Origin of the sequence: Haladaptatus litoreus (assembly GCF_900156425.1) — an archaeon.
In the GTDB taxonomy this organism is placed as follows: domain Archaea; phylum Halobacteriota; class Halobacteria; order Halobacteriales; family Haladaptataceae; genus Haladaptatus; species Haladaptatus litoreus.
Genome location: NZ_FTNO01000002.1, coordinates 161,782 through 383,182, shown reverse-complemented (window position 1 = coordinate 383,182; position 221,401 = coordinate 161,782). Strand labels below are relative to the sequence as shown.

The 221,401-nt window shown below is 59.1% G+C and carries 243 protein-coding genes, 1 tRNA gene and 3 pseudogenes (2 of these 247 running past the window's edge); 132 read left to right on the top strand and 115 right to left on the bottom strand.

All coding sequences use genetic code 11. The features are described 5' to 3' along the window. A protein-coding gene (locus tag BW974_RS13055) for a hemolysin family protein (protein ID WP_084186272.1) crosses the window boundary here: on the top strand, nt 1–1,139 show its 3' portion. Its footprint begins 250 nt before the window's first position; 1,139 of the gene's 1,389 nt are visible here — the last part of the coding sequence; its start codon lies off the left edge, out of view; it ends in the stop codon at nt 1,137–1,139. Between the two features lie 276 nt (nt 1,140–1,415). After that, nucleotides 1,416–1,550 (top strand): hypothetical protein, encoded by a 135-nt coding sequence (locus BW974_RS26975; RefSeq protein ID WP_281247693.1) that lies wholly within the window; start codon nt 1,416–1,418, stop codon nt 1,548–1,550. A 92-nt stretch (nt 1,551–1,642) separates the two neighbouring features. On the opposite strand, the gene BW974_RS13050 is transcribed toward BW974_RS26975, so the two are convergent. Continuing rightward, nucleotides 1,643–2,245, bottom strand: coding sequence for a conditioned medium-induced protein 4 (locus BW974_RS13050; protein ID WP_076430700.1), 603 nt, complete (start codon nt 2,243–2,245; stop codon nt 1,643–1,645). A gap of 151 nt (nt 2,246–2,396) precedes the next feature. On the opposite strand from BW974_RS13050, the gene BW974_RS13045 reads away from it, so the two are divergent. The 4 genes from BW974_RS13045 (at nt 2,397) to BW974_RS13030 (ending at nt 6,602) form a co-directional block, all read left to right on the top strand. Next, nucleotides 2,397–2,981: a biotin transporter BioY gene (locus BW974_RS13045; protein WP_076430699.1), complete on the top strand. Its 585-nt coding sequence runs from the start codon at nt 2,397–2,399 to the stop codon at nt 2,979–2,981. Continuing rightward, entirely contained in the window at nt 2,978–3,676 is a 699-nt protein-coding gene (locus tag BW974_RS13040; RefSeq protein WP_076430698.1) for an energy-coupling factor ABC transporter ATP-binding protein, read from the top strand. The genes BW974_RS13045 and BW974_RS13040 overlap by 4 nt, the downstream gene beginning before the upstream one ends. A 10-nt stretch (nt 3,677–3,686) precedes the next feature. Next, a complete protein-coding gene (locus BW974_RS13035) occupies nt 3,687–4,394 on the top strand; it encodes an energy-coupling factor transporter transmembrane component T family protein (RefSeq protein ID WP_076430697.1) in 708 nt (235 codons plus the stop codon). Nucleotides 4,395–4,481: 87 nt separating this feature from the next. Next, nucleotides 4,482–6,602: a heterodisulfide reductase-related iron-sulfur binding cluster gene (locus BW974_RS13030; RefSeq protein ID WP_076430696.1), complete on the top strand. Its 2,121-nt coding sequence runs from the start codon at nt 4,482–4,484 to the stop codon at nt 6,600–6,602. 61 nt (nt 6,603–6,663) lie between these two features. Here BW974_RS13030 and larB read toward each other — a convergent pair whose 3' ends face one another. Then, nucleotides 6,664–7,428 (bottom strand): nickel pincer cofactor biosynthesis protein LarB, encoded by a 765-nt coding sequence (gene larB, locus BW974_RS13025; protein ID WP_076430695.1) that lies wholly within the window; start codon nt 7,426–7,428, stop codon nt 6,664–6,666. A 172-nt stretch (nt 7,429–7,600) separates the two neighbouring features. On the opposite strand from larB, the gene BW974_RS13020 reads away from it, so the two are divergent. Continuing rightward, nucleotides 7,601–7,768 carry a hypothetical protein gene (locus BW974_RS13020; RefSeq protein WP_049969322.1) on the top strand — a complete coding sequence of 56 codons (168 nt, stop codon included), beginning with the start codon at nt 7,601–7,603 and terminating at the stop codon, nt 7,766–7,768. A 67-nt stretch (nt 7,769–7,835) separates the two neighbouring features. Here BW974_RS13020 and rpiA read toward each other — a convergent pair whose 3' ends face one another. Beyond that, nucleotides 7,836–8,516 (bottom strand): ribose-5-phosphate isomerase RpiA, encoded by a 681-nt coding sequence (gene rpiA / locus BW974_RS13015; RefSeq protein WP_076430694.1) that lies wholly within the window; start codon nt 8,514–8,516, stop codon nt 7,836–7,838. Between the two features lie 599 nt (nt 8,517–9,115). Between rpiA and BW974_RS13010 the strand changes: the two genes are divergently transcribed. Then, nucleotides 9,116–10,351 carry an ABC transporter permease gene (locus tag BW974_RS13010; protein WP_076430693.1) on the top strand — a complete coding sequence of 412 codons (1,236 nt, stop codon included), beginning with the start codon at nt 9,116–9,118 and terminating at the stop codon, nt 10,349–10,351. A gap of 151 nt (nt 10,352–10,502) precedes the next feature. Here BW974_RS13010 and BW974_RS25685 read toward each other — a convergent pair whose 3' ends face one another. Then, on the bottom strand, nt 10,503–10,658 hold the full coding sequence (locus BW974_RS25685; RefSeq protein WP_175609694.1) for a hypothetical protein: 156 nt from the start codon (nt 10,656–10,658) through the stop codon (nt 10,503–10,505). Between the two features lie 105 nt (nt 10,659–10,763). Here BW974_RS25685 and BW974_RS13005 point away from each other — a divergent pair, with 105 nt between their 5' ends. Continuing rightward, nucleotides 10,764–11,033: a DUF7553 family protein gene (locus tag BW974_RS13005; protein ID WP_076430692.1), complete on the top strand. Its 270-nt coding sequence runs from the start codon at nt 10,764–10,766 to the stop codon at nt 11,031–11,033. A 20-nt stretch (nt 11,034–11,053) separates the two neighbouring features. On the opposite strand, the gene BW974_RS13000 is transcribed toward BW974_RS13005, so the two are convergent. The 3 genes from BW974_RS13000 to BW974_RS12990 all read right to left on the bottom strand — a co-directional run bounded on the left by BW974_RS13000 (nt 11,054) and on the right by BW974_RS12990 (nt 13,123). After that, nucleotides 11,054–11,680: a rubrerythrin family protein gene (locus BW974_RS13000; protein ID WP_076430691.1), complete on the bottom strand. Its 627-nt coding sequence runs from the start codon at nt 11,678–11,680 to the stop codon at nt 11,054–11,056. A 132-nt stretch (nt 11,681–11,812) separates the two neighbouring features. Next, complete coding sequence (locus BW974_RS12995; RefSeq protein WP_076430690.1) at nt 11,813–12,028, bottom strand: DUF7511 domain-containing protein; 216 nt, start codon at nt 12,026–12,028, stop codon at nt 11,813–11,815. Nucleotides 12,029–12,256: 228 nt separating this feature from the next. Beyond that, nucleotides 12,257–13,123 carry a sulfurtransferase gene (locus BW974_RS12990; RefSeq protein WP_076430689.1) on the bottom strand — a complete coding sequence of 289 codons (867 nt, stop codon included), beginning with the start codon at nt 13,121–13,123 and terminating at the stop codon, nt 12,257–12,259. A 242-nt stretch (nt 13,124–13,365) separates the two neighbouring features. Here BW974_RS12990 and BW974_RS12985 point away from each other — a divergent pair, with 242 nt between their 5' ends. The 6 genes from BW974_RS12985 (at nt 13,366) to BW974_RS12955 (ending at nt 19,602) form a co-directional block, all read left to right on the top strand. Then, nucleotides 13,366–14,145, top strand: a complete 780-nt coding sequence (locus tag BW974_RS12985) for a sulfurtransferase (protein ID WP_076430688.1) — start codon at nt 13,366–13,368, stop codon at nt 14,143–14,145. Between the two features lie 305 nt (nt 14,146–14,450). After that, nucleotides 14,451–14,912 carry a twin-arginine translocation signal domain-containing protein gene (locus BW974_RS12975; RefSeq protein WP_076430686.1) on the top strand — a complete coding sequence of 154 codons (462 nt, stop codon included), beginning with the start codon at nt 14,451–14,453 and terminating at the stop codon, nt 14,910–14,912. Between the two features lie 120 nt (nt 14,913–15,032). Next, complete coding sequence (locus tag BW974_RS12970; protein WP_076430685.1) at nt 15,033–15,431, top strand: hypothetical protein; 399 nt, start codon at nt 15,033–15,035, stop codon at nt 15,429–15,431. Between the two features lie 299 nt (nt 15,432–15,730). Further along, nucleotides 15,731–16,852 carry a thiamine ABC transporter substrate-binding protein gene (locus tag BW974_RS12965; RefSeq protein ID WP_076430684.1) on the top strand — a complete coding sequence of 374 codons (1,122 nt, stop codon included), beginning with the start codon at nt 15,731–15,733 and terminating at the stop codon, nt 16,850–16,852. Next, nucleotides 16,853–18,526 (top strand): ABC transporter permease, encoded by a 1,674-nt coding sequence (locus BW974_RS12960; RefSeq protein ID WP_076430683.1) that lies wholly within the window; start codon nt 16,853–16,855, stop codon nt 18,524–18,526. It abuts the gene before it with no gap. 20 nt (nt 18,527–18,546) lie between these two features. Then, nucleotides 18,547–19,602, top strand: a complete 1,056-nt coding sequence (locus BW974_RS12955) for an ABC transporter ATP-binding protein (RefSeq protein WP_076430950.1) — start codon at nt 18,547–18,549, stop codon at nt 19,600–19,602. A 26-nt stretch (nt 19,603–19,628) separates the two neighbouring features. Here the strand turns inward: BW974_RS12955 and BW974_RS12950 are convergent, their stop codons facing one another. From BW974_RS12950 to BW974_RS12940, 3 genes are all read right to left on the bottom strand, one after another. Next, nucleotides 19,629–21,416 carry an outer membrane protein assembly factor BamB family protein gene (locus BW974_RS12950; protein WP_084186271.1) on the bottom strand — a complete coding sequence of 596 codons (1,788 nt, stop codon included), beginning with the start codon at nt 21,414–21,416 and terminating at the stop codon, nt 19,629–19,631. Between the two features lie 346 nt (nt 21,417–21,762). Beyond that, nucleotides 21,763–22,527: a cupredoxin domain-containing protein gene (locus BW974_RS12945; RefSeq protein ID WP_076430681.1), complete on the bottom strand. Its 765-nt coding sequence runs from the start codon at nt 22,525–22,527 to the stop codon at nt 21,763–21,765. Between the two features lie 261 nt (nt 22,528–22,788). Continuing rightward, a complete protein-coding gene (locus tag BW974_RS12940) occupies nt 22,789–25,134 on the bottom strand; it encodes an ATP-dependent DNA helicase (protein WP_076430680.1) in 2,346 nt (781 codons plus the stop codon). A 733-nt stretch (nt 25,135–25,867) separates the two neighbouring features. Between BW974_RS12940 and BW974_RS27505 the strand changes: the two are divergent. After that, nucleotides 25,868–27,030: pseudogene (locus BW974_RS27505) on the top strand (HD domain-containing protein). On the opposite strand, the pseudogene BW974_RS26485 reads toward BW974_RS27505, so the two are convergent. Beyond that, a pseudogene (locus BW974_RS26485) lies at nt 27,020–27,314 on the bottom strand (carbohydrate ABC transporter permease); the annotation flags it as partial. The pseudogenes BW974_RS27505 and BW974_RS26485 overlap by 11 nt on opposite strands. Nucleotides 27,315–27,586: 272 nt before the next feature. Here BW974_RS26485 and BW974_RS12925 point away from each other — a divergent pair. Both BW974_RS12925 and BW974_RS26480 read left to right on the top strand, forming a co-directional pair. After that, nucleotides 27,587–27,847, top strand: a complete 261-nt coding sequence (locus BW974_RS12925) for a DUF8028 family protein (protein WP_076430679.1) — start codon at nt 27,587–27,589, stop codon at nt 27,845–27,847. A 168-nt stretch (nt 27,848–28,015) separates the two neighbouring features. After that, a complete protein-coding gene (locus BW974_RS26480) occupies nt 28,016–28,477 on the top strand; it encodes a hypothetical protein (RefSeq protein WP_245800072.1) in 462 nt (153 codons plus the stop codon). 393 nt (nt 28,478–28,870) lie between these two features. Here BW974_RS26480 and BW974_RS12915 read toward each other — a convergent pair whose 3' ends face one another. The 6 genes from BW974_RS12915 to BW974_RS12890 form a co-directional block, all read right to left on the bottom strand. Then, entirely contained in the window at nt 28,871–30,088 is a 1,218-nt protein-coding gene (locus tag BW974_RS12915) for an ABC transporter substrate-binding protein (RefSeq protein WP_076430678.1), read from the bottom strand. Between the two features lie 89 nt (nt 30,089–30,177). Then, nucleotides 30,178–30,795 (bottom strand): GAP family protein, encoded by a 618-nt coding sequence (locus tag BW974_RS12910; RefSeq protein ID WP_076430677.1) that lies wholly within the window; start codon nt 30,793–30,795, stop codon nt 30,178–30,180. Between the two features lie 340 nt (nt 30,796–31,135). Beyond that, a complete protein-coding gene (gene alaS, locus BW974_RS12905; RefSeq protein WP_076430676.1) occupies nt 31,136–33,907 on the bottom strand; it encodes an alanine--tRNA ligase in 2,772 nt (923 codons plus the stop codon). Nucleotides 33,908–33,959: 52 nt separating this feature from the next. Beyond that, a complete protein-coding gene (locus BW974_RS12900; protein ID WP_076430675.1) occupies nt 33,960–35,606 on the bottom strand; it encodes a hypothetical protein in 1,647 nt (548 codons plus the stop codon). Next, nucleotides 35,603–36,340, bottom strand: a complete 738-nt coding sequence (locus BW974_RS12895; protein WP_076430674.1) for an ABC transporter ATP-binding protein — start codon at nt 36,338–36,340, stop codon at nt 35,603–35,605. Before BW974_RS12895 ends, BW974_RS12900 begins: the two co-directional genes overlap by 4 nt. Nucleotides 36,341–36,767: 427 nt before the next feature. After that, the gene (locus BW974_RS12890) at nt 36,768–37,742 is read right to left on the bottom strand and encodes a replication factor C small subunit (protein WP_076430673.1); all 975 of its coding nucleotides are present in this window, start codon (nt 37,740–37,742) and stop codon (nt 36,768–36,770) included. Nucleotides 37,743–37,879: 137 nt separating this feature from the next. Between BW974_RS12890 and BW974_RS12885 the strand changes: the two genes are divergently transcribed. The 4 genes from BW974_RS12885 (at nt 37,880) to BW974_RS12870 (ending at nt 39,835) form a co-directional block, all read left to right on the top strand. Further along, complete coding sequence (locus BW974_RS12885; RefSeq protein WP_076430672.1) at nt 37,880–38,965, top strand: bactofilin family protein; 1,086 nt, start codon at nt 37,880–37,882, stop codon at nt 38,963–38,965. 68 nt (nt 38,966–39,033) lie between these two features. Further along, on the top strand, nt 39,034–39,231 hold the full coding sequence (samp2, locus tag BW974_RS12880; RefSeq protein WP_076430949.1) for a ubiquitin-like small modifier protein SAMP2: 198 nt from the start codon (nt 39,034–39,036) through the stop codon (nt 39,229–39,231). Beyond that, the gene (locus BW974_RS12875) at nt 39,228–39,617 is read left to right on the top strand and encodes a GNAT family N-acetyltransferase (protein WP_076430671.1); all 390 of its coding nucleotides are present in this window, start codon (nt 39,228–39,230) and stop codon (nt 39,615–39,617) included. The genes samp2 and BW974_RS12875 overlap by 4 nt, the downstream gene beginning before the upstream one ends. A gap of 26 nt (nt 39,618–39,643) precedes the next feature. Then, entirely contained in the window at nt 39,644–39,835 is a 192-nt protein-coding gene (locus BW974_RS12870) for a hypothetical protein (RefSeq protein ID WP_076430670.1), read from the top strand. Nucleotides 39,836–40,090: 255 nt separating this feature from the next. Here the strand turns inward: BW974_RS12870 and BW974_RS12865 are convergent, their stop codons facing one another. Then, nucleotides 40,091–41,473, bottom strand: a complete 1,383-nt coding sequence (locus BW974_RS12865; RefSeq protein WP_076430948.1) for a phosphoglucomutase/phosphomannomutase family protein — start codon at nt 41,471–41,473, stop codon at nt 40,091–40,093. Between the two features lie 182 nt (nt 41,474–41,655). Between BW974_RS12865 and BW974_RS12860 the strand changes: the two genes are divergently transcribed. Continuing rightward, nucleotides 41,656–42,234: an NADPH-dependent FMN reductase gene (locus BW974_RS12860; RefSeq protein ID WP_076430669.1), complete on the top strand. Its 579-nt coding sequence runs from the start codon at nt 41,656–41,658 to the stop codon at nt 42,232–42,234. An 8-nt stretch (nt 42,235–42,242) separates the two neighbouring features. Here the strand turns inward: BW974_RS12860 and BW974_RS12855 are convergent, their stop codons facing one another. The 4 genes from BW974_RS12855 to BW974_RS12840 all read right to left on the bottom strand — a co-directional run bounded on the left by BW974_RS12855 (nt 42,243) and on the right by BW974_RS12840 (nt 44,487). Continuing rightward, nucleotides 42,243–42,488 (bottom strand): GIY-YIG nuclease family protein, encoded by a 246-nt coding sequence (locus tag BW974_RS12855; RefSeq protein WP_076430668.1) that lies wholly within the window; start codon nt 42,486–42,488, stop codon nt 42,243–42,245. A 61-nt stretch (nt 42,489–42,549) separates the two neighbouring features. Beyond that, nucleotides 42,550–42,699: a DUF7563 family protein gene (locus BW974_RS27500; RefSeq protein ID WP_449267257.1), complete on the bottom strand. Its 150-nt coding sequence runs from the start codon at nt 42,697–42,699 to the stop codon at nt 42,550–42,552. A gap of 306 nt (nt 42,700–43,005) precedes the next feature. Further along, nucleotides 43,006–43,593, bottom strand: a complete 588-nt coding sequence (locus BW974_RS12845; protein ID WP_076430666.1) for a DUF1684 domain-containing protein — start codon at nt 43,591–43,593, stop codon at nt 43,006–43,008. An 819-nt stretch (nt 43,594–44,412) separates the two neighbouring features. Further along, nucleotides 44,413–44,487 (bottom strand) — tRNA-Arg (locus BW974_RS12840). 109 nt (nt 44,488–44,596) lie between these two features. Here BW974_RS12840 and BW974_RS12835 point away from each other — a divergent pair. Both BW974_RS12835 and BW974_RS12830 read left to right on the top strand, forming a co-directional pair. After that, entirely contained in the window at nt 44,597–45,178 is a 582-nt protein-coding gene (locus tag BW974_RS12835; protein WP_076430665.1) for an AAA family ATPase, read from the top strand. Continuing rightward, nucleotides 45,175–45,585 (top strand): RNA-binding domain-containing protein, encoded by a 411-nt coding sequence (locus BW974_RS12830; protein ID WP_076430664.1) that lies wholly within the window; start codon nt 45,175–45,177, stop codon nt 45,583–45,585. Before BW974_RS12835 ends, BW974_RS12830 begins: the two co-directional genes overlap by 4 nt. A 35-nt stretch (nt 45,586–45,620) precedes the next feature. Here the strand turns inward: BW974_RS12830 and BW974_RS12825 are convergent, their stop codons facing one another. The 4 genes from BW974_RS12825 to fer form a co-directional block, all read right to left on the bottom strand. After that, on the bottom strand, nt 45,621–46,178 hold the full coding sequence (locus BW974_RS12825; RefSeq protein WP_076430663.1) for a magnesium transporter: 558 nt from the start codon (nt 46,176–46,178) through the stop codon (nt 45,621–45,623). After that, nucleotides 46,179–46,763, bottom strand: a complete 585-nt coding sequence (locus BW974_RS12820) for a magnesium transporter (protein WP_076430662.1) — start codon at nt 46,761–46,763, stop codon at nt 46,179–46,181. Nucleotides 46,764–46,884: 121 nt separating this feature from the next. Continuing rightward, nucleotides 46,885–48,264, bottom strand: coding sequence for a signal recognition particle protein Srp54 (locus BW974_RS12815; protein WP_076430661.1), 1,380 nt, complete (start codon nt 48,262–48,264; stop codon nt 46,885–46,887). A 186-nt stretch (nt 48,265–48,450) separates the two neighbouring features. After that, the gene (gene fer / locus BW974_RS12810; RefSeq protein WP_076430660.1) at nt 48,451–49,095 is read right to left on the bottom strand and encodes a ferredoxin Fer; all 645 of its coding nucleotides are present in this window, start codon (nt 49,093–49,095) and stop codon (nt 48,451–48,453) included. A gap of 116 nt (nt 49,096–49,211) precedes the next feature. On the opposite strand from fer, the gene thpR reads away from it, so the two are divergent. The 12 genes from thpR to BW974_RS12760 all read left to right on the top strand — a co-directional run bounded on the left by thpR (nt 49,212) and on the right by BW974_RS12760 (nt 56,573). Continuing rightward, on the top strand, nt 49,212–49,769 hold the full coding sequence (gene thpR / locus BW974_RS12805; protein ID WP_076430947.1) for an RNA 2',3'-cyclic phosphodiesterase: 558 nt from the start codon (nt 49,212–49,214) through the stop codon (nt 49,767–49,769). Nucleotides 49,770–49,822: 53 nt separating this feature from the next. Continuing rightward, nucleotides 49,823–49,975 carry a 50S ribosomal protein L39e gene (locus BW974_RS12800; RefSeq protein WP_049969361.1) on the top strand — a complete coding sequence of 51 codons (153 nt, stop codon included), beginning with the start codon at nt 49,823–49,825 and terminating at the stop codon, nt 49,973–49,975. Further along, nucleotides 49,975–50,253 (top strand): 50S ribosomal protein L31e, encoded by a 279-nt coding sequence (locus BW974_RS12795; RefSeq protein ID WP_049969362.1) that lies wholly within the window; start codon nt 49,975–49,977, stop codon nt 50,251–50,253. Before BW974_RS12800 ends, BW974_RS12795 begins: the two co-directional genes overlap by 1 nt. A 4-nt stretch (nt 50,254–50,257) precedes the next feature. Next, the gene (locus BW974_RS12790; protein WP_076430659.1) at nt 50,258–50,923 is read left to right on the top strand and encodes a translation initiation factor IF-6; all 666 of its coding nucleotides are present in this window, start codon (nt 50,258–50,260) and stop codon (nt 50,921–50,923) included. Nucleotides 50,924–51,162: 239 nt separating this feature from the next. Then, entirely contained in the window at nt 51,163–51,369 is a 207-nt protein-coding gene (locus tag BW974_RS24675; RefSeq protein WP_139328873.1) for a DUF7344 domain-containing protein, read from the top strand. Between the two features lie 11 nt (nt 51,370–51,380). Beyond that, nucleotides 51,381–51,614 carry a DUF7344 domain-containing protein gene (locus BW974_RS27495; protein WP_449267256.1) on the top strand — a complete coding sequence of 78 codons (234 nt, stop codon included), beginning with the start codon at nt 51,381–51,383 and terminating at the stop codon, nt 51,612–51,614. Beyond that, nucleotides 51,533–51,772, top strand: a complete 240-nt coding sequence (locus BW974_RS24670) for a hypothetical protein (RefSeq protein ID WP_139328872.1) — start codon at nt 51,533–51,535, stop codon at nt 51,770–51,772. Before BW974_RS27495 ends, BW974_RS24670 begins: the two co-directional genes overlap by 82 nt. A gap of 274 nt (nt 51,773–52,046) precedes the next feature. Next, nucleotides 52,047–52,502 carry a prefoldin subunit alpha gene (gene pfdA, locus BW974_RS12780; protein WP_076430946.1) on the top strand — a complete coding sequence of 152 codons (456 nt, stop codon included), beginning with the start codon at nt 52,047–52,049 and terminating at the stop codon, nt 52,500–52,502. A 6-nt stretch (nt 52,503–52,508) separates the two neighbouring features. After that, nucleotides 52,509–53,678 carry a signal recognition particle-docking protein FtsY gene (gene ftsY / locus BW974_RS12775; RefSeq protein WP_076430658.1) on the top strand — a complete coding sequence of 390 codons (1,170 nt, stop codon included), beginning with the start codon at nt 52,509–52,511 and terminating at the stop codon, nt 53,676–53,678. A gap of 405 nt (nt 53,679–54,083) precedes the next feature. Then, nucleotides 54,084–55,049, top strand: a complete 966-nt coding sequence (locus BW974_RS12770; RefSeq protein WP_076430657.1) for a TIGR01177 family methyltransferase — start codon at nt 54,084–54,086, stop codon at nt 55,047–55,049. 46 nt (nt 55,050–55,095) lie between these two features. After that, nucleotides 55,096–56,094 carry a thymidylate synthase gene (thyA, locus tag BW974_RS12765; protein ID WP_076430656.1) on the top strand — a complete coding sequence of 333 codons (999 nt, stop codon included), beginning with the start codon at nt 55,096–55,098 and terminating at the stop codon, nt 56,092–56,094. Beyond that, nucleotides 56,091–56,573 carry a dihydrofolate reductase gene (locus BW974_RS12760; RefSeq protein ID WP_076430655.1) on the top strand — a complete coding sequence of 161 codons (483 nt, stop codon included), beginning with the start codon at nt 56,091–56,093 and terminating at the stop codon, nt 56,571–56,573. Before thyA ends, BW974_RS12760 begins: the two co-directional genes overlap by 4 nt. On the opposite strand, the gene BW974_RS12755 is transcribed toward BW974_RS12760, so the two are convergent. From BW974_RS12755 to BW974_RS12745, 3 genes are all read right to left on the bottom strand, one after another. Next, on the bottom strand, nt 56,574–56,951 hold the full coding sequence (locus BW974_RS12755; RefSeq protein WP_076430654.1) for a hypothetical protein: 378 nt from the start codon (nt 56,949–56,951) through the stop codon (nt 56,574–56,576). A 63-nt stretch (nt 56,952–57,014) separates the two neighbouring features. Continuing rightward, the gene (locus BW974_RS12750) at nt 57,015–57,377 is read right to left on the bottom strand and encodes a DUF7473 family protein (protein ID WP_076430653.1); all 363 of its coding nucleotides are present in this window, start codon (nt 57,375–57,377) and stop codon (nt 57,015–57,017) included. Between the two features lie 38 nt (nt 57,378–57,415). Continuing rightward, the gene (locus tag BW974_RS12745) at nt 57,416–57,976 is read right to left on the bottom strand and encodes a TATA-box-binding protein (RefSeq protein WP_049969372.1); all 561 of its coding nucleotides are present in this window, start codon (nt 57,974–57,976) and stop codon (nt 57,416–57,418) included. A gap of 187 nt (nt 57,977–58,163) precedes the next feature. Between BW974_RS12745 and BW974_RS12740 the strand changes: the two are divergent. Further along, nucleotides 58,164–58,892 (top strand): annotated as a pseudogene (locus BW974_RS12740) (tetratricopeptide repeat protein); the annotation flags it as partial. A 13-nt stretch (nt 58,893–58,905) separates the two neighbouring features. Further along, entirely contained in the window at nt 58,906–59,196 is a 291-nt protein-coding gene (locus BW974_RS12735; RefSeq protein WP_076430651.1) for a DUF424 domain-containing protein, read from the top strand. 14 nt (nt 59,197–59,210) lie between these two features. Here the strand turns inward: BW974_RS12735 and BW974_RS12730 are convergent, their stop codons facing one another. Next, nucleotides 59,211–59,390 (bottom strand): hypothetical protein, encoded by a 180-nt coding sequence (locus BW974_RS12730; protein WP_076430650.1) that lies wholly within the window; start codon nt 59,388–59,390, stop codon nt 59,211–59,213. Between the two features lie 116 nt (nt 59,391–59,506). On the opposite strand from BW974_RS12730, the gene BW974_RS12725 reads away from it, so the two are divergent. From BW974_RS12725 to BW974_RS12695, 7 genes are all read left to right on the top strand, one after another. Continuing rightward, nucleotides 59,507–60,754, top strand: coding sequence for an aminotransferase class V-fold PLP-dependent enzyme (locus BW974_RS12725; protein WP_076430649.1), 1,248 nt, complete (start codon nt 59,507–59,509; stop codon nt 60,752–60,754). 73 nt (nt 60,755–60,827) lie between these two features. Then, entirely contained in the window at nt 60,828–61,358 is a 531-nt protein-coding gene (locus tag BW974_RS12720; RefSeq protein ID WP_076430945.1) for a DsbA family protein, read from the top strand. Between the two features lie 44 nt (nt 61,359–61,402). Continuing rightward, nucleotides 61,403–62,041 carry an HD domain-containing protein gene (locus BW974_RS12715; RefSeq protein ID WP_076430648.1) on the top strand — a complete coding sequence of 213 codons (639 nt, stop codon included), beginning with the start codon at nt 61,403–61,405 and terminating at the stop codon, nt 62,039–62,041. Nucleotides 62,042–62,075: 34 nt separating this feature from the next. After that, nucleotides 62,076–62,930: an ArsR/SmtB family transcription factor gene (locus BW974_RS12710; protein WP_076430647.1), complete on the top strand. Its 855-nt coding sequence runs from the start codon at nt 62,076–62,078 to the stop codon at nt 62,928–62,930. 89 nt (nt 62,931–63,019) lie between these two features. Then, nucleotides 63,020–64,309 carry an MFS transporter gene (locus BW974_RS12705; protein ID WP_076430646.1) on the top strand — a complete coding sequence of 430 codons (1,290 nt, stop codon included), beginning with the start codon at nt 63,020–63,022 and terminating at the stop codon, nt 64,307–64,309. A 27-nt stretch (nt 64,310–64,336) separates the two neighbouring features. After that, nucleotides 64,337–64,753: an iron-sulfur cluster assembly scaffold protein gene (locus BW974_RS12700; RefSeq protein ID WP_076430645.1), complete on the top strand. Its 417-nt coding sequence runs from the start codon at nt 64,337–64,339 to the stop codon at nt 64,751–64,753. Between the two features lie 56 nt (nt 64,754–64,809). Continuing rightward, on the top strand, nt 64,810–65,337 hold the full coding sequence (locus BW974_RS12695; RefSeq protein WP_076430644.1) for a GNAT family N-acetyltransferase: 528 nt from the start codon (nt 64,810–64,812) through the stop codon (nt 65,335–65,337). Nucleotides 65,338–65,354: 17 nt separating this feature from the next. On the opposite strand, the gene radA is transcribed toward BW974_RS12695, so the two are convergent. From radA to htpX, 3 genes are all read right to left on the bottom strand, one after another. Further along, nucleotides 65,355–66,386 (bottom strand): DNA repair and recombination protein RadA, encoded by a 1,032-nt coding sequence (gene radA, locus BW974_RS12690; RefSeq protein WP_076430643.1) that lies wholly within the window; start codon nt 66,384–66,386, stop codon nt 65,355–65,357. A 162-nt stretch (nt 66,387–66,548) separates the two neighbouring features. Next, nucleotides 66,549–67,154 (bottom strand): PspA-associated protein PspAB, encoded by a 606-nt coding sequence (gene pspAB / locus BW974_RS12685; RefSeq protein ID WP_076430642.1) that lies wholly within the window; start codon nt 67,152–67,154, stop codon nt 66,549–66,551. A 148-nt stretch (nt 67,155–67,302) separates the two neighbouring features. Continuing rightward, nucleotides 67,303–68,166: a zinc metalloprotease HtpX gene (gene htpX / locus BW974_RS12680; RefSeq protein WP_076430641.1), complete on the bottom strand. Its 864-nt coding sequence runs from the start codon at nt 68,164–68,166 to the stop codon at nt 67,303–67,305. A gap of 174 nt (nt 68,167–68,340) precedes the next feature. Between htpX and BW974_RS12675 the strand changes: the two genes are divergently transcribed. From BW974_RS12675 to BW974_RS12665, 3 genes are all read left to right on the top strand, one after another. After that, on the top strand, nt 68,341–69,225 hold the full coding sequence (locus BW974_RS12675; protein WP_076430944.1) for an NAD-dependent epimerase/dehydratase family protein: 885 nt from the start codon (nt 68,341–68,343) through the stop codon (nt 69,223–69,225). Between the two features lie 81 nt (nt 69,226–69,306). Next, nucleotides 69,307–70,419, top strand: coding sequence for a 60S ribosomal export protein NMD3 (locus BW974_RS12670; protein WP_076430640.1), 1,113 nt, complete (start codon nt 69,307–69,309; stop codon nt 70,417–70,419). Further along, nucleotides 70,412–71,416, top strand: coding sequence for a class I SAM-dependent methyltransferase (locus BW974_RS12665; protein ID WP_076430639.1), 1,005 nt, complete (start codon nt 70,412–70,414; stop codon nt 71,414–71,416). Before BW974_RS12670 ends, BW974_RS12665 begins: the two co-directional genes overlap by 8 nt. A gap of 113 nt (nt 71,417–71,529) precedes the next feature. Here BW974_RS12665 and BW974_RS12660 read toward each other — a convergent pair whose 3' ends face one another. The 4 genes from BW974_RS12660 to BW974_RS12645 form a co-directional block, all read right to left on the bottom strand. Further along, nucleotides 71,530–72,600 (bottom strand): N-acetylmuramoyl-L-alanine amidase, encoded by a 1,071-nt coding sequence (locus BW974_RS12660; RefSeq protein ID WP_076430638.1) that lies wholly within the window; start codon nt 72,598–72,600, stop codon nt 71,530–71,532. A gap of 95 nt (nt 72,601–72,695) precedes the next feature. After that, on the bottom strand, nt 72,696–74,489 hold the full coding sequence (locus BW974_RS12655) for a helicase C-terminal domain-containing protein (RefSeq protein WP_076430637.1): 1,794 nt from the start codon (nt 74,487–74,489) through the stop codon (nt 72,696–72,698). Nucleotides 74,490–74,612: 123 nt separating this feature from the next. After that, complete coding sequence (locus BW974_RS12650; protein ID WP_076430636.1) at nt 74,613–75,773, bottom strand: site-2 protease family protein; 1,161 nt, start codon at nt 75,771–75,773, stop codon at nt 74,613–74,615. Nucleotides 75,774–75,840: 67 nt separating this feature from the next. Further along, the gene (locus BW974_RS12645) at nt 75,841–76,056 is read right to left on the bottom strand and encodes a DUF7561 family protein (protein WP_076430635.1); all 216 of its coding nucleotides are present in this window, start codon (nt 76,054–76,056) and stop codon (nt 75,841–75,843) included. 432 nt (nt 76,057–76,488) lie between these two features. Here BW974_RS12645 and BW974_RS26205 point away from each other — a divergent pair, with 432 nt between their 5' ends. After that, the gene (locus BW974_RS26205; protein WP_217694327.1) at nt 76,489–76,632 is read left to right on the top strand and encodes a hypothetical protein; all 144 of its coding nucleotides are present in this window, start codon (nt 76,489–76,491) and stop codon (nt 76,630–76,632) included. A 95-nt stretch (nt 76,633–76,727) separates the two neighbouring features. Here BW974_RS26205 and BW974_RS12640 read toward each other — a convergent pair whose 3' ends face one another. Together BW974_RS12640 and BW974_RS12635 are read right to left on the bottom strand one after the other, a co-directional pair. Continuing rightward, entirely contained in the window at nt 76,728–79,154 is a 2,427-nt protein-coding gene (locus tag BW974_RS12640; protein WP_076430634.1) for a DUF4350 domain-containing protein, read from the bottom strand. Between the two features lie 119 nt (nt 79,155–79,273). Further along, nucleotides 79,274–79,603 (bottom strand): DUF7967 family protein, encoded by a 330-nt coding sequence (locus BW974_RS12635; protein WP_076430633.1) that lies wholly within the window; start codon nt 79,601–79,603, stop codon nt 79,274–79,276. Between the two features lie 72 nt (nt 79,604–79,675). On the opposite strand from BW974_RS12635, the gene BW974_RS12630 reads away from it, so the two are divergent. Then, the gene (locus tag BW974_RS12630) at nt 79,676–80,524 is read left to right on the top strand and encodes a YkgJ family cysteine cluster protein (RefSeq protein WP_076430632.1); all 849 of its coding nucleotides are present in this window, start codon (nt 79,676–79,678) and stop codon (nt 80,522–80,524) included. Between the two features lie 21 nt (nt 80,525–80,545). Here the strand turns inward: BW974_RS12630 and BW974_RS12625 are convergent, their stop codons facing one another. Beyond that, complete coding sequence (locus tag BW974_RS12625; RefSeq protein WP_227776974.1) at nt 80,546–80,719, bottom strand: DUF5786 family protein; 174 nt, start codon at nt 80,717–80,719, stop codon at nt 80,546–80,548. A gap of 194 nt (nt 80,720–80,913) precedes the next feature. Between BW974_RS12625 and BW974_RS12620 the strand changes: the two genes are divergently transcribed. After that, nucleotides 80,914–81,942: a DUF5784 family protein gene (locus BW974_RS12620; RefSeq protein WP_076430631.1), complete on the top strand. Its 1,029-nt coding sequence runs from the start codon at nt 80,914–80,916 to the stop codon at nt 81,940–81,942. Between the two features lie 18 nt (nt 81,943–81,960). On the opposite strand, the gene BW974_RS24665 is transcribed toward BW974_RS12620, so the two are convergent. Beyond that, the gene (locus BW974_RS24665; protein WP_139328871.1) at nt 81,961–82,158 is read right to left on the bottom strand and encodes a hypothetical protein; all 198 of its coding nucleotides are present in this window, start codon (nt 82,156–82,158) and stop codon (nt 81,961–81,963) included. Nucleotides 82,159–82,271: 113 nt separating this feature from the next. Beyond that, complete coding sequence (locus tag BW974_RS12615) at nt 82,272–82,556, bottom strand: DUF5789 family protein (protein ID WP_076430630.1); 285 nt, start codon at nt 82,554–82,556, stop codon at nt 82,272–82,274. Between the two features lie 139 nt (nt 82,557–82,695). On the opposite strand from BW974_RS12615, the gene BW974_RS12610 reads away from it, so the two are divergent. Together BW974_RS12610 and BW974_RS25680 are read left to right on the top strand one after the other, a co-directional pair. After that, nucleotides 82,696–83,484 (top strand): PHP domain-containing protein, encoded by a 789-nt coding sequence (locus tag BW974_RS12610; protein WP_076430629.1) that lies wholly within the window; start codon nt 82,696–82,698, stop codon nt 83,482–83,484. 38 nt (nt 83,485–83,522) lie between these two features. Then, nucleotides 83,523–83,687 carry a DUF6757 family protein gene (locus BW974_RS25680; RefSeq protein ID WP_175609693.1) on the top strand — a complete coding sequence of 55 codons (165 nt, stop codon included), beginning with the start codon at nt 83,523–83,525 and terminating at the stop codon, nt 83,685–83,687. A gap of 21 nt (nt 83,688–83,708) precedes the next feature. Here the strand turns inward: BW974_RS25680 and BW974_RS12605 are convergent, their stop codons facing one another. Together BW974_RS12605 and BW974_RS12600 are read right to left on the bottom strand one after the other, a co-directional pair. Continuing rightward, entirely contained in the window at nt 83,709–84,086 is a 378-nt protein-coding gene (locus BW974_RS12605) for a hypothetical protein (protein ID WP_076430943.1), read from the bottom strand. A 113-nt stretch (nt 84,087–84,199) separates the two neighbouring features. Continuing rightward, nucleotides 84,200–84,520: a 4Fe-4S dicluster domain-containing protein gene (locus BW974_RS12600; protein ID WP_049969394.1), complete on the bottom strand. Its 321-nt coding sequence runs from the start codon at nt 84,518–84,520 to the stop codon at nt 84,200–84,202. A 211-nt stretch (nt 84,521–84,731) separates the two neighbouring features. Here BW974_RS12600 and BW974_RS12595 point away from each other — a divergent pair, with 211 nt between their 5' ends. The 3 genes from BW974_RS12595 (at nt 84,732) to BW974_RS12585 (ending at nt 86,396) form a co-directional block, all read left to right on the top strand. Beyond that, on the top strand, nt 84,732–85,199 hold the full coding sequence (locus tag BW974_RS12595; RefSeq protein ID WP_076430628.1) for a cupin domain-containing protein: 468 nt from the start codon (nt 84,732–84,734) through the stop codon (nt 85,197–85,199). Between the two features lie 67 nt (nt 85,200–85,266). Continuing rightward, entirely contained in the window at nt 85,267–85,734 is a 468-nt protein-coding gene (locus BW974_RS12590; RefSeq protein WP_076430627.1) for a cupin domain-containing protein, read from the top strand. 74 nt (nt 85,735–85,808) lie between these two features. After that, on the top strand, nt 85,809–86,396 hold the full coding sequence (locus tag BW974_RS12585) for a protoglobin domain-containing protein (protein ID WP_076430626.1): 588 nt from the start codon (nt 85,809–85,811) through the stop codon (nt 86,394–86,396). A gap of 203 nt (nt 86,397–86,599) precedes the next feature. On the opposite strand, the gene BW974_RS26200 is transcribed toward BW974_RS12585, so the two are convergent. Further along, entirely contained in the window at nt 86,600–86,890 is a 291-nt protein-coding gene (locus BW974_RS26200) for a hypothetical protein (protein WP_217694326.1), read from the bottom strand. Here BW974_RS26200 and BW974_RS12575 point away from each other — a divergent pair. Together BW974_RS12575 and BW974_RS12570 are read left to right on the top strand one after the other, a co-directional pair. Then, complete coding sequence (locus tag BW974_RS12575; RefSeq protein ID WP_217694333.1) at nt 86,840–86,998, top strand: DUF433 domain-containing protein; 159 nt, start codon at nt 86,840–86,842, stop codon at nt 86,996–86,998. The genes BW974_RS26200 and BW974_RS12575 overlap by 51 nt on opposite strands. Nucleotides 86,999–87,086: 88 nt before the next feature. After that, on the top strand, nt 87,087–87,878 hold the full coding sequence (locus BW974_RS12570) for an aldo/keto reductase (RefSeq protein ID WP_076430624.1): 792 nt from the start codon (nt 87,087–87,089) through the stop codon (nt 87,876–87,878). A gap of 29 nt (nt 87,879–87,907) precedes the next feature. On the opposite strand, the gene BW974_RS12565 is transcribed toward BW974_RS12570, so the two are convergent. The 4 genes from BW974_RS12565 to BW974_RS12550 all read right to left on the bottom strand — a co-directional run bounded on the left by BW974_RS12565 (nt 87,908) and on the right by BW974_RS12550 (nt 91,434). Then, the gene (locus BW974_RS12565; protein ID WP_076430623.1) at nt 87,908–88,840 is read right to left on the bottom strand and encodes a cupredoxin domain-containing protein; all 933 of its coding nucleotides are present in this window, start codon (nt 88,838–88,840) and stop codon (nt 87,908–87,910) included. A gap of 179 nt (nt 88,841–89,019) precedes the next feature. Beyond that, nucleotides 89,020–89,466 (bottom strand): MOSC domain-containing protein, encoded by a 447-nt coding sequence (locus BW974_RS12560; protein WP_076430622.1) that lies wholly within the window; start codon nt 89,464–89,466, stop codon nt 89,020–89,022. 57 nt (nt 89,467–89,523) lie between these two features. After that, nucleotides 89,524–90,465 carry a phosphotransferase family protein gene (locus BW974_RS12555; RefSeq protein WP_076430621.1) on the bottom strand — a complete coding sequence of 314 codons (942 nt, stop codon included), beginning with the start codon at nt 90,463–90,465 and terminating at the stop codon, nt 89,524–89,526. After that, nucleotides 90,466–91,434: a phosphotransferase family protein gene (locus tag BW974_RS12550; RefSeq protein WP_076430620.1), complete on the bottom strand. Its 969-nt coding sequence runs from the start codon at nt 91,432–91,434 to the stop codon at nt 90,466–90,468. Between the two features lie 140 nt (nt 91,435–91,574). Here BW974_RS12550 and BW974_RS12545 point away from each other — a divergent pair, with 140 nt between their 5' ends. Then, nucleotides 91,575–91,769: a hypothetical protein gene (locus tag BW974_RS12545; RefSeq protein WP_076430619.1), complete on the top strand. Its 195-nt coding sequence runs from the start codon at nt 91,575–91,577 to the stop codon at nt 91,767–91,769. 203 nt (nt 91,770–91,972) lie between these two features. Here BW974_RS12545 and BW974_RS12540 read toward each other — a convergent pair whose 3' ends face one another. Beyond that, on the bottom strand, nt 91,973–93,136 hold the full coding sequence (locus BW974_RS12540) for an acyl-CoA dehydrogenase family protein (RefSeq protein WP_076430618.1): 1,164 nt from the start codon (nt 93,134–93,136) through the stop codon (nt 91,973–91,975). Between the two features lie 235 nt (nt 93,137–93,371). On the opposite strand from BW974_RS12540, the gene BW974_RS12535 reads away from it, so the two are divergent. Further along, nucleotides 93,372–94,205, top strand: a complete 834-nt coding sequence (locus BW974_RS12535; RefSeq protein ID WP_076430617.1) for an alpha/beta fold hydrolase — start codon at nt 93,372–93,374, stop codon at nt 94,203–94,205. A gap of 95 nt (nt 94,206–94,300) precedes the next feature. Here BW974_RS12535 and BW974_RS12530 read toward each other — a convergent pair whose 3' ends face one another. The 7 genes from BW974_RS12530 to BW974_RS12505 all read right to left on the bottom strand — a co-directional run bounded on the left by BW974_RS12530 (nt 94,301) and on the right by BW974_RS12505 (nt 98,933). Next, on the bottom strand, nt 94,301–94,714 hold the full coding sequence (locus BW974_RS12530; RefSeq protein WP_076430616.1) for a DUF7344 domain-containing protein: 414 nt from the start codon (nt 94,712–94,714) through the stop codon (nt 94,301–94,303). A 79-nt stretch (nt 94,715–94,793) separates the two neighbouring features. After that, nucleotides 94,794–95,486: a type 1 glutamine amidotransferase gene (locus BW974_RS12525; protein ID WP_076430615.1), complete on the bottom strand. Its 693-nt coding sequence runs from the start codon at nt 95,484–95,486 to the stop codon at nt 94,794–94,796. 115 nt (nt 95,487–95,601) lie between these two features. Then, on the bottom strand, nt 95,602–95,769 hold the full coding sequence (locus BW974_RS25675; RefSeq protein ID WP_175609692.1) for a hypothetical protein: 168 nt from the start codon (nt 95,767–95,769) through the stop codon (nt 95,602–95,604). A 143-nt stretch (nt 95,770–95,912) separates the two neighbouring features. Then, a complete protein-coding gene (locus tag BW974_RS12520) occupies nt 95,913–96,218 on the bottom strand; it encodes a hypothetical protein (RefSeq protein ID WP_076430614.1) in 306 nt (101 codons plus the stop codon). Next, nucleotides 96,176–96,592 (bottom strand): hypothetical protein, encoded by a 417-nt coding sequence (locus BW974_RS12515; RefSeq protein ID WP_076430613.1) that lies wholly within the window; start codon nt 96,590–96,592, stop codon nt 96,176–96,178. Before BW974_RS12515 ends, BW974_RS12520 begins: the two co-directional genes overlap by 43 nt. A gap of 57 nt (nt 96,593–96,649) precedes the next feature. Further along, complete coding sequence (locus BW974_RS12510; protein ID WP_076430612.1) at nt 96,650–98,080, bottom strand: class I adenylate-forming enzyme family protein; 1,431 nt, start codon at nt 98,078–98,080, stop codon at nt 96,650–96,652. A gap of 61 nt (nt 98,081–98,141) precedes the next feature. Next, a complete protein-coding gene (locus BW974_RS12505) occupies nt 98,142–98,933 on the bottom strand; it encodes an alpha/beta fold hydrolase (protein WP_076430611.1) in 792 nt (263 codons plus the stop codon). A 171-nt stretch (nt 98,934–99,104) separates the two neighbouring features. Here BW974_RS12505 and BW974_RS12500 point away from each other — a divergent pair, with 171 nt between their 5' ends. Further along, nucleotides 99,105–99,263: a DUF1059 domain-containing protein gene (locus tag BW974_RS12500; protein ID WP_076430610.1), complete on the top strand. Its 159-nt coding sequence runs from the start codon at nt 99,105–99,107 to the stop codon at nt 99,261–99,263. Between the two features lie 74 nt (nt 99,264–99,337). Then, on the top strand, nt 99,338–100,468 hold the full coding sequence (locus BW974_RS12495) for an ORC1-type DNA replication protein (RefSeq protein WP_076430609.1): 1,131 nt from the start codon (nt 99,338–99,340) through the stop codon (nt 100,466–100,468). Nucleotides 100,469–100,564: 96 nt separating this feature from the next. Here BW974_RS12495 and BW974_RS12490 read toward each other — a convergent pair whose 3' ends face one another. Continuing rightward, on the bottom strand, nt 100,565–100,966 hold the full coding sequence (locus BW974_RS12490) for a carboxymuconolactone decarboxylase family protein (RefSeq protein ID WP_076430942.1): 402 nt from the start codon (nt 100,964–100,966) through the stop codon (nt 100,565–100,567). A 280-nt stretch (nt 100,967–101,246) separates the two neighbouring features. Between BW974_RS12490 and uvrB the strand changes: the two genes are divergently transcribed. After that, complete coding sequence (gene uvrB, locus BW974_RS12485; RefSeq protein ID WP_076430608.1) at nt 101,247–103,325, top strand: excinuclease ABC subunit UvrB; 2,079 nt, start codon at nt 101,247–101,249, stop codon at nt 103,323–103,325. Between the two features lie 17 nt (nt 103,326–103,342). On the opposite strand, the gene BW974_RS12480 is transcribed toward uvrB, so the two are convergent. The 3 genes from BW974_RS12480 to BW974_RS12470 all read right to left on the bottom strand — a co-directional run bounded on the left by BW974_RS12480 (nt 103,343) and on the right by BW974_RS12470 (nt 106,794). Then, complete coding sequence (locus BW974_RS12480; protein ID WP_076430607.1) at nt 103,343–104,467, bottom strand: SPFH domain-containing protein; 1,125 nt, start codon at nt 104,465–104,467, stop codon at nt 103,343–103,345. 112 nt (nt 104,468–104,579) lie between these two features. Continuing rightward, nucleotides 104,580–104,786 (bottom strand): hypothetical protein, encoded by a 207-nt coding sequence (locus BW974_RS25670; RefSeq protein WP_175609691.1) that lies wholly within the window; start codon nt 104,784–104,786, stop codon nt 104,580–104,582. Nucleotides 104,787–105,060: 274 nt separating this feature from the next. Next, nucleotides 105,061–106,794, bottom strand: coding sequence for an excinuclease ABC subunit C (locus BW974_RS12470; RefSeq protein ID WP_076430605.1), 1,734 nt, complete (start codon nt 106,792–106,794; stop codon nt 105,061–105,063). Nucleotides 106,795–107,103: 309 nt separating this feature from the next. On the opposite strand from BW974_RS12470, the gene BW974_RS12465 reads away from it, so the two are divergent. Further along, complete coding sequence (locus tag BW974_RS12465; protein ID WP_076430604.1) at nt 107,104–108,573, top strand: arylsulfotransferase family protein; 1,470 nt, start codon at nt 107,104–107,106, stop codon at nt 108,571–108,573. Nucleotides 108,574–108,601: 28 nt separating this feature from the next. Here BW974_RS12465 and BW974_RS12460 read toward each other — a convergent pair whose 3' ends face one another. Further along, the gene (locus BW974_RS12460) at nt 108,602–109,198 is read right to left on the bottom strand and encodes a hypothetical protein (protein WP_076430603.1); all 597 of its coding nucleotides are present in this window, start codon (nt 109,196–109,198) and stop codon (nt 108,602–108,604) included. Between the two features lie 89 nt (nt 109,199–109,287). Between BW974_RS12460 and BW974_RS12455 the strand changes: the two genes are divergently transcribed. The 3 genes from BW974_RS12455 to BW974_RS12445 are packed head-to-tail and all read left to right on the top strand — an operon-like array spanning nt 109,288 to nt 111,382. Further along, nucleotides 109,288–109,542 (top strand): DUF7967 family protein, encoded by a 255-nt coding sequence (locus BW974_RS12455; RefSeq protein ID WP_076430602.1) that lies wholly within the window; start codon nt 109,288–109,290, stop codon nt 109,540–109,542. Nucleotides 109,543–109,586: 44 nt separating this feature from the next. Next, nucleotides 109,587–110,504 (top strand): ABC transporter ATP-binding protein, encoded by a 918-nt coding sequence (locus tag BW974_RS12450; protein WP_076430601.1) that lies wholly within the window; start codon nt 109,587–109,589, stop codon nt 110,502–110,504. Further along, nucleotides 110,501–111,382: an ABC transporter permease gene (locus BW974_RS12445; protein WP_076430600.1), complete on the top strand. Its 882-nt coding sequence runs from the start codon at nt 110,501–110,503 to the stop codon at nt 111,380–111,382. Before BW974_RS12450 ends, BW974_RS12445 begins: the two co-directional genes overlap by 4 nt. 22 nt (nt 111,383–111,404) lie before the next feature. On the opposite strand, the gene ligA is transcribed toward BW974_RS12445, so the two are convergent. Continuing rightward, a complete protein-coding gene (gene ligA, locus BW974_RS12440; protein WP_076430599.1) occupies nt 111,405–113,468 on the bottom strand; it encodes an NAD-dependent DNA ligase LigA in 2,064 nt (687 codons plus the stop codon). A gap of 183 nt (nt 113,469–113,651) precedes the next feature. On the opposite strand from ligA, the gene BW974_RS12435 reads away from it, so the two are divergent. Continuing rightward, nucleotides 113,652–113,936: a hypothetical protein gene (locus tag BW974_RS12435; protein ID WP_245800069.1), complete on the top strand. Its 285-nt coding sequence runs from the start codon at nt 113,652–113,654 to the stop codon at nt 113,934–113,936. Between the two features lies 1 nt (nt 113,937). On the opposite strand, the gene BW974_RS12430 is transcribed toward BW974_RS12435, so the two are convergent. Further along, nucleotides 113,938–114,477 carry a YIP1 family protein gene (locus tag BW974_RS12430; protein ID WP_076430598.1) on the bottom strand — a complete coding sequence of 180 codons (540 nt, stop codon included), beginning with the start codon at nt 114,475–114,477 and terminating at the stop codon, nt 113,938–113,940. An 82-nt stretch (nt 114,478–114,559) separates the two neighbouring features. On the opposite strand from BW974_RS12430, the gene BW974_RS12425 reads away from it, so the two are divergent. Then, nucleotides 114,560–114,739 carry a hypothetical protein gene (locus BW974_RS12425; protein ID WP_076430597.1) on the top strand — a complete coding sequence of 60 codons (180 nt, stop codon included), beginning with the start codon at nt 114,560–114,562 and terminating at the stop codon, nt 114,737–114,739. A gap of 344 nt (nt 114,740–115,083) precedes the next feature. Here the strand turns inward: BW974_RS12425 and BW974_RS12420 are convergent, their stop codons facing one another. Beyond that, the gene (locus tag BW974_RS12420; protein WP_076430596.1) at nt 115,084–116,166 is read right to left on the bottom strand and encodes an aminopeptidase; all 1,083 of its coding nucleotides are present in this window, start codon (nt 116,164–116,166) and stop codon (nt 115,084–115,086) included. Nucleotides 116,167–116,284: 118 nt separating this feature from the next. Here BW974_RS12420 and BW974_RS12415 point away from each other — a divergent pair, with 118 nt between their 5' ends. Together BW974_RS12415 and BW974_RS25665 are read left to right on the top strand one after the other, a co-directional pair. Next, nucleotides 116,285–117,301, top strand: a complete 1,017-nt coding sequence (locus BW974_RS12415) for a threonine aldolase family protein (RefSeq protein ID WP_076430595.1) — start codon at nt 116,285–116,287, stop codon at nt 117,299–117,301. Between the two features lie 101 nt (nt 117,302–117,402). Then, on the top strand, nt 117,403–117,576 hold the full coding sequence (locus BW974_RS25665; RefSeq protein WP_175609690.1) for a hypothetical protein: 174 nt from the start codon (nt 117,403–117,405) through the stop codon (nt 117,574–117,576). Between the two features lie 5 nt (nt 117,577–117,581). Here BW974_RS25665 and BW974_RS25660 read toward each other — a convergent pair whose 3' ends face one another. Beyond that, nucleotides 117,582–117,734 (bottom strand): DUF7859 family protein, encoded by a 153-nt coding sequence (locus BW974_RS25660; RefSeq protein ID WP_162833836.1) that lies wholly within the window; start codon nt 117,732–117,734, stop codon nt 117,582–117,584. An 85-nt stretch (nt 117,735–117,819) separates the two neighbouring features. Between BW974_RS25660 and BW974_RS12410 the strand changes: the two genes are divergently transcribed. Continuing rightward, the gene (locus BW974_RS12410) at nt 117,820–118,461 is read left to right on the top strand and encodes an ArsR/SmtB family transcription factor (RefSeq protein ID WP_076430594.1); all 642 of its coding nucleotides are present in this window, start codon (nt 117,820–117,822) and stop codon (nt 118,459–118,461) included. Between the two features lie 120 nt (nt 118,462–118,581). Here the strand turns inward: BW974_RS12410 and BW974_RS12405 are convergent, their stop codons facing one another. After that, the gene (locus BW974_RS12405) at nt 118,582–119,103 is read right to left on the bottom strand and encodes a metallophosphoesterase (protein WP_076430593.1); all 522 of its coding nucleotides are present in this window, start codon (nt 119,101–119,103) and stop codon (nt 118,582–118,584) included. A 104-nt stretch (nt 119,104–119,207) separates the two neighbouring features. On the opposite strand from BW974_RS12405, the gene BW974_RS12400 reads away from it, so the two are divergent. Beyond that, entirely contained in the window at nt 119,208–120,179 is a 972-nt protein-coding gene (locus tag BW974_RS12400; protein WP_076430592.1) for a cation diffusion facilitator family transporter, read from the top strand. A gap of 344 nt (nt 120,180–120,523) precedes the next feature. Continuing rightward, complete coding sequence (locus BW974_RS12395) at nt 120,524–122,707, top strand: ATP-dependent DNA helicase (protein WP_084186269.1); 2,184 nt, start codon at nt 120,524–120,526, stop codon at nt 122,705–122,707. Between the two features lie 28 nt (nt 122,708–122,735). On the opposite strand, the gene BW974_RS12390 is transcribed toward BW974_RS12395, so the two are convergent. Continuing rightward, the gene (locus tag BW974_RS12390) at nt 122,736–123,236 is read right to left on the bottom strand and encodes a 2'-5' RNA ligase family protein (RefSeq protein WP_076430591.1); all 501 of its coding nucleotides are present in this window, start codon (nt 123,234–123,236) and stop codon (nt 122,736–122,738) included. A 54-nt stretch (nt 123,237–123,290) separates the two neighbouring features. Beyond that, nucleotides 123,291–124,385, bottom strand: coding sequence for a DUF7537 family lipoprotein (locus BW974_RS12385; protein WP_076430590.1), 1,095 nt, complete (start codon nt 124,383–124,385; stop codon nt 123,291–123,293). 353 nt (nt 124,386–124,738) lie between these two features. Between BW974_RS12385 and BW974_RS12380 the strand changes: the two genes are divergently transcribed. The 9 genes from BW974_RS12380 (at nt 124,739) to argF (ending at nt 133,740) form a co-directional block, all read left to right on the top strand. Continuing rightward, complete coding sequence (locus BW974_RS12380; RefSeq protein WP_076430589.1) at nt 124,739–125,908, top strand: argininosuccinate synthase; 1,170 nt, start codon at nt 124,739–124,741, stop codon at nt 125,906–125,908. Then, the gene (gene argH / locus BW974_RS12375; RefSeq protein ID WP_076430588.1) at nt 125,901–127,379 is read left to right on the top strand and encodes an argininosuccinate lyase; all 1,479 of its coding nucleotides are present in this window, start codon (nt 125,901–125,903) and stop codon (nt 127,377–127,379) included. The genes BW974_RS12380 and argH overlap by 8 nt, the downstream gene beginning before the upstream one ends. Before the next feature lie 149 nt (nt 127,380–127,528). Beyond that, nucleotides 127,529–127,693, top strand: a complete 165-nt coding sequence (gene lysW / locus BW974_RS12370) for a lysine biosynthesis protein LysW (RefSeq protein ID WP_049969434.1) — start codon at nt 127,529–127,531, stop codon at nt 127,691–127,693. 1 nt (nt 127,694) lies between these two features. After that, nucleotides 127,695–128,555, top strand: coding sequence for a lysine biosynthesis protein LysX (gene lysX / locus BW974_RS12365; RefSeq protein ID WP_076430587.1), 861 nt, complete (start codon nt 127,695–127,697; stop codon nt 128,553–128,555). Then, a complete protein-coding gene (gene argC / locus BW974_RS12360; protein WP_076430586.1) occupies nt 128,555–129,631 on the top strand; it encodes an N-acetyl-gamma-glutamyl-phosphate reductase in 1,077 nt (358 codons plus the stop codon). Before lysX ends, argC begins: the two co-directional genes overlap by 1 nt. Further along, nucleotides 129,628–130,590 (top strand): acetylglutamate/acetylaminoadipate kinase, encoded by a 963-nt coding sequence (locus BW974_RS12355; protein ID WP_076430585.1) that lies wholly within the window; start codon nt 129,628–129,630, stop codon nt 130,588–130,590. Before argC ends, BW974_RS12355 begins: the two co-directional genes overlap by 4 nt. Next, complete coding sequence (locus BW974_RS12350; protein WP_076430584.1) at nt 130,587–131,720, top strand: aspartate aminotransferase family protein; 1,134 nt, start codon at nt 130,587–130,589, stop codon at nt 131,718–131,720. Before BW974_RS12355 ends, BW974_RS12350 begins: the two co-directional genes overlap by 4 nt. Next, nucleotides 131,717–132,808 carry a [LysW]-lysine hydrolase gene (locus BW974_RS12345; protein ID WP_175609689.1) on the top strand — a complete coding sequence of 364 codons (1,092 nt, stop codon included), beginning with the start codon at nt 131,717–131,719 and terminating at the stop codon, nt 132,806–132,808. The genes BW974_RS12350 and BW974_RS12345 overlap by 4 nt, the downstream gene beginning before the upstream one ends. After that, the gene (argF, locus tag BW974_RS12340; RefSeq protein ID WP_076430583.1) at nt 132,805–133,740 is read left to right on the top strand and encodes an ornithine carbamoyltransferase; all 936 of its coding nucleotides are present in this window, start codon (nt 132,805–132,807) and stop codon (nt 133,738–133,740) included. The genes BW974_RS12345 and argF overlap by 4 nt, the downstream gene beginning before the upstream one ends. 1 nt (nt 133,741) lies before the next feature. Here argF and BW974_RS12335 read toward each other — a convergent pair whose 3' ends face one another. Continuing rightward, entirely contained in the window at nt 133,742–134,218 is a 477-nt protein-coding gene (locus tag BW974_RS12335; RefSeq protein ID WP_076430582.1) for a hypothetical protein, read from the bottom strand. Between the two features lie 169 nt (nt 134,219–134,387). Here BW974_RS12335 and BW974_RS12330 point away from each other — a divergent pair, with 169 nt between their 5' ends. The 3 genes from BW974_RS12330 to BW974_RS12320 all read left to right on the top strand — a co-directional run bounded on the left by BW974_RS12330 (nt 134,388) and on the right by BW974_RS12320 (nt 138,069). Continuing rightward, nucleotides 134,388–135,383, top strand: a complete 996-nt coding sequence (locus BW974_RS12330) for a CapA family protein (RefSeq protein WP_076430581.1) — start codon at nt 134,388–134,390, stop codon at nt 135,381–135,383. A 97-nt stretch (nt 135,384–135,480) separates the two neighbouring features. Beyond that, a complete protein-coding gene (gene thrC / locus BW974_RS12325) occupies nt 135,481–136,749 on the top strand; it encodes a threonine synthase (RefSeq protein ID WP_076430580.1) in 1,269 nt (422 codons plus the stop codon). Between the two features lie 75 nt (nt 136,750–136,824). Further along, a complete protein-coding gene (locus BW974_RS12320; RefSeq protein WP_076430579.1) occupies nt 136,825–138,069 on the top strand; it encodes an FAD-dependent oxidoreductase in 1,245 nt (414 codons plus the stop codon). Here the strand turns inward: BW974_RS12320 and BW974_RS12315 are convergent. From BW974_RS12315 to BW974_RS12300, 4 genes are all read right to left on the bottom strand, one after another. Then, the gene (locus BW974_RS12315; protein WP_076430578.1) at nt 138,066–139,292 is read right to left on the bottom strand and encodes an MFS transporter; all 1,227 of its coding nucleotides are present in this window, start codon (nt 139,290–139,292) and stop codon (nt 138,066–138,068) included. The genes BW974_RS12320 and BW974_RS12315 overlap by 4 nt on opposite strands. A 146-nt stretch (nt 139,293–139,438) precedes the next feature. Next, the gene (serA, locus tag BW974_RS12310; protein ID WP_076430577.1) at nt 139,439–141,019 is read right to left on the bottom strand and encodes a phosphoglycerate dehydrogenase; all 1,581 of its coding nucleotides are present in this window, start codon (nt 141,017–141,019) and stop codon (nt 139,439–139,441) included. Nucleotides 141,020–141,119: 100 nt separating this feature from the next. After that, entirely contained in the window at nt 141,120–141,590 is a 471-nt protein-coding gene (locus BW974_RS12305; RefSeq protein WP_076430576.1) for a DUF8108 domain-containing protein, read from the bottom strand. After that, complete coding sequence (locus BW974_RS12300) at nt 141,590–142,579, bottom strand: prohibitin family protein (RefSeq protein ID WP_084186292.1); 990 nt, start codon at nt 142,577–142,579, stop codon at nt 141,590–141,592. Before BW974_RS12300 ends, BW974_RS12305 begins: the two co-directional genes overlap by 1 nt. 282 nt (nt 142,580–142,861) lie before the next feature. Here BW974_RS12300 and BW974_RS12295 point away from each other — a divergent pair, with 282 nt between their 5' ends. From BW974_RS12295 to BW974_RS12285, 3 genes are all read left to right on the top strand, one after another. Further along, entirely contained in the window at nt 142,862–144,286 is a 1,425-nt protein-coding gene (locus BW974_RS12295; protein WP_076430575.1) for an FAD-dependent oxidoreductase, read from the top strand. Nucleotides 144,287–144,400: 114 nt separating this feature from the next. Then, on the top strand, nt 144,401–145,036 hold the full coding sequence (serB, locus tag BW974_RS12290) for a phosphoserine phosphatase SerB (protein ID WP_076430574.1): 636 nt from the start codon (nt 144,401–144,403) through the stop codon (nt 145,034–145,036). Between the two features lie 85 nt (nt 145,037–145,121). Beyond that, complete coding sequence (locus tag BW974_RS12285) at nt 145,122–145,541, top strand: Hsp20/alpha crystallin family protein (RefSeq protein WP_076430573.1); 420 nt, start codon at nt 145,122–145,124, stop codon at nt 145,539–145,541. On the opposite strand, the gene BW974_RS12280 is transcribed toward BW974_RS12285, so the two are convergent. The 4 genes from BW974_RS12280 to BW974_RS12265 form a co-directional block, all read right to left on the bottom strand. Beyond that, entirely contained in the window at nt 145,531–146,334 is an 804-nt protein-coding gene (locus BW974_RS12280; protein WP_076430572.1) for a S1C family serine protease, read from the bottom strand. The two genes, BW974_RS12285 and BW974_RS12280, sit on opposite strands and share 11 nt — an antisense overlap. A gap of 60 nt (nt 146,335–146,394) precedes the next feature. Beyond that, nucleotides 146,395–147,564, bottom strand: a complete 1,170-nt coding sequence (gene metX, locus BW974_RS12275) for a homoserine O-acetyltransferase MetX (protein ID WP_076430571.1) — start codon at nt 147,562–147,564, stop codon at nt 146,395–146,397. Further along, nucleotides 147,561–148,856, bottom strand: coding sequence for an O-acetylhomoserine aminocarboxypropyltransferase/cysteine synthase family protein (locus BW974_RS12270; protein WP_076430570.1), 1,296 nt, complete (start codon nt 148,854–148,856; stop codon nt 147,561–147,563). The genes metX and BW974_RS12270 overlap by 4 nt, the downstream gene beginning before the upstream one ends. A 90-nt stretch (nt 148,857–148,946) precedes the next feature. After that, nucleotides 148,947–149,132, bottom strand: a complete 186-nt coding sequence (locus BW974_RS12265) for a hypothetical protein (RefSeq protein ID WP_139328870.1) — start codon at nt 149,130–149,132, stop codon at nt 148,947–148,949. A 371-nt stretch (nt 149,133–149,503) separates the two neighbouring features. Here BW974_RS12265 and BW974_RS12260 point away from each other — a divergent pair, with 371 nt between their 5' ends. Together BW974_RS12260 and BW974_RS12255 are read left to right on the top strand one after the other, a co-directional pair. Further along, a complete protein-coding gene (locus BW974_RS12260; protein ID WP_076430568.1) occupies nt 149,504–150,118 on the top strand; it encodes a DUF3267 domain-containing protein in 615 nt (204 codons plus the stop codon). A 7-nt stretch (nt 150,119–150,125) separates the two neighbouring features. Then, entirely contained in the window at nt 150,126–150,335 is a 210-nt protein-coding gene (locus BW974_RS12255; protein WP_076430938.1) for a hypothetical protein, read from the top strand. An 18-nt stretch (nt 150,336–150,353) separates the two neighbouring features. Here the strand turns inward: BW974_RS12255 and BW974_RS12250 are convergent, their stop codons facing one another. From BW974_RS12250 to BW974_RS25655, 5 genes are all read right to left on the bottom strand, one after another. Beyond that, complete coding sequence (locus BW974_RS12250; protein WP_076430567.1) at nt 150,354–150,980, bottom strand: TMEM175 family protein; 627 nt, start codon at nt 150,978–150,980, stop codon at nt 150,354–150,356. Between the two features lie 54 nt (nt 150,981–151,034). Further along, complete coding sequence (locus tag BW974_RS12245) at nt 151,035–152,204, bottom strand: pyridoxal-phosphate-dependent aminotransferase family protein (protein ID WP_076430566.1); 1,170 nt, start codon at nt 152,202–152,204, stop codon at nt 151,035–151,037. 94 nt (nt 152,205–152,298) lie between these two features. Next, nucleotides 152,299–153,018 (bottom strand): TIGR00266 family protein, encoded by a 720-nt coding sequence (locus BW974_RS12240; RefSeq protein WP_245800065.1) that lies wholly within the window; start codon nt 153,016–153,018, stop codon nt 152,299–152,301. 163 nt (nt 153,019–153,181) lie between these two features. After that, entirely contained in the window at nt 153,182–155,161 is a 1,980-nt protein-coding gene (locus BW974_RS12235; RefSeq protein WP_076430564.1) for a MutS-related protein, read from the bottom strand. 53 nt (nt 155,162–155,214) lie between these two features. Beyond that, the gene (locus tag BW974_RS25655) at nt 155,215–155,361 is read right to left on the bottom strand and encodes a hypothetical protein (protein WP_175609688.1); all 147 of its coding nucleotides are present in this window, start codon (nt 155,359–155,361) and stop codon (nt 155,215–155,217) included. A 277-nt stretch (nt 155,362–155,638) separates the two neighbouring features. On the opposite strand from BW974_RS25655, the gene larE reads away from it, so the two are divergent. Beyond that, nucleotides 155,639–156,538 (top strand): ATP-dependent sacrificial sulfur transferase LarE, encoded by a 900-nt coding sequence (gene larE, locus BW974_RS12230; RefSeq protein WP_076430563.1) that lies wholly within the window; start codon nt 155,639–155,641, stop codon nt 156,536–156,538. Nucleotides 156,539–156,745: 207 nt separating this feature from the next. Here larE and tatC read toward each other — a convergent pair whose 3' ends face one another. Further along, nucleotides 156,746–157,609 (bottom strand): twin-arginine translocase subunit TatC, encoded by an 864-nt coding sequence (gene tatC, locus BW974_RS12225; RefSeq protein ID WP_076430562.1) that lies wholly within the window; start codon nt 157,607–157,609, stop codon nt 156,746–156,748. A gap of 94 nt (nt 157,610–157,703) precedes the next feature. Here tatC and BW974_RS12220 point away from each other — a divergent pair, with 94 nt between their 5' ends. The 4 genes from BW974_RS12220 (at nt 157,704) to BW974_RS12205 (ending at nt 161,384) form a co-directional block, all read left to right on the top strand. Further along, complete coding sequence (locus BW974_RS12220) at nt 157,704–159,926, top strand: twin-arginine translocase subunit TatC (protein ID WP_076430561.1); 2,223 nt, start codon at nt 157,704–157,706, stop codon at nt 159,924–159,926. Nucleotides 159,927–159,962: 36 nt separating this feature from the next. Beyond that, nucleotides 159,963–160,136: a ribbon-helix-helix domain-containing protein gene (locus BW974_RS12215; protein WP_049969459.1), complete on the top strand. Its 174-nt coding sequence runs from the start codon at nt 159,963–159,965 to the stop codon at nt 160,134–160,136. Continuing rightward, nucleotides 160,129–160,854, top strand: coding sequence for a queuosine precursor transporter (locus BW974_RS12210; RefSeq protein WP_076430560.1), 726 nt, complete (start codon nt 160,129–160,131; stop codon nt 160,852–160,854). The genes BW974_RS12215 and BW974_RS12210 overlap by 8 nt, the downstream gene beginning before the upstream one ends. A 62-nt stretch (nt 160,855–160,916) precedes the next feature. Next, entirely contained in the window at nt 160,917–161,384 is a 468-nt protein-coding gene (locus tag BW974_RS12205; RefSeq protein WP_076430559.1) for a hypothetical protein, read from the top strand. Nucleotides 161,385–161,423: 39 nt separating this feature from the next. On the opposite strand, the gene BW974_RS12200 is transcribed toward BW974_RS12205, so the two are convergent. Further along, the gene (locus BW974_RS12200) at nt 161,424–162,182 is read right to left on the bottom strand and encodes a 23S rRNA (uridine(2552)-2'-O)-methyltransferase (protein WP_076430558.1); all 759 of its coding nucleotides are present in this window, start codon (nt 162,180–162,182) and stop codon (nt 161,424–161,426) included. A gap of 210 nt (nt 162,183–162,392) precedes the next feature. On the opposite strand from BW974_RS12200, the gene BW974_RS25650 reads away from it, so the two are divergent. Beyond that, the gene (locus BW974_RS25650) at nt 162,393–162,545 is read left to right on the top strand and encodes a hypothetical protein (protein WP_175609687.1); all 153 of its coding nucleotides are present in this window, start codon (nt 162,393–162,395) and stop codon (nt 162,543–162,545) included. Nucleotides 162,546–162,687: 142 nt separating this feature from the next. After that, a complete protein-coding gene (locus tag BW974_RS12195; RefSeq protein WP_049969463.1) occupies nt 162,688–163,431 on the top strand; it encodes a DNA polymerase sliding clamp in 744 nt (247 codons plus the stop codon). A gap of 45 nt (nt 163,432–163,476) precedes the next feature. Here BW974_RS12195 and BW974_RS12190 read toward each other — a convergent pair whose 3' ends face one another. Then, nucleotides 163,477–164,064, bottom strand: coding sequence for a DUF7474 family protein (locus BW974_RS12190; RefSeq protein WP_076430557.1), 588 nt, complete (start codon nt 164,062–164,064; stop codon nt 163,477–163,479). Between the two features lie 144 nt (nt 164,065–164,208). Between BW974_RS12190 and BW974_RS12185 the strand changes: the two genes are divergently transcribed. Beyond that, nucleotides 164,209–165,276, top strand: coding sequence for a DNA primase large subunit PriL (locus BW974_RS12185; protein ID WP_076430556.1), 1,068 nt, complete (start codon nt 164,209–164,211; stop codon nt 165,274–165,276). A gap of 47 nt (nt 165,277–165,323) precedes the next feature. On the opposite strand, the gene BW974_RS12180 is transcribed toward BW974_RS12185, so the two are convergent. Beyond that, nucleotides 165,324–165,527: a DUF7472 family protein gene (locus BW974_RS12180; RefSeq protein WP_076430555.1), complete on the bottom strand. Its 204-nt coding sequence runs from the start codon at nt 165,525–165,527 to the stop codon at nt 165,324–165,326. A gap of 538 nt (nt 165,528–166,065) precedes the next feature. Between BW974_RS12180 and BW974_RS12175 the strand changes: the two genes are divergently transcribed. Beyond that, nucleotides 166,066–166,758, top strand: a complete 693-nt coding sequence (locus BW974_RS12175) for a hypothetical protein (protein ID WP_076430554.1) — start codon at nt 166,066–166,068, stop codon at nt 166,756–166,758. Between the two features lies 1 nt (nt 166,759). Here the strand turns inward: BW974_RS12175 and BW974_RS12170 are convergent, their stop codons facing one another. Continuing rightward, nucleotides 166,760–167,383, bottom strand: a complete 624-nt coding sequence (locus BW974_RS12170; protein ID WP_245800064.1) for a DUF8170 family protein — start codon at nt 167,381–167,383, stop codon at nt 166,760–166,762. 146 nt (nt 167,384–167,529) lie between these two features. Here BW974_RS12170 and BW974_RS12165 point away from each other — a divergent pair, with 146 nt between their 5' ends. Next, nucleotides 167,530–167,934, top strand: coding sequence for a winged helix-turn-helix domain-containing protein (locus tag BW974_RS12165; RefSeq protein WP_076430553.1), 405 nt, complete (start codon nt 167,530–167,532; stop codon nt 167,932–167,934). 41 nt (nt 167,935–167,975) lie between these two features. Here the strand turns inward: BW974_RS12165 and hjc are convergent, their stop codons facing one another. The 4 genes from hjc to BW974_RS12145 form a co-directional block, all read right to left on the bottom strand. Continuing rightward, nucleotides 167,976–168,464 carry a Holliday junction resolvase Hjc gene (gene hjc / locus BW974_RS12160; protein ID WP_076430552.1) on the bottom strand — a complete coding sequence of 163 codons (489 nt, stop codon included), beginning with the start codon at nt 168,462–168,464 and terminating at the stop codon, nt 167,976–167,978. A gap of 87 nt (nt 168,465–168,551) precedes the next feature. Continuing rightward, nucleotides 168,552–169,835 (bottom strand): adenosylhomocysteinase, encoded by a 1,284-nt coding sequence (locus tag BW974_RS12155; protein ID WP_076430551.1) that lies wholly within the window; start codon nt 169,833–169,835, stop codon nt 168,552–168,554. Nucleotides 169,836–170,025: 190 nt separating this feature from the next. Then, nucleotides 170,026–170,712, bottom strand: a complete 687-nt coding sequence (locus tag BW974_RS12150; protein WP_076430550.1) for a hypothetical protein — start codon at nt 170,710–170,712, stop codon at nt 170,026–170,028. A gap of 189 nt (nt 170,713–170,901) precedes the next feature. Continuing rightward, on the bottom strand, nt 170,902–172,203 hold the full coding sequence (locus BW974_RS12145) for an amidohydrolase (protein ID WP_076430549.1): 1,302 nt from the start codon (nt 172,201–172,203) through the stop codon (nt 170,902–170,904). A 96-nt stretch (nt 172,204–172,299) separates the two neighbouring features. On the opposite strand from BW974_RS12145, the gene hisG reads away from it, so the two are divergent. Then, entirely contained in the window at nt 172,300–173,148 is an 849-nt protein-coding gene (gene hisG / locus BW974_RS12140; protein WP_076430548.1) for an ATP phosphoribosyltransferase, read from the top strand. Between the two features lie 70 nt (nt 173,149–173,218). Then, nucleotides 173,219–173,536, top strand: coding sequence for a hypothetical protein (locus BW974_RS12135; RefSeq protein ID WP_139328869.1), 318 nt, complete (start codon nt 173,219–173,221; stop codon nt 173,534–173,536). Between the two features lie 21 nt (nt 173,537–173,557). On the opposite strand, the gene BW974_RS12130 is transcribed toward BW974_RS12135, so the two are convergent. After that, a complete protein-coding gene (locus BW974_RS12130; RefSeq protein WP_076430546.1) occupies nt 173,558–174,619 on the bottom strand; it encodes an AAA family ATPase in 1,062 nt (353 codons plus the stop codon). 116 nt (nt 174,620–174,735) lie between these two features. Continuing rightward, on the bottom strand, nt 174,736–176,856 hold the full coding sequence (locus BW974_RS12125; RefSeq protein WP_245800062.1) for a DUF7282 domain-containing protein: 2,121 nt from the start codon (nt 176,854–176,856) through the stop codon (nt 174,736–174,738). A gap of 207 nt (nt 176,857–177,063) precedes the next feature. Between BW974_RS12125 and rnz the strand changes: the two genes are divergently transcribed. The 3 genes from rnz (at nt 177,064) to BW974_RS12110 (ending at nt 181,209) form a co-directional block, all read left to right on the top strand. Further along, nucleotides 177,064–177,990: a ribonuclease Z gene (gene rnz, locus BW974_RS12120; RefSeq protein WP_076430545.1), complete on the top strand. Its 927-nt coding sequence runs from the start codon at nt 177,064–177,066 to the stop codon at nt 177,988–177,990. A gap of 200 nt (nt 177,991–178,190) precedes the next feature. Beyond that, nucleotides 178,191–179,057 carry an N-acetylmuramoyl-L-alanine amidase gene (locus BW974_RS12115; RefSeq protein ID WP_076430544.1) on the top strand — a complete coding sequence of 289 codons (867 nt, stop codon included), beginning with the start codon at nt 178,191–178,193 and terminating at the stop codon, nt 179,055–179,057. 112 nt (nt 179,058–179,169) lie between these two features. After that, entirely contained in the window at nt 179,170–181,209 is a 2,040-nt protein-coding gene (locus BW974_RS12110; protein ID WP_076430543.1) for a DUF460 domain-containing protein, read from the top strand. Nucleotides 181,210–181,232: 23 nt separating this feature from the next. Here BW974_RS12110 and BW974_RS12105 read toward each other — a convergent pair whose 3' ends face one another. Then, entirely contained in the window at nt 181,233–181,433 is a 201-nt protein-coding gene (locus BW974_RS12105; protein WP_076430935.1) for a hypothetical protein, read from the bottom strand. Between the two features lie 99 nt (nt 181,434–181,532). Here BW974_RS12105 and BW974_RS12100 point away from each other — a divergent pair, with 99 nt between their 5' ends. Then, a complete protein-coding gene (locus BW974_RS12100) occupies nt 181,533–182,510 on the top strand; it encodes a tyrosine--tRNA ligase (protein ID WP_076430542.1) in 978 nt (325 codons plus the stop codon). 17 nt (nt 182,511–182,527) lie between these two features. Here BW974_RS12100 and BW974_RS12095 read toward each other — a convergent pair whose 3' ends face one another. Further along, entirely contained in the window at nt 182,528–182,731 is a 204-nt protein-coding gene (locus BW974_RS12095) for a DUF7470 family protein (RefSeq protein WP_076430541.1), read from the bottom strand. Between the two features lie 142 nt (nt 182,732–182,873). Between BW974_RS12095 and eif1A the strand changes: the two genes are divergently transcribed. From eif1A to rio1, 3 genes are all read left to right on the top strand, one after another. Continuing rightward, nucleotides 182,874–183,158: a translation initiation factor eIF-1A gene (gene eif1A, locus BW974_RS12090; RefSeq protein WP_076430540.1), complete on the top strand. Its 285-nt coding sequence runs from the start codon at nt 182,874–182,876 to the stop codon at nt 183,156–183,158. Nucleotides 183,159–183,549: 391 nt separating this feature from the next. After that, entirely contained in the window at nt 183,550–184,215 is a 666-nt protein-coding gene (locus BW974_RS12085; RefSeq protein ID WP_076430539.1) for a nitroreductase family protein, read from the top strand. A gap of 83 nt (nt 184,216–184,298) precedes the next feature. Beyond that, nucleotides 184,299–185,162, top strand: a complete 864-nt coding sequence (gene rio1 / locus BW974_RS12080) for a serine/threonine-protein kinase Rio1 (protein WP_076430538.1) — start codon at nt 184,299–184,301, stop codon at nt 185,160–185,162. 12 nt (nt 185,163–185,174) lie between these two features. Here rio1 and BW974_RS12075 read toward each other — a convergent pair whose 3' ends face one another. Continuing rightward, the gene (locus tag BW974_RS12075) at nt 185,175–185,795 is read right to left on the bottom strand and encodes a DUF106 domain-containing protein (protein WP_076430537.1); all 621 of its coding nucleotides are present in this window, start codon (nt 185,793–185,795) and stop codon (nt 185,175–185,177) included. Nucleotides 185,796–185,905: 110 nt separating this feature from the next. Continuing rightward, nucleotides 185,906–186,028, bottom strand: coding sequence for a hypothetical protein (locus BW974_RS26970; protein WP_281247689.1), 123 nt, complete (start codon nt 186,026–186,028; stop codon nt 185,906–185,908). Between the two features lie 71 nt (nt 186,029–186,099). Here BW974_RS26970 and BW974_RS12070 point away from each other — a divergent pair, with 71 nt between their 5' ends. Next, the gene (locus BW974_RS12070) at nt 186,100–186,648 is read left to right on the top strand and encodes a KH domain-containing protein (RefSeq protein ID WP_076430536.1); all 549 of its coding nucleotides are present in this window, start codon (nt 186,100–186,102) and stop codon (nt 186,646–186,648) included. Nucleotides 186,649–186,810: 162 nt separating this feature from the next. Further along, entirely contained in the window at nt 186,811–188,472 is a 1,662-nt protein-coding gene (thsA, locus tag BW974_RS12065) for a thermosome subunit alpha (RefSeq protein WP_076430535.1), read from the top strand. Nucleotides 188,473–188,587: 115 nt separating this feature from the next. Here thsA and BW974_RS12060 read toward each other — a convergent pair whose 3' ends face one another. From BW974_RS12060 to lrp, 3 genes are all read right to left on the bottom strand, one after another. Next, on the bottom strand, nt 188,588–188,908 hold the full coding sequence (locus BW974_RS12060; RefSeq protein ID WP_076430534.1) for a DUF7344 domain-containing protein: 321 nt from the start codon (nt 188,906–188,908) through the stop codon (nt 188,588–188,590). Between the two features lie 104 nt (nt 188,909–189,012). Continuing rightward, entirely contained in the window at nt 189,013–189,657 is a 645-nt protein-coding gene (locus BW974_RS12055; protein ID WP_076430533.1) for a helix-turn-helix domain-containing protein, read from the bottom strand. A gap of 61 nt (nt 189,658–189,718) precedes the next feature. Continuing rightward, nucleotides 189,719–190,177, bottom strand: a complete 459-nt coding sequence (gene lrp, locus BW974_RS12050; protein ID WP_076430532.1) for an HTH-type transcriptional regulator Lrp — start codon at nt 190,175–190,177, stop codon at nt 189,719–189,721. Nucleotides 190,178–190,301: 124 nt separating this feature from the next. Here lrp and glnA point away from each other — a divergent pair, with 124 nt between their 5' ends. Beyond that, nucleotides 190,302–191,672 (top strand): type I glutamate--ammonia ligase, encoded by a 1,371-nt coding sequence (glnA, locus tag BW974_RS12045; RefSeq protein WP_076430531.1) that lies wholly within the window; start codon nt 190,302–190,304, stop codon nt 191,670–191,672. 33 nt (nt 191,673–191,705) lie between these two features. Here the strand turns inward: glnA and BW974_RS12040 are convergent, their stop codons facing one another. The 4 genes from BW974_RS12040 to BW974_RS24660 all read right to left on the bottom strand — a co-directional run bounded on the left by BW974_RS12040 (nt 191,706) and on the right by BW974_RS24660 (nt 195,290). Further along, the gene (locus BW974_RS12040; protein ID WP_076430530.1) at nt 191,706–192,521 is read right to left on the bottom strand and encodes a phosphatase PAP2 family protein; all 816 of its coding nucleotides are present in this window, start codon (nt 192,519–192,521) and stop codon (nt 191,706–191,708) included. A 2-nt stretch (nt 192,522–192,523) separates the two neighbouring features. Further along, on the bottom strand, nt 192,524–193,750 hold the full coding sequence (locus BW974_RS12035; RefSeq protein ID WP_245800061.1) for a YihY/virulence factor BrkB family protein: 1,227 nt from the start codon (nt 193,748–193,750) through the stop codon (nt 192,524–192,526). Nucleotides 193,751–193,786: 36 nt separating this feature from the next. Continuing rightward, entirely contained in the window at nt 193,787–194,893 is a 1,107-nt protein-coding gene (locus BW974_RS12030) for a tRNA (guanine(26)-N(2))-dimethyltransferase (RefSeq protein WP_076430528.1), read from the bottom strand. A 148-nt stretch (nt 194,894–195,041) separates the two neighbouring features. Then, the gene (locus BW974_RS24660; protein ID WP_139328868.1) at nt 195,042–195,290 is read right to left on the bottom strand and encodes a hypothetical protein; all 249 of its coding nucleotides are present in this window, start codon (nt 195,288–195,290) and stop codon (nt 195,042–195,044) included. A 326-nt stretch (nt 195,291–195,616) separates the two neighbouring features. On the opposite strand from BW974_RS24660, the gene BW974_RS12025 reads away from it, so the two are divergent. Further along, nucleotides 195,617–195,961 (top strand): hypothetical protein, encoded by a 345-nt coding sequence (locus BW974_RS12025; RefSeq protein WP_076430934.1) that lies wholly within the window; start codon nt 195,617–195,619, stop codon nt 195,959–195,961. A 15-nt stretch (nt 195,962–195,976) separates the two neighbouring features. Here BW974_RS12025 and hisH read toward each other — a convergent pair whose 3' ends face one another. After that, nucleotides 195,977–196,636, bottom strand: coding sequence for an imidazole glycerol phosphate synthase subunit HisH (gene hisH / locus BW974_RS12020; protein WP_076430527.1), 660 nt, complete (start codon nt 196,634–196,636; stop codon nt 195,977–195,979). A 167-nt stretch (nt 196,637–196,803) separates the two neighbouring features. Here hisH and BW974_RS12015 point away from each other — a divergent pair, with 167 nt between their 5' ends. From BW974_RS12015 to BW974_RS12005, 3 genes are all read left to right on the top strand, one after another. Then, nucleotides 196,804–198,990, top strand: coding sequence for an outer membrane protein assembly factor BamB family protein (locus BW974_RS12015; protein WP_076430526.1), 2,187 nt, complete (start codon nt 196,804–196,806; stop codon nt 198,988–198,990). 57 nt (nt 198,991–199,047) lie between these two features. Continuing rightward, the gene (locus tag BW974_RS12010) at nt 199,048–200,322 is read left to right on the top strand and encodes an inorganic phosphate transporter (protein WP_076430525.1); all 1,275 of its coding nucleotides are present in this window, start codon (nt 199,048–199,050) and stop codon (nt 200,320–200,322) included. 102 nt (nt 200,323–200,424) lie between these two features. Beyond that, nucleotides 200,425–200,868 carry a universal stress protein gene (locus BW974_RS12005; RefSeq protein ID WP_076430524.1) on the top strand — a complete coding sequence of 148 codons (444 nt, stop codon included), beginning with the start codon at nt 200,425–200,427 and terminating at the stop codon, nt 200,866–200,868. 1 nt (nt 200,869) lies between these two features. Here BW974_RS12005 and BW974_RS12000 read toward each other — a convergent pair whose 3' ends face one another. The 3 genes from BW974_RS12000 to BW974_RS11990 all read right to left on the bottom strand — a co-directional run bounded on the left by BW974_RS12000 (nt 200,870) and on the right by BW974_RS11990 (nt 202,299). Further along, entirely contained in the window at nt 200,870–201,457 is a 588-nt protein-coding gene (locus BW974_RS12000) for a uracil-DNA glycosylase (RefSeq protein ID WP_076430523.1), read from the bottom strand. Between the two features lie 64 nt (nt 201,458–201,521). After that, nucleotides 201,522–202,115: an endonuclease dU gene (locus BW974_RS11995; RefSeq protein ID WP_076430522.1), complete on the bottom strand. Its 594-nt coding sequence runs from the start codon at nt 202,113–202,115 to the stop codon at nt 201,522–201,524. 1 nt (nt 202,116) lies between these two features. Next, nucleotides 202,117–202,299, bottom strand: a complete 183-nt coding sequence (locus tag BW974_RS11990; RefSeq protein WP_049969499.1) for a DUF5786 family protein — start codon at nt 202,297–202,299, stop codon at nt 202,117–202,119. A gap of 81 nt (nt 202,300–202,380) precedes the next feature. On the opposite strand from BW974_RS11990, the gene BW974_RS11985 reads away from it, so the two are divergent. Together BW974_RS11985 and BW974_RS11980 are read left to right on the top strand one after the other, a co-directional pair. Then, entirely contained in the window at nt 202,381–202,989 is a 609-nt protein-coding gene (locus BW974_RS11985) for an MBL fold metallo-hydrolase (protein WP_076430521.1), read from the top strand. Between the two features lie 421 nt (nt 202,990–203,410). Beyond that, the gene (locus BW974_RS11980; RefSeq protein WP_076430520.1) at nt 203,411–203,956 is read left to right on the top strand and encodes a GNAT family N-acetyltransferase; all 546 of its coding nucleotides are present in this window, start codon (nt 203,411–203,413) and stop codon (nt 203,954–203,956) included. 43 nt (nt 203,957–203,999) lie between these two features. On the opposite strand, the gene BW974_RS11975 is transcribed toward BW974_RS11980, so the two are convergent. Together BW974_RS11975 and BW974_RS11970 are read right to left on the bottom strand one after the other, a co-directional pair. Next, nucleotides 204,000–204,149 carry a 50S ribosomal protein L40e gene (locus BW974_RS11975; protein ID WP_076430519.1) on the bottom strand — a complete coding sequence of 50 codons (150 nt, stop codon included), beginning with the start codon at nt 204,147–204,149 and terminating at the stop codon, nt 204,000–204,002. 97 nt (nt 204,150–204,246) lie between these two features. After that, complete coding sequence (locus BW974_RS11970; protein ID WP_076430518.1) at nt 204,247–204,765, bottom strand: DUF367 family protein; 519 nt, start codon at nt 204,763–204,765, stop codon at nt 204,247–204,249. 293 nt (nt 204,766–205,058) lie between these two features. Here BW974_RS11970 and BW974_RS11965 point away from each other — a divergent pair, with 293 nt between their 5' ends. The 4 genes from BW974_RS11965 (at nt 205,059) to BW974_RS11950 (ending at nt 208,203) form a co-directional block, all read left to right on the top strand. After that, nucleotides 205,059–205,385, top strand: coding sequence for a nuclear transport factor 2 family protein (locus tag BW974_RS11965; RefSeq protein ID WP_076430517.1), 327 nt, complete (start codon nt 205,059–205,061; stop codon nt 205,383–205,385). A gap of 163 nt (nt 205,386–205,548) precedes the next feature. Continuing rightward, a complete protein-coding gene (locus BW974_RS11960) occupies nt 205,549–206,127 on the top strand; it encodes a hypothetical protein (RefSeq protein ID WP_245800059.1) in 579 nt (192 codons plus the stop codon). Next, complete coding sequence (locus BW974_RS11955; RefSeq protein WP_076430516.1) at nt 206,127–207,695, top strand: sodium:solute symporter family transporter; 1,569 nt, start codon at nt 206,127–206,129, stop codon at nt 207,693–207,695. The genes BW974_RS11960 and BW974_RS11955 overlap by 1 nt, the downstream gene beginning before the upstream one ends. 1 nt (nt 207,696) lies before the next feature. Next, complete coding sequence (locus BW974_RS11950; protein ID WP_084186268.1) at nt 207,697–208,203, top strand: hypothetical protein; 507 nt, start codon at nt 207,697–207,699, stop codon at nt 208,201–208,203. Nucleotides 208,204–208,233: 30 nt separating this feature from the next. Here BW974_RS11950 and BW974_RS11945 read toward each other — a convergent pair whose 3' ends face one another. After that, nucleotides 208,234–208,959, bottom strand: coding sequence for a helix-turn-helix domain-containing protein (locus BW974_RS11945; RefSeq protein ID WP_076430515.1), 726 nt, complete (start codon nt 208,957–208,959; stop codon nt 208,234–208,236). 111 nt (nt 208,960–209,070) lie between these two features. On the opposite strand from BW974_RS11945, the gene BW974_RS11940 reads away from it, so the two are divergent. After that, complete coding sequence (locus tag BW974_RS11940) at nt 209,071–209,946, top strand: SDR family oxidoreductase (RefSeq protein ID WP_076430514.1); 876 nt, start codon at nt 209,071–209,073, stop codon at nt 209,944–209,946. A 46-nt stretch (nt 209,947–209,992) separates the two neighbouring features. Here the strand turns inward: BW974_RS11940 and serS are convergent, their stop codons facing one another. Continuing rightward, nucleotides 209,993–211,348: a serine--tRNA ligase gene (serS, locus tag BW974_RS11935; RefSeq protein ID WP_076430513.1), complete on the bottom strand. Its 1,356-nt coding sequence runs from the start codon at nt 211,346–211,348 to the stop codon at nt 209,993–209,995. Between the two features lie 163 nt (nt 211,349–211,511). On the opposite strand from serS, the gene BW974_RS24655 reads away from it, so the two are divergent. The 4 genes from BW974_RS24655 (at nt 211,512) to BW974_RS11915 (ending at nt 216,901) form a co-directional block, all read left to right on the top strand. After that, a complete protein-coding gene (locus BW974_RS24655; RefSeq protein ID WP_139328867.1) occupies nt 211,512–211,784 on the top strand; it encodes a hypothetical protein in 273 nt (90 codons plus the stop codon). Nucleotides 211,785–212,016: 232 nt separating this feature from the next. Continuing rightward, nucleotides 212,017–212,931, top strand: coding sequence for an MBL fold metallo-hydrolase (locus BW974_RS11925; protein ID WP_076430511.1), 915 nt, complete (start codon nt 212,017–212,019; stop codon nt 212,929–212,931). 83 nt (nt 212,932–213,014) lie between these two features. After that, complete coding sequence (locus tag BW974_RS11920; RefSeq protein ID WP_076430510.1) at nt 213,015–214,949, top strand: AMP-dependent synthetase/ligase; 1,935 nt, start codon at nt 213,015–213,017, stop codon at nt 214,947–214,949. 56 nt (nt 214,950–215,005) lie between these two features. After that, nucleotides 215,006–216,901, top strand: coding sequence for a cation:proton antiporter domain-containing protein (locus BW974_RS11915; protein ID WP_076430509.1), 1,896 nt, complete (start codon nt 215,006–215,008; stop codon nt 216,899–216,901). 32 nt (nt 216,902–216,933) lie between these two features. On the opposite strand, the gene BW974_RS11910 is transcribed toward BW974_RS11915, so the two are convergent. Beyond that, nucleotides 216,934–217,470, bottom strand: coding sequence for a DUF7344 domain-containing protein (locus tag BW974_RS11910; RefSeq protein WP_076430508.1), 537 nt, complete (start codon nt 217,468–217,470; stop codon nt 216,934–216,936). 177 nt (nt 217,471–217,647) lie between these two features. Here BW974_RS11910 and BW974_RS11905 point away from each other — a divergent pair, with 177 nt between their 5' ends. Both BW974_RS11905 and BW974_RS11900 read left to right on the top strand, forming a co-directional pair. Then, nucleotides 217,648–219,321, top strand: coding sequence for an aldehyde ferredoxin oxidoreductase family protein (locus BW974_RS11905; protein WP_076430507.1), 1,674 nt, complete (start codon nt 217,648–217,650; stop codon nt 219,319–219,321). Nucleotides 219,322–219,381: 60 nt separating this feature from the next. Continuing rightward, complete coding sequence (locus BW974_RS11900; RefSeq protein WP_076430506.1) at nt 219,382–219,891, top strand: GNAT family N-acetyltransferase; 510 nt, start codon at nt 219,382–219,384, stop codon at nt 219,889–219,891. A gap of 5 nt (nt 219,892–219,896) precedes the next feature. Here BW974_RS11900 and BW974_RS11895 read toward each other — a convergent pair whose 3' ends face one another. Continuing rightward, nucleotides 219,897–221,045: a thiolase family protein gene (locus tag BW974_RS11895; RefSeq protein WP_076430505.1), complete on the bottom strand. Its 1,149-nt coding sequence runs from the start codon at nt 221,043–221,045 to the stop codon at nt 219,897–219,899. Between the two features lie 142 nt (nt 221,046–221,187). On the opposite strand from BW974_RS11895, the gene BW974_RS11890 reads away from it, so the two are divergent. Then, on the top strand, nt 221,188–221,401 hold the start of the coding sequence (locus tag BW974_RS11890; RefSeq protein WP_076430504.1) for a flippase activity-associated protein Agl23. Its footprint extends 1,595 nt past the window's final position; only the first 214 of its 1,809 coding nucleotides appear in the window; the start codon lies at nt 221,188–221,190; its stop codon lies off the right edge, out of view.

Sequence of the window (221,401 nt, the reverse complement as noted above, 5' to 3'; positions counted from 1 at the left end):
ACCGTCTGCTCGTCACGATTCTCGTCGGCAACAACATCGTCAACATCGCGATGTCTTCGCTTTCGACAGCTATCGTCGGAATATATTTCGACCCCGGCCCAGCAGTGCTCATTTCGACGTTCGGTATCACGTCGCTCGTCCTGCTGTTCGGCGAGAGTGCGCCAAAATCCTATGCGGTCGAGAATACGGAGTCGTGGGCGCTTCGAATCGCCAAACCGCTGAAATACTCCGAATACATTCTTCTCCCACTCGTCATCACGTTCGACTACCTCACGCGCGCCATCAATCGCGTCACGGGCGGTCGCTCGGCCATCGAGACGTCCTACGTCACGCGCGACGAGATTCAGGACATGATTCAGACCGGCGAGCGCGAGGGCGTCATCGAGGAGGACGAACGCGAGATGCTCGACCGCATCTTCCGGTTCAACAACACCATCGCCAAGGAGGTCATGACGCCGCGCCTCGACATGACCGCCGTGCCGCAGGACGCCGAAGTTGACGAGGCAATCGAAACGCTCGTTCAGGCGGGCCACGAACGCGTGCCAGTGTACGAGGGCAGTCTGGACAACGTCATCGGCATCGTCACGGTTCGTGACCTCGTGCGCGAGAAATACTACGGCGAATCAGGCGACGGATTGAAACTCAACAACCTGATTCAGCCGACGCTTCACGTTCCGGAAAGCAAGAACGTGGACGAACTGTTGACGGAGATGCGCGAAAACCGGATGCAGATGGTCATCGTCATCGATGAGTTCGGGACGACGGAGGGCCTCGTGACCATGGAGGATATGGTCGAAGAAATCGTCGGGGAGATTCTCGACGGCGAGGAAGAAGAGCCAATCGAGTACATCGACGAGGACACGGTCATCGTCCGCGGCGAGGTCAACATCGACGAAGTGAACGATGCGATGGAAATCGAACTGCCGGAAGGAGAAGAGTTCGAGACGATTGCCGGGTTCATCTTCAACCGAGCAGGACGCCTCGTAGAGGAAGGCGAAGACATCGACTACGAAGGTGTTCGCCTCCACGTCGAACAGGTCGAAAACACCCGTATCATGAAAGCCAGAATTACCCGTCTCGACGATGCAGAGGTCGAAACCAATGCCGTCGAAGAGGGCGTCGAGTCGGGCGCAGAGTAACGCCCGGACTCACCTGTCACTGATTGCTAGTTTCGTGAGAACGCCGATTTGTGTGACCCAGTAGAACCACCATTTCAACAATGGTTAGATATTTCTCCAACGATTTTCCAGCATGGTGGTGGAACCACCATGCAACCGCAGACGACACAATCACAGAACATTAGCAGATAAATCGATTTTCTGAAATCGGTCTTCTGACCAACCGCCGGAAATTAGCATCCTACACAACCGCCAGCGGCCAGCACACTCACCGCGAATGAGGAGCGACAGCGACGAATGAGCGGGCCAAGCGACGACCGAAGGGAGGCGCGGAGCGCCTCGAAAAGCGAGCGGCAACGCCGCGAGTCAAGGGAGGAGCGCCGTGTCTTCGTGAGCGAAGCGAGCGAATGGCTCGTCAGAACGTCGTTCTGACGGTGCTTTTGGTCCAGCTTTTACAGGGAGACAGCAGGAACGACGTGGTTGTCGTCCCGCGTGCCTGCGACCGTCGTAAAAGGTGGTGGTTCCTAGAAGGAAACGTTCGACTCCATTCCGTCAGTCGCGTCCTCCAGCCCGTCCTGTTGCATATCTTGTGTCATCCGGTCAGATAGCTCGCGGTCTTGGAGAATGTTCTCGAACTCGTTGATGTACTGCTGGTTGACCGAGCGCGCTTCGTCTTTTGCTTCGATGATGCGCTGGTAGCGTCGAATCGTCGATTCGTTCGTGTCGAGTTGGTCGGCGCAGTCGGCGACAGACATTTCAGAAACGAGACAGTCCTTCAAGTCTGTAATGTCGAAGGATGCGTCGGTGTCTGACTCCCGGAAGAGATGGAGGTCGATTCGCGCGTCGAAGACGGTTTCGCCGGTCGATGCATCACCGAGTTCGTCCGCGATTTCGTCGTCGTTCTTGCCTGCCGAGAACTGTCGCACGACCGTGGCAAGCTCCTCGTTAGAAAGCGATGTATCGAAATCGTAGCGCCCGCGCATCTCCTCGATGACATCGCGCAGTTGCTCGTCCACCTTCTCTTCGGAGCCTAGAGAGCCGTGCGTCTCCGCTTGTTTCTCCGTAACTGTCTCTTCGTCGGTCACATCCATGAAGATGTCACGAAGTTCCTCAGTTTTCTTATCCATGGCGCGTACCTGATGCTGTGATAATATAAAAACCTGTTGGGTAACCAGTGAAATTTTTGTTTAATTACTAGACTCTGCATATCTATCAACAGAATTAACAGTCCCTCCGTCAACCGAAGCTATCTTACTGGTTGACGAGCGAAGATTGGCCATGTCAACTGAAACCGGTTCGGTCGAACTCGTCGGCGAGCAGACGGTCGGCAACATTGCACGCACGGCGCTGTTCGCTGCAGTCATCGGCGCGTTCGCACAAGTTTCGTTCCCCAATCCGCTCGCACCAGCGATTCCTGTCACACTGCAAGTCCTCGGCGTTTTCCTCGCCGGAATCTTCCTCGGGCCGCTCTGGGGGTCTGCCTCCATGGTTCTCTACCTCGTCGCGGGGTCGGTCGGCGCGCCGATTTTCGCCAATGGCTCCGCCGGATTTGCCGAATTGGTCGGACTTACTGGCGGCTACCTGCTTTCGTACCCCCTCGCCGCCTTCGTCATCGGCGTCATCGTTCACGGCGGACTGACGCTCCGCGACCCGAAACAGGCCGGAGTCGTTCGACTCGTGGCCGGGATGGTTGCCGGAACCGCCATCATCTACGCCTTCGGAACGGTCGGCTTCTCGTACTTCGGCAACTACGGGTTGGCCGAAGCGTTCACCCTTTCGGCAGTCGCGTTCGTCCCCTTCGAAGCGTTCAAAATCGCCGCCGCGGTCGGCATCGTCCGGAGTGACCGCGTCACTGCCGAATGATAACGACGCGAAATCTCGTCCACCGATTCGGCGGTGCAGTCGCACTCGACAAAATCTCGCTCACGATTCCCGACGGCCAGTTCGTCGTCCTCGCCGGGCCGAACGGGAGCGGAAAGACGACGCTCGTCCGGCATTTCAACGGCCTGCTCACGCCCGACGAGGGTGACGTGCTGGTCGATGAGACGCCCGTCGAAGACGACCTCGTGGCCGCACGAACACGCGTCGGTATGGTGTTTCAACATCCGCGGGATACGTTCGTTTCGGCGACCGTCGGCGCGGACGTATCGTTCGGCCCAGAAAACCTCGGCCTGTCCCATGAGGAAATCGACCGCCGGGTAGAAACGTCCTTATCTGCGGTCGGAATGGAGGATCGAAAAAACGACCGAATCGGTTCCCTCTCCGGCGGCGAGTGCCAGCGCGTCGCTATCGCGGGCGCGCTGGCGATGGAACCGGCCCACCTCGTGCTGGACGAACCGTTCACCGGACTGGATGCTCCGGCGCGCGATTCCGTTATTTCCCACCTCGAACGCTGTTCGAAAGACGGTACTGGGTTCGTCGTCGTTACGCACGACCTTCGGGACGTTTGGTCGCTCGCCGACAGAATCGTCGCGCTCCGAGACGGGCAAATCGCGGTTGATGGAAAACCGAGCGAAGTAGCGTCTAAAATCGCCGACTTCGGCATCCACGTTCCATGAGGAAGATTCGATGACGCTTGCATATCGCGCGACGGGGGCGTTTTCCGAACGGTTCGACCCGCGGGTGAAACTGCTCTTTCAGGCTGTTTTCGCTTTCGCCGCGCTCGCGCACACGACGCCGCGCGGGCTTGCACTGCTTAGTTTACTCGTCGGCGCGGTTTTGGTTTCGGCGAATACGTCACCGTTCTGGGTGCTCGGGGAGTTTCGCTACGTCTTTCCCTTCCTGCTCGGCGGCCCGCTGTTTGCGTCCCTGACGCTCGGTTCGCCGTGGTTCGTTCCCGCGGACGCGATTCCGCCCGCCTTGGCCAGTTATCGCGTGCTTCTCGTTCTCTGCGTCAGCGCGGCGTACATCCGGACGACCCCGGTTCGGGAGTCGCGCGCGGCGATTCAATGGCTCGTTCCCGGCCGTCCCGGTCAGTTTCTGGGGATGGGTGTCGCCTTCGTCTTTCGCTTTCTTCCGGTCTTACAGGCCGATTTACGGGCGATCCGGGATGCAATCGCCGCCCGACTCGGAACGGAGCGGTCGCTCGCCGAACGAATGCAACTCGTCGGAGCGGCGGGAGTGGCGCGCGCGTTCTCGCGCGCAGACACGTTCTCGCTCGCGCTTCGCGCTCGCTGTTTCGCGTGGAACCCAACCCTCCCCCCGCTGGCGATTTCGCGCTGTGATGTTCCCGTAATCTTTCTCGTCTGCGTGCTCGCCGCTTGGTCATTCGTATAAATTACAAATTGGTTTTTCATTCTCGCAAGACGGCGGTGGGATGGACGGGAAGCAAGATTTAAGCAATTCGTCTCCACCTGATAGAACATGGAAATCTTCGCGCTTGCACAGGCGTCGGATACAACGCGCCCGACGTTCTGGAGAATCGGGCTTATCGGCGAGGCGATATTCTATTTCCTCGCCGCAGTTGCCGTCTTCTTCTTCCTGTTCGGCGTTTACAACCGCTTCGCGCGGTACGCAGACGGGGAAGACGACTGGTTCGAGCGACTGAACGACCTTCCGGGTCGAATCACGAACGCGGCGAAAATCGTCCTTTCGAACGAGAAACAGTTCAACCGCGACCTGTACGGCGGATTGATGCACTCGTTCATTTTGTGGGGATTCTTGACCCTGCTCATCGGAACGACGATTCTCGCCATCGACATGGACATCTACCAGAAGTTCACCCACTACGTCCTCGGCAACGAGGAGTCGATTTTTGTCGGGAACTTCTACCTCGCCTACTCGCTCGTGATGGACGCGATGGGCCTGCTGTTCGTTGTCGGTGTCGGCATGGCCATCTACCGACGCTACTGGGTTCGTAACCACCGCCTCTGGGGCAAACACATCAGTAGAGAGGACGACCTGTTCATTTGGACGCTGTTCGTACTCGGCGTCGGCGGCTACATTACGGAAGGGTTCCGCATCCTCGGCACCGGATTTCCGGACTTCGAGACGGTCAGTTTCGTCGGCTGGTTCGTCGCCGACGTGCTCCAAATCGCTGGCGTCTCCGAAAGTGCCGCAGTGGCATGGTATCCGGTCGTCTGGTGGGCGCACGCGATTCCGGCACTCGTCTTCGTCGCGGCGATTCCCTACGCGAAACCGTTCCACATGCTGTCGTCGTTCGCCAACGTCGTCACGCGCGACGAGAAGGCGGGCAAACGACTCCCGGGCGTTCCGTCGGATGCCAGCCCCGACGAAATCGGTGCGACCAGCATCGAGGACTTCTCGTGGCGGCAACTGCTCGACCAAGACGCCTGTACGAAATGTGGTCGCTGTTCGTCCGTCTGTCCCGCGAAGGCTTCCGGGCGACCACTCGACCCACGTGACGTGATTCTCGACCTCAAACAGTACCGCGAGAATCTGGACGCAGGAACGACCGACGAAAAGCCAATCATCGCGGACGGCGGTTCCAGCGTCATCGACAGCAGAACGATGGAGTCCTGCATGTCCTGTATGGCCTGCATGGACGCCTGTCCCGTTGACATCGAACACCTCACGTCCTTTACCGACATGAACCGCAGGTTGACCGAGTCCGGTCAGATGGACGCAAACGTGCAGGACGCGATGATGAACGTCTTCCAGAACGGGAACGCCTTCGGCGACCCGGAGCGCAGACGCCCCGAGTGGACGGAGGAACTCGACTTCGAGATTCCCGACGCCCGCGACGAGGACGTGGAGTTCCTCTGGTACGTCGGTGACTATCCCTCCTACGACGAGCGCAACCGCCGCGTCGCGCGCTCCTTAGCCACCATCTTCCACGAAACGGGTGTCTCCTACGGTATCCTCTACGAGGAGGAGCGAAACGACGGCAACGACGTGCGCCGTGTCGGTGAGGAAGGACTGTACGAGATGCTGGTCGAGGACAACGTCGCCGCGTTCGAACAATGCGACTTCGACAAACTCGTCTGCACTGACCCGCACAGCTACAACACGTTCAAAAACGAGTATCCGGAGATGGCAGAAGAGTTCGACGCGCCCGTCTACCACTACACGCAGGTCGTCGAAGAACTGTTCCGGTCGGGCCGCACGGGACTCTCCGGAAACGAACTCGACTACACTGTCACCTACCACGACCCGTGCCACCTCGGACGCTACAACGACGAGTACGAGGCACCGCGCGAAATCGTCAAAGGCACCGGCTGTACGCTGGACGAGATGCCGCGTAACCGCGCCAACTCGTTCTGCTGTGGCGGCGGCGGTGGCGGCCTCTGGATGGACTTCGAGGAAGACCCCAAACCGAGCGAAGAGCGCATTCGAGAAGCGCTCGAAGACACTGACGCCGCCTCCGGCGTCGAGAAGTTCGTCGTCGCCTGCCCGATGTGCATGACGATGTACGAGGACGGGCGGAAAACTGGCGGCTACGAAGAGGACATCGAAGTCGTGGACGTTGCCGAGCTGATGGTCGAAGCACTGGGCGCTGAAGACCGAATCAAAGTTTCGGCCTGAGAATTTCTCCCGTTTTTTCGGTCGGATTCGATTTTCTCTCGTTCCGCTCTATTACGGAACTTTACTCCTTCGCAGAACCGATAGCTTGCGCAATCAACCCCGCCTGTGCGCCCGCCATGAATCCGGCGTCGATGTTCACCGCGGAAAGCACGGTACAGGACTGCAGCATGCCCAAGAGCGCGGATTTCCCCTGTCCGGCGTGGCCGTAGCCGTTCGAAACCGGCAGACCGATGACGGGCGTATCGACCAATCCTGCGATGACGGTCGGAAGCGCGCCCTCGCGTCCTGCGGCGACGACGAGCACGTCTGCGTCGCGGAGGGTTTCCACCTCGTCCAGCACGCGCACGAGGGAGGCGACGCCCACGTCGTGAATTTCTTCGGTGCTCGCACCCATTTCCTCCGCGACGGTGACCGCTTCTCCCGCGGGAATCGCATCGCTCGTGCCCGCGCTGACGACGCCCACTGTGGCATCGAGTTCCGGTTTGCTGAAGCCGACCGCGTGCGCGACGAGGATGTTCGCTCGCTCACGCACCTGCACGTTCGCGTCCGGGTGTTCCTTCGCGAGGCGCGCGCGGACTGCCTGTATCTGCTCATCATCGGCCCGCGTGACTAGTGCTCGGCCCGTCGTTTCCACCGCGGTTGTGGCAAGCGTCGCCACCTCGCCAGGGATTTTCCCGTCACAGAGAATCGCCTCAGGAACGCCTCTACGCGTCTCTCTGGCGGCATCGAAGCGTCCGGCCTCGGTCGTCGCGTAACCCGACAGTTTCGACTCGGCTTCGGTGACGCTCAGTTCTCCTGCCGCGACCGCTTCGAGTAATTCCCGCATACACGCCACTCTGTGTTCCTCCTACTCCCGTCTATCGTCCCACGCCACTCTACTTTTCTCTACTTAAAAGTTTTGGCCCGGTGGACAGAGTCGGTCGGATTCTTCTACTCGTGGGGGTTAACCGTATAATTTGGGAAGCTTTATTAACTGGGCTACGGAACGTCAATCCTGTATGGCAGACCTTATTGTCAAAGCCGCTGTGAAGGAAGCGCTCGACGACAAAAACGTTGCGTCGGATTTCTACGACGCACTCGACGAAGAAGTCGCAGCGCTCCTCGACGACGCCGCCCGACGCGCAGAGGCAAACGACCGGAAGACGGTCCAGCCTCGCGACCTGTAAAACACGAAACTTCCTTCCATTTATTTTCCGACTGGATAGCGGTTGCTGAACTTTTTACCACATCCGACTACCGAATCTCTACACCCTCGTCGGTGCCGATGTGAACTTCGTCGGCCATCCCGACGAACAGGCCGTGTTCCACCACGCCCGGAATCGAGGCGAGACTGCTCGCGAGTTCGCCGGGCGAGCGAATCTCGCCGAACGCACAGTCGAGGACGAGATTTCCGTTGTCGGTCACGACCGGCCCGTCCTTTCGCTCCGCTTCGCGTAGGTCGGGTTCCCCGCCCAACTCCCGCACGTCCTCGGCAACCGTCGTCCGCGCCGAGGGGAGCACTTCGACTGGAACCGGGTGGTTCAGTCGCTCCGATTCTTTGCTCGGGTCTGCCACGACGAGGAACCGATTCGCCGCGTTGTCCACTACTTTTTCGCGGGCGTGGGCCGCCCCGCCGCCCTTGATCAGATGTTCTCCCGCGAACTGGTCTGCTCCGTCGATTGCCAGGTCGATTTCCGCCACCGAATCGAGGTCGGTCAGCGGAATTTCTGCCTCGCGGGCCAACTGGCGCGATTGGAACGAGGTCGGGATTCCCTGCACGTCCGCCCCGGCGTCCACCGCGCGCCCAATCGCACGAATCGCGTGGGCCGCCGTGCTTCCCGTGCCCAGTCCGACGACCATTCCGTCTTCGACGGCCTCCGCCGCGCTCTCGCCCGCGTTTCGCTTCGCCTCGCCGCTTCCTCCCGTCGATTTCATGTACGATGTTGGCTTTTGGTGTGTCTCTGAAAAAGGTTTGCTAGCGTGGTGTTGTCGGCGTCGGGACGTGGATATTATCGGGAATCTGATCATATTTCCGTGGCGCGCGCTGGCACAGGCCCGAGGACTTCACGTCCGAAGGCCTGTGCTGCCAGCGTGCGAGGTCTTCGTGAGCGACGGAGGAGCGAGCGAATGGCTCATCAGAGCTTGCCTCCGATGGTGGATGACCGAGCGACGAAGGAGCGAAGGAATCGGCTGGAGGGTGTGGCTGGGTCGGGTGCGGTGGCGGTTTTCATTGGAGTCGCGATTCGCTAGTGAACAAAATAACCAAACGAGAGTGAGCAAATTACGACAACAAATACCGCAATCGCCACATCCTCCCCAACTGATTCGCTCCCTCGCTTGCGCTCGGTTGCTCATCCCTCGCGCGTGCGTCGGCGAGGCTTCGTATCCTCAGCCCCGCCGACGCACGCGCCACGTTGTCAATATTGTCTTCGACCCAACCCTCTCTGTGTCGGCGGTAGGATTTTGAGTATCTACTCCGTTCACGTTCCTATGACGCTGGCGCGCACGATGGAAAACAAAGGAGAAGCCGACTGATGGACGCGCGCGAAGTGTTTCGGATGAGTTGGCGCTCAATCCGCGGCCACAAACTCCGCTCGTCGCTGACGACGCTCGGCGTGATAATCGGGGTCGCGGCGGTCATCGCGCTCGCAACCCTCGGCGCGAGCGTGCAGGCCTCCATCATCGGCGACGTGGGCGGCGAAGAAGCCCAACAAATCTACGTCTGGGCTGCCCCCGAGGGACAGCAGGGCGCGCCCGGCGCAGGCGCACAGCCAGTTTTCTCGGAGCGCGACATCGACCGAATCGAGGAGATCGAGGGTGTCGAAAGCGTCATCCCGCGCGGGAGTGTCCCGACCTCCGGTCTTCGGTACGGCAACGACACGGTGGCCAGAAGCGATGTCGTCGCCATCACGCCCGCGTACTTCGATGGCGCGGAGTTCGAATCCGGTGGCGCGTTCTCGAACGGCGAAAACGAAGTCGTCTTGAACACCGCCGCGGCGACCCAGTTCGACCAGAACGTTACGGTCGGCGACTCGATTTCGATTCTCCGCGCGAACGGAACGGGGGTCAACGCCACCGTTGTCGGCGTTCTGAACGGCTCCGCGAGCCGAGGGCCGTTCGAGGGTTTCGCCTCCCAGCCGCGGGTCTACACGCCGACAGACCCGTTCTACGAGACGAGCGTGGAGATAGATGGCGAGAACAGGCGTGTGTATCCACTGCTGACCGTCGTGGCGACTGGCCCGGACGCGGTGGAACCCGCCCGTGACGAGATGCTTCGCTATCTCGAAGACGATTCGGATGCCGCTTCGCTCATGCCGACCGACTACGGCTTTTCGGCCCGGACGAACGAGGAACTGCTCCAGCAGGTCCAAGACCTGCTCAACACGCTCACTGGCTTCGTGACGGGTATTGCCGTCATCTCGCTAGTCGTCGGTTCCATCGGCATTGCGAACATCATGCTCGTGAGCGTCACGGAGCGAACCAAAGAAATCGGCATCATGAAAGCCGTCGGGGCACAGCGCCGCGACGTGATTCAACTGTTCCTCGTTGAGGCCGTCATGCTCGGCCTGCTCGGTGCGCTGTTGGGCACGCCGGTCGGCGTCGGTGCGGCGTACATCGTCGCGGGCTACATCGACGTGTCGCTCACCTTCCCGCTGGAGTGGTTCGCCATCGCAATCGCCGTCGGCGTCCTCGTCGGTGTCGTCGCCGGACTGTATCCGGCGTGGAGTGCGGCCCGAACCGACCCCATCGACGCGCTCAGGTACGAATAAAAAGGCTGGACGCTCGAAGCGACATTTACACCCCGGCACGCCGATACATATAATTTGGATGCGGGGTGACCGCATTCTGGGAGGATGGGGGATTCCTGCTCACCCCTGCTGTTTGCATCTCGCAACCTTGCTGTGACACGCGCTACCCGAGTCAGTTTTCGAATGGGAGGTCGTTGGGGTCTTCCACGACTACCCACCAGTGATAGTCCGCTTTCGGATGTCTCCGCTCGACGTGAGTTTGTAGTTCTCGCTCTTCGCCGAAATCACGGCCACAGAGGTTACATCGGTGATGTCGTTTCCGAGCCATAGCGCTAGAACGCTCGGAAGGAAATAAAACTCGTCGCTCGTCGCATTGTCCCCCATTTTTGCACCCGCCCATAGCACTATTTTCCTTCCTGTCGTAGCCCCGCCCATGCCACGAGAAGAACTCGTCCACGCGGCAGAGGAACTGAAACACGCCAGCGCCGACGCTTCCAGCGACGTAACAGAACAACTCGAATCGCAGGCCGAGACGCTAAGCGACCTCGCGGAGGCAGACCACGGGCCTGACCATGGCCGACTCGACCGAATCATGCACTCGCTGTCGGAACTCGAATCCGACGCGGACGACGAAACGGCGGAGAGAATCCAGAGCGCCTACGACCACGTCAAGGCACACCGCGAAACCGTCAGCGGCGTCTGATTCTTTTCGACGTTCCAGACTCAACAGACCGGTTTCGGATTGACACCCATCGACTCTAGCGATTCCGTGTACTCGTCGTAGGCCGCGGTAATCGCGCCGCTTGCGGCCTCTTTTGCTTGTTCCCACTCCTCGTCGGAATCACAGCGTTTCGCGAGCAAGGAGACTGCTTCGTCCAACTGCGATTCGAGGTCGCCTTTCAAATCACGAAAGAGACTCGCCGATTGGGGGTCTGCCTGCCCGGTGAAAAACCCGGTCAACTGCGTCTTCGATTTCTCGCTGGCCAGCGTGCGCCCGACGAATCCACCGAGGCGTTCGCGGGTACCTTCCAAATCGCGCAGATACTCGTGCAGTGCGGGAATCTCGCCCGGTTCGTGGTCGTCTACCTTTGCCGAAACCGTCTCGTAATGCTCCGACTCCGTTTCGGCGATGCTCGCGAACAGGTCGCTCGCATCCTCGTCGTCCGCCGAATCGGCCCACGAAGCGAACGTCTCGGATGCCGCATGCTCGGAATCGGCCGCGGCCCGAAACACCTCGTCGGGTTCCAGTTCGCCGCCGGTCGCCGCGTACAGCGATTTCGACGACCCGAGGCGAGACAACGCGGTTTCGTTTTCCTTACGGACTGCTTCGACAAATTCGTCCGAATCCATGCGCCACGGTACGGAGGCAACCCGCTTGTATTCACCGACGGCGGAAAGAAAGTGGACGAAAAGCGGGCGGAAAGTGGGCGGAAAGTGGTTGGACGAGCGACGAACGAGGGCAGACTGCGGGCAGGGAACGAACTAACACATCTTGTCCAGCGGGACGAACGTATCTGCATCGGCGGTTATCCAACTTGCCATTCGCTGCAGTCGGGTCGCCTCGTTCGGATAAATCGTACATCTGTTTGGTTTGCCGTCGTACTCGACCACGACGGATGACAACTCGAACGATTCCTCGTTGGTGGCGCTCGGTTTCGGTTCAGCCAATTTGTCGATTGTATCGAAACTGCCGGTCATGGATAGTCTCGTGAAGCGTCCCGTAGACGCGACAGTATTGAGATTCGGTCGCTTCTCTATAACCCCTGCTAGTAGCTCTCTGTAGGCGTATATACCACTGCATTGTCACGCGCTTTTACTGTGATGTGCGCTACGAATTGCTACGATTTGACGACTAAAACCGCTCAAATCGACGCTTTCGACCGCTCCCGACGAATAGAAATACGGAGTTAAACGACCGTTTCGCGGTTAGTTTCCGCTTCCGGTTTCGATTGGCGCGTCCACGAGGTTGCCCCATTCCGTCCACGACCCGTCGTAGTTGACGACGTTGTCGTAGCCGAGGAGTTCCGACAGCGCGAACCACGCAATCGAGGAGCGCTCACCGATTCGGCAGTAGGCGACGACCTCTTGGTCGTTCGTCACGCCTTCGCTCTCGTAGAGTTCGCTGAGTTCCTCCGCGCTCTTGAACGTCCCATCAGGGTTGACCGTGGCCGCCCACGAGACGTTCGACGCGCCGGGGATGTGGCCGCCGCGCTGTGCGGTTTCCTGCAGTCCCGGCGGGGCGAGCACTTCGCCACTGAACTCTTCCGGCGAGCGAACGTCCACGAGGGGAACGCCACGGTCGATTGCTTTCTGCACGTCGTCGCGGTAGGCGCGGATGCCCTCGAACGGACCACGGGCGTCGTATTCGACTTCGGAGAAGTTCGGTTCCTCGTCCGTCGTCGGATAGTCGTTGTCGAGCCAGTAGTCCCGTCCGCCGTCGAGCAGGCGAACGTCTCGGTGGCCGTAGTATTTGAACTGCCAGTAGGTGTAGGCCGCGAACCAGTTTGAGTTGTCACCGTAGAGGACGACGGTGGAATCCTCGGTGATGCCGTGGCTTCCGAGCAGGTCGGCGAAGTCCTCTTTTTCGAGGATGTCCCGCTGCGTCTGGTCTTGCAGTTGGGTTTCCCAGTTGAACCCGATTGCGCCGGGGGCGTGGGCGTCGTCGTATGCTTCGGTGTCCACGTCCACTTCTACGAGTCGATACTCGGGGTCGTCGCTCTCGAACTTGTCCAAGTTGTCCTCGACCCAGTCCGCGGTGACGAGAACGTCTTTTGCGTAATCGCTGTTACTCATGCACGTCTATCTTTCTGCGCCCGGATTATATCGTTGTTACTGCCGGAAGGTTCCGCCTTCTGTCGAGTGTCCCGGAATTTGTTGCCGCAAAATACGGCTGGGAGAGACGTTTTACGCCTCCTCCGGCCGTTCTGGCAGCAGTCACTTCCAAAAAACCAGTGATATTTTCCGGATTCTCCGCTACCCTGCTCGATTCGACGGAACCCGGACGGCTAAGACGTTGGCCTCGATACGTTGACCTAATGCTGGATACCGTCGTCGTTTCCGCGGACTGGCTCGCAGAGCGACTGGACGAGGTACGTATCGTCGATGTACGGGACGGCTGGGAGTACGAGGGAATCGGCCATCTTCCGGGTGCGGTCAACATCCCATTCGATGAGTTCCGCTCCGCGGACGCCGATGACGCCGGAATGCTCCCCGGGGCCGAAACGTGGGCCGACCTTCTCGGGAACGCCGGAATCAGCGAGAATGACACCATCGTCGCCTACGACGACATGCACGGCGTGTTCGCCGCACGATTCCTCGTCACCGCCGAACTGTACGGCCACGGAAATCTCCACCTTCTCGATGGGGATTTCAGTTCGTGGCAGGGAACACACGAAACGACGACCAACGCGCCCGAACCGGAGGCTGTGACGTATCAGGTTCGGGAACCCGAGGAAACGCCGCTCGTCTCCCGCGAGGAAGTCGAATCGGCAATCGACGATCCAGATGCCGTGCTGGTCGATACCCGCGACCCCGAGGAGTTCGCCGACGGCCATCTCCCGAACGCTGTCAACGTCGATTGGCTAGACCTCGTGGACGACGAAACTCGCGGTCTTAAATCTCCGGACGAACTCCGCGACATCCTCGAATCGAACGGCGTGACGCCCGACAAACGAGTCGTTCTCTACTGTAACACTGCCCGACGAATCAGTCACACGTACGTCGTTCTCTCGCATCTCGGCTACGATGACATCGGTTTTTACGAGGGAAGTCTCACCGAATGGACTGACTCCGATGGCGAACTCGAAACCGCGTAGTCGGCGGGAAACCCGAATCCGTTCGAGTCGTAACGACCCTTTTTCGTTTGCTTTCTACAATACGCCGTCGGCATTTTCGGGCCGCCCGCTGGAACCACCCCACGACGATGATGCAGTTTTCGTCGTTACCGGACAGAAACGGGCCGAAACACTCCGGTAACGAAAACGAGTGTTTGACCGCTGACCGATAGGATCAATTGCTGGTGTGAACCTAACACGCATAGTTTTCCATTGGCTCGCGAAACGGTGAAGGCCCTTTATCATCGGTTCCGGCATATTGCCTGTCACCCCAGGAGGGGGAAAGAATGACCGAGAGAAAGCAACAAGACGCAGAAAACGTCGAATCAGCGGAACGGCGCTCGTTCATGAAGAAGGGCGCGCTTGCAACAGGGGCGCTCGCGTTGGGCCTCGGCAGTGCTGGCAGCGCGTCGGCACAGAACCAGACCGTGCTGGTGTACACCTACGACTACCACCCCGGAGTCCAGTTCCGCGTGACCGCATCACTCGAACAGTCGACCACGGTGCGACTGCTCGAGCGACCAGGTGGAGGGGACGTCCCGGAAATCACCCAGCCAGACGACTACAGTGGCTACGTCATCCGCTACCAACTAGGTGGTGGCGGTGGTCAAGGCCAAATCACGACGCTCGTCTTCGGCCGCGACCTCTCGCTGAGTACGGGTAACACACGCCGATTCTCTGGTGACGCGTCGATCTTCAGTAGTACGCTCAACCTGCTCAGCACTACCATCGAAGGAGGCGGAAACTAATCGGCTTTCGTTTTCTCAGCGGACAGTGACGCGATTCCGTACTATTTTTTGACCGAAGCGATGCGCGGGTTGTGACCTGACCCAATTTCAGTACTCGAACCAGCACTTGGAGAAGTCATAATGGATGACGAACTCAAAAAAGCGGTCAACTCGACGGAGGCGGTTAGATTCTCCCTCGATTCATTTGCGCAGCAAACGGACGGTATTCCGTCGGGAATCGCGTTGCTGTTCGCTCGGGACTATTATCCTAACGTCCCGTTTCGTATCGTGGCGAATCTCCCTGCTACGATAACGGTGGCTATCCTTGATGAACCGCCTGACGACATTCAGGTAATTTCGCAACCCGACGATTACAATGGATACGTTATCAGCTATTCGTTTCGCGAAACGCCCATCTACACGTTTTTGTTCACACGCAGATTTTTCCCGACGGGTAGTCGATTTCGATTGGGAGACGACCCGACGTACTTCAGTACGAATCTCAATTTGCTTGCGGTTTCGTTGGTGAGACTGCCCTGATCCGGTCGAGTTGCATTCACCACTGCTCAGTCGAATGCCTGTTCTTATAGTCTGACGAAGATCGGCCGCGAGTGAACGCAGACGACTCGATTCGAACGGCGAACTAACTTCGGAACGGGCTTTCTGCAACGCCACCAGTGAAGTGTAATATTTCGAACTAACTCATCGTTCAGAACTGCACAGATTCGCACGAGAACCAATTTCATATATTGATATATGGTATATTGGAGATTCTCTCCCCTATCGTCTCGGTTCGAACATCATGCCGATTAAGTATCACCGACTATAACCACTGAGTAATGAAACGTCGAACCTTCCTTACCGCAGGGAGTGCCGCCCTCGCAGGGCTTGCCGGCTGTCTCGATAGTTCCAGTTCCGATTCGACCGAGGAACCGACCGACTCCGGTGGGGCGGGAACCGCAAAAACGACTGCTCAAGCCGAACTCGGTGGCACGCTGAAAGTCGCCACGTACAGCGCGCTCGTGGATTCACCGAGTTCATCGCCCGGAAAATGGCTCAAACAGGAGTTCGAAAAGGAGTACCCGCAGGCCACGCTCGAATGGCAGACGCCCGAAAACGAGGTAAACTACTTCATCCAGCGAAAGGCACAGGGCGTCAGCATCGACACTGACGTGTACGTCGGCCTGAACGTAGACCATCTCATCACCATCGACGACAAAATCGGCGGGAAACAGTTGTTCACGCCGATTGCGGATTCGCTGTCGAACTACGGCCACGTCAAAGACGGTCTGAAATTCGACCCGGAACAACGGGCAGTTCCGTACGATACGGGCTACATCAGCCTCGTCTACAACGCGAACGAAGTTGATGAACCGACTTCCTTCGACGCGCTGACGAAGCCGAAATTCAAGAGTACGCTCATCACGGAAAACGCCCAGCAAGCGATTACCGGACGTGCCTTCCTGCTTTGGTCGATTCATCAGAAAGGGCCGGATGCGTACCTTGACTACTGGAAGCAGTTGATGCAAAACGACACACAAATCCTCGGCTCGTGGGATGCGGCCTACACGGCCTACTCGAACGGTGAGCGACCAATCGTCGTCTCCTACTCCACCGACCAAGTGTACGCAAACCGCTCCGGCGCGGACATGAAAAAACACCAAATCGGCTTCCTGAACGGACAGGGCTACGCGAACCCCGAGGGAATGGCGAAGTTCGCCGACACTGACAACCCACAGTTAGCCGACGCCTTCCTCAACTTCATGCTCTCGAAGAAAGCCCAGTCGAAGATTCCGACGCTCAACGTTCAGTTCCCAGCGACCGACTGGGCTGAACCCGGCAAGGAGTTCGACAAGTACGCCAAAGCACCCGACCAACCGGTGACCTACTCCTACGACGAATTGAAAGGCAACGTCGAAGGATGGGTTGAACAGTGGGCGCGACAAATCGCAACCAACTGAATGGGAGTTCGGCACTGGCTGGAACGGCACGCGCTCTCCCTCCTCGGAGTTGCAACTACCGCCGTTCTCGCCGTGCTGTTTTACTTTCCAGTGGCCATCGTCTTCGCGGATGCGGGCAGTCCGGACGCCTTCCTCGACGTTCTGACCGACCAGTTCTACATCAACGAAATCTTTCGGTTCACGGCGTGGCAGGCGTTTCTCTCTACGATTGCCAGCGTCGCCATCGGCTTGCCGGGTGCCTACGTCCTCTCGCGTTACGAGTTTCCCGGCAGACGAACGATTCGGTCGCTGACCATCATTCCGTTCGTCATGCCGTCGATTCTCGTGGCGATTGGTTTCGTAGCCATGTTCGGCCAGAACGGAGTGCTCAACGACGCGCTCGGAATCGTCGGACTCGGGCCGTACTCCTTGCTCTACAATCTGCCAGCAATCGTGGTCGCACACGCCTTTTACAACGCGCCGCTGGTCGCCAGAATCACGAACGCGGCGTGGGAGAGCGTGGACGCCCGCGAAGTCGAAACCGCCCGAAGCCTCGGCGCAGGGCGGTTTCGCGCGTTCCGCGACGTACTCGTTCCGCAACTGCTCCCTGCGATCCTGACGGGCGCGCTCCTCACGTTCATCTTCACGTTCATGTCGTTCCCAATCGTGCTGGCGTTGGGTGGCTTCCAGTTTCAAACCGTCGAGGTGTGGATTTACGCACTCGTCCGTGATTTGGACTACTCCGAGGCCGCAGTTCTCGCGGTTCTCGAAACGACTCTCTCGCTGGTGCTGACCTACGCCTATCTTAGGTACGAAGCGCGACAGACGGCGGCAACCCGAGCGAGTCGCCCGCTCGCCCGAAAACGGCTGTTTTCGGGCGTTCGCGGGCTATCGGAATCGCTCGAACGGGCCGGAATACTGGTCTATTTCTTGGCCGTTGGAATTCTTTTTCTCGGCCCTCTCGTCAGCACCGTCCTCGAAAGCGTGACCGGGCCGAACGGATTCACTCTGCGCTATTACGAATTTCTCGTTACCCGGCAGGTTTCGGGGGCCTCCTTCCAGACGAAACCCGGCGTTGCGGTGCAAAATTCGTTGGTTTTCGGCGTCGGCACGCTCCTCATCGCGCTCCCGATGGGCGTCGTCATCGCGGTGCTTTCGAGGGCGCGAGGCACTCGACTCGTGGAAGCGATTGCGATGGCCCCCTTCGCAGTGAGTGGCGTTATGGTCGGCCTAGGCATGCTTCGCGGACTCGTCTTCGGCGTGCCAATCGCCGGAACCAGAATCCAAGTTGGCGGTGCGGTCGCCATCGTCGCGGCCCACGCAGTCGCGGCGTATCCCTTCGTCACGCGAAACGTTGCCCCGATGTTCGCCGGAATCGACCCGCGAATGGTCGAATCGGCGCGGGCGCTCGGGGCAAGCCGGTTCCGGTCGCTGATGGACATCGAACTCCCATTGGTCGCGGCCGGACTCGCCGCCGGGGCCGCGTTCGCCTTCGCAATCAGTATCGGCGAGTTCGACTCGACAGTTATTCTTGCCACCGGCAGTAGCAGTTATACGATGCCAGTGGCCGTCGAACGCTATCTCGGCAACCGAACGCTCGGCCCAGCGACCGCGATGGGAACCGTTCTCCTCGCCGTCACCGCGGTCAGTTTCGTCGTCATCGACCGCCTCGGCGGGAGGTGGGAGAATGGATAAAAACAGTCGGAGGGTACACCGTGGTTGACGTTCGCCTCTCCGGCGTGCGAAAGGAGTACGACGGCGTAACCGCCCTGGAAGAAGTCTCCATTCACGTCGAGGACGGCGAGTTCTTCACCCTCGTCGGCCCGTCCGGATGCGGCAAAACGACCACCCTTCGCGCAATCGCGGGGTTCGAAGAGCCAACCGCTGGAACAGTGCAGTTCGGAAGGCGAGACATGACCGGCGTGCCACCGGAAGACCGCGACGTGGGAATCGTCTTCCAGAACTACGCGCTGTTCCCGCACATGACCGTCGCGGAAAACGTCGGCTACGGCCTTCGTTTCCGCGACCCACCGGGAGCGATGACGCGAGACGAGCGCGTCGAATCGCTCCTCGAGCTGGTCGATTTGGCCGATTTCGGAAACCGCAAGCCCGACGAACTGTCCGGCGGCCAGCAACAACGAGTCGCCCTCGCGCGTGCGCTCGCACCCGGCCCGGACGTGCTTCTCTTGGACGAACCGATGAGCGCTCTCGATGCTCGCCTTCGTGACGACCTTCGCACGCAAGTTTCCCGAATCCAGTCCGACCTCGGGATTACGACCATCTACGTCACTCACGACCAAGAGGAGGCGCTGGCGATAAGCGACCGCGTGGCAGTCATGCACGACGGTCGAATCGAGCAAATCGGTCGTCCCGAGGACGTGTACCGCCGACCTGAATCCCGGTTCGTCGCGGAGTTCGTCGGCGAGAACAACGTCTTCTCGGGTGAGACGGTTGCACACGAAACAAGGGGGTCGCTGGTTACGGTCGGCGACCACGAGTTCCGTATCGAGGGTACGACAGACGAACACCTGACGTTCTGCGTCCGCCCCGAAGCGCTTCGATTGGGCACTGGCGAAAACACGTTTTTGGCGACAGTCGAAGCCACCGAATTTCTCGGCGAAGCGTTCCGTGTCCATCTCGATTGGGATGGCAGGCCGGTTACGCTCCGAGTTCCTGAGGCTCCGAAAAAAGAACGAGTTCGTGTCGGATTCGACGCAGACGACGCTCACGTTGTCGAAGGCGGCACACCTGAACTGGTCGAACAACGATAAAAAAGCGATTGGATAGTTACGATTCGCTACGTGCCGCGTAGTTCGGCGCTACCGGTGCTGACACCGCCGTCGTCGTCGGTGACGCGCAGGTTGACTGTGACGGTTTCACACTCCGGTACCGTTACTTCGACGGTTTTGCCGGACGTTTCGTACTCGCCGTCGCCGTCAGCGTCCCACTCGTAGGAGACGATTTCGCCGTCCGAATCGCTCGACAGGGAGGCGTTCAACACGACCGTTTTGCCGCCTTCGACCGCTGTCACGACTCTATCGCTACCTTCGAATCGTTCATTGTCGGACGTTACGACGACGTTTGGCGCTATGTTCTGGTCGCCCACCGAGTCGTCGGCTAATCGGTGATTCTCGTCGGGTCGTTCGTCGCTGACGTTCAGCGCGTACATTCTGTACTCCCCGTACTGCGGATAGAGAACCTTGTAGTGCGCCCACGTATAGAGTCGGTCATTCGCCGGAATGACTGACCCCAGATGCGCGCTACCGGATTCTTCTGTGGCGTAGCTCCATTGCTCGGTTCCGTCGTCACGACTCAGCGCGTACATCGAGTGGCGAGTGAAATTCTGCTCGTTCGTGTGAACGGCACCGAAGAACACCGAGTCATCAGTGAGGACGGGTGCAGAATCGACGGTCGCGGCAGTTTCGAACCGCCACTGCTCTTGGCCGTTTTGACCGTCGAGAGCGTATATCGCACCGATATTTTTCTTCCCACTGCCATCGTAGTAGCCGTATTCGTACTCGTTGTCGTCGATACCGACGTAGACCGTTCCGTCATCGACTGCTGGTGCAGTGATGCGAGCGGGTTCGACATTATCGACGCTGTAGCCGAGTTGTTTCTGCCAGTGCAGGGTGCCGTCTTCTGCTGAATACGTCTGCACGGTATCGGGCTGGAGCGTCCAGTAGACTTTACCATCCGCAACCGCCATTCCAACCACTTCGGAGTCGGCGGTTTGCGTCCACTCGTGTGAACCATCGGTCGCGTCCAGCGAAATGAGCGAACCTGAGTACGTATAGTTGATTACGTACTCATTGTCATCATCCGTTTCGGTGGCTGTTTCGACGGATAGATACACCGAACCATCGACGACCGCGAAGTCCTCGACGGTGTGATGTACGTTCGTGTCGCCGTCCGTACTATCTTCGAGGCCGGTTTCTAAGGTGGTTATTCGTTCGCCGGTTTCGACATCCACGACGGAGACGTTGTCACCGGTGATTGCGTACAGTCGGTCACCGACCACGATTGGGGAACCCAACCAAGTAGTCTCGTTGTTCTGCCATTCTATTTCACCGGTTTCTGCATCGAGAGCGAACAGCCCACCTTTTCCGCCAGCCGAAAGGTGTGGGTGTTCTTCTCCGGCGTTCGTAGCGACGTAGACGGTTCCGTCGGAGACGGTCGGTGCACCATTCGGTTTCCTGAGTTCGCTTTGGTTCCACCGAACTTCACCGGTTTCCGCATCGTAGGCGGTGACTGCTCCATTGTCTCCGTAATACTCCAGAAACGTCGTCACACCGACGTAAACGGTATCACCAGAAACTGTCGCGCCTTCTACCGTCCCGGTGGAATTGGCTTTCCATTCTGTATTCGCATACGGCCCGGCAGGCCCCGTTCCGGCCGTTGCACCGGTTCGTCCTTCATCAGCGCGGTGCGTTGCCCAATCATCATCGGATGCGTTGTCGGACGGTTGCACGTCCGACGTTTGAGCAAGCCCGCTAAATGCGCCAGTGAAGGCGGCCGTAGAGACGACAAGCAAACCCGTCAGGAGGAGGCTTATATACTTTCGTCGTCGTTGCTTCTTTCTTTGCATGTGTTTATTTTTCCTTCACTCTTGTGTTTGCAACAATCACCTCACCGTCCAACGATTTCGACATACCTCTGTAGAAAATGTTGGAATATTATTATAATTCGAATAATGGCCAACGTGACTATTTACAAACCTATTAACCAATATTATCGTGGTTGTATTCTGACATATTTTGGTGGACATATCTGTGGCGGATTGAACGATAAAATATCGAATATAATACAAAAGATACTGTTTTTTCGGTGGTGTTCAACTCGAACTCGGTTTCGAACCTACTTTCGATTTCATTCTGCTGTCTGAAACCTCGCTCGGAGTCACTTGCGAGAGAGAAAATCGCGTCCGGCCCTACTCAGTAGTTCGTTGTGTCCGTGGTGTCAGTCGTCTCGGTCGTAAACGTTCCTTCGGTGGTGTCGGTGGTAAACCCGTTTGTTCCCTCTGTAGTGTCAGTGGTGAACGTTCCGTCTGTGGTATCGGTGAAATCACCGTTCGTCGTCTCGGTCGTAAACGTCCCATCCGTCGTATCCGTGAAGTCGTCGGCCGTCGTTTGAGTTCCTTCTTCCGTCGTGAACGTTCCCTCCGTTCCAGTTCCGAAATTACCCGACCGGACGACGTTTCCTCGCATGCTATTGGGATGAAACCGACAGCGATACCGCCGCACGCGGTCGGTCGCGCGAAACGATATTGCACGTGTGGCACCCCTGCGGGATGTCGTTCCAGTTTCCCGTATCACGTTCCCCGAATCCCCGTTTTCCTCACCCAGTAGCTGTAACTGATGTCGTGCACCGTCCAAATTCACCCAGACGATTCGATAGCGTTCGCCCGGAACCAACCCTATCGTCGGATTATCCGCACGCTCGATAACACCCGGTGCTAACCCGAGCCATGCATCGGTTCGACCACCGAGCACAATAACCCGCTCGTCTCCAGTGGTCGTTTCGGTACCGCCGTCAGTCGTGTCGGTGGCTTCGGTCGTGTTCGTTCCTCCGTTCGTCGTGTCCGTCGTTTCCGTCTGGTTGTTCTGTGCCAGTGCGATGCGTCCGAGAATCCCGACTCCGGCCACACCTCCCGCTGTTTTCAGAAATGCTCGACGCTGTGATTTCGGTGACCCTGTCATTTTTCCTCTGAACGGAGGACGACTGCGCCGAGTAAAAACCAGCCACACTGTTCGGTTCCGTAACCACGAATTATGTGCTGGATGTCGCTGTTGTCCTCGTTTCGCTCGGCGGAAACAATCCAATAGTCGTCACACCGCCTCGCGCCGGAACATCCTTCGTTTCGAACTCATCCCGTGATTCGCCGATTAGGCCAGCAGTTCGTGTCGTCTTTTTGCCCCCTCGGCGTGTCCGTCACCACTTCAGTGTGTCTGACAACCGTCTCAGTGGCGCTGCCAAAACCGTTCTAATCCGAGCGAGAGCATATCGGGACTCACCGGTTGGAACTCCTCTTGCTCGGTTTCGGGGAAGAACTCTCGAACTCCATCCCACGACTCGCGGGCGTATCTGCTGTCTACCAGCACGCGAATACCCGTTTCGTCCGACCCGCGAATCACTCGTCCGAGGGCCTGCCGTGCCTTTCTAACTGCAGGAACGGTCAATGCGTAGGTGAACCCGTCGCCGAACTTCCGTTCGTAGGCGGTTCGAACCGCACGAGTTCGCGGACTCGCCGTATTGATGATTGGCACTCCGCAGACGACTGCGGCCTTGAGTCGGTCGCCGCGATAATCGACGCCCTCGGTGAGCGTTCCGCGGAGACTCGTCACGAGAACTTTTTCCTCCCCGTCGAAGAACTCATCTTTCAAATCCTCCGTCGCCTCGTCCGCACTGCTTTCGTCCAGCAGAACCGGTTTATCCACCACGTTCCGTAGATGTTCCGCGGCCCACGTCGCTTCCGCGTAGTTCGGCATCCCGACGAGGACGTTGCCGGGCGAGCGGGCAACGTCCCGAATCGCGTCGGCGTACACCTGTCGCTCCCTCGTCTCGTCGCCCGGCGCGCCGCGATTGTCGTAGGTGAACTTCGGTGCGTCCACCGCGAAACTCTCGCGGTTCGATTCGGGAAAGTTCAGACCGAAGGTTCGTTCCACCACGGGTCTGCCATCGTTTTCCAGATGCACCAGTCCCGACACCTCCTGAAAGATTTCCAGCGGTTCGAGCGTCGCACTCATCAGAATACCCCCACCGAATTCACCCAACTGCTCCCCGATGGCGTCGCTCGGGACGCAGTTCTGCATCGCGAGTTGTGCGTTGTACGCCCGCCGCCACGAATCGCCGGGTTCGCGGTCGTTCCACGTCCGTTCGAGGACGATTTCGCGGAAATACTCCTCGTGGTCGTTGCGGTACCACTCGCCGAGTGCCCTGCCCGCGGGCAGGGCACTCCGCTCTCTATCCTCTTCCTCCGCTTCGTTGAGGATTTTGGCGACCACTGCACCGACTTTTTCCGCGCGTGCCCACGTCCCGCCGTCGTAGCCCTCTTTTTCTGCCCACTTCGAAATCTTGTCCGGTTGCGGAACCGTCGGGTCGCGGAGTGGAATTTCCTCGTCCGGCAGGTCGGTGAGGTTCGCCTTCCACCCGCGATGTTCGCGTTCGAGATGCGCTGTTACTCGCCGGTCGAGTTCCTCGCGTAGGTCGCGAACGAAGTCCCGCGTTTGCTCCAACTCGCGCAACGTGACGTTCGCATCCTCCAATTCCGACCGAACGAGGTCTGCGTCGGCGGTCGTGTGTTTCGAATCCTTGTCGTCGAACTTCACCGGTTGGATGACGCGGGTCAGTTCGGACTCAGCATCGCGTAAGGTTTTGTCGCCGACCGACTGACTCACGAGGTCGCGGACTCGGGGTTCCAGCATGTGCGCTTCGTCGCAGACGAGGAACGTCGAATCGTCCACGAGCGCGCCCGTGAATGTCGCTGTCGTCACTTCGTCGAAGGCGTGGTAGTAGTTTCCGACGACGACTTCTACGTGGTTCAACAGCGCGCCCATCATTGAGTGCGGGCAGGTGCCCCACTGAACCGAATGTGCCACGAGGTCGCTCGGTTCGATGAGTCCCATGCTATCGAAATCGAACGGAACTGCCTCGATTGGGTCGCCATCCTCTGGCATGTCCTCCAAAAACTGCGCGTAGAAGGGACAATACTCCACGTCGCCGTACTCCGGCATCTCGGGCGGATAGGGCGACGGTTCGCCCGCAGTTTCGAGGTAGGATGCGGCGCTTCCTGCACCGCCCGATTGACTGCCGCTGTCGGCGAGTCCCATCTGCTGACTCCTCGCTCGGGAGGCGAGGTTTTGCGCTGTCGTCGCGCCGCTTTCCCCGGTTATATCGCGGGTTCGCTCCCGCAGGCCTTCACAGCGGTCGTAGACGTTCGAGTCGTCGATGCCGCCCGCTTTTTCGCGGTTGTACGGACACACGTCGGCTTTTCCGACCAGCGTGAGGGCCGAAATCGGATTCCAGTCGTCTGGCAGGTTCGAGTTTATTGTCTTCAGGTCGGTTTCGAACTGGCGGAGTTGCTGTTTTACGCTCGTCAGGACGAACACGCGCTCGTACTGGCTGTCGGGGTCGCGAACGAGGTGCAGTCCCGCCGTCAGCGCCAGCATGGTCTTGCCAGTCCCGCAGGCCCCTTCGATGACGGAAAAGCCGTCGTCGCGGGCGGTTTCGATGGCTGTTTCGATGCCATCTTCCTGCTCCTCGTAGGGTTCGTCGTGACCGAATATGGGCCGCCAATCCGACATCATAGTTTCTCTGTTTGCCCCGTGCTTAGGGCTGTTGAACTGGAATGGTCTCGTTTCGGTATTTAAAGTTGAGGACGGAGTGGAAGTGCTCGGTGAATCGTCTGCGGGTGTGTTGTGATGGTGACTTGGTTGAAATCCTGTACCTGTAACTTTTCAGTAAACGTTGCTGGCAATTCCCGACTCCAAACACTGCACCGCCTCCGCAGTCTCCCCACTCCTCCCCGCTAGCGCGGCATCGCACTCGGGGTTCGCTTTGCTCACTCCTCGTGCGAACGCACCGGCACATCCTTTCAGCTGATTGGTCAAGCGACGTGGCGCGCGCTGACGAGACTTTGAGGAGCTCACCTCCGAGAAGTTGAGTCGAAGCCGTGCGAGGGACGACTGAAGGGAGTCGGTTGGGGAGGCGTGTGGCTGTCGCGGTGCGGAGGTGGTTGCATTTGTTGTCGGCAACTGCAAACAGAATTTTACACAAAACTTTTTCTAATCAAAATAAGTGATGGGAAAAGTCACTACGAGTTGAAGCCATCAACTATTCACAGTAGCAAAAACAGCGGTAAGGACGCCTGTTGGCTGGCTAGAGCTGATTTGAAACCTGAAGGGAACAAAACGCGATAAACCCGATACTGCGATATAAAATCTCCAAAATCGCTCTCAAAAATCACTTTCTGCGTCCACGCTTCCTAACCGAAAATCCGGACGTTTTACGCTCTCTCACCAAAATTTCGACACCAATCAGATGCAGGCTATCAAAGACAGCGTCCACGATTACGTGGAACTTCCGCCGGTTGCGGCGGCATTACTGGACACTACTCCAGTTCAGCGACTCCGGCATATCAAGCAGTTGAGTACTGTTCGATTGGTCTACCCCTCGGCGAATCACACGCGATTCGAACACAGCATCGGGGTGGCTCATCTCGCAGGACAGGCACTCTCCTGTCTCGAAATTGAGGGGCACCGCACCAAACAAGTGCAGGCCGCGGCGCTCCTTCACGACGTGGGCCACGGTCCCTACGGTCATCAAACCGAGGGAATCATCGAGCGTTGAGTAGGGAGACATCACGACGAGGTTGCCGACCTACTCTCACGAGGCGAACTCGCGGACGTCCTCGAACGCCACGACCTGAACCCCGACGAAATCGCAGAACTCGTGGCTGGAAACGGCGAACTCGGTCAACTCGTCGCGGGCGAACTTGACGTGGACAGAATGGACTATTTGGTTCGAGACGCTCACCACACCGGGGTTCCATACGGCACTGTCGATTACGGGCGACTGCTCGGCGCGCTCCGGTTTGTGGACGGAAACCTCGTGCTGGCCGAGGGTAACGTCCCGACTGCAGAAAGCCTGCTCGTCGCTCGCGCACTGATGAACGCGACGGTGTACCGCCATCACGTCTCCCGAATCGCGGGGGCGATGCTTGAGCGAACCAGCGAGCGACTGCTCGATTCGACCGACCTCACGCCCGAGGAGTTCCAGCGGTTCACCGACGCGGAGTTGCTCGCGGCGCTCCAAGGATGTGAGGAAACCGCCAAAATGGCCGACAGAATCGTTAGTCGAAACCTGTTCAAACGGGCGGTGTGGGCCGAGTGGGAGGCAGCCCCGTCGGACGTAGTCGCAGCAGACCACGACGAAATACGCGAGTTCGAACGCGAAATCGCGGCGAAGGCCGGCGTTCGACGAAGGGGGTTCTGCTCGACAATCCCGGCGAACCGAGCATGCCCGAATCGTCTAGCCGAGTGGTCGTCAACGGCGAGGTTCGTCGGCTTGCGGAGCAATCGCCACTGGTGCAGGGATTGCAGGCATCCCAACGAACCCAGTGGCGGTTGGGTGTGTACGCTCCCGAAGACCGAACTGACGAGGTCGAAAAAGCGGCGAACGCGGTTTTGCGACTCACTTCTTGAGTGCGCCTGCAGTGAGTCCGCTGACGATTTTTTCGTGCGACGACGAGGACGGCGACTGGACGCACGCCGACGATGCTTGCGGCGGCCATCAAGTTGTAGAACGCCTGAAACTGGCCCTGATAGTTGAGAATTCCCCAGACGATAGGTGCCCAATGTTGGGGTTGCCCATTGGGCATCAGGAACGAGAAGAAGAACTCGTTGTACACCGAGATAAACGTGAGAATCCCCGCAGTTGCCACGCCGGGTGCCGAAAGCGGCATGATGACGCGAAATAGCGCGCCGGTTACGCCGACAGTTCGAACAAATCGCCGCCGCGTCGAATGTGCTATCTGTTTTTAACTCTCACACACTACCACTGAACCCTGCAAAGGTATTCACCATGAGTAGACACCAAATGTGACATTGTAGTTCAATGTTTAGTGGTTGACTGAACGAGTTGATAATCAGTGTCGATGCGTCATCTCGTGCAAACAAACGGAAAATTCGAACAATTATATCCTCGGTAACTCTGTTTATGTGATGAATAGTATTCAGTAGATACGTTGTAGATGTAGATATGTCCATGATGGAACTGGTCAGCACGCTCGTGGCACAGGTCGTCGTTTTCCCGCTTCAGTTCGTCAGCTTTTGGGCTTCCGTGTCACTTCCACTGCTCTACATTCCCCTTCTCTTCGCCGGGTTCAAACCGGGCGTCAGCATCTTCCTCGCCCTGCTTGCGATACACGTCGTCTCACTGATACTTGGTCACGGATACGGCCGCGAAGAAACGACGTTGGAGGAGGAACCAACCACTCACGAACACCCAATCGACGCGTAGATGGGTAGGGAGTCGTTGTTCGTGGAAACTACGATTTTTCCTTGCCGACTATTGTGAACTTCATTTTGCTATACCAAATCCATCACTCCGGTTTTTTATTTTCTTGATTCCAACGTACGCTGACGGCGTCATCGTCATAGTACTCGCTGTCGAACAGTTTCGTATCCTATGTCGCCCGTCTCGCTCTACATCACCAATTTCGAGGACGAACGCTGTCGGTTCGACTACTACTGGCCGCATCTTCGGAATCTCGACGTTCCCGTTCCGAAGACGAACTTCGTATCGCTTGAACCGGATGGTGACTCGCATTACCGGGACACCGACGAAATTCTGGCATTTATGCAGCGAAACGAGTACGACCGGGCGTTCATCCGAACGCAGGTCAAGGCCGCCACGGTTCGACTCCGCGAGGGGTCGTTCATCCACCGACCCGACAAGGAAGTGGTGGACAAAACGGTCGAATCCCTGCTCAACCAGAACGACCAACAGTCGTGGCCCCACGGCGGTGGACTGGTCGTGCGCGAGTGGGTCGATTTCGATTTCTGTCCTCATCCGACACACACGCCACCCTTCGGTTCGCTTCTTCATCGACGACGGCGAGATTCTCGGACAAACGCCGACAACTGCTGAAAAAGCATCGCACGTTTGCGCGGACGGCTACGACTACCTCGAATCGCTGGTTGCGGACGTAGACCTGTCCGTTCGCGCCGCTACGCCGAACGAGTCGCGGATGAACTGTCGGAGGCGACGTGGGGCGTCGATTTCATTATGGGCACGAACGGGGAGTGGTACTGCGTCGAATGCAATTTCAACGGTGTCTACTGGAATCGAAAAGAAAAGCGGTGGTGGAACATATGCGGGCAGGGGGAGTTTGAACCATGGATTCCGGTCGAAATGCATTTGGCGGCACTTCGAGACGTGAAACCAACCGGTAAGGATGACAGAGTAGGAAGATGGTGGTAAGTGCGTAATCACACCCCGATTTACCGCTGATTCGCGGGCCGTCGCGGCCCGCGAATCACATCAGGCGTTTCCGTTGATTACGTCGGAAAGCTTCTGCCGGTCGAACAGTTGTTCTTCGTTCGGAATTTCCGGATAGGGTTCGCCCGTCACGTAGCCCGGCCACTCGCCGAACTGCTCGGGGTACAACTGCTTGGCGGTCATCTCCAACTGGAACAGATTCATAATCGGTCCCTGATAGCGCATTCCTGCCGCGTAGAAGCGGTCGTTTTGAATCGCGGAGAGTTGCTGTCCGGCGGCGTGGTCTTCGATTTGTTGCTGAATCTCGTCGAGGTAGTATCCCGGCGAGATTCCCCAGAGATGCAGGATCACGTCTGGGTCGGCTTCGAGCATCGTCTCGAAATCGACCGTTCCCCAGAGGCTTCCCCAATCTTGCTCGGCGAAGGCGTCCGTCGCACCCAGCGGGCGGGTGTCCGCCAGCCAGTAGCCGGGTTTGTTGAGATGGTAGGTGAAAAACGACCCGTCGCTGTAGGTGACGCGCACCGCCGTCGGTCGCTCGCTTTCCGGCGGCAGGTTGTCCTCAATCGTCGTGAGCACGTCGTCGTAAATCTCCTGTATCGCCTGATAGCGTTCCTGTTCTTGGAACACCGCGGCGACTTTGCCGAACATCTCCCACAGGCCATAGTACTGATACCCGTCGCGGTAGCCTTCCGGCGGGTTGTCGTGGGTACCGCTGTAGAAGTTTCCGAACCACGGGCCGATGTTGTTCTGGATGTCCTCGATGTCGGACTGCGACCAGTTGTTTTGCGTGGTGGCGTAGGCCGGGTCGAGGAAGTGAACGTCGCTGTCGAGTTGGTAGAGCAGTTCCTTGCTCAGTCCGTTTTCGAGCGGGTCGGGAAGTCCCTCCCATTCGAAAGAGACGCCGTCAAGTCGCTCGTAGTAGGTGTTCATCGTCTTGCCGGACATTTCGGGGACGTAAATCGAGTTTATCGCGTCTCCGTGTCCGAGTGCGACGGCCATATCCGCGTACTGCGGAAAGAGAGAAAAAACGTTCTCGGGAACGCCGTCGAACTCGACTTCGCCCATGGGCGCCATCGTCACTGAATACGGGCCATCCGAATCCGTCGTTCCGCTCGTGGTTCCGTCTCCCCCCGTGTTTCCGTTCGTTGTCGTCTCCGAACTGTCGCTCGTACAGCCGGCGAGCAGGCCGCCGCCGATGAGGGCACCACTGCCCTTGATGTACTCGCGGCGGGTCGGTATCTTCGACGGTGTTCCAGACATATGCTTTAGGCTTGCCTAAACACCGACTTATGATTTTTGGTCTGCCTAAAACATGCTATCGACCACTCACGAACGCCCTCGAAAAATTCCTATCCGAAAAGATTGTTGAGGGTCATGGCGATGAAAAATAGCAGAACGATTTCGTTGACGACCCACGAGTTCGCGTTCATCCAGTCGCGAGCTTTCGGAAGGAACGTCTCCGCTCGATTACCGAATGCGAGCAAAATGAGCGACGGGAGTGCCAGAAACAGAAGCGTGAGCAAAATGAACGGGATGAAATCCGTCCATGGCAGGTCGTTTCCGGCGAGATACGACCCTACGGCGACCGAAGTGAAAATGTCGGTCGGGAAAAATCCGAGGAGCAGGAATCCGAGCCGAAACGAGAATTTTGGAGTCGCCTTCTCCAACTTGCCCATCCATTTCGGCGGTTCTGACTCCTCTCGTGTCCGGTAAGTATTCACCATTGCAACGAGGAGAAGCACGAGGACGACGCCGAGAAGCGTGTCGTTCGACGTTCCTTGAGAGTTTGCCCCACTGCCGAGGAAGTATGCGACGGTGACGAGGAGGGAAATCGAAACCGCCGATCCGGTGACGAATGCGGCGGAATTTCGTCGCCAGTTCTCGCTCGTAGCGAGAAAGACGGCGCTGAGAATTTGCGGTCCCGCTATCATCACAAACGCCAACGGGAGGATTTCTAAAACAGCCATGCTGTGACCTGTGACCCTGTAACTCTGACTGTTCGTCTGCTATCCCACGCTTTTACTGGCCCATTGCTGTCAGCTTCCCCCATAACCCCACTCTACTACGCCAGCGAAGCGTATCAGCCTACCGTCTAACTCGGTTCTCATCGATTTTATATAGCATTCGAACGTTTATCGAGTAGATTGGTCGGAAACACTGCTGAAATCTTAAACACCTAAAACGCCGCTCTCCAGGCCTCTCGGTGGGTTCTGATAAATGGACGACCGAATGACAGTCGCCGCTGCCACGTAGGGTATAGTGAAAATTGTATATGGACTGTAGTCGCCGAATAGCTCTTTCGACAGATTACGCGTTTTTGACCTGCTGAAGCACGTCCGGGGCGTCCTCTAGTGCTTCGTCAAGTTTCTCAGCGTCGGGACCGCCACCCTGCGCGAAGTCGGCGGGGCCGCCGCCGCCACCGCCGACGCGAGAGGCGAGTTCGCCGACGACTTCCCCGGCGTTCAGCGAGACGCCGTCCGGCACTGCGACGACGAACTGCGCGCCGTCAGCACCGCTTCCGATGACCGCGATTCTGCCTTCTTCGGCCATCGCGTTCGCAGTCGCGCGGAGTTCGCCCATGTCGGCGTCGATTCGCTGGATGACCGCGGTCGTGTCGCCGACTTCGATTTCCTTGCCGCCGCCGGAACCGCTAGCGCGGGCCTCAGCGAGTTGTTCTTTTAGGTTCTCTATTTGCTTGCCGCGAGCCTTCCACTCCTCGAAGAACCGCTCCGCAGTCTCCGGAACGGCAGGCGGCGCAACGTCGAGGACGTCCGCGGCGGACTGGAGGTAGTCGTCGGTCTGCTGGGTCGCTTCGATAGCGGCGTCACCGGCGGCGAAGGTGAGTCGTTCGACCCCGTCCTGCACGCGCTCGGTGTTCAGCAGTTTGATACAGCCGACATCGCCGGTTCGGCGGACGTGGGTGCCACCGCAGGCCTGTACGTCCTCCGCGACGTGGATGAGTCGAATGTTGGTTCCGGCGGGAATACCACCCTGATAGAGGTCGAAACCGAACTCCTCTTCGGCCTCGTGGCGGTTCGGCCACTCCTGTTGAACCGTCGTGTTCTCCATGACGATTTCGTTGGCGAGCAGTTCGATTTTCTTCGCCGTCTCCCGGTCGATGCGCTCGTAGTGGCGCACGTCGATGCGGGAACTGTCGGTTCCTTTCTGGGCACCGGCCTGCCGGATGTGGTCGCCGAGCACCTGCCGGGCCGCGTGGACGACGATGTGTGTCGCCGTGTGGTGACGCATGAGTCGGTGACGGCGCTGGGCGTCGATTTTTCCGCGAACGATTTCGCCCTTATCGACCGGTTCGTCGGTGTGGTGAAGCACGACGCCGCTCTCGATTTGCGTGTCAGTGACGGCAACCGTCTTCTCGTCCGTCGAGAGCGACCCGTGGTCACCCGGTTGGCCACCACCCTCGGGGTAGAACATCGTTTGGTCGAGAACGATGTCGTATCCTTCGTCGCGCTCGAACACGTCCAAAACGACGGCTTCGAAGTCGGTTCGATACTGGTCTTCGTAGTACAGCCGCTCGGTTTTCGGAAGGTCTTCGAGTCGCTCGTCTGTCGATTTCTCCTCCTCGAAGGCCTGTCCGCCGTCGTGGCGGTCGGCGACAAGGCTGTAGAAGTCGTCCGGAACTTCGACGGAAACGCCGAACTCGTCGGCGATTTCCTCGACCATGTCCGGTTGAAGACCGTGAGAATCGTACAACTCCACGAGCGTCGAGGTCGGAATGGATTTGCCTTCTTCGGCGTGCTGCTTGGCGATTCGCCGAACGCGGCGACCTCCTTGTTCGAGCGTCTCGCGGTATTTCTCGACTTCCGTCCGGACGATGTCCCGGATGGTGTCGCGATTGTCGTAATCGAGTCGCTCGGCCTGCATATCCACGAGTTCGTCCAGTGGGGCATCGATGCCGACGTTGTCGCAGAGGCGCTTCGTTCGGCGGAGCACCATTCTGGCGAGGTAGCCGGTGGAGACGTTGCTCGGGACGATGCCGTCGCCGAACATGTAGGCCATCGTCCTGCTGTGGTCGGCGATGGCGTAGATGGTTTCGAGCGGTTCCACCAAGGTTTCGAGTTCGCCCGTGGTGACGCCGAGTTTGTCCGCGATGTTGTCGCGGGCGGCCTCCATATCTTCGGCCTCGTCGATATCCATGTGGCCTGCAAGCTTCGCGGCGCGGTGGACGATTTCCTCTTCTTCTTCTGTGTGCTCGATACCGGCGTTTTCCTTGAGGAACGCAATCATGTCGGGGTAGACCGCCTCGTAGACGGTCGGGGTTCCCTGACTCATCCACGTCCAGCGTTCGAGTCCGTACCCGGTGTCCACGATGTACGTGTCCATCGGCGAGTATCGGTTGCCGTCCTTGAGTTCGTACTCGCCCTCCGAGTCTTGCTCCATCGACATGAAGACCAGCGTGGCGAGTTCCGCGCCCTTGTAGATGACTTCGATTGCGGGGCCTGCGTTGCCGCCGCCAACCCACGGGTCTTCGATGTATGTGATTTCCTCCAAATCCGCGCCGACCGATTCGAACAGTTCGTCGCAGTAGGCGACGGTCTGGTCTTTCCAGTAGACCTCTCCCTCGTAGGCGTACTCCTTCTCGGCATCGTCTCGGACGTTGAAGGCGTGGTGGGCCATCATCTCGAAGGCCATCGTGTGTCGCCCCGTCTTCCCCACGTTGTCGATGTCCTGCATTCGGATGCAGGGCTGACTGATGGTAAGGGGGTTTGCCGGTGGCGGCGTTTCGCCGCTGGTGACGAGCGGCTGGAAGTCGTAAATCGACGCTTGAGTCAACAGTACGTCGTCTCGCCAGCGGTTTGCGGCGACCGGATAGGGGTCGATTCGCTCGTGGTCGCGCTTTTCGAAGAAGGAGAGAAACACCTCTCGCATCTCCGACAGCGTGTACTCCTCATCGAAGCCGGGGTCGTCGATGAACCCGTACTCCTCACACGGCGGTTCACCACAGGTTTCTTGGTCGTGGTCGCGCGTCCAGAAGTGCACTCCGCACTCGGAGCATTCCTTTCGCACAAAATCGTTTTCCTCGAAATAATCGAGGCGGTACTCCTCCTCGAGTTCACTCATTCTTGGTAGTTCCTCACCCATCGGAGCGTAAAACAGTTCCGCAAGGGCGCGATTAGCCGAGGACGTACCTATCGAACTTCCGCACCGTGTACCGATACGCGAGGGGTGGCGCGACCACGCCGAGGAAGACGGCCACCGCACCGCCGACGATTCGGATGGTTGATGGTGGGAGTAAAATCGGTTGCCAAAGGAGGGACGACCAGAACGAAATAACGTTTGAAACCATCGCGGCACCTGCCGGAACCGCTGCAACCGCCGTACCGGCGAATCCGGCCAAGAGCAAAATCGTGTAGAGTGCGAACGCCGATTTGCTCGGAACGACCACGCGCCTGCTCCGCGTCACGCGAACCGAACTGAACCGCGGAAACACCGTACCGATTGCGAGCGCGACCACGGTTCCAGCGACGCTGAGCAGGGCGCTTCCGACCGTTAATCCGACCCAGTGTTCGAGCGGACTCAGTACGCCCGCAACCGCGGTTGCGACGACCACGAACGGAAGACCGACCAGCGTCACTGCAAGGACGTGGCCGCGGACGAACTGTTCGCCGCGAATCGTGGACGTAATCGTCACTGGGAGCATCGCGCCTTCGTCACCGAGTGGATTGAGCGCAGTCGCCCCGATTGCCCATGCACCGTACAGCGCAATTGAGATGGCTAGAAAGTCCGAGATAACGCCGGTTTGAACCGCATTCTGAAGCGGCGCGGTCATGAAGAACACGGGGTAGACGACGTAGAGCAGTCGAAGCGGCGCGCGTTTCGTCCGCCGCCAGACGTTCGCCGTGACGGTTCGAGTCGGGCGCGAAACGAATCCGGAGAGGAAGTCGGCGCTCGACTCGTCGGAATCGTATTTTTTGTTTTCTACTTGGACTTGGTCACCGTACCAAAGCCACGTTGCAGTTCGAACATCGAGCGACACCAACACCGGAATCGTCACCGCGACGAACGCAACCGCACCGCCGACGCGAGAAAGTGAGACGGAGATTCCCGGAATCCCGAGCATGAACACGTCACCGAGCCACGCGGTCGGCACGTCTTGCAACAGGCCTCCGAGGGTTGTCATCACGCGACCGAGCGCGTTCGACAGGATGGCCGCCATGTACACTGCGAATCCGGCAACCGCGATGACGGATTTGTACTGCGTGAGCAGTTCAGACCGCGCAAATGCGACTTTGAGAAGTAGCCCAACGATGTGGCCTGCCAGAATCGCAGTCGTGAACAAACCCAGCATTGCGAGGACGATGGTTATAAAGACAGTCGGTGTCCCGAGCGCCACGCTCCACGCCGCGCTTATCGAGAGCAGTGGCAGCGCCACGACCGAGCCGATTCGGGCAAACTCCGCGAGAACGAGGCCACCAACTGCATCCCGTGCAGGAACCGTCGTCAGTATTCCCGCTTCGTGATCGATGCGACCGGTTTTTCCGACTGCCCTCGCCACCACGAGTGCAGTGATGGAAAGCCACGCGACGGCGAGGCCGCCGCGTGCGAAATCGAGGAGCGGAAGCGAATCCGGAAGCTGGTCGATTTGGCCACCGAACCGGTACGCGACGTAGGAACCGCCCAGCGTCGGACCGCCGACGAAGACGAGCAGGAAGAAGGCGAATCCCAACAACTGCACCGGATTTTTCAGCATGGCGCGGATGCTCCGCCGGTACTCTATTTTGGCGATACTGGCGCTCCGCCGGGGGTTCGGCCAGTTCATTGGGACACCGCTTTTTCTTCCTCGCTCGTCACGTCGAGGAACACATCTTCGAGCGACTGCTCTTGCTCCGCGCGGTGGGTGAGTCGCTCCGGTGAATCTTCCGCAACGAGATTTCCGTCGTGAAGCACGCCGACGGTGTCGGCGAGCTCCTCGACCACGGGGAGGATGTGCGTGGAGAGGAAGACGGTCATCCCGTCGTCGGTGAGTTCCGAGATGAGTTCGCGCACGGTTCGCGCGGCGCGGGGGTCAAGTCCAGATGTCGGTTCGTCCAAAAAGACGAGCTCTGGTTCGTGGAGAATTGCCTGAATCAGCGCCGTCTTCTGTTTCATCCCTTTCGAGTAGGTGCTGACGCGCTCGTCCGCATCGTCGGCGAGGTCGAAGCGGTCGAGCAGGGTGTTGATTCGTTCTTCCGCACCCACGTCGCGCAGTCCGGCGACGTATCGCAACTGTTCACGAGCGGTGAGTTCGTCGTACAGCGGCGGTTCCTCTGGCAAAAATCCGATGCGAGAAACTACGGCGTCGCGGTTGTCGATCGACTGCCCAGCGACTCGCGCGGTGCCGCTCGTCGGTCGGGTTAACGTCGTCAGCATTCGCATGGTGGTCGTTTTCCCTGCCCCGTTCGGGCCGAGAAATCCGTACACGGATTTCTCGGGCACGGTGAGTCGGAGGTCGGAAACGACGGTCGTATCGTCGAATCGTTTGGTCAACGCGTCGGTTTCGATGGCGGGCGTCATCGAAGTTCCTCCGAGCACGGCCGTTCGATAATGTAGAGGGTCGCAGTGTTGGGGACAGTTCGAGCCATGCTCCTGTGACTGGAGCGAACGGTAAAAAGTTCGACTGAAACTAATATTCAGTTTACAACTGTGTTTGATTTCTGTGTGTTGGACTTCCCTTCGAAATCGCGCTGGCTAGTAACTCTTTCGCTGACCGGCGATTCGCCACAGCCTACACAAACGAAGGCGTTTTCGACGGTCTGAACGACCGGGGCATTACAGGTGATACATTTTATTTGTGCGTCTCTGACAGTTCTCGGATACCTGCCCATGACTCACGGTTCGACTGCAAGAATGGTCAATCCCGCCGACCGTTTTCGCGCTAATCCGTCGTTGTTCGCGTGAACGATTCGAAATTTGCTCGTTAGCGCGACCCTATTATTCCAAATCAGTTCAGCGCCAGCGAGGCCAGCATCGCTTCGAGTTGCACGCGCTCGTTTGCGCCTTCCGTGATTCTGTAGTCCGCTTCGCCGACTCGTTCGAGGACGCGAACCGCATCGTCGTCGTCCAAGCCGAACTCCCAAACCGACCGATGAAGTTGGTCGATGATGTCGCCGCCAGCCATTCCGCGCTCCGTAATCAGTTCGTCCAGTTTGGACCGTGCACGAGTGAAATCCCCTTCGAGTGCGTCTTTTACCATCTCCTTGATGTCCTCCGGGCGGGCCGTGCTGGTGATGACGAAGACGCTCTCTTCGTCCACCGTTTCGCCCATGACCGCCGCGGCTTGGAGGGCGTTGATTGCCTTTCGCATATCGCCGTCCGCGGCGTAGACGAGGGCACCGACACCGTCCTCAGTTGTCTCGATGCCTTCTTCGTTGGCGATGTAGTGGATTCGCTCCGCCACCGCGTCGTCCGGAATCGGGCCGAACCGGAAGACTGCACAGCGAGACTGAATCGGGTCGATGATTTTCGAGGAGTAGTTACACGACATGATAAAGCGCGTCTTGTCGGAGAACTGTTCCATCGTCCGGCGGAGGGCGGCCTGCGCGTCGTTCGTCAGGGAGTCGGCCTCGTCCAAGAAGATGATTTGAAAGTCCACCGCGCCGGGGTCGTGGCGGGCGAAGTTTTTGATTTGGTCGCGCACCACGTCGATACCGCGCTCGTCGGAGGCGTTCAGTTCGAGGAAATGCGTCTGCCAGTCGTCGCCGTACAGTTCCTTCGCGATGGCGACCGCGCTGGTAGTCTTCCCGATTCCTGCTTGCCCCGAAAACAGCAGGTTCGGCAGGTCGTTTTTCTCGATATAGCTCTGCAGTCGCGCCGTAATATCGTCGTGCCCAGCGACCTCGTCCAAGGTCTGTGGCCGGTACTTTTCGACCCAGATGGTGCCCCGCCCGGGAACGGTTTCCGTGTCGGCCTCGCTCATGTCCCAGCAGAGGCACCTATCGTTCTTAAAGTCCCCGAGACTCCGCGCCGCGGTAGCGAGTCGATTCCCGAAATCAATCCACGATTCCCGCGAGCAACGAGCCAATTACTTTCTCACCGGATGGCGACCATTTCGCCATGCGAGCGAAAGCGACACTCCTCGTCGTCTTCTTGCTCATTGTGACCCTTCCTGCCACCGCAGCGGCGGAACAGACGCGCACCGCTGGCACCGTCGTAGTAGCGGAAGGCGAAACCATCAACGACGACCTCTCGGCCACTGCCGGGAGCGTCGTCGTTCGTGGAACCGTAAACGGCGATCTGTCTGCGCTGGCCGGAAACGTCCTCGTCGCCGAAACCGGAACCGTCTCCGGTGACGTGTCGGCGCTCGCCGGAAACGTTCGTATCGAGGGCACTGTCACCGGAAACGTCGAATCCGGCGGCGGGAACTTCGTCCTCGCGCAGACGGGCACGATTGGCGGTTCGCTCGAAGGAGCGGCGGGATACAGCCAACTGGCGGGAACTGTCGGAGGCGATGTCCAAGTCGCCAGCGAGACGCTGGCAATTACCGAGACTGCGACTATCGACGGTAATCTCGTCTACGACGCGGAAACGTTCGAGCGCGCGCCGGGTGCGACCATCGGCGGAACGGTTCGACAGGACGAGTCGATGGCCGACGTTGGCCCGACGCCTGTTCCCCAAATTCCGAACTGGGTCGGCACACTGTACGGGTTCTTCGTGAACCTCCTCTTGGGCGTTCTCCTGCTGGCGGTGTTTCCGACGTTTTCGGATGGAGTCGCAGAACGTGCGCGAAGTGAACCCCTGTTCTCGGCAGGCGTTGGCCTTCTCCTGCTCATTCTAGTGCCAATCGCGCTCGTTCTCTTCGCCATCACCATCATCGGTATCCCGATTTCGCTCCTCGGGGCGTTGCTATTTGGCATCGTACTGTGGATAGGAACTGTCTACGGTGCTCTCACGGTCGGTGTTTGGCTGTTATCGCTCGCCGATAGGACAAATCGGTGGCTCGCACTACTCGTCGGATTGCTGGTCGTTGCGATTCTTACCCAAATCCCCATATTCGGCGGACTCGTCCAGTTTCTCGTCCTGTTGCTCGGTTTGGGCGCGCTGGCGATAGGAGTCCGGGCACGCTACCGGGGCCGACGAATCACGCCGGAGTACGCGGAGACCACCGATACGGGTACAGACGAGGAATCGACCACTGCGTGATTCGGCTTCCAAAAATTCTCACCATCGAACCCCGACACGCTGAAGGCGCGACACTGGCAATTGAGGCCATGAACGTAACCGTCGAGGTGGTCGGCGAGGAGTCCCACGAGTTCGACGTGGACGACGAAACCTACGCCGACCTGCTGTCGGAGGTCGGCCTCAGTCCTCACGAGGTGTCGGTGATGGTCGATGGTCGTCCCGTTCCGGAAGACCAACCCGTCGAAGCGGCACACATCAAAGTTCTCAGGCTCATCAAAGGCGGATGACCGTTCGCCCCGCAACCCCGGACGAACATCTTTCGGTCATGCGAATCGTGAATGCAGCGATGTTGGAAACCGACGCGAGCGAAGTGAAAGAACGAATCGAGGAGGAAACCGTCCTCGTCGCGGAAGAAGAAAACAGAATTCTCGGAACCGCCGTGCTTGACCCTCGCGATTCCGGCACGCATATCGACGCAATCGCGGTTCTGCGCGCTCGGCGAGGGCAAGGAATCGGACGCGAATTGGTCGAAACTGCGCGGGAACGACTTGGCAGATTGACCGCCGAGTTCGACCCGAAAGTTCGCCCGTTTTACGAGTCGTTGGGCTTCGACATCGAATCGGTGGAGGATAGGGAAGAACGACTACTCGGAACCCTTGAACGTGAACACTGATACGCCGAGTTCACCAACCACCAAATATGGACGAGACGAAACGTCGCCGCCTCTCGCTCATCTGGATAGTATTTGCACTGCTGATGGCGATATACGTGCTTCAGGATGGCTTCGAAACATCGACGGGTGACCTTCTCGGTTTGTTTACGGTCGCCTTCGGGATTGGACTCGCGGCGCTCTACTACCTGAATCCCGGCGATGTGTTGTCGTTTAAGTAGATTCGTCTGCTCAACCCTCTTGTTCTTCCGACCCGAGTTTTAACACCAATCCTCATCCGTTTTGGTCATTTGATATAGCATGCTTCTGTTTATATTGGCAAACACGCATTCTACACGAAATGCCTCTATCAACTGAAATCGATGGAAAGAGCGACTAGAAAAGCGTTTTACTATTCCGATAACTATCGGTACAAATTGCGGTTCCCAGCGACGGTTCGTTCACCACAAAGCTGAGTCCGATACTCTCCTGGTCGGCTAAATCAGCGGTTCGACTAACTTCTCGCCAGCCGTCAACAGTTCGCTGACTCGTGTTTCGCTGTCGCCTTCAGCGTAGACGCGCATTTTCGGCTCCGTCCCGCTCGGTCGGACGAGCAACCACGACCCGTCTTCGAGCAGGATTTTGAAGCCGTCCTTCGTCACCACGTCTTCGACGTCCTTCCCCGCAACTTCGTCGGGGAGCTCGGTTTCGAGGTCGGAGAGAACGCGTTGTTTTTCGGCATCGGGACAGTCGAGGCTAATTTTGTTCTGATGAATCTCGCCGAACTCTGCGAGCAGGTCGTCCACGCGTTCGTCGAACGGACGCTCTTTGGCGATTGCGGCGGCGAAGAGCGCCATCAGGACGCCGTCCTTCTCGCGAACGTGCCCGCGAATCGTGAACCCGCCGCTCTCCTCGCCGCCGACGAGGGCGTCGTGTTTCTCGATGGCTTGTGCGACCCATTTGAATCCGACCGGCGTTTCGTGAACTTCTTCGCCGTGTGCCTCCGCGATGCGGTCGATGAGGAAGGTGGTCGAGACGGTTCGAATCGCTGGCCCGGAATCGTCTTCGAGCAGATAGTCGTACAGCGCGGCGAAAAACAGGTTTTCGTCCAGATAGCCGCGTTCCGGCGTCACGATTGCCAGTCTGTCGGCGTCCCCGTCGTTGGCGATTCCGAGGTCTGCGGCACCGTCTTCGACCGCGGAGATGAGTTCCTGCAAATGGTCTGGGTCGGGTTCCGGCGAGGTGCCGCCGAACTCCGCGTCCTGTTCGCAGTGGAGTCGTTCGACGCTCGCCCCGGCATCTTCGAGCAGTTTATCGGTGACACCGCGGCCGCTTCCGTGCATGGCGTCGTAGACGACTGTGAGGTCGGAGAGGTCGCTTTTCACGAGGTCGAAGACGTGTTCTTCGTAAGGTGCGACGAAGTCCTGCTCGCGGACGACCCCGTGTTCGTCTTCCGAGAGAGGGTCGGGTTCGGCGAGTCGGGACATGATTTCGTCGGTCACTTCGGGGAGTGCGGGAGCACCATCCGACGGGATGAACTTCACGCCGTTGTACTCCGGCGGGTTGTGGCTCGCGGTTATCATCAGTCCGCCAGCGAGGTCGCGGTCGGTAATCGTCCACGCGAGAATCGGTGTCGGCGTATCTCGCTCTGGAATGAGTACGTCGAACCCGTTTGCGGCCAGCACTCGACAGAGGTCTTCCGCGAACCCGCGCGACGTTTCGCGGGCGTCGTAGCTCACCGCGACGGTGTCACCCGCTCGGTCTTCGACCTCGCGGAGATAGTCCGCAACCGCCTGTCCGACTATCTGTACGCGCGGGGAGGTGAACTCGTCGAGTGTGGCCCGCCAGCCGTCGGTTCCGAACGAAATCGGCGTATCCATATGTCGTTCGACAGCGTCCCGGTCGAAAAAACCACCGCGTTCCACAGTCGCACACAATCAACAATATTTTTACAAAAATCCGTTTCCGGGAACTGCTATCTTCGCTCGAAAAGTACTGTCTGCTGTGAACCGTGCCAATGAGAACGTGCAGGTTAAACGTTCGCACCCCTGAGTGAGAATTAATGCAAACAATACCGAACGTCGTCGCAGTTTGCGGAAGCATGCGCGACGGGAGTCATACACGAACTGCTTTGAAACACGTCTTGGACGCCGCGGAAGAGGCAGGTGCCGAAACCGAACTCATCGACGTGCGGAAGTACGACCTCCCCATCTTCGACCCGGACGAGGACGAACCGGAGGACGCAGTCGAAATCAAGCGCAAGATTCGAGAGGCCGATTCGGTCATTCTCGGCAGTCCGGTCTACCACGGTTCGTACACCTCCGCGTTCCGGAACGTCCACGACTACTGTAGCTTCGACGAGTTCGAGGACACGACTGTCGGCCTGCTCGCGGTGGCTGGCGGCGGTTCCTACGCGAGCACACTTGACCACATGCGAATCACGGTTCGCGGGGTTCACGGCTGGGTCCTTCCGCATCAGGTCGGCATCCGAAACGCCTACAATCAGTTCGAAGACGGCGAATTTGTCGATGAAGATTTGGAAGAACGCACTCGAAAACTCGGCCAGCAGGCCGCCGAGTACGCGTTCATCACACCCGACGTAACCTCCGCCGAGGCGGACGAAGCGGCGGCTGACGACTAATACTCCGCTCAATAATCGACCAACTTTTCCTTCTGCGCGCGGTTCAACTGTTTGATTTCGTATTCGCGGGACATGGCCGCGGATTTCGAACCGAAGCGCTCCGTATGAATAAGTTCGACGGGGGTTCTCCCGCGAGTGTATTTCGCACCCTCGCCGGTATCGTGTTCCGCGACGCGGCGTTCTACGTCGGTCGTGTAACCGGTGTAAAAACTGCCGTCGTCACATTTGATGACGTAGACCCAGTGGTTGGTCACACCTGACAGGCTTCGCGTGGTTCGGTTTGTTCCTGTCGATTCCGCCCTTCGCCACAGTGGGCTATACTCTTTGCGCGCGCTGTCGCGCCACTTCGGCGATTCCAGCGTTCGCCGAGCAGGCAGGACAAGCACGGATGTGGCCGTGTTCGTCAGCGAAGACGCGCGCAAATCTTTCGGAGACGTGCGCGTTGCAGTGGTCACAGTTTGGCATGCTGTCAGCCGACGACTTCGCCGTCGGCATTCATTGCTTGGTGGCGAAGCACTAAATATCCTTTCCAAACTCTCACCCAAATTCGTCAATCGACAAAATTCGTTTTTCGAACTTGGAAATGAGTCTTTTGCCAACATAGTTCGGGAGTGGACGGGTGGCCAACGTTTCTCATCGGAAAATCGCGAGCGAAGCCCTTTCCTTTCGGGTGGAAATGGGCTTTCTCGATGCGAGTAGAAGACGGTCGAACGGAGCGAACGAGACGAGGATATTTGCCGAATCGAAAAACCGGAGGACTGAGACGGAAACTTACTCGGCGTCCCACTTTCGCTCGCCAGCGCGAATTTCCACGTCGAGCCAGTTTTCTTCGGGCGGCAGTGGGCACGCGAAGGTTTCGCTGAAGGCGCAGAACGGCGAATATGCGAGATTGAAGTCCAGCGTGATTTGGTCGCCGTCGCTTAGTTCTCGGCCAGGGTGTAGTTCGAGATAGCGCCCGTTTTCGTAGCTCTGCTGGCCCGTCGTTTTGTCGCGGAAGGGAACGAACAGCGATTCTTGGTCTTCCTGCTGATACACCGCGAGCGACTGCTCTTGTCCGTTCACCTCGAAATTGAGCGTCATCGTCCGGAGGTATCGCTGTGGATTCGCTGCCGTCATTTCGAGGTCGATGGGTTCCGGCTCGTCGTGGGTTTCGACCGTCGCCGTGACCTGGTATTCGGGAGCCGGGTCGAAGTACGAAAGCCCATCGAACTCGTCACGTTTTCCCGGCGGAATCGGCGACTGGGGATGCTCGCCGAAAAATTCGTCTTTCTCTTCCCGCGTGTTTTGAAGTTCCTCGCGCCACTCCTCTTCGCTGAGTTCGTTTTCGCTCTGGTCGTTTCCGTCGTTCGCGTCAGTCATGGACTGGTGTTCGGGTTCGACGCGGGTAAAAACTCCGTCCGCGACCGGGATAGGTTTCTTAAAGAGAGTGTTTGATAGGACGTTTTCTCGGAAGAGTTGTTTCACAATTGCCGACTCCAATCAAACCGCCACGGAGAGAAGACTGATTAGGGGTTGTCCTTGTATCTGTGAAAATAGTGTCATCTCCTGCTTTTGTACGACGAGTGCTAGGTAGTCACGACAACAAATGACCGCCACCGCACCGCGACAGCCACACCCCCCCACCCGACTCCTGCACTCCGTTCAGTCGTCCCTCGCGCGGGCGAACCGGCGGTTCGCCTTCGCGCGCCATGTTGCCAAATTTGGATACTGTGAATCTTTACAAATTCTATGGCGCGTGCGCCAACAGGCCCGAGGACTCATCGTCCGAGGGTCTGTGTGGGTTCGCGCGAGGGATGAGTGAACGAGCGCCAGCGAGTGAGCGAATCGGTTGGGGAGGTTCGTGGCCGAATACGATGCGGAGGCGGTTTTCATTGGAGTCGTGATTACCTAGCGAAATCCTAACACAGAATTCAGAAGCTCGCCACTAATTTTCCCTCAGCCACGACTTTACTACTACCGCGAACGATACATTCAAAATAATACATACAAACACGACACAAAAATCGAACGGGCACGATGGGATTCGAACTACGCCCGAGAACCTGCGTTTCACGCAGAACCTCGGTCTACTTCGAACCCATCGCTTGCGCTGATTTGTTCCTCAGGTCCGTTCACCGTGGTTTCGCTTCGCTCACCACGAGATTTCACGAAGTATGAGTGAAACCATTACAAAATCAGCGGGCACGATGGGATTCGAACCCACGGCCGTCGGATTAGAAGTCCGACGCTCTATCCAGACTGAGCTACGTGCCCTCATCGTCTCGTTCTCGGTCAGTCATCATAAGGGATTGGGATTTCACCCGAGCGAGGCGGTCACCCCAGAGCACAGCCCTTAAGCACGGCTCACGAGAAAATCAGCACAATGCGAGTAATCGGAACGGTCGGCCTACCGGGAAGCGGCAAGGGCGAAGCCGCAACCGTCGCGGAGGAGATGGGCGTCCCCGTCGTCACGATGGGCGATGTCATCCGCGCGGCATGCCGAGCGCGCGGCCTCGACCCCGCAGAACACCACGGGCAAATCGCGAAAGCACTCCGCGAAGAAAACGGCCCGGACGCCATCGCGCAGGAATCCCTGCCGCAAATCGAGGACGCGCTGGAGGAGTCGAACACCGTCCTCGTGGACGGAATCCGCTCCGGCGTGGAAGTCGAACGGTTCGAATCGGCCTTTGGCGACGACTTCGTGCTGGTGAGCATCGAAGCGCCGTTCGAGGTTCGCGCCGAGCGACTCGGCGAACGGGGCAGGGACAGAACCGACGAGGACGAAGAAGGATTGAAACAGCGCGACGAACGCGAACTCGGCTTCGGACTCGGTGAAGCGATGGCACGTTCCGACGCCGTCATCGACAACACGGCGACACTCGATTCGTTCCGAACACAGATTCACGCCCTGTTCGAAGACGGACTTTCGGGGCTGGAGCGCGTACAAACAGCCGAACAATCATGATTTACAGCGTCGATATTCAGCTTACGGCACCGGTACAGGACACGGAAATCGAAGCGCGAGTCGCGGACGCAATCGAGAACATCTTCCCCGGCGCGGAGGTCGAATCGGGCCACGGCGAACTCATCGCGGAAGCCCACAGCGTGGAGGAGTTCTCGGAATCGCTCCACAGACAGGAAATCCTCGACACGGCGAGAGGGGAGTTTTTCGGCGGCCGAGAGGGCGACACGCTTTCGTTCTCGCTGAAAAAGCAGGCCGCGTTTCAGGGCGTCATCAACTTCTCCGTCGGCAACCCCGACGAACTTGGCGATATTCACGTCCGAATCAGAGTGAACGACCCGACGGTGGAGGAGTTCATAGACTACGTTGCACCGCCGACGGAAGACGGGAAGCCGATTATGGACGACTGACACGAACGCCAACCGATTTTAGCTGGCAGTTTTGTTCACAGCACGATTCTCACGACGACGAACAGCACGATAACGCCCAGCACGTCGCAAGCGTTCGTGACGACCGGAATGACCACGTCGTCCGGGTCGAGTTCGAACCGATAGGCGACGTAGGTGGCGACGAGCGTGACCAGCACCGCGATGAACGCCAGTGTGATACCGCTCATCAGCGAGATGAACACCACGGTCAACAAACCGAGTTCGGTGCCGCCGATGAGCCACGTCAGCGACCACGCGCCGACTCCAACGACCGGGAAAACCGTGATAGCGAGTGCAACGGTCGCAACCGCATTGCCCGCGAGCAGTTCGTCCCCTCGGTCGAACGAGAGCGTTCCGAGGTGGAATGCGGTCGAAAGTCTGGCCGCAAGGATGCTTCCCAAATTTCCTGCAGTCCCGATGGTGACCGGAACCAGCGCGAGGAGTGTCGGATAGCGGAGGAGCGTGTTTTCGAACGACCCGAGAACGAGTCCGCTCCCGATTTCTACGATTGTCAGGGCGAGCAATACGGGGAGCATGGCCCGCATGATGGCTCGAACTGTCCAGTCTGTTGGCATCTATCCGCCCCCGAATCCGAGTCCGAGGACGATTCGAACAGCGAGCAGGAGGAACGAAATTCCGAACACGTCGCCAGTCGTCGTCACCAGCGGCCCGACGAGTGTGTCCGGATTTTGCCCCCGACGATAGCCCGCGAACACCACGATGACGACGGCGACGGTCAGCGCGGTTCCCGAGAGCAATCCGGCGATGAGTGCGATAGCGACCAAGGTGGGCAGGGGTGCAACCGGGTCGGCAAGCAGACGAAGGATGGAAAACGCGACCACTGACGCGAACAGACTGGCGAGGATTCCGTTCGCTAGCGAGGCGACGATGGCGGCCCATACCCGTCTGTCGTCCGGGACGAACGACGGTTCGACGAGGCCTTGGTGGAGTCCGGACGCGAGGCGCGCGCCGAGCGATCCGTAGACGTTCCCGCGGGTAGCCAACAGGGCGGGGACGAGGACGAGCAATCCCTGTACTTCACGGAGCTCGACGCGCATTCCGCCGAGGACGACGCCCGCGAACAGGCCGCCGACCATGCTCGCGGCCAGCGCGGGGAGGGCCTCGCGGTACGCCTCGGCGGCGACTTCCCGGACGGACATCTATCCCCGTTGACGCGGGCGCAGGACAAAAAAGCGGTGTGTTGTGGTGGCGGTGCGGGAGACTGTCAGTAGAGTTACCAAGCGAAGAAAACGGGAGAAATCGGAGTCGGGATAGTCGCATTTATCCGAACGGCCCGAGTCCGCCGCCACCGCCGCCGCCCTGCATCTTCTTCATCATGCGCTCCATGTCGCCGCCCTGTCCCATTCCTTGGAACTGTTTGAGCGTCTGGGACATCATCTTGTGTTGCTGGAGCAGTTCGCGGATTCGTTCTTCGTCCTTGCCGCTTCCGCGCGAAATACGCCGGATTTGGCTCGCGCCGATGGAACGCGGATTTTCGAGTTCGCTCTCTGTCATCGAATCCATGATGACCTCGAAGGCGCGCATCCGGTCTTTCGTCACGTCCATCGCGTCGTCCGGCAGTTCGTCCATGAGTCCGCCGCCCATTCCCGGAATCATGTCCATCACTTGGTCGAGCGGCCCCATCTTGTTCATCGCGTTCATCTGGTGACGCATGTCTTTGAGGGTGAACTGGCCTTTCAGCATATCCTCCGGGTCCCAGTCTTCCTCTTCTTCTTGCGTCTCCTCCATCGCGCGCTGGACGCGCTCGGTGAGTTGGCCGAGGTCGCCCATTCCGAGCAGGCGCGAGATGAAGCTGTTCGGTTCGAACCGCTCCACGTCCTGTACGGTTTCACCGGAACCGAGGAACGCAATCGAGGAATCCGTCTCGTTGACGGCGGTCAGGGCACCACCACCTTTCGCGGTACCGTCGAGTTTCGTGATGACGACGCCGTTGATGCCGATGGATTTGTCGAACTGTTTGGCTTGGTCTTTCGCACCCTGCCCGATTGCGGCGTCGAGGACGAGCAGATTTCTGTCGGGGTCGACTTCCGCTTCGATTTCCTCGATTTCGGCGATGAGGTCGTCTTCCAGCGCGTGCCGACCGGCGGTGTCAACGATGTGAATGTCAGCGTCGGCGGTTTCTTCAAGTCCCTTTCTGGCGATGTCCACGGGGTCGTCGTTGTCGGGATTGCCGTAGAAATCCACCTCGGCGCGAGAACACATCTCTTTGGCTTGGTCGTAGGCACCGGGGCGGAAGGTGTCAGTCTGGATGACTGCGGGCCGCAGTCCCTTCTTGGAGAACCACCACGCCATCTTGGCGGCGGTGGTCGTTTTACCGGAACCCTGCAAACCGGCGAGGAGGATGGTCTGGTTTTCGAGCGGGATGTCCGTACTTTCGCCGACGAGGTCTACCAGTTCCTCGTAGACGATACTCAGGACGTGGTCGCGGGCCGTGGTTCCGCCCGGCGGTTCTTCTTCCAGCGCTCGGGTTTTGATGGAGTCCGAAAGCTCCATCACGAGGCTCACGTCGACGTCAGCCTGCAGGAGCGAGCGCTGAATCTCTTTTACGATTTCCTCGATGTCGTCCTCGCTGACGCGGGATTTCCCACTCAACTTGTCGAGGGAACCGCGAAGAGAACTACCGAGATTGTCGAGCACCATTGTTACCGAGTGTTTGGTTTTCTGGCGGTTTAAATGCTTTCAGGTGTTAATTCCCTTCCCAGTCGCCACCTCCGGCAGTTTCTTGACGAGCGTTTCTCGCCATGGCACTCTGTTTGTACTATCTCTATCGTCGCCACCAGCACCTCGGCCAACCGTAAGCTGAAAAAATCGAGCGAGATTTCGAACTCAGTCGTCCGAGGAAGCCTGTCCGAACTGCTGTGGCGGCAGTCGGAGTTCGTCCAGTCCGGGCAGATGTTTGACGTTGTAGATGACCTGCATATCGTCAGTCGCCGGTTCGCAGATGCAGGACAGTCGGAATCCGCGGTCGGTCATCTCCGAGGAGAGGACGTGATTCGAGAACATCTCCGTCTCCCCTTCCACGACTGCAACCGCGCAGTTTGCACACGCTCCGCCGCGGCAGGCAAAGGGCCAGTCGAAGCCGCGATTTTCAGCGGCTTCGAGCAGTGACTCCTGTTCTTCGACGCGAAACTGGCCGTACTCTTCGGGGTCGAGTCCGGCCGCGGCGGCTTTCCGGAACAGGTTTTCGTCGTCGATTTCCCAGCCGTAATCGTCGAGAATCTCGTAGTTGAGGAACTCGACTTGTGGCTTTTGTTGGGCGGGATGTTCTTCGACCTCTTCCTGTTTTTCGTCGTACTCCTCGGTTCCGTATCCGGCTTGAATCCGTTCGTATGCGGATTTGACGCGCTGAAACTCGCGCGCGGAGCCACCGACATCGGGGTGGGATTCCTTCACGCGCTGCCTGTAGGCTTCAACGATTTCCGCGTCGTCCGCATCCGAATCTATCCCTAAAATATCGAACGGGGATTTCACACGTAGTGTTAGGAAATCTAGTTCATAAATCCTGTCCCCAACCCCGCAGGAGGTCATACTGGTTTCCGATACTACCAAAACCAATCTTGATGCCGTCTCACGGCGAAGGAGTCGGTATGCGACTGTTCGTGAGCATCGACTTGCCGGACTCTCTCGCGGAGGGCGTCGCGGGCGTCCAAGACCGATTTCGGGATGCGGAAGGACTGAGCTTCACCGACCCGAGACAGGCCCACTTGACGCTGAAATTCTTAGGTGACGTGGACGAAGACCGAATACCAGCCATCGAGAAGACCCTCGAATCGGCAGTCGAGTCGGACGTGAATTTCGGCCCGTTCAGCGCGACAGTCGGCGGACTGGGTGTCTTCCCGAGTCTCGACTACATCAGCGTGGTGTGGCTTGGTGTCGAAAAGGGAGGGGAAGAGATGCGACTGCTACACGACGCCGTCGAATCGCGCGTCTATGAACTCGGCTTCGAACCTGAAGAGGACGATTTCGTCCCCCACATCACCATCGCCAGAATGCAACACGCTGGTGGGAAGGAACTCGTGCAGGAGAGCGTGCGGGAACTCAACCCCGAAGTCGGGGAAATGGAAGTCGAGGAGATTCGGCTGACGAAAAGTGAACTAACGAGCGAGGGGCCGGAGTATTCGACCGTTTCTGCGTTCGGGCTGTAACCCCGTTTGAAAGGAACAAGATTTTAAGCCACGGCGGAAAAGTGGCAACCACTATGGGAAAGAAGTCGAAGGCCAAAAAGAAGCGGCTTTCCAAATTGGAACGGCAGAACAGCCGCGTCCCTGCGTGGGTCATCATGAAGACCGACCGAGACGTGATGCGAAACCCAAAGCGCCGCAACTGGCGGCGTAGCGACACTGACGAATAATGAGCGCAAGTGATTTCGAGGAGCGAGTCATCACGGTTCCGCTCCGAGACGTGAAAGCAGAACCGAAGCAAAAACGCGCCGGAAAGGCGATGAAAGTGGTGCGCGGACACCTCGCCAAACATTTCAAGGTTGACGAGGAAGACGTGCGTCTTGACCCCTCCATCAACGAAGCAATCTGGTCGCGCGGTCGGAAGAACCCGCCACGAAAAATCCGCGTTCACGCGGCGCGCTTCGACGAAGAGGGCGAAGCCGTCGTCGAAGCGGAGTACGAAGAGTAGAGCGGTGCTTCGTACCGCGTTTAACGGGTCGTCGTACGTTGGTGTGTTCGCACGAGCCACTGACGAGTACCTCCTGATTCGGCCCGATTTGGACGATGAACTGGTCGAATCTCTCGCACAGGAGTTAGAAGTCGAGAGTATCGAGACGAACCTCGGTGGGTCGTCCACCGTCGGTGCACTCGTCGCGGGCAACGAGAATGGTCTGCTCGTTAGCAATCGTGTGACGGATCACGAGCGCGACCAACTCGAAGATGCCACGGACGTTCCCGTCACCGAACTGCCGGGACGTATCAACGCCGCCGGAAACGTCGTTCTCGCGAACGACACCGGAGCATACGTCCATCCTGACCTTTCACACGAGGCGGTTCAGGCCGTTTCCGATGGCCTTGACGTTCCGGTCGAACGCGGTATGATTGCCGACGTTCGGACGGTCGGCACCGCGGCAGTGGCGACGAACAAGGGCGTCCTCTGCCATCCGAAAGCGACGGATGACGAACTCGACATCGTCGAGGACGTGCTCGGTGTCCCTGCCGACATCGGTACCATCAACTACGGTGGGCCGCTGGTCGGGTCGGGACTGCTCGCAAACGAAAACGGCTACGTCACCGGACAGAAGACGACTGGCCCGGAACTCGGTCGTATCGAGGACGCGCTGGGCTACATCGACTAACTTCCATTTCTTACCCGGGAGATTCTCCCCGTGTTCCGTTTTGTAGACGAATTCTGTCGCTCGGAAGGGTTTCTGGGGGACGCAGATGCGATGTGCAACAAGTTGCACCGGCCAACAATGAGAGAGAGAAGAGTCGTTTTTCTACGGTAAGTCAGTAAAAGATACCCTACCAATAAGAGCACTGATGAGCATGTGTTCTCCGTCTTCCCCTCCCACGTTGGGGGAGAAGGGAGCACGAGATGAGGCAGACAGTGTTACAACCCGTCAAAAACGGGGAGCAAACGAACGAAACGAGGATTCGAGAGGAAGACAGCGGGGATTCGCTCTCGCGAGACGAACTATTTCACGTTCTTCGAAATCAGCGGCGACGGTACGCGCTTCACTATCTCAAGCGGCACGACGAAGTCGTCACTATCGGGGAGATAGCAGACCAAGTGACTGCGTAGGAGAACACGGAATCACACCCGACGAAATCACCTCGCGCCAACGAAAACGAATCTACAACTCGCTTCAGCAAACGCATCTGCCGAAACTCGAACGCACGGGGTTCGTGACGTATAACTCGGCACGCGGAAGTGCGAAACTCACGGAACAGGCCAGTAACTCGATATGTATCTCGAAGTCGTTCCGGGACGGGAACTGTCGTGGGCGCAGTACTATCTCGGACTCGGCGGCGTCAGCGTTGCCTTGATGGCCGCCGTATGGCTGGAAGCATTTCCATTCAGTCTGCTTCCGGCGTTGGTCTGGGGTTCGTTCGTCGCGAGCGTCTTCCTCCTCTCCGGCATTGCGCACGTGTTCACACTTCGTTCGTCTCGCCTTGGAGCGAGCGGCGAACCGCCGGGGGTGTAACCGTCGTGGAAATGTAACTGTCGTTGTAGTAAGAGGAGTGCACGATGCCGAGCGTATCGCGATACGTACTGGTTATCGACATTTGAAACCCACTTTTAGCTCAAAACAGCCGATAACACGGAAGAGACTTCGATTTTCTCCTACTGCGCAGTGGTTACCTGACAGCATAAAAAACCACTGGCGGGGAGCTAGAGTTAGGAAGATTCTTCCCGCTCGCTCACGCAGGTGTTGGCATGAGCACGATTACTCGCGGAACGGAGAGTGAAGAGCGATGATGGGCGGCGGAAACCAAGAACTGCAGCAGTTGTCCCAGCAGCTTCAGCAGTTGGAAGCCGAGAAAGAAGAACTGGAAGGCGAAGTCGAAGACTTGCGCGACGAGAAAGACGAGATGGACGAAGCCATCGAAGCAATTGAGACGCTCGACACCGGGTCGGTCGTTCAGGTACCGCTCGGCGGCGGTGCGTACATCCGCGCCAGTGTCGAAGACATCGACGAAGTCGTCGTCGAACTCGGTGGCGGCTACGCCGCAGAGCGCGACCAGAACGGTGCCATCGAGTCGCTGAAGAGCCGAAAGGACGTCATCGACGAGCAGATTACGAGCGTGCAGGAAGACATCGCCGAGGTCGATGACCAGAGCGACCAGTTGGAGCAGAAGGCCCAGCAGATGCAACAACAGCAGATGCAACAGCAGATGCAGCAGATGCAAGAACAGGAAGACGAGGACGAGTAACCGGCGATGTTCGACAGTCTGAAGGAGAAGCTAAGCGGGTTCCGTAAGGACGTCGAGGAGACGACCGAGGAGAAAGCCGAGGAGGCCGAAGCCGAGGAGGAAGACGCGGTGCAAGAAACGGAACCCGTCGAGGAACCGGTTGAAGAAGACGAAGCCGAACCCGAAGATTCGGCGTCGGAGGCAGAACCCGACTCCGAGTCCGAACCGGAGGTAGAGGCGGAAGCCGAGTCCGAACCGGAGGTAGAGGTGGAAGCCGAGTCCGAACCCGAGGAGACGAACAACGGCGGCTTCATGCAGAAGGCGACGTCGTTCGCACGCGGTGAAATCGTCATCGAAGAGCAGGACGTCGAAGACCCGCTTTGGGAGTTGGAGATGGCGCTCCTCGAAAGCGACGTGGAGATGAGCGTCGCGGAGGAGATGCTCGAAGGCATCCGAAACGACCTCGTGGGCGCGACCCGGAAGTTCAGCGCCGAAACCGGCGATGTGGTCGAGCAGGCGCTTCGTGACTCCCTGCTGTCGGTCATTAGCGTCGGCCAGTTCGATTTCGACCAGCGCGTTGCCGAGGCCGACAAACCGCTCGTCATCATCTTCACCGGCGTCAACGGCGTCGGGAAGACGACGAGCATCGCAAAGCTGTCGAAGTATCTCGAAGAGCAAGGTCTGTCGTCTGTGATGGCGAACGGCGACACCTACCGTGCGGGCGCGAACGAACAAATCGAAGTTCACGCCGACGCACTCGACAAAAAGCTCATCGCCCACGAACAGGGCGGCGACCCCGCGGCAGTCATCTACGACGCCGTGGAATACGCAGACGCCCACGACATCGACGTGGTGCTGGGCGACACGGCAGGCCGCCTGCACACCAGCGAGGGTTTGATGGACCAGTTGGAGAAAATCGAGCGCGTCGTCGGCCCCGACATGACCCTCTTCGTGGACGAGGCGGTGGCCGGACAGGACGCAGTGCAGCGCGCCAAGGAGTTCAACGACGCGGCCGAAATCGACGGCACCATCCTGACGAAGGCGGACGCCGACTCGAAAGGTGGAGCCGCGATTTCCATCTCGCACGTGACGGGGAAGCCGATTCTCTTCCTCGGAACCGGACAGGGGTACGACGACATCGAGCGATTCGACCCCGAAACCCTCGTCGAACGACTGCTCGGCGACGAAGACGAATAATCGAATTTCAACGTTTTTTCGCGCGACAAAGCAACAGCAGTTCGAAGAGCAACAGCCACCCACAAATCGCGCATTGTCACCGACTTCGGGACGCGCGGCGAGAAAACCTGCGCCGACCGCTGGCGCAGGTGTTCGAGTGCCCGGGGAGGTAAGGGGAGTACGAGGCAAGCGGTCTGCCTCGATTGCGAGCGGGGAGGGACGACCCGCGCCCGCATGCGGTGGCGGTGTTTGTAGTCGTGATTTGCAGTCACGGCAGAGAAGTCAGAAAGTACGTCAGCAAGAAATCGGAGACCACCTCAGTGAGACTATTCCACTCGTAATTCGCAACCGCCAAGACCAACCACCGATTTCTGTCGAACGACAGCGAACCGAATCGCACTGGAAAACACCACCTAAAAACCAACAGTGTATCTACTCGAACTCGGCGGAGAAGACGACGGATTTGCGGCCTGTGAGGCCGAAAGCGCGGCGACTGATGTCGAACTCGTCGCGCCCGGACTCGCGCGAGCGACGGCCGTCACTGAGCGCGTGCGACACCTCGCGTACACCCACCGGGCGAGCGAACTGGTTGGCGAGACGGACGCCGACATCGACAGTGCGTGCGCCCTGCTCTCCGCGGCGGCCATCGACCGCGAGGGAACGGTCGCCGTGCGCGCGCGCGCAGTGCGCGAAACACGAATCAGCACGCAGGAAGCGGAGCGCGAACTCGGCGGGATACTCGTCGAACGCGGATTTTCGGTCGATTTGGACGACCCCGACCACGAACTCCGGGCCGTTTTCTCTGACGACGTTTGCATGCTTGGTTGGCTCGAAACCGAGAGCAAACGGAACTTTGGCACGCGAATGCCGACCGACAGGCCGTTTTTTCAACCCGGAAGTATGCATCCACTGCTCGCCCGCGCGCTGGCGAACATCGCTGGGGCACGGGAGGGGACGACGATTCTCGACCCGATGTGCGGCACTGGCGGGGTGCTCATCGAGGCCGCGCTGGTGGGAGCGCGACCACTGGGTGTCGATGCACAGGAAAAGATGGTTCGCGGGGCGAATGAGAATCTCGAACATTACGGTTCCGATAGCGGCGCAGGGGCGGTTCGCGGCGATGCGACACATCTGCCGTTTCCCGACGATTCGATTGATGGAGTCGTGTTCGACGCACCCTACGGCAGGCAGTCGAAAATCGCCAATCTGGAACTGGACGACCTCGTTGCTGGCGCGCTGTCGGAGGCCCATCGCGTTGCCTCTCGCACGGTGATTGTCGGCGACCGCTCGTGGACTGACGAAGCGCGGGACGCTGGTTGGACTGTCGAGAGCGAGTTCGAGCGCCGAGTGCATCGGTCGCTGACACGTTACATTGCGGTGTTGTCTCGATAAGAAATTTTCCGAATGTAGTAAATGCTATCACCGTAAACCCACGCCTATGGAGCAATATCTGGGCCTCGTGGAGAACGTCCTTCGGGAGGGAACGTACAAGCCCAATCGAACCGGCGTGGATACGATTTCGACGTTCAGCCAACACTACGAAATCGACCTCCAAGAAGGATTTCCGCTGTTGACCACGAAACAGATGGACGGCTTTCGCTGGGACTCGATGTTGCACGAACTTCTTTGGTATCTTTCCGGTGAAGAGCACGTCCGAAACCTCCGAGAGAAGACCGGAATCTGGAACGAATGGGCCGACGAAGAAGGGAACCTCGACACCGCCTACGGACGATTCTGGCGGCGATTTCCGGTTCCGGACTCGGGACTTTCGGGCGAGTCGTGGCCCGAGGACGGCCATCGCTGGCTAAACGAGGACGGAACCTTCGACCAGATTCAGTACGTCGTGGACGGCCTGAACGAAAATCCGAACTCGCGGCGGTTCGTCGTCTCGGCGTGGCATCCGGCAAATGCGGCGGTTTCGACGCTTCCGCCGTGCCACTACACCTTCGTCGTCAACGTTCAGGGCGAAACGCTGAACCTACATCTCACTCAGCGGTCGGGCGACGTGGCACTCGGGATTCCGTTCAACATCGCGGCCTACGCCCTGCTCGCGACTGTTCTCGCGCGGGAAACCGGATTCGAGGTCGGGAAGTTCGCCCACACAATCGTGGATGCCCACATCTACTGCGGCGAGGGCGAACGCGGCGAATGGTACCGCGACAATCTCGGCGAACTCCAAGCGCGACTGGACGACGTGGAGGTGAAAGCCGAATTTGAGGAAGTGCGCGAATGGCTCGAATCGGAAGCCCCGGAGGAAGCAGAAGGCAAAGAGCGCTTCGACCACGTTCCCGGCCTGCTGACCCAACTGTCGCGCGAACCGAAATCGCGTCCGGAAATCGAGATTACCGCGGATTCCCTCGCCGAACTGACCTACGACGACATCGCGCTTCGGGAGTACGACGCCCATCCCGGAATCAAATTCAGCGTGGCGGAATGACGCGACTGGTCTGCATCGCCGCCGTCGCGGAAAACGGTGTCATCGGCAGCGACGGCGACATGCCGTGGCATTACTCGGAGGATTTGCGCCACTTCAAGGAGACGACGATGGGTCACCCTGTGATTATGGGGCGGACGACCTACGACAGCATCGCGGGCCAAATCGGCGGCCCGCTTCCGGGGCGAACGAACGTCGTCCTCAGTCGGTCGAATCCCGACTTGCCGGAGGATGTCGTGCTGGTTCACGGCATCGAGGAAGCGATTGCGGAAGTCGAAGAACTGGACGACACCGCCTTCGTCATCGGCGGCGCAACGATTTACGAACAGTTCCTTCCCTACACGGATGAACTGATTCTCACCGAAATTCACGAGGAGTACGACGGAGACACGCGGTTTCCAGAGTGGAGTCGAGACGAATGGCGGGAAGTCGAACGCGACGAGCGCGGCGAGTTGGATTTCGTGCGGTACGAACGTCGGTAGTTACGCCTCACTCCCGCGTGGGCGAATCCGCGGATTCGCCCACGCGACCAGCGCACCGACGAGGAGGGCGACTAGCCACGTTCCGATTGCTGTTTGCTGGTCTGCGGTTACGCTCTGAACATCGAAAATCATCCATAGCGCGACTGTGCTGAGCCAACTGACGATACCGAACGCCCAGACCTGTTGATACGAAACCGGGAATTTGCCGAGGGCGATGAGCGTACCGACGACGAAACTTGGCAAATACACGAGGAGCGTGGTTTGCCACAGTTGAGGACTTTCCACGAGGAACGGCGTAAAGACGGTGAGCGGAAGCGAGAGCATCAACACGCTTCCGACCACGATGCCGACTTGTTCGAGGCGGCGGGGGAGAGACATGAAAAAGAGTTTGCCGTCCTGAATAATACGTCTTCTGTCGTATACCACCGTCTCCAGTCGGATTTAGCTCGGCGGCGCGGGCGGGCCGAGCGAAACGAGGTAGACGATACCGCCGATGACGATGCTCCCCAGAAAGCTGACGAGGATGTGGATGGCGGTGACGAATCCCGCGGTTCGCCATTTAATTCGATAGACGATATGAAAGAGGCTCAAATCGAGCGCAACCGCGATAGCAACGATGAGAACTCCGACGTATTGCTGGAGAACGAACGGAAGTATCGCGATTGCCGGGCCGATTGCGAGCGCGCGAGTAAACGGCACACTCCCGAGGAAGTTTCTCGCGGCGATGTGGGCCGTCAGCGTGAGAAAACTCGCCAGAAGGAGATACGTTCCGACGATTGGCGTCAGTTCACCCAGCAGTGCCATACTCGTTATTCACGAGCGTGGCATCTTGGGTTTGGCGATTACTCCAGCAGGCCGAGTTCTTCGAGTCGCGAGACGATTTTGTCAACCGCCTGCTCTGCGTCCTCTGGCTTCTTGCCGCCGGTGATGACGAGTTTGCCGGAACCGAAGAGCAGCGCGACGACTTCGGGTTCGTCGAGACGGTAGACGAGGCCGGGGAACTGTTCGGGTTCGTACTCGATGTTCTCCAGACCGAGACCGATAGCGATAGCGTTGAGATTGAGATTGCGTCCGAGGTCAGCGCTGGTAACGATGTTCTGGACGACGATTTCGGGGTTCTCGTTGACTTCGATGTTCAGTTCGCGGAGCTTGTCGAAGACGATTTCGAGACTTTCGTGAACGTCGGCAGTACTCTTCGCGCCGGTACAGACGATTTTGCCGGAGCGGAAGATGAGTGCGGCCGATTTGGGGTTCTGGGTACGGTAGACGAGGCCGGGGAACTGCTCGGGGTCGTAATCCGCACCTTCGAGGTCCATAGCGACACTCTGAAGGTCGAGTTCCTGTCCGATGCCCGTCGAGGCGACCACGTTTTCAATGTTGATGGTTTCCTTGGGGTCGGTCATAGCGCGACTTAAATGTCGTATTTAAGGTTTATAAAGGTTGGTAGTCCTGTCTGACACGTCTCAAACAGCCTTTATGAAGCATTTCAGGACGAAACGTTCATATTGGGGTCTTTAGTGGCGTTTCGCGCCCGTCTCACAAATTGCGATGGCGCAGACCTTAACAGTGCGCCGCCCCAATCGGCGGGTAATGACCGACGAGCGAAGTCACAAGTTTTCGGAAGGAGAGGGCTTCGGCGACCCATACGACGAGTTCGATTTAGATCCGCCGGAACTCGAAGTGAATCCGGACGAGGTAGATCCCGTAGATTCCCGCGTCGTCACGGATATGTTAGACCGACAAGCGATTCCAAGCGACAGGGTGTCCGTCGCAGACCTCGTGGAAGTCGGGCTGAGCTACATGCAAATCAACCGCTTCGAACAGGCCACCGAAACGTTCGAACGCGCGGCCCGCTACGCCGACGAGGATTCCCTCGAAGCGCAGGAGGCGTGGGTGAACAAGGGCGCGGCGCACGGCCAACTCGAAGAGTGGGACGAAGCCATCGGATCGTACCGCGAAGCCCTACGAATCGACGACGACAGCGAACACGCCGCGACAGCCGAGACGAACCTAGCCTACGCGCTGTGGGAGTCGGGCCAGACCGAACAGGCGCTCGAACATTCGGAGCGCGCGGTCGAAATCGACCAGCGATTTCCCCAAGCGTGGTTCAACCGCGGTTTCTTCCTGCTCGAACGCGGACTGGCTGAGGACGCCCTGAACTGCCTCGACAACGCGATTCGACTCGGGTTCAGAAACGTGCAGGTCGTCGAAGAGAAAGCGCGCGCGCTGGAGGAGGTCGGCGAAGACGAGGAAGCCGAACGACTCGCAGAGGAAGCAGAAGAGATGCGAAAGCAGGCGGAGCAAGAACTGGTTCAGGAGTAATCGAAGAACAATGATTCTCAGGGAGCGAGACACACAAGAGGGACTGCTGGTTGCAGTCTGTGACGACGACGTGCTCGGCGAGACGTTCGAAGCGGGCGATGTGTCGTTCACCGTGAGCGAGGAGTTCTACGGCGGCGACGAGGTTGACGAAAGCGAAGTCGTGGACAGTTTGACCCGCGCCAGTGTGGCGAACATCGTCGGCACCGAGGCCGTAAGCCTCGCAATCGAGAAGGGCTTCGTTGACGAGGAGAGCGTTCTCGATTTGGACGCCACGAAGCACGCCCAGTTTTTACGGGTGTAGCTTCGGTTCGGGAACTAATCCAGCAATGCAGGAACGTTTACAGCGACCAGACAGAGCAGTGACCCAATCGCTATTCCCGCACCAATCGTCGTCAGGCCGGTGTCGAAAGCCAACGAGAGGACAGTGTGGAAGGCACCGACGAACGCGAGGCCGAGAAAGAGTAGACTCGCGCCGAGTCGTCGTTTCGAAACCATACGGACAGCAAGGGACGAAGTAGCTTAAGTCACGTTGCCAGCGTGTAACGAAAACCGGTTTCGTCGCGCTCGGTAGACCGAAGGAGTGTTTTGACTCGAACACCAACCATTGTGTAATGGAACCACAGCAGTCAGACGCGCTGGATGTCGCGCGTATTCGGGAGGACTTCCCGATTTTGGAACGGGAAGTCAACGAAACCCAGTTGGTGTATCTCGACAACGCGGCGACGACGCAGACGCCGGAACAAGTCGTAGACGCCATCTGTGACTACTATCGGAACTACAACGCGAACGTCCACCGCGGTATCCACCAGTTAAGCCAAGAAGCCTCAGTCGCCTACGAGGAGGCCCACGACACTGTCGCGGAGTTCATCGGCGCGAGCGGCGGGCGCGAGGAGATGGTGTTCACGAAGAACACGACGGAGGGTGAAAACCTCGTGGCCTACGCGTGGGGACTGAACGAACTCGGGCCGGGCGACGAAGTCGTCCTGACCGAGATGGAACATCACGCCTCGCTCGTGACGTGGCAACAACTCGGCAAAAAGACGGGTGCAGATGTGAAATACATCCCCGTGGACGAACAGGGCTACCTCGACATGGACGCCGCAGAGGAGATGATTACCGACGACACGAAAATGGTGAGCGTCGTCCACGTCTCCAACACGCTCGGGACGGCGAACCCGGTTAGCGAACTAGCCGACATCGCCCACGACCACGATTCCTACATCTTCGTCGATGGCGCGCAGGCCGTGCCGAACCGCCCTGTCGATGTCGAGGAAATCGACGCCGACTTCTACGCCTTCTCAGGCCACAAGATGGCTGGCCCGACCGGAATCGGCGGCCTGTACGGCAAGAAACACATCTTGGAAGAGATGGAACCGTATCTCTACGGCGGCGACATGATTCGCAAAGTGACCTACGAGGACGCGACGTGGGAAGACCTGCCGTGGAAGTTCGAGGCTGGAACGCCGAACATCGCGCAGGGTGTCGCGTTGGCCGCGGCCGTCGAGTATCTGGAAGACATCGGCATGGAGCGAATCCAGCGCCACGAAGAGCAGCTCGCGGAGTACGCCTACGACCGCCTGACCGAAGAGGGCGACGTGGAAATTTACGGCCCGCCGGGCGACGACCGCGGCGGACTCGTCTCGTTCAACGTGGATAGCGTCCACGCCCACGACCTCTCCAGTATCGTGAACGACCACGCGGTAGCGATTCGGGCGGGCGACCACTGTACCCAACCGCTCCACGACAAAATGGGCGTCCCAGCGTCTGCGCGCGCGTCGTTCTACATCTACAACACCCGCGAAGAGGTGGATAAACTGGTCGAAGCCGTGGACGACGCCCGGCAGTTGTTCGCGCAGTAGGTTTCAGCGGAAAGTTTCGTAGGTCGCGGTAGTTCTATGACCGACGATAGCAGTAGTCTAGATGGGGGTACCGATGAGTCAATCACGCGCAACGCAGCTTGCTGTGCCGGTGAAGCAGTACGACCATGTCGATGGGGCGGCCGATGCAGGCGTCACACTCGTTGAATATGGGGATTACGAATGCCCGTACTGCGAGGAGGCACATCAGGCGGTGAAAGAACTGAGACGGACGATGGGAGACCGAGTGCGATTCGTTTTTCGCCACTTCCCGCTTACGCAATTGCATCCGCATGCACAGCGGGCGGCAGAGGCGTCAGAAGCGGCAGCGGAACAGGGGAAATTCTGGGAAATGCACGACCTGCTCTTCAGGCAGCCGAGCGAAATAAGGGAAGCGGAGCTACAGGATTTCGCCGCAACCCTCGACCTCACCCAGTTCAACGACGAGCTCGCGATGCACACTCACCGCAACCGGGTTCGCGAGGATCTTATCTCCGGCGCTCAAAGCGGGGTTATCGGAACGCCGACGTTCTTCATCAACGGAGAGCGCTACGATGAGCAGTGGGATGTCACCCCACTTCGGGCGGCGCTCGAAGATGCGATGTGAGGTTCCCACATCTATTTTAACTGGCCGAGGGAATGACAGGTTCAATGACGAAAACCCTCCCGAAAGCAGTTCGTTCGCGTGCAAAAACCTACTTCGAAAACGTCGCTCCCGCTCACGATTGGCATCACGTCAAACGAGTCGCCAATCTCGCGGAAACCCTCGCCGAAGAACACGGCGCGAACGACCGAATCCTGTTCACGGCAGTCTGGCTTCACGACATCGGCAGGGCACGCGAAGACCGTGGCGAAATCGCTGACCACGCCGAGTGGGGTGCGAAGGGAGCAAAACGTATTCTTGCCGAGTACGACGCCGCAGAGACGGAAATCGAAGCGATTCAACACTGTATCCGGGCACATCGCTTTTCGAACGACGTGGAACCCGAAACGATAGAAGCGAAACTGCTCTCCGATGCCGACAACCTCGACGCCCTTGGCGCGGTTGGAATTGCCCGCAACTTCTGCTTTAGCGGCGAATTCGCACAACCACTCCACGACCCCGGTCTGCCGATAGTGACGGACGATACGACTTCCGGAGCCACGGCGATGAACCATTTCCACAAGAAAATTCTCCGACTGCCGGAGCGGATGTACACCGATGCAGGCCGTCGGATGGCCGAGGAGCGCAGTGCGTTCGTGGAGGAGTTTATCGCGCGGTTCGAACGCGAAGTCACTGGCGAGGTGTGAAAATCGTTTTCACCCGTCCAGTAAATCAACAGCCATGAACGCGGACGACCGGAATTTGTCCCCTGAAGAAGCCTTCTCTCTCCTCGGAAACGACACCCGAATCGGAATCATTCAAACACTCTGGGAGGCCGACGAACCGCTGTCGTTTTCCGAACTGCACGACCGAGTCGGACTGAGGGACAGCGGGCAGTTCAACTACCATCTGAACAAACTCGTCGGCTTGTTCGTCCGGCAGAAAGACGGGAAGTACGAACTCCCGTTCGCGGGATTTCGAGTCATCGGTGCGATTCTCTCCGGAACGTACACACAGCGCGCCGAATCCACGACGTACGAACTCGATTCTCCTTGTGTCAAATGTGAAACGATGCTGGAAGCGGAGTACGACGAAGAGATGGTAACGGTTCGTTGTCCGACCTGCGACGAACAATGGTCGAAATTCGGATTCCCGCCGGGTGCGTTCGAAGGCCGCGACACTGCAGAATTGCCGCGAACCTTCGAACGGTGGCTTCGTAACGTGTTCTTGATGATGGCCGACGGTGTCTGTCTGAACTGTTCTGGACGAACGACCAAGTCACTCGTCACCGAATCGAAACATTTCGAGCAGGAATCTGAAATCGGAGTCGAGTTCGTCTGCGAACGATGCAACGACCACGGATTCGGCTCGATTGGCTCGTATATCCTCCAACATCCGGCAGTCGTCGCGTTTCACTACGAACACGGCATCAACCTCCGCGAGCAGTCCGCGTGGGAACTGGAATGGCTCATCGAAAACGAGGCTGAAATCATCGCCGAGATACCGTTACTGGTCGAGTACACCGTCGAATTGGATGGCGACGAACTCACAGTGACCGTGGACGATGAACTGACCGTCGAAGTCGAAGATATGTAAAGTCTATATCAGAAGTTCGTTTCGGTAGCTTCAGCTACAGAAATGTAGTTCTGCGAACAGATATGGGACGATACTGCTTCTTTCGTTTTGTGCGCTCTCTATTCAAAAACGGTACTTTCGCGCGACTCTTCTTCGGACGACTGATAACGAACGCTGGAGACAGCGCCTACACCATCGCGGCGATGTGGCTCGCGTTCTCCCTCGGTGGGTCGTCGTTCTACACCGGATTGGCGGGATTTCTCACCATGCTTCCGCAGGTGTTTCAGTTCCTCGCCGGGCCGCTCGTTGACCGCTGGCCACTCCGCCGGATTCTGGTCGGGACGCAGGTCACACAGGGGATTCTCGTCCTCGTGATACCGCTCGCCGCCGCGACGGGATGGCTCTCGGTATGGGTCGTTCTCGTCGTGATGCCCCTCGTCTCGCTCCTCAACCAGTTCGTCTACCCGGCACAGCAGGCCGCCCTCCCGCGCGTCGTCGAGAAAGAAGAACTGGTCGAAGCGAACTCTGCGTTCTCGTTCGCGTATCAGGGCGTCGATTTCGTCTTCACGGCCCTCGGCGGCATCGTGGTCGCGGTGGTCGGTGCGGTATCGCTCTATCTCATCGACTCGGTAACGTTCGCTATCGCGGCGCTCGTGTTCGTCGGCGTGCAAATCCCTCCGGCAGAGAGTGACGAAGGTGACCAGGGCGAAGACGCGAAAAACGTCACCTCCGCAGTGGACGAATATCGCGTACAACTCGCGGACGGAATCCGCTACGTTCGCGGTTCGGTGCTCGTCTGGGTGCTCCTCGGAAGTCTCGTCGTCAACGCGACTATTGGGACAGCACTCGCAGTGCTACCGGCCTACGCGAACACCCACGGTGGACCGGATGCGTACGGTTTCATCCTCGCCGGAATTACCGGTGGAATGCTCGTTGGGTCGCTTTCCGCGACACCCTTGAAGCGATTTTCGCTGGCAACGTTGAGCATCGGTGGATTCGCTTTCAGTGGTGTTGCGTGGCTTGTCGCTATCGCAGTAGGATGGCTTCCGGCGACGGTGGCGCTCTTCTTCCTCGCAGGTGTTCCAATCGGTGCGACGAACGTTATTTTCGCGGCAATGGTACAGTCCGTCGTTCCGGAAGACCTGATGGGTCGTGTCTCGTCGGTGCTCGCCAGCGGTTCCGTCGGTGCGATGCCAGTCGGTTCCCTTCTCGGTGGAATCGGTGGAAACGTGTTCGGGAACTCCATCGTCATGACCAGTGCGGGATTCGGACTCCTGTTCATTTCCGCCTGCTGGCTAACTCATCCGCTTCTTCGAAACCTTGCAGATGTCGAAGACCTTCGTTCGGAACGATACGGGCTGACACGCTCAAAGCGGGCCGAACCGTCGGAATCCTTTTAGGCGACACTCTCGTACCGATATTCAACAATGAGCATGGGTTCGGACATGTACCGACAGCAGATTCTCGACCACTACCGAAGCCCGCGCAACTACGGTGAACTGGACGACCCCCATTTCACCCACGAGGGAGTCAACCCCTCCTGTGGCGACGAACTGGAATTCGACGTGAGTCTCGACGACGACGAGGAAACCATCGAGCGAGTCGCGTTCCGCGGCGACGGGTGTGCCATCAGTCAGGCCAGCGCGAGCATGCTGTCGCAGAAACTACCGGGAATGACCTTGGACGAAGTAGAGGAAATGGACAGAGACGACGTTATCGACATGCTCGGCGTCGAAATCAGCCCGATGCGGGTGAAATGCGCCGTCCTCGCCGAAAAGGTCGTCCAAGACGGCGCCGAGATTTTCGAAGGGGAAGCGGAACTCGACAAAACGACGACGGAATAACTGACAGTATCCCTTTATCGACTGACTTTTTTTACTGACGTTGCCGTTCTGCCGATATGGCTTTCGAGATTCGTCCAGCGACGCCGACGCATATCGACGGCATTCGGCGAGTTGCAGAAAAAGCGTGGTATTCCGCTCACGAACCGATTATCGGGTCTAAAACAGTCGATGAATTTCTAAAAAAGCACTACGACGCGGAAGCGTTTCGCTCGCTTATCGAAAACGACGATGCGATTTTTGCTGTCGCAGTGACGAGCGAATCCGACGTTGTCGGATTCGCTTCCGCTACTCTCGACAACGACTGCTCTACGACGTATCATCTCGGTCGCATCTACGTGCTTCCCGAACGGTGGGGCGAAGGAATCGGACGGCGACTTCTCGCCACCACTGAACAGAATATCGAACGGCGCGGCGGTGAGCAAATCGAATTAGGCGTCATGGCCGAAAACGAACGCGCCGTGAAATTCTATGAGTCGAATGGCTATCGGCGCGAGAACGAGTTCTACGACAACCGAATCGATACGCACAGCTACGAATACAGAAAAGAGATGGAAAGGGGAAAGAGGGGGAATCCGTCGCCGTAGCGTGTGATACGACGAGGTTATTCCGGTTTCAGACCGGCGTCCTGCACGCGCATGACGGCCTCGCCGTCGGCGAGGTTCGGCGCGTCCACGAGGCGGACGATACGCTTGTCGCCCTTGGATTTGCGGAGGTACATCCGGAACGTGGATTTGTGGCCGAGGATGTTGCCACCGATAGGCTGGGTCGGGTCGCCGAAGAACGAATCGGGGTTGGAAGACACCTGATTCGTCACGACGATTGCGGTGTTGTACAGGTTGCCGACCTTGTCGATGTCGTGGAGATGTTTGTTGAGTTTCTGCTGGCGGGTCGCGAGTTGACCACGGCCGACGTACTCGGCGCGGAAGTGGGCGGTGAGGCTGTCGATACAGAGGAGTCGAACGGGCCACTCGCTGTCTTCGTGTTCGCCAGCGAGTTCTTGGGATTTCTCCGCGAGGAGCATCTGGTGGTTGGAGTTGAACGCCTTTGCGACGTGAATCTTGTCGAGGAAGTCATCTACGAGTTCCGTCACTGCTTCGTCGTCGTCCGGCGACCCTTCTATTTCACGGTCTTCCATCGTGGCCTGCAGGACTTCGTCCGGAAGGCCACGAACCATGTCGTCGATACGCTCCGGCCGGAACGTGTCCTCGCTGTCGATGAAGATGACGCTCCCGCCGAGGCCACCCTGCTCGCGTGGGAGTTGCACGTTCACCGAAAGCTGGTGCGTGACCTGCGACTTGCCAGCACCGAACTCGCCGTACACTTCGGTGATGGACTGGGTTTCGACGCCGCCGCCGAGGAGGTCGTCCACTTCGTCGATTTGCCAGCTGAGTTTACCGATTCGTTCTCGCCGTTCGAGAACCTGCGAACCGGTTTCGAAGCCGCCGATGTCAGCTTCCTTCCGCGCGGCCTGAATGATGTCCGCGGCGGTGCTCTCGCCCACGTCGGCGGTGTTGCTGAGTTCGCCGGGGCTTGCAACTGCGAGGCTCTGATACGAGTCGAACCCTGCGTCGCCGAGTTTTTCTGCTGTCGCCGGTCCAACGCCGGGGAGGGTTTCGAGGTCTACGTCTGCCATTGTACTCCATCCTTGTTCTCACCATCATATAAACCCCCGTTAACTGCGGAGTGAAAGTGAAAATGGACGACTGCGGAGGGGTAGACGAGTTAGAACAACAGAGTTTAGGTAGGAAGACGAATTAGCATGGTAAACCGACTCACGGGAGTCGAGAGAACAGATTCAGTCCCACGGATGTTCGTGGATGTTGTCGGGCCAGAGTGGATACCAATACTGTTCGTCCGATTCGATTTCGAGTTCGCCGTCGAGATTGCTCTCCAGTTTGAACTCCGCCGAGGAATCCCGCTCGTGGCCGCGCTCAGGCGCGAAGGGATAGTATGCGCCTCTGCGGAACGAGTACACCCAGTAGACGTTGTTTCCGTCCTGCTGGAATCCAAAGAGTGCGGCAAGAAGCCGTGAACCGTACCCCTGTTCCACGAACGTGTCGGCGGCGAAGTGGAGGCTCGTCACGAGGTCTTCGAAGTCGTCGTCTTCGAGGACGAACCACGAGTAGCCGTGGCTGTCCACGTGCGCCTGCGCTTCTGTTCCCGTCTCTTCCTTTCCGGCTTCGAGAATGGCGTGAACGTCGTCAACCGCGTTCTTGAAATCGGTGCTATCGACTTCCGAAAAACAGAGCGCGGCCATCCCGACCGGTTCGTAGCCGAGGTCGGCTTCCATCGTGACGTAGGCCGTGCTCATTCCGAAGAGGTCTTCGGGGTCTGCATCCCGGCCAGCGTCCGTCTCGGCCCGGATGCCGAGCACTTCGCGGATTCCATCCAGTAGTCCCATGCGCGGGTGTACGCGCGGGGGGCGCAAAAAGGAGTTGATAAAATCAGAGAATAGAGGTTTGCAGAACGGTGTCGAAACGATTCTCGCAGATGTCGGCGGACTAACAAAACTGCAAGCAAAAGCGAATGACGCCTCCGTCAAGGACGCCTTAGTACATCTCTCGTTCCAACTCGCGCAACTTCTCGACCCGGCGCTCGGTGCTCGGGTGCGTGCTGAACAGCTTTCCGATGAAACCGCTCCGAATCGGGATGATGAAGAAGGCGTTCATCTCCGCCTCCTCGCGCAGGTCTTCTTTCGGAACGTTGTCCATCCGACCGTCGATGGTCATCAGGGCCGACGCCAGCGCCGACGGTTTACCCGTGATACTTGCTCCGCCGCGGTCTGCGGCGAATTCGCGGTAGCGCGAGAGCGCCCGGATGAGGATGTAGCTGACAATCCAGACGACGAGCGAGGCGAGGATGGCCACCCAGACAGGTGCCTGATTGCGGTTGTCGCCACCGCCGAACCACCAACCCCAGCGCACGATCATGAACGCAATGGTCGAGAGGAACGACGCGATAGTCATCACCATCATGTCGCGGTTTTTGATGTGTGCGAGTTCGTGCGCGATGACGCCCTCTAGTTCCTCCTGGTCGAGCGTCTGCATTAGTCCGGTCGTCACGCAGACGGCGGCCTTCTTCTGGGAACGCCCCGTTGCGAAGGCGTTTGGAACACGAGTTTGGGAAACCGCGACTTTCGGCTTTGGCAGGTCTGCCTGTTGAGACAGTCGGCTCACCATTCCGTGGAGCTCCGGATATTCGCTTTCATCGACCTCTTTCGCGCCCATGCTCCACAGCGTGAGTTTATCGCTGAAGAAGAACTGTCCAAGCGAGAATCCGCCGAATATCAATGCGATAAGGAGCAGGTTCAATCGGGTCGATAGTACGGCGATGAACACGATATACAGCGCGAACAGCAGGAACATCGTCAGGCCCATTCTGGCCCGAAGGCCCCAGTCTGCTTTCCATTCCATACGTGGTGTCTAGGGATTCCGACCGTTTAAGCATTTATCAGGCGCGTCGGACGGTAGCACGCGAAAGAAACGGCAAAATACGCAGACAAAATCGCGTCGGGAGGGCCGGAACGCTTACCCACGGACGGATGCTAGGAACTGTATGTTCTCGTGTGAACCGACGAGGGTATGTCGATGACCGGTACGGTACTTTTGACCGGTAGTCTCGACCATACCGGACGGTGGCTTGCCGTCCATCTCGCCGAACGAGGGTGGGACGTTACCTGCGTCGGTCTTTCACGAACCGAATGGAATCTCGAAGGCTACCGCAATCTTTCGTTTCGGAGTGCGGATTTGACCGAACAGGTCGAAGCATCCGAGGTCGTTTCGACCGAGAACCCCGACGCCGTTGTCCACTGGACGGCGCGCCCGTCGCCGGAGCGCCACGCCGGAATGCGCGTGTTCGAAAACAACGTCATCAGCGTCTACAACGTGCTGACCGCCGCCGGACGCGCGGGCGCTCGCGTGGCGTGGGCGTCGAGCGAGAGCGCCTTCGGATTCCCTCTCGCGGGCGAACCGTCGCTTCCGGAGTACCTCCCGCTGGACGAAGAGCATCCGCTCCGTCCGGAAGACCCCTACGGCACGTCGAAAGTCGTGGGCGAGGAAATCGGGGCGATGGTCGCTCGACGCCACGGCGTTCCCGTGGCGTCGATTCGCGCCTCGTGGATACAGTTCCCCGGCGAGTACGACTGTCTGGATGCACGGAACGACCTCGCGACCGGCGCGGGCAACTTCTGGTCATACGTCGATATTCGAGACGTTGCAACCGCTACCGAAGACGCCATCACGGCCGATTTCCGCGGACACCAACCGTTCCTCATCAGTGCCGAGGACAATTACCTCGACAGGCCCATCGAAGACGTTCTTTCCGAGTTCTTCGGCGAAGTGCCCGGCAGTTGCCAGATTACGGGCAGTGATTCGGCGCTTTCAACCGAAAAAGCCCGGTCGATGTTGGGCTGGAAACCAGTTTACTCGTGGCGCGATTCTGAGGACGAGGACGTGTCGATATTCGCGCGATGAGGTGCTATTCGCGCGAAAGGCTGATTTCGCACGAGGATACGGTTCTACAGGCTTAAAAGTGAGAACGACATAGAACCGCCAATGACCGAGTCCCGCGAATTTTGCCCGAACTGCGGCAACACCATCGAAGTGGACATCACGGAACGGGACTATCCCGCCTCTGCATCGACCCAAGACAGAAAGCTCTGCGACGAGTGTTATTTCGACCGATTCGACCTCGTCTCCGCGCCGGAGCGAGTCGAGGTTCGCGTCTGCGCCCAGTGTGGTGCCGTTTTCCGCGGCAGACGCTGGGTGGACATCGGCGCGCAGGATTACACCGACATCGCCATCGAGGAGGTGAGCGAAGCCCTCGCAGTTCACGTAGACACCCGCGACGTGTCGTGGCAGGTCGAACCGGAGCAAATCGACCAGAACACGATCCGGATGCACTGTTATTTCTCCGGCGTCGTGCGCGGAACGCTGGTCGAAGAAGAACTGATGGTTCCCGTTATGCTGGCCAAACAGACCTGTACTCGCTGTGGCCGTATCGCGGGCGACTACTACGCCAGCATCGTCCAACTTCGTGGCGTTGATCGAGTGCCGACGCCGGAAGAGGAAAAGCGCACGAAAGAAATTGCAAACGAAATCGTCGCGGATATGGAGGCGACGGGCGACAGGAACGCCTTCATCACCGAAGTCGATGAAACGCAGGACGGACTCAATCTCAAGGTTTCGACCAACAACATCGGCAAGAAGATTTCCAACAAAGTAATCGAGGAGTTCGGCGGCAACTTCACCGATTCGGAAACCCTCGTCACGGAGGACGAGGACGGCAACGAAGTGTACCGCGTGACCTACGCGATTCGGCTTCCGCCCTTTACCCACGGTGACATCATCGACCCGGACGACGAGGATGGCCCGGTGCTGGTTCGGAGCGTTCAGGGGAATCTCAAAGGAATCCGAATCACGACCGGCGAGCAGTACGAATCCCAGTTCGAGGACGGGGACGCCCCGGACGCGAAGAAGTTGGGTCACATCGACGACGCCGAAGAAACCACGCTCGTCACCGTCGAGGACGAGCACGCAGTGCAAGTCCTCGACCCTGAAACATTCCAAACCAAAACGATTGCGCGGCCCTCGTACATGGACGACGACGCCGACATGATTCCGGTGTTCAAGAGTCGTTCCGGACTCTACGTGGTTCCCGATGAATGACCTCGCAGTCCTCGTAGAAAAACCGAAGGCCGAAACCGCGATTGCGGAACTGACTGCCGAAGGGGTGTACGACGATACCCGAAAAGTGCGCGAACACGACGGCAAAACGGTCGAACTGCCGGTAACAGAAGAACCGACGGGAACCGACGTTCTGGACGTTATCGAGCAAGTGAGTCCGGAACCTCGACTGCCGGATTTGGAAGCACACCTTCGCGCGCAGGGATGGAGCGAGGACGAACTCGATTTGGCACCGAAATCGTGGGCCGTCATCGGGAGCGTGATTCTCGCCCAGTTCGAAGACTGCCCGCGGAAGGAGGAAGTCGGCGAGGCACTTCTCGACTTGCACGGCGAGGCGGATACGATTCTCTCGCGCGACGGAATCTCGGGTGAGCACCGCGAACCCGAGACGACGGTCGTCGCCGGGTCGGGCGACACCGAAACCATCCACACGGAGCACGGGACGAAGTACGCCCTCGATTTGCGGAAAGTCATGTTCGCGCCCGGCAATCAACAGGAACGCGCCCGGATGGGGACAATAGTCGAACCCGGCGAGCGCGTCCTCGACATGTTCGCCGGAATCGGCTACTTCACGCTCCCGATGGCCCGCGCGGGGGCGCAGGTCACGGCAGTCGAACGAAATCCGACCGCGTTCCAGTTCCTCCTCGAAAACGCCGTGTTAAACGGCGTGACCGAAAATATCGACGCCTATCGGGTGGACTGCCGGGAAATCGAGATGGACCAACCAGTAGCGCGCGTCATGATGGGTTACTACGACGCCCACGAGTATCTGGACAGCGCGCTCGCCGCGTTGGAACCCGGCGGAATCGTTCACATGCACGAGACGACGCCCGAAAATCGGCTGTGGGAGCGCCCCGTGGGACGACTTCGAGAGGCCGCAGAAACCCACGGGTGCAGGGTCGAAATCCTCGACAAACGGCGCGTGAAAAGCCACAGCGAGGGTGTCTGGCACGTCGTCGTTGATGCGCGAATCGAGTGACCGAAGCTTTATTTTCCTCCGATAGTTCGACTTTCGTATGGAAAACCTTCGACAAAAACTGATTTCACTGTTTTTCGTCCTGTTGATGGTGAGTTCGGGAGTCGCCTACACCGCTACTCTGCTGTGAGCCAGTAGTCGGCAGACCATCCAGTTTGACCGCCGTCGTATTCTACTTTCCACCAGCGATAGCCGCCGGTATCGACCGGGCCGTCTGCGATGACTCCTGCGGTTCCCTCCGGAACGACGCCGAGCCGTTCCCCGCTCGGTTCTGCTCTGACGCTGAGGCCGGAAGTCGTCTGTACTGATTGTCCCGCATCGAATCGCGCGTAGAGCACGTCGTCCGCTGGAATCCACCCGTGAGTGCCGCCGAAGTCGAGTTTGTACCACTGGGTTCCCTTGCGGACGAGAACGTTTCCAGTGGCGGTGCCGACCGCTCCCGAGGGAACCGCCATCGTTTTCGCGTGGTCGTCCGGGCCGTGGTGAACCGCGTCATCTGAGAGGACGACGGCGTTTTCGCCGGATTCCACGTCCCAGCGCCGGATGAATCCCTCGTAGCGTCCCCAGTTCCACAGCGACCCGGGGTCGTAGTGGCCGCTGATGCCGCCCGGTTTCGTGCAGTCGTTCGGATTCGGAATCTGATCGTGGCCGATAACGCCGCCCTCGCCGTCTTTCGCGTTACAGGGCGCGATGTCGTAGCGACGGACGCGCTTCGGGAAGTCGAACTCGGTCGCAGACCATCGGACGATTTTCGCGGAGGCCTCGTACAGTTCGTCGGTGTACTCCGTCTCGTTGACCCACCCGGAGTGTTCGATACCGAGCGAGTGCTGGTTGTACGGCCAGTTTCCGGCGTGCCAGCCGATGTCCTCCTCGGCCAGCATCTGCGTGAGGTCGCCCGTCTCGTGGTCTGCGACGTAGTGCGCGCTCACGTTCGCGTCAGGATTTTGGAAGTAGTTCACCGTCCAGTCCGCTTCACCCTGCGCGACGTGGACGATGAACCACCGAATGTCGAGGTCGGATTCGCGTTCCGCCTCGTCGTAGTTCGATTCGTCTGCCGGTGCCCACGCCATCTCGGGTTTCGTTGCTGGAAGTCGCATTGCGTTCTTTGCACTCGCTTGGCCGGAAATCGCACCTGCACCCGCGACAGCGCCAATCGTCTTGAGAATCGTCCGTCTCGTTTCGTGCATCGTCGTTCTGATTCCGGGTAATGGAAGAATAAATTAGACACCTAGTATGCTTGAGTAGATCCAACGCGGCTTCGATTCGAAATCGAAGCAGCCGCCTATTCCGTATCCCACACGTCCGCCATCGGACTCTTTCGGTTGCGTGAGTAGCCGGATTTGCTCTTCGAGTTCGATTTCGGTTTTTCACCGTCATTGTCGGAACTGCCGTGACTTCCGCCGCGATTGTTTCGACTCCCTCCACCACCGCCACCGTTTCCGCCCGCTCCGTCGGGTTCGAACTCCGGCAGGTCTGGATAACTCATTCTGTCTACTTGCTCCGCGAACCAGTCGGGCATGTCGGTGCGAGCGCGGTCGAACAGTTGGAGGAGACTGGAGTCCGCGAGATACGTCGCGCCGTAGTCGTCCGGGGCGCGAATGACGCGCCCACAGGCCTGAATCACGGTCCGGAGTGCGGCCCGGTAGTACCACGCCCACTGACCGTTTTCGAGGCGGTGGGCGACCCGCGAATCGCTGGTGTTCAAAAACGGGGCTTTGCAGAGGACTTGCCAGCGCGCGAGGTCACCCTTCAAATCGAGGGCTTCCTCCATTTTCACGGAAACGAACACGTCCGGGTCGTCGCTGGCTTTCCACGCTTCGAGGTCTTCGTCCCTGCTGTCGCGTTCGTGCGCGCGCACTCTGCCGCCGACCCCGAACTCACGGAGTTTTCGGGTCAGCTTCTCCTGAATGTGGTACGAATGGGCGTGGACGATTCCCTTCTCGTCCGGATGTTCCTGCATGATTTTGACGACGGTGCGGGCGATTTTGGGCAGCGTCTCCTCGCGATGTTCGTAGGTCATCTTGCCCTGCGTCACGTCGTAGAGCGGACGGTTTTCCACGGGGAACGTGTGGCCAACGTCCACGAGCGTGACGTCGGCAGGGTCGAGTCCGACCTGCCGACAGAACGCATCCTTGTTCAGAATCGTCGCGGAGAGAAGCGCGAACTTGTTCCCGCGCTCCCAGACGGTGTGGGCGAGGTAGCGCTCGGGATTCATCGGCTTGATCGTAATCGGGCCGCCTTTTCCGTCAGGTTGGTCTACGACCCACTCGGTTGCACTGTCGGGGTTTCGGTAGTCGTCCACGAACCAGTCCAACTCGGAGATGAGTTCTTGGAGGCGGTCCCTGCGGGCCGCCTCCGGGGCGGTGAGTTCCTGCTGTGCGATGAGGTCGTCCTTTCGTCGCTTACAGGTTCCGGAAAGGCTGTCGGCGTACTGTACCGCCCTGTCCAGTCCGGTCATCTCGGGTATTTTCAGGTCGTCCCAGATGGGAACTGTCCGGGGATTCAGGTCGATTGTCGCGTACATTTCGGCCCACTCCGCGAGTCCGTGGGCCTCGTCGATAACTACCACGTCGCGCTTTCTGAACACCTCCGACCCGGCGGTTCGCATGAAATAGGCCAGCGTCATCGCCGCAATCTCCCGATTGCTGGCGATGGCGCGGTCGGAAAAATACGGACAGCGATGTTTCACCGAGCAGTCGTAGCCCTTCTCGCGGGCGCAGGGCGCTCTATCGACGGGTGTGTCGTGTTCTCCCGGCAAAATACAGGAGTAGTTTCGCTTGCCCCGAATGATTTTCAAATCGTCCAGTAGGTCGTCACTGGCCACGTCGTCCAACTGCGACACCTGCGGCGTGGTGTAGTACGCCCCCGTCGCGTCGCTCGGGTCGGCGTCCTCGACCCGTCTGGCGCATCCCGCAATCGAGCGGGCGAGGAGCGATTTCCCGCTTCCCGTCGGGGCGCGAACCAGCACCACGTCGTTGCCACTCTCGAAAGCCTCCCGAACATTTCCGAGAGCGTCCTGCTGGTTGCCGCGAAAGGAGGGCGCGGGAAATTCGTCCAGAATCCGCTCGGGGTTCACTGTATGGCCTACTGGGAGAGAGGGCGTAAAACCTGCGGGTTCACCGGCGGCAATTTTCTCCCGAAACTGAAATAGGAAAGCCAGACGAAGAGAGGTTCACGGCATCCGGAGTGGGAAAACGACTCATGGCCACGATGTCGGGCGAACTCCGGCTATCTGCTGTCTCGTTTCGAGCATGGTGAGAAAATCGGGCTTGGTTAGCACGGCGACCGAACCCGGATAGGACACGAGGACGTATTTCGTCCGTTCTCGGAGGAAGAGATACACGTCGAATGCGTTTTCGTCCGGCGAAACGGAAACGAAATCCTCCGATGCGAGTTCGCCAACTGTCGCCGTGTTTGCGGGCCGTGCCCGCTCTTTCCACGATTGTATAGCGCTCGTCGTGAGAACGCCGACCGGTTTTCCGTCGCTATCGCACACAGGATACTCGTCTTCCTCATCGAAATTCGGTTGTTCGTCCGCGAAAAACTCTTCGACGGGAGTTTTCGACGGAATACAGTCCTCCTTTCCTCGCACGAACTCCGACACCGGCATATCTGCGAGAAACAACTGGTTCGTCACCAACTGGTGTTCCGAGACGGCCGAGAAATAGAAAAACACGGCGACGAGTCCCAGAAGAACGTTACCCAAAATTACGGCGGCGTAAAACAGTATCCCGATTACGACCACCTGCCCGAGGAGACTCACCGCCCGAGTTGCGGTCTGTGGGGAGCGAATCCGAACCAGCAACGAGCGAAGCAAAAGTGCGCCGTCGAACGGAAAAATCGGCAGGAGATTGACGAGCAACACCACGCCGTTGAACATCGCAAGGAGACCAAACTCCGCCACGAACTCCGGCGTGGTTCCGGGAAGTGCCCAGAGAACCGCGGTGAAAAATCCGGTGAGGAGCGCGCTCGCTAGCAACCCGGCCAGCGCGATTTTCGTTTCGTGTTCGAAATACGAGGACTCGTAATCGAACTGTGAGAGGCCGCCAAAAATCCACAGGAGGACGTACCGGACTTCGATACCGTTTCGTCTGGCGACCCACACGCGGGCCAACTCGTGAACGAACAGGCTGGCCGAGAAGCCGAAGAAGACGGTCACGCCGATGAGCCACGGTGTCACGCCTGTGCCGATGGACGAGTAGGCGAGCGTGTGCGGCGAAATCGCGGTGAGAACGTCTATCCACGCCCGAACCGAAACGCCGCGCTGAATCCACCAGCCCAGAACCGGAAGCGCCAGCAACAGACTGATGTCGATTCGAACTGGCGCCCCCCACACCGACCCAAGACGAAACCCCCTCATGGCAGTGTAGTAACGGCGCGAACGCGTGTCAATATTGCGACGGAGAAAACGGTCAGTGTGATGGTCGCTATCTGGACTGTTCAGCGCTGATTTCCGCAACGTCTTCCGCGTCGGGATAGTCCGGTAACTCTTCGATACACGCAAAACAGAGGAAATGTTCGCTCCCGTCTTCGAACTCCAACGTCATCCCGCCCGACGACTGCGGGGACGTGTTCCAGAGGTTGGCGATGCCGCCCGCGATGGGTACTTCTGCCCCACAGCCGTCGCATTTTTCGGTGGCCATGGCGGTTGGTAGGTGGGTCAGGGAGAAAGACCATTCGGCAACGAAAAAGAGAAGTGAACTGTTTCAGGTACCCACAATGATTTCTAAGGTGGTGCTAGGTACTCACGACAGCAAATACCGCCTCCGCACTGCAACGACGGAAGTACAATTCCATACTCTTGACTGTTGGTTCAGTGTCGTTAGCAAGTCACGGCTCCAATGAGACCGCGGCCGCAGGCCACATCCTCCCCAACCGACTCCCTCACTCGCTACCGCTCGTTCTGGTCATCCACCGTCAGAGCAAAGCTCTGACGAGCCGTTCGCTCGCACGGAAAGAGCAAGCGCTTCTCTGCTCTCGTTCGCGTTGCTCACGAGAACTCCGCTCACGAAGACCTCGCGTGATAATCAGCAGACCTGCGTGCGTCCCGCAGGTCTGCCGACGCACGCGCTAGCGTGGTTTGCGTCGGTTTCGGAATCCGAGAAATCCACATGGCGCGCGAAGGCGACCATCTGGTCGCCCGCGCGAGGGACGAGCGACGAAGGAGCGAGGAGGTTGGGGAGGACGAGGTGTGGTCATGTGGAGTCGGGAATAGCTAGCGACGCAGGAATGGAGTAGTCGAAAATAACCGCCACGACCGAGGCATCGAATCAGAAAAAAGAACCACACTGAACTACTGCTTCAACTAGTCGTCTCAGTACGATTCGCTGAGATACTGCGAGTCGCTGTCGTCGTAGACGTAGACGGTGTCGCCGCCGTTGTTCCAGACTGCGGAGCCGGTGTTACCCCAGTAGAGGTCGGTCTGGGTGTCCGTTCCGGTTCCGGTGTGGAGCGTCACCTGCTCGCCAGCGCCGAGGGTGAAACCGCTCGGGAAGCTGTACGTCTTCTCGACTTCGTCCTGTACGTACCAGCCCGTCAGGTCGAGGTCGCCACTGCCGGTGTTTTCGAAGACGACGTACTCGTCGTTGAGGTTGTTCGTGTCGTCGCCCTCTGCGTCCTCGTGAATCTCGGCGACGACGAGTTCGCCGCTATCGCCATCATCTCCACCGTCGCCGCCCCCGAGGGAACCGTCGTAGGCCTCGAAGAGCGGGAAGGTGGTGTCGAAGGCCGTAGTCGTCGGAATCGCCGAATCACCGTTGACGTTGTTCGAACCATCCGTCACTTGGTCGTCGTTGAGTCGCAGGTCGGAACCGAGTCCGGACGCGAGGTCGTTCAGGTTCGTGCGGGCACCGGATGGGGCCGTGCCAGCACCGACGAGGATGACCGCGCCGCCGTCCGCCGCGAACGAACTGAGGGCGTCGATTTCAGCCTGCGTGAACGAATCGGCTGGTGTCGTGACGACGACTGCTCGCCAGCGCGAGAGGTCGAACGTGTCGAGACTGTTCGACTGCTCGAAGGAGATGCCGACGCCTTCGAGGAATCGCTGGTAGTACGCGGCGTCGTCGTTCGACAGGGCGTAGCCCGCGGAGAACTGCCCGTGGCCGCCGTCGATGAGCACGTCGCCCGTTGCTTCGGTGAGGTAGTCGATGAGGTTCGTCAGGAAGACGAAGTTCTCGTAGCCGGCGGTATCGACCGCGAAGCCTTCGCCGCTCTCGTAGCCTTCGTCGATGAGCGGGCTTCCGAGCATGGCGACGTTCGTGGATTCGTCAACCGCCGCGAGCGGGATGTCGCCGCTGTAGGAGTAACCGCCGTTCTGGGTCGCCGTACTCTCGGCGTACACTGGAACGCGCGAATCCGCGACTCCCCCCGTGGAAGTCACGACGCTGGCCGTCGTCGGGAAGAACAGGTCGTCTACCGCGCGGTTTCGGATTTCCGTGGTGTTTTCGGGGTCGCTCTGGCCCCAGACGTTCGTTCCGTTCGAGCGTGCGGTGTCCTCCGCGCTCCAGAAACTGTCGTGGTAGCCGAATCCGGAGCCATAGACACGGGCGAAGCCGTCGCGAACTGCATTGCGGTTGTAGAAGTCGTCGCGGGTGCCGCTACCGTCGGCGTCGTAGTGGATGTAGCCGAGGACGCGCCCGAAGGCGTCACGGACTGGTTCTTCGGAATCGAAGGAGAGGTCAACCGTTTTGCCGTCGAGTTCGCCCGTCGCGTAGGTCGTCGCGTTCGAACCCCACGTTCCGAGGTAGTCGAGCGACTCGATTCCCTCCCACTCCTGCACGCGCTCTGCGGAGCTGTTTGCGGCCTTTTCCGGCGTGTCGATGCCGAGAATACGGATGCTTTCCGTCGAACCGTCCGAAAACTCCACCGTGGCGGTGTCGCCGTCGGTGACTTCGGTGACATCGACGGTGTACGTTTTGTCCTTATCAAGGCCGAGTCCGGTTCGGTCGGCGAAGTAGTCGAACGACGTGTTGAACTGGTCGGTAAGCGGAGCATAGTCCGCGCCCCCGTTGTTCGTCGTATCGAGAACTTCGTCGTCGTTGAATCGGAACGAGAGGCCGAGATAGCTCGCGATGTCGTTCATGTTGGCCGTCTCGTCGTAGTCGCTGTAGTCGGACTGGCCGTGGAGGAAGACGGAGCCGCCGGACGCAACGAAGTTGCTGAGGTCGCTTAGTTCGCTGTTGGTGAACGACTGCGTCGGCGACGTGATGACGACTGCGTCGGCGGAACCGAGGTTACCCGTGAGATTGCTCGTCCCAGTAACCGTGTAGCCGTTGTCTTCGGCGTAGCTCTCGAAGTTCGAGAACTTCCCGAGGGAGTAGTACTGGCCGTGGCCGTTGTCCCAGAGGACGGTTCCCGACCCGCCGAGTTCGTCGTCCCACGTGTTCAGGACGAACTCCTCGTTGCCTTGTTGCCAGTTGGTGCTATCCTCGACGAGCATCGAACCGAAGGCGACGACGTTCGACTCGGCAGTGACGACCGGAATCGGCGTCCCACTGCTGTAGATGGTAGCATCGCCGTTCCCGTCACCGTCGTTGTTAGTGGCGGTGTCTTCCGCCCAAACGGCGATGACCGAACTGTCTGTCAGTTCGCCGCCGCTTGCGTTCGTGAAACTCGCCGCCGAATAACATTCGACCGGCGAAATCTGGCCCGAAGCGGCCCGAACTTCGGAGCTGAGCTGTGCTGTGATTGGTGCTGATGCTGTGGCCGTTGCGAGTGCGGACAGGAATGTTCGTCGTCGCATCACCAGAACACGGATTCTGGCGGCACATAAATTATTACATTTTCTTGTAGTATTTTACTCATTCACATACATATTCCTATGCACTACAATGTATAAATTTCTAAATAAGAGACAAATAATCATATAGGATCGGACTGGTCGTGTTCGCTTGCGATCCGTTGTGCCTCCGTCGCGTAGCGCTCGCGCGTTTCGTCGTCTGTAACCGTTCCCAATTGGTCGGGTGAAACGTCGAGTCCGGCGAACGTCTGTCGGGCAGAGCCGGTAAAACTCGGAAGCGCGCGCTCTTTTCTGAAATAGCGTTCTCCGTCGAGTGTCGAATACACGAGAATGATGAGGTTCTGTTCGTCGTCCGAGTACGTTCGCTCGACTAACCAGACACGCACGTCGTCTTCGCGTGTCTCGTCGTCCCCACCTACTTTGCCGTGTTCGCCGCCGCTTTTTTCGCCCATAGTACTCCTTGGCGCGGACGAACTGTAATTTTGCCCCACGATTTATGCTCACGAACATCGTGAAGAGTTGGCATGGATGTGAACTGCGAAGGCTGTGCCGGATGCTGTATCGACTGGCGTGCCATCGCACCGACTGCCTCCGACCACGAGCGCCGTGGGCCCCGGAAACCGCTCGACGGGAGTTACAATCTCGTCCCACTCACGCGCGAAGACGTGATTTCTTTTCTCGACGCGGGACTCGCGGATGCCCTAACGCCGCGACTCTGGGAGGACGAATCGGGCGTCGAAATCGACGGCGTCGAACTCGCCGCAATCGACGGCAAACCCGTCTTTTTCGTGGGAATCCGCAAACCACCGAAACCGGTCGCCCCGTTCGAAACCGAACCCGCGTGGCTTCCGACGTGCGCCTTTCTCGACCCCAAAACGCTCCAGTGTCGGATTCACGACGAGGACGTGTATCCGCAAGAGTGTGCGGAGTATCCGGGTCACAACCTGAAACTCGGTCAACAGACCGAATGCGAGCGAGTCGAGAGCGCGTTCGGCGGCGAGCGACTGCTGGACGACGAACCACCGGACGCCCTTTCCGGACTCTTGCTCGGGCCGCAGGCAATCGGACAGAAACTCTTCGTCTATCCCGACCCAGAGAAGTTGGAAGGCGTCGTCTCCCGACTGCTCGCAGGCGAACTGACCGACGACGACCGCGCCCGGTTCGTCGCCGCCGCCGTCGCGGGGCGCCCCGGAACAACTGAAACGAACCCTGAAACCGACGAAACCGTGCTGGACGAGGTTCGAACGTCCGACTCGTGGGTCGGACGTTCGATTACCGACTGGGAAGCGATGGTGAAAAACGAGGAGCCAGACCCGTCGGTAGCTACACGAGTTGAGGACGAACGCGGCGCACCGCCTACTCCCGGTTGGTGAGTAACGCGGAAAAGGGCCACACTACTGCGATTTTATCTTCTCGAACTGCTTCAACAAATCCTCCGCCGAGTCGCCGGAGTCGTACTCAACAGTGCCGTGATAGTCGGAGCGTACATCGTCGAAATCCGTGTCCACGGTACTGTTTTTACGTTCACGGCGCTCGTGTTCTTCTTCGTCATAGGCACCCATTGACATGACAACCACACTCATGCTAAGCGTTAGCCAGTTATTAATGTAACGGATAATCACATCGTTTACCCAAGCTGGAAAATCGTCAGACGGAGAGGAGGCGGCAATATGTACCGTTGAGGCGAGCGGCGCGCCTCTAGGGGTGGAGCAGTGTATCACGGTGCATAACACGTAAACACTCCCGGTTACTATGATTTCGCGTGGCAAGCCCGCTCCGCTTTCGCCGCTCTCAGGAGCGGTGGGACGACGACCGCATCAACGAGGAGTTGTATTCTCACCTCGATTCGAACCTCGGCGCACGCTCGCTGACACCGCATTACTCTACACCGAACGGCTTCGAGGCACGTCGATTCGAGATGGACAACGGCGATATGGCGCTGTTCGTGTGGAACGACGACACCGCCTACTGGCTCGGCAACACGGAAACGCCGCCAGCACTCTGGCGCACTTCGAAATATACCTTCGACGAAATTCCGTATCGAGTCGCCCGCTGGGGACAGCGCGAACTGCTCGCAGACCTCACCGTCGAATCGCCGTGGTTGGCGAAGTACGACTACATCTCATGGTTTTTCCTCCCCGTCTTTTTCTCCAAAGACGGACGGGAAACGTCGCGGGCCTTCTTCCGCAAGTACGCCGCCGGATTTCCGGACGCGACCCGCGATGAAGCCCTCTCGTTTTACGAACGATTCCTCCAAACTGGTGCCTTGGACGACTACCGATACACGATGGCGTCGAAACTCGGCACCAGCCAGTATTTCGATAAAAACCGGATGAGTTCCGCGATGAGCGAGTTCACCGTCGCGAAACTGCTGACCGACGCGGGCTACGATGTCGTCCCCGAAATCGAGGTGACGACGGGCCACTCCCTCGACTTCCGCGCCGAACCGCAAGACCACAAAACCGGGCACGGGCAGTCCCCGCTCGTGGAAGTTACGCGGCCACAACCGCCGACACAGCGCGCGGCGAGTACGCCCGTCGCGGCCCTCCGGGAAACGGCGGAGACGAAGACGACCGGCCAGTTGAACGAACACGGCGGCGGCGCGGTGTTGTTCGTTGACTGCTCCGGTTTCCGCGACGACGAGTGGTCTGCCGTCATCGGCGAGCAACCCGACGTTCGCCACCGTCCTGCCGTCGTTTTCCGCGCCCGGCCGGACGGCCACGTCGAAGGCTACCGGAAGGGGTCACCGCCACTGCATCTCGACGGAGCGGTTCAGTGGCAAACGGGGTGAGGTGTTCGAACGAAGCGACTACTGAAGCCCGCTCAGGATACCGAGAGCGAGGATTATTCCCGAAAGGACGCTTCCAACTGTGACGGCAAGAATGCGAATATGCGGATTCGGCCATTCTCGATGAAGGACGAGGTGTGTCAGTAACCGATGGCTCAGCAAAGTCATCAGTAGTAGCAATCCGCCAGTGAGAGCGAGGTCTGCCGCGCCGGAAACCATTTTCTGTAGCTGTCTGCTACCGAAGTATGATTTTTCTGATTTCTTTCAATACATGCGTCTCCTCGTCGGTGGGCGACATCTCGAAAATAGCATGTCGTGTTGCGGCGATAGGTTCAGAACGAGAGCTGTTCCGGCCCGTTCGTCCCCATCGTCGTCGGGTCGCGGTCGCTGTAATGTCTGCGCCCGATTGCCTTGCTGCTGACGGCCCCGTACATCGCGTCGCGGGCTTGGTGCGGGGAGTCGTACGTCTCGTCTCCGGCACGGCGCAGCACTTCTTCGAGCGTCTCGGTGCCGTTCGGGAGGTCGATAACGTAGTCACCGTGGGCGGCGATGAGTTGCTCCGCACTGGCCGGATACTGGTACGAATCGAGCAACTGATTTGCTTGTTTTAGCGTCATCGTGGAATTTCCTACACCAAAGTTCATTATAAAGGTTGTTGCTATACAATCATTATGAATATAAGGTGTTTAATCGGTATTATCGTCTACCGATTGGGAACATCGAAACCCCCTTGCTCCGTCGTTCCCGAACGAACATATGAGTGTTTTCGCGGATCTCCACGTTCACACGACTAACTCGGACGGGTCGATGGAACTCTCGGAGGTTCCTGCCGTCGCTCGGTCTGCCGACGTGTCTGTCGTCGCAGTCACCGACCACGACCGACTTCATCCCGACCTCCCGACGCCCGTAACGACCATCGAAGGCGTGACCATCGTGCACGGTATCGAACTGCGGGCCGAAGCGCCCGACGGCCAGCACGTCGATTTGCTCGGCTACGGCGTCTATCCGACGCCGGAACTCATCGCCGAACTGGAGCGCCTGCAAGCGGACAGGGTGGAACGCGGACAGGCCATCATCGACTGTGTCGAGGACACCCTCGGAATCGACCTCGATTTGGAATCGCGCGAAGGGTTGGGTCGGCCGCACATCGCGCGGGCAATCGACGCCAATCCCGACACGAAACACGATTTCGACAGCGCCTTCGCCGAGGTTATCGGCACGGACGAACCGTGCTATGTCGCCCGGGACATCCCGAGTTTCGAGGATGCAGTCTCCCTGCTCTCGGAATCGAGTGGCTTGGTCGGACTGGCACATCCCTTCCGATACTCCGACCCCACGTCGGCGCTCGCGTTGACGAGCGAACTCGACGCCGTGGAGCGATACTATCCCTACGGGCGCGAGGTAGACCCCAGACCAATCGAGCGCGCAATCGCCGACAACAACCTCGTTCCAACCGGCGGGAGCGACGCCCACGGAGACGTGCTCGGCGAAGCGGGATTATCGAAGGAGGAGTATCGACATTTCCGCAGTGCGGTGACGCTCTGAACGCAGGATTCAATTCGGTTGCGGACATAGTTGTCAATATGCAGTGTCACTACTGCGACCGAAAAGCGACGTTCGCACCGGAGATGGGCGGTGTGCAGGTCGGACTCTGCGACACTCACTTCCGCGAGCGATTCGAGAGCCTCGCGGAGTCCGACGCATTGGAGTCCCTGCAACGGGAATTGGATGCCGAGAAATCGGAATAACCGCCGGAAAATCGAACGAGTTCAGTTTTCGAGTTGTGCGGTGAACAGCACGTCTTCGTAGCGATATGCGGGCGCATCGTCGAACCCGTCGAGCGCACGGGCAATCGAATCGGAGTCGGAGCGAACGCGTACCGTTTCGACGCCGTCGCGGAAGAGATAGGAAAGACCGGTTCGGAGGATTCCTGACAGATCGTTTTCGTGGAGCGTGCGAGAACTGGGTGCGAACGATTCCTCCGTGAGGACGAGTGATGCGCCACCGCCGGAGACGGTGTACACTGTGAGAACGTCCTCGTCGTGTTCCGTTCCGAGAACACCTTCGGGTTCGAAGGGAATCGGGTCTTCGTCATCGAGTTGTAGGTCGAGCACGTCGTCCGATTTCCGCTTCGTCGCTGGACTCACGTTTTCCACCTCGTATGGCGCTGGAGGGCGCTATGGGAGTTCATATCACTACCTATGAGCGGAGATATAAATATCCCAAGGATAGCTGAAAAAATGACTGTTGCTACCGACTCTCAGACTCGTCCGGCGTCAACGTCGATGGCATCAACCGGGCACACGTCCACGCAGAGCATGCAGTCGATACATTGGGCTTCGTTTGCCGGGTCTGCTTTCTCCTCGCTCTCCGGGTGGCCTGGAGTGTCTACCCACTCGAACACGTCCACGGGACAGTCTTCGAGACAGGCACCGTCTGCGATGCAGAGGTCGAAGTCAACCGCGACGTGGGTGCCGTGGATGCCGAGTTTGTCCGGTTCGTCTACTGGCCCCCATACGTCGTGGCCGTCGTGGTCGTCTACCTTTTCGCGGTTTTCGTGGAATTGTGGGTCGATAGCCATCTGTCTCTCACCTATGCAAACGAATGATATGATCATACTTAAATCCTGGTACCTAACTTAAATCTTTGCCACCGGCTAAATTTTTAGGCTAGGCTAAAAACCCGCAAAAGAGCGCCCGAAACTAGGATTTTCGTTTTTCGCCCGACAGAGGTTTTAAATACCATCACGATCCAGCGGGTGGTTTTATTTCGTGGCCTGCGGAGAGACGCGCATGGAGAAAGTCACCATCGAGGACGTGGATTCCCGAATGAGCGCGGCGGACGTTCGCCGAGGGCTCTCCGACGACCTCGGAACGACGGATATGGCTATCAACTACTACGAACTTGCGCCGGGCGACAGTTTCGCCTTCGGCTATCACGCCCACGTCGGACAGGAGGAGGTGTTCTACATCCAGTCGGGTTCGGTGACGTTCGAAACGGAAGACGGCGACGTGGTCGTGACGGCGGGTGAAATCATTCGATTCGCGCCCGGAGACTACCAGCGCGGGGTGAACGAGGGCGACGAGCGCGTGGTGGCGCTGGCGCTCGGCGCACCACAGGACTCAGAACTGGACGAAATGCGGCGGGACTGCGAGGAGTGCGGCGAGCGAACCGCTAACACGCTCGAAATGGCCGATAGCGGCGAGGAACTCGTAACCTACTGTCTGGGCTGTGGGGCCGAAACCGGACGGTTCGATTAAACAGTCATCGAATCGACCCGACGTGGTTGGCGGGTGGATTTTTCCGCCCGCCGAGGTATTGGGCGGTATGGAAAAAGTCACGATTGACGATGTGGACGGCTTCATGAGCGCGGCGTCGGTCACCCGTCCAGTCGGGAAGGCGCTCGGAACGAGCGACATGGCCATCAACTACTACGAGCTTGCGCCCGGTGACAGCTTTTCTCCCGGTCTACACACCCACTTCGACCAAGAAGAGGTGTTTTGCGTCCAGTCCGGAACTGCGACGTTCGAGACGAAAGAGGAGGACGTGGTCGTTGAAGCGGGTGAAATAGTTCGATTCGCGCCCGGAGACTACCAGCGCGGGCACAACCACGGCGACGAACGCGTGGTGGCGCTGGCCCTCGGTGCACCTGCGGAGAGCGAATCTGGCGAACTCCTGCGAGACTGTCCCGAGTGCGGCGAGCAAACACAGCATTGGATGCGAATTCCGGACGAGAAGAACGTCGTCGAAGTGTACTGTCTCACCTGCGACACGGTGACCGGGACGATGGACTGAGAAACGGGTCGATGTCGTCATTTTCTGGCCATCAAGATTATTGACACCTATGCTGACCTCTTGTGCGAGCATCCATGAGCGACGACATTCCCGGCTACACCTTCGGCGAGGAATCCGTCCCCGAATCGCCACTCGACATGCCCGCATTCAACCGACTCAAGGAAACCGTGCTGTTCACCGAGGAGGACGAAGAATATCTCCGGATGGCGGGCGAGGTGCTGGACGGGCAAATCGACGATGTCCTCGATACGTGGTACGAGTTCATCGCCGACCACCCGCATCTGATTCAGTATTTCAGCACACCGGAGGGCGAGCCAATCGAACCGTATCTCGACCGTGTGCGGGAGCGATTCGGCCAGTGGATTCGGGACACCTGCAACCCGCCTTACGATGAGGATTGGCTGAACTACCAACAGGAAATCGCCCTGCGGCACACGAACGAGAAGAAAAACGAAACCGACGACGTGGATTCCGTCGAACACATTCCTTTCCGCTACATGTCGGCGTTCATCTACCCTATCACGGCGACGATGAAGCCGTTTCTGGAGAATGGTGAGTACAGCGGGGACGACGTGGAGAAGATGCACAGTGCGTGGTTCAAGGCAGTTGTGTTGCAGGTGACGCTGTGGAGCGAACCCTACGTTAAGAACGGGGATTTTTGAGAGAGAGAAAAATCAAACAAGACGTTCTCCCAGTACAAACCTCGGTATCGCCCGGGTGAACGAATCGCGCGAAAACCACGCCAGTTCGATTTCCACCCGAAACGGTGGCCTTCGTCCGCGAGGGCGGAGTTGCACGCGAAACGCAACCCTCGGAGAATCAGTTCGGTGGTTCTCCACCCGAACGGAAGGGGTTCGACAATTGTTCACAACGTCTTCTCCCTCTCTCGAAAACGGGTTCCAAACCGCACCGTTTCGGCAGGTCGATTCAGGCCGAACGCGGTCTGTCGAATGTGGCATTCGATGGCAATCGCCGTGCCCCTTCGTTTCCACTGGAAACCGCCGGATTTCGGGCGGTGAGTCGGCGTGACCGACGACTCGCCGGACGGTTCGAGTGACTCGCGGAATGGTTCGGACGACTCGGCGAATGACTCGCCCGCCAACCGATTGCTGGCACCGGTATTCGAGCCATCGACGTTGCAGGTGCCTACGAACACAGGGGCTACTCGCCGGACGAAATCATCGATTTCTACCCCGCACTGACACTTGAAGACGTATATACCGCAATCGCGTACTACACCTCCTCGGACGAGTTCGCAGAATAGCAGTCGATTACAAATATCTCTTCGCCTGTTCCACACCACCTTTTCCGCGACACTGACCTTTTTCGCCCCCGCCCGCTTCCCTCACTCCATGACAGAGATTCCGTCACCCGGGTTGGGAACCTCCGGCAACAAAGACGCAGGACAGTGCGCCGAAACGGTCCAAACCGCGCTCGAACTGGGCTACCGCCACGTAGACACCGCGCAGATGTACGACAACGAGGAACCGGTGGGTGAGGGTATCGCCCGCGCCGACGTATCCCGCGAGGACGTGTTCCTCGCCACCAAAGTCCTGCCGGACAACCTCGCGCACGACGACGTGCTCGAAACCACCGACGAAAGCCTCGATAGACTCGGTACGGAGTACGTCGATTTGCTCTACGTCCACTGGCCGATGAAGGCCTACGACGCCGAGGACACTCTGCCTGCGTTCGACAAAATCGCGGAATCAGGCAAAGCCCGAAACATCGCCGTGAGCAACTTCACGCCCGAACTGCTGGACGAGGCGCGCGAAATCCTCGACAACCCAATCCTCGCCAATCAGGTCGAGATGCACCCCCTGTTTCAGCAAGAGGAACTGCGAGACTACGCCCGAGAACACGACATCACGCTGGTCGCCTACTCGCCGATTATGCAGGGCGAAGCCGACGACGTGCCCGAACTCCGCAACATCGCCGAAAAGCACGACGCGACGCCGACCCAAATCAGCCTCGCGTGGCTCAAGCAGGCAGAAAACGTCGTCCCGATTCCGAAATCGACGGGCGAAAAACACCTCCAACAGAATTTCTCGGTTCCTGACCTCGACGCGGGAGACGTGGAGAAAATCGACTCCATCGACCGCGAAGAACGGCTTGTTGACCCGGACGGGGCCGCGTGGAACTAACGAGCGTCTAACGCGATTTTCACCGATTTCTACGGACTCCACTGCGCCGACCACGACCCACTGCCGTCGCTCGCGCTCCACTCGATGGCCAAATCGCTCACGGAACGGTCTGCCGAAATCTCGTAGGCCAACCATCCCGCGAGGCTTTCGCCCGATGCAACGTCCCTGCTTCCGAACCGCTCCAGTTCGTATTTGCCTTCCTGCTTGGCGATGTCGGACGGTTTATGTTTGCGGCCACCGACGAGGAGCGAGAACGTCTCACCCTTCGGAAGCGCCTGACGCATCCGGAAGCGATTTTCCGCGTTTACGGTGACGAACGCCCACTGGCGGTTGTCGTCCGCTTCGACGTCTTCCATTGGCCCGGCACCGGTTTCGTACCGGTAGTGGTCGGTCAACGTAATGTCTCGAATCGTAATCGCCACCTCGTTCGGGCTGACGAACGTTTCGCCGACGGAGAGCGTCGGTGCGACTACTTTGACGGAAAACGATTTCTCGAAAGCACCTATCAGGTAGTTCACCGTGGAGATGTATGGATAGCTGAGTTTGGTAGACCACGTCGTCGTCTCTCCCGGCGGGATTTCCTCGGTTTGAATCGTCCCGGATTGCTGGGAGCCGCCCTCGCTTCCGTTCACCTCGATTGGCGATTCGAACGTGCTTGCGGAGTCGCCGTTATTTTTGATGGTGAACCCGAGTGTGAACTGTTCACCCAACACGACTTCCTTCGGCACGTCAGACGAGACGAGCGAAAACTGACCGTCTGCCGTGCTTTCGCCGCCCGACTTTCCATTTCCACCTCCATTGCCATCGCCACCGCCATTTCCGGTGGTTTCGCCGGAACCGTTCCCTTTCGTTGGTGAGCTATTCTTATCCCCGCCGTCCTCCGGTTCGGAACCGGTGCATCCCGCCAAGGCTCCCCCGACGAATGCCGTTCCGGAAACAGTCAGAAATCTTCTACGGCGCATGGGTAATATTACATGCAAGAACGAAAATAAACACTCTGTCGTTGACTGAATTTCCCCTTCGAGTACGGAATCCCTTCGAACGATTCGGGCAATCGATTCGAGAACCAATTTTGCGGTAGACCACGGCAGTTCGCGCTGTAGGGTCTTCCTACCGGTGCGTTACCTCTCCCACAACGACTCTACAGCGACTCCACGCTGTCCCCGACGCCGATTTCGCCCGATTCCACGATGACGGCGCGAAGGCCGCCGCGGTGAACCAGCGCGGAAAGCGTCCCCTTCTCGGTCAGCGATTCGAGATGCGAACAGGGTTCACAGAGTTCGACCCCCTCACAAACAATCTCGCCGATGCGAAACTGCTTGTCAACGAGGTGGTTCAGCGCGGCATCTCGAGTCGTCACGTTTCGGCGATGCTCGCCCGGTTCGAGCGAGATTCCGGACTCCTGCTCGACGGCCTCCACCGCCTCGGCCTCGATGAGCGTGATGTCGTCGCCTGACGATTCGGGGTCGAAGTGGCGGTCACCGCGCAGACCCGACCCCGCGACTGCTTCGACCGACTCGACCGCTTCCGTCTTCTCTGCCGACTCGGAGGCGAGGTGAATCGCCTCCACGGTTCCTGTCCCGTCCATAGTTCAGGGTTTCCCGCGGACGGCTTAAAACCGCGGTCGGCGGTAGTTTGGACAGTTCTACAGTTTTCTTCGGGCGAACTCCAACTCGTCACGAACGAACGCACACATCGATTTGGCCACCTCGTCTTCGTCCCCGACTTGGTCTTTCCACGCCTCGAAAAAGCGCATCGGGTCGAGTTTGAGAATCGCACGGTAGATGTGCCGTCGTCCGTCGAATGTGGGCTGAAGAGTACGAACTGATTCGTACCCTTTTCGAATCGACCCCCGAAGGTCGTCGCCCTCGGGTGCGGTGTGCCAGTCGAAGAACTCCCGCTCTGCACGACAGAGATCGAATTCGCCGGCACCGGCGAAGCAAAATTCCCAATCCAGCACCGTGGCGACGGATTCATCCTCGAAGCGAATGTTTTCCGGTTGGTAGTCGCCGTGAACGAGGACTGGTTCGGAAACGGCGGTAAATGCGTCTTCGTAATCTCGAACGAACGATAGCACTGATTCGCCAGCCTCCTCGAATCGAGTTCCGGCGAGGTCGCCGCACCAACCGCCGACGATGGCGGTGAGCATATCGGCCCACGTCCCGCAAGCATCGGGCGCGAGTTTTCCATCTCGGCAGTTTAGATAGCCACACGTATCGAAATCGGTCGATTCGTGGAAAAGTGCCAGAGTCTTGCCCGCACTTCGAAGGCGGCGCTCGCGCAGTGCTCGATTCGCGTCGGCGTTGTACGTAGTTCCCTCGACCCACTCGAAAATGGCGTGGTCATCTTCGATTGCAAAGACGCGAGGGACGAGCGTTGGCGTCCGTTCGGCGAGATAACGAGTTGCGAGCGCATCTTTTCGGACGTGAGCGTCATCACCGCTGGCAACTTTGCAGACCGCCCGACGACCGTCAAGGATGACCTCGTACACCGTGTTGGGAGTACGCGACGGAAGTTCGCGTCGCATTTCGTACTTCTCGGCGTGTAATTTGAGTACGTCGCGAATCGCTTGCTTGGTGACCACCATCTACGCCAGTTCCTCCCGAATCGAATCGATGAGGTCGTCCACGTAGCCCCGAAATCTCGCCGCCGTCCGAGTCGCCTCGTCTCCGGTCTGCTGGCGCTGGAGGCAGAGCGACCGGAAGAACGAGACGACAGTTATCAGCCGATACACCGCCTCTCGTCGGTCGAATCCCGGTGGGAGCGACCGAACCGACTCGTAGCCCGTTCGGAACGCTCCGGTCAGCGTCTCGTCAATTCCCTCCGGCCCCATGAATGTCGGAATCGCCGTTCGCCAGTAGTCGTACTCCCCCGGGCCAACTAGCGCGTGCTCGAAATCGATAACGACGGTTACCTCGCCCTCATCACGTCCGACGTGGTCGGGGACGTAGTTGCCGTGACAGAGAACTGGTTCGCCAGCGCCACGGAGCAGTTCAGGGTGTTCGCGGACGAACGCCAACGCGTCAGTCGCGGCATCAGCGTCCGCGTCAAATCCGCCATCGCGCAAGAAATCGCGTCGGTCGGCGAGGAAATCGCAGACCATCTCGTGCCACGACCCGCGGGCATCGAGCGCGAGTTTCCCGTCTCTCGTTTCGAGAAATCCGTACGAATCGAATCGTGCAAGACACGATTCGAATGTAGTGTACGTCTCGTCGTGCAGAGTCGCCAATCCAGCGCCAATCGTGCGGGCACCTTCTACGCTCACGCTCCCGTCTTCTGGTACCTCGTCGTTCCACTCCGCAACGAAGTGGCCACTTCCGACCCCGAGGACGTGCGGCACCGGAACCGACGTATTCCGTTCGAGAAACTGCATGGCTCGTGCCTCCATCGCCGGGTCTCCCTCGTCGCTCGTCGCCCGTTTGCAGACCGCTCGCTTCCCGTCTATTCGGACTTCGTAGGTGACGTGTGGCGGCACCTCGTGGAGTTTCCGAACGATTTCGTACTGTTCTGCGTGCTGTGCAAGTCTTTCGTGTACGTCTGATTCGTCTTCTTGCATAGTTTTCGTCGCGTCACGGGCGACTGCCGGTCGGGGTGACAGTCCGATTCAAGCACGGGCGCTGTCGCTCCGACCGAAAAATGGACAGTTCGAAGGAAAACACCTGCCAACTTAATACTTTTCCAACTCTTGTCCGAACCATGACCGAACTCACGATGGCTGACCTGCGGAAGGTGTTCGCCATCGCCATTCTACTCACTATTGTCCAGTGGGTCGTGACCTCTGGCGACCTCCACGCTATCGCCCCGACACTCGTCGGGTTCATCGCCATCTTCGCTGCGTTGTTCGTCGTCGGTCTGCTGTTTTTCTTTCTGCAACGGCAAGCCCCGTGGTGAAAGGAGAAACTGCCTCGACCGGCGAAAGAACCGCCCTCCACAGACCAACCAAACAGACAGAGCAAGCATCCGCGCGAACGCAGTGAGCGCGGTTCACCGTCGGCGAAGCGGTGCTTCGCTGACGGCCTTTTTAGCGTAGATTTTTGCAAGTGGTTCGACGAGATGCGCGAAGCGCATCGAGGAGGACCCGCAGTAAAAAGGTACTATTCGAACGCCGCAATCCCAGTCAAGTCCTGCCCCAACACAAGCGTGTGGATGTCGTGGGTACCCTCGTAGGTGTACACCGTCTCCATGTTCGCCATGTGGCGCATCGGCGGGTAGTCCGTCGTGATGCCGTTGCCGCCGAGCATCTCGCGGGCGATGCGGGCTTGGTCGCGGGCCATTCGGACGTTGTTTCGCTTCGCCATCGAAACGTGCTGGGGTCGCAGGTCGCCGCGCTCTTTCAGGTCGGCGAGGCGGTGGGCGAGCAGTTGCGAGGTCGTAATCTGGGTCGCCATCTCGGCCAGTTTGTCCTGCTGGAGTTGGAAGCGCGCAATCGGACCGCCGAACTGCTCGCGGTCGGTTGCGTACTGGCGGGCCGTCTCGAAGCAGTCGCGGGCCGCGCCGATTGCACCCCACGCGATTCCGTACCGGGCCTGCGTGAGACAGGAGAGTGGCCCTTTCATGCCGGAGACGCCGGGAAGGACGTTCTCCTCCGGAATCGTCACGTTTTGCAGTCCGATTTCGCCCGTGATGGAGGCGCGGAGCGAGAGCTTTTCGTCGATTTTGTTGGTCGTCACGCCGTCGCGTTCGGTTTCCACGAGGAAGCCACGAACCGGGGAATCCTCGGCGGAACGGTCGCGCGCCCAAACGACTGCCACGTCCGCAATCGGGGAGTTGGTAATCCACGTTTTCGAACCGTTGAGAACGTACTCGTCGCCCTCCTTTTCCGCGTAGGTTTCCATCCCCGACGGGTTCGACCCGTGTTCGGGTTCCGTCAGGCCGAAACAGCCGACTGCCTTCCCTTCCCCGAGGTCGGGAAGCCACTCGTCTTTCTGCTCTTCGGAACCGAAGGCGTGAATCGGGTACATCACGAGCGCGCCCTGCACGCTAGCCATCGAGCGCAGGCCGGAGTCCGCGGCTTCGAGTTCCTGCATCAGCAGGCCGTAGGCCGTCTCGCTCAGGTTCGGCAGGCCGTAGCCGTCGAGATTCGGCGCATAAAAGCCGAGTTCACCCATCTCGGGGATGAGTTCTTTCGGGAACGTTCCGGCTTCGAAGTGGTCGCCGATGTCGGGTTTGACGTGTTCTTCCACGAACTCGCGGGCGGTGTCCCGAACCATCCGCTCTTCCTGTCCGAGGTCGGCTTCGAGTTCCACGTAATCGAGCATGGACAACTCTCCGGAGGGGAGGCTAAAAAACGCTCCTACTCCGGGGAACTGGACGACGAAAAATTAACTACGAAGATAGGAATGAGATATAGTTTTGGGAACCGCGCAACTGGACGGATACGTTGATGACCGATTGCCAGCCGATAGCGTCGAAACAGTTCCAACAATCCAAGCAAATCGCGGATTCGACAGTTGTACTATAGATTCATCTCTCCGCAACCCGATAGACAATCAGATGCCGACCGTTCGAACGAACGACATCGCGACGTATTACGAGGAGCGTGGCGACGGCCCGCCAATCGTTTTCATTCACGGTGCTATCCTCGACCATACCCAATGGGAACTACAGATGGACGCCCTCAGCGACGAGTACAGAACTATCGCCTACGACGTTCGAGGGCATGGCCGAACAGGTGGTTCGGCCAGAGATGCGTATTCGATTGACTGCTTTGCTGCCGACCTCGCTGCACTCATCACTGGCCTCAATCTCGATACGCCCGTTCTCTGCGGCCTTTCGACGGGAGGCTGTATCGCACAGGTGTACGCCGCCACGCATTCCGACCGCTTAGCTGGCCTCGTACTCGCCGACACATTCACCCCGGAACTGTTCAATCGGCGCGAGTGGTTTCAACGGTCGGTGATGCTGAAAGCGACGATTCCACCGGTTCGGTTCATCGGCTACGAACGGGTCGAGAGAGCGATGGTGTGGCTCCAAGAGAGAATCCAAGGAGAAGGCGTCAGCGGCGACTACGAAAAGATAGCGGAACTTCGGGCGGAGGGACCGAAGATGCAGACGGACGAATTTGCTAAGGTCATCCGTGCTGTCGCAACGTTCGACCAGACTGAAATCGATTTCTCGTCGATTACCGTTCCGACACTGGTTCTGTACGGCGAACACGAACCGGCATTCATTCGTCGTCACGCTCCGAAATTGTGTGCGGAACTTCCGAACGCCTCGGTTCGAGAAGTTCCGGATGCTGGACACGCATCCAATCTCGACAATCCCGAATTTTTCACGACAGCAGTACGGGAATTTCTCGTTCGGCACGTTCCTCGTGACACGCAGTAGCTGTCTCTTGCGTATCGAACCCACGAAACCAGCAACCGCTAAGAAGCTACGGTGTTGGCGACTACGACCGAATCGATTCGATTAAAATATCGCGTTTACTCTTCTGGAACCGCGTCGTCCCGCGCAACCGCAATGTCGAGGTATGCATCGGCCTGTTCCGAGTGGACGCCGCTATCCACGAGTTCTCGGTCGTCGTCGTATTGGACGAGTCCTGCCATCGCCAGTTTCGGGAGTTGCGTGTGCTGAAGCGACATGTAGACGTTTCGTCGGTGTTCGTCCGAAACGAGGTCGATGGGCTTGTCCATCTCCCACGCGGCGATGGTGTCCACGAGGTCGGGAAGTGTCACGGGTGGTTCCTCCCGGCGGAGGTAGTGGAGGATGTAGCGACTCCGGCGGGACGCGAGCGCGTCGAACAAGGCATCCTGCGAGAGCGAGGGCACGTTAGCACTGGGGCCAGATGGCGACGTAGCGCGTGACGAGCCGTCGTCGTCTGTCGTCGGGTCTGCCATGAACTATCTCCACGCTCCCGACGAATGTCACTCTGGTGGTTACCCATTCAGGTTATTTATGCCGATTTGGGCAAAACAGTCAGTCGGCGGAGAGTTCACCTGATTCGCGGACGTAGTCGGTGAAGTTCTCGAAGACGATTTTCGCCTCACACGCGGCGGTGAAGTTCTCCTCGTTGATGCCGTCCAACACCCGCTGGAGGCGTTCCGCGGAGAGGTCTTTGCCCCGTGTGACCTCCTCTGCGGTATCCATGTCGTACTCGGGGTGGAATTGGACGCCGAACACGTCCTCTTTCCGGAAGCCGTGGTTGGAGTAGTCGTTTTCGGCGATGGCTTTCGCTCCTGGCGGGAGTTCGGCGACTTCGTCCGAGTGGGTCGTGAAGGCGACGAATTCGGATTCGATGCCGTCGAACAGCGGCGATTCGCCGACGTGTTCGACTTCCCGATAGCCGATTTCGTACTCGCCCATGTCGCGGACATCGCCCCCGAGCACGTCGGCCAGCAGTTGGTGGCCGTAACAGATGCCGAGCATCGGCATGCCGGATTCGATTGCGACTTCGACCCACTCTTTTAGCGGTGGAATCCATTCTTCGTCCCAGTACACCGACGACCGCGACCCGGAGACGACGGCGGCGTCGAAGTCGAAACTGTTCGGGAGGTGACCCTCCGTCACGTCGAACTCGGTGAGTTCTGCATCGAGTTCTCTGCGGAAGTTGCGCCGCGTGTTTTCGTCCCCGTGCGCGGCGTTCAGAAATGCGATTCGGAGCCGACTCATTGAACCATAGTAGCAACCGGAACCAACAAATGGATTTCGCTACCGGGAATTTGGTCATTTTAAGTAAACGAGTGTACGGTTCGTCGTCAGTGGCGACTTCTATCGAACGAACATATCATGGATTGCTCTCGAATCCGGGTGTCGTTATGTATCCCGTAATGACGATGTAGGAGTATCCAGCTAATAGAACACCCGTAATCATCATCCCGATACCGACGAGTTCGCGCTTCGAATCCGAAGAGAGATACGGTGACCACCCGCGATAGAAAAAATAGACAGTCACGACTGGAGAGATGAGGGGGAAAAATAACGAAGAGAAAACTCCCGCGATGATGAGGCCAATTCCACGGATGAATGGACTATTCGTATCAACAACACCGTTCAGAGATATATTTCACTGAGTAGCGACAGGCAACGTAACGGTACTCATTTTGGTTCTATTCGAAGTCGTTGACCCCGGAGCACCAAGAGGAATCCGGCGACGATTCCACCGACGAGAAACAGGTAGTGGAGAAGCCAGCCGACACCACTGATTTCCTTCGTCTTGGCGAGCCTGGTGACGGAGTAGTTCCCGTTTCGCTGGATGAGTTCGTTCGTCATCTCGATTTCCCGATGGGTACTCACGCTCCCGGTTCGAACCGCGCGCTGAATCGGTACCGGTGCGGCCGCGTAGGCAGTCGAAACGTCTTTCAGGGTCTTCTCTTTCGTGCAGGTTTGAGCGACATGTACCACGTTTCGTTTTGTTCGATACCCCACGATTCGTAGAACTGACCGTTGACGAACACTGCCGAGTAATCCCTGTCCACGCCGCTGAATCGGTAGTTCGTCGGAACGGTTGCGTTGCCATCGTTGTAGAGATAGCGCTCAAGTTGGCAGGAATGGGTAGGATAACCGCGGAGACAGGCAACATCGGAATCGATTTGCTCCAATCCGAGCGTGGACTGCTCGTCGGTCTGATAGCCACCATCGGTAAATTCGATGCCAACTCGTTCGTAGCGGTAGGTCGGGTCGTCGAGATGGAGAGAACCGATATACAGCGGATTCAAAAGAAGCAGAAGGCCCACCGAAATGGAAAGAAGCGGTTTCGCTTCCGACAGGTTTCGCATGTCGTTTCGATACGTGTCATACTATAGGTGCTTTGTCGGGGTATCACGGTTCGACCATCACTTGCCGAACCGCCTCCGCAGTTCCGCCCGATTGAGTTCGCCCGTCGCGCGACGAGGAAGCGAGGCGACAACTTCGATTGCCCGCGGAACTTCGTGTCGTGCGAGTCGCTCCTCCGCGAACTCTCGCAGTTCGCCCGGCGACACGTCGCCGACGACGACGGCTTTCGGTGCCGCTCCGCCGGTTTCCGCAACCCCTTCGATGACGCCCGCGGTCCGAACGTCGGCGTGTGATTCGAGGACGGTTTCGATTGCTCGGGGATGGATTCGCTCTCCCTCGCTTTCGAACGGTTCGCCGGCGCGCCCGACGAAGACGAATCCGGCGGATTCGTCTTCGTCATTGCGGTTTTCGCGCCGGAACAGATCGCCCGTCGGAACCCAGTCGTCGAACCGTTTGCCGCCGAGATACCTGCTCGCAGTGGTCGGCCCGCGAACGAACAGTTCGCCCGTTTCGTCCTCGATTCGAACGTCGAAGTCCGGAAACGGATGTGCAGTGCGCTCGGTTTCCGGCGATTCACGGAGAACGTTCAGACCGGTTTCCGGGCGACCGTACACCCGAACGAACGGAACTGGAAACGCTTCGCGCACGTCCGGCGGGACGCGGGCGCGAGTGGTCAGCCAATCGAGGGAGAAAAGCGACCGGAGCGAATCACGGTTCGTTTCTCCCTCGACATCAGCTAACCCCTGGAATTCGGTCGGGCCGCCGTTGAGGCAGGTGACGCCGTGTTGCTCGATTGCCGATAGCGCGCGTTCCGGGTCGAACGCGCGCTGGAGGACGACGCATCCACCGACGGTGAGTAGTGGCAAAACGAATCTGAACAGGCAATCCGAAAGCGATAGCGGAAGCAGTGGAATAGTGCAGTCGGTTCTGCCCAATCCGAATCCCGAGACGGCGGTGATGCAGTTCCACTCGACTGCTTGTCTGGATAGGCAGACGACGTTCCCGCCGTCGTCGCTGGAAACGAGAAGACACGTGTCGTCCGCTTCGATTGTCGCGGTTCGGTCGAGCCTCGCGTGTGGGGAATCGACCGCGGTCGATTCCCCTGCCTCGGTCGATTCTCCATCCTCGAACTCTTCGAACGAATGGGCGTCGAACTGTCGGACGAGGTCGCGTTGTGCGGATTCAAACAGCACGATGTCGGGGTCGATTCGCTCCATCGGGTTCGAAACGGTCGCGGGCGTGAGTCGATGCGAAACCGGCGCGAACACGCCGCCGACGCGCCACGTGGCGAACAGCAGAACGAGCACTTCCACGCGGTTTCGGGAGACGACGGCGACTCGGTCGCCGGAGTCGATGCCGAGTTCGCCCAGTTCGTTCGCGGCCGATTTCACGCGTCGAGCGAAGTCAGCGTAGGTGAACTCCTCGTTTCCCTCGACGACTGCGACCCGATTCCCCCAGAGGTCGGCGTGTCGCTCAAATGATAGCGACATACCTTCCATTGAACGCGAACCGTGTTAGCAGTTCTGTGCGATTCGAGGGACAATCCGAACCTCACTCGAACGTCTCGTCCGTGTTCGCTTCCAAAAACTTCAGCAGTTCGTCGTTGACCTCCTTCGACCGCTCGATGTGGACGAAGTGGGGCGCACCTTCGAACTCCCGCAGGTCGCCACGAGGAAGCCCGCTCGCTAGTTCTCGACCTGTTTCGACCGGGAAGACCTCGTCCTCGCTTCCGTGAAGCACCAGCGTCGGGGTCGTGATTTCGTACAGATTATCGCTCACGTCGAAGTTCGCCATCGCGTCGAACTGGGCGCGCTGGGCGTCGGGTTCGGCGTCGTCTTCCAGTCGCCATTCTACGAGGTCTTCCAACCCGGCGTCGAACGCTTCCTCGCTCACCACTGGACGGAGCGATTCGTGGAGTTCGTCCGGGGTTTTCTCGGTGAGCAGTTGGTTTCGAACTCCGGACGAGAGTCGGGAGCCATCTGCGGACGTACCGATGAGTGTCAGCGTTTTCGCCCGCGAATACTCTTTTGCGTGTTGGAGTGCGACCATCCCGCCCAGCCCTGCACCGACGAGATGCGCCTTCCTGAGATTGTTGTCGGCCAGCACCGAATCGAGGTCGCCCGCCATCTGTGAAATCGAATACGGGCCGTTCGGAGCATCTGAGCCCCCGGTTCCGCGGTTGTCCCACACCAACGACTCGAACGGGCCAGCGACGGCGGCGTGTTGCCACCCCCACTGCCACGCGCCGTATCCCACATCCTCGATGAACGCGACCGTGTCGTGGTTCGCCGTCCCGTCCGTCTCGTAGTACAGTGAGACGCCATCGTGTTCCGCAACAGGCATTCTACCGGGACGGTACGGTGGTCAGGTGTTTCAACTCGTTCATTCGTCGGGAGCACCACTGCAATCTCTCTGGCGAACGGTCACCTGCGGCAGCCAGAAATATTACCTACACACCACCCGTCACCGTTTGCACCCCGCCGAGGGGAAATCGCAGAAACGGAGAATCCAACAATGGCACAACAGTTCGAATGCACACAGCAGGATTGCGACTTCATGGTACGGGCGAACGACGAGAACGAAGTCATCGAAATGGTGCAGGAACACGCCCAGAATCGACACGGTATGTCGATGGACAGAAACGACATCGAAGGCGCAATTCGGCAGAGCTAGAGCCGAGACGACCAGATTTCCGACTTTTTGTCGCTGGCGAAGGATTAAGTACCTCCGGAAGCGTGGTGAAAGTGATGGCAGACGACCCCGACGAGGGGATGTTGTCGTGGGACGAGTCGGTGTTCCGCGAGGAGCACGTCTTCGAAATCGACTACGTGCCGGAGACGTTCGAACACCGCGCGTCCCAGATGCAGAGCCTTCAGTACGCGCTCAGGCCAGCAGTTCGTGGATCGCGCCCGCTCAACGTCATGGCGCGCGGACCGCCCGGGACTGGCAAGACGACCGCGGTTCAGAAACTGTTCGACGAACTGTCGGCCCAGACTGACGTTCGAACGGTGCGCGTCAACTGCCAAGTCGATTCGACGCGGTACGCGATTTTCTCGCGCATCTTCGAGGGCATTTTCGAGTACGAACCACCATCGAGCGGGATTTCGTTCAAAAAGCTGTTCCGCCAGATAACCGAGAAACTGGTCGAAGAGGACGAAGTCCTCGTCGTCGCGCTGGACGACGTGAACTACCTGTTCTACGAAGGTGAGGCCTCGGACACCCTGTACTCGCTTTTGCGCGCCCACGAAGCTCACAGCGGGGCGAAAATCGGCGTCATCGTCGTCTCCTCCGACCTGAATCTGGACGTTATCGAGGAATTGGATACACGGGTTCAGAGCGTTTTCAGACCCGAAGACGCCTACTTCCCAGTCTACGACCGCGAGGAGATAATCGGCATCCTCGGCGAGCGCGTCAAACGCGGTTTCCACGAGGGCGTCATCGGGCCAGAGGTGCTTGAGCGCGTAGCCGAACTGACTGCCGAAAGTGGCGACCTGCGGGTCGGCATCGACCTGCTTCGCCGCGCCGGACTAAACGCCGAAATGCGGGCCAGCAGAACCGTGAGTTTGCAGGACGTGGAGGACGCCTACGAGAAATCGAAATTCGTTCACCTTTCCCACAGTTTGCACGCCTTGAGCGACAACGAAGTCGCCCTCGTCCGTGTCATCGCGGAACACGACGGCGAGCAGGCGGGCGACGTGTACGAGGCGTTCCACGACGAAACGGATTTGGGCTACACGCGCTACTCGGAAATCATCAACAAACTCGACCAACTTGGCATCATCGACGCCACCTACACCAACGTCGAAGGCAGAGGGCGGTCGCGGTCGCTGTCACTGCGATACGACCCGGATGCGGTGTTGGCGCGGTTGGATGATTAAGGGGGATTAGTCATCTTCGTTTTCGTGAGTTAGTGTTAGTCGGAAGAATGAGCCGAGAGTGAGTACGCTGCAGAAATAAAAGCGAGAATCCTTCGTTCAGTCGGCTTCCGCCGCCACGCGCTGTTCTTCGATGTACTCGATCATCTCGGCTGTCTCCTCGACGAACCCGTCCATCTCGACTTCACTTCCGTGGAGAACCGTCGAGAAGTACTGCGTCGTGCTGGCGAGGTTGACGGCCTCTTCGAGTTCGACCTCCGTCACATCCTCCATCCGTGCTTCTTCCTTGTGGAAATGGCTGCAGTACGGACATTTGATGGCGGCAGATACACCGACCCCGATGAGTGCTTTCTCCCGTGCAGACAGTTCGGTTTCCCCGAATTCGAGGTCCCGTACGAGTGCCCAACTGTGGTCTGACGCTGGCTCTGAAAGATTTTCTATCCACGTTGGAACCAGCCCACAGTGTTCTTCGATTTCGTTCCGTGTTTCGGTCGATACCATGCTTTCTCCCTCGATGGATTTCCGGGTGCGTTCGTCGTTCCCCAGTCGCCGTTGCACTGGAAACCCGCTTATAAACACAACCACCAGCGCAAAGAAAATCATCTAATAGCGTCTGATACGACGAACTCTTCATTATTGAGTCGATTTACGAATTTCATACTACTACACATACAAACAGGAACCTTGTAGGCCGAATCAATTCGATAACTATCCTATTTTTCATTCCTCAAAATCCGACAAACGACCCGCTAAAGTAGCTCGAATCCCTATCCAAAATACCATGAGTGACACCCAGTCAGGGCCGCTCAGGCCCGACAACCCGGACGCGGAAACCGAGTTCCGGGTGGACGCCCCGTTCGACCCGGCAGGCGACCAACCCGAAGCCATCGAGCAGTTGGCGGCGGGGTACAACGAGGGAATGCAAAAACAGACCCTGCTGGGCGTCACGGGGTCGGGGAAGACGAACACAGTTTCGTGGACTGTCGAGGAAATCCAGAAACCGACGCTGGTCATCGCCCACAACAAGACGCTGGCGGCGCAGTTGTACGAGGAGTTCCGGAATTTGTTTCCGGACAACGCGGTGGAGTACTTCGTCTCCTACTACGACTACTACCAACCCGAGGCCTACGTCGAGCAGACCGACACCTACATCGACAAGGACGCATCCATCAACGAGGAAATCGACCGCCTCCGCCACTCCGCCACGCGCTCGCTGCTGACCCGCGACGACGTAATCGTGGTCGCGTCTGTCTCGGCGATTTACGGGCTGGGTGACCCGCGAAACTACGAGGAAATGAGTCTGCGTCTGGAAGTCGGCGAGCAAATCGGGCGCGACGAACTGCTCGCCCGTCTCGTGGATTTGAACTACGAGCGCAACGATATGGATTTCACGCAGGGAACGTTCCGCGTCCGGGGCGACACCGTAGAAATCTTCCCGATGTACGGGCGGTTCGCGGTTCGTGTCGAACTCTGGGGCGACGAAATCGACCGAATGGTGAAAATCGACCCGCTGGAGGGTGAAGTGAAATCCCAAGAACCCGCGGTGCTCGTCCACCCAGCGGAACACTACTCGATTCCGGAGCAGACGATGGAAGACGCAATCGCCGAAATCGAGGCGGATTTGGAAAATCGGATTCGCTACTTCGAACGAAACGGCGACCTCGTGGCCGCCCAGCGAATCGAAGAGCGGACGACGTTCGATTTGGAGATGATGAAGGAGGCAGGCTACTGTTCGGGTATCGAGAACTACTCCGTCTACCTCTCCGACCGCGAGGTCGGCGAAGCGCCCTTCACCCTGCTCGACTACTTCCCCGACGATTTCCTCTGCGTCATCGACGAATCCCACCAGACGGTGCCGCAAATCAAGGGCCAGTTCGCGGGCGACAAATCCCGAAAGGATTCGCTGGTCGAAAACGGCTTCAGGCTTCCCACGGCCTACGACAACCGCCCGCTCACGTTCGAGGAGTTCGAGGAAAAAAGCGCGAGAACGCTGTACATCTCCGCGACGCCCGCCGACTACGAACAAGAAGAGAGCGAGCAAATCGTAGAGCAAATCGTTCGACCGACGCACTTGGTTGACCCGATGGTCGAAGTCAGCGATGCGTCGGGCCAAATCGACGACCTGATGAACCGCATCGGGAAGCGAGTCGAAAACGACGAGCGCGTTCTCGTCACGACCTTGACGAAGCGGATGGCGGAAGACTTGACCGAATACTTGGAGGAAGCAGGCGTCGCCGTCGAGTACATGCACGACGAGACGGACACGCTCGAACGCCACGAACTGGTTCGCGGCCTCCGACTGGGCGAGTTCGACGTACTCGTCGGCATCAACCTGCTCCGTGAGGGACTGGACATTCCGGAAGTGTCGATGGTCGCCATCCTCGACGCCGACCAGCAGGGCTTCCTGCGCTCGGAAACCTCGCTCGTCCAGACGATGGGTCGGGCGGCCCGGAACGTCAACGGCGAAGTCGTGCTGTACGCCGACGAGGTGACAGACGCGATGGAGGCCGCGATGGACGAAACCCGTCGCAGGCGCGAGATTCAGCGGGAGTTCAACGAAGAACACGGCTTCGAACCGCAGACCATCGACAAGGAGGTTTCGGAGGCGAACCTGCCGGGAAGCAAAACCGACACCAGCAGTGTGACGGGAAGTGCGCCCGAAACTGACGAGGAAGCGGCCCAGTACATCGAGGAACTCGAAGCGCGGATGCAGGAGGCCGCGAGCAATCTGGAGTTCGAACTCGCTGCGGACATCCGCGACCGGATTCAAGACGTTCGTGCGGAGTTCGAGGTGGACATGGGTATCGAACCCGAGCAAGGCGGCGAATCGGAGTTCGGTGGCGAGTTTGAGGAGTTCTAATCAGGACGAACTGAAAATCAGTTTCGCTCGGGTTCCATCTCGCCGCCCATTTCAGCGGCCTCACTCACATCCGTTTCGAGTTCCGACAGCATCTCCTCGATATCGTCCAGCCCCAACAGCTTCTCCGTCTCGGGGTCGAACTCGTTGCTCTCCAACATCGCGCCGTTGCCCTGCACGTCGCTTCCCGAGAGGTGTTTGCCGTAGCGACCGATCAGCGAGGAGAGTTCCTGCGGCAGGACGAACGTGGACGATTTGCTCTCGCCGATTCGTTTCAGCGAGTCCATACCGCGGTCGATGACTGCACGTTCGCCCATCGACTCGGCGGATTTCGCCCGAAGGACGATGGAAACCGCATCACCCTGTGCTTCGAGAATTTGGCTCTGTTTTTCCCCCTGCGCCTGAATGATGTTCGAGGCTTTTTCTCCCTCCGCCGTCTCGACTGCGCTCCGGCGTTCACCCTGCGCTTCGAGAATCATCGCCCTGCGGCGGCGTTCCGCGCTGGTCTGTTGCTCCATCGCGCCGACCACGGAACGACTTGGCATGACTTCGCGGACTTCGACGCTCTCGACGCGAATCCCCCACTCGTCCGTCGGCGGGTCGATTTCCTCGCGGATTCTCGTGTTGATGACGTCCCGGCGGCTAAGCGTTTCGTCCAGTTTCATATCTCCCAGCACGGCCCGGAGCGTGGTTTGGCCGAGGTTGGAAACCGCTTTTTCGTAGTTATCCACCCCGAGGAACGCCCGTTCCGGGTCCATCACTCGGACGTAAAGAACCGCATCCGCGACGACCGGGGAGTTGTCCTCCGTGATGGCTTCCTGTTTCGGCACATCGAACACCCGCGTCCGCATGTCGAATCGGTGCGTCGCGCTGACGAACGGCGGGATGAAGTGAATGCCGGGGTCGAGGAGTTCGCGGTACTCGCCGAAGACGGTCAGCGCGCGCTTTTCGTAGGGACCGACGATTTCTACGGCGCTGTTGACCGTCAGTGCGGCGAGTCCGAGGAGGAGGATTCCGGCGATTGCGACCGCGTCGAGGTACGGTAGCGCGAGGAAGAAGAGAACCCCGAAGACGATTGCGAGGAGTACCGTCCCGAAATTGAGCCTCGCCGTCGTCTTGCCGAGCGTGTACAGCGGGTGATTCATGTATGAGAGTTAAGGCACCAATCGCTTAACAGTTACGTGCTAACGAATCCCGTGGGGGAGATAGCCGCTTTTATTTCCAAAACAGGATCGGAGTTGTCGGAATGGATGTGATTTACTTTGTGTTTTGACAACTTCCGACTCCAATCAAACCGCCTTCGCAGACCCCATCCTCCCCAACCGACTCCTTCACTCGCTTGCGCTCGTTCAGTCGCCCCTCGCACGAGTCGCTTCGCTCCCGCGCGCCGGGAGAGTCACGCAAATCCACGAAATTCACGCAAATCCACGAAATCCGGATTTTCCACGCGGCGCGCGCTGGCACAGGTCTTCGGACGACGGGTCCGAAGACCTGTGCTGACAGCGTGCGAGGGATGAGGCTTGCAAGACGCAGAGCGACTTGCTGACCTGCGGCCGTAGCCCGCAGACATCGCAACGAACACAGTGAGTGAGAAGCGCAGTCGGTTGGGGAGGCGTGTGGCTGATTGCGGTGCGGTGGCGGTATAATTGGAGTCGGCAGAACCTAACGCCACTGCTAAGCAAGTTTCAGCCTCGAAGTAAAAATCTCGTCTCAATCAGTTTTCTCGCTAAATCGCTGGTCAAAACCGTTCTCGAATCGACGCAACCGTCTTTTCACCGACTCCCTCAACTTCTCGCAGTTCGTCATCCGAAGCGGAGCGAATCCCGTCCAAACTCCCGAATCGGCGGAACAGTTTCCGGCGCGTCTGCGGGCCAACACCCCGAACACCATCCAATTCGGTCGAAACGTCGTCACGAAGCGTCTGGTGGTACTGCACCGCGAACCGATGGGATTCGTCGCGCACTCGCTGAAGGATATGCAGTTGCGGGGCGTCGCTCGGCCAATCGAAGGTTCGGATCGGCGTGACGACGATTTCCTCGGCTTTGGCGAGACCGACGGCGGGCACGTCCCATCCGACTTCGGTCAGCGCCTCACGCGCGGCGTCGAGTTGGCCCTTCCCGCCGTCGATGAGGAGTAAGTCGGGGTCGGGGCGTTCGTCGCGCCCCGCCACTGCTCGCTCCGCACGCCAGCGAATCAGGGTTCGCATGTTGTCGTAATCGTCGTTTTTCTCATCCAGCTTTTTCCGGCGGTAGTCCGATTTTTCGGGCGACCCACCTGCAAAGACGACGTTGCTGCCGACGACGGACGACCCCTGCGCGTGGCTCACGTCGAAGCCCTCGATTCGCTCGATTGCGGACATAGAGAGTTCGTCGGCCAAGGCCCGCAGTTCGTCGGGGGCGTTCGCCCCTCGCCGGGCGTTTTTCAACGCCAAATCGACGAGCGTCGCTTCGCGGCCTGCGCCCGGAACACGGACGGAAACGCCTTCCGCGTCCAGCCAGTCCAGCACGTCCATGTCGTCTGGACGTTCGGAAAGGAGGAGGGCATCGGGCAGTTCGCGCTCGGCGTAAAACTGCGGGATGAAGCCGCCGAACACCGCGGCCACATCGTCGCCGTCTGGCAGGGAGAGTGTGTGTCGGTCGCGGTCAACCAGTTGTCCGCGCTCGCTGTGCAGTCGGGCGACGGTAGCCCGTTCGCCCTCGACGGAGGCACCGAGCACGTCCACGGTTCGTTCGTCGCTCTGCGAGGAAATCGCGTCGGCGTCGCCCCCGTGGAACGATTCGACCGCTTCGAGTCGGTCGCGGAGGTTGGCCGCGCGCTCGAACTCCTTACTTTGTGCCGATTCTTCCATCTCCCTGCGGAGGGGTGTCGCCAGCACGTCCGTCTCGCCGCCCAAGAATCGCTCGACGCTCTCCACGTCGGCGAGGTACGCCTCGCGCCCGATTTCGTTCGTGCAGGGTGCGGTACAGAGGCCGATGTCGTAGTCGAGGCAGGGACGGTCGCGGTTGGCGAACTTGTAGTCCGAACAGCCCCGGATTCCATAGGCTTCCCGAAGGGCCTTGACGACGGTTTCGACGTTCGTCTTGCTCGTGAATGGGCCGAAAACGGTTGCACCCTCACGATTTGGGTCGCGGGTAATTTCGATTTGCGGGAACTCGTGGCCGGTCACCTGCACGAGGGGATAGGATTTGTCGTCCTTCAGTCGGACGTTGTACCGCGGCTGGTAGCGTTTGATGAGGTTCGCTTCCAGAAGGAGCGCCTGTGTTTCCGTGTCGGTCACCGCGAAATCCAGCGCGTCGGCGCGTTTGACCATCCGGCCGATGCGGTTGCTCCGCGGGTCTGCATACGACCGCACGCGAGCACGGAGGTCAACCGCCTTTCCGACGTACCTGACGGTGTCGCCCTCCAAAAATTGATACACGCCAGGGTCGCGGGGAAGTTCCGTTACGCGCTCTCTGACCGTTGCCGCGTCCATCTGTTTCGACTAGCCGTCGCGGAAGTTTGAACCTGTCCCTACCGGGGGAATGTTCGTGATTTTGTGTGCCAGCACGACAGTCTAAGGTGCTTGGCGGTAACCTACGAACCGTTTGATGGTAACATACAGAGTGATCGATGGTAATCTACGGTGTGATTGGTGGTAACACGGTATTTGCCGCGTTCAACCACTCGTTTTTATTCGGTGGGGTCACGTTAGTGGGGGTAGAACATGGTCAATCGCAAGGAAATGATGGTACTGATTGCAAACCGAACCGGATGGACTGACGTTCATCACTAGCAAACGCTAATGATTTCAATCTCGAAACGCCGCCTTCGAGCACTGTTTGCCGCCCTCCTCATGCTGTCGGTTCTGACAGTCGGGTACGGAGTTGCGACATCGTGGACGGAGACGACGTTCGAATCCTACATCGACGGAAGTGACGTGGATAGAGAGGCACAAGTCGCCCCCGAAGCGGATGGCATCACGGTCATCGCCACGGACTCGAACTCGTGGCGAGGGCAGGCCAGCGAAGGGCCGCGCGCGAGAGCAGAACTCGTCGCACTGAATCCCGACGGGACGGTGATGTATTACAACGATAGTCACACGCGCTACTGGGACGTTGACCCGGTTCCCGGAACTGATGCGACGGTCGAGTACTCCTACGCTGACCACCTCGAAGGAAATCAGTGTCCGAGCGCCGACGAGTGGAACGCGAGCGACTACGGCGTTGACCAAGAGACGTGGGACACCTACTACGACACCCACGGCGACATCAACGCCTGTACGTTCAACGGCGTCGAGCGCGTGAACCTCTCGACCGGCGAGGTCGAGGACGTGTGGGGTCACCCGACGCCCGGAAAAGAGGCGTCGCGCTACCACGACGTTGACCGAATCAACGAGACGCACCTCGTCGTCGCCGACATCTACCTCGACGGCGTGTTCGTCGTGAACACCGAATCCGACGACATCGTGTGGCGCTGGAACGCTTCCGACGACTTCGACCCTGAAGCGACCGGTGGCCCGTACCCGAAAGACTGGTCGCACATCAACGACGTTGAAGTCCTCGAAGACGGCCGAATCACGGTGAGTCCCCGCAATCTTGACCGTGTAGTGTTCCTGTCTCCGGATAACCACTCCGCTATCAAATCGGACACCCTTGGCGAGGAGGACAACTACGACATCCTCTACGAACAGCACAACCCGGACTACGTCAACGAATCCAACGGCGGGCCTGCCGAAATCGTCGCCGACAGCGAGAACAATCGCGTCATCGAATATCAGCGAAACGGAAACGGAGAGTGGGAACAGTCGTGGATTTGGCGAGACGGCAGAATGCAGTGGCCTCGCGACGCAGACCGCCTGCCGAACGGCCACACCCTCATCGGCGATTCGAACGGCAACCGCGTCTTCGAAGTCGATGAAAACGGCAAAGTCGTCTGGCAACTCAACATCGCGTTCCCCTACGAAGTCGAACGACTCGGAACCGGTGACGAATCCGCGGGCGGCCCGAGCGCCCAATCTGCGGACATCGCCTCTCGAACCGGAAACGTCGGTGACCAGTTCTGGATTGCCGTGAAGAACTTCATCCCCGGCAAATATCTGAACGGCCTGATGTACATCACGCCGGTCTGGATGGGCGTTCCCGAAGTGTTCGCCATCGCGCTCGGCTTCGTCACCGCCCTCGTCTGGGGTGGCATCGAAGCGAACTGGTACCGGAAGCGCCGCAGCGAGATTACTAGCGACCATCCTGAAGAGCAAGAGCAGTCGATGGACTGAGCCGAAATCCTCAGAATCGGTTTCTCAACTATGCCTTTTCTCGCCCGAGTGTAGTGCGTATTCGCCGAGCGGCGTCTTCGGCCTCCTTGCCGTTTACGGGCACGTAAATCGGCTCTCTTCCGGCGCGTTCGATGACCAACTCTTCCGACCGAGTGACGAAATACAGCGCGCCGAGGACGAATCCGACGAACAGCAATACGCCGCCAATCAGCAGGAAGGCATCCGTGAGGATGCCGAACATGACCGCCATCGAGGAAATCATTTGGCCGACGCCGCCGATGATTTGATCGTTCGGAGCTTCGGTATTGCCGAGCCTGACGAGGATACCGCTGCTGTTTATTAAGAACCCCCCGCCAAGGAGAATGATTCCGTAGACGACGCTCCGGATGACCCACGAGAGGTAGCTATCGTGACCGGTCGGTTGGACGCTGGCATTGAGGACGTTCGGGCGGTCTGCATGGTCGAATCGCCGACCGCCACCTTCGGGCATGAACGCAAGCACGCGATGGCTCGTCACCGCGATTCGTGCGCCGTCGAGTTCGATTTCCTCCTCGATGTCCTCGCCTGCAAACAGCATATCCAGCAGGCGGTCATCCGATGCCTCGGACAGCGGGGACTGTCGCATCGTTTATCGGGACAATCACAGAGTTAAATAAGGTTGTGGCTACGACATCCCTCGCCAGATACAAGCCTTCGACGGGAGAACCCTGGGCTATGACTGACGTGCGCGTCTGGCTCGTGGAACGGACGTACAGCGACCGCGACCTGCTGACGCTGGTGTATTCGACGCCGGATGGCGAGCAGTATCTCCAAAAGGAACTGGCCGGGCGACTCGGCGGCGAGACGACCGCCGCAATCGAAGTCGAACAAGACAGGCTGTCTTCCGTGACGGAAGACAGCCGTCAGCAACGCTACGCCGAGGAAGTAGAGCGAATGGCGGACAAACACGACCCGAGCGATACGGTGTGACATAGAACAGTAATGTTTTATGTTCGTTCCAGCAACCCGGAACCATGACTGCCATTCGACTCGACGGCGTGACGAAACGCTACGGTAGCGTCACCGCCGTCAACGACCTCTCGCTCGACGTGAAAGAGGGGGAGGTGTTCGGATTTCTCGGGCCGAACGGCGCGGGCAAATCGACGACTATCAACCTCATTCTCGATTTCATTCGACCGACCGAGGGAACCGTTTCCGTCCTCGGGCACGATGCACAGAAAGAGAGCGTCGCGATTCGAGAACGAATCGGCGTCCTCCCCGAAGGATTCTCGGTGTACAAGCGACTGACCGGAAGACAGCATCTGGAGTTCGCCATCGAATCGAAGGAGACGAACGACGACCCCGACGAACTGCTCGACAGAGTCGGACTGCAATCGGAAGACGCCGACCGAAAAGCGGGCGGCTATTCGAAAGGGATGGCCCAGCGACTCGCGTTCGCGATGGCACTCGTGGGCGACCCCGACCTCTTGATTCTCGACGAACCCTCAACCGGACTCGACCCGAACGGGGCGCGCGAGATGCGCGAAATCGTTAGGAAGGAAAAAGAGCGCGGCGCGACCATCTTTTTCTCCAGCCACATTCTCGGACAGGTCGAAGCGGTCTGTGACCGCGTCGGAATCCTCAACGAAGGCGAACTCGTCGCCGAGGACTCCATCGAAGGACTCCGAGAGAACGTCGGCGGCGACACCGCGATGACGGTCGAAACGAAGTCACTTTCCCAAGACGCGGTGTCGGCGGTGCGCGACCTCAACGGCGTGACGAACGTCGACCGAGACGGAAACGAGTTGTTCGTCACCTGTGATTCGGAGGCGAAAACGACCGTCATCGCCACGCTGGAAAACGCAGGAGCGGACGTTGTGGACTTCGAAACCGACGAAACCTCGCTGGAAGACCTCTTCATTAGCTACACGGAAACGGAGGCTACAGCATGACGTGGAAAGCAGTCGCCCGGAAGGATTTCCACGATTCACTTCGGTCGCGGTGGTTCTGGGTTATCTCCGCGATTTTCATCGGCCTGTTCATCGGAAGCGCGTACTTCGTCGGGGCAGGACTGGGTAACATAGACCAGCAGGTCAGCACTGACGCGTTTCTCGCCCTGTTGGGTGGACAGGTCGTTGCACTCCTCGTCCCCCTCATCGCGCTCGTGGTGGCCTACAACGCCATCGTCGGGGAACGCGAATCGGGAACGATAAAGCTCATGCTGTCGCTTCCACACTCTCGACAGGATGTCGTCGTCGGCAAACTGCTCGGGCGGAGCGGCGTCATCGCCGTTCCGATTTTGCTCGGCATGGTCGCCGCCGGAATCACCCTCGTCGTCTTCGGCATCAACCTCGAAATCGTAAACTACCTGCTGTTCACCTTCCTGACAATCGCGCTCGGCGTGACGTTCGTCAGCATCGCGATTGGAATTTCGGCCGCCACGTCCACGAACCGCCGTTCGATGGTCGTTTCCGTCGCGCTGTACGTCCTATTTACGCAACTGTGGACGTACGTTCGTCGAGGACTTCTCCACCTAAACGACAATCTCTCACTCGGGTGGGAAACGGCACAAATCGCCAAATACGGTCTGTTCGTCAAATATTTCAACCCTATTCGAGCCTACGAAACTCTCGCTGCAACCCTCTACGTGGGAAGTACGCTGGACGCTCGGCTGTACGGAGTAAGCGGGATTCAGCTTCAGGCGTACAAACAGATTCTCGGCGAGACGCCGTTCTATCTCTCCGACGCCGTTGTGGTGGCGCAGTTCCTGCTCTGGTTGCTCATTCCGGTCGCGGTGGGGTACCTACTATTTGACCGAGCGGAACTGTAACGTGAGTTAGCCGAACGCTCGACTACCCTTCCTGTTCGATTCCTTTCTCCGCCAACAACTCCCAGAACTCGTCCTCTTCGAGCACCGGCACACCTCGCTCTCCGGCATCGTCGCGCTTCGTCTGGCCCGGATTGTCGCCGATGACGAGATAATCGGTGTTGCCCGAAACGCTTCCCGTGGCGTTTGCGCCGTGGGCTTCGACCAACTCGGAAATCTCGGAGCGCGACTGGGAGAGCGACCCGGTGAACACGAACGTCAGTCCTGCGAGTTCGTCGCCGCCGTCTGCTTCCTCCGCTTCGGGTTCGACGTGGTTCAGGAGTTCACGAACCACCTCGCGGTTTCGCTCGGAGTCGAAAAACTCCCGAATCTGTTCGGCGACGATTGGCCCGATGTCGGGAACCGATTCGAGTTCGTCGCGGGAGGCGTCCAGCAGGTCGTCCATCGACCCGAATTTTCGAGCCAGTGCGCGGGCCGTTTCGGTTCCCACGCGGGGAATCCCGATTGCCGAGATGAAATCAGCAAGTGGCGGTGTTCTCGAATTTTCGACTTCGGCGAGGAGGTTGTCCGCACTCTTTTCGCCCCAGCCGTCGAGTTCCAGCAGGTCGTCTGCGTTCAGTTCGTAGAGGTCGGGTAGGGATTCGATGCGTCCGGCGTCGATGAGCTGTTCGACGCGCTCCTCGCCAAATCCCTCGATATCGAGGCCGTCGTCGCTCGCGTAGTAGGCCACAGCGCGCCGAAGTTGAGCATCGCAGGCGAGGCCGCCGGTACAGAAGGCAATCGGGCCGTCGCGTTCGACCGGACTGCCACAGACCGGACAGTGGTCGGGGAACTCGTAGTGTCCCTCGCTCCCCTTTTCGACCACTTCGGAAACGTAGGGAATCACGTCGCCTGCGCGCTGGACTCGCACCTCGTCGCCGATGTTGACGTTTTTCTCCGCGATTTCCTCGGGATTGTGGAGACTCGCGCGCGAGACGGTAACGCCGCCGACATCTACCGGTTCGAGCAAGGCAACTGGTGTGAGTCGCCCGGTTCGTCCGACCTGAACTATCACGTCGGTAATCTCCGTCACTTCAGCACGCGCCGGGAACTTGTAGGCGTAGGCCCAGCGATACGAGCGCGCGGTGGTTCCGAGTTCGGCGCAGGCGGCCCGGTCGTTCAGTTTGATGACGACGCCGTCGATTTCGTAGTTTAGCTCCTCGCGCTCGGCCATCAGGTCGTCGCGGTAGTCGATTGCGTCCTCGATGTCGTCCACGAGTTCCGTTCGGTCTACCACTTTCAGTCCGTAGGTCGGCAAGGCTTCGTACTCTGACCAATGGGTCGGAAACTCCTCGCTCGCGTCCAGCACGTCGTAGAAGAAACAGTCCAGCGGTCGTTCCGCAGTAATCGAGGAATCGAGTTGGCGAAGCGATCCGGCGGCGGCGTTTCGAGGATTGGCGAAGGGGTCGTTGCCATCTTCGACTCGTTCGCGATTGAACTCCTGAAACGCGTCCCGAGGCATGTACACTTCGCCGCGAACAGCGAGGAAATCGGGATAGTCGCCGCGAAGGTGGTGCGGGATGCTCGAAATCGTCCGAACGTTTTCGGTTACGTCGTCACCCTCTTGTCCATTCCCGCGAGTCGTGGCGCGGACGTATTCCCCGTCCTCGTAGACGACTTCCAGCGAAAGCCCGTCGAACTTCGGGTCACAGACGTACTCCGGGTCGGCGACTTCCTTTCGAATCCGGTCATCGAAGTCGCGCACGTCGTCGGCTTCGCCGCTGGAGTCGATGGACAGCATCGGCGTGACGTGTTCGACCGTTTCGAGTTCGTCCACCGGTTCGCCGCCGACTCGGCGAGTTGGACTGTCGTCCGTCTGGATGTCGAACGCATCCTCCAGTTCTTGCAAGCGCGTGAAAAGCGCGTCGTAGGTTCGGTCGGCGATGATGGGGTCGTTTTCGACGTAGTAGCGATAGTCGTGGTGGCGAATCGCTTCTCGAAGGAGTTCGGCCTGTTCGCGTGCCCGTTCTTCGCTCAGTGCTTCGGCCGACTCGAAATCGGTCTGCGGGTCTTCGACGTAGGGGTTTTCCTCCGCACTCACCTCTGCCATTGCTCGGGGGTTGTTCGTCTTCGGATAAAATAGTTCAGCAACCGGACGGCGAAGTACGGGATAGTAAAACGGGGCTGAAACAGCAACCTGAACAGACATTTGATTTGCCGTTGGCACTGCCGATGATGACAGACTACAGCGTCCACAAACCCGAGTTCGACGGAACGACCGAGAACGAATGGAATGCCCCCGCAAGAACATGACTTCGATACGGACGACCTTTCCGAAATCGCCGACCACTTCGTCCTCTCTTCGTCCGGGTTCGATAGTCCAAATAGATACAGCGACCTGAAACTACCCATGGTAAATCCCGACGGCAAGTTGAACGGACACGCCGTCAAAACGGCCAACAGCGGCGCACACAGCGTCGAAGCGGTGGGAGACATCGAGGAAGAGACGAAAGCCGAAGCGAAGGACGTGCTCGAATCGCTGGTGGATGAGTTCGATGACCTCGATTTGAGCGACTGACTTAGACGACCCCGCGTAGGGCGAGCGCGAGCATCAGCGTGACGGGAACGCCTGCCGCAAACGCCGCATCTTGGCGTGAAATTCCGTGCGTGTGTCGGAGTCCGAACGACCAAAGCGCACCCTGCCAGAGAATAGAGAGTGTACTGATGGCAAAGGGAATCCACGGACTGAACTGTAGTTCGGATGTGTAGGAAAGCGTCGTCACCGGGCGCGAGAAGATGAGCGGGAGAAAGCCCCATCCTGCTACCTTAATTGTCGCGCTGAACGACCCATCACCTTCGAAGGTTGACGAGGCGAGAACGTAGAGGGCAGTGCTGTAGATTCCGAGTAGCAGTAAATCCCAGACGAACGAAAGCGGCACGTTCAGAATGGCGGTTAGACCCGACATGATAACCGATTGGTCTGTCGCTTGTACTAACGTCACCACCGTCGAAAACGCAGACACGAGACTTGCCAGCAAAACGACGATAGCGGGCGGAATTGCAGAGAGCGGCGTTCTCTCTTCGAAAAAACGGTTCGGGTCGTAGAAAATTTCGAGCATGAGAGAAGATCAGGAGTAACGGCGCATTAACCTGTCCGTGCGAACGGAAACGATTTTCAACGCGCCGTTTCTCGCGTGAGATATGACCGACGACTTTCCGGGTGCGCGCTACTCGACGGCGACGTTGGACTGGGCGCGGAACGAACACAAGACGCTCGGCACGCTCGGGAAAGACGAAATTGACAGCGGGCGACTACGCTCGCGATTACTGTCTCGGGTACTATCGCAGTCGCTGACGCGATTGCTGGCTCCGCTTCGGTAGCGAAGTCACAACAATTCGGCGACGTTTTCGATAGCGTTTCGGCAGAACGGACAGCGGTAGTTCGTTGCGAACCCACTCGACTGGGCGATAGTCTTTGTTTCCAGTTCGTGGAATGCGATTTTCCGACGACAGTCTGGACAGGGTACTTTTGACACGATAATTGCTATACTACCAGAGGCACTTAAATTACGCGGGCCACAACAATTATATAGGAATGAACTTCAGAACGTATTCGATAGGATACAAAAATTATAATTGTGAACGCGCAGTTTGCAGGCGATTTCTCGACTTTATACTAAAATACTGTTATATCTGGCGGATATCCGCGTTTTCGTGGTTTCGCGCTACTCCTCGAACGTGAATGTTCCGTTCCGCTGAACGACTTCGCCGTCTACTTCTATCCGCGAATCCTCGCTCATATCGACTATCATATCGACGTGAACCGCGCTTTCGTTCTGTTCCTGACTTTCGGGTACACAGATGTCATAGGCCATGCCGATGGCGAGGTGGATGGTGTCGCCCATCTTCTCGTCAAAAAGCATGTTGTAGGAAAACTGGTCGATGTCGCGGTTCATACCGACGCCGAGTTCGCCGAGTCGGCGCGCACCGTCGTCCGTGTCGAGAACGCCCGCGAGAACGTCCTCGTTCTTTTCGGCACTGAAATCAACGACTTCGCCCTCCTCGAATTTCAGCCAGACTCCCTCCACGATATGCCCCTGATGAACGAGCGGTTTGTCGAACAGCACTTCACCTTCGACCGAATCGGGAACCGGCGCGGTAAACACTTCGCCGCCGGGTAGGTTGTTCTTCCCGTGGTCGTTGATGGTCTTCATGCCCGTGATGGACATCGTGAGGTCGGTGGTGTCGCCGGAGACGATTCGAACTTCATCCCCGGCGTCCAAGATTTCAACCATCTCCTGCTGGAACTCGCGCTGTTCATCCCAATCTTTGTTCATTGCGCCGTAGACGAACTCCTCGTAGGATTCGGTGCTCATCTCGGCCAACTGCGCGCTTCCCGGCGATGGATGTTGCGTGAGACACCACGGCATCGAGAGGATTTCTTCCTGTACCGGCTGATACGCTTGGTTGTATGCCGCGTGCGTCTCGGCGTCTACGTCGCTCATGTCGGAGGCGTTTTCGTGTGCGCGAACGTGAACCACTGCATCTGCCGCCTCAAACAGTGCCTTTTCGTGCTCTGGTGTGTCGAGAGCGTCGGGGTCGATAGATTTGAGAAATGCGGCACGTTTTCGGTCGCGGCGTCCGGCGGTGACGAGGGGGAACGCACCGCGCTCACCGAGCAGTTCGGACAGGGCGATAGCGAGGTCGTCTGCGACCGACGGAACGCGAAGGACGACTTTGTCGCCTGCGTCGATGTCGAGGGAATGGTCAACGATGATTTCGGCGTGTTTCCGAATCCGAGAGTCCATGCTAGTCGATTTCATGGATGTCTGAAACCGCTTTCGATACATCACCCGGAAAATCGTCCCGACTGTCGATTTCGTCTCTACCCTCGATTATTTGTCCACCGCCGCGAAAGGGGCGGTCATGATAGACCTGCGGAGCGACACGGTAACCAAACCGAGCGAGGAGATGCGTGAATCGGCCCACACCGCCGACGTTGGCGACGACGTGTACGGCGAAGACCCGACGGTGAACGAACTGGAAACCCGCGCCGCCGAGTTGATGGGAATGGAAGCCGCGCTGTACGTTCCGACGGGAACGATGGGCAATCAAATCGCCGCCCGCGTCCACACGAAGCGCGGACAGGAAATCCTCGTGGAGCGCGAGAGCCACGTCTTCAAATGGGAACTCGGCGGGTTAGCGCAACATGCAGGTTTGCAAGTCAGAACCCTCGACGGCGGCGAGAGAGGGGTTCCGACGCCGGAACAGGTGACATCGGGCTACGTCGAGGAGGACGCACACCGTCCCGGAACTGGTCTTTTAAGCCTCGAAAATACGCACAACAGCAAGGGCGGAGTTGCGATTTCTCCCGAAAAAATCGACGCCGCGGCGGAGGCGGCCCACGAAATCGGTGTTCCGGTTCACTTGGACGGAGCACGAGTCTGCAATGCCGCCGTCGCACACGACGTGTCGCCCGCCCGATTTACCGAAAATGTCGATTCCGTGATGTTCTGTCTCTCGAAGGGACTGGGCGCGCCGGTCGGGTCGATGCTCGTAGGTGGTGAAGATTTCATCGCGCGTGCACGCCGTACGCGAAAGCTGTTCGGCGGCGGAATGCGGCAGGTCGGCCTGCTGGCCGGGCCGGGACTGTTGGCGCTCGACAACGTCTCCCGACTCGCGGACGACCACGAAAACGCACGAATCCTTGCCGACGGATTGGCCGACGCTGGCGGGCTTTCGGTGCAACGACCCGAGACGAACATCGTCCTCGTGAACACCGAAAAGGCCGGACTGACGGCGGACGAGTTCCTCACCGCCTGCGAGGAGATGGGCGTCCTCGGCACGCAGTTCGACACGCACGTCGCCCGGTTCTGTACCCACTGGGACGTGAGCGAGGAGGATGTCGAAGTCGCGGCGGGGAACGTTCGGGACGCGCTCTGAGCGTGATTTCGTGATTCATCCGGGGTGAGTCGTTATAAGAGGGGGTCGTGGCGGAAGACGACCTCCAGAAGAGATTTGCTCTGCCAGCCGAGTCGGGGACTATGCAAACCACGGACTATCTCCTGCTCGGGATTCTGTTGCTGTCGTTCGGCGGGATATCGCTTCTTGGTAACGTACTCCTTCCCTACGAATGGGCAGTCATAACGCTGTGGCTCGGATTCGTCGTCGGCATCGGTGGCGTGATTATCAACGAATTCGAAGCGTTCGAGTCGTAGTCGAGTTATCGTTGCCCCTTCTGTACACCTTCCTGAAACCCAGTGAGCGTCCGGCGGATGAACAGGTAGATGAAGAACACGAACGCGAGGATGGCGACGAGAAGGCCGACGAACACGGGGTCGCCGATGTACTCTCCGATGATGTCGATTGGTTGCATACCCGTGCCTATCAGTTCACGAACCAAATTCGTTTCGCCGTGCTAGTGACAAAGTTGATTGACGAGCAGTTTCATACGCATAAATATGGCAGACCTCTTGCCCTCCAGCACGGACGTAGAACCCCCGACGGGTGGCAACCCGCGGGTACTCGGCGTCGATAGCGACGACGCCGACGATTTGCTCGGGGCACTCTCGTCAGGAACCGCCCGGAGCCTTCTTTCCGCGCTTCACGACCAACCCGCCACTGCGTCCGAACTGAGTGACGAAGTCGATACCTCGCTTCAGAACGCCCAGTACCACCTTCAGAAGTTGGAGGACGCAGAACTCATCTCTGCTGTGGACACCATCTACTCCGAGAAAGGCAGAGAGATGAAAGTGTACGCGCCGACCGACGGCCCGCTCATCCTGTTCGCCGGGCGCGAAGACCAGACTACGGGACTCAAGGACGCCCTCTCGCGCGTCCTCGGCGTGGCAGTTCTGCTCGGTGCGGTCAGCGCCGTGATTCAGTACGCCGTCACGGAAGGTATGCTGGGAATCGGCGGGCAGGCCGCGGAAAATTCGGATACGGGTGGCGATATGGGGACGTTTTCTGCGCAATCCACGGATCCCGCTCAGAGCGCCGCAGACGCCGTCATCACCACGGTTCCGCCGGGAGTGCTATTCTTCGCAGGAGGGGCGCTGGTTCTCGCGCTCGGTGCCGTTTGGTGGTACGTTATCAGAGACTGACCGAGATTTTCGGTGTGAAACCGATAACTAAAACGCTTTTTTGAGTTTACCAAGAGTACATTATCTCGGGGTGCATACGATAAAATGGAACCGCCCTGCTTCGGCCCTTCGCAAACGCCATCAGCTTTCCACCACCCCTCCAACGGAGAACTCCTGAAGAAGTTCTCCATCCCCACGACGAACCCCACCACCAAAGCCCTCCTTCCGCGGTTCCAATTCGAGATGTGTCCGGAGTCCGCCCCGCGGTTGGGCGTGACTGCCCGGATTCAACAACAGCACCTCACCAGTGTCTTCTACGAGATGTCGATGCGAGTGGCCGAAGATAACCACGTCTGCGTCTCGCTCACGTCCGAGTAGTTCCAGTCCCGTACTCCCGCTTCGGTGGCGATGGACGACAACGAATCGAACCCCGTTTTCCTCGAACGTTCGCACTTTCGGCAGTCGGTCGAGTACTTTCGGCGTCGCGTTGTTGCCGTGAACCGCGACCAGTCGGTTGCTCTCCGATTCGAAGGCAGAGAGCGCGGCCTCGGTCGTGAAATCCCCGGCATGAACGACGAGGTCGGCCTCGCGAACGGCCTCCAAGGTTCGGCCGGTGAGTTCGTGGCCCGTCTCGCTGTGCGTGTCGGAGACGATAGTAATCATACTTCCGCGTTGGAATCGAACCATCTTGCGTCTTCCGCCGTATCCACTCTTCTGCGGGATTTCTCGTCGCAAGGACTTTGACACCTCCGTGAGGCTATTCGGTAATGGCGAGTAGCAAATCCGTGGTAATTGCCGCCCTCGTTGCGAACGGGGCAATTGCCGTGTTGAAGTTTGTCGGGTATCTCCTCACGATGAGTCCGGCGATGCTCTCGGAGACGTATCACTCCATCTCCGACACCGGAAATCAAATTTTTCTCCTCATCGGAATCCGGTACAGCGGGCGCGAGGCGACCCGCGGTCACCCCTTCGGATTCGGCAAGGCGCAGTTTTTCTACAGCTTTTTGGTGAGCGTCCTCCTGTTCGGTATCGCCGGGTGGGAGAGCGCGAAACACGGGTATCAAGCGCTTATGAACCCGCACGCCGAGGAAATCGCGGAAGTGACGCTTCTCTCGTTCACCTTCGACCCGGTGTTCGTCAACTACGGCGTCCTCGTCGGCGCGATACTGTTCGAGAGCTACGCCTTCAGCAAGGCGTACAAGGCGATGAAAATCGAAATTAATCGCCGAAACTGGAGCGGCTTTCGGGAGGCCTTCCGCAAAACCAGCGACGTGACGACCCTGACGGCGCTCACCGAGGACACCATCGCCCTCGGCGGGGCGGGAATCGCGCTGTTCGGTGTTTTCCTCACCCGGTACACCGGAAACCCGATGTACGATGCCGCATCCGCCTTACTCATCGGCCTCATGCTGATGGGATTCGCCGTCGCCCTCGCGTTGGAGAACAAGCGACTGCTTCTCGGCGAGAGTCTTCCGAAAGAAGAGGAGGACGTGCTTCGAATGATGCTCGGCGAGGCCGAGGGCGTCGTCGAGATTATCGACTTCCGAACCGTCTACTTCGGTCCCGGGAAAGCCATCGTCGCTGGCGACGTGGCGTTCGACCCGGGACTCGATACGGGTGAGATAGACGACCGAATTACCGCCCTCGAAAACGACCTCTTTGAAGCGAACGAACACGTGAAAAAGGTGTACATCGAACCCGAAGTGCAAGTAGAGAAAGAATCACAGTCCGCCGTATAAACTCGTTCTGTGCTGTTTCCCTGGTTTGAGACATCGTGTGACGGCTGTGGGTGTTTTGGATTCTGTTGAACGTCTGCCACCAGACGCAAGCACTCTAAGTTTTGTTGAACAGCTGTCGGTAGTTTCCAAGGTGAATTTCACCAACTTGAACCGCTTACTGCTCGTGTCGTCGTGTCGGATTCATTGGAGTTGTGAATAGCTAGCAACACCGAAATAAACGACACACAGTGAAACCCCACAAACAAACAAAACGATGTTTTCGAGAAATCGCGGTCACACACCGAACGATGCGTATCTCTCACGGAGGCAAGACTTTTTGAACCAAGCCGCGAATATTCCGTATCGTGTCTACGACGAACGAGTATATGCGGTTCTTTCCCTACGAGTCGCCCTACGACAACCAGCAGGAGGCGATGGACCGTATCTACAACGGACTGGCTCGCGGACAAGACGTGGTTTTCGAGGGTGCGTGTGGGACGGGAAAAACGCTCTCGTCGCTCGCGCCCGCGCTGGAGTTCGCCCGCGAGGAGGACAAAACGGTGGTCATCACGACCAACGTCCACCAGCAGATGCGCCAGTTCGTGACCGAGGCGCGCGAAATCAACGAGAACGAACCCCTTCGCGCCGTCGTCTTCCGCGGGAAAGGGTCGATGTGTCACATCGACGTGGACTATCAGGAGTGTCAGGTGCTCCGGGACAACACCTACGAAGTCGTGGATAAGGAACGCGACAAACAGGAACTCGAACAGCGCCAGCGCGAACTGCTCGAAGTGATGCAGGATGGCGACGAAACCGCCGCGGAGGCCCGGAGTGCGGTGATGGACGAACTCGACCAGATTCAAGAGGAGGTCGAAAACCTGCGCGAAGCGAACGTCTGTGACTACTATTACAACAACCTTACCGAGGACACGGGCGAGTTCTACCAGTGGCTCTACAAGGACGTTCGGACGCCGGACGACATCTACGAGTACGCAGAGCAACAGCAGATGTGCGGCTACGAACTGCTGAAAGACGGGATGGAGGGCGTCGATTTGGTCGTCTGCAACTATCACCACCTTCTCGACCCGATGATACGCGAGCAGTTCTTCCGGTGGTTAGACCGCGACCCGGAGGACGTTATCACCATCTTCGACGAGGCCCATAACATCGAAGGGACGGCGCGCGACCACGCCTCTCGAACCCTGACCGAGAACACCCTCGACAGCGCGCTGGACGAATTGCAGGAGAGCGACGACTTCCGGAGCGAGTCGGGGTTCAACGTCCTCGCCGCGTTCCAGCGCGCCCTAAAGGCCACCTACGAGGATTCGTTCGGCTTCGGCGAGCGCGAAGCGGTCGGCGAAAACTGGCAGGACGTGCCGGTGGCGAACGAGAACAAGCGCGACGACCTCACCCTCAATTTCCTTCAAGAGTACACCGGGAAGGGAATCGACGACGAACTGGACGACGCGCTCGGCCTCGCCAAAGAACTCGACCAGCAGTACGAGGAAGCGTACAAAGAAGGCGACGCAAAAACCCGACAGGAGTGCCAGACGCTTCAGGCCGCGAACTTCGTCAAATCCTACATGGACGAGGGGGCCGAACTCGGCCAGTACCCGGTTGCCGCGGTTCGGCGCGACGAAGGCACCGACGAAGTGTACGGACGAGCGGAACTGTACACCTGCATCCCGCGCGAAGTGACCAAAGCCCTCTTCGATGAGGTGTACGCGACAGTCTTGATGAGTGCGACTCTGCGCCCCTTCGACGTGCTGTCGGACGTGTTGGGACTCACAGAGCCAGTCACGTTGGCCTACGGCCTCCAATTTCCCGAGGAAAATCGCCGAACCTTCGCGGTCGAATCGCCCGCACTGTTCGCCAGCGAGCGAAGCGAGCGGGAAACCCAAGAGACCATCGCGGACGTGCTGACCGACACTGTCAAATTCACCGCCGGGAATACGCTCGTTTTCTTCCCGAGCTATTCGGAAGCAGAACGCTACCGCGACCTCGTTCGAAACCGAATCGACGGGAGTCTCTACTTCGACGAAGCAGGAACACCCGTCGAGGAACTTCGCCAGCAGTTCACCAGCGACCAAAACGGCGTCCTCTTCACTTCGCTCTGGGGAACGTTGGCCGAGGGTGTCAGCTTCGACGGAGACGACGCCCGAACCGTGGTCGTGGTTGGCGTTCCGTACCCCCACTTGGACGACCGGATGGACGCGGTGCAGGACGCCTACGACAGGGTGTTCGCCGACCGTTCAGGCCGAAATTCGGGCTGGGAGTACGCCGTCGAAATTCCAACGATTCGGAAAACCAGGCAGGCATTGGGGCGAGTGATTCGCTCCCCCGAGGATTTCGGCATCAGAGTGCTGTTGGACAAACGCTACACCGAAAAAAGCGTGCGGGAGATGGGCAAATACAGTGTCCGAGAAACCTTCCCGCCGGAAGAACGCGAGGAGATGCTGGACATCGCTCCAGAAAAACTCAAATTCGCTATGCTGAACTTCTTCACCGACAAGGATGCGTGGAACGGGGAACCGCCGAAACCACAATGAATCGGATTGGTTGGAGATTTTCTGAATATTACGCTGGAAGCGAAATCGTCGCCGCTGGTTCTTCGTAGGTCGCATCCCAAAGCTGTAGTCTCGTGATGTTCCACGTAATCGGGTTGATGTCTCGTTCCGTGAGTTGCTGAGCCGCATCCGGATTTCCGCCACGAGCGAGCGTCACGTGCGGAACGTAGTCGTCACCTTCGATGCCCTCGATACAATCGAACTCGGCAACCAGTTCGCGGTGGAGTTCGCGCAGACCTGGGCTTTCCACGGCAAGGTAGACGACGGGGCCATCCCCGCGTGCCGGATTTTCGAACAGGTCGATTTCGGCTATTTTGGCTTCGAAGACAGGTGACCCGACGAGCGCGGTTCGAACCTGCATTTCGAGTCGGTCGTAATTTTGGCGGTCGCCGAATCGTTTGACAACCAAGGTGTGCTGGTCGCGGACAGTGTCGAACTGGTAGAGCGATGGGCGAAGTTTCTCTGCAAGGCGGGCGACTTCGCCGGGAACGGGAACGTTGAGGCTGTACACTGTTCGATTCGAGAGAGGGGAAGAATATGAGGGTGGCGTTCGTGGTTAGTCGTTTTAGGATGAACCGCCCCGAGCACTAGTAGACCATTTCTCGGTGTTAATATCGACAAAGACAGTCCAGTTGGAAAGTGAAATGGCCGATTCGTTTGCTGGAGGTTGATTCACCGCCATCTCCCCATCAGCAATGAGTCGGCCATTTCCACTCTCTTCGAAGCCGCGAATCGAGAGATACGCAACGTCGCCCGGTTTGAGCGGCTTTGAAAGTTCGGCATCGCCAAATGGGTGATTTGACTGGTTGAACAAGCTGAATCTAATGGTTGTCCCGGCTGGAATGACCGTTCCACTCCTATGTTCAATCACAATGACTCCGGGCTTGGTTTCGGAGTTCACGGTTATTGTTGGCACATTGTTAACCCAGAGGGGTTTCGTCGGTGGTGATGCCACCTCTGAAAATCGGTATGAGAAATCGACAGAAACAGCTCGGCTACCGCTCGTTTGAAGCGACCCCGAGAGTTCGTGAATGAATCCTCGTTCGTCCACGAAGACGGTCGCAGTGAGCGACTTCACATCGGGAAGTTCGGTGTGCGTACTTGCCTGGTAGCGATACAGTCTGATTCCGTTTCGAGTGGTCGTCCCATTCCACGTGAAATCAGAGTTCGTGAGGATTTGGCTCATCTGGGTGTTGTTCTTGACGTTTTCCGGAAGTGAACCCGTTTGGTTAGAAGCAGAGACATACTGAGTCCCTACCTGTCTTGGGGTATTTCGGGTTGTGGTGTTGTTCGCCACGAAGGCTTTGTATGAACCGCCAGCGCCGAAACGGCCGGGGATTTCACCGCGCTGGTCGATGAGTAGTCGTCCTTCACCGGCGTGTACGGTGAGTGTCGAATTTGCCCATTTCGATGGGCCAACACTGTGATTCGGGCGAATCCGAACCTCCTTCCGATAATTCATTCCCGCAAGCGCGGATTCATGCGCAGAAACGAGTCGCTCCGCGTCGAATATCCACTGCGTGTTTGCGCCGGGTGGTGGGTTCAAATCAGCTTGTGAGTCGGTTTCCGGTTCCGGCGACTGCTCCGACCACGGGAGGTACTCCGCACAGCCAGAAGTCACGATGAGGAGGGCGAACAGGAGGGCAGGGAGTCGTCGCATTCAACCATGTTTTCATCGGAAGATAATAAACTCTCGCCAGCAGAAACGAATCGCTGGCAACCATTGCCGTGCCGAAAGCCTTTATATGACCCAAGCCAGAACACACTCACAATGTCGTGGACTCGCGCCACCGGGGTCGCCCCTGTCGTGAGCGACGAGTCCGCCTTCGACTCCTTCTGCGTGCGACGGCGACCGGGGCTTTTCTAGTCCCACTAATACCTATTCCACCCCGACCTTTCGTTCGTTCAACGCGCCCTCAAAACGTACCAACTCGCCGTTAGTCTATTCTGTGCGATTATTTCTCAATAAATTGAGAAGAATTTAAGTGGGTGGAGTCCTTGGCAACGTCCACAATGAAATCCGTTGCACTCGCCTTCTCGGGCGGACTCGACACGACAGTATGCGTCCCACTCCTCGAAGAGGAATATGGCTACGACGAGGTAATCGGCGTCACCGTAGACGTGGGACAACCCGAAGAGGAATTTGCAGAAGCGGAGGAAACCGCGGAAGCACTCAATCTGGAACATTACGTCGTGGACGCGAAAGACGCGTTCGCGGAACAGTGCCTTGACGCGGTGAAAGCCAACGCGACGTATCAGGGCTATCCGCTCGGGACAGCACTCGCCCGCCCGGTAATCGCCAAAGCGATTCTCGACGTGGCGAAGCAAAACGACTGTGACGCCGTAGCACACGGCTGTACCGGAAAAGGAAACGACCAGTTGCGTTTCGAGGCGGTTTGGCGTGCCTCCGATTTGGAAGTCATCGCGCCCGTGCGTGAACTCGGCTTGACCCGCAAATGGGAGATGGAGTACGCCGACGACCACGACCTGCCCGTGGAGGGCGGCAACGAGGGCGTCTGGAGCATCGATACGAACCTCTGGAGTCGCTCCGTCGAGGGCGGCAATCTGGAAGACCCCGGCTACGTCCCGCCGGAGGAAATCTACGAATGGACGACGAAACCGGGCGCGGAAACCGAACTCATCGAAATCGAGTTCGAGAACGGGAAACCCGTCGCCATCGACGGCGAATCCTACGATTCGGTCGAACTCATCGAATACCTGAACGAACTCGCGGGCAAGCACGGCGTCGGGCGCACTGACCTCATGGAAGACCGCATGCTCGGCCTGAAAGTGCGCGAAAATTACGAACACCCCGCTGCGACGACCCTTCTCAACGCGCACCAAGCCCTCGAAGGACTGGTATTGACGAAAGAAGAACGCTCGTCCAAAACTGGAATCGACCAGCAGTGGGCCGAAAAGGCCTACGAGGGACTGCTTTCCGCACCGCTCGTGGACGCCCTCGACGGCTTCATCGACACCACGCAGGAGAAGGTCACCGGCACGGTGACGGTCAAATTCGAGGGCGGACAGGCCCGCCCGGTCGCCCGCGAAAGCGAATACGCGGTGTACTCCGAGGACGCCGCCTCGTTCAACACCGAAACCGTCGGCAAAATCGAACAGGCCGACGCGACAGGAGTGGCGAAATACCACGGCTATCAGGCACGCTTAGCGAATAATGAGTGAGCAAGGGAGTGGAATCGGGAGCGATGAGAGCGGAAACGGCGACGGCGATGTCGTTCGCGGCGACCGTTTCAGCGGCGGCCCTGCTCGCGGATTCCTCTCGTCGCTGTCCGCGGATGAGCGCATCTTCACAGCAGACCTCGCGGTAGACCGCGCCCACGTTGTGATGCTCGCGGAACAGGGCATCATCGAGGACGAGACGGCGGGCGAGATTCTCACCGCGCTGAATGTGGTCGAAGTCGATGGCCACGGCTCCCTGCCGGACGGCGAGGACGTTCACGCCGCAATCGAAACGTCGGTCGTCCAGAAAGTCGGGGACGACGGCGGGAAGATGCACACCGCCAGAAGCAGGAACGACGAGGTTGCGACCTGCATCCGCTACCGTCTCCGCGAAGACGTTTTGGGTGTATTGGATGCAACGCTCGCACTCCGCGAAGCACTGCTCGAAACGGCGGAGTCGCACGCGAATACGGTGATGCCAGGCTACACGCACCTTCAGCCTGCCCAACCGACCACGGTCGGGCACTTCCTCGCGTCCTACGAACAGGCGATTTCGCGCGATACGGAACGCCTGCTCGATGCTTACGGGAGAGTGAACCAGTCGCCTCTCGGCTCTGCGGCGTTTGCGGGGACTCCCTTCGACGTGAACCGCGAGCGCGTGGCCGACCTGCTCGGGTTCGATTCGGTCTTGGGGAACTCAATGGACGCCTCGTCTGCCCGCGATTTCCTCGTAGAGACGGTGTCCGCGCTGGCGAACCTCGCCACGACGCTCTCGGGAATCGCGGAAGACCTCGTCATCTACTCGAATCGCGGGTTCGTGGAACTGTCGGATGATTACTCGTCCACGTCGTCCATCATGCCCCAGAAGAAGAACCCCGACACCCTCGAACTGGTTCGCGCGGTGGCGGGCGATGCGCACGCCGGACTGTCGGGTCTGCTCTCCACACTCAAGGGACTTCCCCGTGCGTACAACCGCGACCTTCAGCGCGCGACACCCCACGCGTGGGGCGCCATCGACGCCGTGACCGACGCAGTCGAGGTTACGGCGGGCGCGGTGGCGACCGCAACGTGGAACGAGGACGTGCTGGCCGAGGAATCCGCGGAGGGCTTTTCGACTGCGACGGGAGTCGCCGACTTGCTGGCCATGTGCGGCGTGCCGTTCCGCACGGCGCACGAGTTGGTTGCGACGGCAGGGGAGGCCGACTATGATGCCCTCGATTCCGCGGCGAACGACGTGCTTGGCGCACCGCTCGCGGAGTACGTTCCCCGCGAGGAAGTTGAGTCTGCACTTGACCCCGAAACGAGCGTCGAGATGCGCGATTCGCACGGCGGCCCTGCTGGCGACGCGATGGCCGAGGGCCTGAGCGATGCGGAGGCGACGCTGGTCGTCCACGAGGAATCTGTGGCCGAACTGGTCGAATCGCTGGAATCGGCGAACGAACTGCTCCAGACCGAGGTGAACGACTATGTCTGAACTACCGCGACCCCTCCGGGGGCATCTATTTGAACACTAATCCGAACCGCGAAATTCGCCTTCTCATGTCGTGAGACGGTAGTCTGCGACTTTTTTTCATAATTAATAACGACGGATTTAAGTCCGATAGTGTGATAGGGGAGAGTACAATGGCAGAATGCGTTGAGTGCGGGGCGGACGTACCCCTGCACGACGATTTGGAATCGGGCGAAATCATCGACTGTGCGACCTGCGGCGTGGAATTGGAAGTCATCGACGTGAACCCGCCAGTCCTCGACCGGGCACCCGAGCTCGAAGAGGACTGGGGGGAGTAACGTGCAAATAGGATTGCTCTACTCCCGTATCCGCAAGGACGAAAAGCTCCTGCTCGCCGAACTCCGTGACCGCGGGCACGAAGTGACGAAAATCGACGTGCGCAAGGAAACGTTCGACCTGACGGACGTGCCGGACACCTTCGCCGACCTCGACGTCGCCATCGACCGCTGTCTGGCGACGAGCAGAAGTCTGTACGCTACACAGTTCTGCGAGGCCTACGGAATCCCCGTCGTCAACAGCCACGAGACGGCGGACATCTGCGCCGACAAGGTGAAGACCAGTCTCGCGCTCGCGGGCGCGGGTATCCCCACGCCCGCGACGAAAGTCGCATTTACGACGAACAGCGCGATGGAGGCCATCGAGTCTTTCGGCTACCCATGTGTCCTCAAACCCGTCGTCGGGTCGTGGGGTCGCCTCATGGCGAAAATCGACTCGAAAAGCGCGGCGGAAGCCATCTTGGAACACAAGGCCACGCTCGGCCACTACGAGCACAAGGTGTTCTACGTGCAGGAGTTCGTGGACAAACCCGGCAGGGACATCCGCGTGCTCGCAATCGACGGTGAACCCATCGCGGCGATGGCTCGCCACGACGACCATTGGCTGACGAACGCCGCGAAAGGCGCGGAAACGACGAAATTCGAACTGGATGCCGAAGCCAAATCGCTGGTCAAGCAGGCAAGTGATGCGGTCGGCGGCGGCCTGCTCGGCGTCGATTTGATGGAAACGGAATCGGGCTACACGGTTCACGAGGTGAACCACACGGTCGAGTTCAAGGCGCTGAACGAGGCGGTGGACGTGGACGTTCCCGCCGAAGTCGTCGATTGGTTAGAATCCACGGTGAAAACGGAGGTGGTGGCCTGATGGCCGCCGCGACCGAAGAGCAAACCGCGGAGAGCGTTTCGGCGCTCTCCACGACCGTCATCGGAGCCAGCGGATACACCGGTGGCGAACTGCTTCGCCTGCTCTCCGGCCACCCCAATTTCGAGGTGGCTCAAGCCACGAGCAGGGAGTACGCCAACAAGACGGTTGGCTCGGTGCATCCGAATCTTCGCGGGACGGGACTGCGCTTTTCGGAACCCGACGACCTCGACTCGGTGGACGTGCTGTTCGCCGCGACGCCCCACGGCGTCTCGATGGAGCACGTAGACGAGTTCAAGGAATCCGCAGACACGGTAGTCGATTTGAGCGCGGATTTCCGCCTCGAAACCGAGGCAGAGTACGACGAGTGGTACGACGGCCACGTCTGCCCAGAGTATTTGGACGAAGCCGTCTACGCTCTGCCCGAAATATTCCGCGAGGAACTGCCCGGCGCTGAGTTGATTGCGGCGGGTGGCTGTAACGCCACTGCGACGATTCTCGGCCTGTATCCCCTGTTCGACGCCGGAATCCTGTCCGGAAGCGAGCAAATCGTCGTGGACGTGAAAGTCGGTTCGTCGGAGGGCGGCGCGAGTCCGAGCAAGGCGTCCAGCCACGTCGAACGCTCGGGAATCGTGCGTCCCTACGCACCGACAGGTCATCGCCACGAGGCGGAAATCGAGGCCATTCTGGACACCAGCGTCTCGTTCACGGCGCACGCCGTGGACATGGTTCGCGGCGCATCCGCGACGAGTCACGTGTTCCCCGATTCGCCCGTTTCGAAAGGTGACCTCTGGAAAGCATACCGAAGCTGCTACGAGGAGGAACCCTTCGTCCGCCTTGTTGCGGGCGGAAGCGGCGTCTATCGCTACCCCGAACCCAAGGCGGTCGCCGGGACGAACAACGCCGAGGTCGGGTTCGAACTCGACCCGAGTAACAAGCGCGTGGTCGTCTTCAGCGCCATCGACAACCTCATGAAAGGGTCGGCGGGGCAGGCAGTTCACGCCGCGAACGTCGCACTGGGATTCGAGGAAACCGCCGGACTAGAGTTTCAGGGGCTTCACCCCGTGGGGTCGCCATGAATGGAAAGTACACGAAAGATGAACTGCTGAATGCGCACGACCAGCTCATCGACAACGACAACGTTCCGGGGGATGCAGAGGACGGCCTTTGGACTGATGGTGGCATAATCGCAGACGAAGACGAGAACGTCCCAATAGTCGTGAAAATCGGCGGCGCTCGCGCGGTGAATCCGGCGGGCGCACTCGGTGACATCGCACACCTGACCGCCAACGGCGAGGACGTGGTGGTCGTCCACGGCGGTTCGACTGCCGTAGACGACACGCTGGAAGCACTGGGTGAAGAACCCGAATACGTCGAATCACCCAACGGCGTCGTCGGACGTTTCACCGATGAGCGCGCGATGGAGGTGTTCGAGATGGTCATGCCCGGCAAACTCAACACCGATCTGACCGCGGATTTGCAGGCAGAAGGCGTCCGTGCAGTCGGACTTTCAGGTGTGGACGGCGCGCTCCTTACCGGGCCGAGAAAGTCCGCCATCAGGGTCGTGGAAGACGGCAAGAAGAAAATCCGCCGCGGCGACCACTCCGGAAAAATCGAGTCCGTGAACGCCTCGCTGTTGGAAACGCTGCTCGCAGAGAACTACACGCCTGTCGTGACGGTTCCCATGCTGGCCGACGACGGAACGCCCGTCAACGCCGACGCTGACCGCGCCGCCGCCGCAATCGCTGGCGCGCTGGGTGGCGAACTCGTCGTCCTGACGGACGTTCCGGGACTGCTCGAAAATCCGGACGACGAAACGACGCTCATCGAGCAGGTCGCCACTCCTGCGGAGATGGCGACCGCGAAGCAGGTCGCGGAAGGTTTCATGACGAAGAAAGTCATGGCGACCACGGAGGCTCTGAACGGTGGGGCGAAATCGGTCGTCATCGCCGACGCGAACAACCGCGACCCGATTACCGCGTCGCAGAAGGGCCACGGGACGAAGTTCACGCCTGCCGCGGTGGGAGGTTCGAAATGAGCGAGTTTGTCTACTCCCAGAAGCCTATTCCAATCGAACACGGCGAGGGGGTCTACCTCTACGCCGAAGACGGAACCGAATACCTCGATTTCGGCGCGAGTTACGCGGTTTCGCCCGTCGGTCACTGCCACCCGGAAGTCGTTTCTGCGGTGCAGGAGCAGGCCGCGGAATTGCTGTTCGTTCACGCCTCGTACCCGACGGAGTCCCGCGATTCGCTGTACGAGAAGTTGGCGACGGCCGCCCCCTCCGGCCTCGAAAACGTCTGGCTCTGTAACTCCGGCACGGAGGCGAACGAAGCGGCGCTGAAGTTCGCCAGAAGCGCGACCGGAAAGTCGAAAATCGTCGCCGCGAAGCGCGGATTTCACGGACGCACGATGGGGTCGCTTTCCGTGACGTGGAAGCCGAAATATCGCGCCCCGTTCGAACCGCTCGTGGACGACGTGGAGTTCGTCACATACGGCGACGAGGACGAACTGGCGGCGGCGGTGGACGACGAAACTGCCGCCGTCGTCCTCGAACCGGTGCAGGGCGAGGGTGGCGTCAATCCCGCAACGAAGAGCTATCTCCAAACCGCGCGCGACGTGACCGCCGAATCGGGGAGCGCACTGCTGTTCGACGAAATTCAGACCGGACTCGGCAGGACGGGCGCGCTCTGGGCCTGTGAACACGCCGGAGTGACGCCGGACATTCTGACGACTGCGAAAGGGTTGGCCAGCGGTCTGCCAATCGGCGCGACCCTCTGTGCCGACTGGATCGCCGAGGACGCCGGGTCGCACGGTTCGACGTTCAGCGGCAGTCCGGTCGTCAGCGCGGCGGCGGAGGCAACTCTGTCGGTGCTCGTGGATGAAAATCTCCCCGCACACGCGGCAGAGATGGGTGAATACCTTCAGTTCGAACTCGACGCCGCGAACCTGCCGGTGCGCGATATTCGTGGCCACGGACTGATGGTCGGCATCGAAGTGAAACGCGGCGCGAATCGTGTAGTGAAAGAACTCGCGCTCTCTCACCAGATTCTCGCGCTCCCAGCGGGACGGAGCGTTCTGCGTCTGCTTCCGCCGCTGACCGTCGAAACGGAACACCTCGACAGAGTCGTTGCGGCGCTGTCGGACGTGTTGGAGGGTGGAAAATGACGCTATCGAAAGCCATGACAGCAACGAAAATCGCGAAATTAGAAGCACACGATTTGCTGGTCGAATTGGTCGAAACGCCATCAGTGTCGGGAAACGAGGGGGCCTGTGCTGAACTGCTCACCTCGTTCTTCGAAGAACATGGCCGTGAGGCGTGGATAGACGACGTCGGAAACGTCCGAGCACCGGGAAACGAAATTCTGCTCACCTCGCACATCGACACGGTTCCGGGGAAAATTCCGGTCGAAGTCGATGACGGCGTTCTCTGGGGTCGCGGAAGCGTGGACGCCAAAGGTCCGCTTGCGGCGATGGCGGCCGCCGCAGTCGAAACGGGCGCGAGTTTCGTCGGCGTCGTCGGCGAGGAAACCGACTCCCGCGGCGCGCGTCGTCTCGTGGAAGACTATTCGGAACCCAAATTCGTCGTGAACGGCGAACCGAGCGGATGGGACGCCGTCACGCTCGGCTATCGTGGATTCCTCTCGGGAACATACTCGGTTTCCGTCGAATCTATCCACACCTCCCGCCCGGAACCGAACGCCATCCAGCACGCAGTCAGTTGGCTCTCTGCTGTCGAATCGGCGTTCGAACCGAACGCCGATTCGACGGGAACGGCGGGTTCGATGGACGAATCGGGTTCCGTCTTCGAATCGGTGACCGCGAAACCGGTTTCGTTCGACGGCGGCCTCGCGGCGGATGGATTGGCAACCGAGGCCGAAATCGAAGTCCAGTTCAGAATCCCGCCGGGGACGACGGCGGACGAGATTTGCGAAATTGCCGAAACCGAACTGGATTCGGGGGAAGTCTCGTGGAACGATTCGATTCCATCCACCATGGCCAGTCCGCGCACAGAACTGGCGCGGGCGTTTCGTGTGGCGATTCGAGGCGAGGACGGCGACCCGAGTTTGCTCCGCAAAACTGGGACGAGCGACGCGAACATCTACGCCGAGGCGTGGGACTGTCCCGTCGTGACTTACGGGCCAGGCGATTCGTCGCTCGACCACACGCCCGAGGAACACCTCGAACTCGCAGAGTTCGACCAGTCCGTGGCCGTCCTTTCGACAGTCTGTGAATCGCTGGAGGGGAAGCTATGACACGCCACTTCCTCGACGTGGACGACCTATCCCCGAGCGAACTAGCCGACGTGCTGTCGCTCGCGGCCGAGTTCAAGAAAAACGGTTCGCCGCCCGAACTTTCCGGACAGACGCTCGCCATGCTGTTCGAAAAGCCGAGCACGCGCACTCGTCTCTCGTTCGAGACGGGGATGACGCAACTCGGCGGGCACGCCGTTTTCATGGGGCCGGAACACACCCACCTCGACCACGGTGAACCCGTTTCCGACACAGGGAGGGTGCTTTCGCGCTACGTCGATTTCGTCATGGGGCGCGTGTTCGACCACGACTGTCTGGTCGAGATGGCCGAATACGCGACGGTTCCGATTATCAACGGACTCTCGGACATCGCCCATCCGTGTCAGTCGCTCGCGGATTTGCTCACGATTCAGGAACTCGTCGAGGCGCAAGACGCCTCGGAACCGGCGAGCGGGCACGGCCCGCGAGCCTTCGAAGACGTGTCGGTCGCGTGGGTCGGCGACGGAAACAACGTCCTCAACTCCTTCGCAATCGCGGCTTCGACGGTCGGACTCGACCTGACGATTGCCACACCGGAGGGATACGAACCGTCAAGCGACGCACTCGCGCGGGCGAGTGACCGCGGCCACTCGCCTGCGCTGACGAACGACCCGGAGGAAGCGGTGGCCGACGCGGATGTCGTCTACACCGACGTGTGGGTCAGCATGGGCGAGGAGGACGAACGCGAGGAAAAACTCGCTGCCTTTGACGGCTTCCAACTGAACGAAGACTTGCTTCCCGATTCGGCGTCCGTCATGCACTGTCTGCCTGCCCATCGCGGCGAGGAAATTACCGGCGACATGTTGGAAAGCGACCGCTCGCTGGCGTGGAATCAAGCGGAAAACAGACTTCACGCACAGAAGGCGTTGTTGGCGTATCTCGACAAAAACGGGTGAGTTAGCGCCGGTAGGCCGCCGCGAACACCGCGCCCAGTACGACGCCGTAGACGAGGTGGCCGACGAGGCTCATCGGGTCGAAGTTCGGAACCGGTGGCATCTCCATCCCGACTGCGCCCAGCCAGAGCGGCATGACGATTGTCGCGGCGACGAACCACAGAAGGACGCCGTACACTGCTCCCAAACCGGTCGTCGGTGCGATTCTGTCGGCGTATTTTCGAAGGCGCGTCATAGTCACGATTCCCCCGAAGAGGAGGCCGAACACGATGCTGTGGAAGAGGTGGGCAACCCACCCCATCGTCGCGCCGTCGAGTCCATAGAGGGACGCGATAGTTGGCATCATTCCCATCGATTGCATGAGGATGCCGAAGACGATTCCACCTGCGAGGCCGCCGAGAATCGAACTCGACCACGTTTTGTTGATTACCCCGCGTCGTCGCACTGTGTCGGTAATTCGCTTCGTTCTCTGTTGTGCCATAGTAGAGGATAGATAATGAATAATTATACATGTTTCCGCAGAGGCCGGACAGGACAGACACCAGTAAGAACGCCTAATTATTGGGTTTTCGGGTGTTTTGATTTCGGAAATCGGTCGGCTGACGGGTAGCCTTTTGCCGCTATCACACGAAGAGGATACGGGATTCACGATGGGCGAGGATACGACACGGCTTGGTTTCGTGGGGGACGTAATGTTGGGGCGGTTGGTCGATGAACGACAGCGACAGCGCAGTGTCACCGCGATTTGGGGAAACGTCGAGAGGCACCTCAAAGCGCTGGATGGGCTGTTCATCAACCTCGAATGCTGTCTGTCGGCCCGCGGAACGCCGTGGACGGACACCTATCGACCGTTTCACTTCCGCGCCGACCCGGATTGGGCGATTCCGGCGCTGAACGCGGTCGGCGTCGATTGGGCGAACCTCGCCAACAACCACATGCTGGATTACGGCCCGGAGGCGCTTCGAGACACGATTTCCTATCTGGACGACGCCGAAATCGCACACTCCGGCGCGGGAATCGACGTTGAATCTGCTCGCGCCCCGGCGTTCGTTTCCATCGACGGCCTCGACATCGCGTTCGTCTCGTTCACCGACAACACGCCGGAGTTCGCCGCCGAATCGGACAGTCCTGGAACCGCTTACGTCGAATTTGATGTGACGAACGATAAGGCGGCGCGAATCATCGGTAACTCACTCGCACAGGCCCGCGAAACGAACCCCGATTTGCTCGTGGCGTCGCTCCACTGGGGACCGAACATGCGCACGGAACCCACCGTCGAATTTCGGGAGTTCGCCCGCTGGTTGGCGAAACAGGGCGTCGACATCGTTCACGGCCACAGCGCGCACGTCTTTCAGGGCGTGGAAGTCGTTGACGGAACGGTCGTCCTGTATGACACTGGCGATTTTCTAGACGACTACGCGGTCGATTCCGAACGACACAACGACCGTAGCTTCATTTTCGAACTGACTGTTGAGAACGACGACCTTGCAGAACTCAGATTGCATCCGACCGAAATCTACGACCTCGCGGTTCACGAGGCGGAACACTACGCGGGCAACTGGAGTATGCAACAGATGGATTCACTTTCCTCGGCGTTCGGAACGCAGTTCGAGCGCGAAGACGACGAACTCGTCTTGTCGCTGTAACGCTGATTTTCGACTTTCGAACCCATTTCGACTCTCATCCCCACTAGCGTTGCCACCGTCCGCGCCTTTTTCACCTCGGAACGCATCCACCCCGGCAATGAACCTGACGCTCTCGAATCCGACCGCGCCGGTTCCCGACGACGCCGACGACGGGGTATGGCTCGCCTGCATCGACTGCGAGTGGGCTGGCCCGCCGTTCGATGAAATCCGTTATCGGTGTCCAGACTGCGAGAGTTTGCTCGAAGTGCGCTACGAGGACCATCCGACGTTCGACGATTTCGCGGAGTCTACCGGGAGCGGCGTCTGGCGCTACGTCGACGCCCTCCCCGTCGAATCCGGCGTGAGCATCGAGGAAGGAAACACGCCGCTGTACGAGGCACCCACCATCGAGGACGAAGTCGGCGTCTCGAATCTGCGAGTCAAACACGAAGGGATGAATCCGACTGGAAGTTTCAAAGACCGCGGAATGACGCTCGGCGTGAAAGTCGCGGAAAAACTCGGAACCGAGCGACTGGCCTGCGCCAGCACCGGTAACACCAGCGCGGCGTTGGCGTGCTACGGCGCGCGGGCGGGAACCGAAGTCCTCGTTTTGCTCCCCGCCGGAAAAGTCGCCGCCGGAAAGGTGGCGCAGGCGAGCCTTCACGGCGCGCGAATCCTCGAAGTGGACGGCAACTTCGACGACTGCCTCGACATCGTGTCCGACCTCGCAAACCGTGGCGAAGCGTACCTGCTCAACTCGCTGAACCCCTTCCGACTGGAAGGTCAGAAGACGATTGGCTTGGAAATAATCGAACAGTTCCGCGACCAGACGGGCGACCTTCCCGACAGAATCGTCCTTCCGGTCGGCAACGCCGGAAACACCAGCGCACTGTTCAAGGCCTTCCGCGAACTCGTCGCCGCCGGGGAACTGACCGCCGAGGAAGTCCCGACCTTGACCGGCGTTCAGGCGGAAGGTGCGGCCCCGATGGTCGAAGCGGTCGAAACCGACGCAGACGAAGTCCGCCGCTGGGGCGAGGTCGAAACCATCGCGACCGCCATCCGAATCGGCAATCCGGTCAACGCACCGAAAGCCCTCCCGGCGATTCGAGAAACCGGCGGCACCGCGATTTCCGTCACGGATGAGGAAATCACCGATGCACAACGAGCGCTCGCAGGGGACGGAATCGGCGTCGAACCCGCCAGCGCGGCGTCTGTCGCTGGCCTGCGAAAACTTCGCGAATCGGGGGAGATTTCGCCGGACGAAAATGTCGTCTGTCTCACCACGGGGCACCTGCTGAAAGACCCCGACGCCGCCGCGGAGGCGGGCGTCGAACCGGAACCCGTTCCGGCCGACACCGACGACGTGTTGGAGCATTTGGCGGAGTAGATGACCGCGACCCCCTCGGCCTCCTCACCTCGAACCGCCAACAGGGTCAAACGACACCCTCCCTGAAGGGAAAACATGGTGGGGAAAACGGACGTGCTGATTCTCGGGGGCGGAATCACGGGTACAGCTATCGCACGCGACCTCGGACTTCGCGGTCTGGATACGATCGTCGTCGAACGGGGCCGACTTGCGGACGGGGCGACCGGAAACATGCACGGCCTCCTGCACAGCGGCGCTCGCTACGCGGTCGCCGACCCGGACAGCGCGAGGGATTGCATCGAAGAAAATCGAACCTTGCGCAACATTGCGAACCACTGTCTCGACGAAACCGGCGGCTACTTCGTGCAACTGCCGGAGGACGACGAATCGTACTTCGAGCGGTCGAAAAAGGCCTGTCTCGATTGCGGTATCGACGTGGAATCGGTTTTCGCAGAAGAAATCCGGGAAGAGCATCCGTATCTCTCATCGGAAACGGAACGGGCGTTTCGAGTGCCCGACGCCGTGATTCATCCGTTTCCGCTTACCGTTGCAAACGCCGTGGATGTCCGCGAACACGGCGGAACCGTCGAAACGCACGCGGAAGTCGTGGACGTGCTCGTCGAAGACGGAACCGTAGCGGGAGCAGAAGTCCGTCACCGGGAGGCGTCCAAAACGGAAACGATTCGCGCCGAACACGTCGTCAACGCGACGGGCGCGTGGGCCGAATCGGCCGGTGCGATGGCGGGTATCGACATACCGATGCGACCGTCGAAGGGCGTCATGGTCGTCGTGGACTTCCCGTCGCTCGACACCGTCGTCAACCGCTGTCGTCCGGCGGCGGACGGCGACATCGTCCTTCCGCACGAAAACACGGCCATCATCGGGACGACGAGCGTGGAAATCGACAATCCGGACGACTACACGAAAGCGCAGTGGGAGGAAGATTTGATGATTGAGGAGGCCAGCAAGACGATTCCGGACATTTCGACGGCCAGAGTCGTCCGGTCGTACTGGGGCGTCAGACCGCTGTTCGGTGGGACGGCCGCAGATTTCGAAGATGGGCGTGCCCAGACCCGCGACTTCGTGCTTCTCGACCATGGTGAACGCGACGACAGACCGGGAATGACGACCATCGTCGGTGGGAAGTTGACGACGTATCGGCAGATGGCCGAGACGGTTTCCGACCACGTCTGTTCGGAACTCGGCGTGAGCGAACCGTGTCGAACCGCGACAGAACCGCTCCCCGGCCGTGACGATCCCGACGAACTTCGGGATGCACTGGACGAGTTCGGCCCGCTTCCACCAGCGGAGGAACTGGCCTCCGACGTGATTCGGGATTAGCGAATCTGGGCGAGTCCGAGGACGATGCTCGCGCTGACAACCAGACACACGAGCAGACCTGCAAACGCGGTCGTGTATCCTGCCTCTCCTGCGACGAATCCGACGTAGGTCGTTCCGAGACTGCCGAGGCCGATGTAGATGGTTCTCGTCGCACCGAGGTCGCCGCCCATGCTTCCGTCCGGGAACACGTCCATCAGGTGCGCCTGCATGGCTGGTGGATACGCCATCAATCCCGCAGAAAAGACCACGACGCTCGCGGTAACCGCGAGCGTGCTGGTCGTCAGAATGACGCCCGCGAGAGCGAGCGTTGCGACGACCAGCGACCCAGCGGCGACGACGGGGCGCGAAATCCGGTCGCCGAGCGACCCCGACAGCGGTTTGACCAGCGCCCCGACGACGAACAACACGGCAAACCCGCCGCCCGCAAGTTCCGGGGAGAAATCCTTTGCCTCCTGCAAGAAGGTCGGGAGGAATCCGGTGACGGACTGCCAGACGAACGCGTACAGCGAATAGGCGACGAGCAAGGCCGCGGTTCTGCGGTTGGCGAACCGTCCCGCAGTCTTTCGAATATCCCCGAGGACTGCTCTCCCGACAGTGGCGTCGATTCGCGGCGGCGTGTAAGCTTCGCGGTTCCACTGGTGAAGCAGGACGAACACCACCACGAGGGCGAGCACGACCGGAAGAAAGGCGAATCGCCACGTCGCAGCTGCGAGGACGACGATTGCAAGCCCCGCCGCAACTGCACCGCCAGCGTCTCCCGACGCGCCGTGGAGGCCGAAGGCCTGCCCGCGGCGCGAGACGAACAGGTCGGAAACGAGCGCCCTCGCCGGAGTTGGGTAGAGTCCCGCCCCGGTTCCGACGACCGCCGCGCCGAGGAGGAATATCGCGTAAGTCGGCGCGCTGGCGAGGACGCCGAACCCGACGACGAGGAGCGAGAGACCGGTGGCGAGTAAGGTTTTGCGCGACAGATGGTCGGAGAGTCGCCCGCTCGGATACTGGCCGAGAGCGTACAGTCCCCACAGTAGGGTGAACGCCAATCCGGCCTGAAACTCCGTGATTCGAAGCGACTCCATCACGGTCGGGAGCATCGGCGAGAGGACGAGTCGGCCCGTCTGAATCATCGCCCAGCCCAGCGAGACGGCGAGGAGGAGCTTCCCCGAGTAGCCCGTTACCAGTCGCTCCTGACTCGCCGATTGAGTTCCGTCTACGAGTTCCTCGCCCACGATTCGAAGGAAAGTATGGCGGGTACTTGAGTCCGGCTTTCGCGGCAGGGCGGAGCCACGATTTGTCGGAGAGTTAGTTCGTCAGCTCACCGAGTCTGGTGCCGTTTTCATATAAAAATATTCGTCCGCTGAATCGCTGGTGCGATTCAGCCGTTCAGCGCGATACTCCGCACCTCAATCATGCGCTCGTCGGCTTCGAGCGCGCGTTTCGCGGCCTCGGTGAGTTCGTCGTCCAGATTGTAGACGGACAGTGCTTCCCCGCCGTCGGTTTCGCGGGCGTTGAACATCCCTGCGATGTTGATGTCGTATTCGCCGAGGACGGTGCCGACGAATCCGATGACGCCGGGTTTGTCGTGGTTTCGCGCCACGAGCATGTGGCCGTGCGGAATCGCATCGACGCGGTAGCCGTCGATGCGAACGATTCTGGGGTCGTCACCAGCGAACAGGGTTCCCTCAACCGTGATTTCCTCGTCTGCACTTTCGACGGTGACCGCGATGAGGCTCTGGAAGTCCTCGGCCTGTCGGGTCTTGCTCTCGGTGACTTCCACGCCGCGTTCCTCGGCGATTTGCGGCGCGTTGACTGCGTTGACCTGCCATTCGAGCGGTTGGAAAACACCTTTCTGCGCGCTGGCGGTGACGAGGTCAACTTCCTCTTCCGCGATGTCGCCCTCGTAGTTCACCTCGATACGCTCGATTCGCTCGTCCAGCAGTTGGGTCGCGATTTTGCCCGCCGTCTCCGCGAGTTCGATGTACGGTCGGACGCGCGGGAATGCACTCTCCTCGACGGACGGCGCGTTGAGCGCGTTGATGACCGGTTCTTCGCGGAGCGCCGCGACGACTTGGTCTGCGGTGCTGGTGGCGACGTTCTCCTGTGCCGCCTCCGTACTCGCGCCGAGGTGTGGCGTGACGATTACGTCGTCCACGTCGAGCAGTGGGTTGTCCTTCGAAAGCGGTTCTTCGGCGAACACGTCGATGGCCGCCCCCGCGAGGATGCCATCTTCGACGGCCTTGGCGAGTGCGTCCTCGTCAATCACGCCGCCGCGGGCGCAGTTGACGACGTAGCCGCCTTCGATTTGCGCGAGTTCCTCGTCGCTGATGAGGCCCTCGGTTTCGGGCGTGAGCGGCGTGTGAACCGTGAGGAAGTCGGCGCGGTCGAGACAGTCGTCCAGTTCGACCAGTTCAGCCCCAAGTTGCCGGGCGAGGTCTTCGCTGATGTACGGGTCGTAGGCGACGAGTTCCATCCCGAGGCTGTCGAGTTTCTTGGCGACTTCCTGCCCGACTCTGCCGAGTCCGACGATACCGAGCGTCTTCTTGTTCAGTTCCGTGCCGAGATAGTCGCCTTTGGCCCACTCGCCGTTCTTGAGTCGGACGTGCGCCTGTGGGATGGAGCGCGCGGCGGCAAAGGCCATTGCAACCGTGTGTTCCGCGGCGGCGCGGACGTTGCCCTCCGGCGCGTTTGCGACGATAACGCCGTGTTCGGTTGCCGCCTCGATGTCGATGTTGTCTACGCCGATTCCTGCGCGTCCGACGATGACGAGTTCGGATGCCGCTTCGAACACCTCGCGGTTCACGTCCGTTCCGGAGCGAACGATGAGTCCGTTCGCGTCGGCGACTGCGTTCAAGAGCGCGTCGCCCTCTACGTCGTAGGCCGTCTCTACCTCGTATCCCGATTCGCGGAGTCGGTCGAGTCCCGCATCGGCGATGGGGTCGGTGACCAGAATCTTCATTGATGGAGAGAAAACACCTGCCGCCCGTTAACGCTTTCTCTCATAGCGAAGATTGCCAGTATAATTTCCTCTCTATTTTATAAGAAAATTTGTCTGCGGGTTATTCGGCGCGTTCCCGTTCTTCGGAACCGATTTGCGACTGCGATTCGGTATCCATCTCGCTATCAATCTCCGGAGCTGTTTCGGCACACTCCGCACAGTAATCGTTCTGTCCGTCTGCAACGAGCGCGACGGGAACGCCATCGACGACGAGTTCCTTGACGAACCGTCGTCGGATTCCCGGTTGATTTCGGGTTTCAGAGCGGTCGCAGACCGAACAGCTATCCGAGAGCGTCGTCTGCTCGGTAACGACGCGCCGTCCGATTCCGTATCGACCGGTGTCGTATGCGCGCCGTGCCTTGCTGAGGCGATACGAAAGAAGAAAGGCAGGGACGAAAACGGCGAGCAAGAGGAGGAGTGCCTTCCAACTGACCAGCGATTTGGCTACGACGCCCAGAAACGCTGCTCCCAAAAGAATACCCGCCAGCGCGAGCGTCCACTTCACTGGTCGGTTCGCGGCGGCGCTGGTCATTACGCTGCTGACTGATTAGTCGAACCGCTGTTCGTACTCTGGGCGGTATTCTGACCGGAGTTTTGACCGGAGCCACCCTCGATGTTCCGGACGAACTGCGGGTAGCCCTCGCCGCCAACAGGGATGTACACCGTGTCGGTTTCGTTCAGTTTCTCGATGTACTTTTCGGTGAGAACGTTCTGGTCGAGCGATTCACTGAGGATGCGGTTCGCTTCGGCCTGTCCTTCCGCCTCGATTCGTTTTCGGTCGGCCTCCAGCTTTTCGACTTCGAGTTCGTTTTCTTTCTGCTGTTTACGCTGTTTCGTGATTTCTTTCTGTTCGACCGATTGGGCGTACTCCTGTGGTAGGTTGACGTTCCGAATCTGCACCGTTTCGAGGATAAGACCATCCTCGTTGAAATCCTGCTGAAGCGTTTCCTGTGCCGCCGCTTTCAGTTTCGTCTGTCCCTCGCCAGTGTAGATTTCGGTGACTGGGAGGCGTCCCGCTTCGGTTCGGAGCACCGACCGAATGCTCGGGCGGATGAGCCGCTGTTCTGCGGCGTCGGTACCGCGATAGTTTTTGTAGAAGTTCACCGCTTCAGCGGAATCGACACGATACCGGATGGTGATGTCGATGTCCACTCGGAGTCCGTCTTCGGTCAAGACGGTTATCGCGTCGTCGGTATTTTCCCTATTGCCGTCACCCTGTTGGCTCGACATGGTGTACGCTTGCGGGCGCGTCGAGAGTGAAACGGTACTCTGCGAGACGGGATTGATGAAGTGCGCGCCGGGTTCGAAGACGGTTCCGCTGGCCGCACCCCACTTTTTGACGACTTTGACGTTTCCTTCCTCGACGGGTTCCCACGCCATAAAGCCGACAACCGGTGCGGCGATGACGACGATGGCGATTCCGATGAGAAGTGTGTTCCCCAAAATACTGCTTAGGTCGATGTCCGGAATCGGACTCGACGACCCATCAGGGTCGATTGGAATGTCGTTACCAGAACTCATGTAGAACATTCGATAGATGACGGAAGAACACCATAGTTCTTGTCATCGTTCGTTCATATCGACTCGAATATTCCAACGACATAGGAATTTCGGACGAGAAATTGCAAGTAGAACCGGCTTTCCAAGTCGATTGACGATAACTACTCTCTGAAGGGCGTCTCCGATTGTTCTCCCAACGGACGGTCGAATTGTCGATAGATATTTCGATGATTGTCGAGAATACGGGCGATAAAGTATGAGTTATCCCTCTGGAACACGGCCGTTGAAATAGCGACCACAACAATGTCTGGTAAATACGACCTCGTAATCGTCGGTGGTGGTATCAGCGGTGCGTCACTTTTGTACACGACCGCGAAGTTCACCGACATCGACTCTATCGCGTTGATCGAGAAGGAATCGGAGATTGCAGCGATTAACTCCCACCACACGAACAACTCCCAAACGCTCCACTTCGGGGACATCGAGACGAACTACACGCTCGAAAAGGCGGAGGAAGTAAAAGAGGGAGCAGAACTGCTCGCAGGCTATCTGGAGAACCACGACCCAGACCGTGAGATGCACGCCAAACGGAGCAAGATGGTGCTCGCTGTTGGCGACGAAGAAGTTCCCAAACTCGAACGGCGGTACGACGAGGAGGGGTTCGGCGACCTCTTCCCGAAACTTCGACCGATTGAGCGCGAGGAAATCGAGGAAATCGAACCCAAAGTCGTCGAAGGGCGCGACTCGGACGAGGAACTGCTCGCACTTCAGACGCCGGACGGCTACGTCGTCGACTACGGCGAAGCGACGAAGTCGTTCGCTGAACGTGCGGCCGAAGAATCGAACGTGGACATCTACACCGGGACGACGGTCACGGACGTCACCCCGACGCTCGATGGGTACACGATTGAAACGAGCGAGGGGCGCTTTGACTCGGATGCGGCCGTCATCGCTGCCGGGTCCCACAGCCTCCAAATCGCAAAGGAACTCGGCTACGGACAAGACAAAGTGTTGCTTCCCGTCGCTGGGAGTTTCTTCCTCGCCGATGACCTCCTGAACGGGAAGGTGTACACGCTTCAAATGAAAAAGCTGCCGTTCGCCGCAGTTCACGGCGATGCGGACGTTCACGATTCGAGTATTACGCGGTTCGGGCCGACCGCAAAACTCGTTCCGACGCTCGAACGCGGACGGGTTTCGACGGTGTCGGATTTCCTCGACGTGTTCGGGTTGAACGCGGCGGCGGTTCTCAGCTACGCTAACATCCTCTCAGACCGGGTTCTTCTCCCGTACGTCCTAAGAAACCTCGTCTACGATGTCCCGGAAGTCGGGCCGAAACAGTTCCTTCCGCACGTCCAGAAGGTCGTTCCGAGCGTCGAAATCGACGACATCGAGCGCGCGAAGGGCTACGGTGGTGTCAGACCGCAGATTGTCGATACGAACGAAAAATCCCTCGACATGGGCGAAGCGAAAATCGTCGGCGACAACATCATCTTCAACATCACGCCGTCGCCGGGTGCTTCGACCTGTCTCAAAAACGCCATGCGGGATACACAGACGCTACTCGAATTTATGGACGAAGAGTACGAGTTCGACGAGGCGGCGTTCCGTGGGGACACGATTGACAACTTCCCCCGTGTGGACGACGCCGATGAAGACGCGGATATGGACGACACCGACGAAGACGCAGAACCGGATACCGTCAACGAACCGCCCGCCGCAGACGACTAACACCCTGTTGCTGTCGTTGGGGTCGATATTGTCTGCCATTTTGTCTCGTCCTTCTCGGCAATTTCCACGCCGACCACGCTCATTTAACAACCAAAAGCCCCAATCAAGATTCGAATGAAGATAGTCGCCTTCGACTTCGACGGGACGCTTTCGGACTCGGAAATGACGGTGCTTCTGGGTGAGCGAAAGGGCGTTGCCGACCAGATGGAAGACATCACGGCACGCGCGATGAACGACGAAATCAGCTACGCGAAGAGCCTCCGCGACCGCGCCGCGTTGCTGGAAGGACTTCCGCTTTCGGACGCCGAGGACGCCTTCGCGGACGTTCGACTTCGCCCGGGTGCCGCGGAAATCCTCTCCGACCTGTCCGAAAAAGGAACCCACGTCGCCATTCTGACGGGTGGATTCGAGCGCGGCGTACTGGCCGCGCTCGACCGCGAAGGTGTTTCCGTGGACACCATCATCGCCAACCGATTGCCGGACGACGGCGAGGCGCTAACCGGTGAGGTGGAAGGGCCGCTCATCGAAGGGACGAAAGACGAGGCGCTGGAGTCGCTGGCCGAGGAACACGACGCAGATATGGTCAACACCGTCGCGGTCGGTGACGGGGCGAACGACCTCCCGATGCTGGAAGTCGCCGGATTGGCGGTCGGATTCGACCCGAAACCTGCGGTTGCTCCGGCCTGTGACACCATCGTTTCGCACATGAACGAACTCCACGACATCCTCAAAACCAAGAACGCTATTTAGGTGGCAGAAGACCAGAGCTACGTGATATTCCGTATCTCGCCATCTTTATTATCTCACGAGTCCTCTAATACAGTCGGTGATTGTAATGGAACGATACACCCCCTTTGAGGATGTAGACCGAATGTTCGAACAGATGCGCTCGCGAATGTGGGGATTCCAAGACCCGCAAAGTGAGCGACAGCAACTGAACGGACGGCCGGGAACCCACATGAACTTGAAAGAACACGATGGACAGTTCGTCCTCGTGGCCGACCTCCCCGGATTCGAGAAGGAAGAAATCGACCTCTCGTTCAGCGACGACGTGCTGACCGTCTTCGCGAAACACGAAGTCACTGGCGATGACTTCACTCGCGCCCGCGAACTGTCCGAACGCGTGACGATGCCCAAGGCGGTCGAAAAAGAGGACATTACGGCGTCCTACCGCAACGGCGTCCTCGAAGTTCGTCTCCCAATCGCGGAACAGGAAGACGAAAAGGGCGGCGACAGAATCGAAATCAGCGATTGATTTTGTCGGACACCCAACTGTCGTCGGCGACGGAAACCACACGAGTGCGGTTTCCATCGTTGATGAGCGGCGGCACTGTCTGCCGAACGACTCGTGCCGGAATCGCAAAGCCGAGGTTTTCGCCGCCAGCGATTCCGGCGGTGTTGACGCCGACGACGCGGCCATCACAGGTCACCAGCGGTCCGCCGCTGTTGCCTGGATTGATGGCCGCGTCGGTCTGAATCGCGCCCGGAATCGAAAATCCTTGGCGAGTCGGAAGCGTTCGATTGACCCCGCTGACGACGCCCTGCGTTATCGTGCCCTGTAAGCCGAGCGGGTTGCCGAGCGCGGCAACCCGCTGGCCGGGTTCGGCCCGTCCGTTCGCGAGCGAGAGCGAATCGACGTAGCTCGGAATTTGCTCGACGCGGAGCACCGCGAGGTCGGTTCTGGGCGCGGTTCCGACGACTTCCGCAGGACGGAACTCGCCGCGATTGAACTGCACTTCGAGTCCGTCAGCATCGGCGACGACGTGTTGGTTCGTGACGATGTACCCCGTCGAGTTCGATTCTAATCGGTAGACGAATCCGGAACCTTCGCCGATTCCACGAGCGGTTTCCACCCGCACTGCGACGACCGACTCTATCGTCTCGTCGTAGAGTTCGGGGTATTGGCAGGTCTGTGCCTGTTGATTGTGGATATTCTGTACCTGCTGGTTCTGAACATTCCGTGACTGTTCACTCCCGATTTCGGCAAATCCGCCACTCGACGTGACGACGACGACTGCAACGAACAGAACGAACGGTCGGTTTATCATCTCACCCTCTGAACGGCGGGAGGGACAATCAGTTCGGTGGCCGGAACAAACGACACCGATTCAGTGCGCGAACAGACTGGCGTGGACCGGCGCAAACCGTCCCGTTTCTGGTTCGAGAAACCGCCGAATCGGCGGCCCGACGGATTCGGGTTCGGTGAGGAAGGCGTCGTGTCCGTGGTCGCTGTCGATGACGCGATGGGTCGTCTCGGCGCCCGAATCGCGGAACGCCGTTTCGAGGCGGTTCGACTGCTCGACCGTGAAATGCCAGTCGCCGGAAATCGAGAGAACGAGGGCTTCGCCGTCGAAGTCGGCGAGCGCGTCCGCGTCGGAGTCGCAACCTGCGGCGAGGTCGTAGTTTTCCATCGCGTGTGTGAGCGAGAGATAGCTGTTCGCGTCGAATCGCTTCACGAATTTTTGTGCCTGATAGTCGAGATAGCTCTCCACGTCGCGGTAGGAGTCAGGGTCAGGGGCGAACGCCGGGGACGATTCCGAAGAATCGTCCCCGGTGCCGAACTCACGAGGGGGACAATCGGCGAGTCGCCTGCCGAACTTCTCGGCCATCGAATCCTTCGAGAGGTAGGTGACGTGGCCCAACTGTCGGGCGAGGGCCAACCCAGCATCTGGATGGTTGGGGTAGTAGTCGCCGCCCTGCCACGCCGGGTCGGAGACGATTGCTCGTCGGGAAACCGCCGAGAGGGCCAGCAGTTGCGGGTCGAGGCGCGCAGACGTGGCGATTGGAATCACCTTTTCGACGCGATTCGGGTACCGCTTCGCCCATTCGAGGGCGTTCATGCCGCCGACGCTTCCGCCGACGACTGCCCGCAGTTCGCCGATTCCGAGGTGGTCAAGCAAACCTCGTTGGGCGCGCGTCCAGTCGCCGACGGTGACCGCCGGAAAGTCGGAACCATAGGGTTCACCCGTTTCCGGATTCGTGCTGTGCGGGCCGGTGGTTCCGTAGCACGACCCCGGAACGTTCGCGCAGATGACGAACTGTTTTCGCGTGTCGATAGGCTTGCCCGGGCCGACCATCTCGTTCCACCAGCCAGTTCCTTGTCCGTCGGGCGTTCCGCGAACCTGCTGACTGCCGGTGAGGGCGTGACAGACGAGAACCGCGTTGTTGCCGGTGTATTCGCCGTAGGTTTCGTAGGCGATTTCTAACTCCGGAATCCGTCCGCCGGATTCAAATTCGAACGAACCCACGGACACGGATGCGGACGCAGTCGTGGTCATCGTGTGGCCTCCTCGATTGCCGAATCGAGGTCGGCGAGGATGTCAGCGGGGTCTTCGATGCCGACCGAGAGGCGAATCAAATCGCGTGTCACGCCCGCAGATTTCTGTTCCTCCGGCGAGAGTTGGGCGTGCGTCGTGCTCGCGGGATGGATGACCAGCGTCTTCGAGTCGCCGATGTTGGCGAGGAAGGACGCGAGTTCGACTTCCTCGCAGAACGTCTTGCTGGCCTCGTACTCGCCGAGTCCGAAGGCAATCATGCCGCCGTAGCCACCTGCCGAACTGCTTCCGGAGTCCAAATACCGACTTGCGTTTCCGTGCGTTTCGTGCGAATCGAGTCCGGGGTAGGCGACCCACGCCACCTCGTCGTGGTCGGCGAGATACTCCGCGACGATGGCGGCGTTGCCGCAGTGGCGAGCCATCCTGAGCGGAAGCGTTTCCAATCCTTGAATCGTCTGCCATGCGTCGAACGGGGACTGCTGATTGCCGAGGCTTCGAAGCGAACGAAACCGAACCGCGGCGGCGAGCGGTGCGTCGGAAAAGTCCCGCGAGAAGTCGATGCCGTGGTACGCGGGGTTGTCGCCCGCGATTTCAGGATAGCCATCCCAGTCGAAATCGCCGCCGTCCACGAGGACGCCGCCGACCGTGGTTCCGCTTCCGTGGAGCCATTTCGTCGTGGATTCCCAGACGACATCCGCGCCGTGGTCGAGTGGGCGACAGAGGGCAGGCGTCGCAAACGTGTTGTCCACGACAAGGGGGACGCCGTGGTCGTGTGCAATTTCGGCCACGCGGTCGAAATCGGGCGTAACGAGCGACGGGTTGCCGATAGTTTCGACGTGAACGAAGGCAGTGTCCTCGTCGATTGCCTCGGCGTAGGCCTCGTAGTCAAGCGTTTCCACGAATCGAGCGTCGATTCCGCGACGGGATGCGGTGTGCGAGAAGTAGGCCGTCGTCCCGCCGTAGGTGTCGGTCGAAACGACGACGTTGTCGCCCGCTTCCGCGAGAACGAGCGTGAGCGAGTCGAGCGCGGCCATCCCGCTGGCGGTGGTGACCGCACCAGCGCCGCTTTCGAGAGAGGTGATGCGGTCTTCCAGCATCTCAACAGTCGGGTTGCTTAGCCGCGAGTAGATGTGCCCGTCGGCTTCCAATGCGTAGAGGTCTGCGGCGTGGTCGGCGTCTTCGAAGGCATAGGAGGTGGTTTGGTACAGGGGCGGAGCAACCGCCCCTGTCGCGGGGTCAGGCTCCTGCCCCGCGTGAACGCTCCGGGTGTCGAATCGGGGCTGGTCGTTGCTCATGTGTAGTAAGCATATTTCCACAGAATTTTATAACCAGCAGTTACGGCAACGTTTGCAGAGTGTGCTAGCAAATGTCGGATGAGAATTGACTTACGACGAAAAATATGCAAGCAGCCATGCGATTGCGGTGAAGAAGACGGCAGCCGCACTTGCTCTGATGGGGTCCCAGTCCCACGTGGTGAGAATCCGGACGAGTTCGATAAAGACGAGAAACAGGACGAGCGTCGTGAGGAGGTTTTGCTTTCTCCGGAGGGGTTCGAAATCGTAATTCGTCATCATCAGTTAATGATCATTTTATATCACGATCGCTTCGAACGACGGGACAGGGAAGAGGTCACGACAAAATGATGACCAAAATTCCTGCCAACAGCATCAAAACGATGACGAGTGAGAGCATGAAGAAGAAACTATTACCAACGCTAGTTATCGCCAACACTTCCTGGCCAGTTTGAGAAACTCGAAGACAACGAGGAGAGCTAGCAGTCGAGCTATTTTGTCCAATTTTCGGTTGATGTCGAGCGTATCGGAGTCGGTCATCGACTAATCGTTTCGGCTTTCGAAGAAAGTGTTTTTAAATCGGTGAGTTACACTGTTGAGTTACTGTTTGGCACGCAACAGGGAAGACCACCGACTTCGTTTATACCGGAATGACCCCGCCCGAAACTCCTACTGGATACCGCCAGCCGACCCGGTTTCACTATTCGTCGCTTCTGCTCGGGGTGCTTTCTGCCATCGTGTTCGCCGCCTCTGCAATCGGATTCGGTGGTCTGCTCTGGTTCTTTCAAGGCAAACCGGAGGAGTTGACGATTAGTATCAGTATCAGTAGTGGGCGCGATTTCCTCCCGCTTTTCGCCGGACTCGGTGTCTTCGTCGGCACGCTGGTCGTCCACGAAGCGATTCACGGGTTCGTCTTTCGACGGTTGGGCTACCGCGTCTCTTACGGATTCGAACCGCGGATTCCGGCGCTCTACACCGTCGCATTCGGACAGTTCGTCACGCGCCGGGACAACATGCTGGTCGACGTTGCACCCCTCGCCGCGATGACTCTCGTCGGGATTCCGCTGCTGGCCGGGCCGATGCCGATTGCATTGGCGGCGTATTTCGCCCTGTTGGTCAACACCTCGGGGGCGGTCGGTGACCTATATCTCCTCTGGCGACTCTGGCGGATGCCATCAGAAACCGTTCTCTACGATACGGATTTTCGCCACAGCTACGTCTTCGAACCCACGAACGACACCGCTATAGGTGTCGGGAAACCATGAAAAACCGATGAAAAAGCGCACGTTCGTCCTGCTCGGATTCGGCACGTTCGCCCTCATCCTCCTGAGCTTTCTCCTGCTCGGATTCGGTCGACTCCTCTTTTCCTACGAGACCGCGCGGTATCTCTCCGCGCCAACGATGCTCCTCTCGTTCGCGCTCGTTCTCGTTCTCTTGGTGCAGTCCGTTCTCACGGTGACGGGACTGTCGGAACTACAGTAGGCGATTTCGCTCCACGAGTCACAGTTCGTCCTGCAACGAACCATACACCCGCACCCACCACACTTGGAGGGGCACGATGAGGAGCGGCGCCCAATATGCGAGTTCCAGACTGACCAGACTCACCGCCATCGAGAGCAAGAAGACGGCGGGAACGATGAGACCCCGAAGGGAAATCAGGCGTGCGTGATGGGGAGTGATTTCTTCCGGCGTAAAGTCCCGCCGAGCGGCGTACCACCACGTCGCCGTCATCGTCAAGCCGACAAGTGCGAAGTTCGTGGCGTACAAACCCCACGTGAGCCGAGTCGAGTACGTTCCAATCAACTCGGTTGGAAACGGGAGAAAGGAGATGGTAAGCAAGAACAGCAGGTTCAGATAGAGAAGGATTCTGTCGTGGCGCTCGATTTGCTGAAAGAGGTTCTGGTGGATGACCCAGTACAACCCGACGGTGAAGAAACTCAACAGATAGCTGAACAGCAACGGCTGAAGTTCGAGCAAAAGAGACGGGAGTTGGCTGTCGGCCTGCGCGGATGGAACGGTCGGTACTTCGAACTGGAGCACCAACAGCGTCAGAACGATGGCAAAAACACCGTCGCTGATAGCTTCGAGTCGCTCGGTTCCCTCGCCCTCCAACACCCGGACGGTCATATCGAGTATCTCGGCGGACGAACAGGTAAGTTCACCTGCTTCTTTCGCTCCGAATCAGCGCAACTGCTCGCGGGCGGCGGCCATCCCGGCCTCCAAGTCCACGTCCTCACCGGCCTCGTGAAACGCCTCGCCGATGGCGCGCACGCCGCGAAGAATCTGCTCCGACGAGAGATTACCCATGTTGCTCACCCGGAAGATTTCGCCGCCGAGATGGGCCTGCCCGCCGCTGATGCTGACACTGCGGTCGGTCACCGCGTCGAAGAAGGCGTCTGGATTCTCGCGGACGCCTGCGGGGAGCGAAATCGCAGTGAGGGTGTTCGAGTACTCTGATTCGTCGTTTTTCTCGGGGAACATCGACAACCCCATCGCCATGAACGCGGCGCGGAATGCCCGCGACTGACTCCGATGGCGGGAAATCCGTTCCTGCATACCCTCTTCTTCGATGTTCTCCACTGCAACCGCGAGGCCGCGGAAGAGCGGGACGGCGCTCGTGAAGGGTGTCTGGTGGGACTCCGCCTTGCGAAGATGCCAGTCCAAATCCTCGTAAAACGGCGCTTTCTCGCCGTCGAACGCTTCCTGTGCGCGGGGCGTGGCGTACATCGCGCTGGTGCCCGGTGGAGCCGCGAGGCATTTCTGGGCGTCCGTGACCGCGACATCGACGTTCCACTCGTCAACGAGGAACTCGTCGCCGCCGAGGGAGGTGACGCCGTCAACGACGAAGTAGGCGTCGTGTTCCTCGGCGATTTCGCCGACTTCGGCGACCGGATTCAACAATCCGGTGCTCGTCTCGTTGTGAACCATCGTGACGACTTTCGTGTCGTCGCTGACGGCCTCTGCGACTGCCTCTGGTTCGACCGGGTGACCCCAATCGAACTCGACGGGGGTGACATTCGCGTACCGGTCGGCGATTCGCTTGAATCGCCGACCGAACTTCCCGTTGACGACGGTGACGACTTCGTCGCCTTCGCCAGCAAGGTTGGCCACAGCGGCCTCCATCGCCATCGTCGCGGTGCCGTTGAAGACGAGGCTGGTACCGCCGCTCGTCGTTTTCGTTCCATCGAGCGACGACCGCTCGAAGATGTAATCGAGACTGTTCTGTGCGCGTTCGTACACCGATTCGAACTCGGCGGAGCGGTGCGAAACCATCGGTTCGCTCATCGCGGTTCGAACCTCACGCGCGAGGGGGACTGGGCCGGGGTTGAGTAGGAGAAAATCCTCTCGCATACACGTTCGTTCAACCTCCCACTAAATAAGCGTCGTGCGGGGCGCAATTTCCGCCACTTGTCGTCGCGTCAAATTATACCGGGCGATAATTTCACTATTCGTCCTTCGAAGCGTTTCCTCCGCTTCCGGGGTTGTTTCTGACGACCCACGCCAAAAGTGCCGTTGGACTACGCGACTGCGTCCAGATGGTTCCCGGCCCTTCGAACTCACACAGGAGTCCGTCGCCGTGCCCAGAGACGGAGCTAACGCTACTCACTCGGCGAAGCGAATAATCGACCGTTTCCTCGAACGCGACGACGTGGCCCGTATCCACTTCGTACCGCTCTTCGGGGTCGAGACTGACGACCGAAAGAGCGCCGTAGCTCGACAGAAACGACGAACCTGAACCCGACAGTTCCAGCAGAAAGTCGTTTTTGCACTCGACGAACCTCTCGTTTTCGCCGAGTTCGGCGTCGAGTTCGACGCCGAACTCGACTGCGAGGAACGAACAGGAGGGAGCGTACAGGATTTCGTCACGCAGCTTGAAATGAAAAATATCGCCCGGAAACGGCGGTGCCAGCGTTACAGTACCGGGTCGTTTCGCGGTGAACGTCGTAGCGAATGGTCGGTTGCTCTCGTGCAGGGCATGGCTCGGTGAGTCCGTTTCGTCAGCTTCGGTCGCGGTGATTTCGACTCCCTGCGAATGGCTGACCAGCGACCCTGCTTCGGCCCGAATCCCCTCCTCCGCGTCCAGTGTCATATCGAGTTGTGCGAACCCCGGTTGATTCGTGATTTCGTACTCCATACTCGCACGAAACACGGGATGAAGATTCATAGCCCTCGTGGCCTCTTGACGCGCGTTTGATGTGCTAGTCACGAGGTATTTGTGCGAGATGTCGGTCGACGGAGGTACGAAGGGAGGTAAGTCACGACGGAGGTATGAGGTGAGGCACGTCTACTACTGAAAAGGTGCGCCTTGCTTTCCCGCGAAAACCTTCCTACTCGAATTTCTCAAGCAGTCGTTCGTAGAACCCGCTTTCACCGCCATCTGCCAACTTCTCCACGATTAACTCGGGCGTAGACCGCGCGAGGTGATTTTTCACCGGTGAGCGCTCGACGACCAACTCGCCGTCAACCAATCCCTTGGCTTCGATGCCGTCCACCGCGACATCTTCGTCGGCGACGTCACGAATCTCGTCCGCAAGGTGGGAGACGAACACGCCGGTTACGTCGCGCTCGCCGAGTTCCTCCAAAATCCCGGCGATGATTTTCGCGCTGGCTCCGGGTTCCGTGATGCTTTCGAGTTCGTCCACCAGCACCAATCTTCCAGCCTCCCCGTCCGCGAGGGAGGCGAACTCCCGAAGCGTGCTCTCGAACGCCCCGGCGTCGAGGGTCCCCTGCGTTTTGCCGTGATAGTGTAGTTCCTCGAACCGTCCCAGTCGAACCGATTCGGCGGGTACCGGAAGTCCCATCTGCGCGAGGATGACGATGAGTGCCACCAAATCGAGTGTGGAGGTTTTTCCGCCGCTGTTGACTCCCGAGAGGAGCGCGACGCCCGAAACGCCGTAATCGACCGGTTCGACCGCAGAGAAATCCACGTCCAGCAGGGGCGACCGTCCGCCGACGATTTCGAACCCGTTTCCACCAGTTTCGAACTCCGGTAGCACACAGTCGAAATCCCGCGCAAACCGAGACACGGCGAGTTCCACGTCCAGTTCGAGCGCGGCGTGTACCAACTCCTCCGCCGACTCGCGTTCGTCGGCGAGCGTCTGCGCCAAATCGCGTTTGTGTCGCTCTTCCCGACGGGACTTCTCGGCCTCCAACTGCTCCCGGAGACGCGCAATCACGCTCTCGTCGTGTTCGACCGGAAACGAGGGTTCGTCGGGGAACGCCTGCCGAGCGATTTCGGTTTCGCCAGCGTCCAGCGAAAGTGTGTCAATCAGGTGCTCCCGCGCGGCCTCGATTGCGGCGTCGTACTCGTCTGCCAGTTCACGCGAGAGCAGCGAATCCACGCCTGCACCTTGTTCGACCAGCGACAGCAAATCAGAGCCTTCGATGGTCACGTCGCGCTCCCGAATCGCGTCCCGAAGGCGGTCGTTGGCCACGTTTTCCGCCATCGACACGCCAGCGTCCAAATCGGCTATCGCGTCGGTCAGACGGGCCAGTTCGTCGTCGCCCGTCACGCTGCCGTCCGTCGTCACGCGGGCGAGTGCCGATTCCAGTTCTTCGATGTCGAGCGGTGCGTCCATTCCCGCGACCTGATGCACTTCCACGGCGGCGAGAAGCGTCTCGCGATTTTCCGCGAAGAAGGCGAGCGGTCGCTCGGGGACGAGTTCCGCCGGAGTTTCGAGTGCGTCGGGTTCGACGCGAACGTCTCCTTCGATGGTGACGCCCGTGAACGATTCGTCCAGCGCGACGACGGTGGAGTACCCCCGCGCCAGTTCGGCCAACTCGCGAGCGTCTTCGACTACCTCGACGGGGAGTTCGGGAATCTTTTTGCGGGCTTCCGCGTACCGCTCGGCGTCCGTCGTCGCCAGACAGCGGTCGCGGACGGTCACGTCGCGCGGATTCGACAGGGGTTCGACGCCCGCCAATGCATCCTGAATCTCAGCAGTCGGTTCTCGTTTCATCGCTCGCGCGGTGAACTCGTGTACCTCCTCGATTCGGGAGGCCGTCGCGCTGGGGTACAGCGTTTTGAGGCGCTTTTCCGCGTAGGTAGTGACGGCCCGCGCTTGGAGCAGGGTGAGAACGTCACGGTACAGTTCGCGCGCTCTGTCGGTCGCGAGAAAGCCGCCGGGGTCGTCGTGTCGAATCCTGATTGCGGCGCGCGCGATGGCCGCGGCGCGCCCTTCTGAGATGTTGGGCGCTCGTGCGAGAGTGGCCACATCGCCGGTTTCAAGCGCGTCTACGGAGCCGTCGAGTTCCGTGAGCGCGTCGGCCGTCTTCGCACCGACACCCGGTATCGCCTCGAAATCCATTCGCTCCGTGATATTTCGTCACCCATAAAAAACGTTCCCGACGCGATGCGAAGTTAACAGCAACCGGCGTCTTCCCAGTTACCACACTGGTATCCGTCGCCGTAGTCACAGCAGTCCCGACTGTATCGCTGGTAGCCGCCACCGTACTTACACGCTTCACCGGTACAGTCGTATTCGGTGTAGCAGTTCTGCGGCGTCACTTCATCTGCTGCAGCAACGGCAGTTGCACCGAGCCGGCCAACGCGCCAGCGCTAATCGCTTTCAGTAGCGTTCGACGACTCGACTGGGGTTTTTCCACATTTTCACCGACTATACATAATAATTATACTAAATTAATATAAACTATTGTGTATATAAATACTTGGTAAGTAATGTATTTATAAAGTATATAGCAAGTTAATCGGAGAATCAGGCACGTCGGTATGTCCCTCGATTCACATCACGAACGTTTTGGAGACGTAGACGAGAATTGGTTGTATGCCGACCGTCGAGGAGAAACTGGCCGCGATGAAAGCAGACCTCGCCGACCGCGACGGCGTCCTCGTCGCGTTCAGCGGCGGCGTCGATTCGAGCGTCGTCGCCGCCCTCGCGCACGATGCGCTCGGTGACGACGCCGTCGCCTGTACCGCAAAGAGCGAAACACTTCCCGACGCCGAACTGGAAGACGCGAACGAAGTAGCCGAAGAAATCGGTATCCGGCACGAAATCGCCGAGTTCAGCGAACTGGACGACCCCGCGTTCGTCGCCAACGACGACGACCGCTGTTATCACTGCCGGACGATGCGGCTCGGAACGATGTTCGAGCGAGCGAGCGAACTCGGCATCGACATCGTCTGCGACGGGACGAACGCCGACGACGTGGACGCCGGACATCGCCCCGGCCTACGCGCGGTGGAGGAACTCGACGCCTATTCACCGCTCCTCCAGCACGACATCTCGAAAGCCGAAGTGCGCGAAATCGCGGAACTGTACGACCTTTCGGTCGCCGACAAACCCGCCATGGCGTGTCTCTCTTCGCGCATTCCGACTGGTTTGGAAGTCACCGAAGAACGACTTTCCCGAATCGAGCGCGCCGAAACCCTCCTTCGCCAGTGGGGTTTCTCCCAGTTTCGCATCCGCGACCACGACGGCCTAGCGCGCATCGAAGTCGGCGAAGACGAACTCTCGCGCGCGCTAGACGAGGAGTTCGCCAGTGCTGCCCGCGACTATCTCACGGAACTCGGCTTCGACCACGTCACGCTCGATTTAGGCGGTTACAGGACGGGAAGCGTGAGTCCGGAAGGCGAATCTGCGGATGCTGAAAGCGAGTCGAAACGAACGGACGAACCGCTGGTCGAAGACGTGTTTAGCACCGACTATCCGACTAGCGATTCATAGAAATCGACGGCGTTCGCACCCAACGGGTGGCAGTTTGCTGGCACGCGAACTGCGGTCTGTAGCTGCTGGCACGCGAGCTAAGGGCACAGGCACGAACGCTACAATGGGATACGTAACCACCTCCCTTAGTTATAAGCCGGTTACGAGTTCCGAAAGCCGTCATTGTACGGCTGGGAAATTTTATCGCAAAGACAGAATAGGGGGTCGCTACCGGCCAGTCCACTTCAACAGCAGGAGCGTTCCTTCGAACAGTCCGACCATGGTGAGCGCGACGAGGAATGGGGCCATTCCCGTCGGGTCAGGACTGAAGAGGAACGAGAAGCCGAGGAAACCGCTCCAGAAGTACAACCGCTTGTCTGCCAGCCACTTCCGGGTCGTCAGTCCCATCATGATGGCGAGCATGATGAGCAGTGGAATCTGGAACACCACCGCCAGCACGCCCATCATCATCAGAATGAGGTCGAACGTTTTCGTCAGTCCGAATGCGACCTCGACGACGGCGGCGTTATTTGTGTAGGAGAGAAAGTAGGTGAAGATGGCGGGCAGGATGAGGAAGTGGGCGAAGCTGATGCCCACGAAGGCGAGGACGAGGCTGGTCGGCACTGCGGCGAGGTAGTATCGGCGCTCGTTGGGGTACAGGCCGGGCCTCATGAATAGGTACGTCTGATACACCATGACGGGGAGGGCGACGATGACCCCGGCGAGGCTGGCCACCTTGAGTTCCGTCATGACGAGCGCGAGCGGATGGTAGAGGCGAGGGCGGGTGGTCTCGTCGACTGGAAGCACCGAGTACCAGAGGAAGTTGATGACGTTTTCCGCGAACGGGAGCGTGACGACGCTTACGACGCCAGCCATGATGAGGACGACCGCGAGCCGTTTTATCATCTCCTCGATGTGGTCGGCCAGCGGCATCTCCTGGTCGCTCGTCGGCTGGCTCGGTCGCTCGACAGCCGGCTCCGGGTCTTCGGGCGCGTACAGGTGCTCCTTCTCCTCCGGCGGCTCTCGACCCTCCTCCGGGGCCGGAGTCTTCGATAGATTACTTCCTGCCGACGCCTCCGATTCTTCGCCCATTCACCCGGTGCTAAGCATCCGGGTTATTATAGGCTTTCTTCATCTTGCGAGACGAGAAGATTGATAACTGGGACGGGGTTACCATTCGCAAGGAATGTCTACCTCGGGGAACAGCCTTATCGGCGAAGATACCGCGAAGACGGTCGCTAGCGGCCGTGAGACGATTGGTGCGATGCTTTCGAGCGCGCAGAAGCATCTGCAAAAAGTCTTTATCGTATTCGTTCTCGGCTTCCTCGGTTCGTTCTATGCGATGTCGATGGTCGTCTGGCCGTTTTTGGAGGACGTGACGACCTCGGGAATGCCCCAACACATAATGGAGAAGGTCAACATCGTCGCGGTGACGCCCTTCGACGTTATCCTCTTACAGGCAAAAGTCGCGATGGTCGCTGGCGCGCTCATCGCGCTTCCCGTTCTCCTCTATCTTAGCCGCGATTCCCTTCGACAACGCGAATGGTATCCCGACCTCTCGATTTCGTACTGGAAAATCTTCCCGATGGTCGTTCTCGCCATCGTGTTGTTCATCGGAGGTCTTTCTTACGGCTATTCGCTTTTCTTCCCGATAATGTTCGGGTTCCTCGCCGAAAACGCGGTTAATGCGGGATTCAGCCCGAACTACGGCATCGTCGAATGGACGGAGTTCGTCCTCGTGCTGACCCTTTCGTTCGGCCTCGCCGCCGAGATGCCCCTCGTCATGAGTTCGCTCGGCTACACGGGCATCGTCCGCTACGAAACGTTCCGCGACAAATGGCGGTACGCAGTTATCGGAATCTTCGTCTTCGGCGCGTTCTTCTCCCCGCCAGACCCGTTCACGCAGATTATGTGGGCTGCGCCACTGCTCGTCCTGTACGCGTTCAGCCTCTACCTGACGAAAATCGTCGTCACCATCCGTCGCGGAAGCGAGGAGGTAAGCCTCGGAAAGACGGTTCGGGAGAAGTGGAACCACATCGTCGGCATCATGCTTGTCGCCGCTGGCGGAACCTACCTGTTCATCTCGCAGGGTGGCGGTCTCTACGTTCAGAACGAACTCCTCCCGATGCTTCCGGCGGAATACCGTCCGGTGAACGACATCCCGACTCTTCAGCAGTTCCTCGGCCTTCCGCGCGAGACGGCCATCATCGCCGTCGTCGCCGCGTTTGCGCTTCTCGGATTTGTCATCGCAGTGTTCTACTTCCTCTCCGCCTCGCTCGAAGCCGGTTCGACGATGGAACCGTCGGGCGCGCCGAGCGCGCTCGACGTGGACGAACTCGATTCGGCGGGCGTCCGCGCGGCACCACCCGAGGTGTTCGAGGAGATGAGCGAAGGGGAGTCGCTCGACCACGCACGCACCGCGATGGAGAACGACAACCCCGACAAGGCACAGCTCATCCTCGACCGCTGGGACGAGGTCAACGAAGAGGACGAAGAAGAGGAAGACCCCGAAGTCCGCGAAGCCGACGGCGCACCGCTCGCTGAGGACGTTGCGAGACAGCAGAATAAGGACGACGACGGAAACGTCGTCCAAAGCACGGCCGCCGGGATGGCGAACGCCTTTACCGACGACGAAACGACGGAGGACGACATCGGCGGCTACTACTACGACATCGCGTTCATCTTCCGGAGCCTCACGTCGAAGATGTTCCGCATTGTCGGGATGTTCATGCTCGTCCTCGCGGGCGTGTTCGTCTGGCTCTACAACGGCGGTATCGGCTACATCAACGACGACTTCACGAGGCGCGTTCCGCAGGAAATCGTTCGACAGGGTGACCTGCTCAACATCGTGACGCTTCACCCCGTCGAGGCGCTCATCTTCGAGGTGAAAATCAGTACCCTGCTCGCCGCCGTCTCCGTGCTTCCGATGGTGATGTACTACGGCTGGCCCGCGATGAAAGAGCGCAAACTCGTCAAGGGGAACCGCAACGTGTTCTTCGTCTGGGGTCTGGCGCTCTTCATCGGTCTCGCCGTCGGGAGTGCCATCGGCTACGGACTCATCGCGCCGACCATCATCTCGTGGTTGGTCACCGACGCCCACGCCGCGGACATGCTAATCTCCTACCGGGTGAAGAGCTTCTTCTGGCTCGTCTTCTTCACCACGGTCGGTATCGGCCTCCTCGCGAACATCCCGGTTTCGATGTTCCTGTTCCACACGGGCGGCATCCTCAACTACAAGTCGATGCGCAACCGCTGGCGAGTGTTTGTGGTCGGCACCTTCGCAATCGCGGGACTGGTGACGCCGGACAGCCTCTACACGATGTTCCTCGTCGCAATCCCGACTTCACTGGCATACGGACTGGGACTCGCAATCCTGTGGGTGTTCACCTTCGGCGGCAGGCGCGCCTGACGGTGTGCTTAAGTATGCTTCCAAGAATATCACGGTATGAGCAAGATAAGCGTCGAAGTGCCCGACGAACTGCTGGCGGACTTGGATGCACACGTCGGTGAAGACGGCAAATTCGTCAACCGAAGCGAGGCGATTCGCGCCTCCGTCAGGAAGATGCTGGACGTTTTGGACGAAATAGACGAGCGCCACGGGAGATTACAGGATGACTGACAGACGGCCAGAATCCGCTCTCGCCACCGGCCAACTCGCCATCGCTGGCCTGTTCGTCACAGCCCTCGTGACGGCCCAACTCACCGCGGCGAAAGTGCTGGCTTTTGGCCTTCCGTTTTCGCTCCCGATTACCGAAGATGCGCTGGTTCTTCCGGGTGCGGCGTTGGCCTACGCGCTGACCTTCTTCGCGTCGGACTGCTATTCCGAGTTGTACGGACGCCGGGCCGCGACGAGACTCGTGAACGTCGGCCTCGTTATGAACTTCGTCATGCTGGCGCTCGTCTGGTCTACCATCCAAGCGCCCGCCGCACAGTCCAGCGTCGACCCGGCGATGTTCGAAACCGTCCTCAGCGCGAGCACGCCCATCGTGGTCGGTAGCCTGCTTGCCTACGTCGTGAGCCAGAACTGGGACGTTTTCGTCTTCCACGAAATCCGCGAACTTACCGACGGTGCGCACCTCTGGGCGCGTAACATCGGTTCGACGGCGAGCAGTCAGGCCATCGACACGGTCATCTTCGTCAGTATCGCGTTTTTCGTCTTCCCGCAGTACCTCGGTATCGGGGCGAAACTCCCCGGAAGCGTCATCCTCTCGCTCATCGTCGGTCAGTACATCTTCAAACTGCTCATCGCCTTCTTCGACACGCCGTTCGTTTACGCCGTCGTCGGCTATCTGCGCTCGCAGGGCCACGCGCCGTCGTATTCGACTGCGGCGGACTGACGGCGATTCGTGTTTTTCGGGATACAGCTATACGTGATGAGAAAATAATATCTAATACACTGATGCAATCTCCGCAGGAGAAAACGGTACCAGTCGTCGATATCCTGGAAATTGCCGGTCTGTTTCTCCTCCCCACGCTCGGTTTCGGACTCGCCGTGGCCCCCCTCGGGAGCGGTGAAAATCTCACTGTGGGACTGTTCGTCGGCGCGATGTTCGGCGCGATGTTCGGCGCTATTTTGATGTCTATGCGGCGTGTGTTCTACGCCGTCAGAACCGAGAATGGTATCGAGCGAAGACAGCGAACTTACAGTAGTGACCCGGACGAAAACCCGTGGGTTCGGGCCGCAAATATCGAGTACGACGAGAAGTACGACCGGATTCTCGCGGCAGTGCTCGCTGTCGTCGGAATCGCCGCGTTTGCGGCGATTCCGATGCTGAATCCCGACGGATTTGGCGTCGTGCGATTGACTCTTCTCGGACTGTTCGGAATCGTGACTTCGCTCTTCATCTTCGCTGCTCCACGCCCATGACGAGTCCCGGGCCGCTTTTCGGGCGAATCGACTATCTCGTTAGTCGATTCGCTGGGCGAAGCCGAATCGTGGTTTGACTTCCTCGACGCGAATTTCGACCGTTTCACCGGCCTCCGTGCTCGGAACGAACAGCGTATAGCCTTCGACTTTCGCGATACCGTCGCCTTCGCTGCCGACGTTCTTGATAGTCACTTCGAGAGTGTCGCCCGCTTCGACGGGCGCGGTGAGATAGCCCCGAGCGACGAGGTACACTTCCGAGGATTCGTCGCGGGAAGCCTCGGGACTCATCGTTCTCACGTACTCGAACTCGTCTTCGACGTCGGCGCGCAAGTCGTCCAAATCCGGCCCCTGAAACACCTTTGCGACGAAGTCGCCACCGCTGTCTAACATCTCCAGCGCCGTCTCGAACGCCTGTCGGGCGAGGTACACCGAGCGAGCGTGGTCTAAGCTGTACTCGCCCGTCATGTTCGGTGCCATGTCGGAGAGGACGACATCGGCGGAACCAACCGTCTCGTGGACTTTCTCCCGTGTTTTCTCCTCGGTCATGTCGCCGCGAATCGTCTCGACGCCGTCTAGTTCGTCGATTCGCTGGAGGTCAACGCCGACGACGGTTCCCGAGTCGCCGACCTTCTCCTTTGCGACCTGTAGCCACCCGCCAGGAGCGGCACCGAGGTCGATGACGGTGTCGCCCTCGTCCATGAGATTCGCCTCCTCGTCCAACTGCTGTAGCTTGTAGGCAGACCGGGCGCGGTAGCCCTCCTGCTTGGATTTGTTGTAGTAGTGGTCTTTGCGAGCCATTTGTTGCTGAATGGTATCGTTCCGAGGCGTAAACGCCCTTCGTTCGCTCGCTACTCACCTGCCGTTCGTCTGCCACTCACTTCGTCACTCCGTCACTCAATACTCACTAGTCACTACTCACTTCGCTCGTCTGTCGCCGCCGTGGTTGTGACTTCTCGGGTGAAAAATACTGCCGGAGAGTTCGTGTCAGCGATGTTCACACTCGTCCTGATGTCGGACGAGATCCGATTTATTCTTCCCGCCGACGAAGACTTTCTTATTGCAATAGTCACAGATACCCCACCGTGGGTCGTCTTCATCGAGCGTATATCCTTCTGGCCGCCACTCCTGCGACATATTCGAGAAGAGTACCTTCTCCCGTAAAACGTTTATCAAAAATCTGTTTGTTATCGGGCGTAATAATCGGGTGCAAGCGGTGAGATGGGCACAAACTGTTTGTCATACGCACACGTCGCGCGCGCGAACGGGTGACTTTTTATGCCGCCGTTTCGTAGCAATCGCCAACATGTTCAAGGCTATCGTGAGCGCGGATACGCTCCGGACGACGATTGATTCCGTGGGCGTACTGGTGGATGAGTGTAAAATCCACCTCGAAGAGGATGGCCTCGCTATCAAGGCGGTTGACCCGGCGAACGTCGGCATGGTCGACCTCCAACTCTCCAACGAGGCATTCGAATCCTACGAAGCGGACGGCGGCGTCATCGGCGTCAACTTAGACCGACTCGAAAGCATTGCGGGAATGGCCAGTTCCGACCAACTCATCGAGTTGGAACTGGACGAAGAAACCCGCAAACTCCACATCAAAATCGACGGACTGGAGTACACCCTCGCACTCATCGACCCTGACTCCATCCGACAGGAACCCGACATTCCGGACTTAGACCTCCCCGCGACCATCGTCGTCGAGGGTTCGGACATCGACCGCGCCGTCAAAGCCGCCGACATGGTTTCCGACCACATCGCACTCGGCGTTGACGAGGACGAGGACGTGTTCTACGTCGAAGCGGAGGGCGACACCGACAACGTCGATTTGAAACTCGACACCGACGATCTCATCGACCTCACCGCAGGCCCGGCCCACTCTCTGTTCAGTCTCGACTATCTGAAAGACATGAACAAGGCGCTCCCGAAAAACGGCGAAGTGACCATCGACCTCGGCGAGGAGTTCCCGTTGAAACTTCACTTCGAAACCGCGGAAGGCATGGGCGAAGTGACGTACATGCTCGCGCCGCGTATTCAGAGCGACTAACGACGCGATTCGTTTCTCTCCCAGTTCGTTCGATACCGACCGGAATCACAGATTCCGGTCGATAACCGCTTTTGCCGACTGGGCCTTTTCCTTCCATCCGTATCCTGCTTCGTAGACGTGGCGCTTGCTCTCGACCAGTTCTTCGGGCGAGGATTCCTCGAATCCGCCGCGCCCCCACGTCCCGCTTTTGTGAAGCCAGTCGACGACGTTCTCGCGGGTTTCTGGCCACGACAAGCCGACCATCTCGTACCACGCAATCATGGCGAAGACGGCGTTGTCGTGGGTTCCGGGGACGCTTCCTTTCTCGTAAATCGTTTCCATCGGTTCGAAACTCGGCTCGGACACCGTCTCGCGGAACTCCTCCGCGCTGAGGAGGCGGAGCGCGCCGTCGCTTTCGACCACCCGCTTTTCATGTTTGAGGCGACTCAACGCCGCCGCGTGAAGGCCATCCCAGCGCCCGTGAATCCTTTCCCGGAGTTCTTCTTCCGGATACGAATCGGTGGAGAGCACCGCGACGATGTCCGTGTACGACTTTTCGATGTCGGCCCACGGTTCGCCGTCGAACCGGCAGTCCGGGCCGTGGAGGTTCGTCGTGGTTCGGCAATCGGGACACGGATACGCGAAACGTGGCACAGAAATCGGTTTCTCACGCGGCGGTAATAGATGATTGGATTCCAGCGCGCTCTGGAAATGCCGCGTTTCCACTCTCTAAATCGAGGTAATCGTCCGTTACCGAGCGACCGTCGCGTTTATTCGTGACCGCACAAATTGGCGAGTATGAACTCGCTCCACGCCCGATACCCGTTCCTCACGAGTTCCCGTGAGGCGGTTCGGGACGCGAACCTCGACCTCGCCGAAGTTATCGCTAGCGAGGGCGACCGTCACCCTGCGGTCGAGCGTGGCGTGGAGCGCGTGCGCCGCGCACTGCTGGACGGGACGGTTCGCTCTCCCGCGGACGGCCCACGATGGGGAATAACCGCGGAAGTCCTCTCGTATCCCATCGCCCGGATGTTGGTGTCGCTTCTCGATGCCCCCGGTGCAGTCGAAAAGTACGCCAGTGCGGAAGCGGGAACGGCCTACGAGCAGTTCGTCGGCGATTTCGAATCGTCGGACGACGGCCTGAAAAGCACGCAAGGAACCTCTCTCACGCTCGAATCGCTCCTTTCCGACTTCGACCTTTCCGAGTCGGTCACGAAACGCGAGGACGATTTTGGCGTTGCGGTCGGCACCTACCTCTCGCTGGTTGGTGACTTTTCGGGGGACGACTGGCGACTCGTTTCGCGGCGACTTTCGGACGGACTCGTCGGCGTCTCACAGGCGGAACTCCACGAACTGCTCCGCTCCGCGGCGGAAGAACGCATCGCCTCTGACCTTCCGCTTTCCGTGCCGGAGGAAATCGAGGATGCGCTGTCCGAAGAGGTGTCGGAACTGGAATCGTCGTTCACCGACGCCGACTTTTCGCACGACATCGACACGCTCGCACCCGGATTCTTCCCGCCGTGTATGCAGGCGCTGCTCACGGATATTCGGGACGGGGAACCGCTCGCTCCTGCGTCGGAATTTTCGCTCGTGTCGTTTCTCGCCAGCATCGGACTCGACGCCGACGAGGTGTTGGCGCTCTGTGAGGTGCGCGATTCGTCGCGTGCAGACCGCCTGCGCTACCGCGTCGAACGCGTGCGCGACGAGCGAAGCGCGCAGTTCGCCCCGCCGAGTTGCGCGACGCTGGATGCCTACGGCGACTGCGTGAACAAAGACGACCGCTGTGAGACGATTACGCATCCCCTCGTCTACTACGAGGACGCGCTGGACGAGAACGGGACCGTGACGGACTGGCGCGACCGGTAGCGACGCTCGGTCGGCAGACTCCTCGGTGTGGATTTTCTTCTCGACGCTTAGTGTTGATTCGCTAGCCAGAATCCGACGCCGGCCATCAGGAACACGAAGCCAACCATGACGGCGACGAGTGCGAGCGCGCCCTGTTCCGTGAGGCCGCCGCTGTCGTACTGAGTGCCGACGAAAACTGTGGCTGCGATAAATAGACCGACCGACACGACGGAGACGACGATGTCACGAATCGTCTCGCCCTCGATATTCATGTCCGGCGTTTCCCACGGTTCGGTCAAAAGTTCTCCGTTTCGAAGTCGAGAGTGAGAGCTCGACGAAAATTTCTATCGTTGCGCCTTCAGCGCACCGCAATTCCCTGTCTTTACCGATGACGGAGAGACAGCGGTTCACGATTAGTCCGGCGCGAGTGCAGCTACATTTTCGGATGATTTTGCCGTGGCTGCAACTCCCGACTCCAAATGACCGCATGCGGAGCGGCGTGCCAGCGGTCGGCGCACTCGCCCGCAGGTGGTGGCGGTTTCATTGGAGTCGGCAACTGCGGTCACAACTGGTGAGGCAAAATCACGGCCGAAATCGACGAAAATCGGAAAGCAACCAAATTTCTCACCTTGCGATCACTTTCAACGTGCCATTACCAGCCAAACGAACCGACAATCACCCATCTCTTGCACAAACAGGTGAAAGCCTTACGACCGTCCAGCCCCTACACCTATTACGTAGAAACGAGCGCAGAGACGCCGGAACGAGCCGATTTTCGCCGATTCGTTTCGCGTAGGAGGAAGCACTAGCATGAACATAACAGCTTCCAGAAAAGTATCGTTGGCTCCGCTGGCGGACACTGGCGAGACAGATCCTCGCTCACAGCGCGCCAGAGCGGAGCGAATGGCCGTCACGCCGCTCGGTGGCGGTCTGTACGAAGTCGAAAGCCAGAGCGACCATACCTACTTCGCCGACCTGCTCGGCGGGCGATGCACCTGCCCCGACCACATGATGCGCGGGGTTCGGTGCAAACACCTCCGCCGGGTGGCCATCGAAATCAACGAGGGGCGAGTTCCCCCGCCGGGAAAGGAGGCAGTCGAATGCGCCCGCTGTGAATCGACCGTCTTCGTGGACGAACAGAAAGCAGATGCAATCCACTTCTGTGACCACTGCGAACTCCACCCCGGCGAAGTGGTCATCGACCGAAACACGGGTGACCTCATGGTCGTCGTCAGCATGCCGGGGTACCGCGCCGACTCCGTGGACGTGCCGGGCAAGGACTGCACCGTGGCCGAGTACCCCGCAAATGAGGGCTACCCGGAAAGCGACCCCGTGGTCGAAGTCCTCTATCCGATTCCGGCGGGACTGCGACCCGAGCAGTTGAATCCGTCGCACGTGCGTCGGTATTCGTTCCCGCGCTCGCGGCTTCGACGCCCCGAGCCGCCCGCCGACCAGTCCGAACTGACGGACTTTCGGGAGGCGGACTTCCGGGAGTCGAACTGACCTACGGTATATTTTCGGTTTCCTGAGCGAGAGCATCCTCTCCGTTCCATGCGTAGAGACGATTCTCTCGGTCGAGGAGCGAAAAAACGCTCTCTTGCATCCAACTGTACGGCGACTCGTCTTCGTACTCCCGCTTTAGCACGTGCGTCTTTTCGAAGTACGATTCTTCGGCGACGAACAACCCCTGTTCGACGAGGAATCCACTCCGGTCGTGTTCGACCACGCCGACGATGTGGTCGGTGAAATCGGCGAGAACGCGGAACTTCAAGACACCGTTTTGCCACTCCCCGCGAACATCGACCATCAGGAATGCGTAGCTGTTCGGGCGTCGATTGAGTCGGTCTTTGACGAGTTGTAACCGCCGAATCTCCTCTCGACCGTAACTGCCGAGGACGAAGTACGAACTGTCTGTCCGGATGATAGGCGTCAGTTCGCTGATGGAGCGCGAGAGGCTTTCGTACTCTTCGAGGGAGAGACTGGTATCGTGGAGATATTCGTCGGCTTTCTCCACGATTTCCGCCCGGTCGGGGAGTTCGTCTGGGGTTTCGTTGGGCGGTCTGCCGGGAGTTTCGCTGGGCGGTTTGTCAGGCGGTTTCCCGGGTGATTTGTCGGAACGAGGAGCCATGCGATAGTCAATGAATGCTAAATACAAATAATTTAGTTATCGAATTGATTACTGATTCGGTAACCAATTTGATAGCAACTAATTCGATTACGATTGATTCGATCATGACCGAAACATTTTCCTTCCCGGATATAGTAGATATCAGTATGAGTAGTACGACAGGGGATTCGACGGTCGAATCAGAACGCGAAACCCTGCACGCCATCACGCAGGAGACGCGGTTTACACTCCTGCAAAACATCCTCGGCCATCCGCAACAACTCCCGTCTTTCAAGGAATTGGCGCTGGTCAACCCGAGCAAGAGCGAAAGCACGATTTACACCCATCTGAAGGTGCTCCGCGACCACGGCGTGGTCAAAGCGGTCGAACTCCCCGAAGGCGAGCGCCGCCGCGACTTTCCACACACGTTTTACGGACTCTCCGACGCCGGACGCGCGTTTCTCGATCGACACAACGTTCTCCGGGCGGAAGAAACGTTTCAGACCATCTACTCCCAAATCGACAAACCGGACGAACTGCTGAAATACGAAAACGCACCGCGACCTGAATAGCGTTCGATACCCTCCGCCGAATCTCCCGAAATTGCTTCGCTTTATCCCAGCATCTCTTCCGCTTCTTCCACCGAGAGGATTCCTTCCGCAACCGCGTTCAAAACGTCGCCGATTCCGTGTTCCGACCCCTCGTCTTCGTCGTCGGCTTGGAGGGCGACCATCGGGTCGCCCTCCTCCAGTGCGGTTTCCTTTTTCACTCGGTAGTTGCCGCCGTCGGTCTGATGCACGTCCGCCGGGTGGAAGAAGTACCAGTCTTCCCGGTCGAATCGCACGCCGATTTTGGGTTTCGCGCCGAAGTTCTGCGAGAAGTAGACGAGTGCTTCGACCTCTTCCCCGGAGAGATAAATCGGGTCGCCGGAACTGGATTTCGCCTCGATGGCGTAGAACACGTCCCCGTTTCCGGCCAGCACGTCCGGCAGTTCGCGCTGGGTCGCACCGCCGCTTGCAGGAGCGCGCATGACCGCGAATCCTTCTTCGTCCAACTTATTGACGAGTTCGCGCTCCCGCCTGTCGCCTTTCGCGTTCGCCATTCGTGTCCGTATCTCTCTGCCCGCGGTTTAATCCCGTCGCTCCGGTGTGTCTTGTTGTCGGAGAGAAACAGATAGAGAATCGAACGCTTACGTCCCGTGTTGCCAGCTACCCATGTAGTCGGCTTGCTCGTCCGTGAGCGAGTCGAAATCCACACCGTCGGCGGAGAGCTTGATTTCCGCAATTTCCTTGTCCAACTCGTCCGGCACGTCGTGGACGCCAGCGTCGTACTTCTCGCTGTTTTCGACCATCTCACGGACGCAGGCGGCCTGCACACCGAAGCTCTGGTCCATCACTTCGACCGGGTGGCCGAGCGCGAGCGGTGCGGCGAGGTTGACGAGGCGACCCTCGGCGAGAACGTTGAGGCGTCGGCCGTCTTCCATCTCGTACTCGTGGACGCCGTCGCGGGCGTCTCGCTCGCTCACGGCGAGGTCGGAGAGCTTGTTCAGGTCGATTTCGATGTCGAAGTGACCTGCGTTGGCGAGCAGGACGCCGTCTTTCATCTGGTCGAAGTGGTCTTCCGTAATCACGTCGCGGTTGCCCGTGGTCGTGATGAACACGTCGCCTTCCTTTGCGGCTTCTGCCATCGGTTTGACCTCGTAGCCTTCCATGTGGGCTTCGAGCGCTCTTCGCGGTTCGACTTCCGTGACGACGACCTTCGCGTTCTGGCCCGAGGCCTTCTTCGCGACACCTTTGCCACAGTAACCGTAGCCAGCGACGACGACGGTTTTCCCGGCCCACGAGAGGTTCGTGGTCATGGCGATGGTTGCGAGCGAAGATTCGCCCGTGCCGTGAACATTGTCGAATAGGCGCTTCATCGGCGTGTCGTTGACGGCGAAAACGGGGTAGTCGAGCGCGCCGTCTGCGTCCATCGCACGGAGTCGGTGGACGCCGGTCGTGGTTTCCTCACACCCACCGACGATGGAGTCGATGAGTTCGGGGTACTCTTCGTGAATCGCGGCGACCATGTCCATTCCGTCGTCCACCGTGACGGTCGGCTCGATGTCGATGACGGCCTCGATTGCCTCGTAGTATTCCTCGTCGTCGACGCCGCGTTTGGCGTAGCTCGTGATGTTCGGGTGTTCGTCTAGCGCGGCGCTCACGTCGTCGTGGGTCGAGAGCGGGTTGCAACCCGTAACGGCGACTTCCGCGCCACCCTCTGCGAGGGTTTCGACCAGCACGGCGGTTTTCGCTTCGACGTGCATCGCCATGCCGATTCGCTGGCCGTCGAGGGGTTTCTCTCCTTCAAACTCCTCTCTGACTGCCGTCATAATCGGCATGTGCTGTCGCGCCCAGTCCATCTTCCGATGCCCTTCGACGCGAGCACTCTCGACGTCGTCAAGTTGCTCGCTAATCGATGGATACTCTGCCATACGTCGGAGAAAGCGGAGCGCACCCAAAATGCTACCGAAGGCGGTCGGCCGTGATGTGAGAGTTCGAAAGCAGTCGGTTGCAATGTGTCGGCGGTCGTTCGCAGTTCGTAGGCAGTCGGTTGCAATGTGTTCTGTGTCTCTGCCGGCAATCTACACTACGACTCTGGTGGCCAGCCGTGACGCTTCCACGTCAGTTACCGTGCCCGTGACCGTTCTTTTTGCCGTTCCCGTTGCCGGGATGGTCGTCGTTCTCCGCTTCGTCCTCGTCGTCTTCGTCGTCTTCGTCGTTGCCTTTCTTATCGTGTCCATTGCCGGGATGGTCGTCACCGTTTTCCGGTCCTTCCGCGTGGGCGGGTTTCTTGTCGTTGGACTCTTCACCAACATCGGAGTTCTTGTCAGCGCCGGGGTTGTTCTCCGTAACCCATGCCGAGATAATATGACCCGGATTCTTCACGTCCTCACCCGAGAGAAGTGCGTAAACGAACGACGAAACCTGCTGACCGAACAAGTCGCTGTCAGCTTCCTCCGACTCTTCCTCGTCAGCGGCGACCAGCGTGGCAGTCGTCGCATCGGTCACGTTACCTTTCGTCGCCACGATTCGAACCGTGGTGTTGTTCGAAGGGGTTGCCAGAGAGACGGTTCCGTTCACGTCGGTCGTATAACTCCCGACTCCGGCGTAAGTCGAGTTGTTCAGCGCGTTAACGCTGACCGAGGCGTTTTCGACGGCGGTTCCGTTCGAGGTGACGGTGACCACGACGTCGTCGTTTTGCGAGACGCCGACGGAGAGTCCGTCGTCTTCGACTGCCGCAAACGCGGGTGCGGCGACGGACAGTATGAGAACTGCCGCAGTTATCGGTGCGAGTTGCTCTGCGTTCATGCAGTTTTCCCGACTGTGAAGGATAGTATAAACCCCTGTTCTCGTTTGGGATTGTTATATCCGTACATAAACAGTTCAGAGCTCCCGAGAGAGTTTAAGATACGATATAACAGTTCAATTTCTGTTTCGAGATGGATGAACCACATGTACTATATATTGAAATAGTTGCTGTTCTAGTTGTTTCGAGAATCAGTTAGAAGCGCGCTCAATGGCGTCCTTTGCACGCTTTTCAGCCTTTTTCCGAACCGAACGTTCGTCCATAATTAATACCTCTTTATCTGCCATGAGTACGTTACCATCACAAATTGTATGTATAACGTCGCTGCCGCGCGCGGCGTAGGCGAGGTGACTGACGAGGTCGTGACGTGGCGTGAGATGGCTTGCGGATAGGTCGAGAACTGCGAGGTCGGCGTTCGCACCCTCCTCGATTCGGCCGCTGTTGAACCCGAGGGCAGTCGCACTGCCCTCGGTCGCCATTCGGACGACCGACTCGGCGTCAACCGCGCTGGCGTCGTTACTGGCGAGTTTGCCGAGCATGGCCGCATCGCGCATCTCGCCGAACATGTCGAGGTCGTTGTTCGACGCCGTGCCGTCGGTTCCCAGTCCGACCGTGACGCCCGCATCGAGCATCGCCTGAATCGGGGCCATCCCGCTGGCCAGTTTCATGTTCGAGGCCGGACAGTGGATGACGCCAGTTCCCGTCTCCGCGAGGAGTTCGATTTCGGTTTCGTTGACGTGGACGCCGTGGGCGACGAAATCGCTCACGTCAGTCATATCCATGTCGCGGGCATACGAAAGCGGACGCTCTTTTCGTTCGTCTACGATTGGGGAAACCTCGTCCTCGGTTTCGTTTGCGTGGTAATGCAGCGGAACCCCGAGTTCGCGTGTTTGCGGGATGTACTCTTCTAAGTACTCCTCGCCAACAGTCGTCAGACTGTGTGGCATTACCGCCGTCGAGATTCGCCCGTCAGCGGCACCGTCGAACTCTGCCGCGATTTCGAGGCTGGTTTCGAAGTCCTCGCGGGCGGCCGCCTCGTCCCGGCCAATCGTAACGATTCCGTGGCCGAGTCGAGCGCGAAGTCCCGCGTCTTCGACCGCTTCGACCACTTTCTCGACGTGGAAGTACATGTCCGCAAAGCCGGTCGTTCCAGACTGAATCATTTCGAGCAGGCCGAGTTCGGTTCCGGCACGGACATCCTCCGGCGTCAGCTCGGCTTCGACGGGCCAGATGTCCTCCCGAAGCCACGATTCGAGTGGTTTGTCGTCGGCGTAGCCCCGGAGAAGCGTCATCGCGGCGTGACAGTGTGCGTTGACGAGGCCGGGAATCACCAACCCGTCGTCGGCATCTAGCGTCTCGTCGGCCTCCGGAAGGTCGTCTGCTGGCCCGACGGCGAGAATTTCGCCCTCGTCTTGGTCGACCAGCACGTCGGTTTCTTCTACGGTCATGTCCGGTCGCAGTACCTGCCCGCCCGCGATTCGGAGGGTTGTCATGCCTACTGCTTGCCCATCCTCTTGCATGACTTTGGTGGATTGCAGTTCGCGCCGGGAAAGCAAGAGTAATCCGTCTGGCGGACAGATGCCGAGATAATGCGAATAGCCGTCCCCAACAAGGGCAGACTGCACGACCCGTCGATGGAACTACTCGAACACGCGGGACTGCATGTCGTGGACGGAGCAGACCGAAAACTGTACGCCAATACGGTTGACCCGGACGTGACACTGCTGTTTGCCCGCGCCGCCGACATCCCGGAGTACGTGAGCGACGGCGCGGCGGACATCGGCATCACCGGACTCGACCAGATGCGGGAAGCCAACCCCGACAACGTGGTTGACTTGCTCGATTTGGGATACGGCCAGTGCCGTCTCGTCCTCGCCTCGCCGGAAGACGGCGAGATTGAGGAGGTCGCCGACCTCGCCGGAAAAACGGTCGCCACGGAGTTCCCGAACATCGCAAAGCAGTATTTCGCCGAAACGGACATCAACCCGGAAATCGTGGAAGTTTCGGGTGCGACCGAACTCACGCCTCACGTCGATATGGCCGACGCCATCATCGACATCACGAGCACCGGGACGACCCTGAAAGTCAACCGACTCGGCATCATCGACGAAGTGCTAGCGAGTTCGGTTCGACTGTTCGCCCGCGACGACGTGGCCGAGGACGACAAAGTCGAACAGGTCATGATGGCGCTCCAGTCCGTCATCTCCGCCGAGGGCAAACGCTACCTGATGATGAATGCGCCCGAGGACAAACTGGATGAGATTCGGGACGTGATGCCCGGTCTCGGCGGCCCGACCGTGATGGACATCGCCGGAAACGGAAACGTCGCGGTGCATACCGTCGTTGACGAGCGTGAAGTGTTCGAAACCATCAACGAGGTCAAACAGTTGGGTGCCAGCGGGATTTTGGTGACCGAAATCGAGCGACTGGTTGACTGAGAACTCTCTTTTTCGGCTGATTGCGATTGTTCGGCAAAAAACAGTTATTGGTCGAAATGAAAGAATGGATATGAGTGTTCCTCTCATCCTCGGCTTTTCGAACGCCAGCACCGGGGCCATCCTTGGAGGTACGTGGTGCGTCATCCTTGGCGTCGGCCTCTTTCGCTATCGGACGGGAACGTACGCACGTCGATGGCTGTATCGCTTGCTGTCTCTGTCCCTCATCTGGATTTCCTATAGCTTGTTCCAGATTACGAGTGCCTTCGAAGGTATCACGGATGCAGTCATTGTCCTACTCGGCGTCGGACTGTTACTTCTCGGTCTCGTCATGGGTGTCCGGTGGTGGCAGAGTCGAAGCGACGGAGAGAGTCAAAAAACAGCAGGATGAGTTAGTCTGCCCCTTCTTTGCCTACGATTCTGCATCTAACTCGGAAAGCAGATGGGAAATATGCAGTCTGTCGTTGGTTCCTTCGGTCAAGTCCATATCGACCTCTGCGGCCAACAGCACTGCCTCTGCAAGCGCCTCTCCGGTGTACTTGTTCGAGCGCCCGAAGGCATCCAGAATCTCTTCCAGGACCTCCTCGCCGCTGTACCCCTCGTCGATGAGGAGTTCGTCCAACGAACTCCGGGCGTCGGTGAACTGCCCCTTCTCGGCCTGCGTCATCATCTCCTCGATGCGCCCGCGGATGCCGAACTCGCGGAGAACTTCGTAGGCGTCGGTGGTGACCGCGCCCTCCTGTTCGTACAGCAGTTGGGCACCCAAAATCGCCTTGCGCAGGTCGCCCTTCGCGTATCCTGCGACGAATCGCAATCCCATCTCGTCGTACTCTGCTTCCTCTGCCTCTAAAATCGGTTCGAGGACGCCGATAATCTCGTCCTCGGTGGGTGCCCGCATCGAGACGGGGAAACACCGCGATTTGATTGGCGGGATGAGCTTCGTCGGTTGGCGCGTCGTGATGACGAACTGCGTGGTTTCGTGGTACTGTTCCATCACCCGGCGAAGCGCCTGCTGGAAGTCCTCACGGATCGCTTCCGCGTTGTCGAGGACGATAGTTTTGTATTCTCCCGAAGAGGGTGCATAGCCAGCGTACTCCTTGAGAACGTGGTTTATCATCTCGCGCTTCGACCACTGGCGCTTGTACTTTTTGCGCTTGCTCGACCCGTGGCGGTACTGCTTCGAGAACTCGGTTTCACCTTGCAGGAAGTTCGAAAATCGCGGGTCGTTCCGAATCTCCTTTTTGGTCCGGTCGAAGAAATCTGCGACGTTGATTTCTACGAGGTCGTTGTCCGGGTCGTCGTGCGCCTCGCGGGCCAGCGCCCGCACGGCGGCGGTTTTGCCGCTCCCTTCCGGCCCGTAGAGGACGAGGTTAATCGGCTCGTTTACCGCCCGCTCCAGATAGTCGCGCACCGCTGGCTGGGGCAGGTCGGACAGGTCGGGCGCATACGTTTCGGTCCACAGCGGCGACTCCATCAAACTACCGTAGCAGGTCGCCGGACAAGAATCGGTCGGTTACAGCGTGCGAATCTACTCCGCAATTCGTCGTCAAAAAAGCGATGTATTGAGTTCGCCGGTTGAACGAGACTCGCTTACGCGCTCGTCTCGTTCGCGGCAGTCGTCGCAGCACCTGCTTCAGTCGTCGTGTCCGAAACGACCGTCGTTTCGCCCGCGGCGGTCGTTTCGTTCGCAACAGTCGTCTGGTTCACAGCAGTCGTTTGATTCGCAACCGTCGTTTCCGCGGCGGCGGTCGTCGTCGCCTCGGCAACGGTGGTTTCCGGCTCGGCAGTTATCGTCTCATTGGCTACTGTGGTCGTCTCTTCTGCTGCTGTCGTCGTTTCTTCGACGGTGGTCGTTTCCTCTGCTGGCGTCGTGGTTTCTTCTGCCGGAGTCGTCGTCTCGGCAGGCGTCGTGGTTTCCTCGGCGTCCGCTATCGCAATGGTCGCTATTTCGCCGAAGTTGGCCGTGTAGACGCCGTGGGTGTACGTACCGGGTTCGACTCCGCTGGTGTCGATTTGGTACGTCACGTCCACGCTTCCACCCGGTGGGAGCGCTACGTCTTTGCGCTCGACGACGTCACCGCCCAACCGGAAGTCCACGAACTGCGAGAGTTCTTGGTCGGTCGGATTGGTGATGGTCGCGTTCACCGTGATGGTGTCGCCAACGGTCGCGTTCTGCGGCGCTTCGAGGTTTTGCACGTCCAGCGACGGGCCCAGGTTGGAGACGTTTCTGACTTCACCGTCGTCTTCGGCGGTGGTCGTCTCTTCCGGCGTTGTCGTCTCTTCAGCAGTGGTCGTTTCCTCTGCTGGCGTCGTGGTTCCTTCTGCCGTCGTCGTTGCTTCAGGAGTCGTCGTCTCTTCGGCTGGCGTCGTCGTTTCTGCTGGTGTCGTCGTTTCTTCCGCCGTGGTCGTCTCTTCCGGCGTCGTCGTCTCTGCACCGTCCTCGACGGTCACGTTCGCCGGGTCAACCACGACTTCGTTGTCCACGACGTAGGGAAGATCTTCTTCTCCCCCGGACGTGGCGAAGTCGTACACCTGATTCCCGTTCGTGTCGAGGTGCGGCATGGCGATGAGCGTCTGACTCTCGGTGAGTGGCTCATCGAGCGTCACGGTGACGTTCTCGTGCGTTCCGGGTTCGAGATACTCGGACGACCCGAGGATGCTCCCGATGACGTTTCCTTCGAGCAGACTCTCGTCGTGCATCGTCACGAAGCCACCTTCCGACATAGTGACCGAATCGACGGTCACCGTCTCACCGCTGGTGGTTTGGTCTTCGAAGGTGACGCTGGCGTTGAGTTCCTCCGGTTGCTCGGGCACGTCGGGCTGGCCCGGCATCGTCGTGGCGTTCAGGTTCGGTGGCAGTTCCACCACGAACGTCACGTTCTGGATGCTGATGTCGCGGAGGACGACCCGGACGGTTTCCAAGTCACTCGGAACCGAGACGTTGCTCGATTCCACCGCGTCCTTCACGTCTTCCTGCGAAACGTTCTGTCCGCGCTGGACGACTTCCTGCGCGGATTCGTTCTGCAGGAGCGCCGTCACGTTGAGGCGAACCGTCTCGTCCTGCAAGTCCACGCCGCTCACGGTTTCGGTGCGGTCGGGTTCGGTGCTGTCGCCGACGACGAACGACCATTCCGCGATGCTCGCCGACTCGACGTGGAAGACGAGTTCGTCGGGCAGTTGCCCGTCCGTCACGTTGTCTTCCGGCTCTTCGGGTTCAGCGACCGAAATTTCCGCGTCGTCGATAACGGCTTCGCCATCCATCGTGTACGGTCCGTCCACGGTTCCGTTACCGATGACGAAGTCGTACACCTCATTCTCGTTCGTGTCGAGATGCGGCATGGCGATGAGCGTCTGTGTCTCGTTGATGGGTCGCGCGAGCGTCACGGTGACGTTCTCGTGCGTTCCCGGTTCGAGATACACCGAATTACCGAGGACGCTCCCGACGACGTTCCCTTCGAGCAGGCTTTCGTCGTGAATTGCGACGAAGCCGCCCTCCGACATGGTCACTGACTCGATAACGACAGTTTCACCGTCGCTTTGTTGTTCGCTGATAGTTACGTTCGATTGTGCTTCCTCCTGCAGGTTCGTAACCCGCATTTCTGATGCTGTGTCTGTCTGTCCCGTGGCACCGAGCGATACCGCAACACCGCCGGCGAGTACCACGAGAACGGCCACGAATGTGGCACTAACTGTTCTCGGGATTCGTGTCATATCTCCCTCCTCATCTGCGAACGAGGTGACGGCGACACACCCGATAAACGGCTTCGACCGTTCACGGGATAAGACGGCGATTCGGTCGGTTAGGGCGCTCCTGCCGTCCGTACCTTCGACTCCCGCGACCCATAGGCCAGTATTTCCCGCGGAATCGAGCGACCGTTTCGAAGGCGGTTTAGTTATCCGTCCACGAACTGCCAGTAGATGTCGATGCGAGTCACCTTCCTCGGAACCAGTGGTGCAGTGCCGACGACGGAGCGAAACCCGAGTGCCATCCTCGTCAACCGGGAAGGCGACCGTTTGCTGTTCGACGCAGCAGAGGGAACCCAGCGCCAGATGATGCGTTTTGGAACCGGATTCACCGTCTCCGATCTGTTCATTTCACACCTCCACGGCGACCACGTCCTCGGGATTCCCGGCCTCGTCCAGACGTGGAACTTCAACGACCGCGACGACCCGCTCATGATTTATACGCCGCGCGGAACCGGCGACGACATCGATACGCTGGTTCACGCAGTTGGCAGTCAGCCGTCGTTTCCGATTCACATCACGGAAGTCGCGCCCGGCGAGGTGGCCGTCCGGCGCGACGACTACGAAGTTCGCGCGTTTCGAACCGACCACGAAACGAATTCCGTAGGCTACGCGCTGGTCGAAGACGACCGAAAAGGTCGTTTCGACCGCGAACACGCCGAAGAACTCGGCGTCCCGGTCGGGCCGAAGTTCCAGCAACTCCACGCCGGAAACCCGGTCGAACTCGAAGACGGAACCGTGGTCAAGCCGGAACAGGTCGTCGGTGACCCGCGACCCGGTCGTAAATTCGTCTACACCGCGGACACGCGCCCGTCGGAACAGGTGGTTTCGGTGGCTGAAGACGCCGACCTGCTCGTTCACGATGCGACGTTCGCCGAGGACAGGGCCGAGCGTGCGAAAAAAACCGCCCACTCGACTGCGGCGGAGGCCGGGAACATCGCACAACGAGCGGGGGCGATTCGACTCGCGTTGATGCACGTTTCCTCGCGCTACGCGGGTAACGTTTCTGCGCATCTTCGAGAGGCCCGCGAAGAGTTCGACGGCGAGGTGTTCGCCCCTGACGATGGCGACATCATCGACGTGCCGTATCGAGAGGGATAGTGTGAACGAGTAGTACGAACAAGTAACGGGCCATCCCCGAATGCGGAGCGGATAGAGGTGCTGATTGGGCAAATCGACGCAGGCGATGGTCTGCTGTTTACACTTGATGTTCTGCCATTTTCCAGTTCCAAATCTACTTTTGAACATATTTACTGGCAGTAAAAAATATTATAATGAACCATTGTATTAAATAAATCGCGATGAAACAGACTAGAAGAAACCTACTGAAACAGTTCGGAGCGGCTGGTGCGATTGGACTCGGAAGCGTCGGACTGTCCGGAACGGCGAGCGCGCACGTACAAGACCCCTACGCCGACAGATGGGTCGCGGCGGATTCGAGCAACTATTCGAACACGAACAGGAGTTCGAACTCGATTAACTGGGTCGTCATCCACGTGACGCAGGGAAGCTATTCGGGGGCCGTTAGTTGGCTCCAGAACCCCGACTCAAACGTCAGCGCCCAGTACGTGATGCGGAACTCCGACGGCCACACCACGCAGATGGTTCACAACGAGGATACCGCGTGGCACGCTGGCGGCACGAACTACAACGCTCACTCCGTGGGTATCGAACACGAAGGCTGGGTCGGTGAGACGAACTTCACCGACGCACTATATCAGAAATCCGCCAACATCGTCAGTTGGCTCTGCGACACCTACGGCATTTCGAAGACCCATCCAACCGGAGTTGCACCCTGCGACGCCCGGGACGGGAGCGGCATCATCGGCCACCATCAAGTGCCCGAATCCGACTGTGGCTACAACGACCACACCGACCCCGGTTCGACGTGGGACTGGAACTACTTCATGAGCCTCGTCAACGGTGACAGCGGCGGTGGTGGCGGAAACCGATTCGCTGACGGCGACCGAGTGACGCCGACTGCCAATCTGAACACGCGCGAACAACCCGGAACAGACCAACCAATCGTCGCCACGATTTCGCCCAGCGAAGTCGGCGAAATCATGAACGGCCCAATCGACAAAGACGGCTACACGTGGTGGGGCGTCCACTGGCTCGACCGGAACGTGTGGGGCTGGTCGGTCGAGCAGTACCTCACCGACGCATAGACTGACGCGCTCATTTTTCGTCGCTGTCTACGTCAGTAGCGACCATTTCCCGACCTTCGCGTCGGCTGTTTTCCGCGTCGGATTTATATTTCGAGGGCACCTACCGCGAAGCGTGAGCGAGCGAACGAGTGCCCTCGACGTTCTCGTCTACGGCGTTGACATCCAAAGCGGGGACGTACGGGGTAATTCTCCCTCTTACGCGCTCGTCGTCTACGATGGCGAGCAGGTAGACCGCGATGTCGTTTCCTATCGGAAACTCCGCCGCCTCGTAGAGCGTGACGAACCCGCGCTGTTGGCGACGGACAACATGTACGAACTCGCCGAGAACAAAGACGCCCTCGTCCACTTCCTCCGGGGGCTTCCGGACGCGACTCGACTCGTCCAAGTGACCGGTGCGGAACGACCGGAACCGCTCTCCAGAGTCGCGTCCAGACACGGCGTTCCCTACGGCAAAAAGCCGATGCGTGAAGCGGAGGCGGCGGCCCGACTCGCCGCGATGAACGTCGGCCACGAGGTGACCGCGTTCACCGACACCACTCGGGTCAAGGTTTCCCGCGGGCGCTCGACTGGAAAGGGTGGGTGGAGCGAAGACCGCTTTACTCGCAGAATCCACGGCTCCGTGAAGGAAACGACTCGCAAGGTCGAATCCGAACTTCGGAGCGCCGGATTAGAGTACGAGCGCGAAGTCACCGAGAAGTACGGCGGCTACTCGAACGCAGTGTTCGAGGTGTCCGCACGCCCGGGCGACATTCCGGTTTCCTCCCGCAGAGCGGGCGACGTTCGCGTCGAAATCGAGCGCCTCCGCCGGGACGGCATCGAGTTCGAACCCCTCGTCAAGCGCCGCGACCACGTCATCGTCGGTATCGACCCCGGAACGACCACGGCAGTCGCGCTGACTGGGTTGGACGGGTCGCTTCTCGACGTGTGGAGTACCAGAACAGCGAACACCGCCGACGTCATCGAATGGATAATCGAACGCGGGCGACCGATTATAGTCGCCGCTGACGTGACGCCGATGCCGGAAACCGTCGAGAAGATTCGGCGAAGTTTCGATGCGGCCCCGTGGACGCCCGAAACCGACCTTCCGATTGACGAAAAACAGCACCGAACTCGGGAGGAAAACTACGACAACGACCACCAGCGGGACGCCATGGCCGCCGCGCTGTTTGCGTTCGACGGCCACGAAGACCAGTTCGAGCGCATCGCTCGGAAAGTCCCGGCAGGGATGAATCCGAGCGAAGTGACTGCCCGCGTGGTCGCAGGGAACGAGAGCGTCGAGGCCGCCGTCGAAGCCCTCTCGGACGACCCGGAACCGGACGAAGAGAAGACTGAACACACGGTTCGGGAACTCTCCGCCGAGGAAAAGCGAATCAAGCAACTCGAATCGCAGGTCGAACGGTTGCAGTCGCATACCGACGACCTGCGGGAAACCGTAGAAGAGAAAGACGACCGAATCGAGGAACTGGAAAGCGACCTCTCGGACGCCAGACGAGAAGAGCGCGAAAACGTTCGCGCCCGCCGCGAAATTTCCCGGCTTCAGCGGGAGAACAACCGATTGGAGGACGAACTGGACGACCGCGACGAGCAAATCGATGAGTTGGACGGCAAGCTCGAACGGCTCAAGGAACTGTGGAAACTCGACCATTCGAACTTCAGCGATGTGGCCGAACAGAAGGCCGGACTCGTCGCCGTCAAGCCGATTTCGAAGTTTACCAACGACGCTATCGATGCCGCTCACGAGAGCTACGGACTCGCCGAGGACGACGTGATTTACCTCCGAGACGCGAGCGGTGCGGGTCGTTCGACCGCGAAACGACTCGCGGACATCAGTCCGCGAGTCGTGCTCAAAGCCGGTGGAATCTCGGACGTGGCCGACGAACTGCTGTTCGACAACGACATTCCGGTCGGGCCAGCGAGCGACGTGACGATTCAGGAAATCGACGAACTCGCGGTCGCACGGGAGTCAGAAGTAGAGACGGTCATCGAAGAGTGGCGCGACCGGGCGGAAGACCGCCGGAAGGAGGAAAAAACGGAACAACTCGACCAACTCATCAGCGAACACCGCGCAGAGCGCAGGGCTGACGAACGTCGGTCGTCGTCCTCTTCGTCTACTTCGTCTTCGTCCTCCTCGTCCTCGTCGTTCGGCAGTTGAGTTAGTATCCGGTCTTCTTCGTCTCAGGTCGTCCACTCGACCGAAAACGTCCGCAGGATGTGGAGCAACCAGAATGCAATCCCGAATCCAACTGCCAGTACCGCCGCGTATAACAGCACGTACTCGCTCGTCGTGGTGCCGACTCCCATCCCGAAATACGTCGCCGGAAAGAGCGCGAGGCCACCGAGGACGACCAACCACAGTCCGATTCTCGCCGCGTTCATATCCCGCATTTCTCGCCATCCGACTTGGCTGTTGGGACATCCCCTTCGCTCCGACGAGATGACGTAACCCTAAAGCCGATGAGCCATCTTTTTGCGTGCATGGACGCTTACGACTTAATCTCCCGGAACGCCGACGAGTTAGTAACCGAAGAGGAGGTGCGCGACCTCGCCGCCGACCCCGAAGGCAAGCGCGCCTACGTCGGCTACGAACCCTCCGGTGTCCTCCACATCGGGCACATGCTCACTGCGAACAAACTCATCGACCTGCAGGAGGCCGGTTTCGAGGTCGTCATCCTCCTCGCCGACGTTCACGCATACCTGAACGACAAAGGAACGTTCGAGGAGATTCGGGACACCGCAGAGCGCATGAAAGAGCAGTTCATCGCCTACGGGCTGGACGAGGAGAACACCGAATTCCGATTCGGTTCCGAGTTCCAGATGGACGACGACTACGTCCTCGACCTCCACAGCCTCGAACTGGAGACGACGCTCAACCGCGCGAGCAGGGCGATGTCGGAAATCCAGAGCGGCGAATCCACGAAAGTCTCCCAAGCCGTCTACCCCTTGATGCAGGCGCTCGACATCGAATACCTCGATTTGGACCTCGCAATCGGCGGCATGGAACAGCGCAAAGTCCACATGCTCGCCCGCGACACCTTGCCGAGTATCGGCTACGACGCACCGACCTGCATCCACACGCCGCTCATTGCCGACCTCGGTTCTGGCGAAGGAAAGATGTCCTCAAGCAAGGGCGTCACCATTTCCATGGAGGATTCGACCGAAGACATCGAGGACAAAGTCAACTCGGCGTTCTGTCCGCCGACCCGCGACCCCGAGGGCGACCTCGAAAATCCGGTTCTGCAAATCTTCGAATACCACGTCTTCCCGCGCTTCCAGCAGGTCGTTGTCGAACGGCCCGACAAGTACGGCGGCAACCTCGAATACGACGACTACCACTCGCTCGAAGACGATTTGGAGAGCGGCGAACTCCACCCTGCAGACGCAAAGAGCGCGCTTTCGTCCTACTTGGACGACCTCATCGCACCGGGTCGAGAGAAGATTCAGCAGGCGGAATAACCGGAACCTTTCTACTCTTATTCGAATCCGCCGCCCATCATCGCACCCATTCCGAAACTCTCCAGCACGCCCGAAACGAGTCCCCACGCGGTCAGGACGAAGCCGAGGACGACGAGGGCCATCCCTGCGGCGATGATGATGTTTTGGAGGGCGATAACCGCGATTCCAGCGACGAGTGCGAGCAGACCGACGATGCCTTTGGCACCGAGTTTTCCGAGCATAGCCCGGACTCTGTCCGGGAGCGTCTTAAAAGTGGCAGTTGCGCGAATTGATTCATCTCGCTCGCGAAATTTCCAAGGGGGCGTGTCGGTGTATCTGGCGCGGGACAGCGGATTTAAAACCAATGACCTCCAATTGTGGGGTATGAGTGACAACAGCGGACGAAATAACCTCCACATGCCTGACGATGATGAGGTATTCGCTACCGTCACCAACATGCTCGGTGCGAATCGCGTCAAAGTTCGATGTGCAGACGGAACGGAACGAACCGCTCGAATCCCGGGTAAGATGCAAAAGCGCGTGTGGATTCGCGAAGACGACATCGTCCTCGTAGAGCCGTGGGACTGGCAGGACGAAAAAGCCGACATCAAATGGCGCTACGACAAGCAGCAAGCCGACCAACTGCGTGAAGAAGGGCACATCCAGTAGCACCTTTTGCTGTGTGAGTGCGCCATAGGCGCACTCACTGGAAAAATCTGCACCAAAAGCCTGCGCTCCTCCCTCTGCTCGCGGCTTCGCCGCTCGCTTTTCGAGGCGCGAAGCGCCTCGTACTGGTCGTCGCTTGGTCCGCTCGCTCGTCACTGTCGCTCCTCGCTCGCGGTGAGGTGCTGGCCGCTGGCGGTTGTGGAGGGTGCTGATTTTGCGGATGTGCAGATGGCAGATTTCCCGCGGTTGTTCAGGTGACCTATCACTCACAGAGGGAACTCGCTTCGCTCGGTTCTTCGTTCGTTATTTTTATCGCTACGGTAGCACATCGCAATCGGAAATCTCGGCCGTTTCCGTATTCGGGTTAAATACCGAGTGCATAATTCGTAGCACGATGTCACAGAACCTGTCTTCCGAAGAGTTGGATGTAGACCACGACGCGGAGTTCCCGAACGTCATCGAGGCACTCCACACCCGGCGGTCGGGGCACAACTTCGACCCCGAGGCGGAGTTGGACGAGGAAACGCTGGAGGAACTGATTCGAGACGCGGCAATCGCCCCGTCCTCGTACAACCTCCAACCGTGGGAGTTCGTCTCGGTTCAGGACGAAGAGCGACTGGACGAAATCGTAGAAATCGCCTACGGACAAGAGCACATCCGCGACGCCGGAACCGCAATTTTGGTCGTGGGCCACACCAACGCGAAGACGGCGGACAGCGTTTTCGACGAGTGGGTCGAAGCGGGCCGACTGGACGAGGAAACCGCGGCGGAGACGAAAGCCCAGACGGTCGGCATGTACGACGACGAGCGGATGGGGCGCGACTACGCGATTCGGAACGCCAGCCTCGCGGCCGAGAATCTGATGCTCTCCGCACACGCGCGAGAGCTGACGGCCACGCCGATGATTGGCTTCGACCAAGAACGTATCACGGAGTTCCTCGACCTGCCGGACGACGTGATTCCGGTGATGCTCCTCGCAGTCGGCCCGAGCGGCGGCGAAGAACCCGAGCGACTTCCTCGGCGTTCCGTTGACGAAATCCTCCACAAGGAATCTTACTGACCGGAAAGTCACAGTATTCAGGGAGAACGGTGGTACACTGAACAGGCCACCCTTTTACCGCTCCTCCCCATAGACGGGGATAGATGAGTGAGGAGTACGGACTGCTTGACCCAGAGAATGCCGAGGAACCCGGCGACGAGTGGGAGGAAATCGACGTTTCCGACACCGAAGCCGACCGCATCGCGCGAAAGCGCGACCGAGAGTTCAGCCAATTCAGAGAACGGGTCAAAGACTCAGACCAGTTCAAAGTCGAGCAGTCCGTCTTCGACGATGCCACGCTCGCCGCACTGTACAAACTCGTGCAGGACGGGTACGTGCAGGCGTTCGGCGGGCCGATTTCGTCCGGCAAGGAAGCGACCGTCTACAGCGCACTGGGAGACGAGGAGAACGGCGAAGTCGCGGTCAAAATCTACCGAATCAACGCGAGCAACTTCCGCGATATGCGTGAATACCTCGTTGGTGACCCACGATTCGAGGAACTCGGCGGGGACAAAAAACGGGTCGTCCTCGCGTGGGTTCGCAAGGAGTTCGCCAACCTGAAACGCGCGATAAAAGCCGGGGTTCGGGTGCCGGAACCCCTCGCCGTCCAGCGCAACGTGCTGGTGATGGAGTTTATGGGCAACGACGGCAGACGAGCGCCGACGCTCGCGGACGCGCGACTCGAAAACCCCGAAACTGCTTACGAAGTCGTCAAGGAATATATGCGGAGATTGTTCGATTCAGGCCTCGTCCACGGCGACCTTTCGGAGTACAACATCCTCGTCAGCAACGGCGAACTCTGTATCATCGACGTGGGGCAGGCCGTAACCTACCACCACCCCAACAGCGGGGAGTTTCTGACTCGGGACTGCGCGAACATCGCGTCGTTCTTCCAGCGGGAAGGACTCGACGTTCACGGCGACGAACTGGAAAACTGGATTCGGGAGAACGCAGACCCGGAAAAATAAAAACGACCGCGCTTACGCGACTCGCTGGACGATTTTTCGGCTCACGTACCCCGACGAGATGGACGCGCCGATGTACCAAACCAGCCACACCTGTAGCGGCCCGACGATCGTCGCCGTCCACGCGATTTGGCCGATAACCGGGAAGAAAAACGCCACTGGCGTGATTGCGGCGGCGGGCGACGTGAGTGCCCATCGGAGCCAGATGAACGCCGGGGCGGTAACCAGAAGGCTCCACACCATCGGTCGAACGCTGCTTTTCATCATCTTCAACTGACTCTGCATCAGTTCCTGTTGCTCCTGACGCAGGCCGTCCAGTTCGTCCTCGTCGCCTTCGTTGCGAGCGGTCTTCACGTTCTCCTGAAGCGTTTTCATCTTCTCTTGAAGCCGTTCCATTCGCTCCGTGTCGCGGAGTTTCGTCTGCAAAATCGCTGTGTACAGTCCCGTCGTCCCGGCGAGGGCGAAGACGAACAGCGAAAACGGAAGCCACACCGCGAGCGGCGAGAGAAGAGGCGAAACGACCGCGACGATAGCCGCCTCTATCGGCTGAACGAAGTAGCCAGTGAACAGGGCAACCGCCAACAGCCCCGCCAGCTTGTCGTATTTCGACCACGAACCGCCGTTCTGCGATTCCATAACAGAGTGTTATTTTCAATTGCTTATCAACATTTCCCATGGGTTGGTTTCAGCATTCGACACAACCACAGAAATCAGCACCCGACACAACCGGGAAGTTGCCACCACACTCACCGCGAACGAGGAGCGACAGCGACGAGCGAGCGGGCCGACGACTGACCGTAGGGAAGGAGGAGGCTTTTGGTCCAGATTTTGCCAGGGAGGTAGAGCAAAAGCATGCGCGAATCGCGCATACTTTTGACTCCCGACCGCAGCAAAAGGTGGGAGGGAAGGGCTTAAACCGCGTCAGGTGGTAAGAGCGGTTATGAAGCACGTGACGATACCGCAGGACCGAATTGGCGTTCTCATCGGTGAAGGCGGTGAGACAATGCGAGAAATCGAAAGTCGTGCGGACGTGCGCCTCGACATCGACTCCGATGACGGTTCAGTGCGAGTCGAGAAGAACGGTGACCCCGTCCGCGGACTGAAAGCGCCGGAAATCGTCAGAGCGATTGGTCGCGGGTTCTCCCCGGACGAAGCACTCGCGCTGCTCGAAGACGACCTGATGCTTTTCGACCTCGTGGACATCGACGCGGCGGCCCGAAACAAAAACGACCTCCAGCGACAGAAAGGCCGACTCATCGGCGAGAACGGTAGAACTCGGCAGTTGATGGAGGAACTGACGGGTGCCGACGTGGTTATCTACGGAACGACGTTGGGTATCATCGGGCAGCCACAGCAGGTGGAGACGGTTCGAAGTGCCGCCGAGATGATTCTCGACGGTGCGCCACACGGCGCAGTGTATTCGTTCCTCGAACGCAAGCGGAACGAAATGAAACAGCAAGGAATGGAGTACCACCAGTTCAGCGGTTGACGCTGTTTTCGATTCGATAGCGAACTCTATTTCTTATATAAATACCGCTCTGTTACTGTGTGACATCCCCCTCCGAGCGCCGTTTGTGGCACGTTCGCACGCGTCCAAGAAAAGATTTATATAGAATCGCAATCAACCCATGTGATGACTATGTCACAGCCAATGGGCAATCAGCCACTTATCGTTCTTTCAGAGGACAGCCAGCGAACCTCCGGACGCGACGCGCAGTCCATGAACATCACCGCCGGAAAGGCGGTAGCAGAAGCAGTACGTACCACACTCGGCCCGAAAGGGATGGACAAAATGCTCGTCGATTCGATGGGCGACGTCGTCGTCACGAACGACGGTGTCACCATCCTGAAAGAGATGGAAATCGAGCACCCGGCGGCCAACATGGTCGTCGAAGTGGCCGAAACGCAGGAAGACGAAGTCGGCGACGGAACGACCAGCGCGGTTGTCGTTGCCGGTGAGCTTCTCCAGAAGGCAGAAGACCTCCTCGAACAGGACATCCACGCGACCACGCTCGCGCAGGGATACCGACAGGCCGCAGAGAAGGCCAAGGAAGTCCTCGAAGACGCCGCAATCGAAGTCGATGCGGACGACACCGAATACCTCGAAAAGATCGCCGCCACGGCGATGACCGGCAAGGGCGCGGAGAACGCCAAAGACCATCTCGCAGAACTCGTCGTCAACGCCGTCCAGAGCGTCGCTGACGACGACGAAATCGACACGGACAACATCAAAGTCGAGAAGGTCGTCGGTGGCACCATCGACAACTCCGAACTCGTCGAAGGCGTCATCATCGACAAAGAGCGCGTCCACGACAACATGCCGTACTTTGCAGAGGACGCAGACGTCGCTCTCCTCGACGGCGCACTCGAAATCAAAGAGACGGAAATCGACGCCGAAGTCAACGTCACCGACCCAGACCAACTCCAGCAGTTCCTCGACCAAGAGGAAAAACAGCTCCGTGAGATGGTCGATTCGCTTGTCGATGTCGGCGCTGACGTCGTCTTCGTGGACGGCGGCATCGACGACATGGCACAGCACTTCCTCGCGCAGGAAGGCATCCTCGCCGTTCGACGCGCGAAATCCAGCGACATGGACAAACTGGCCCGCGCGACGGGCGCAACGCTCGTGAACAGCGTTGACGACATCACGGAGGACGACCTCGGATTCGCCGGTAGCGTCGCCCAGAAGGACGTTGGTGGCGACCAGCGCATCTTCGTGGAAGACGTCGAAGAGGCAAAATCCGTCAGCCTCATCCTCCGCGGTGGAACGGAACACGTCGTTGACGAAGTCGAGCGCGCAATCGACGACAGCCTCGGTGTCGTTCGTGTTACGCTCGAAGACGGCAAAGTCCTCCCCGGCGGCGGCGCTCCGGAGACGAAACTCGCCCTCGCCCTGCGCGACTACGCCGACAGCGTCGGAGGCCGCGAACAGTTGGCCGTCGAAGCGTTCGCCGATACGCTCGAAGTCATCCCACGCACGCTCGCCGAGAACGCCGGACTCGACCCCATCGACTCGCTCGTTGACCTCCGTAGCAAACACGACGGTGGCGCGGAGACCTCGGGTCTCGACGCCTACACCGGCGACATCGTGGACATGGAAGAAGACGGCGTCGTCGAACCCCTCCGAGTCAAAACGCAGGCAGTGGAAAGCGCGACGGAAGCCGCCGTCATGCTCCTGCGCATTGACGACGTTATCGCCGCAGGCGAACTGAAGGGCGGTCAGGTTGGCGACGACGACGAAGACGCAGGCGGCCCACCAGCAGGCGGCATGGGTGGCATGGGCGGTATGGGTGGCATGGGCGGCGCGATGTAAATTTCGGCCACAGCCTAACCACACAACCGCATTTCGAACGCTTTCCGCAACGGCACCGCTTTCGACTATTTCAAATTGTTCTTTTGAACGGCGCTGTTCACCGTTTTTTTGAGAATTATTCTTTCTGCGAGCCGTATCGCTCTGCGAGTATCAGATACGGTTCGATAGCTTCCGGATGGCAAACGAGCGTGATGATGCCGTCCTCGACGCTGACGAATCCGGAGTCTTCGAGCTTTGGAAGATGGCTGTGATGCAGTTGGGCGTAGATTCGCCGCGGTTCGCTATTTGCCTTCTCGGATGCGATTTTCTGTGCGAGACTCGTTACGGACTTCTCCCCGTCGAGTAGTTCCCGAAGCACGAGCCGCCGTCGTTGACTAGCGAGTGTCGAGAAAACAACTGACGGTGCGGGCGTGTCAATGTCGTCTGGAATGGGCATCTTGGATGGAGGGCGCAGTTCGGTTGGAAATCTGTACTCTCGCTGTATTGATTTATATACGCCAGTCAATCTCAACGTTGGCCTTACAATTCAGGCTTTTTATCCTACTTCCCGAGGATGGCGTTCGAGACGAGGCGAGACTGCGCGCGTCGGAGCCGTTCCGAGACGGACTGCTTGCTGATTCCTAATTTCGAACTCAACACTTCGAGTGTCGCATCGCGCGGAACGTTGAAATAGCCGACCTCGTATGCGGCGACCAGCGCCTCAAGTTGCGGTTCGGTCAACTGAAACGTTGTGTCATCGTCGCCCGGGGTGTATAGCCGTTTAAGCGAGAAGTCGATGGTTTTCTCGGTGCAGAACTGTTGAAAATCAGCCAACGCGTCGCGGTCGGGAAATCGAATGCGCCGCCGCCAGACGCCCGCTTTTCCGCGTCCCGCCATCGGAACAGCACCGACGTTTTGATACGCGGGATACACTTCTTGCAGGTCACTCCGAGACAGTTCCAACCGATACAGCTTCCGAGTATCGAGGTCTTCGATAATCGCGTGTGAGGCAATCGTGGTGTCCGCTTCGAGGGCGATGTCGAACGCGGTGAAATCGCCGCCGCTCGCCCAGACGATGACGAGCGGCGTGTATCCCTGTGCGACCATCTGTTGGTCGAGTTCGACGGTCATTCCGGGAACCGCTTCGAGCGTCGGTGTTAACGCGAGGGTCGGAGCGTGAATCGTAAACTCCGCGATAACGCTCATTACCGGGGTGACTCATCCCGGGGTCTAAGTGTTTACTGAAAATCGAGTGGCCGGTGACCGATTACTCGTCGATGTCGAGTTTGAACTGTTCGTGTTCGCTCGCGGCGTTCAACACGACGCTGGTGTTGCTCTCTTTGATGTCCGGGTCGATGAGCAGTTTTTTGATTTGTTCGTTCATGCCGTCCGTATCTGTGAACTTGCCGATGGCGATGATGTCGTAATCCCCCGTCACTTCGTACACGCTTATCATCTGGTCGTGGTCTTGCAGTCGGTCGGTCACTTCCGGGAGGGCGTTGCCCTCGACTTTCAACTGGACGACCGCGGTCACGTCGTAGCCGAGTGCGTCGTAATCCACGCGCGGGCTGTATCCTTGGATGACGCCTCGCTCCTCCAAGTCTGCCAAATGGTTCGAGATGGTTGTCACCGAAACGTCAAGTTTCTCCGCGAGACTTCGCAGACTTGCCCGACCGTCACCAAGTAGTTCGTTTACTAACTTCGCATCCAGATTTTCATACGTCATTACACCAACCATCCCACTCCAAGCATTAGAATTTAACGAATATCCAATTCTGGACCAAAATTGCACAATTGACCAACCGTTACAGTTTTAATGATGGATGTATTTGCGTAGACTGTCGATAAAGATGACAGACGGAAATATTGCCGCGAAAGAAGAGGAAGGGTTGGGGAAAGAAGAACAGGATGTTTTAGAAGCAATCGAACGCGAAAACGTAGATTTCGTCCGCCTCCAGTTCACCGACATCACGGGGACGGTCAAGAACGTCAGTATCCCGGCGCACCAAGTCGAGAAGGCCTTCGACGAAGGTATCTGGTTCGACGGTTCTTCCATCGAAGGATTCGCTCGCATTCAGGAGAGCGATATGCGTCTCGAACCCGACCCGTCTACCTTTGCAGTTCTCCCGTGGCGCTCTAACGGCGAAACCGCGAGTGCACGCCTAATCTGTGACGTGGTGAACACCGACGGAACGCCGTTCTCCGGCGGCCCACGACAGGTGCTCAAACGCGTTCTCGACAGAGCCGACCAGATGGGCTACACCGTCAGCATCGGCCCGGAACCGGAGTTTTTCCTCTTCGAGAAGGACGACGACGGCAATGCGACCACCATCCCGCACGACTCCGGCGGCTACTTCGACCTCGCACCAAAGGACATGGCGAGCGACGTGCGTCGTGAAGTCATCTTCACGCTGGAACAGATGGGCTTCGAAATCGAAGCCAGCCACCACGAAGTCGCGGACGGCCAGCACGAAATCAACTTCAAATACGACGACGCGCTCTCCGCCGCGGACAACATCGCAACCTTCCGCGCCGTGGTTCGCGCCGTCGCAGAACAGAACGACATCCACGCCACGTTCATGCCGAAACCCATTTCAGCGATTAACGGCTCTGGCATGCACTGTCACATGAGTCTCTTCGACGAGGACGGCAACGCCTTCGCCGACAGCGACGACGAGTTCAACCTCTCCGAGACGGCGTACAAGTTCATGGGCGGCATTCTCAACCACGCCGAAGCGTTCACGGCAATCACGAATCCGACTGTCAACTCCTACAAGCGTCTCGTCCCCGGTTACGAGGCTCCCGTCTACGTCGCGTGGAGCGGCGTGAACCGCTCGGCACTCCTCCGTGTTCCGGACGCGGCAGGCGCGAGTTCGCGCTTCGAAATCCGCAGTCCCGACCCGTCGTGCAATCCGTATCTCGCACTCGCCGTCGTCATCAGTGCTGGACTTGAAGGTATCGAGAACGATGCAGACCCCGGCGAACCTGTCCGTGAGGACATTTACGAGTTCGACGACGAGAAACTCGATGACTACGGCATCACTATGCTCCCTGCCAGTCTCTCGGAAGCAGTTGATGCACTCCAGACGGATGAAGTCATCACGGAGGCGCTCGGCGAGCACGTCGTCGAGAAGTTCACCACGGTCAAAACCGCCGAGTACGACGACTACAAAACCTACGTCAGCGGCTGGGAGAAAGAGCGTTACTTGGAGAAGTTCTAACGCCGATTCAGTCGTTCTATCGCTTGTTTTTCGTTACTGTCCCGCGATTCGCGGATAGGCGACGACGCCTGCCTGAACCACTGCATTGACGGCGAACACCGCGACGAGCGGAAGCGACAGTTCGAGTCCGACGTAAGAGAGGGCGCCGAGCGCGACAATTCCGGCGGCGCCTGCGATAGGGGTTACTGACCCATCTGGGGGGCCGACTTCCCGCCACAACAGCAAGGCACCGACCGTGCCACCGAATGCGGCGACAGCGTCGAGCATGCCGTGTTCGGTCGTTGGCGGTTGCAGCGCCAACAGCACCGCGGTCAGCGCAATGACGACTGCGAGCGCGAATGCGGGAGTCGGTCGCCAGCGCAGTCCCTTGACGACGAACGCGAGATACGCGAGGCCGACCGCAACGCCGACGATAACGTCGATTGCGAAGTGAACGCCGATGATGATTCGAGACATGATGACCAGCGTGACGATACCGGCGGCTCCGGCGATTCGTATCCCGCGATTCCATCGGTCTACCGCCAACGCGAGAATACCCCAAAATACCGTGGAACCGATGGCGTGGCCGCTCGGGAAACCGTAGCCACTCGCATCGACGATTCGGAGTGCTTCGTTCGGCCGGGGCAGTGCGAAAAACTCCTTCAGTGCGAGCGTCAACGCGAGCGCGCCCAGCGTTACGGCGAGGACGAACGCGAATCGCTCGCGGTCGTCGTTGAACCAGTAGCAGAGCGCGCCGACGACGAAGAGGAACCACACGTCCCCGAGTTGCGTGACGTACGCGAACAGTTCGGGTGCCCAACCCGGCAACACTTCACGAAACGCTTCGATAAGACCCCAGCCCCGAGTCATGGTTACGAACGCCAGTCGCGGATTCGTCCGCCGACGCGGCCGGGGACGCCGACCGCGCTAACGCCGAATCCGACCAGAACCATGAGCGTGTACAGTCCGAGGGTCGAGAGCCAGATAACGAGCATGGCGGCGATGGCCCATCCGCTTTCGAGCCATCGGAACGCGCCGAGCGTCATCACTGTCCCGTAGAGGAGAACGAGATACGGTCCCCATCCGCGGGCGTGTCCGCGCCGCATCCGTCTGCGGACGTACCGCTTTAGCTCCGACTCCAGTTTGGGTTTCTGAACCGTGCGCTCATCAACGTCTTGCTCGAACTCCTCGAACTCCGATTGGAGACGCTCTACGTCGCCATGCAGTTCGAGGATGTCCGGGGCGGACTGCTCTGTATCGTCGGTCATGTACTCTCCTGAGTCTACCTGCTGTTTGCTGTTGGTTGCTCCCGCATCTTTAGTTTTCCTGAAAGACCCTCCGGCGAGAACTGCGTTCACCACCGCCCCGAGCAGGAGAACGATTGCACCGAGATAGAGCCACGAAACTAACAACAGCGCGCCGCCGAGGACGCCGTAGGCGGCGAACTGCGCCGCGGATTCGACGTATGCTTGAAACAGCGCTTGGAGGGCGACCCAGCTAACCGTCGCCAGTATCGTCCCCGGAAGCGCCTCTCGAACCGTCACGTCGGCATCCGGAAAAAAGTAATAGAGAGGCAGAAATACCGGTGCGAGTGCGAACAGAACGACGACAGAGGAAAGCGGTTTTGCGAACGGAACCCACGAAAACGCGGAAAAGACGACGCTTCCGAGGGCGAGGCCGAGGAGCGCCAGCGCAATGACGACGACTACGATGGACGCATCGACTAGCGTTTCGAAAAACGACTCTTCGTGGTTCGAATCGTACACCCGCGAAAACGCCTTATCGAGGCCCCGAAAGACCCGAAGCGTACTCCACACGAGGACGAGGACACCGACAATCGTCGCGCTACTGCGTCCCGACCTGCTCGTGAACGCTTCGTAGATGACTGCCTCCGCCGCAGGCGAAAGAAACTGCTGGGCGGTCATGACGACTTCGGTGGCAATGCGTTCGCCGCCGACGATGGAGACGACTGCCAATCCGAGGAGGAGGGCCGGAAGTATCGAGACGAACGCGTAGAATGCGATTCCGGCGGCGAGGAACGTGATTTCCTGCTCACGCACCTCGGCGGCGATTTCGCGTGTAGTTACTCGAAAATTCACACCTGTTACTTCCACGAAATCGCACAAATAATTTCGCTACGTCTCGGTCGCGATTCGGATTTCCTCGACGCTGGCGGGGGTCTTGAACGTCGTGCCACCGTAGTGTGCGCGGGAGGCCTCGTGGCCCGCGTCATGGAGTCGCTCCAAAAACTCGTCCATGCCGGAGGCGGAGCGCGTCCACTCCTTGCAGAGGCGGTGTTGGTCGTAGTGAGTCGGTTCGTGCAACTCCCCTTCGAGTGCGTCGAGAAGCTTGGTCGCCTTTTTGGCACTTCCCATCTCTTCCGTCACGTTTTCACGCACGTCCGCGACGAAGTCCGCGTCGTGGGTCGCGCCGAGCCAAACCGGGCCAGCAGTCAAAACGCGGTTGCCCTCGCAGGCCGGGCAGGTTTCGGGCGGATTCGCAATCAGACCGTGCTCGTGCTCGCGGTGGAGGCAGTCCTCGCAGTGGTAGATATGGCCGAGTTCGTCAACCGAACTGTTCGCGTCCGTCGCGCGGTGGTCGAGTTCGAGATACGTCCGGACGTAGTGGCTCGTCGCGTGAGTCAGAATCGGTCTGACGCCCGTATCGTAGCGCGCGGCGGTTCGGGCGAGCGCGGAAAGGAGGATTCGAACGCCGACTTCGGCGTGGTAGTCGGTGTTCCGTGGAATCGCGCTGTACTTTCTGACGCCGCTGTGGAAGTGCGCGCCGCAGAGGGGTGCCGTATCCGTCGCCGTCACGCAGACGAGGTCGCGGGTGTTGGCGAACGCGGCGTCCGCGAAGGGAATCGGGGTTCCAAAGGGGTCGATGTCGACGATGTCGAACACCGACTCGTGCATGAGCGCGTTGGCGTTCCGGTGGACGACTTCGCCCGGCAGGTCGTTTCGTTCGAAGTTCTCGCGGCAGAGTTCCACTGCATCCGGGTCGATGTCGGCGCAAGTCACGTCCCAGTCGTTTTCGGCGGCCCGAACCCCGCGGATTCCCGAGGCTGCCATGGCGTCGAGATAGCTCTCGGCCCGCGGTTCTCGGTCGCGGTAGGTTCGCAGGACAGCGACGGTCAGGTCGCGGTTCAACTCCTGTACCGGGTTGAAAAACACGTCGTCAGTGATGCTGTCCCCGTCCTGTTCCGGGACGACCACCTCGACTCCTCCTTCGCGGACGTTCATGACGTGGATTCTGCGTTCCGTGCCGAAAAGCCCAGCGAGTTCGACTGCGACGAGGATTTTGAACGACTGTCGCTGTCAGCATTGATTTTGGTGGGGCAGTGCAGATTGGACATGGTTTTAGTGGAGTAATATCGTTTTCAAATCACGACTACAAATCGCCCTCACTCGTCACTCGCTCCTTGCAGTCGCTCGTTTCTCGTTCGCCCGTATCCGCCAGGCCGGCGGAGGGCCGAGTGCCCTGCACTCGGCCCTCAAATGACTGGTTCGCAATCCACAGGTATCGAAAGACGAGTTTCCGAAAAGACGGCTGGTCGAATTTGGGTTGGGCCGGGCGCGCGAGCGCGCCCGGCCCTGCTTTCCTAGCGGCAACGGCGAAGCGAGGAGTAAGCGACTGCAAGGAGCGAGCGACAAGCGAGGGCCGGGGGAAATCAGAGATTTCCTCGGGTGAGCAAACGCGAAGCGTTTGCGAGTCACGGAAAACCGTCGGTTTTCAGGTGCCGCGAAAGGCGGAGTCTTTCGCAGGCGTGACCTACAGCCGTGACTTCTGCGCTCGTCACATCATCACAATCAATGCTCAAGTCCTCCTGAAAATCCAACCACTTTCCTGTTTCTGACCATCTACCTGCTATCGGAATGGGTTTATTTCGTCCGTCCGAACCGGCCACCCGTGCGTCCGGTGTCCCATTCGTCCCGTCGTCCGAAATTGTCCACGGAGGGGAAGCTATGAATCCCGTCCAACAGTGGCAAGCAGACCTCGACGACGTGGAATCGCTGACGCCGGAAATAGTGAATCGAATCCTCAAACTGCACGACGACCGGGGAATGCAGGCAATCGAGGCGGTGTCCGAAAAACGGGTGAAACGGTACCGCGATTTCGTGGTCGTCGTCGGATTCGAGGACGAGTACATCGTAGAGGGTGGGTGTACCTGTCGGGATAGCGAATACAACTTAGACTCGGACGACCCGACGGAACTGTGCTGGCACGTCCTCGCCGCGAAAATCGCCCGGCGAATCGACGCGATGGACGAGCACGACATGTGGTATTCGGACGTTCGGGAATTTCTGTAAACTCGGCTTTCTCGGCTACTCTTCGGTGCAAATGTCCACGAAGTTTTGGAGGATGCGAAGCCCCGTCTCGCCGCTCTTTTCGGGGTGGAACTGCGTTCCGAACACGGTTCCCGATTCGTTGGCGACGATGCTGGGGAACCGAGTGCCGTAGTCGGTTTCTGCCACAACCGCGTTCTCGTCCTCGGGAACGGCGTAGTAGGAGTGGACGAAGTAGGCGTACTCTCCATCGATGCCTGCCGCAATTGGGTGGTCGCGCTCCACCGACAGTTCGTTCCAGCCCATGTGCGGAACTTTCTGTCCCTCGCCGAACCGGACGTTCGTTCCTGGGACGAAGTCCAGTCCGGTGACTTCACCCTCTCCGGCGCGCTCTGCCTCCTCGCTCGTCGTCAACAGCATCTGCATGCCGAGGCAGATACCGAACACCGGGGTTCCGTTTTCCGCGGCCTCTACCAGCGCGTCACGGTACGGCCCGGCGTTTTCGACGCCTTCGCGGAACGCGCCGACGCCCGGCAGGACGATTCCGTCTGCTTCCTCAAAGGTGGCGGGGTCGTCGGAGATTTCGACGTCCGCCCCGGCGCGTTCGAGGCCGCTGACGGCGCTCCGGAGGTTACCGAGTCCGTAATCCACGACCACGACGGAGGCGGTTTGTTCTCGCATGCGTTCTGCTTGTTCCATACCGGTCGGTAGTGACTCGGTGCACAAACGGTTTTGCGTTCACCCCAATTCTCCCGACGTATCTGTTTATTTTGGTTCGGGGGTGACGTTTCCTTCTATCCCCTTCGTTGATGTTCCAGTTTCCCCACATCTTCAACTATAAATAACTCGACTCGTTAGCTACTGATATGAACCCCTCGCCCTCCTCGCTCTCCAGACGCGGGTTTCTCACGGCGTCCGGAACCGTCGGCATGTCCGCCGCAGTCGGGCACGCACAGACTACCACCACTACGTCGGAGGAAACCCAACAGGAACCTGATTGGACGTTTTCGAAGTCCGACATTGATGCGTACTATCCGTTCGAAACGGCAGATGGCGTTGCATACGTTCTCGGTACTTCCGAGTCGGATGGGAGGAATCAGTACGAAATCACTCTCTATGCAATCGATCAAGCGAACAGAACGACGTTGTGGACGGAAACGTTTCCGTCGTTCGCCAATATGGCCGTCGAGGACGGCACCGTCTTCGTCACCACCACGACCGGCGATGGCGAGAGACGGCAAAACTACGAACTGCGCGCGTTCGATTCGAAAAATGGTTCCGAACAGTGGCGACACCCTGTCCATGAGTATCCGCGCCAACTGACAGCCGAGGGTGACAGTATTTACGTCGCAGGAAATCGCGGAATCGAGGCAATCGACATCGACTTCGGGTCGGAAGTATGGCAGTCGGACGCCGAAATCGGAGAGGTCTATATGGTTTCTCACCTCGGCAGTCTGATTTATATATCTACGAGGGACGGTGTGTACGCACTTTCGGACGACGACGGGAAAGAACAATGGCATCGGAATGGGCAAAACGTCGAGGGGGCGGATGCCATCGACGTCGATAGAAATCCACTCCGATTGCAGGTAGCCACCGAAAAGGGCATTCTCTGTCGAAGCGGTTCCACGGCGGTTTTTCTCGAACCCGAAGACGGCGCTGTGCAGTGGACGGCCTCCCTCGACAACTCGAACTATTCGGAACCGGTGCTTCACGGAGACACGGTGTATTTCTGGGGTGACTCCCTATCTGCAGTTTCCGTCGGCGACGGAACGATACGCTGGGAGTACGACGAAACGAATAGACGGGAGCGAGGACGCTCCGTCGTCGTGGCCGATGGAGCGGTGTTCTCGATAGTCGATCAGACAATCGTCGCGGTGAACTTCGACGGTTCCGAGCGATGGACGTTCGAACTGTCCGAAGAAGACGACTATCGCCTGTCGTGGGGAGACATCGCCGATGGCACTTTCTACGTCGTTCACGGGAGCAAACTGCGCGCGCTCTCGACAGAGGACGGCACTGTCGAATGGTCGTTCCAACCAGACGAGGAGATGACGATGATAACTGTCTCGGAGGATGCCGTCCTCCTCGGAACGCAAGGGTCGCTGTACGGTTTCGACTTGCCCCAGTCGATTCCCGAAATACTCGTGGACGAGACGACCCACTTTTTCACCTCCGGGGTCGGTATCGCCCTGTCCAGCATCCTCCTCGGAAGCGGCGTGTTCGTCGCGTATCGTCGGATGAACGCGGAACCGGAATCGCCGGATGGCACGGCAAAACCCGAACTGGATTCCGAATCCCAACCTGCCTCGGAACCAGCGCCGGAACCAGAACCGGAGTACGGTCGTCTGGAACGCATCGCCAGCGACGAGTTCACCGAAACGTTCCGGGTCAGAAAACGAAGCGACGACGGCCCTCGCGTCGTCGTCGAAAAGCACCTGACCGACTCGACCCTCGCCGGGGAGTTCCAATCGGCAGTCGAACAGTGGGCCGACCTGAGCGACCGCAAAGGTGTCGTTCCCGTCCTCGATTTCGGGGACGACTGGGCCGAACTCCCCGAGTACGAGGGCGGGTCGCTCGCCGACGGCGAGCGACCCACAGGGGAGCGAATCAAAGCCCTTTCGGACGCGAACATGACCGTTCACAGGGCACACGGTGACGGACTGATTCACGGCGGCCTGACGCCTGAAACGATTCTGCTCGATAGTGACGGGCGAGGTGGCGTGAGCGACTGGAAACTCGCCAGAGTCCTCGCAGACCATCGTGATTCCTCGCCATACGACGCGCCGGAACAGGTCGCGGGCGAGGCGGCGGACGAACGAACCGACGTGTATCGCCTCGGTGCGATTGCTCATTTCGCCCTCACTGGCGATGCGCCTGCGGGCGCATCGCCGCCGACTGCGGATGATTCTCCCTCTCCGCAGGACTACACCTCCCTCTCCCCGGATATAGCCGACGTGCTTTCGACGGCGATGGCATCCGACCCGGACGACCGGTATCAATCGGTTGTGAAATTCGACGACATGTTGCGCTGGGCGACGTTCCGCGCTTGAGTCGGACGAGAAAGAACGAAATATCTCCACGCCGTCGTACTGTTGGGGGAACTCTGTGTGGTCACTGCGCTACTGATAGTCGGATTGTTAGTTGCCGTCTTCGTCGGCTATAACATCGGTGGGTCATCGACGGGCGTCGCGTTCGGCCCCGCGGTCGGAAGCCGAATCATTGGGAAAGTCGGTGCGGGAGTGTTGTTCACATCCTTTGCACTCTGGGGCGGCTGGACGGTCGGCAGAAACGTCATCGAAACCATGAGCGACGGCATCGTTCCGGCGAGTCAGTTTACGCTCGAAACGAGCGTCGTCGTGCTGTTTTTCGCTGGATTCGCGCTCCTCATCTCAAATCTGTACGGCGTGCCAGCATCGACATCCATGACCGCAGTCGGGGCAATCGTCGGCCTCGGATTGGCGACGGATTCGCTGAACGAGTCGCTCATGTTCACCATCGTTTCGGCGTGGATCGTCGCCCCGCTGGCGGCGTTCTGGGTTGGTTTTCTCATCGGTCGCTACATCTACCCGTATTTGGACGCTCGATTTTCCTTCTCCAGAATCGAGGGGGGACTGTTTCGACTCGACCGCTCGGCTTCGATTCCGCGACCGGCACTCAACACGGCCGTCGGAAAACGCGACGTAACAGGGGCGATTTTGGTGCTCGTCATCGCCTGCTACATGGGCTTCAGCGCGGGTGCATCGAATGCGGCCAACGCCGTGGCCCCACTAGTCGGGGACGGCTCGATTACCATCGAACAGGGGATTTTGCTCGCTATCGGTTCCATCGGTCTTGGGGGATTGACTATCGCCCGCCGAACGCTCGACACGATTGGCGAGGGAATCACCGACCTGCCGATTTTGGCGGCGCTCATCGTCTCGATAATCGGAGCGACCATCATCACGGTTCTCTCCCGACTCGGGATTCCGGCCAGTCTCGCGGTCAGCACGACCTCGTGCATCATCGGACTCGGATGGGGGCGCGCCAGCCGCGCCGTGGCTCTCACTGACGTGGCGGAATCCGCGATACAGCCGGAACCTGCACCCGACGTTGACCTCTCGGCGGGTGCCCTCATCGCCGAAACGAGCGATGCCGAAGTGCCCCCCGGTCCGACAATTGGCGAAGTCGCGGAGGGGGAAGTCCCGACTCCACAAAAATCGCGTGACGGCGGCGAGACGCCGGAGGTCCCGCCAATCGGTGAAGAGAGCATCGAGGAACTGGCGGCCGAGAGCCTGTTCGACCCGGCGGCGACGAGTCGAATCGTCGTCCTCTGGGTCCTCTCGCCTACGATTTCGGCGGTTGGATCGTACCTCCTGTTCGAGTTCGTGTTAGGAACCGGGTGAACTGGCGAGCCAAGCCATCGCAAATCGCGGTTCAGCGTTCACTCCGATTCGTGTCGCAACCAGAGAAAATCTCTTTACTCCGTTACAGTCGTGTCCTCGTGCATGGGGGAGCACGTTCTCGTTCCGATAGATGGCTCACCGGCATCGAAGGCGGCGCTGGACTACGCATTGACCCAGCACGAGGTCGAAATTACGGTTCTCACTGTCGTCAATCCGTTCGACATCGACCCGCTGTCGCCGGGATACAAATCGCCGCTGGGAAAAGCCGGGATGCCCGCGTATTCGCAGGAATGGTATCAGAAGGAGTGGGACAACGCGAAGCAATTGCACGAGGAGCTGCGCGAGAAAGCGGACGACGTGCCGTTCGAAAGCGTCGTCGCGTTGGGGCAACCGGCGCGACAGATAGTGAAACACGCAACCAAACACGACGTAGACCACATCATGATAGGAACGCACGGAAAAGAAGACCTCTCGAACGTCTTTCTTGGTTCCGTCGCCGAGAAAGTGGCCCATCGCGCGCCGATGACCGTGACGATAGTAAAATAGTTCAAAACTCGCCGAGACTCGACTGGCCGCCGCTCGACCCCGCCATGGTGGCAGCCTTTTCGATTGCGCTCTCGAACGTCGATTCCTGACTGCGGTCGTACAGCGTCGCCGCGGGGTGAACGCAAATCAGCACGTCTCGGATTTCTCCGCCGAGTTCGGCGTTGGCGATACTTCCCGCTTCGCTCGTCACCGCCACGTTTCTGTCGAGGAGGTGTTGGCTCGGAACCTTGCCGAGCGTGACGATAACGTCGGGATTCACCAGTTCGATTTCGCGCTCCAGATGCTCTCGGCAGTTACTCAGTTCCTCTTTCGTCGGGTCGCGGTTTTCGGGCGGCCGACAGCGCACGCAGTTCGTGATTCGAACGTCCATGCGCGAAAGTCCCGCATCGCGGAGTTTGTCGTCCAGCACGGAACCGCTCCGTCCGACGAACGGTTCGCCTTGCTCGTCCTCGTTCGCGCCCGGCCCTTCCCCGACGAACAGGAGGGCTGCGTCCTCCGGCCCGGTTCCGTTGACGATTTGGCTTCGACAGTCCACGAGCGCCGGACACTGCTCGCAGTCGGTGACTTCCAGTCCCTCCATCGTACCCATGTGCGGAAAAACGAGCGGGATGTATTAAGTCCCCGCGGCCTGTGGTTCTGCTGCTTTCCCTGCCTTATCGTTCCATCCTCTGCCACTCGTCCCCCGCGCGGGCCGCCAGTCGCGCAACCCGGAGCGGTTCCGGACGACCACCTTCCGGCGTGAACGCCCGAACCACGTCGCGGGCTTCGTCCCCGTCAATTCCGACGTTCCGGATGAAGACGGTTTGGTCGTTGACCGCGAGTTCGTGCCGGGGTGGCTGTCTGCGGTAAGTTTCCTGCCGCCGTTCGAGCGCCTCGCCGGAAAATTCGGTTTCGAGGCCGGTTTCCAATCCGTCGCTTTCTTCGAACGTGACCGAAACAATCGGGCGGGAGAGCGCGTCAGCGATACGGTGCATATCCACGATATTGTACCACGAAAGCGCGATTCCGGCCACGAAAACGTAGCGCACGTCCTCACGGTCGAGACGCTCGCCGAGGTCGATAATCGCGTCGCTCACGTCCGTTCCGCCGACCGTACAGGTTCCAAAAACGAAGCCGTCTGCGACTCGGTTCGCGCGGGTTACCACGCCTGCGAGCGTGCTGGTCGTTTCGCCGTCTCCGCCGTCTCCATCGCTCGCGTTTGCGTGGTACGACTCCGCGACGCCAAGCGCTCTGACGCCGGGTTTCACGCTACTCGTCGCCGTCTTTGATGTCCGAGAGACGATTCAGTAGTTCGTCGTTCGATGCGCCGATTTCGAAGCTGACGCTCCCCTCGTGGTCGTGTTCGGACGTGTTGACGCCGCTGTCGTCGTCCAAATCGGCACTATACTCTCGGTTTTCTTGTTCGGATTCGTCGTAGCTCCCAAAGCCCATGCACTCATAATTATGTTCTTCTCTCACTAAAGTGGCTCGCCGCCCGTCAGAGTTTTGGTAGATGACGGGAAACACCTCGATATGCAAGTCGTAAACGTCACTGCCGATGCCGAGACGTTCACCTGCAACGCCTATCTCGTCCTCGGCGACCGCCCCGTCCTCGTCGATGCTGGCGCGATGGACGGCGTGGTGGACGTGATTCGTGAGCACACGGATTCGCTCGATGCAGTCGTTCTGACCCACCAACACGGCGACCACGTCGAACAACTCGATTCCGTACTGGATTCGTTTGATTCGGAACTCGCCGCCTACGACGACCATCCCCGCAGGAACACTGCCATCGAAGACGGCGACACAGTCACAATCGGCGACGAAGAGTTCGAGGCCATCCACACGCCCGGCCACGCGGACGACCATCTCGCCTTCGTCAGCGATTCGACCATCTTCAGCGGCGACGTCGTCGTTCACGACGACGGAGCCTTCGACTACGGTAGTTTCGGACGCACCGACATGCCTGGGCAATCCCGCGAAGAACTCATCGAGAGCATCCGCGAAATCCTCGACCGAATGCCCGATTCGGTCGAACACATGTACGCCGGACACGGTGGCGAGTTCCACGGCGACGTGCGCGACGTTATCGAAACCGCGTTAGAGCGGGCCGAGAAGCGAGAACCGAAATATCCCGAATAGCGCCGACGAACTTTCTGACGATTGGTTAGGTTTGGTGTTCACCTATCTGTTACTACCGTTACCCTCGTTCGAACCGCTGTGATTGCTGATGCTAGGCGCAAGCCACGCCCGACTGCGGGGCGGGCAGGCCGCTGGCCTGCCCGCCCAATCCAAAGTCAACTTGCCGTTTTTTGTGAGAACTCGTTCTGCCGAAATCTGTGGAAACCCACGCAATCACTCGACGGATTTGGCGGGGGAGCGAGTGAGTCGAGATTTGCAAACGACACCTCACGAAATCCACTTTCACGAACGTCGTGACCTGCGCCCAGCAGTACAGCATTCACTGTGTCTGGGTCGACCTCTCGATTAACGTACTCCACTCCACACGATTGTTATCATTGCTCACGAACGTTTTTCTAGTCAGTCAACATGAGTCTCGGATATGCCCGGCCCAGTTTTTCTCTCCGGCGACCGAATCGACCTCAGAACCATCGAGAAAGACGACCTTGACTTTCTCCAAACGACCATCAACGACCCCGGGGTTCGTCAGTATCTCGGCAGTCGGTCACCCATCAACGGCCACCAAGAACAGGAGTGGTACGAAGAGCGATGTTCGGACGACGACCACACCCACCTCCTCATCTGCCGGGACAAAGAGCCGATGGGAACCGTTGGACTCCACCCGAAGGACTCGACAGGCGTCAACGGCGAAATCGGCATCCTCCTCGCCGAGGAGTTCTGGGGCGAAGGCTACGGTACCGAAGCCAGTCGGCTCATCACCGACTACGGCTTCCGCGAACGTCGCCACCACCGCATCATGGCCCGCGTCTTCTCGGGTAACATCGGGTCGGCGCGAATCTGGGAGAAACTCGGCTTCCGACACGAAGGCACGCACGTCGAAGCGGAGTTTTTAGACGGCGACTACGTCGATGTCGAGTTCTACGCGATTCTCGAAGAGGAATGGTTCGACCGAGAGATGGAGACGTAGCCGTCGCTTCTCGGTCGCTGTCCGCTAAAAAACGGAAGTCGGCTTATGCGCTCCGTGGCTCTTTGCTTTTCGGGCGGAGTTTCCCGTAGCCGCATTTTCGGCACTGCTGTGCTCGCTGTGGGTTGCGGGCGTTACAGCGCATGCAGATCATCTTTTCGAGCGTTCGTTTTTCCGCGGCGTCGAAACTGGCCATACGGAGCGTTTTCTTCCGCGCGCGTTTAAACGTTTTTGAGTTGCCGTGAGGCTGGATAGTGGTTGTTTTGCCGTGAGCGTGAATGGTTTTCCGTCCGTCACTCGTCGGAACCGTCCGATTCGCCTGCGTCCAGATACTCCTGTTGCACTGCTACTACCTCGCTCGAATTTTCACACTCTGCGTACCGGCGAAGTGGTTCGTCGTTCAGTTCGAGGAACGTCTGCCCCCAGTTGAATTTCGAGAGGATTTTTTCTGCGTGTTCTCGTTCGCCGAGGATACACAGGCCCGCCGCAAACGCCTCTACGGTGTTCAACTGGAACGGCCTGCCGTAGTTGACGGGGTTCGCCGCGACGAGAAACGGGAGTGCGCGATGGACGCCGGGCATCTCGAACAGGGCTTTCCCGGCGCTCTCCCACGAACAGTCGAGTGCGACGAGATTCCCGCTTTCCTCTCTGTCCGCTGGCGAAAGCGCTTGCTCCGCGTGCGGATTGAGCACGATTCCGTAGGGCGTCGCCCCCGTCGAGCGATGCAGGTCCGTGAGGTCGAATCGCGCGAGTTTCCGGGCCGTGCATTTTTTCGGGTCGTCGTCACCCTCGTACCGGACGTGGAGTTTCACTGGCGAACGCTTAGCGCGGGTCGCTGAAAAAAAGCGCGATAGAAATCACTGGATAGCGTGGGAGATGAGCGCCCCGGCAGATTGCCGGGATGGTATGGAAACAGACGTTCTCTTGAGTACTGATCGGCCGGGGGTTCCCGGCAGGCATGGATTTCGATGATGACTGTATAGACGTTTATATGACAGCTATTGCCCGCAATTGACCGCTCAATACTGCTCTATAGTCCCTTTGTTTCGTTCCGATTCGTTCCGGTGCCGGGACGCTAAAGAGGCCGGTCCGCGTTCTCCCGCGTATGAACTCTGAGGTGGTCGTTCGCGGCTACTACGACGCCATCGACGCGCACGACTACGAGACGTTCGAGGGACTGCTCACGCCGGACGTGGTTCACGAGCGCCCGGACAGAACCATCGAAGGCCGGGAAACCCTCGTTACCTTCATGCGCGACGACCGGCCGAACAAGCAGACGACGCACGAGATTTCCGAGGTTGCGGAAAACGGCGCGAAAGCGGTGGTCGAAGGTCGTCTGCTCGATTCCGACGGCGAGCAACTGTTCGCGTTCGAAGACGAGTTTTCGATTGCGGACGGCCGAATTGCGAAAATTCGAACTCGAACTCGGTGAGAGGCGGTTCTTTCGCTGAAAGGATGCGGCAACGGAACTGCAAAAATCCCAGTTCGACGGCCGTTGTTTACATATCAACCCGTTCTTTTTCGCCATTTGCTACCTTGTTCCATACAAGATGGCGTCTTCACGAACACAGACACGGGGCGCGCGGAACAGAGTCATGGGCACGATAGCCGTGCTGGCTGTCGCGCTGCTGGTCGCCGCGGCAACCGGGTTGTATCGCGTCTTTTCTTACCTTGCGGCGTTGTTCATCGTCGCGAACTTCGGCGTTGCTTCCATCGAGCGAAACGATGGCGAACTCAATCTCGCACCGTACTCCCCCCTCCTGCTCGGATTGGGGGCGGTTTTCACAATCGGATTTACGATTATCTGGTTGCAGTGGAATCCGAGCGTCACCGAGTACACGTACGTTCTCGGCCTTCCGATTCCGACGCTGGCGTACTTCGGGTTCCTCTGGCTGTTGCCAATTCTCGGCGCATTTTACTACGCCTTTGCCTTCCCGAAAATCGGAAGCGACGACGTGGTCGATGACATTATGACCGACGTGCGGCAGGTGCAACGACGAAAACGGTTCCCCCTTTCCGCGGCCCCGGCCGAGGCTGACGGTGCAGGAACGTCCGGCGAGGTAGGAACGTCCGGCGCTGCCGGACGTTCGAAGAGTGCTGACGACGCAAGCAGTTCCGGAGAGTCTGCAACGACTGGCGACGAATCGCCGCAGGCAACCGGAGGTGACCAGTGATGACGCTACCGTTGATTCCGCTACAGGAAATTCCGGTTACGGACAGTCCCTACGTCCTACTTTTCGGCGGACTCTATCTGCTGATGGTGCTCGGCATCGGCGTCTGGGGCTACCTCCAAACCGAGAGTACCGAGGACTTCCTCATCACCGGAAAGAGCATCGGAACGTGGGTGCTTGCTTTGACCGCGTTTTCGGTCATTCAGTCCGGATTCGGCTTCGTCGGCGGTCCCGAACTCGTCTACTCGTTCGGGACGACTGCGCTGTGGATTTTCTTCACCGCCCCGCTCGGATTCGTCGTGACGTGGGTTCTGCTGGCCAAACGGATGCGCCTGCTGGCAGACATCCGCGACGTGATGACGCTCGCGGACGGAATGTACGTCAGATACGAGAGCGCGTGGGTTCGCGGCCTGACCGCAGTCGCGGTCATCGTCGGCGTGATGGCGTATCTGGCGACGAATCTCGCCGCGCTTCAGTACGTCATGCGGGCGATTTTCGGTTTGCCAGTGCTGTGGGGACTGGTCATCGGCGCGCTCATCCTGCTCCTGTACAGTGTCCTAGGCGGCATGATTGCTGGCGTCTGGACTGACTTCGTGCAGGCAATCACGATGATTGTCGGGTCGGTGTTCGTCTTCTCCTACGCGCTCTCGTTCGGTGGCGGAATGCAGTCGATTTCGCAAAACCTCGCCTCCGCCGACCCGGCGTTCATCTCGCCGTTCGGCGCGATGGGTGCGGCGGGTGCGACCATCTTCACGGCACTCGGTTGGTGGATTCTGTTTTCGGTCGGTGCGGCGGGACAGCCACACCTCATCACGAAGTTCTACATGAGTCGGAATCTCAAAATCCTCCGCTGGGGTGCACCAATCGCCGCGGTGACCTACGCGATTTCCAGTCTGCTCGCGTTCTCCACCGGCCTGTCGATGCGCGCGATGGTCGAAGCGGGACAGACCGCCGCGCCACAGGACCCGGCCAGCGTCGGCCCGATTTTCGTTCTCCAACACACTCCCGGCATCGTGGCTGGGCTCATTCTCGCGGCACTGCTCGCGGCCATCATGAGCACCAGCGACTCGTTCCTGAACATCGGTGCGGCGGCGGTTTCCCGCGACATTCCGCGGGCGCTCGGCCGACCCATCAGCGACGATAAAACCGAACTTCGAGTGACACAGGCCGCGCTCGCCGGTTTGACGATTGCCTCGACGCTTATCGTCTACTTTTCCGAGGCGCTGGTCGGCATCCTCGGCACTATCGGCTGGGGATTCTTCGCGGCGGCGTTCTTCGCCATCGCGGGCCTCGGGTTGAATTGGAAGGGGGCGACGAAAGAAGGCGCAATCGCCGCCCTCGTCGGCGGGTTGACGGTCAACCTGTTCTACAGCGCGGTGCCGTCGATTGCCGACACGATTGGACTGTCGGGCGTCGGCACTGCAATCACGAATCTGTATCCGTTCCCCGGTTCGTTCCCGGTCGGAACGGTCGCGCTCTTGGTGACCATCGCCTTGTTCATCGGCGTCTCGATAGCGACGCAGGAACGGACGACGGTTCCGGAGGACATCGCCATTTTGCTCGAACGATAGCATGAGTAGAGTGGCCCAATCAAACGAAACCATGACCGACAATCTCGATAGCTCCGACACCCCCGACGAAAGCCTGCTCGCGCACCTCACGGGCTGGTTTCGTCAGCGTCCCACGTCGATGGAGTACTGGGAACTGCTCGTCACCGACGAGCGACTCGTCTGGTGTTTCGTCGGCGAATCGTTCAAATCCATGCTCTTGCGGGCGGATACGGGCGAACGGCGACGACAGGAAATCGAAAACGCCACACCACAACGAGTACTCACGCTCAGCGAGCGGAACTTCGCCGTTCCGCTCGCCGCGGTCGAGTCGATTCGGCTTCGAGACGGCTCGCTGTTTCGCCGGGCGGCGTTGACCGTGGAGTGGGAAACGGACGACGAATCCGACTCGTTCGAACTTCACGCGACGAAATCGGCGGACTCACAGGTGGGGGATGTGGAAGCACTGCAAAACGAATCCGCACTTTCCCACGTCGCTGTCGAAGTCGAAACGTCGAACGGACTGTTCTGATTTCGGTTTTTGAATCCTGTTTTCGAGTTGTTACTTTCGGGCCAGTACGGTTTCGTCTTCGACCTCGGGAAACGACGAGACGATTCGTTCGAGGACTTTTCCTTCGGCCCGCCGGAGATTCTTCGAAGCCGCGGTTTTCGACACATCAAACTCCTCGGCCAGCGTGCCGAGCGTCGCGTTTCGGGGCGTCTGGAAATAGCCCCCGTCAACCGCCTTCTTCAGCGTTTGACGTTCCCTCTCGGAGAGGTCACGACAGCCGTCGAGGACGTTTTTCGCCGCGCCGAGGTGCTGGATTACGTCGAGGTAGTCCTCGAACGACGTGGCGTTTCGGCTCTCGACGCGAAAATCGTTGTCGTCTTCCAAAGCCGAGAGGGCATTGTCGGTGTTGTCTGCGGTGTCGAAACCGACGCTCCAGAGTTCGCTCCCGTCGCTGATTTGAAACGGGCCGGTGATGTAGCCGTCGTGTTCTCGAATGGTTCGCATGGCGTTCGTCTGCCCGATGAAGGATTTGATGACCGCGGTGTTTTCCCGACGCGAAAGGAGTTCGAATCCCAACATTCCGTCGTGACTTTTGAGCGCGCTTAGACCATTCGTCAACGCGCCGCGGTCGTCTCCGGTAACGAGGATTCTGGTTTCCAACTTCTGTTTGGCCGTGTTGAAATCCCAGTGCATCGTATGAAACGAGACATCGACTTCGTCCGTTACGTCGATGTATGGACAGTCGTACTGTACCATGTCCATTGTTACCGAAATCATAACCCATGTCATCGTTCATGCCAAATATAGGTGGCGAAAATTGCCATCCGGCTTAAATTTACATATCAACCTCATGGTTTTCCCCCATTCGCCGTCTCAGCTACCCCACGAATGACTGGCTCACAGCGCGAGGCTGACGACCGAATTTCCCCGCCGGAGACGACGATTGACGACATTCTCACCGTCGATGACGACCATTTCACCACCGAGAACGTCTGTATCGTAACCGGCGCGGGGTCTGGAATCGGGCGTTCGACCGCCATCGCACTGGCGGCAAACGGCCTCACCGTCGTCGGAACTGACGTAGACGAATCCGGATTGGACGAAACCGCGGACAAAATCGCGGAACTCGAACTCGCTGGCGAGTTCGAGTCGGTCACCGCCGACCTGACCGAGGACGACGACCTCGACAGAATCGTGGATTCTGCCGCAGACCACGGCACGATTCGCTACCTCGCCAACATCGCCGGGATGCAACACATCGACTCCATCGAGGAGTTCCCGATGGAAACCTACGACACGATTCACGAAATCATGCTCAGAGCGCCCCTCTACCTCTCGAAACGCTGTCTGCCTCACATTCGCGATACGGACGACGGCGTGGGCTGTGTCGGCAACATGTGTTCGGTTCACGGGCATTACGTCACCGCGGACAAGGTCGCCTACAACGTCTCGAAGTTCGGCCTGCGTGGCCTCACACAGTCGATTGCGGCAGAAGGCGACGGTTCGATTCGCTCGTTCTCGGTCAGCACGGGCTACGTGAAGACGCCGCTCGTCACGAACCAAATTCCAGATACCGCAGACCAGCGCGGAATTTCCGTCGATGAAGTCGTAGAGGACGTGATGCTCGGCCAAGCGCGAAGCACGGAGATGATGGAACCCGTCGATGTTGCCAACCTGTTCGTGTTCGGCTTTTCGAAACACGCGAAACACCTGAACGGCGGGGATTTGTTGTTCGACGGCGGGATGACGCTGACGTACGACTAGTTTGAAACCGACTTACGTTGTTGTTCTGAAATGTGAGACGACCGTTTTACTCTTTGTCGCCCGACCCGAGGGCGCTCTCGCCGACGGGTTCGTGGCCCTCGATGATCTCCTGTCCACCCATGTACGGGCGCAGGACTTCTGGCACGGTGACGGTGCCGTCGTCGTTCTGGTAGTATTCGAGGATGGCGACCATGACGCGCCCGACGGCGGTTCCCGAGGCGTTCAGGGTGTGCAGGTACTCCGTCGATTCGTGGCGCTCAGGGCGGTAGCGCAGCCCCGCCCGGCGTGCTTGGAAGTCCTCGAAGTTCGAGGCCGACGAGACTTCGAGCCAGCGACCGCCCGCTTCCGGTCCGTCGTCCATGTCGTCGCCGGGTGCCCAGACTTCAATGTCGTAGGTTTTGGCCGACGAGAACGTCAGGTCGCCCGTACAGAGGTTGAGGATGCGGTACGGCAGGCCGAGTTGTTGGAGCACTTCTTCTGCCTCCGCGAGCAGTCCTTCGAGTCGCTCGTAGCTGTTTTCGGGTTCCACGAAGTTCACCAGTTCGACCTTGTTGAACTGGTGGACGCGCACGATTCCGCGCGTCGCCACACCGTGTTCACCGGCCTCCCGCCGGAAGTTCGGCGTGTAGGCCTGATGCTTCAGCGGTAGGTCTTCCCGCAGGAGAATATCTCCGGCGTACATGTTCGTCACCGGAACCTCGGCGGTCGGGCAGAGCCAGAGGTCGTCGCCCTCGATTTTGTAGGCGTCGTCGGCGAACTTCGGCAGTTGCCCCGTCCCGGTCATAGCCTCGCTATCGACCGGAACTGGCGGAAACACGTCCACGTACTTCTGTTCGCGGTGCAAGTTCAGCATGAACTGGATGAGCGCGTGTTCCAGTCGCGCGCCGTCGCCCTTGAGGAAGTAGAAGCCGCTTCCGGCGACTTTCGCCCCGCGCGCCTCGTCGATGATTTCGAGGTCTTCCCCGAGGTCGTAGTGCGGAGTTACTTCGTCGGGTAAGTCGCGCAGGCTGTCGAAGCCCTCTCTGCGAATCTCCTCGTTGTCCTCTTCGTCCTCGCCGACTGGCACGCTCTCGTGCGGCACGTTCGGAATTTCTAAGATGCGCTCTTCGAGTTCCGAATCGAGTTCCTCGGCGCGTTCTTCGACCTCTTCCAGTTCGGCCTTGAGCGCACCCGAGCGCTCGATTGCTTCTTGGGCTTCTTCCTCTTTGCCTTCCTGTTTCAGGTCACCGATGCTTCGGCTGACCTCGTTTCGTTCGTGGCGCAGGTCGTCGCCCTGCGCTTTCAGTTCTCGCCACTCTTCGTCCATGTCGAGGAACTCGTCCACGTCCACGTCGGCACCTCGGTTTTCGAGGGCCGCCCGGACTTCGTCGGGATGTTCCCGGATATACTTCCTGTCGAGCATTCCTGTGTCGGGTTTCAGTCCGCCTGCAAAAAACCGTATCGCTCTTTCGACTGCGGGATGGGAGATGATGTAGTAGAGGTTTTTGATGAGTCAACGAATCAGTTGTCGAATATCGGGTTGGTCAAGCGAGTACAGTTTTGCTGTTAGCAATTGCCGACTCCAAATGACCGCCACCGCACCGCATCCATCCACACGCCTCCCCAACCGATTCCTTCCTTCGTTCCACTCAGTCAGTCATCCCTCGCGCGATAGTCGGCAGGCCTTCGGGACGCCCGCAGGCCTGCTGACGCACGCGCCACCGCGGTTTGTGTCGATTTCGGAAAATCGCCTTTCTACATGGCGCGCGCTGGCGTGGCGGCGAGGACTCCACGTCCGAGTCGCCATCGCTGAAGACGTGCGAGGGATGAGGCTTGCAAGACGCAAAGCGTCTTGCTGACCTGCGGCCGTAGCCCGCAGGTATCGCAGGCTGAAAGCCGAGAAACGCAGTCGGTTGAGGAGGCGTGTGGCCTGTGGTGGCGGTTGCGGTATTTGTTGACGTGATCTGTTCCTCTGTTAACCGAACTAACCCTACTGGTGACCACCATCGAAGAAGTTCCATCCCGTCCTACAAATCCACATCCTTCTCCTCGACGCGAATCGTTTTTCCCGTCGGCCCGCACGTATCCTGTATGGCAATTGGCGACCTGTGGGAAGTCACGACGGGCGACTGTTCAGACCTCTACTACCTCGATACTGGGATGTACGACACGGAAGGTTACGGTGCGGTGTACATCCTCGATACCGACAAACCGGCAATCATCGACTCGGGAATCGGGACGAACTACGAACGAATCCTCGACGCGCTGGATGAACTCGACATCGCGCGGGAAGACCTGCAATCTATCGTCCTGACTCACGTCCACCTCGACCACGCTGGCGGGGCGGGGTTCATCGCCGACGAGTGCCCGAACGCGGACGTATTTATCCACGAAATCGGTGCGCGTCACCTCGTGAATCCGGAGTATCTCGTCAAGGGAACGAAAAGCGCGGTGGGCGACCAGTGGGAATTTTACGTCGAACCGAAACCGGTGCCGGAAGACCGCATCGTCGAACTGACTGACGGCGACGTAATCGAATGCGGGCACGAGCTGGAAGCCACCCACGCGCCGGGACACGCGCCACACCAACTCATCTTCTACGACCGGGAGAACGACGCGGTGTTCACCGGCGACGCGGCAGGCATCTGGGTGCCGAAAATCGAGCGAATCCGCGAAACCTCGCCTCCGTCGGATTTCGACCTCGATACGTGTCTAGACGATGTAGAAACCATCCGCGAAATCGCCCCGACGACGCTTCTCTACCCGCATTTCGGCCCGCGTCCGTACTCCGACGAGGCGATGGACGAGTACGGCGAGGTGCTCTCACAGTGGGTCGCGGCGGTCGAATCCCGACGCGCCGCGGCGGACGACGACGAGGCGGTTATCGAGCATTTTGTGGAAGAACAGGAGATGAACGACGTGTGGGGGAAACGAAAGGCCGAGGCCGAAACCGTGTTGAACACCCGCGGAGTTCTCCATTATCTCGACCAGAGAGACGACGACTGATTCACGGGAATCACCGAAAACGACAATAAACTCTTGTATCGTTTTACACTACCTTAATGTCACATGGGTTTGAACAGGGCGGTATGGAGTGGCGTGACGCAGAGCAGGAGTACACAGACCCGGCCATCGGGCGAACGACGTTGGCCCGGATGTTCGAAGACAGTGCCGAGCGACACGCGAATCGCCCCGCACAGCAGTACAAAGGTGGCGTGTACAGTCGCTCGCTCACCGAAACCGTGCTTCCGGCGGCACCGGACGGCGAGTTTCGTGCGCTTTCGTACGCCCAAACGCGTGACATCGTTCACAACCTTTCCGCCGGATTCCGAGACCTCGGGGTTTCTGCGGACGACCGAATCGGTATCTTCGCCGATACGCGAATGGAGTGGGCACAGTCCGATTTCGCCCTGCTCGCGGCAGGTGCGGTCGTAACGACCGTCTACCGGAGTTCGTCGGTTTCGCAGGTCGAATACCTTCTCAGCGACCCGGAAGCGACCGGCGTCGTCGTGGAAAACGAGGATTTGTTGGAGCGCGTTCTCGCGGTCGAAGACGAACTCGACCTCGAATTCATCGTCGTGATGGACTCCCTCTCGCGGGAGTACGACCGCGACGACCTCTACACCCTCGCCGAGGTTCACGACCGAGGTAAAGAACTCTTCGACCCGGAGGAGTACGAATCGTGGCTTGACGCTCGCGACCCGGACGACCTCGCCACGCTCATCTACACCAGCGGAACGACCGGCAGGCCGAAGGGTGTCCGACTCACCCACTGGAATTTCCGTTCGAACGTCAATCAGTCGTACCGACGGTTCGGCCCGCGACCGGACAAAAACGTCCCGACCATCGACCAACACTCCAGCACCGTCTCTTTTCTCCCCCTTGCACACGTTTTCGAGCGAATGGCCGGCCACTTCCTGATGTTCGCCGCCGGAGCGACGGTGGCCTACGCGGAGAGTCCGGATACCCTCCGCGACGACTTTCAGGCGGTTCGACCCACGACCGGAACCAGCGTCCCGCGCGTGTACGAACGAATCTACGACGCGATTCGCTCGCAGGCCGAAGAGAGCGACACGAAACGCAAAATATTCGAGTGGGCGACCGATGTGGGCGTCGCCTTCTACGAAACCGACTCGCCGGGCGTCGGCCTTCGCGCCAAAAAGGCCCTCGCGGACAAACTCGTCTTCAACAAAGTCAAGGACGGTCTTGGCGGCAACGTGGAGTTCCTCATCAGCGGCGGTGGGAGCCTTTCGGCCGACCTCTGTGCGCTGTATCACGGGATGGGACTGCCGATTCTCGAAGGCTACGGCCTGACCGAAACCTCACCTGTCATCTCCGTCAACCCACCTGAAGAGCCGAAAATCGGCACCATCGGCCCGCCACTACTCGGGCAAGAAGTGAAAGTAGATACGTCGATGGTCGGCGAGCAGTTCGCCGACGCCGACGGCGAAGTCGGCGAACTGCTCGTGAAGGGGTCGAACGTCACCGACGGCTACTGGAACATGCCCGAGGCAACAGAAGAAGCGTTTACCGACGACGGCTGGTTCCGAACCGGCGACATCGTGGAAATTCGCCCGGACGACTACATCGCCTTCCGCGAACGGGCGAAGGAACTGCTCGTGCTTTCGACGGGCAAAAACGTCGCCCCCGGCCCCATCGAGGATGCTTTCGCGGCTATCGACATCGTCGAACAGTGCATGGTGATGGGCGACGGGAAGAAGTTCGTCAGCGCGCTCATCGTTCCGAACGAGGCGGAAGTCCGCGCCCGAGCGAAGCGAGAGGGAATTTCGCTTCCCGAGGATGCAAGCGAACTGTGTCGAGACGACAGAGTACAAGAGTGGATAGAATCGGCGGTGGAAGAAGCGAACCAACGGTTCGAGTCCTACGAACAAATCAAGCAGTTCCGCGTCGTTCCGGTCGAATTCACCGAGGACAACGACCTCCTTACGCCGACGATGAAGAAAAAACGCCGGAATATCCTCGATAGATTTGCCGACGAAATTGAGGCAATATACGCCGAGTGAGTGCGGGCGTTTTTATATCATCGGGTTACTCAGTTGGAGTACATGGAGGGTCGCCCGTGAGTTCCGGAGCAGGTGCCGAGTTGATTTATATCGTCGCCGCCATCATCGGCATCGGCGTCGTGTCACAGGTGTTGGCAGACCGGTTTCAAGTGCCGAGTGTTTTGTTTTTGCTCTCGGCGGGAATCATCGTCGGCCCTGTTGGAATCGGGCTGGTAAACCCCTCGGCATTCGGAACTGCGCTTTCGTCGATTGTCGGCCTGAGCGTCGCCATCATCGTTTTCGAGGGGGCATTCCATCTCAAACTGAACAAACTCCGAGAAGCACCGTCCGCCCAGATTCGCCTCGTGACGCTTGGTGCGCTCATTTCGCTCGTCGGTACCGCCGTAGTCGTCCACTTCGCGCTGGGTGCGAGTTGGGGACTTTCGTTCGTCATCGGGTCCCTTCTCGTTGCGACCGGCCCGACGGTCATCACGCCGATTTTATCCGTCGTCGCCGTCCGCGACCGCGTCGGCGCGGCGCTGGAAACGGAGGGTATCGTCAACGACGTAACCGCGGCGATTCTCGCGGTCGTCATATTCAACGTTGTCGTTCTCTCAGGGGGTGAACCGTTCGCCCCCGTCGAGTTCGTGAGTGAGTTCTTTAACAGACTCGGTACCGGACTCATCTTCGGGCTTGTCGTCTCGCTTATTATTTGGTACGTGCTTCGACACGTTGACCTCTCGCGGGAGAACGCACCGCAAAACGCCCGTCTCATCGTGTTGGCCGGAGCACTTGTTGCCTATGGCGCGGCGGATTTCTTCGCAAAAGAAGCGGGTGTCGCCGCAGTTGCGACGGCGGGTATCGTCCTCGGCAATGCAGATTTGCCCTACGAGGAACGAATCGAGGAGTTCAAAGGCGACATTACGCTCGTCGTCCTCTCGTTCGTGTTCATCACGCTCGCGGCACTGCTGAAACCCGCCGACCTTTTTTCGCTGGGGGTCGGCGGTGTAGTGGTCGCCCTCACCGTGATGCTCCTTCTTCGGCCGCTCCTCGTGTTCATCTCGACCGCCGGAACGCGGTTCACGCGCGGCGAAAAGCTGTTCGTCAGCTTCGTCGGGCCGCGTGGTATCATTCCGGCGTCCGTCGCAACTCTGTTCGCGCTCGAACTACAGCAGACACAACCGATTCCAAATTCGGATGCCGCGGCGACGACCCTCATCGGAACCGTCTTCCTCGTCATCGCCGTCACCGTCGTCTTCGAAGCCGGTTTCGCCCGACACATTGCAGAGAAACTGAACGTGATTCCAATGCGTGTACTCATCATCGGAGGCGGAAAGGTGGGCCGTGCGCTCGCCGAACGCCTCGAAGACCGTGGAGAGAACGTCGTGCTCATCGAGAACGACGAAACGATAATTCAGACCGCCCGCGACGAAGGGTTCACCGTCCATCGGGGCAACGGAACCGACACGGAAGTGCTTCAGGCGGCGGGTGCTGACAACGCGAAAATCGTCGTCGCCGCGACCGGCGACGACGACGCGAACTTGCTGATAGCACAACTCGCCGACTCGAAGTTCGACGTGGAGACCGTCATCGCACGGGCGAACAATCCGGACAACGTGGACGCCTTCGAAGACCTCGGCGTTCGCACCATCTCCTCGTCGCTCTCTACGGCGTGGGCAATCGACAACGTCATCGAACGTCCAGCGCTGTCGAACTGGATGACCGAACTCGGTCGAAGCGGCGACGTACAGGAAATAGAAGTCACTGCAAAAGACCTCGTGGGCAAGACGATTGCCGAACTGGACGACACCCTCCCGAACGGCGTTCTCATCGCGCTCGTCGGTCGGGATGGCGATACGCAGGTACCGGACGAGGGATTCACACTCCAGCGAGGTGACCACATCACGTTCCTCGGCCGAAAAGAGGCAGTTCGAGAGAGTATCGACCGCTGTCATCCACGACAGCGAGCATAAAACAGGGCTGCTACCGCACCCACTCTCCTCCCCTACTGTCGCCCGTTTTTATCCCTCCGAATCAGTTCGAGATTGACTGCCGAGAGCAACACGAACGACCCGAGAAGCAGTCCAGCGTACACGAGGACGGGAATTTCCGTGAACGGATACATTCCCAATATCCGGCAGAAAACGGCGAATCCGCCGACGAGTGCCAATCCGAGATAGTAGACGCTCCAGTTCGACGTTTCGGATGCCGGATAGAGATATTCGTCGAGTTCGTTCGCTCGCTCGTTGAGTCGCACGTTTCCGCGCTGTCTGTCGTAGTCGATGATTCCGGCATCCGCCATCTTCGGCAGATGCGTCTGATACAACGAGGTGTACACGGACTTTCGCTCTTTAGAAGAGACGAGTTCGACGGGGGTGTCGTTTTCCCACGCCGCAACCACTTCCGCGAGTTCGCCGATAGAAACCGCACCCGACTGTGACCGAAGGTACGAGAGGGTGTAGCGACGCCGGGCGTTCGTGAGGATTTCGAACGCCATGTCGCGTGACAGTATTTGTGCTCCGGACGATGGCTCGGTGGTCATAGTCGCGTGCTGTAGTCGGCCTACCGGGCGTTACACTGCTTCGACTTCGGGGTAGAACCGCAAAAAGATGTTCGTCGGTTTAGGGCGTCTCACGGCAGAAAAAAGCCATTTCGAAGGAAGTAATGTCGTGGAATCGTGAACTGTATTTTTATACGCTCTACCGTCCAACTGTTTCGTATGCTTCACACAGCGGGGCCACTGCTAACCGTCGATGTGGCCGAGAAGGAAACACACACCGAGAACATAGACGACGTGCTGTCGTCGTTCGTCGGCGGGCGAGGTGTGGCGACGAAACTCGCTCACGACCGGATTCCGTTCGATGCCGACCCGTTCGGCCCGGAAAACAGTCTGTTTTTCACGACCGGACCACTGCAAGTCTCGAACATGAGTTTCACGGGGCGAATGAACTGTACCGGCGTCTCGCCGCTCACGGATGGTTTGCTCTCCTCGAACGCCGGCGGCTTTCTCTCCCGTCATTTCGGCGCGACCGGATACGGCGCGGTGGAACTGACCGGCCGGAGCGACGACCTGCTGGCGATTCACGTCACGGACGACGGAATCGAGTTCGAGGAAGTTCCGGAACTCGCCGGAGCGACGACTTCCGAAGTCGGCGAATACATGGCGGAAAACCACGAACTCGGCGACGAACAACTCCTCGTTTCCGGCCCGGCGGGCGAAAATCGCGTTCGATTCGCGTCAATCATGACCACGGAACACCGGGCGTTCGGACGGGGCGGACTCGGCGCGGTGATGGGCGCGAAAAACGTCAAATGTGTCTCCTTCGCGGGTGATTCAGCGCCGGACATCGACATCGACCCGATTCAGATGGACGTGCATCGAGAGGCGGCGACGGCCGACGACCATCCGATGAAATCCGCCGGAACGACCAGCGTGACGGAGTACGCGAACCACGTCAGTGCTCTCCCCTCCTACTACTTCTCGGAACTGGAGTTCGAGGGCGCGAGCGACATCGGCGGCGATGCAGTCTCCGACAAAAAGTACAAGAAGGGAACCTGCTCGCAGTGTGCCTTCGCCTGCAAACTGCCGACGAAGGACGAAGAAACCGGAGTGGAAACCGAGGGCCCGGAGTACGAGACGGTGATGGCGTTCGGAAGCAACGCCGGAGTGGACGACGTGGTGTCCGTGATGAAATCGAACGACCTCTGTGACGAGTTGGGGATGGACACCATCTCCTGCGGCGACGTGGTTTCGGCCTACCTCGCCGCGAACGACGAGTTCGGCAACTCGGACCTCATCCACGACCTCGTGGAAAAAATCGCTCACCGCGAGGACGAGGGCGACCTACTTGCGGAGGGCGTCCACCGCGCCGCAGACGAACTCGGCGTCGAGGATTGGACGGTCAAAGGACTCGAATTTGCGGCCCACGACGGTCGAACCCTGAACGGGCAGGGACTCGCCTTCGCCACCTCCAACCGCGGTGCAGACCACATGTACGCCGAATTCTATTCGAAGGAGTACCCCCTCGTTAGCAAGGACGAGGCGGTTGACCCGACCGGTTTGGAGGGGAAACCGCCGCTCATCGTGGAAAAAGAGAATTACAACGCGATTCTCGACAGCGGCGTCGTCTGCAAGTTCTCACGGGATTTCATGACCGAGGAACGCCTCGAAACACTGCTCGATACCGACTACGACGAGTTGATGGAAATCGGTGCAAGAGTGGTCGCACTCGAACGCCACTTCAACAACGAACGCGGATTCGACCGCGAGGACGACACTCTGCCCTACGACCTGCCGGACTTTGAGCGCGCGTTGTCCGAGTATTACGAGATTCGAGGGTGGGACGACGACGGAACGGTTCCGGAGGATTCCGGCGTCGTGAGCGCGGACTGAATCGGACAGAGTATCTGCCGAATCGGATATTCTATTAAAAAGCAAAATTACGGTTTACCCATGCAAATCCGGGATGCGATGCCAGAAGAAAGCGACGCCGTGCGTCGCGTTCATGTCGAATCCATCATCGAACTCGGACGTGACGGCTATTCGCCGGAGCAAGTCGAGGCGTGGGCGCAGAGGTGTGAATCCGCCGATTACTCGGCGGCAATCGGTTCGGAGACGCAAGAGTTCGTCGTCGCCGAGGATGACCGGGGCGTGGTCGGGTTCGGTTCCCTGAAATACGAATCGCCCGAGGAGTACGAGGCGACGGTGGATGCCGAAATTACAGCGGTCTACGTCCATCCTGCGGTGGCCCGCGAAGGTGTTGGGTCGAAACTCTATTCAAAATTGGAATGCCGAGCACGGGAACAGGGTGTTCAAACTCTCGGGCTTTCGGCGTCGAAAAACGCGGTGCCGTTCTACGAAGCGCACGGCTGCGAGCGGGTACGGGAGTTCGTTCACGAGTTCTCCAGCGATGACGGGACGGGAGTCAAGGGGGCCGTCGTGGAGATGAAAAAGACGTTGTAAGTTATTTACCGCCGTTCGAACGTCATCGCTCCACCCTGTCCGAAGCCGACACAGAGCGTGGCGAGTCCCTTCGTCGCGTCGCGCTTTTGCATCTCGTGGACGAGCGTGACTGGAAGACGCGCGCCGGATGCACCGAGCGGGTGGCCGAGGGCGATTGCGCCGCCGTTGACGTTGAACTTCTCGTCATCGACGCCGAGTTCGCGCTGGCTGTAGAGTGTCTGGCTGGCGAACGCCTCGTTGAGTTCCACGAGGTCGAACTCCTCGATGCTCTCGCCCGTGCGTTCGAGCAGACCTTGGGTGGCCGGGACCGGGCCGATTCCCATCATCGTCGGGTCGACGCCCGCGACGTTGTTGTCGCCGACGTGGGCGAGGATGTCGAGGCCGTGGTCTTCCGCGAATGCTTCGCTGGTGACGAGCGTTGCGGCGGCACCGTCCGAAATCTGGGAGGCGTTGCCGGGCGTGACCGTGCCGTCTGCTTTGAACACGGTTGGGAGGCCTTGTAGTGCTTCGAGACTGGTGTCCGGACGGATGCCTTCGTCAACTTCGACGACTCCGTCCTCGGTTTCGATTGGAACGATTTCGTCGTCGAATCGGCCTTCCTCGGTCGCCGCCGCGGCGCGCTGGTGGCTTCGGAGGGCGTACTCGTCTTGGTCTTCGCGGGCGATGTCGAACTCTTCTGCGACCTTCTCGGCGGTCATCCCCATCTGGAGTTCGGGGAGGTTGTACTGCTCGGACATCTCCGGGTGGAAGTTGCGACCCTCGTATGCGCCGGACATCGGGACGCGAGACATGTTTTCGACGCCACCCGCGATGATTGCGTCTCGCTGACCTGCACGAATCGCGTCGCTCGCGCTGATGAGCGACTGCATGGAGGAAGCACACCATCGGTTGATGGTCGTCGCCGGAACGCTCTCGCCGAGGTTGGAGAGGAGCGCGATGATTCGCGCGACGTTGTTGTCCTGCTGACCGCGCTGTTGGGCGACGCCCCACATGAGGTCGTTGATGTGGTCGCCGGTCAGACCGGTTTCTGCGAGAATCGTATCGATGAGCGGAGTTGAGAGGTCTTCGCTTCGAACGTCTTCGTACACGCCGCCGTCCTTTCCTTGCGGGGTTCTTACTGCTTTGACGATGACTGGTGTGGTGTCTTTACTCATGGCAGACCGTTCTCGCTGGATGCCCTTAAGTGGCGGTAGAACTCCGAGTAAATGGGAAACAGTTTGTAAGTTTATTGACTTACGACGCGGGTTCAGAAACTATTTGTCCGAACCGAGTCCATATCGTCTGTAACTCCCGACGATGCAAGGTTCCGACACCGCCCAGACGAACGCTCGTTCCCGCACCCTCCCATCGAGCGAGGAGTCCGGCCTGTTGGCGCGCTTTGCCAACCCGGTTTCGCTCGTCATCCTCCTCACCGTTTTCGCGCTCGCGCTCCGGTTCGTTGACCTCGGCGCGCGCGTCGCTCATCAGGACGAGGCCCGCGTCGCCTACTGGATTGCTCGTTACGCCGAAA

Excerpts from the sequence above, each read along its gene's own strand:
- BW974_RS26975 (WP_281247693.1), top strand. The coding sequence starts at position 1,416 with ATGAGCGGGCCAAGCGACGACCGAAGGGAGGCGCGGAGCGCCTCGAAA.
- BW974_RS13050 (WP_076430700.1), bottom strand. The coding sequence starts at position 2,245 with ATGGATAAGAAAACTGAGGAACTTCGTGACATCTTCATGGATGTGACC.
- BW974_RS13045 (WP_076430699.1), top strand. The coding sequence starts at position 2,397 with ATGTCAACTGAAACCGGTTCGGTCGAACTCGTCGGCGAGCAGACGGTC.
- BW974_RS13040 (WP_076430698.1), top strand. The coding sequence starts at position 2,978 with ATGATAACGACGCGAAATCTCGTCCACCGATTCGGCGGTGCAGTCGCA.
- BW974_RS13035 (WP_076430697.1), top strand. The coding sequence starts at position 3,687 with ATGACGCTTGCATATCGCGCGACGGGGGCGTTTTCCGAACGGTTCGAC.
- BW974_RS13030 (WP_076430696.1), top strand. The coding sequence starts at position 4,482 with ATGGAAATCTTCGCGCTTGCACAGGCGTCGGATACAACGCGCCCGACG.
- larB (WP_076430695.1), bottom strand. The coding sequence starts at position 7,428 with ATGCGGGAATTACTCGAAGCGGTCGCGGCAGGAGAACTGAGCGTCACC.
- BW974_RS13020 (WP_049969322.1), top strand. The coding sequence starts at position 7,601 with ATGGCAGACCTTATTGTCAAAGCCGCTGTGAAGGAAGCGCTCGACGAC.
- rpiA (WP_076430694.1), bottom strand. The coding sequence starts at position 8,516 with ATGAAATCGACGGGAGGAAGCGGCGAGGCGAAGCGAAACGCGGGCGAG.
- BW974_RS13010 (WP_076430693.1), top strand. The coding sequence starts at position 9,116 with ATGGACGCGCGCGAAGTGTTTCGGATGAGTTGGCGCTCAATCCGCGGC.
- BW974_RS25685 (WP_175609694.1), bottom strand. The coding sequence starts at position 10,658 with ATGGCTCGGAAACGACATCACCGATGTAACCTCTGTGGCCGTGATTTC.
- BW974_RS13005 (WP_076430692.1), top strand. The coding sequence starts at position 10,764 with ATGCCACGAGAAGAACTCGTCCACGCGGCAGAGGAACTGAAACACGCC.
- BW974_RS13000 (WP_076430691.1), bottom strand. The coding sequence starts at position 11,680 with ATGGATTCGGACGAATTTGTCGAAGCAGTCCGTAAGGAAAACGAAACC.
- BW974_RS12995 (WP_076430690.1), bottom strand. The coding sequence starts at position 12,028 with ATGACCGGCAGTTTCGATACAATCGACAAATTGGCTGAACCGAAACCG.
- BW974_RS12990 (WP_076430689.1), bottom strand. The coding sequence starts at position 13,123 with ATGAGTAACAGCGATTACGCAAAAGACGTTCTCGTCACCGCGGACTGG.
- BW974_RS12985 (WP_076430688.1), top strand. The coding sequence starts at position 13,366 with ATGCTGGATACCGTCGTCGTTTCCGCGGACTGGCTCGCAGAGCGACTG.
- BW974_RS12975 (WP_076430686.1), top strand. The coding sequence starts at position 14,451 with ATGACCGAGAGAAAGCAACAAGACGCAGAAAACGTCGAATCAGCGGAA.
- BW974_RS12970 (WP_076430685.1), top strand. The coding sequence starts at position 15,033 with ATGGATGACGAACTCAAAAAAGCGGTCAACTCGACGGAGGCGGTTAGA.
- BW974_RS12965 (WP_076430684.1), top strand. The coding sequence starts at position 15,731 with ATGAAACGTCGAACCTTCCTTACCGCAGGGAGTGCCGCCCTCGCAGGG.
- BW974_RS12960 (WP_076430683.1), top strand. The coding sequence starts at position 16,853 with ATGGGAGTTCGGCACTGGCTGGAACGGCACGCGCTCTCCCTCCTCGGA.
- BW974_RS12950 (WP_084186271.1), bottom strand. The coding sequence starts at position 21,416 with ATGCAAAGAAAGAAGCAACGACGACGAAAGTATATAAGCCTCCTCCTG.
- BW974_RS12945 (WP_076430681.1), bottom strand. The coding sequence starts at position 22,527 with ATGACAGGGTCACCGAAATCACAGCGTCGAGCATTTCTGAAAACAGCG.
- BW974_RS12940 (WP_076430680.1), bottom strand. The coding sequence starts at position 25,134 with ATGATGTCGGATTGGCGGCCCATATTCGGTCACGACGAACCCTACGAG.
- BW974_RS12925 (WP_076430679.1), top strand. The coding sequence starts at position 27,587 with ATGTCCATGATGGAACTGGTCAGCACGCTCGTGGCACAGGTCGTCGTT.
- BW974_RS26480 (WP_245800072.1), top strand. The coding sequence starts at position 28,016 with ATGTCGCCCGTCTCGCTCTACATCACCAATTTCGAGGACGAACGCTGT.
- BW974_RS12915 (WP_076430678.1), bottom strand. The coding sequence starts at position 30,088 with ATGTCTGGAACACCGTCGAAGATACCGACCCGCCGCGAGTACATCAAG.
- BW974_RS12910 (WP_076430677.1), bottom strand. The coding sequence starts at position 30,795 with ATGGCTGTTTTAGAAATCCTCCCGTTGGCGTTTGTGATGATAGCGGGA.
- alaS (WP_076430676.1), bottom strand. The coding sequence starts at position 33,907 with ATGAGTGAACTCGAGGAGGAGTACCGCCTCGATTATTTCGAGGAAAAC.
- BW974_RS12900 (WP_076430675.1), bottom strand. The coding sequence starts at position 35,606 with ATGAACTGGCCGAACCCCCGGCGGAGCGCCAGTATCGCCAAAATAGAG.
- BW974_RS12895 (WP_076430674.1), bottom strand. The coding sequence starts at position 36,340 with ATGACGCCCGCCATCGAAACCGACGCGTTGACCAAACGATTCGACGAT.
- BW974_RS12890 (WP_076430673.1), bottom strand. The coding sequence starts at position 37,742 with ATGAGCGAGGCCGACACGGAAACCGTTCCCGGGCGGGGCACCATCTGG.
- BW974_RS12885 (WP_076430672.1), top strand. The coding sequence starts at position 37,880 with ATGCGAGCGAAAGCGACACTCCTCGTCGTCTTCTTGCTCATTGTGACC.
- samp2 (WP_076430949.1), top strand. The coding sequence starts at position 39,034 with ATGAACGTAACCGTCGAGGTGGTCGGCGAGGAGTCCCACGAGTTCGAC.
- BW974_RS12875 (WP_076430671.1), top strand. The coding sequence starts at position 39,228 with ATGACCGTTCGCCCCGCAACCCCGGACGAACATCTTTCGGTCATGCGA.
- BW974_RS12870 (WP_076430670.1), top strand. The coding sequence starts at position 39,644 with ATGGACGAGACGAAACGTCGCCGCCTCTCGCTCATCTGGATAGTATTT.
- BW974_RS12865 (WP_076430948.1), bottom strand. The coding sequence starts at position 41,473 with ATGGATACGCCGATTTCGTTCGGAACCGACGGCTGGCGGGCCACACTC.
- BW974_RS12860 (WP_076430669.1), top strand. The coding sequence starts at position 41,656 with ATGCAAACAATACCGAACGTCGTCGCAGTTTGCGGAAGCATGCGCGAC.
- BW974_RS27500 (WP_449267257.1), bottom strand. The coding sequence starts at position 42,699 with ATGCCAAACTGTGACCACTGCAACGCGCACGTCTCCGAAAGATTTGCG.
- BW974_RS12845 (WP_076430666.1), bottom strand. The coding sequence starts at position 43,593 with ATGACTGACGCGAACGACGGAAACGACCAGAGCGAAAACGAACTCAGC.
- BW974_RS12835 (WP_076430665.1), top strand. The coding sequence starts at position 44,597 with ATGCGAGTAATCGGAACGGTCGGCCTACCGGGAAGCGGCAAGGGCGAA.
- BW974_RS12830 (WP_076430664.1), top strand. The coding sequence starts at position 45,175 with ATGATTTACAGCGTCGATATTCAGCTTACGGCACCGGTACAGGACACG.
- BW974_RS12825 (WP_076430663.1), bottom strand. The coding sequence starts at position 46,178 with ATGCCAACAGACTGGACAGTTCGAGCCATCATGCGGGCCATGCTCCCC.
- BW974_RS12820 (WP_076430662.1), bottom strand. The coding sequence starts at position 46,763 with ATGTCCGTCCGGGAAGTCGCCGCCGAGGCGTACCGCGAGGCCCTCCCC.
- BW974_RS12815 (WP_076430661.1), bottom strand. The coding sequence starts at position 48,264 with ATGGTGCTCGACAATCTCGGTAGTTCTCTTCGCGGTTCCCTCGACAAG.
- thpR (WP_076430947.1), top strand. The coding sequence starts at position 49,212 with ATGCGACTGTTCGTGAGCATCGACTTGCCGGACTCTCTCGCGGAGGGC.
- BW974_RS12800 (WP_049969361.1), top strand. The coding sequence starts at position 49,823 with ATGGGAAAGAAGTCGAAGGCCAAAAAGAAGCGGCTTTCCAAATTGGAA.
- BW974_RS12795 (WP_049969362.1), top strand. The coding sequence starts at position 49,975 with ATGAGCGCAAGTGATTTCGAGGAGCGAGTCATCACGGTTCCGCTCCGA.
- BW974_RS24675 (WP_139328873.1), top strand. The coding sequence starts at position 51,163 with ATGAGGCAGACAGTGTTACAACCCGTCAAAAACGGGGAGCAAACGAAC.
- BW974_RS24670 (WP_139328872.1), top strand. The coding sequence starts at position 51,533 with ATGTATCTCGAAGTCGTTCCGGGACGGGAACTGTCGTGGGCGCAGTAC.
- pfdA (WP_076430946.1), top strand. The coding sequence starts at position 52,047 with ATGGGCGGCGGAAACCAAGAACTGCAGCAGTTGTCCCAGCAGCTTCAG.
- ftsY (WP_076430658.1), top strand. The coding sequence starts at position 52,509 with ATGTTCGACAGTCTGAAGGAGAAGCTAAGCGGGTTCCGTAAGGACGTC.
- thyA (WP_076430656.1), top strand. The coding sequence starts at position 55,096 with ATGGAGCAATATCTGGGCCTCGTGGAGAACGTCCTTCGGGAGGGAACG.
- BW974_RS12760 (WP_076430655.1), top strand. The coding sequence starts at position 56,091 with ATGACGCGACTGGTCTGCATCGCCGCCGTCGCGGAAAACGGTGTCATC.
- BW974_RS12755 (WP_076430654.1), bottom strand. The coding sequence starts at position 56,951 with ATGTCTCTCCCCCGCCGCCTCGAACAAGTCGGCATCGTGGTCGGAAGC.
- BW974_RS12750 (WP_076430653.1), bottom strand. The coding sequence starts at position 57,377 with ATGGCACTGCTGGGTGAACTGACGCCAATCGTCGGAACGTATCTCCTT.
- BW974_RS12745 (WP_049969372.1), bottom strand. The coding sequence starts at position 57,976 with ATGACCGACCCCAAGGAAACCATCAACATTGAAAACGTGGTCGCCTCG.
- BW974_RS12735 (WP_076430651.1), top strand. The coding sequence starts at position 58,906 with ATGATTCTCAGGGAGCGAGACACACAAGAGGGACTGCTGGTTGCAGTC.
- BW974_RS12730 (WP_076430650.1), bottom strand. The coding sequence starts at position 59,390 with ATGGTTTCGAAACGACGACTCGGCGCGAGTCTACTCTTTCTCGGCCTC.
- BW974_RS12725 (WP_076430649.1), top strand. The coding sequence starts at position 59,507 with ATGGAACCACAGCAGTCAGACGCGCTGGATGTCGCGCGTATTCGGGAG.
- BW974_RS12720 (WP_076430945.1), top strand. The coding sequence starts at position 60,828 with ATGAGTCAATCACGCGCAACGCAGCTTGCTGTGCCGGTGAAGCAGTAC.
- BW974_RS12715 (WP_076430648.1), top strand. The coding sequence starts at position 61,403 with ATGACGAAAACCCTCCCGAAAGCAGTTCGTTCGCGTGCAAAAACCTAC.
- BW974_RS12710 (WP_076430647.1), top strand. The coding sequence starts at position 62,076 with ATGAACGCGGACGACCGGAATTTGTCCCCTGAAGAAGCCTTCTCTCTC.
- BW974_RS12700 (WP_076430645.1), top strand. The coding sequence starts at position 64,337 with ATGAGCATGGGTTCGGACATGTACCGACAGCAGATTCTCGACCACTAC.
- BW974_RS12695 (WP_076430644.1), top strand. The coding sequence starts at position 64,810 with ATGGCTTTCGAGATTCGTCCAGCGACGCCGACGCATATCGACGGCATT.
- radA (WP_076430643.1), bottom strand. The coding sequence starts at position 66,386 with ATGGCAGACGTAGACCTCGAAACCCTCCCCGGCGTTGGACCGGCGACA.
- pspAB (WP_076430642.1), bottom strand. The coding sequence starts at position 67,154 with ATGGGACTACTGGATGGAATCCGCGAAGTGCTCGGCATCCGGGCCGAG.
- htpX (WP_076430641.1), bottom strand. The coding sequence starts at position 68,166 with ATGGAATGGAAAGCAGACTGGGGCCTTCGGGCCAGAATGGGCCTGACG.
- BW974_RS12675 (WP_076430944.1), top strand. The coding sequence starts at position 68,341 with ATGACCGGTACGGTACTTTTGACCGGTAGTCTCGACCATACCGGACGG.
- BW974_RS12670 (WP_076430640.1), top strand. The coding sequence starts at position 69,307 with ATGACCGAGTCCCGCGAATTTTGCCCGAACTGCGGCAACACCATCGAA.
- BW974_RS12665 (WP_076430639.1), top strand. The coding sequence starts at position 70,412 with ATGAATGACCTCGCAGTCCTCGTAGAAAAACCGAAGGCCGAAACCGCG.
- BW974_RS12660 (WP_076430638.1), bottom strand. The coding sequence starts at position 72,600 with ATGCACGAAACGAGACGGACGATTCTCAAGACGATTGGCGCTGTCGCG.
- BW974_RS12650 (WP_076430636.1), bottom strand. The coding sequence starts at position 75,773 with ATGAGGGGGTTTCGTCTTGGGTCGGTGTGGGGGGCGCCAGTTCGAATC.
- BW974_RS12645 (WP_076430635.1), bottom strand. The coding sequence starts at position 76,056 with ATGGCCACCGAAAAATGCGACGGCTGTGGGGCAGAAGTACCCATCGCG.
- BW974_RS12640 (WP_076430634.1), bottom strand. The coding sequence starts at position 79,154 with ATGCGACGACGAACATTCCTGTCCGCACTCGCAACGGCCACAGCATCA.
- BW974_RS12635 (WP_076430633.1), bottom strand. The coding sequence starts at position 79,603 with ATGGGCGAAAAAAGCGGCGGCGAACACGGCAAAGTAGGTGGGGACGAC.
- BW974_RS12630 (WP_076430632.1), top strand. The coding sequence starts at position 79,676 with ATGGATGTGAACTGCGAAGGCTGTGCCGGATGCTGTATCGACTGGCGT.
- BW974_RS12625 (WP_227776974.1), bottom strand. The coding sequence starts at position 80,719 with ATGTCAATGGGTGCCTATGACGAAGAAGAACACGAGCGCCGTGAACGT.
- BW974_RS24665 (WP_139328871.1), bottom strand. The coding sequence starts at position 82,158 with ATGGTTTCCGGCGCGGCAGACCTCGCTCTCACTGGCGGATTGCTACTA.
- BW974_RS12615 (WP_076430630.1), bottom strand. The coding sequence starts at position 82,556 with ATGACGCTAAAACAAGCAAATCAGTTGCTCGATTCGTACCAGTATCCG.
- BW974_RS12610 (WP_076430629.1), top strand. The coding sequence starts at position 82,696 with ATGAGTGTTTTCGCGGATCTCCACGTTCACACGACTAACTCGGACGGG.
- BW974_RS25680 (WP_175609693.1), top strand. The coding sequence starts at position 83,523 with ATGCAGTGTCACTACTGCGACCGAAAAGCGACGTTCGCACCGGAGATG.
- BW974_RS12600 (WP_049969394.1), bottom strand. The coding sequence starts at position 84,520 with ATGGCTATCGACCCACAATTCCACGAAAACCGCGAAAAGGTAGACGAC.
- BW974_RS12595 (WP_076430628.1), top strand. The coding sequence starts at position 84,732 with ATGGAGAAAGTCACCATCGAGGACGTGGATTCCCGAATGAGCGCGGCG.
- BW974_RS12590 (WP_076430627.1), top strand. The coding sequence starts at position 85,267 with ATGGAAAAAGTCACGATTGACGATGTGGACGGCTTCATGAGCGCGGCG.
- BW974_RS12585 (WP_076430626.1), top strand. The coding sequence starts at position 85,809 with ATGAGCGACGACATTCCCGGCTACACCTTCGGCGAGGAATCCGTCCCC.
- BW974_RS12570 (WP_076430624.1), top strand. The coding sequence starts at position 87,087 with ATGACAGAGATTCCGTCACCCGGGTTGGGAACCTCCGGCAACAAAGAC.
- BW974_RS12565 (WP_076430623.1), bottom strand. The coding sequence starts at position 88,840 with ATGCGCCGTAGAAGATTTCTGACTGTTTCCGGAACGGCATTCGTCGGG.
- BW974_RS12560 (WP_076430622.1), bottom strand. The coding sequence starts at position 89,466 with ATGGACGGGACAGGAACCGTGGAGGCGATTCACCTCGCCTCCGAGTCG.
- BW974_RS12555 (WP_076430621.1), bottom strand. The coding sequence starts at position 90,465 with ATGGTGGTCACCAAGCAAGCGATTCGCGACGTACTCAAATTACACGCC.
- BW974_RS12550 (WP_076430620.1), bottom strand. The coding sequence starts at position 91,434 with ATGCAAGAAGACGAATCAGACGTACACGAAAGACTTGCACAGCACGCA.
- BW974_RS12545 (WP_076430619.1), top strand. The coding sequence starts at position 91,575 with ATGACCGAACTCACGATGGCTGACCTGCGGAAGGTGTTCGCCATCGCC.
- BW974_RS12540 (WP_076430618.1), bottom strand. The coding sequence starts at position 93,136 with ATGCTCGATTACGTGGAACTCGAAGCCGACCTCGGACAGGAAGAGCGG.
- BW974_RS12535 (WP_076430617.1), top strand. The coding sequence starts at position 93,372 with ATGCCGACCGTTCGAACGAACGACATCGCGACGTATTACGAGGAGCGT.
- BW974_RS12530 (WP_076430616.1), bottom strand. The coding sequence starts at position 94,714 with ATGGCAGACCCGACGACAGACGACGACGGCTCGTCACGCGCTACGTCG.
- BW974_RS12525 (WP_076430615.1), bottom strand. The coding sequence starts at position 95,486 with ATGAGTCGGCTCCGAATCGCATTTCTGAACGCCGCGCACGGGGACGAA.
- BW974_RS12515 (WP_076430613.1), bottom strand. The coding sequence starts at position 96,592 with ATGCGAAACCTGTCGGAAGCGAAACCGCTTCTTTCCATTTCGGTGGGC.
- BW974_RS12510 (WP_076430612.1), bottom strand. The coding sequence starts at position 98,080 with ATGTCGCTATCATTTGAGCGACACGCCGACCTCTGGGGGAATCGGGTC.
- BW974_RS12505 (WP_076430611.1), bottom strand. The coding sequence starts at position 98,933 with ATGCCTGTTGCGGAACACGATGGCGTCTCACTGTACTACGAGACGGAC.
- BW974_RS12500 (WP_076430610.1), top strand. The coding sequence starts at position 99,105 with ATGGCACAACAGTTCGAATGCACACAGCAGGATTGCGACTTCATGGTA.
- BW974_RS12495 (WP_076430609.1), top strand. The coding sequence starts at position 99,338 with ATGGCAGACGACCCCGACGAGGGGATGTTGTCGTGGGACGAGTCGGTG.
- BW974_RS12490 (WP_076430942.1), bottom strand. The coding sequence starts at position 100,966 with ATGGTATCGACCGAAACACGGAACGAAATCGAAGAACACTGTGGGCTG.
- uvrB (WP_076430608.1), top strand. The coding sequence starts at position 101,247 with ATGAGTGACACCCAGTCAGGGCCGCTCAGGCCCGACAACCCGGACGCG.
- BW974_RS12480 (WP_076430607.1), bottom strand. The coding sequence starts at position 104,467 with ATGAATCACCCGCTGTACACGCTCGGCAAGACGACGGCGAGGCTCAAT.
- BW974_RS12470 (WP_076430605.1), bottom strand. The coding sequence starts at position 106,794 with ATGGACGCGGCAACGGTCAGAGAGCGCGTAACGGAACTTCCCCGCGAC.
- BW974_RS12465 (WP_076430604.1), top strand. The coding sequence starts at position 107,104 with ATGATTTCAATCTCGAAACGCCGCCTTCGAGCACTGTTTGCCGCCCTC.
- BW974_RS12460 (WP_076430603.1), bottom strand. The coding sequence starts at position 109,198 with ATGCGACAGTCCCCGCTGTCCGAGGCATCGGATGACCGCCTGCTGGAT.
- BW974_RS12455 (WP_076430602.1), top strand. The coding sequence starts at position 109,288 with ATGACTGACGTGCGCGTCTGGCTCGTGGAACGGACGTACAGCGACCGC.
- BW974_RS12450 (WP_076430601.1), top strand. The coding sequence starts at position 109,587 with ATGACTGCCATTCGACTCGACGGCGTGACGAAACGCTACGGTAGCGTC.
- BW974_RS12445 (WP_076430600.1), top strand. The coding sequence starts at position 110,501 with ATGACGTGGAAAGCAGTCGCCCGGAAGGATTTCCACGATTCACTTCGG.
- ligA (WP_076430599.1), bottom strand. The coding sequence starts at position 113,468 with ATGGCAGAGGTGAGTGCGGAGGAAAACCCCTACGTCGAAGACCCGCAG.
- BW974_RS12435 (WP_245800069.1), top strand. The coding sequence starts at position 113,652 with ATGCCCCCGCAAGAACATGACTTCGATACGGACGACCTTTCCGAAATC.
- BW974_RS12430 (WP_076430598.1), bottom strand. The coding sequence starts at position 114,477 with ATGCTCGAAATTTTCTACGACCCGAACCGTTTTTTCGAAGAGAGAACG.
- BW974_RS12425 (WP_076430597.1), top strand. The coding sequence starts at position 114,560 with ATGACCGACGACTTTCCGGGTGCGCGCTACTCGACGGCGACGTTGGAC.
- BW974_RS12420 (WP_076430596.1), bottom strand. The coding sequence starts at position 116,166 with ATGGACTCTCGGATTCGGAAACACGCCGAAATCATCGTTGACCATTCC.
- BW974_RS12415 (WP_076430595.1), top strand. The coding sequence starts at position 116,285 with ATGATAGACCTGCGGAGCGACACGGTAACCAAACCGAGCGAGGAGATG.
- BW974_RS25665 (WP_175609690.1), top strand. The coding sequence starts at position 117,403 with ATGCAAACCACGGACTATCTCCTGCTCGGGATTCTGTTGCTGTCGTTC.
- BW974_RS25660 (WP_162833836.1), bottom strand. The coding sequence starts at position 117,734 with ATGCAACCAATCGACATCATCGGAGAGTACATCGGCGACCCCGTGTTC.
- BW974_RS12410 (WP_076430594.1), top strand. The coding sequence starts at position 117,820 with ATGGCAGACCTCTTGCCCTCCAGCACGGACGTAGAACCCCCGACGGGT.
- BW974_RS12405 (WP_076430593.1), bottom strand. The coding sequence starts at position 119,103 with ATGATTACTATCGTCTCCGACACGCACAGCGAGACGGGCCACGAACTC.
- BW974_RS12400 (WP_076430592.1), top strand. The coding sequence starts at position 119,208 with ATGGCGAGTAGCAAATCCGTGGTAATTGCCGCCCTCGTTGCGAACGGG.
- BW974_RS12385 (WP_076430590.1), bottom strand. The coding sequence starts at position 124,385 with ATGCGACGACTCCCTGCCCTCCTGTTCGCCCTCCTCATCGTGACTTCT.
- BW974_RS12380 (WP_076430589.1), top strand. The coding sequence starts at position 124,739 with ATGAAATCCGTTGCACTCGCCTTCTCGGGCGGACTCGACACGACAGTA.
- argH (WP_076430588.1), top strand. The coding sequence starts at position 125,901 with ATGAGTGAGCAAGGGAGTGGAATCGGGAGCGATGAGAGCGGAAACGGC.
- lysW (WP_049969434.1), top strand. The coding sequence starts at position 127,529 with ATGGCAGAATGCGTTGAGTGCGGGGCGGACGTACCCCTGCACGACGAT.
- argC (WP_076430586.1), top strand. The coding sequence starts at position 128,555 with ATGGCCGCCGCGACCGAAGAGCAAACCGCGGAGAGCGTTTCGGCGCTC.
- BW974_RS12355 (WP_076430585.1), top strand. The coding sequence starts at position 129,628 with ATGAATGGAAAGTACACGAAAGATGAACTGCTGAATGCGCACGACCAG.
- BW974_RS12350 (WP_076430584.1), top strand. The coding sequence starts at position 130,587 with ATGAGCGAGTTTGTCTACTCCCAGAAGCCTATTCCAATCGAACACGGC.
- BW974_RS12345 (WP_175609689.1), top strand. The coding sequence starts at position 131,717 with ATGACGCTATCGAAAGCCATGACAGCAACGAAAATCGCGAAATTAGAA.
- argF (WP_076430583.1), top strand. The coding sequence starts at position 132,805 with ATGACACGCCACTTCCTCGACGTGGACGACCTATCCCCGAGCGAACTA.
- BW974_RS12335 (WP_076430582.1), bottom strand. The coding sequence starts at position 134,218 with ATGGCACAACAGAGAACGAAGCGAATTACCGACACAGTGCGACGACGC.
- BW974_RS12330 (WP_076430581.1), top strand. The coding sequence starts at position 134,388 with ATGGGCGAGGATACGACACGGCTTGGTTTCGTGGGGGACGTAATGTTG.
- thrC (WP_076430580.1), top strand. The coding sequence starts at position 135,481 with ATGAACCTGACGCTCTCGAATCCGACCGCGCCGGTTCCCGACGACGCC.
- BW974_RS12320 (WP_076430579.1), top strand. The coding sequence starts at position 136,825 with ATGGTGGGGAAAACGGACGTGCTGATTCTCGGGGGCGGAATCACGGGT.
- serA (WP_076430577.1), bottom strand. The coding sequence starts at position 141,019 with ATGAAGATTCTGGTCACCGACCCCATCGCCGATGCGGGACTCGACCGA.
- BW974_RS12305 (WP_076430576.1), bottom strand. The coding sequence starts at position 141,590 with ATGACCAGCGCCGCCGCGAACCGACCAGTGAAGTGGACGCTCGCGCTG.
- BW974_RS12300 (WP_084186292.1), bottom strand. The coding sequence starts at position 142,579 with ATGAGTTCTGGTAACGACATTCCAATCGACCCTGATGGGTCGTCGAGT.
- BW974_RS12295 (WP_076430575.1), top strand. The coding sequence starts at position 142,862 with ATGTCTGGTAAATACGACCTCGTAATCGTCGGTGGTGGTATCAGCGGT.
- serB (WP_076430574.1), top strand. The coding sequence starts at position 144,401 with ATGAAGATAGTCGCCTTCGACTTCGACGGGACGCTTTCGGACTCGGAA.
- BW974_RS12285 (WP_076430573.1), top strand. The coding sequence starts at position 145,122 with ATGGAACGATACACCCCCTTTGAGGATGTAGACCGAATGTTCGAACAG.
- BW974_RS12280 (WP_076430572.1), bottom strand. The coding sequence starts at position 146,334 with ATGATAAACCGACCGTTCGTTCTGTTCGTTGCAGTCGTCGTCGTCACG.
- metX (WP_076430571.1), bottom strand. The coding sequence starts at position 147,564 with ATGACCACGACTGCGTCCGCATCCGTGTCCGTGGGTTCGTTCGAATTT.
- BW974_RS12270 (WP_076430570.1), bottom strand. The coding sequence starts at position 148,856 with ATGAGCAACGACCAGCCCCGATTCGACACCCGGAGCGTTCACGCGGGG.
- BW974_RS12265 (WP_139328870.1), bottom strand. The coding sequence starts at position 149,132 with ATGACGAATTACGATTTCGAACCCCTCCGGAGAAAGCAAAACCTCCTC.
- BW974_RS12260 (WP_076430568.1), top strand. The coding sequence starts at position 149,504 with ATGACCCCGCCCGAAACTCCTACTGGATACCGCCAGCCGACCCGGTTT.
- BW974_RS12255 (WP_076430938.1), top strand. The coding sequence starts at position 150,126 with ATGAAAAAGCGCACGTTCGTCCTGCTCGGATTCGGCACGTTCGCCCTC.
- BW974_RS12250 (WP_076430567.1), bottom strand. The coding sequence starts at position 150,980 with ATGACCGTCCGGGTGTTGGAGGGCGAGGGAACCGAGCGACTCGAAGCT.
- BW974_RS12245 (WP_076430566.1), bottom strand. The coding sequence starts at position 152,204 with ATGCGAGAGGATTTTCTCCTACTCAACCCCGGCCCAGTCCCCCTCGCG.
- BW974_RS12240 (WP_245800065.1), bottom strand. The coding sequence starts at position 153,018 with ATGAATCTTCATCCCGTGTTTCGTGCGAGTATGGAGTACGAAATCACG.
- BW974_RS12235 (WP_076430564.1), bottom strand. The coding sequence starts at position 155,161 with ATGGATTTCGAGGCGATACCGGGTGTCGGTGCGAAGACGGCCGACGCG.
- larE (WP_076430563.1), top strand. The coding sequence starts at position 155,639 with ATGCCGACCGTCGAGGAGAAACTGGCCGCGATGAAAGCAGACCTCGCC.
- tatC (WP_076430562.1), bottom strand. The coding sequence starts at position 157,609 with ATGGGCGAAGAATCGGAGGCGTCGGCAGGAAGTAATCTATCGAAGACT.
- BW974_RS12220 (WP_076430561.1), top strand. The coding sequence starts at position 157,704 with ATGTCTACCTCGGGGAACAGCCTTATCGGCGAAGATACCGCGAAGACG.
- BW974_RS12215 (WP_049969459.1), top strand. The coding sequence starts at position 159,963 with ATGAGCAAGATAAGCGTCGAAGTGCCCGACGAACTGCTGGCGGACTTG.
- BW974_RS12210 (WP_076430560.1), top strand. The coding sequence starts at position 160,129 with ATGACTGACAGACGGCCAGAATCCGCTCTCGCCACCGGCCAACTCGCC.
- BW974_RS12205 (WP_076430559.1), top strand. The coding sequence starts at position 160,917 with ATGCAATCTCCGCAGGAGAAAACGGTACCAGTCGTCGATATCCTGGAA.
- BW974_RS12200 (WP_076430558.1), bottom strand. The coding sequence starts at position 162,182 with ATGGCTCGCAAAGACCACTACTACAACAAATCCAAGCAGGAGGGCTAC.
- BW974_RS25650 (WP_175609687.1), top strand. The coding sequence starts at position 162,393 with ATGTCGGACGAGATCCGATTTATTCTTCCCGCCGACGAAGACTTTCTT.
- BW974_RS12195 (WP_049969463.1), top strand. The coding sequence starts at position 162,688 with ATGTTCAAGGCTATCGTGAGCGCGGATACGCTCCGGACGACGATTGAT.
- BW974_RS12185 (WP_076430556.1), top strand. The coding sequence starts at position 164,209 with ATGAACTCGCTCCACGCCCGATACCCGTTCCTCACGAGTTCCCGTGAG.
- BW974_RS12180 (WP_076430555.1), bottom strand. The coding sequence starts at position 165,527 with ATGAATATCGAGGGCGAGACGATTCGTGACATCGTCGTCTCCGTCGTG.
- BW974_RS12175 (WP_076430554.1), top strand. The coding sequence starts at position 166,066 with ATGAACATAACAGCTTCCAGAAAAGTATCGTTGGCTCCGCTGGCGGAC.
- BW974_RS12170 (WP_245800064.1), bottom strand. The coding sequence starts at position 167,383 with ATGGCTCCTCGTTCCGACAAATCACCCGGGAAACCGCCTGACAAACCG.
- BW974_RS12165 (WP_076430553.1), top strand. The coding sequence starts at position 167,530 with ATGAGTAGTACGACAGGGGATTCGACGGTCGAATCAGAACGCGAAACC.
- hjc (WP_076430552.1), bottom strand. The coding sequence starts at position 168,464 with ATGGCGAACGCGAAAGGCGACAGGCGGGAGCGCGAACTCGTCAATAAG.
- BW974_RS12155 (WP_076430551.1), bottom strand. The coding sequence starts at position 169,835 with ATGGCAGAGTATCCATCGATTAGCGAGCAACTTGACGACGTCGAGAGT.
- BW974_RS12150 (WP_076430550.1), bottom strand. The coding sequence starts at position 170,712 with ATGAACGCAGAGCAACTCGCACCGATAACTGCGGCAGTTCTCATACTG.
- BW974_RS12145 (WP_076430549.1), bottom strand. The coding sequence starts at position 172,203 with ATGACAACCCTCCGAATCGCGGGCGGGCAGGTACTGCGACCGGACATG.
- hisG (WP_076430548.1), top strand. The coding sequence starts at position 172,300 with ATGCGAATAGCCGTCCCCAACAAGGGCAGACTGCACGACCCGTCGATG.
- BW974_RS12135 (WP_139328869.1), top strand. The coding sequence starts at position 173,219 with ATGAGTGTTCCTCTCATCCTCGGCTTTTCGAACGCCAGCACCGGGGCC.
- BW974_RS12130 (WP_076430546.1), bottom strand. The coding sequence starts at position 174,619 with ATGGAGTCGCCGCTGTGGACCGAAACGTATGCGCCCGACCTGTCCGAC.
- BW974_RS12125 (WP_245800062.1), bottom strand. The coding sequence starts at position 176,856 with ATGACACGAATCCCGAGAACAGTTAGTGCCACATTCGTGGCCGTTCTC.
- rnz (WP_076430545.1), top strand. The coding sequence starts at position 177,064 with ATGTCGATGCGAGTCACCTTCCTCGGAACCAGTGGTGCAGTGCCGACG.
- BW974_RS12115 (WP_076430544.1), top strand. The coding sequence starts at position 178,191 with ATGAAACAGACTAGAAGAAACCTACTGAAACAGTTCGGAGCGGCTGGT.
- BW974_RS12105 (WP_076430935.1), bottom strand. The coding sequence starts at position 181,433 with ATGAACGCGGCGAGAATCGGACTGTGGTTGGTCGTCCTCGGTGGCCTC.
- BW974_RS12100 (WP_076430542.1), top strand. The coding sequence starts at position 181,533 with ATGGACGCTTACGACTTAATCTCCCGGAACGCCGACGAGTTAGTAACC.
- BW974_RS12095 (WP_076430541.1), bottom strand. The coding sequence starts at position 182,731 with ATGCTCGGAAAACTCGGTGCCAAAGGCATCGTCGGTCTGCTCGCACTC.
- eif1A (WP_076430540.1), top strand. The coding sequence starts at position 182,874 with ATGAGTGACAACAGCGGACGAAATAACCTCCACATGCCTGACGATGAT.
- BW974_RS12085 (WP_076430539.1), top strand. The coding sequence starts at position 183,550 with ATGTCACAGAACCTGTCTTCCGAAGAGTTGGATGTAGACCACGACGCG.
- rio1 (WP_076430538.1), top strand. The coding sequence starts at position 184,299 with ATGAGTGAGGAGTACGGACTGCTTGACCCAGAGAATGCCGAGGAACCC.
- BW974_RS12075 (WP_076430537.1), bottom strand. The coding sequence starts at position 185,795 with ATGGAATCGCAGAACGGCGGTTCGTGGTCGAAATACGACAAGCTGGCG.
- BW974_RS26970 (WP_281247689.1), bottom strand. The coding sequence starts at position 186,028 with ATGCGCGATTCGCGCATGCTTTTGCTCTACCTCCCTGGCAAAATCTGG.
- BW974_RS12070 (WP_076430536.1), top strand. The coding sequence starts at position 186,100 with ATGAAGCACGTGACGATACCGCAGGACCGAATTGGCGTTCTCATCGGT.
- thsA (WP_076430535.1), top strand. The coding sequence starts at position 186,811 with ATGGGCAATCAGCCACTTATCGTTCTTTCAGAGGACAGCCAGCGAACC.
- BW974_RS12060 (WP_076430534.1), bottom strand. The coding sequence starts at position 188,908 with ATGCCCATTCCAGACGACATTGACACGCCCGCACCGTCAGTTGTTTTC.
- BW974_RS12055 (WP_076430533.1), bottom strand. The coding sequence starts at position 189,657 with ATGAGCGTTATCGCGGAGTTTACGATTCACGCTCCGACCCTCGCGTTA.
- lrp (WP_076430532.1), bottom strand. The coding sequence starts at position 190,177 with ATGACGTATGAAAATCTGGATGCGAAGTTAGTAAACGAACTACTTGGT.
- glnA (WP_076430531.1), top strand. The coding sequence starts at position 190,302 with ATGACAGACGGAAATATTGCCGCGAAAGAAGAGGAAGGGTTGGGGAAA.
- BW974_RS12040 (WP_076430530.1), bottom strand. The coding sequence starts at position 192,521 with ATGACTCGGGGCTGGGGTCTTATCGAAGCGTTTCGTGAAGTGTTGCCG.
- BW974_RS12030 (WP_076430528.1), bottom strand. The coding sequence starts at position 194,893 with ATGAACGTCCGCGAAGGAGGAGTCGAGGTGGTCGTCCCGGAACAGGAC.
- BW974_RS12025 (WP_076430934.1), top strand. The coding sequence starts at position 195,617 with ATGAATCCCGTCCAACAGTGGCAAGCAGACCTCGACGACGTGGAATCG.
- hisH (WP_076430527.1), bottom strand. The coding sequence starts at position 196,636 with ATGGAACAAGCAGAACGCATGCGAGAACAAACCGCCTCCGTCGTGGTC.
- BW974_RS12015 (WP_076430526.1), top strand. The coding sequence starts at position 196,804 with ATGAACCCCTCGCCCTCCTCGCTCTCCAGACGCGGGTTTCTCACGGCG.
- BW974_RS12005 (WP_076430524.1), top strand. The coding sequence starts at position 200,425 with ATGGGGGAGCACGTTCTCGTTCCGATAGATGGCTCACCGGCATCGAAG.
- BW974_RS12000 (WP_076430523.1), bottom strand. The coding sequence starts at position 201,457 with ATGGGTACGATGGAGGGACTGGAAGTCACCGACTGCGAGCAGTGTCCG.
- BW974_RS11990 (WP_049969499.1), bottom strand. The coding sequence starts at position 202,299 with ATGGGCTTTGGGAGCTACGACGAATCCGAACAAGAAAACCGAGAGTAT.
- BW974_RS11985 (WP_076430521.1), top strand. The coding sequence starts at position 202,381 with ATGCAAGTCGTAAACGTCACTGCCGATGCCGAGACGTTCACCTGCAAC.
- BW974_RS11980 (WP_076430520.1), top strand. The coding sequence starts at position 203,411 with ATGCCCGGCCCAGTTTTTCTCTCCGGCGACCGAATCGACCTCAGAACC.
- BW974_RS11975 (WP_076430519.1), bottom strand. The coding sequence starts at position 204,149 with ATGGCCAGTTTCGACGCCGCGGAAAAACGAACGCTCGAAAAGATGATC.
- BW974_RS11965 (WP_076430517.1), top strand. The coding sequence starts at position 205,059 with ATGAACTCTGAGGTGGTCGTTCGCGGCTACTACGACGCCATCGACGCG.
- BW974_RS11960 (WP_245800059.1), top strand. The coding sequence starts at position 205,549 with ATGGGCACGATAGCCGTGCTGGCTGTCGCGCTGCTGGTCGCCGCGGCA.
- BW974_RS11955 (WP_076430516.1), top strand. The coding sequence starts at position 206,127 with ATGACGCTACCGTTGATTCCGCTACAGGAAATTCCGGTTACGGACAGT.
- BW974_RS11950 (WP_084186268.1), top strand. The coding sequence starts at position 207,697 with ATGAGTAGAGTGGCCCAATCAAACGAAACCATGACCGACAATCTCGAT.
- BW974_RS11945 (WP_076430515.1), bottom strand. The coding sequence starts at position 208,959 with ATGATTTCGGTAACAATGGACATGGTACAGTACGACTGTCCATACATC.
- BW974_RS11940 (WP_076430514.1), top strand. The coding sequence starts at position 209,071 with ATGACTGGCTCACAGCGCGAGGCTGACGACCGAATTTCCCCGCCGGAG.
- serS (WP_076430513.1), bottom strand. The coding sequence starts at position 211,348 with ATGCTCGACAGGAAGTATATCCGGGAACATCCCGACGAAGTCCGGGCG.
- BW974_RS24655 (WP_139328867.1), top strand. The coding sequence starts at position 211,512 with ATGACCGCCACCGCACCGCATCCATCCACACGCCTCCCCAACCGATTC.
- BW974_RS11925 (WP_076430511.1), top strand. The coding sequence starts at position 212,017 with ATGGCAATTGGCGACCTGTGGGAAGTCACGACGGGCGACTGTTCAGAC.
- BW974_RS11920 (WP_076430510.1), top strand. The coding sequence starts at position 213,015 with ATGGAGTGGCGTGACGCAGAGCAGGAGTACACAGACCCGGCCATCGGG.
- BW974_RS11910 (WP_076430508.1), bottom strand. The coding sequence starts at position 217,470 with ATGACCACCGAGCCATCGTCCGGAGCACAAATACTGTCACGCGACATG.
- BW974_RS11905 (WP_076430507.1), top strand. The coding sequence starts at position 217,648 with ATGCTTCACACAGCGGGGCCACTGCTAACCGTCGATGTGGCCGAGAAG.
- BW974_RS11900 (WP_076430506.1), top strand. The coding sequence starts at position 219,382 with ATGCAAATCCGGGATGCGATGCCAGAAGAAAGCGACGCCGTGCGTCGC.
- BW974_RS11895 (WP_076430505.1), bottom strand. The coding sequence starts at position 221,045 with ATGAGTAAAGACACCACACCAGTCATCGTCAAAGCAGTAAGAACCCCG.